At 37.7% G+C, this 230686-nt stretch carries 211 protein-coding genes, 1 tRNA gene, 2 pseudogenes, 2 riboswitches and 2 other annotated features (2 of these 218 running past the window's edge); of the genes and pseudogenes, 167 read left to right on the forward strand and 47 right to left on the reverse strand.

Going from position 1 to position 230686, the window contains the following annotated elements; translation table 11 throughout:
* The 4 genes from JNUCC52_RS19145 to JNUCC52_RS19160 all read left to right on the forward strand — a co-directional run.
* Positions 1-1524: the 3' portion of a glutathione ABC transporter substrate-binding protein gene (locus JNUCC52_RS19145; RefSeq protein ID WP_337980564.1), read on the forward strand. The gene continues 36 nt to the left of window position 1, outside the view; only the last 1524 of its 1560 coding nucleotides appear in the window; its start codon lies off the left edge, out of view; its stop codon occupies positions 1522-1524.
* Between the two features lie 59 nt (positions 1525-1583).
* The gene (locus JNUCC52_RS19150) at positions 1584-2834 is read left to right on the forward strand and encodes an amidohydrolase family protein (protein WP_337980565.1); all 1251 of its coding nucleotides are present in this window, start codon (positions 1584-1586) and stop codon (positions 2832-2834) included.
* Positions 2831-4042: an amidohydrolase gene (locus tag JNUCC52_RS19155; RefSeq protein WP_337980566.1), complete on the forward strand. Its 1212-nt coding sequence runs from the start codon at positions 2831-2833 to the stop codon at positions 4040-4042. Before JNUCC52_RS19150 ends, JNUCC52_RS19155 begins: the two co-directional genes overlap by 4 nt.
* A gap of 285 nt (positions 4043-4327) precedes the next feature.
* Positions 4328-5218 carry a DMT family transporter gene (locus JNUCC52_RS19160; protein WP_337980567.1) on the forward strand — a complete coding sequence of 297 codons (891 nt, stop codon included), beginning with the start codon at positions 4328-4330 and terminating at the stop codon, positions 5216-5218.
* A gap of 310 nt (positions 5219-5528) precedes the next feature.
* Here JNUCC52_RS19160 and JNUCC52_RS19165 read toward each other — a convergent pair whose 3' ends face one another.
* The 7 genes from JNUCC52_RS19165 to JNUCC52_RS19195 all read right to left on the reverse strand — a co-directional run bounded on the left by JNUCC52_RS19165 (position 5529) and on the right by JNUCC52_RS19195 (position 13387).
* A complete protein-coding gene (locus JNUCC52_RS19165; RefSeq protein WP_337980568.1) occupies positions 5529-6728 on the reverse strand; it encodes an MFS transporter in 1200 nt (399 codons plus the stop codon).
* 10 nt (positions 6729-6738) lie between these two features.
* Positions 6739-8007: a TRAP transporter large permease gene (locus JNUCC52_RS19170; RefSeq protein ID WP_173477598.1), complete on the reverse strand. Its 1269-nt coding sequence runs from the start codon at positions 8005-8007 to the stop codon at positions 6739-6741.
* Positions 7988-8485, reverse strand: coding sequence for a TRAP transporter small permease (locus JNUCC52_RS19175; RefSeq protein WP_173477597.1), 498 nt, complete (start codon positions 8483-8485; stop codon positions 7988-7990). Before JNUCC52_RS19175 ends, JNUCC52_RS19170 begins: the two co-directional genes overlap by 20 nt.
* A gap of 126 nt (positions 8486-8611) precedes the next feature.
* Entirely contained in the window at positions 8612-9658 is a 1047-nt protein-coding gene (locus JNUCC52_RS19180; protein WP_337980569.1) for a DctP family TRAP transporter solute-binding subunit, read from the reverse strand.
* Positions 9659-9714: 56 nt separating this feature from the next.
* A complete protein-coding gene (locus tag JNUCC52_RS19185; protein ID WP_337980570.1) occupies positions 9715-10758 on the reverse strand; it encodes a DctP family TRAP transporter solute-binding subunit in 1044 nt (347 codons plus the stop codon).
* A 350-nt stretch (positions 10759-11108) separates the two neighbouring features.
* Positions 11109-11777: a response regulator gene (locus JNUCC52_RS19190; protein WP_173477594.1), complete on the reverse strand. Its 669-nt coding sequence runs from the start codon at positions 11775-11777 to the stop codon at positions 11109-11111.
* Positions 11774-13387, reverse strand: coding sequence for an ATP-binding protein (locus JNUCC52_RS19195; RefSeq protein WP_337980571.1), 1614 nt, complete (start codon positions 13385-13387; stop codon positions 11774-11776). The genes JNUCC52_RS19190 and JNUCC52_RS19195 overlap by 4 nt, the downstream gene beginning before the upstream one ends.
* Positions 13388-14228: 841 nt before the next feature.
* Here JNUCC52_RS19195 and JNUCC52_RS19200 point away from each other — a divergent pair.
* Entirely contained in the window at positions 14229-15500 is a 1272-nt protein-coding gene (locus JNUCC52_RS19200) for an L-lactate MFS transporter (RefSeq protein ID WP_173477592.1), read from the forward strand.
* 358 nt (positions 15501-15858) lie between these two features.
* On the forward strand, positions 15859-16551 hold the full coding sequence (locus JNUCC52_RS19205) for an AIM24 family protein (RefSeq protein WP_173477591.1): 693 nt from the start codon (positions 15859-15861) through the stop codon (positions 16549-16551).
* A gap of 501 nt (positions 16552-17052) precedes the next feature.
* Here the strand turns inward: JNUCC52_RS19205 and JNUCC52_RS19210 are convergent.
* Positions 17053-18303: a BaiN/RdsA family NAD(P)/FAD-dependent oxidoreductase gene (locus JNUCC52_RS19210; RefSeq protein ID WP_337980572.1), complete on the reverse strand. Its 1251-nt coding sequence runs from the start codon at positions 18301-18303 to the stop codon at positions 17053-17055.
* Positions 18304-18501: 198 nt separating this feature from the next.
* Here JNUCC52_RS19210 and asnB point away from each other — a divergent pair, with 198 nt between their 5' ends.
* The 4 genes from asnB (at position 18502) to JNUCC52_RS19230 (ending at position 24625) form a co-directional block, all read left to right on the forward strand.
* Positions 18502-20349: an asparagine synthase (glutamine-hydrolyzing) gene (gene asnB / locus JNUCC52_RS19215; RefSeq protein WP_337980573.1), complete on the forward strand. Its 1848-nt coding sequence runs from the start codon at positions 18502-18504 to the stop codon at positions 20347-20349.
* Between the two features lie 254 nt (positions 20350-20603).
* Complete coding sequence (locus JNUCC52_RS19220; protein ID WP_337980574.1) at positions 20604-22217, forward strand: putative polysaccharide biosynthesis protein; 1614 nt, start codon at positions 20604-20606, stop codon at positions 22215-22217.
* An 8-nt stretch (positions 22218-22225) separates the two neighbouring features.
* Positions 22226-22942 carry a pseudouridine synthase gene (locus JNUCC52_RS19225; RefSeq protein ID WP_337980575.1) on the forward strand — a complete coding sequence of 239 codons (717 nt, stop codon included), beginning with the start codon at positions 22226-22228 and terminating at the stop codon, positions 22940-22942.
* A 162-nt stretch (positions 22943-23104) separates the two neighbouring features.
* Positions 23105-24625 (forward strand): GGDEF domain-containing protein, encoded by a 1521-nt coding sequence (locus JNUCC52_RS19230; protein ID WP_337980576.1) that lies wholly within the window; start codon positions 23105-23107, stop codon positions 24623-24625.
* Between the two features lie 64 nt (positions 24626-24689).
* Here the strand turns inward: JNUCC52_RS19230 and JNUCC52_RS19235 are convergent, their stop codons facing one another.
* Positions 24690-25862, reverse strand: coding sequence for an MDR family MFS transporter (locus tag JNUCC52_RS19235; protein ID WP_173477585.1), 1173 nt, complete (start codon positions 25860-25862; stop codon positions 24690-24692).
* 137 nt (positions 25863-25999) lie between these two features.
* Entirely contained in the window at positions 26000-26221 is a 222-nt protein-coding gene (locus tag JNUCC52_RS19240; RefSeq protein WP_025220342.1) for a DeoR family transcriptional regulator, read from the reverse strand.
* Positions 26222-26579: 358 nt separating this feature from the next.
* Between JNUCC52_RS19240 and pepV the strand changes: the two genes are divergently transcribed.
* From pepV to JNUCC52_RS19280, 8 genes are all read left to right on the forward strand, one after another.
* A complete protein-coding gene (gene pepV / locus JNUCC52_RS19245; protein WP_337980577.1) occupies positions 26580-27983 on the forward strand; it encodes a dipeptidase PepV in 1404 nt (467 codons plus the stop codon).
* Between the two features lie 104 nt (positions 27984-28087).
* The gene (gene dat, locus JNUCC52_RS19250) at positions 28088-28942 is read left to right on the forward strand and encodes a D-amino-acid transaminase (protein ID WP_173477583.1); all 855 of its coding nucleotides are present in this window, start codon (positions 28088-28090) and stop codon (positions 28940-28942) included.
* A 199-nt stretch (positions 28943-29141) separates the two neighbouring features.
* A complete protein-coding gene (locus JNUCC52_RS19255) occupies positions 29142-30149 on the forward strand; it encodes a nuclease-related domain-containing protein (protein ID WP_173477582.1) in 1008 nt (335 codons plus the stop codon).
* A 3-nt stretch (positions 30150-30152) separates the two neighbouring features.
* Positions 30153-31106, forward strand: coding sequence for a diacylglycerol/lipid kinase family protein (locus JNUCC52_RS19260; RefSeq protein ID WP_337980578.1), 954 nt, complete (start codon positions 30153-30155; stop codon positions 31104-31106).
* A gap of 77 nt (positions 31107-31183) precedes the next feature.
* Positions 31184-31831, forward strand: a complete 648-nt coding sequence (gene trmB / locus JNUCC52_RS19265; protein ID WP_173477580.1) for a tRNA (guanosine(46)-N7)-methyltransferase TrmB — start codon at positions 31184-31186, stop codon at positions 31829-31831.
* 21 nt (positions 31832-31852) lie between these two features.
* Positions 31853-32722 (forward strand): YtnP family quorum-quenching lactonase, encoded by an 870-nt coding sequence (locus tag JNUCC52_RS19270; RefSeq protein WP_139860163.1) that lies wholly within the window; start codon positions 31853-31855, stop codon positions 32720-32722.
* Positions 32723-33050: 328 nt separating this feature from the next.
* Positions 33051-34079, forward strand: coding sequence for a PTS sugar transporter subunit IIC (locus tag JNUCC52_RS19275; protein ID WP_139860161.1), 1029 nt, complete (start codon positions 33051-33053; stop codon positions 34077-34079).
* Between the two features lie 100 nt (positions 34080-34179).
* Positions 34180-35406 carry a carboxylate--amine ligase gene (locus JNUCC52_RS19280; RefSeq protein WP_337980579.1) on the forward strand — a complete coding sequence of 409 codons (1227 nt, stop codon included), beginning with the start codon at positions 34180-34182 and terminating at the stop codon, positions 35404-35406.
* A gap of 558 nt (positions 35407-35964) precedes the next feature.
* On the opposite strand, the gene JNUCC52_RS19285 is transcribed toward JNUCC52_RS19280, so the two are convergent.
* Positions 35965-36279 carry a hypothetical protein gene (locus JNUCC52_RS19285; protein WP_173477578.1) on the reverse strand — a complete coding sequence of 105 codons (315 nt, stop codon included), beginning with the start codon at positions 36277-36279 and terminating at the stop codon, positions 35965-35967.
* 166 nt (positions 36280-36445) lie between these two features.
* Here JNUCC52_RS19285 and JNUCC52_RS19290 point away from each other — a divergent pair, with 166 nt between their 5' ends.
* From JNUCC52_RS19290 to JNUCC52_RS19330, 9 genes are all read left to right on the forward strand, one after another.
* Positions 36446-37522, forward strand: coding sequence for a M42 family metallopeptidase (locus tag JNUCC52_RS19290; protein ID WP_173477577.1), 1077 nt, complete (start codon positions 36446-36448; stop codon positions 37520-37522).
* A gap of 58 nt (positions 37523-37580) precedes the next feature.
* On the forward strand, positions 37581-38102 hold the full coding sequence (locus JNUCC52_RS19295; RefSeq protein ID WP_173477576.1) for a DUF84 family protein: 522 nt from the start codon (positions 37581-37583) through the stop codon (positions 38100-38102).
* Positions 38103-38196: 94 nt separating this feature from the next.
* On the forward strand, positions 38197-38715 hold the full coding sequence (locus JNUCC52_RS19300; RefSeq protein WP_173477575.1) for a hypothetical protein: 519 nt from the start codon (positions 38197-38199) through the stop codon (positions 38713-38715).
* A gap of 73 nt (positions 38716-38788) precedes the next feature.
* The gene (locus JNUCC52_RS19305) at positions 38789-39610 is read left to right on the forward strand and encodes a DUF1444 domain-containing protein (protein ID WP_337980580.1); all 822 of its coding nucleotides are present in this window, start codon (positions 38789-38791) and stop codon (positions 39608-39610) included.
* A complete protein-coding gene (gene ytpR, locus JNUCC52_RS19310; protein WP_337980581.1) occupies positions 39610-40224 on the forward strand; it encodes a YtpR family tRNA-binding protein in 615 nt (204 codons plus the stop codon). Before JNUCC52_RS19305 ends, ytpR begins: the two co-directional genes overlap by 1 nt.
* 205 nt (positions 40225-40429) lie before the next feature.
* Positions 40430-43819: a DNA translocase FtsK gene (locus JNUCC52_RS19315; protein WP_337980582.1), complete on the forward strand. Its 3390-nt coding sequence runs from the start codon at positions 40430-40432 to the stop codon at positions 43817-43819.
* 222 nt (positions 43820-44041) lie between these two features.
* Complete coding sequence (murC, locus tag JNUCC52_RS19320) at positions 44042-45355, forward strand: UDP-N-acetylmuramate--L-alanine ligase (protein WP_173477571.1); 1314 nt, start codon at positions 44042-44044, stop codon at positions 45353-45355.
* Between the two features lie 117 nt (positions 45356-45472).
* Positions 45473-45979: a DUF948 domain-containing protein gene (locus JNUCC52_RS19325; protein WP_173477570.1), complete on the forward strand. Its 507-nt coding sequence runs from the start codon at positions 45473-45475 to the stop codon at positions 45977-45979.
* A 134-nt stretch (positions 45980-46113) separates the two neighbouring features.
* On the forward strand, positions 46114-46617 hold the full coding sequence (locus JNUCC52_RS19330) for a YtxH domain-containing protein (protein WP_173477569.1): 504 nt from the start codon (positions 46114-46116) through the stop codon (positions 46615-46617).
* A gap of 172 nt (positions 46618-46789) precedes the next feature.
* Here JNUCC52_RS19330 and JNUCC52_RS19335 read toward each other — a convergent pair whose 3' ends face one another.
* Positions 46790-48946, reverse strand: a complete 2157-nt coding sequence (locus JNUCC52_RS19335; RefSeq protein ID WP_337980583.1) for a cell division protein FtsA — start codon at positions 48944-48946, stop codon at positions 46790-46792.
* A 172-nt stretch (positions 48947-49118) separates the two neighbouring features.
* Here JNUCC52_RS19335 and JNUCC52_RS19340 point away from each other — a divergent pair, with 172 nt between their 5' ends.
* Entirely contained in the window at positions 49119-50204 is a 1086-nt protein-coding gene (locus JNUCC52_RS19340; protein WP_139859827.1) for a bifunctional 3-deoxy-7-phosphoheptulonate synthase/chorismate mutase, read from the forward strand.
* A 175-nt stretch (positions 50205-50379) separates the two neighbouring features.
* Positions 50380-51390: a catabolite control protein A gene (gene ccpA, locus JNUCC52_RS19345; protein WP_139859829.1), complete on the forward strand. Its 1011-nt coding sequence runs from the start codon at positions 50380-50382 to the stop codon at positions 51388-51390.
* 236 nt (positions 51391-51626) lie between these two features.
* Here ccpA and JNUCC52_RS19350 read toward each other — a convergent pair whose 3' ends face one another.
* From JNUCC52_RS19350 to JNUCC52_RS19360, 3 genes are read right to left on the reverse strand one after another with little or no spacing between them, the layout of a single operon-like run.
* Complete coding sequence (locus JNUCC52_RS19350; protein WP_337980584.1) at positions 51627-52787, reverse strand: acetoin utilization protein AcuC; 1161 nt, start codon at positions 52785-52787, stop codon at positions 51627-51629.
* Positions 52784-53434: an acetoin utilization AcuB family protein gene (locus tag JNUCC52_RS19355; RefSeq protein ID WP_173477567.1), complete on the reverse strand. Its 651-nt coding sequence runs from the start codon at positions 53432-53434 to the stop codon at positions 52784-52786. The genes JNUCC52_RS19350 and JNUCC52_RS19355 overlap by 4 nt, the downstream gene beginning before the upstream one ends.
* A gap of 24 nt (positions 53435-53458) precedes the next feature.
* Positions 53459-54091 carry a GNAT family N-acetyltransferase gene (locus JNUCC52_RS19360; protein WP_173477566.1) on the reverse strand — a complete coding sequence of 211 codons (633 nt, stop codon included), beginning with the start codon at positions 54089-54091 and terminating at the stop codon, positions 53459-53461.
* A gap of 518 nt (positions 54092-54609) precedes the next feature.
* Between JNUCC52_RS19360 and acsA the strand changes: the two genes are divergently transcribed.
* The 5 genes from acsA (at position 54610) to argD (ending at position 60869) form a co-directional block, all read left to right on the forward strand.
* The gene (gene acsA, locus JNUCC52_RS19365; protein WP_443136898.1) at positions 54610-56337 is read left to right on the forward strand and encodes an acetate--CoA ligase; all 1728 of its coding nucleotides are present in this window, start codon (positions 54610-54612) and stop codon (positions 56335-56337) included.
* Between the two features lie 235 nt (positions 56338-56572).
* Positions 56573-57607, forward strand: a complete 1035-nt coding sequence (gene argC, locus JNUCC52_RS19370; protein ID WP_337980585.1) for an N-acetyl-gamma-glutamyl-phosphate reductase — start codon at positions 56573-56575, stop codon at positions 57605-57607.
* 97 nt (positions 57608-57704) lie between these two features.
* Complete coding sequence (gene argJ, locus JNUCC52_RS19375) at positions 57705-58937, forward strand: bifunctional glutamate N-acetyltransferase/amino-acid acetyltransferase ArgJ (RefSeq protein ID WP_173477564.1); 1233 nt, start codon at positions 57705-57707, stop codon at positions 58935-58937.
* The gene (gene argB, locus JNUCC52_RS19380; protein ID WP_337980586.1) at positions 58900-59664 is read left to right on the forward strand and encodes an acetylglutamate kinase; all 765 of its coding nucleotides are present in this window, start codon (positions 58900-58902) and stop codon (positions 59662-59664) included. Before argJ ends, argB begins: the two co-directional genes overlap by 38 nt.
* 74 nt (positions 59665-59738) lie before the next feature.
* The gene (gene argD, locus JNUCC52_RS19385; protein WP_337980587.1) at positions 59739-60869 is read left to right on the forward strand and encodes an acetylornithine transaminase; all 1131 of its coding nucleotides are present in this window, start codon (positions 59739-59741) and stop codon (positions 60867-60869) included.
* A 74-nt stretch (positions 60870-60943) separates the two neighbouring features.
* On the opposite strand, the gene JNUCC52_RS19390 is transcribed toward argD, so the two are convergent.
* Positions 60944-61825, reverse strand: a complete 882-nt coding sequence (locus JNUCC52_RS19390; RefSeq protein WP_337980588.1) for an NAD-dependent epimerase/dehydratase family protein — start codon at positions 61823-61825, stop codon at positions 60944-60946.
* 89 nt (positions 61826-61914) lie between these two features.
* Positions 61915-64986 carry a transglycosylase domain-containing protein gene (locus tag JNUCC52_RS19395; RefSeq protein WP_337980589.1) on the reverse strand — a complete coding sequence of 1024 codons (3072 nt, stop codon included), beginning with the start codon at positions 64984-64986 and terminating at the stop codon, positions 61915-61917.
* A gap of 102 nt (positions 64987-65088) precedes the next feature.
* Positions 65089-65291, forward strand: a binding site (T-box leader).
* 72 nt (positions 65292-65363) lie between these two features.
* On the opposite strand from JNUCC52_RS19395, the gene tyrS reads away from it, so the two are divergent.
* Positions 65364-66632, forward strand: coding sequence for a tyrosine--tRNA ligase (gene tyrS / locus JNUCC52_RS19400; RefSeq protein WP_173477562.1), 1269 nt, complete (start codon positions 65364-65366; stop codon positions 66630-66632).
* A gap of 75 nt (positions 66633-66707) precedes the next feature.
* On the opposite strand, the gene JNUCC52_RS19405 is transcribed toward tyrS, so the two are convergent.
* On the reverse strand, positions 66708-67517 hold the full coding sequence (locus JNUCC52_RS19405; protein WP_337980590.1) for a cobalamin-binding protein: 810 nt from the start codon (positions 67515-67517) through the stop codon (positions 66708-66710).
* A gap of 121 nt (positions 67518-67638) precedes the next feature.
* Positions 67639-68841, reverse strand: coding sequence for an iron-containing alcohol dehydrogenase (locus tag JNUCC52_RS19410; RefSeq protein WP_173477560.1), 1203 nt, complete (start codon positions 68839-68841; stop codon positions 67639-67641).
* A gap of 796 nt (positions 68842-69637) precedes the next feature.
* Between JNUCC52_RS19410 and JNUCC52_RS19415 the strand changes: the two genes are divergently transcribed.
* Together JNUCC52_RS19415 and JNUCC52_RS19420 are read left to right on the forward strand one after the other, a co-directional pair.
* Positions 69638-69982 (forward strand): KGG domain-containing protein, encoded by a 345-nt coding sequence (locus JNUCC52_RS19415; RefSeq protein ID WP_337980591.1) that lies wholly within the window; start codon positions 69638-69640, stop codon positions 69980-69982.
* 201 nt (positions 69983-70183) lie between these two features.
* A complete protein-coding gene (locus tag JNUCC52_RS19420) occupies positions 70184-70747 on the forward strand; it encodes an integrase (protein ID WP_337980592.1) in 564 nt (187 codons plus the stop codon).
* Positions 70748-71009: 262 nt separating this feature from the next.
* Here JNUCC52_RS19420 and rpsD read toward each other — a convergent pair whose 3' ends face one another.
* Positions 71010-71612 carry a 30S ribosomal protein S4 gene (gene rpsD, locus JNUCC52_RS19425; RefSeq protein WP_173477557.1) on the reverse strand — a complete coding sequence of 201 codons (603 nt, stop codon included), beginning with the start codon at positions 71610-71612 and terminating at the stop codon, positions 71010-71012.
* 467 nt (positions 71613-72079) lie between these two features.
* Here rpsD and JNUCC52_RS19430 point away from each other — a divergent pair, with 467 nt between their 5' ends.
* Entirely contained in the window at positions 72080-73963 is a 1884-nt protein-coding gene (locus JNUCC52_RS19430) for a sensor domain-containing diguanylate cyclase (RefSeq protein ID WP_173477556.1), read from the forward strand.
* A gap of 85 nt (positions 73964-74048) precedes the next feature.
* Here JNUCC52_RS19430 and JNUCC52_RS19435 read toward each other — a convergent pair whose 3' ends face one another.
* Positions 74049-74528 (reverse strand): GAF domain-containing protein, encoded by a 480-nt coding sequence (locus JNUCC52_RS19435; protein ID WP_173477555.1) that lies wholly within the window; start codon positions 74526-74528, stop codon positions 74049-74051.
* A gap of 20 nt (positions 74529-74548) precedes the next feature.
* Positions 74549-75346: a histidinol-phosphatase HisJ gene (hisJ, locus tag JNUCC52_RS19440; protein ID WP_337980593.1), complete on the reverse strand. Its 798-nt coding sequence runs from the start codon at positions 75344-75346 to the stop codon at positions 74549-74551.
* A 199-nt stretch (positions 75347-75545) separates the two neighbouring features.
* Here hisJ and ezrA point away from each other — a divergent pair, with 199 nt between their 5' ends.
* The 4 genes from ezrA to JNUCC52_RS19460 all read left to right on the forward strand — a co-directional run bounded on the left by ezrA (position 75546) and on the right by JNUCC52_RS19460 (position 80282).
* Positions 75546-77249 carry a septation ring formation regulator EzrA gene (ezrA, locus tag JNUCC52_RS19445; RefSeq protein WP_139860403.1) on the forward strand — a complete coding sequence of 568 codons (1704 nt, stop codon included), beginning with the start codon at positions 75546-75548 and terminating at the stop codon, positions 77247-77249.
* A gap of 240 nt (positions 77250-77489) precedes the next feature.
* Positions 77490-78650 (forward strand): cysteine desulfurase family protein, encoded by a 1161-nt coding sequence (locus JNUCC52_RS19450; protein WP_337980594.1) that lies wholly within the window; start codon positions 77490-77492, stop codon positions 78648-78650.
* Positions 78647-79855, forward strand: coding sequence for a tRNA uracil 4-sulfurtransferase ThiI (gene thiI, locus JNUCC52_RS19455; protein WP_337980595.1), 1209 nt, complete (start codon positions 78647-78649; stop codon positions 79853-79855). The genes JNUCC52_RS19450 and thiI overlap by 4 nt, the downstream gene beginning before the upstream one ends.
* A 214-nt stretch (positions 79856-80069) precedes the next feature.
* Positions 80070-80282 (forward strand): alpha/beta-type small acid-soluble spore protein, encoded by a 213-nt coding sequence (locus JNUCC52_RS19460; RefSeq protein WP_173477551.1) that lies wholly within the window; start codon positions 80070-80072, stop codon positions 80280-80282.
* 121 nt (positions 80283-80403) lie between these two features.
* Here the strand turns inward: JNUCC52_RS19460 and thiE are convergent, their stop codons facing one another.
* The 3 genes from thiE to thiM are packed head-to-tail and all read right to left on the reverse strand — an operon-like array spanning position 80404 to position 82605.
* The gene (thiE, locus tag JNUCC52_RS19465) at positions 80404-81036 is read right to left on the reverse strand and encodes a thiamine phosphate synthase (RefSeq protein ID WP_337980596.1); all 633 of its coding nucleotides are present in this window, start codon (positions 81034-81036) and stop codon (positions 80404-80406) included.
* Positions 81026-81850 (reverse strand): bifunctional hydroxymethylpyrimidine kinase/phosphomethylpyrimidine kinase, encoded by an 825-nt coding sequence (gene thiD / locus JNUCC52_RS19470; RefSeq protein ID WP_337980597.1) that lies wholly within the window; start codon positions 81848-81850, stop codon positions 81026-81028. Before thiD ends, thiE begins: the two co-directional genes overlap by 11 nt.
* Positions 81850-82605 carry a hydroxyethylthiazole kinase gene (gene thiM / locus JNUCC52_RS19475; protein WP_337980598.1) on the reverse strand — a complete coding sequence of 252 codons (756 nt, stop codon included), beginning with the start codon at positions 82603-82605 and terminating at the stop codon, positions 81850-81852. The genes thiD and thiM overlap by 1 nt, the downstream gene beginning before the upstream one ends.
* 88 nt (positions 82606-82693) lie before the next feature.
* Positions 82694-82792: riboswitch (TPP riboswitch) on the reverse strand.
* 194 nt (positions 82793-82986) lie between these two features.
* On the opposite strand from thiM, the gene mbcS reads away from it, so the two are divergent.
* The 5 genes from mbcS to JNUCC52_RS19500 all read left to right on the forward strand — a co-directional run bounded on the left by mbcS (position 82987) and on the right by JNUCC52_RS19500 (position 88276).
* The gene (gene mbcS, locus JNUCC52_RS19480) at positions 82987-84573 is read left to right on the forward strand and encodes an acyl-CoA synthetase MbcS (protein ID WP_337980599.1); all 1587 of its coding nucleotides are present in this window, start codon (positions 82987-82989) and stop codon (positions 84571-84573) included.
* Positions 84574-84757: 184 nt separating this feature from the next.
* On the forward strand, positions 84758-85771 hold the full coding sequence (sppA, locus tag JNUCC52_RS19485; RefSeq protein ID WP_337980600.1) for a signal peptide peptidase SppA: 1014 nt from the start codon (positions 84758-84760) through the stop codon (positions 85769-85771).
* Positions 85772-85783: 12 nt separating this feature from the next.
* A complete protein-coding gene (locus JNUCC52_RS19490; RefSeq protein WP_173477547.1) occupies positions 85784-86395 on the forward strand; it encodes an RDD family protein in 612 nt (203 codons plus the stop codon).
* A 359-nt stretch (positions 86396-86754) separates the two neighbouring features.
* The gene (gene tpx, locus JNUCC52_RS19495) at positions 86755-87258 is read left to right on the forward strand and encodes a thiol peroxidase (protein WP_139860576.1); all 504 of its coding nucleotides are present in this window, start codon (positions 86755-86757) and stop codon (positions 87256-87258) included.
* Between the two features lie 88 nt (positions 87259-87346).
* On the forward strand, positions 87347-88276 hold the full coding sequence (locus tag JNUCC52_RS19500) for a class I SAM-dependent methyltransferase (protein ID WP_139860574.1): 930 nt from the start codon (positions 87347-87349) through the stop codon (positions 88274-88276).
* Positions 88277-88321: 45 nt separating this feature from the next.
* Here the strand turns inward: JNUCC52_RS19500 and JNUCC52_RS19505 are convergent, their stop codons facing one another.
* Positions 88322-88771, reverse strand: coding sequence for a universal stress protein (locus JNUCC52_RS19505; protein WP_139860572.1), 450 nt, complete (start codon positions 88769-88771; stop codon positions 88322-88324).
* Positions 88772-89070: 299 nt separating this feature from the next.
* Between JNUCC52_RS19505 and ald the strand changes: the two genes are divergently transcribed.
* Positions 89071-90186: an alanine dehydrogenase gene (gene ald, locus JNUCC52_RS19510; protein ID WP_337980601.1), complete on the forward strand. Its 1116-nt coding sequence runs from the start codon at positions 89071-89073 to the stop codon at positions 90184-90186.
* Positions 90187-90989: 803 nt separating this feature from the next.
* Here the strand turns inward: ald and JNUCC52_RS19515 are convergent.
* A complete protein-coding gene (locus JNUCC52_RS19515; protein ID WP_337982242.1) occupies positions 90990-92078 on the reverse strand; it encodes a M24 family metallopeptidase in 1089 nt (362 codons plus the stop codon).
* A gap of 282 nt (positions 92079-92360) precedes the next feature.
* Here JNUCC52_RS19515 and JNUCC52_RS19520 point away from each other — a divergent pair, with 282 nt between their 5' ends.
* Entirely contained in the window at positions 92361-93044 is a 684-nt protein-coding gene (locus JNUCC52_RS19520) for a metal-dependent hydrolase (protein WP_337980602.1), read from the forward strand.
* A 152-nt stretch (positions 93045-93196) separates the two neighbouring features.
* The gene (locus JNUCC52_RS19525; protein WP_173477543.1) at positions 93197-94504 is read left to right on the forward strand and encodes a DRTGG domain-containing protein; all 1308 of its coding nucleotides are present in this window, start codon (positions 93197-93199) and stop codon (positions 94502-94504) included.
* A gap of 85 nt (positions 94505-94589) precedes the next feature.
* On the opposite strand, the gene JNUCC52_RS19530 is transcribed toward JNUCC52_RS19525, so the two are convergent.
* Positions 94590-94895: a YtpI family protein gene (locus tag JNUCC52_RS19530; RefSeq protein ID WP_337980603.1), complete on the reverse strand. Its 306-nt coding sequence runs from the start codon at positions 94893-94895 to the stop codon at positions 94590-94592.
* Positions 94896-94985: 90 nt separating this feature from the next.
* On the opposite strand from JNUCC52_RS19530, the gene JNUCC52_RS19535 reads away from it, so the two are divergent.
* From JNUCC52_RS19535 to JNUCC52_RS19570, 8 genes are all read left to right on the forward strand, one after another.
* Entirely contained in the window at positions 94986-95927 is a 942-nt protein-coding gene (locus JNUCC52_RS19535) for a DHH family phosphoesterase (RefSeq protein ID WP_217270131.1), read from the forward strand.
* A 25-nt stretch (positions 95928-95952) separates the two neighbouring features.
* The gene (dnaE, locus tag JNUCC52_RS19540; protein ID WP_337980604.1) at positions 95953-99036 is read left to right on the forward strand and encodes a DNA polymerase III subunit alpha; all 3084 of its coding nucleotides are present in this window, start codon (positions 95953-95955) and stop codon (positions 99034-99036) included.
* A 132-nt stretch (positions 99037-99168) separates the two neighbouring features.
* Complete coding sequence (locus JNUCC52_RS19545) at positions 99169-99810, forward strand: FadR/GntR family transcriptional regulator (protein WP_172772413.1); 642 nt, start codon at positions 99169-99171, stop codon at positions 99808-99810.
* A 21-nt stretch (positions 99811-99831) separates the two neighbouring features.
* The gene (gene accD, locus JNUCC52_RS19550) at positions 99832-100689 is read left to right on the forward strand and encodes an acetyl-CoA carboxylase, carboxyltransferase subunit beta (protein ID WP_172772412.1); all 858 of its coding nucleotides are present in this window, start codon (positions 99832-99834) and stop codon (positions 100687-100689) included.
* Complete coding sequence (locus tag JNUCC52_RS19555; protein WP_172772411.1) at positions 100682-101638, forward strand: acetyl-CoA carboxylase carboxyltransferase subunit alpha; 957 nt, start codon at positions 100682-100684, stop codon at positions 101636-101638. Before accD ends, JNUCC52_RS19555 begins: the two co-directional genes overlap by 8 nt.
* A 228-nt stretch (positions 101639-101866) precedes the next feature.
* A complete protein-coding gene (pfkA, locus tag JNUCC52_RS19560; protein ID WP_172772410.1) occupies positions 101867-102826 on the forward strand; it encodes a 6-phosphofructokinase in 960 nt (319 codons plus the stop codon).
* A gap of 27 nt (positions 102827-102853) precedes the next feature.
* Positions 102854-104614 (forward strand): pyruvate kinase, encoded by a 1761-nt coding sequence (pyk, locus tag JNUCC52_RS19565; protein WP_172772409.1) that lies wholly within the window; start codon positions 102854-102856, stop codon positions 104612-104614.
* Positions 104615-104770: 156 nt separating this feature from the next.
* On the forward strand, positions 104771-105160 hold the full coding sequence (locus tag JNUCC52_RS19570) for an FxsA family protein (protein ID WP_172772408.1): 390 nt from the start codon (positions 104771-104773) through the stop codon (positions 105158-105160).
* Here the strand turns inward: JNUCC52_RS19570 and JNUCC52_RS19575 are convergent.
* A complete protein-coding gene (locus tag JNUCC52_RS19575) occupies positions 105144-106226 on the reverse strand; it encodes an AI-2E family transporter (protein ID WP_337980605.1) in 1083 nt (360 codons plus the stop codon). The genes JNUCC52_RS19570 and JNUCC52_RS19575 overlap by 17 nt on opposite strands.
* A gap of 134 nt (positions 106227-106360) precedes the next feature.
* Between JNUCC52_RS19575 and citZ the strand changes: the two genes are divergently transcribed.
* From citZ to JNUCC52_RS19690, 23 genes are all read left to right on the forward strand, one after another.
* Positions 106361-107476 (forward strand): citrate synthase, encoded by a 1116-nt coding sequence (gene citZ, locus JNUCC52_RS19580; RefSeq protein WP_172772406.1) that lies wholly within the window; start codon positions 106361-106363, stop codon positions 107474-107476.
* An 80-nt stretch (positions 107477-107556) separates the two neighbouring features.
* A complete protein-coding gene (gene icd, locus JNUCC52_RS19585) occupies positions 107557-108819 on the forward strand; it encodes an NADP-dependent isocitrate dehydrogenase (protein ID WP_172772405.1) in 1263 nt (420 codons plus the stop codon).
* A 172-nt stretch (positions 108820-108991) separates the two neighbouring features.
* A complete protein-coding gene (mdh, locus tag JNUCC52_RS19590; RefSeq protein WP_172772404.1) occupies positions 108992-109930 on the forward strand; it encodes a malate dehydrogenase in 939 nt (312 codons plus the stop codon).
* 191 nt (positions 109931-110121) lie between these two features.
* Positions 110122-110562 (forward strand): MaoC/PaaZ C-terminal domain-containing protein, encoded by a 441-nt coding sequence (locus tag JNUCC52_RS19595; RefSeq protein WP_172772403.1) that lies wholly within the window; start codon positions 110122-110124, stop codon positions 110560-110562.
* Between the two features lie 55 nt (positions 110563-110617).
* The gene (locus JNUCC52_RS19600; protein ID WP_172772402.1) at positions 110618-111334 is read left to right on the forward strand and encodes a response regulator transcription factor; all 717 of its coding nucleotides are present in this window, start codon (positions 110618-110620) and stop codon (positions 111332-111334) included.
* Positions 111331-112884 carry a two-component system histidine kinase PnpS gene (gene pnpS / locus JNUCC52_RS19605; RefSeq protein WP_172772401.1) on the forward strand — a complete coding sequence of 518 codons (1554 nt, stop codon included), beginning with the start codon at positions 111331-111333 and terminating at the stop codon, positions 112882-112884. The genes JNUCC52_RS19600 and pnpS overlap by 4 nt, the downstream gene beginning before the upstream one ends.
* Positions 112885-113128: 244 nt before the next feature.
* Entirely contained in the window at positions 113129-113494 is a 366-nt protein-coding gene (locus tag JNUCC52_RS19610; RefSeq protein ID WP_172772400.1) for a CidA/LrgA family holin-like protein, read from the forward strand.
* Positions 113491-114204: an LrgB family protein gene (locus tag JNUCC52_RS19615; protein ID WP_172772399.1), complete on the forward strand. Its 714-nt coding sequence runs from the start codon at positions 113491-113493 to the stop codon at positions 114202-114204. Before JNUCC52_RS19610 ends, JNUCC52_RS19615 begins: the two co-directional genes overlap by 4 nt.
* A 322-nt stretch (positions 114205-114526) precedes the next feature.
* The gene (gene hflK, locus JNUCC52_RS19620) at positions 114527-115528 is read left to right on the forward strand and encodes an FtsH protease activity modulator HflK (protein ID WP_337980606.1); all 1002 of its coding nucleotides are present in this window, start codon (positions 114527-114529) and stop codon (positions 115526-115528) included.
* Positions 115528-116529 carry a protease modulator HflC gene (hflC, locus tag JNUCC52_RS19625; protein WP_337980607.1) on the forward strand — a complete coding sequence of 334 codons (1002 nt, stop codon included), beginning with the start codon at positions 115528-115530 and terminating at the stop codon, positions 116527-116529. The genes hflK and hflC overlap by 1 nt, the downstream gene beginning before the upstream one ends.
* A gap of 390 nt (positions 116530-116919) precedes the next feature.
* Complete coding sequence (locus tag JNUCC52_RS19630) at positions 116920-117351, forward strand: DNA polymerase I (protein ID WP_228134142.1); 432 nt, start codon at positions 116920-116922, stop codon at positions 117349-117351.
* 197 nt (positions 117352-117548) lie between these two features.
* Complete coding sequence (gene polA / locus JNUCC52_RS19635) at positions 117549-120176, forward strand: DNA polymerase I (protein WP_337980608.1); 2628 nt, start codon at positions 117549-117551, stop codon at positions 120174-120176.
* A 12-nt stretch (positions 120177-120188) separates the two neighbouring features.
* Positions 120189-121061 carry a bifunctional DNA-formamidopyrimidine glycosylase/DNA-(apurinic or apyrimidinic site) lyase gene (mutM, locus tag JNUCC52_RS19640; protein WP_337980609.1) on the forward strand — a complete coding sequence of 291 codons (873 nt, stop codon included), beginning with the start codon at positions 120189-120191 and terminating at the stop codon, positions 121059-121061.
* A gap of 13 nt (positions 121062-121074) precedes the next feature.
* Positions 121075-121668: a dephospho-CoA kinase gene (coaE, locus tag JNUCC52_RS19645; RefSeq protein ID WP_172772394.1), complete on the forward strand. Its 594-nt coding sequence runs from the start codon at positions 121075-121077 to the stop codon at positions 121666-121668.
* Between the two features lie 469 nt (positions 121669-122137).
* Positions 122138-123160: a glyceraldehyde-3-phosphate dehydrogenase gene (locus tag JNUCC52_RS19650; protein ID WP_172772393.1), complete on the forward strand. Its 1023-nt coding sequence runs from the start codon at positions 122138-122140 to the stop codon at positions 123158-123160.
* Positions 123161-123421: 261 nt separating this feature from the next.
* The gene (gene nrdR / locus JNUCC52_RS19655; protein WP_172772392.1) at positions 123422-123892 is read left to right on the forward strand and encodes a transcriptional regulator NrdR; all 471 of its coding nucleotides are present in this window, start codon (positions 123422-123424) and stop codon (positions 123890-123892) included.
* An 18-nt stretch (positions 123893-123910) separates the two neighbouring features.
* On the forward strand, positions 123911-125287 hold the full coding sequence (locus JNUCC52_RS19660) for a replication initiation and membrane attachment family protein (protein ID WP_337980610.1): 1377 nt from the start codon (positions 123911-123913) through the stop codon (positions 125285-125287).
* Positions 125288-125302: 15 nt separating this feature from the next.
* Positions 125303-126241 carry a primosomal protein DnaI gene (gene dnaI, locus JNUCC52_RS19665; RefSeq protein WP_228134521.1) on the forward strand — a complete coding sequence of 313 codons (939 nt, stop codon included), beginning with the start codon at positions 125303-125305 and terminating at the stop codon, positions 126239-126241.
* Between the two features lie 394 nt (positions 126242-126635).
* A complete protein-coding gene (gene thrS, locus JNUCC52_RS19670) occupies positions 126636-128570 on the forward strand; it encodes a threonine--tRNA ligase (RefSeq protein ID WP_337980611.1) in 1935 nt (644 codons plus the stop codon).
* A 395-nt stretch (positions 128571-128965) separates the two neighbouring features.
* A complete protein-coding gene (gene infC / locus JNUCC52_RS19675; RefSeq protein ID WP_024363824.1) occupies positions 128966-129469 on the forward strand; it encodes a translation initiation factor IF-3 in 504 nt (167 codons plus the stop codon).
* 31 nt (positions 129470-129500) lie between these two features.
* Positions 129501-129701, forward strand: coding sequence for a 50S ribosomal protein L35 (gene rpmI, locus JNUCC52_RS19680; protein WP_024363825.1), 201 nt, complete (start codon positions 129501-129503; stop codon positions 129699-129701).
* A gap of 58 nt (positions 129702-129759) precedes the next feature.
* Positions 129760-130119, forward strand: coding sequence for a 50S ribosomal protein L20 (rplT, locus tag JNUCC52_RS19685; RefSeq protein WP_069513715.1), 360 nt, complete (start codon positions 129760-129762; stop codon positions 130117-130119).
* 278 nt (positions 130120-130397) lie between these two features.
* Positions 130398-130670: a DUF1294 domain-containing protein gene (locus JNUCC52_RS19690; RefSeq protein WP_172772389.1), complete on the forward strand. Its 273-nt coding sequence runs from the start codon at positions 130398-130400 to the stop codon at positions 130668-130670.
* Positions 130671-130891: 221 nt separating this feature from the next.
* Here the strand turns inward: JNUCC52_RS19690 and JNUCC52_RS19695 are convergent, their stop codons facing one another.
* Complete coding sequence (locus JNUCC52_RS19695; protein WP_172772388.1) at positions 130892-131287, reverse strand: sigma-w pathway protein ysdB; 396 nt, start codon at positions 131285-131287, stop codon at positions 130892-130894.
* Between the two features lie 105 nt (positions 131288-131392).
* Between JNUCC52_RS19695 and JNUCC52_RS19700 the strand changes: the two genes are divergently transcribed.
* From JNUCC52_RS19700 to argF, 6 genes are all read left to right on the forward strand, one after another.
* A complete protein-coding gene (locus tag JNUCC52_RS19700) occupies positions 131393-131878 on the forward strand; it encodes a dUTP diphosphatase (RefSeq protein ID WP_172772387.1) in 486 nt (161 codons plus the stop codon).
* Positions 131879-131987: 109 nt separating this feature from the next.
* On the forward strand, positions 131988-133076 hold the full coding sequence (locus tag JNUCC52_RS19705; protein ID WP_172772386.1) for a M42 family metallopeptidase: 1089 nt from the start codon (positions 131988-131990) through the stop codon (positions 133074-133076).
* A gap of 199 nt (positions 133077-133275) precedes the next feature.
* Positions 133276-133758, forward strand: a complete 483-nt coding sequence (locus JNUCC52_RS19710; RefSeq protein ID WP_337980612.1) for a DUF2975 domain-containing protein — start codon at positions 133276-133278, stop codon at positions 133756-133758.
* A 209-nt stretch (positions 133759-133967) separates the two neighbouring features.
* Positions 133968-134258: a DUF2975 domain-containing protein gene (locus tag JNUCC52_RS19715; RefSeq protein WP_337980613.1), complete on the forward strand. Its 291-nt coding sequence runs from the start codon at positions 133968-133970 to the stop codon at positions 134256-134258.
* A gap of 10 nt (positions 134259-134268) precedes the next feature.
* Positions 134269-134493: a helix-turn-helix domain-containing protein gene (locus tag JNUCC52_RS19720; protein ID WP_172772376.1), complete on the forward strand. Its 225-nt coding sequence runs from the start codon at positions 134269-134271 to the stop codon at positions 134491-134493.
* Between the two features lie 282 nt (positions 134494-134775).
* Positions 134776-135741 (forward strand): ornithine carbamoyltransferase, encoded by a 966-nt coding sequence (argF, locus tag JNUCC52_RS19725; RefSeq protein WP_337980614.1) that lies wholly within the window; start codon positions 134776-134778, stop codon positions 135739-135741.
* A gap of 278 nt (positions 135742-136019) precedes the next feature.
* Here the strand turns inward: argF and JNUCC52_RS19730 are convergent, their stop codons facing one another.
* Together JNUCC52_RS19730 and JNUCC52_RS19735 are read right to left on the reverse strand one after the other, a co-directional pair.
* The gene (locus JNUCC52_RS19730; protein WP_337980615.1) at positions 136020-136628 is read right to left on the reverse strand and encodes a hypothetical protein; all 609 of its coding nucleotides are present in this window, start codon (positions 136626-136628) and stop codon (positions 136020-136022) included.
* Positions 136625-137260 (reverse strand): hypothetical protein, encoded by a 636-nt coding sequence (locus JNUCC52_RS19735; protein ID WP_337980616.1) that lies wholly within the window; start codon positions 137258-137260, stop codon positions 136625-136627. The genes JNUCC52_RS19730 and JNUCC52_RS19735 overlap by 4 nt, the downstream gene beginning before the upstream one ends.
* Positions 137261-137496: 236 nt before the next feature.
* Between JNUCC52_RS19735 and JNUCC52_RS19740 the strand changes: the two genes are divergently transcribed.
* From JNUCC52_RS19740 to JNUCC52_RS19760, 5 genes are read left to right on the forward strand one after another with little or no spacing between them, the layout of a single operon-like run.
* Positions 137497-138129: a hypothetical protein gene (locus tag JNUCC52_RS19740; protein ID WP_337980617.1), complete on the forward strand. Its 633-nt coding sequence runs from the start codon at positions 137497-137499 to the stop codon at positions 138127-138129.
* Positions 138126-138728: a hypothetical protein gene (locus tag JNUCC52_RS19745; protein ID WP_337980618.1), complete on the forward strand. Its 603-nt coding sequence runs from the start codon at positions 138126-138128 to the stop codon at positions 138726-138728. The genes JNUCC52_RS19740 and JNUCC52_RS19745 overlap by 4 nt, the downstream gene beginning before the upstream one ends.
* On the forward strand, positions 138725-139861 hold the full coding sequence (locus tag JNUCC52_RS19750; RefSeq protein ID WP_337980619.1) for an ABC transporter substrate-binding protein: 1137 nt from the start codon (positions 138725-138727) through the stop codon (positions 139859-139861). The genes JNUCC52_RS19745 and JNUCC52_RS19750 overlap by 4 nt, the downstream gene beginning before the upstream one ends.
* Positions 139862-139875: 14 nt before the next feature.
* Positions 139876-140877 (forward strand): FecCD family ABC transporter permease, encoded by a 1002-nt coding sequence (locus tag JNUCC52_RS19755; protein WP_172772370.1) that lies wholly within the window; start codon positions 139876-139878, stop codon positions 140875-140877.
* Entirely contained in the window at positions 140874-141689 is an 816-nt protein-coding gene (locus JNUCC52_RS19760) for an ABC transporter ATP-binding protein (RefSeq protein ID WP_337980620.1), read from the forward strand. Before JNUCC52_RS19755 ends, JNUCC52_RS19760 begins: the two co-directional genes overlap by 4 nt.
* A gap of 101 nt (positions 141690-141790) precedes the next feature.
* On the opposite strand, the gene JNUCC52_RS19765 is transcribed toward JNUCC52_RS19760, so the two are convergent.
* On the reverse strand, positions 141791-143170 hold the full coding sequence (locus tag JNUCC52_RS19765) for an FAD-binding oxidoreductase (protein WP_172772368.1): 1380 nt from the start codon (positions 143168-143170) through the stop codon (positions 141791-141793).
* A gap of 77 nt (positions 143171-143247) precedes the next feature.
* A complete protein-coding gene (gene sspI / locus JNUCC52_RS19770) occupies positions 143248-143457 on the reverse strand; it encodes a small acid-soluble spore protein SspI (RefSeq protein ID WP_172772367.1) in 210 nt (69 codons plus the stop codon).
* Positions 143458-143660: 203 nt separating this feature from the next.
* On the opposite strand from sspI, the gene JNUCC52_RS19775 reads away from it, so the two are divergent.
* Both JNUCC52_RS19775 and JNUCC52_RS19780 read left to right on the forward strand, forming a co-directional pair.
* Positions 143661-144218, forward strand: coding sequence for a sigma-70 family RNA polymerase sigma factor (locus tag JNUCC52_RS19775; protein ID WP_337980621.1), 558 nt, complete (start codon positions 143661-143663; stop codon positions 144216-144218).
* A gap of 212 nt (positions 144219-144430) precedes the next feature.
* Positions 144431-146578 (forward strand): bifunctional diguanylate cyclase/phosphodiesterase, encoded by a 2148-nt coding sequence (locus JNUCC52_RS19780; RefSeq protein WP_337980622.1) that lies wholly within the window; start codon positions 144431-144433, stop codon positions 146576-146578.
* 117 nt (positions 146579-146695) lie between these two features.
* Here the strand turns inward: JNUCC52_RS19780 and JNUCC52_RS19785 are convergent, their stop codons facing one another.
* From JNUCC52_RS19785 to JNUCC52_RS19795, 3 genes are all read right to left on the reverse strand, one after another.
* The gene (locus tag JNUCC52_RS19785; protein ID WP_337980623.1) at positions 146696-146887 is read right to left on the reverse strand and encodes an H-type small acid-soluble spore protein; all 192 of its coding nucleotides are present in this window, start codon (positions 146885-146887) and stop codon (positions 146696-146698) included.
* A gap of 13 nt (positions 146888-146900) precedes the next feature.
* Positions 146901-147059 (reverse strand): YfhD family protein, encoded by a 159-nt coding sequence (locus tag JNUCC52_RS19790; RefSeq protein WP_172772364.1) that lies wholly within the window; start codon positions 147057-147059, stop codon positions 146901-146903.
* Between the two features lie 165 nt (positions 147060-147224).
* A complete protein-coding gene (locus tag JNUCC52_RS19795; protein WP_337980624.1) occupies positions 147225-148631 on the reverse strand; it encodes a LysM peptidoglycan-binding domain-containing protein in 1407 nt (468 codons plus the stop codon).
* Between the two features lie 177 nt (positions 148632-148808).
* On the opposite strand from JNUCC52_RS19795, the gene JNUCC52_RS19800 reads away from it, so the two are divergent.
* From JNUCC52_RS19800 to pheT, 6 genes are all read left to right on the forward strand, one after another.
* Entirely contained in the window at positions 148809-150158 is a 1350-nt protein-coding gene (locus JNUCC52_RS19800) for an FAD-binding oxidoreductase (protein WP_337980625.1), read from the forward strand.
* A gap of 164 nt (positions 150159-150322) precedes the next feature.
* Entirely contained in the window at positions 150323-151123 is an 801-nt protein-coding gene (locus JNUCC52_RS19805) for an alpha/beta fold hydrolase (RefSeq protein WP_173477671.1), read from the forward strand.
* Positions 151124-151151: 28 nt separating this feature from the next.
* Positions 151152-152141, forward strand: coding sequence for a sensor domain-containing diguanylate cyclase (locus tag JNUCC52_RS19810; RefSeq protein ID WP_337980626.1), 990 nt, complete (start codon positions 151152-151154; stop codon positions 152139-152141).
* A gap of 91 nt (positions 152142-152232) precedes the next feature.
* A complete protein-coding gene (locus tag JNUCC52_RS19815) occupies positions 152233-152997 on the forward strand; it encodes a TrmH family RNA methyltransferase (RefSeq protein WP_172772360.1) in 765 nt (254 codons plus the stop codon).
* Positions 152998-153548: 551 nt separating this feature from the next.
* Positions 153549-154586 carry a phenylalanine--tRNA ligase subunit alpha gene (gene pheS, locus JNUCC52_RS19820; protein ID WP_172772359.1) on the forward strand — a complete coding sequence of 346 codons (1038 nt, stop codon included), beginning with the start codon at positions 153549-153551 and terminating at the stop codon, positions 154584-154586.
* Positions 154587-154598: 12 nt separating this feature from the next.
* Positions 154599-157016, forward strand: coding sequence for a phenylalanine--tRNA ligase subunit beta (gene pheT, locus JNUCC52_RS19825; protein WP_337980627.1), 2418 nt, complete (start codon positions 154599-154601; stop codon positions 157014-157016).
* A gap of 399 nt (positions 157017-157415) precedes the next feature.
* Here the strand turns inward: pheT and rnhC are convergent, their stop codons facing one another.
* Positions 157416-158342, reverse strand: coding sequence for a ribonuclease HIII (rnhC, locus tag JNUCC52_RS19830; protein WP_337980628.1), 927 nt, complete (start codon positions 158340-158342; stop codon positions 157416-157418).
* A 135-nt stretch (positions 158343-158477) separates the two neighbouring features.
* Here rnhC and zapA point away from each other — a divergent pair, with 135 nt between their 5' ends.
* The 14 genes from zapA to JNUCC52_RS19900 all read left to right on the forward strand — a co-directional run bounded on the left by zapA (position 158478) and on the right by JNUCC52_RS19900 (position 175603).
* Positions 158478-158738 (forward strand): cell division protein ZapA, encoded by a 261-nt coding sequence (zapA, locus tag JNUCC52_RS19835; protein ID WP_024363855.1) that lies wholly within the window; start codon positions 158478-158480, stop codon positions 158736-158738.
* 5 nt (positions 158739-158743) lie between these two features.
* Positions 158744-159289 (forward strand): CvpA family protein, encoded by a 546-nt coding sequence (locus tag JNUCC52_RS19840; RefSeq protein ID WP_139860395.1) that lies wholly within the window; start codon positions 158744-158746, stop codon positions 159287-159289.
* Between the two features lie 191 nt (positions 159290-159480).
* Positions 159481-161190, forward strand: a complete 1710-nt coding sequence (gene polX / locus JNUCC52_RS19845) for a DNA polymerase/3'-5' exonuclease PolX (protein WP_337980629.1) — start codon at positions 159481-159483, stop codon at positions 161188-161190.
* Between the two features lie 18 nt (positions 161191-161208).
* On the forward strand, positions 161209-163575 hold the full coding sequence (locus JNUCC52_RS19850) for an endonuclease MutS2 (RefSeq protein ID WP_172772356.1): 2367 nt from the start codon (positions 161209-161211) through the stop codon (positions 163573-163575).
* A gap of 21 nt (positions 163576-163596) precedes the next feature.
* Positions 163597-164010: a DUF350 domain-containing protein gene (locus JNUCC52_RS19855; protein WP_010860124.1), complete on the forward strand. Its 414-nt coding sequence runs from the start codon at positions 163597-163599 to the stop codon at positions 164008-164010.
* Between the two features lie 489 nt (positions 164011-164499).
* Positions 164500-166191 (forward strand): AMP-binding protein, encoded by a 1692-nt coding sequence (locus JNUCC52_RS19860; RefSeq protein ID WP_172772355.1) that lies wholly within the window; start codon positions 164500-164502, stop codon positions 166189-166191.
* Between the two features lie 268 nt (positions 166192-166459).
* Positions 166460-167041, forward strand: coding sequence for a fatty acid metabolism transcriptional regulator FadR (gene fadR / locus JNUCC52_RS19865; RefSeq protein ID WP_172772354.1), 582 nt, complete (start codon positions 166460-166462; stop codon positions 167039-167041).
* A 14-nt stretch (positions 167042-167055) separates the two neighbouring features.
* A complete protein-coding gene (locus tag JNUCC52_RS19870) occupies positions 167056-167829 on the forward strand; it encodes an enoyl-CoA hydratase (protein ID WP_172772353.1) in 774 nt (257 codons plus the stop codon).
* A gap of 109 nt (positions 167830-167938) precedes the next feature.
* Complete coding sequence (locus JNUCC52_RS19875; RefSeq protein ID WP_172772352.1) at positions 167939-168712, forward strand: electron transfer flavoprotein subunit beta/FixA family protein; 774 nt, start codon at positions 167939-167941, stop codon at positions 168710-168712.
* Positions 168713-168758: 46 nt separating this feature from the next.
* On the forward strand, positions 168759-169736 hold the full coding sequence (locus tag JNUCC52_RS19880; RefSeq protein ID WP_172772351.1) for an electron transfer flavoprotein subunit alpha/FixB family protein: 978 nt from the start codon (positions 168759-168761) through the stop codon (positions 169734-169736).
* Between the two features lie 156 nt (positions 169737-169892).
* Positions 169893-170125, forward strand: a binding site (T-box leader).
* 58 nt (positions 170126-170183) lie between these two features.
* Positions 170184-171533: an amino acid permease gene (locus tag JNUCC52_RS19885; RefSeq protein WP_337980630.1), complete on the forward strand. Its 1350-nt coding sequence runs from the start codon at positions 170184-170186 to the stop codon at positions 171531-171533.
* A gap of 121 nt (positions 171534-171654) precedes the next feature.
* Positions 171655-171966 (forward strand): thioredoxin, encoded by a 312-nt coding sequence (gene trxA / locus JNUCC52_RS19890; RefSeq protein WP_024363864.1) that lies wholly within the window; start codon positions 171655-171657, stop codon positions 171964-171966.
* A gap of 210 nt (positions 171967-172176) precedes the next feature.
* A complete protein-coding gene (uvrC, locus tag JNUCC52_RS19895; protein ID WP_172772349.1) occupies positions 172177-173967 on the forward strand; it encodes an excinuclease ABC subunit UvrC in 1791 nt (596 codons plus the stop codon).
* A 128-nt stretch (positions 173968-174095) separates the two neighbouring features.
* Positions 174096-174274: riboswitch (Lysine riboswitch) on the forward strand.
* Positions 174275-174376: 102 nt separating this feature from the next.
* Positions 174377-175603: an aspartate kinase gene (locus tag JNUCC52_RS19900; protein ID WP_337980631.1), complete on the forward strand. Its 1227-nt coding sequence runs from the start codon at positions 174377-174379 to the stop codon at positions 175601-175603.
* 268 nt (positions 175604-175871) lie between these two features.
* Here JNUCC52_RS19900 and JNUCC52_RS19905 read toward each other — a convergent pair whose 3' ends face one another.
* Positions 175872-176306 carry a YslB family protein gene (locus JNUCC52_RS19905; RefSeq protein ID WP_172772347.1) on the reverse strand — a complete coding sequence of 145 codons (435 nt, stop codon included), beginning with the start codon at positions 176304-176306 and terminating at the stop codon, positions 175872-175874.
* A gap of 272 nt (positions 176307-176578) precedes the next feature.
* Here JNUCC52_RS19905 and JNUCC52_RS19910 point away from each other — a divergent pair, with 272 nt between their 5' ends.
* The 7 genes from JNUCC52_RS19910 to racE all read left to right on the forward strand — a co-directional run bounded on the left by JNUCC52_RS19910 (position 176579) and on the right by racE (position 182357).
* Positions 176579-177187: a succinate dehydrogenase cytochrome b558 subunit gene (locus JNUCC52_RS19910; protein WP_172772346.1), complete on the forward strand. Its 609-nt coding sequence runs from the start codon at positions 176579-176581 to the stop codon at positions 177185-177187.
* Positions 177188-177254: 67 nt separating this feature from the next.
* Entirely contained in the window at positions 177255-179009 is a 1755-nt protein-coding gene (sdhA, locus tag JNUCC52_RS19915; protein ID WP_172772345.1) for a succinate dehydrogenase flavoprotein subunit, read from the forward strand.
* A gap of 5 nt (positions 179010-179014) precedes the next feature.
* On the forward strand, positions 179015-179794 hold the full coding sequence (sdhB, locus tag JNUCC52_RS19920) for a succinate dehydrogenase iron-sulfur subunit (protein ID WP_172772344.1): 780 nt from the start codon (positions 179015-179017) through the stop codon (positions 179792-179794).
* Between the two features lie 231 nt (positions 179795-180025).
* On the forward strand, positions 180026-180484 hold the full coding sequence (locus JNUCC52_RS19925; protein ID WP_172772343.1) for an acyl-CoA thioesterase: 459 nt from the start codon (positions 180026-180028) through the stop codon (positions 180482-180484).
* A gap of 316 nt (positions 180485-180800) precedes the next feature.
* Complete coding sequence (locus JNUCC52_RS19930; RefSeq protein ID WP_172772342.1) at positions 180801-181022, forward strand: helix-turn-helix domain-containing protein; 222 nt, start codon at positions 180801-180803, stop codon at positions 181020-181022.
* Between the two features lie 74 nt (positions 181023-181096).
* Positions 181097-181549, forward strand: a complete 453-nt coding sequence (locus tag JNUCC52_RS19935; RefSeq protein WP_172772341.1) for a MarR family winged helix-turn-helix transcriptional regulator — start codon at positions 181097-181099, stop codon at positions 181547-181549.
* Between the two features lie 10 nt (positions 181550-181559).
* Positions 181560-182357, forward strand: a complete 798-nt coding sequence (gene racE, locus JNUCC52_RS19940; protein WP_172772340.1) for a glutamate racemase — start codon at positions 181560-181562, stop codon at positions 182355-182357.
* Positions 182358-182406: 49 nt separating this feature from the next.
* Here racE and trhA read toward each other — a convergent pair whose 3' ends face one another.
* Positions 182407-183048, reverse strand: a complete 642-nt coding sequence (gene trhA, locus JNUCC52_RS19945) for a PAQR family membrane homeostasis protein TrhA (protein ID WP_337980632.1) — start codon at positions 183046-183048, stop codon at positions 182407-182409.
* A 175-nt stretch (positions 183049-183223) separates the two neighbouring features.
* Between trhA and rph the strand changes: the two genes are divergently transcribed.
* The 5 genes from rph to JNUCC52_RS19970 all read left to right on the forward strand — a co-directional run bounded on the left by rph (position 183224) and on the right by JNUCC52_RS19970 (position 186997).
* On the forward strand, positions 183224-183973 hold the full coding sequence (gene rph, locus JNUCC52_RS19950; RefSeq protein ID WP_172772338.1) for a ribonuclease PH: 750 nt from the start codon (positions 183224-183226) through the stop codon (positions 183971-183973).
* A 1-nt stretch (position 183974) separates the two neighbouring features.
* Positions 183975-184568, forward strand: a complete 594-nt coding sequence (locus tag JNUCC52_RS19955; RefSeq protein ID WP_172772337.1) for an XTP/dITP diphosphatase — start codon at positions 183975-183977, stop codon at positions 184566-184568.
* Positions 184569-184579: 11 nt separating this feature from the next.
* Positions 184580-185083 (forward strand): metallophosphoesterase, encoded by a 504-nt coding sequence (locus tag JNUCC52_RS19960; protein WP_337980633.1) that lies wholly within the window; start codon positions 184580-184582, stop codon positions 185081-185083.
* Positions 185084-185245: 162 nt separating this feature from the next.
* Complete coding sequence (locus tag JNUCC52_RS19965; protein ID WP_337980634.1) at positions 185246-186709, forward strand: protein adenylyltransferase SelO; 1464 nt, start codon at positions 185246-185248, stop codon at positions 186707-186709.
* Between the two features lie 123 nt (positions 186710-186832).
* The gene (locus tag JNUCC52_RS19970; protein ID WP_172772334.1) at positions 186833-186997 is read left to right on the forward strand and encodes a DUF2639 domain-containing protein; all 165 of its coding nucleotides are present in this window, start codon (positions 186833-186835) and stop codon (positions 186995-186997) included.
* 108 nt (positions 186998-187105) lie between these two features.
* Here JNUCC52_RS19970 and JNUCC52_RS19975 read toward each other — a convergent pair whose 3' ends face one another.
* Complete coding sequence (locus JNUCC52_RS19975) at positions 187106-187774, reverse strand: hypothetical protein (protein ID WP_443136899.1); 669 nt, start codon at positions 187772-187774, stop codon at positions 187106-187108.
* 83 nt (positions 187775-187857) lie between these two features.
* Positions 187858-188604, reverse strand: coding sequence for an SDR family NAD(P)-dependent oxidoreductase (locus JNUCC52_RS19980; RefSeq protein ID WP_337980636.1), 747 nt, complete (start codon positions 188602-188604; stop codon positions 187858-187860).
* A 227-nt stretch (positions 188605-188831) separates the two neighbouring features.
* Here JNUCC52_RS19980 and JNUCC52_RS19985 point away from each other — a divergent pair.
* Positions 188832-188905, forward strand: a tRNA-Arg gene (locus tag JNUCC52_RS19985).
* Positions 188906-189982: 1077 nt separating this feature from the next.
* Here JNUCC52_RS19985 and JNUCC52_RS19990 read toward each other — a convergent pair.
* Positions 189983-190426 (reverse strand): MarR family winged helix-turn-helix transcriptional regulator, encoded by a 444-nt coding sequence (locus JNUCC52_RS19990; RefSeq protein ID WP_172772325.1) that lies wholly within the window; start codon positions 190424-190426, stop codon positions 189983-189985.
* A gap of 108 nt (positions 190427-190534) precedes the next feature.
* Between JNUCC52_RS19990 and JNUCC52_RS19995 the strand changes: the two genes are divergently transcribed.
* The 8 genes and pseudogenes from JNUCC52_RS19995 to JNUCC52_RS20040 all read left to right on the forward strand — a co-directional run bounded on the left by JNUCC52_RS19995 (position 190535) and on the right by JNUCC52_RS20040 (position 202887).
* On the forward strand, positions 190535-191455 hold the full coding sequence (locus JNUCC52_RS19995; protein WP_337980637.1) for an alpha/beta hydrolase family protein: 921 nt from the start codon (positions 190535-190537) through the stop codon (positions 191453-191455).
* Between the two features lie 76 nt (positions 191456-191531).
* Complete coding sequence (locus JNUCC52_RS20000; protein WP_337980638.1) at positions 191532-192545, forward strand: alpha/beta hydrolase family protein; 1014 nt, start codon at positions 191532-191534, stop codon at positions 192543-192545.
* 1117 nt (positions 192546-193662) lie between these two features.
* Positions 193663-194503, forward strand: a pseudogene (locus JNUCC52_RS20005) (tyrosine-type recombinase/integrase).
* A 64-nt stretch (positions 194504-194567) separates the two neighbouring features.
* Positions 194568-195122 carry a hypothetical protein gene (locus tag JNUCC52_RS20010; RefSeq protein ID WP_172772320.1) on the forward strand — a complete coding sequence of 185 codons (555 nt, stop codon included), beginning with the start codon at positions 194568-194570 and terminating at the stop codon, positions 195120-195122.
* Between the two features lie 418 nt (positions 195123-195540).
* Positions 195541-197805, forward strand: a complete 2265-nt coding sequence (locus tag JNUCC52_RS20015) for a hypothetical protein (RefSeq protein WP_337980639.1) — start codon at positions 195541-195543, stop codon at positions 197803-197805.
* Positions 197806-198377: 572 nt separating this feature from the next.
* Positions 198378-198586 (forward strand): annotated as a pseudogene (locus tag JNUCC52_RS20020) (GNAT family N-acetyltransferase); the annotation flags it as partial.
* 324 nt (positions 198587-198910) lie between these two features.
* Complete coding sequence (locus tag JNUCC52_RS20025) at positions 198911-199540, forward strand: TetR/AcrR family transcriptional regulator (protein WP_337980640.1); 630 nt, start codon at positions 198911-198913, stop codon at positions 199538-199540.
* 1844 nt (positions 199541-201384) lie between these two features.
* Entirely contained in the window at positions 201385-202887 is a 1503-nt protein-coding gene (locus JNUCC52_RS20040) for an SH3 domain-containing protein (RefSeq protein ID WP_337980641.1), read from the forward strand.
* A 532-nt stretch (positions 202888-203419) separates the two neighbouring features.
* Here JNUCC52_RS20040 and JNUCC52_RS20045 read toward each other — a convergent pair.
* Positions 203420-203923 (reverse strand): ImmA/IrrE family metallo-endopeptidase, encoded by a 504-nt coding sequence (locus tag JNUCC52_RS20045; RefSeq protein WP_337980642.1) that lies wholly within the window; start codon positions 203921-203923, stop codon positions 203420-203422.
* A 110-nt stretch (positions 203924-204033) separates the two neighbouring features.
* A complete protein-coding gene (locus JNUCC52_RS20050; RefSeq protein ID WP_337980643.1) occupies positions 204034-204432 on the reverse strand; it encodes a helix-turn-helix domain-containing protein in 399 nt (132 codons plus the stop codon).
* 152 nt (positions 204433-204584) lie between these two features.
* Here JNUCC52_RS20050 and JNUCC52_RS20055 point away from each other — a divergent pair, with 152 nt between their 5' ends.
* The 28 genes from JNUCC52_RS20055 (at position 204585) to JNUCC52_RS20190 (ending at position 225340) form a co-directional block, all read left to right on the forward strand.
* Complete coding sequence (locus tag JNUCC52_RS20055; protein ID WP_337980644.1) at positions 204585-204833, forward strand: helix-turn-helix domain-containing protein; 249 nt, start codon at positions 204585-204587, stop codon at positions 204831-204833.
* Between the two features lie 37 nt (positions 204834-204870).
* Positions 204871-205572 (forward strand): ORF6N domain-containing protein, encoded by a 702-nt coding sequence (locus tag JNUCC52_RS20060; protein WP_337980645.1) that lies wholly within the window; start codon positions 204871-204873, stop codon positions 205570-205572.
* Positions 205573-205646: 74 nt separating this feature from the next.
* Positions 205647-206405: a DnaD domain protein gene (locus tag JNUCC52_RS20065; RefSeq protein ID WP_337980646.1), complete on the forward strand. Its 759-nt coding sequence runs from the start codon at positions 205647-205649 to the stop codon at positions 206403-206405.
* Positions 206317-207159 carry a DnaA ATPase domain-containing protein gene (locus JNUCC52_RS20070; RefSeq protein ID WP_337980647.1) on the forward strand — a complete coding sequence of 281 codons (843 nt, stop codon included), beginning with the start codon at positions 206317-206319 and terminating at the stop codon, positions 207157-207159. The genes JNUCC52_RS20065 and JNUCC52_RS20070 overlap by 89 nt, the downstream gene beginning before the upstream one ends.
* A gap of 120 nt (positions 207160-207279) precedes the next feature.
* Positions 207280-207507 (forward strand): hypothetical protein, encoded by a 228-nt coding sequence (locus tag JNUCC52_RS20075; RefSeq protein WP_337980648.1) that lies wholly within the window; start codon positions 207280-207282, stop codon positions 207505-207507.
* Positions 207501-207914, forward strand: a complete 414-nt coding sequence (locus JNUCC52_RS20080) for a LuxR C-terminal-related transcriptional regulator (protein ID WP_337980649.1) — start codon at positions 207501-207503, stop codon at positions 207912-207914. The genes JNUCC52_RS20075 and JNUCC52_RS20080 overlap by 7 nt, the downstream gene beginning before the upstream one ends.
* 671 nt (positions 207915-208585) lie before the next feature.
* Positions 208586-208981 carry an HK97 gp10 family phage protein gene (locus JNUCC52_RS20085; protein WP_337980650.1) on the forward strand — a complete coding sequence of 132 codons (396 nt, stop codon included), beginning with the start codon at positions 208586-208588 and terminating at the stop codon, positions 208979-208981.
* Positions 208974-209441, forward strand: coding sequence for a phage tail terminator family protein (locus tag JNUCC52_RS20090; protein WP_337980651.1), 468 nt, complete (start codon positions 208974-208976; stop codon positions 209439-209441). The genes JNUCC52_RS20085 and JNUCC52_RS20090 overlap by 8 nt, the downstream gene beginning before the upstream one ends.
* Complete coding sequence (locus JNUCC52_RS20095) at positions 209389-209592, forward strand: hypothetical protein (protein WP_228134131.1); 204 nt, start codon at positions 209389-209391, stop codon at positions 209590-209592. Before JNUCC52_RS20090 ends, JNUCC52_RS20095 begins: the two co-directional genes overlap by 53 nt.
* Positions 209592-210887, forward strand: a complete 1296-nt coding sequence (locus tag JNUCC52_RS20100) for a phage tail sheath C-terminal domain-containing protein (RefSeq protein ID WP_337980652.1) — start codon at positions 209592-209594, stop codon at positions 210885-210887. The genes JNUCC52_RS20095 and JNUCC52_RS20100 overlap by 1 nt, the downstream gene beginning before the upstream one ends.
* A 16-nt stretch (positions 210888-210903) precedes the next feature.
* Positions 210904-211371 carry a phage tail tube protein gene (locus JNUCC52_RS20105; RefSeq protein WP_108029912.1) on the forward strand — a complete coding sequence of 156 codons (468 nt, stop codon included), beginning with the start codon at positions 210904-210906 and terminating at the stop codon, positions 211369-211371.
* Positions 211372-211385: 14 nt separating this feature from the next.
* The gene (locus tag JNUCC52_RS20110) at positions 211386-211787 is read left to right on the forward strand and encodes a phage tail assembly chaperone (RefSeq protein WP_172772302.1); all 402 of its coding nucleotides are present in this window, start codon (positions 211386-211388) and stop codon (positions 211785-211787) included.
* 247 nt (positions 211788-212034) lie between these two features.
* A complete protein-coding gene (locus tag JNUCC52_RS20115; protein ID WP_337980653.1) occupies positions 212035-214779 on the forward strand; it encodes a tape measure protein in 2745 nt (914 codons plus the stop codon).
* The gene (locus JNUCC52_RS20120) at positions 214776-215477 is read left to right on the forward strand and encodes a LysM peptidoglycan-binding domain-containing protein (protein WP_337980654.1); all 702 of its coding nucleotides are present in this window, start codon (positions 214776-214778) and stop codon (positions 215475-215477) included. Before JNUCC52_RS20115 ends, JNUCC52_RS20120 begins: the two co-directional genes overlap by 4 nt.
* A gap of 19 nt (positions 215478-215496) precedes the next feature.
* On the forward strand, positions 215497-216447 hold the full coding sequence (locus JNUCC52_RS20125) for an XkdQ/YqbQ family protein (protein WP_337980655.1): 951 nt from the start codon (positions 215497-215499) through the stop codon (positions 216445-216447).
* On the forward strand, positions 216444-216899 hold the full coding sequence (locus JNUCC52_RS20130) for a DUF2577 domain-containing protein (protein ID WP_337980656.1): 456 nt from the start codon (positions 216444-216446) through the stop codon (positions 216897-216899). The genes JNUCC52_RS20125 and JNUCC52_RS20130 overlap by 4 nt, the downstream gene beginning before the upstream one ends.
* On the forward strand, positions 216875-217291 hold the full coding sequence (locus tag JNUCC52_RS20135; protein WP_337980657.1) for a DUF2634 domain-containing protein: 417 nt from the start codon (positions 216875-216877) through the stop codon (positions 217289-217291). The genes JNUCC52_RS20130 and JNUCC52_RS20135 overlap by 25 nt, the downstream gene beginning before the upstream one ends.
* Entirely contained in the window at positions 217284-218375 is a 1092-nt protein-coding gene (locus JNUCC52_RS20140; RefSeq protein WP_337980658.1) for a baseplate J/gp47 family protein, read from the forward strand. The genes JNUCC52_RS20135 and JNUCC52_RS20140 overlap by 8 nt, the downstream gene beginning before the upstream one ends.
* A complete protein-coding gene (locus tag JNUCC52_RS20145; RefSeq protein WP_172772295.1) occupies positions 218372-219025 on the forward strand; it encodes a putative phage tail protein in 654 nt (217 codons plus the stop codon). The genes JNUCC52_RS20140 and JNUCC52_RS20145 overlap by 4 nt, the downstream gene beginning before the upstream one ends.
* Positions 219022-219330, forward strand: coding sequence for a hypothetical protein (locus tag JNUCC52_RS20150; RefSeq protein WP_337980659.1), 309 nt, complete (start codon positions 219022-219024; stop codon positions 219328-219330). Before JNUCC52_RS20145 ends, JNUCC52_RS20150 begins: the two co-directional genes overlap by 4 nt.
* Complete coding sequence (locus JNUCC52_RS20155; protein WP_337980660.1) at positions 219323-219922, forward strand: hypothetical protein; 600 nt, start codon at positions 219323-219325, stop codon at positions 219920-219922. Before JNUCC52_RS20150 ends, JNUCC52_RS20155 begins: the two co-directional genes overlap by 8 nt.
* A 2-nt stretch (positions 219923-219924) precedes the next feature.
* Positions 219925-222411 (forward strand): phage tail protein, encoded by a 2487-nt coding sequence (locus JNUCC52_RS20160; protein WP_337980661.1) that lies wholly within the window; start codon positions 219925-219927, stop codon positions 222409-222411.
* Positions 222411-222626 (forward strand): hypothetical protein, encoded by a 216-nt coding sequence (locus tag JNUCC52_RS20165; RefSeq protein ID WP_337980662.1) that lies wholly within the window; start codon positions 222411-222413, stop codon positions 222624-222626. The genes JNUCC52_RS20160 and JNUCC52_RS20165 overlap by 1 nt, the downstream gene beginning before the upstream one ends.
* A 1-nt stretch (position 222627) precedes the next feature.
* Positions 222628-222777: an XkdX family protein gene (locus JNUCC52_RS20170; RefSeq protein WP_337980663.1), complete on the forward strand. Its 150-nt coding sequence runs from the start codon at positions 222628-222630 to the stop codon at positions 222775-222777.
* A 114-nt stretch (positions 222778-222891) separates the two neighbouring features.
* Positions 222892-223191 carry a hypothetical protein gene (locus JNUCC52_RS20175; protein ID WP_337980664.1) on the forward strand — a complete coding sequence of 100 codons (300 nt, stop codon included), beginning with the start codon at positions 222892-222894 and terminating at the stop codon, positions 223189-223191.
* Positions 223191-223457 (forward strand): holin, encoded by a 267-nt coding sequence (locus JNUCC52_RS20180; protein WP_337980665.1) that lies wholly within the window; start codon positions 223191-223193, stop codon positions 223455-223457. Before JNUCC52_RS20175 ends, JNUCC52_RS20180 begins: the two co-directional genes overlap by 1 nt.
* Complete coding sequence (locus tag JNUCC52_RS20185; RefSeq protein WP_443136900.1) at positions 223457-224140, forward strand: peptidoglycan recognition protein family protein; 684 nt, start codon at positions 223457-223459, stop codon at positions 224138-224140. Before JNUCC52_RS20180 ends, JNUCC52_RS20185 begins: the two co-directional genes overlap by 1 nt.
* A gap of 453 nt (positions 224141-224593) precedes the next feature.
* Positions 224594-225340, forward strand: coding sequence for an SDR family NAD(P)-dependent oxidoreductase (locus JNUCC52_RS20190; RefSeq protein WP_337980666.1), 747 nt, complete (start codon positions 224594-224596; stop codon positions 225338-225340).
* 102 nt (positions 225341-225442) lie between these two features.
* On the opposite strand, the gene JNUCC52_RS20195 is transcribed toward JNUCC52_RS20190, so the two are convergent.
* Positions 225443-226078, reverse strand: a complete 636-nt coding sequence (locus JNUCC52_RS20195; RefSeq protein ID WP_337980667.1) for a TetR/AcrR family transcriptional regulator — start codon at positions 226076-226078, stop codon at positions 225443-225445.
* A gap of 400 nt (positions 226079-226478) precedes the next feature.
* Here JNUCC52_RS20195 and JNUCC52_RS20200 point away from each other — a divergent pair, with 400 nt between their 5' ends.
* The 3 genes from JNUCC52_RS20200 to JNUCC52_RS20210 all read left to right on the forward strand — a co-directional run bounded on the left by JNUCC52_RS20200 (position 226479) and on the right by JNUCC52_RS20210 (position 228686).
* Positions 226479-226739: a transposase gene (locus JNUCC52_RS20200; protein WP_172772285.1), complete on the forward strand. Its 261-nt coding sequence runs from the start codon at positions 226479-226481 to the stop codon at positions 226737-226739.
* Between the two features lie 77 nt (positions 226740-226816).
* Positions 226817-227464 (forward strand): DDE-type integrase/transposase/recombinase, encoded by a 648-nt coding sequence (locus JNUCC52_RS20205; protein WP_337980668.1) that lies wholly within the window; start codon positions 226817-226819, stop codon positions 227462-227464.
* A gap of 178 nt (positions 227465-227642) precedes the next feature.
* A complete protein-coding gene (locus JNUCC52_RS20210; RefSeq protein WP_337980669.1) occupies positions 227643-228686 on the forward strand; it encodes a zinc-dependent alcohol dehydrogenase family protein in 1044 nt (347 codons plus the stop codon).
* 471 nt (positions 228687-229157) lie between these two features.
* Here the strand turns inward: JNUCC52_RS20210 and JNUCC52_RS20215 are convergent, their stop codons facing one another.
* Entirely contained in the window at positions 229158-229649 is a 492-nt protein-coding gene (locus JNUCC52_RS20215) for a hypothetical protein (RefSeq protein ID WP_337980670.1), read from the reverse strand.
* Between the two features lie 500 nt (positions 229650-230149).
* Between JNUCC52_RS20215 and pnuC the strand changes: the two genes are divergently transcribed.
* A protein-coding gene (pnuC, locus tag JNUCC52_RS20220) for a nicotinamide riboside transporter PnuC (RefSeq protein WP_172772281.1) crosses the window boundary here: on the forward strand, positions 230150-230686 show its 5' portion. It continues 144 nt past the right edge of the window; 537 of the gene's 681 nt are visible here — the first part of the coding sequence; the start codon lies at positions 230150-230152; its stop codon lies off the right edge, out of view.

A 230686-nucleotide genomic window follows, 5' to 3' on the forward strand; every position in this document is an offset into this window, starting at 1 on the left:
ATGACTGTCGTTATTTTGCAAGCTTGTTCGACTGCAAGTAACAATAGTACAGAGGGATCAAAGGAAGGATCGAAAAGTGTAGGAGGGGAACTTATCGTTTTAAGAGCTTCAGATGCTACAAGTCTTGACCCACACTTTATTACAGATATTCCTTCAGCAAATATTATTCATGGGAAAGTCTATGAAACATTAGTAGCTTTTGATAGAGACCGAAAAATTGTTCCGTTACTAGCAAAATCATGGGAGCAAAAGGATGAGTTAACGTGGACCTTTACTTTAAATGAGGGCATTAAGTTCCATGATGGTGAAGATTTGAATGCTGAGGCAGTAAAAGCGACATTCAATCGTATTTTAGATCCAGCGGCAGGCTCACCACAACGCGATAAGCTATCTATGATTAGCGAAGTTGTAGTAGATGATACGTATGTTGTGACATTAAAACTAAAAAATCCATATGCCCCACTTCTTTCGATTTTAGCGAGCCAAGAAGGTAGCATAATTAGCCCGAAAGCCATTACGGAATCAGCAGATCAGTTGGCAACAAATCCAGTAGGCACGGGTCCATTTATTTTCGAATCTTGGAAAACAGGTCAAGCAATTACATTAAATACAAATAAGGATTATTGGGGTACTGTACCGAAAATTGATAAAGTGACATTTAAAATCGTCCCTGAAGATTCAACTCGTTTAGCGATGATTGAAAGTGGGGAAGCGCATATTGCCGATCAAGTGCCAGTGACCGATATCGCTAGAATTGAAAATTCTTCAACAATGAATTTATTCCGCACAGAAGGACTTGCTGTTGAATTTATCGGTTTTAATGTGAATGACTCGTTATTATCGAATGTCAAAGTACGTCAGGCAATTAGCTATGCTGTTGACCGCGAGGCAATTATAAGTGGGATTTATAATAATGTAGGTACACTTGCAAATTCAGCAATGAGTCCAAAAGTTATAGGTTATTCAAATGAAACAAAGGCCTATGATTATGATGTTGTAAAGGCAAAACAACTTTTAAAAGAGGCAGGGATTAAAGAAGGCACTAAACTGAAATTACTGACAAGTGATCGCAAAGAGCGCATTAATATGGCTGAGGTTGTGCAATCTCAATTAAAAGGTATTGGCTTAGATGTAGATATTCAAGTAATGGAATACGGTGCATTTATTTCAGAAATTACGAAAGAACAGCATCAATTATTTATTAGTGGCTGGGGTAATGCAACTGGTGACGCTGATTATAACCAATACAATCTGTTCCACACAGCTTCAATGGGCGCACCAGGAAATCACTTCTATTATAGTAATCCAGAAATTGATAAGTTAATCGAAGAAGGTCGTACGGAATCAGACCAAGCTACTCGTAATGACATCTACAAAAAAGCGATGCAATTAGAGTTAGATGAAGCGGTATATATTCCAGTTCGAAATTATGAGCATTTAGCAGTTTATAGTAATGCTGTAAAGGGCTTTTGGTTAGATGCGTCCAATTACACAATGCTTAGCGGAGTGGAAATTGTCCAATAAGGCTAGAGGGGCACTTGTTTTATGAACAATCATCAAAATACGAATTAGGAGAGTAAACTATGAGCACACTATTGCTAAAAAATGTGAGATTAGAAGAAGCTTTTGAACATGATAACGAGCACATTGTTGCGACTCGTACAGCTATTTATGATGTCCTAATTGAAGATGGGCAAGTAAAAAAGGTAGATAAAAATATAGTAGTTTCCGAAGATGTTGAAGTGTTGGATGCCCAACATCAATTGTTAGTCCCTTCCTTCCGAGAAATGCATATTCATATTGATAAAACGTATTTTGGTGGGGAATGGCAAGCACCAAGACCCATTACAAAAGGAATATTAACACGCATTGAGGAAGAACAGACGCTATTACCGAAGCAATTACCAACGGCTGCTTATCGTGCTGAGGAAATGGTGAAATGGCTTATTGCTCAAGGGCATACACATATTCGTTCCCATTGTAATGTCGATCCACAAATTGGCACAAAGCATATTGAAATTACAAAGCAAGTGTTAGAGAAATATAAGGAACAAATTACGTATGATATTGTGGCCTTCCCGCAGCATGGTCTTCTTCGTTCAAATGTAGAAGGATTAATCCGAGAGGCAATGACAATGGGGGCAACATTAGTTGGCGGTGTTGATCCATCGATAGTGGATCGCAATATCGAAAAATCACTCCAAACAACAATGCAAATAGCTCAAGATTATAACACAGGGATAGATATTCATATTCATACTGCCAATACATTGGGCGAATTTGAGTTTTATAAATTGATTGATTTAACAAAGCAAGCCAAAAAAGAGGGACAAGTGACAATTAGTCATGCTATGGCACTCGCAGATTTAGCGCAGCCGCAATTAGAAAATCTAGTACATGCAATGGCTTCTGTGCAAATGGATGTGACAACTACAGTACCGATTGGGATTAATCGTTCTACAATACCGATCCCTTATTTATATGAAAAAGGGGTGAAGGTATCAGTTGGGCATGATAGTTTAACAGATCATTGGTCCCCATATGGTACAGGCAATACTATTACAAAATTAAATGTGATGGCTGAAAGATTCCGTTTTATGGATGAATATTCTTTAAGCCGTGCATGGAAATATGCTTCTGGCGGTATCACTCCTTTGAATGATGAGGGGGAGCGTGTATGGCCAAAGGCTGGTGATGTTGCGAATATGTTGCTAGTAGATGGCGTTAGTACGGCACATGTTGTAGCTAGAAGATGTCCAATCTCTACTGTCATTTCGCAAGGTAAAATAATTCACCAGCAGGAAGTTGGAGAGTTGAAAGGAGAATACAGATGAAGCAGTGGCTTACAAACGTTCTACTTGAAACAGGCGAGTATATAAAAGATAATGATACAGTTGGTACAAAGGTCGAGCTTTTTAACATTGAAATTACTGAAGGTGTAATTTCGCAAATTATTCCAGCAACACAAGCAATTGATGCTTCACAAAACGTTACAGATATGAAGGGCAAGCTTCTTTTACCTGCTTTTAAGGAAATGCATAATCATTTAGATAAAACATATTTATCATTACCTTGGAAAGCTGTCACACCCTCAAAAAATTTAAAAGATCGATTAGCACAAGAAGCAAGAGAGCTACCGATTTTAGCACATACAGGAAAACAGCGTGCTGTGGCAATGATTGAAAAAATTATTAGCAACGGAACGAATCATATTCGTACCCATGTAAATATAGATCCGTATATAGGGTTGAAAAATTTAGAGGGTGTATTAGCGGCATTAGATGATTATAAAAATATTGTAACAGCAGAGATCATCGCATTTCCGCAGCATGGCTTACTAAGAGATAATGTACCTCAGTTACTCCGTGAAGCATTACGCAACGGGGCAACAATGATTGGTGGGCTAGATCCTGCTGGAATTGATAATACGATCGAGCGCTCTCTCTACGAAACAATGGATATTGCCCATGAATTTAATGTCGATGTGGATATTCACTTACATGATGGCGGTCATGTCGGCTACTATACAATAGATAAATGGCTTGATATGGTGGAGGAGACAAACTACCAAGGTAGAACAGCAATAAGCCATGCCTTTGCTTTAGGTGATGTATCAATAATGGAACAACATAGTATTGCCAATCGCCTTGCCGAGCAACAAGTGAAAATCATGTCTACAGTGCCCTATAATATTAATCGTGTGATGCCACCAATTGATTTATTGTCAGAGCATGGAGTCGATGTGCATTTTGGTTGTGATGGATTTTTTGATTCATGGAGTCCATACGGTTCAGGCGATATTTTAGAAAAAGTAACGACGTTTGCAGACATTTCTCGAAAACTAGATGAGCGTTCTATTCGTCAAACATTAAAATACATTACAAATGGTATGACGCCGTTAGATACAAATGGTCAAAAGGTTTGGCCAAATGTAAATGATGAGGCAAGCTTTGTATTTTTTGACGCAGTATCAAGCGCTGAAGTTATTGCAAGAAGACCTCTAGAACGTACGGTCATGTCTAAAGGAATATTTATTCGTTAAAAACATTGGAGAGGCATATCGAATTGTGCCGCTCTTATAATAAAATTATCCCCCTTAAATAATTTTATATAGATGAAAATCCACTTACATTCCTGTGCTGAAGTATCGCTTTCATGGTGAGCGATACTTAGCAAAGGAAGGCAAAGCGGTTTTTTTAATTTGTAGCAATGTTTTCACTTGTTTCGGCATTTAGTGGCATTCAAACCAAGGCTGAATCAAGCGAAAATCTCGACGATATTACGCCAAGACGTAAATGATTATTTTTCATGTGAGAAGGAGCAATAAATGAAACAACTAACAACATACATGATTTTATTTAGCTGTGTATTTTTTTGGGCTAGTAACTTTATTATTGGCGCTATTTTAATTCATCATTGGGAACCGATGGCGATTGCCATTTATAGGCTGATTGTAATTGTGCTATTTTTAGGGTGTATAAGTTGGCGATCTATCATCCATTTGTCCATTACACGTCGCGATATTTTATTACTCATTGTAGCTGGCATTTTAGGCGTTGCGATTAATCACTATAGTTTTTATGCAAGTCTTCAGCATACAACGCCAATAACAGCAGCACTCATCTTAGCTTGTGCACCGATTGTTACGTCTTTACTTAATAAAATAATCTATAAAGAATATCGAAACAGTATTTTTTGGATCGGTGCTATTATTTCATTAGTTGGCGTTTCGTTGATTATTACAAAAGGAGCATTTATCGGCATATCAATTGGTAAAGGTGAAATTTTAAGCTTGATTACGATGTTGAGTTTTGCACTGTTCCTAATTATTGTGAATGACCTTAGCGCCAGAATTTCAGCGGCGGCCATTACATTTTATACAAATTTAATTGGTCTAATGGTTCTAATGCCTTTCGGAACGTCAATAGTAGCCCAGAAAAATATGCAAGTGGCATTTCCATATTGGTTACTGCTAATCGTTTCAGCCATCATTATTCATGGAATAAGTAATTTAATGTGGAATAGAAAAATGAAAGAAATAGGGTCGACAAATGCATCGCTTTTGTTAAATTTTGAACCAGCAATAGCGATGATTTTAAGTGCTATTATATTAAGTCAGTTGCCAACTAGCATCCAAATTTACGGTTCTTTGTTGATTCTTTTAGGGATTATCCTTTGTATTTACTATAAAGAAATAAAGGGGTTAGTTTATAAATAGGATCTACTGCAGTCATTGATTTCCGCAAACGATACGGGCTAGCGCTTTCCGCGGGCACAACGTAAGCCACAACCGTCGCTATCGCGCCGTCTGTTGTGTCTTACGTGCTGTGCTGTTCCCGCAGGAGTCGCCCGCCCTGCGCTTCAACCTATTGAAAATTGTGTGAGTGTCTGGCACTTTAAAAATACTTTAAAAGCGTAAAAATCCACTTCGATCTTCGCGGGCACAAAGTATGCCGCAGTAGTCGACGTGGATTTTACTTGGATGGAGAATTGTATGAGTGCCAGGCACTAAAAATGGGCACTAAAAATTACTGTGTATCTTTTTTGTGCAATGTGTAATTTAGAAACAGTATATATATTATAGGAAGGAAAGCGGTTGTGATGACAATACCCAACCAATTAAAATGCAGCCATAATGGACTGAGTAACGTACTTCCACAAGCAACACCAATATAATAAGAAACGAGATATAGGCTTGACGCACTACCTTTTTGATGGATTGCTGTGCGACTTACTGTTGCTGATGTTAAGGCATGGGCTGTGAAAAATCCTAAGCATGCTATGCAAAGCCCTACAATTACGATAATGAGTGAATCGCTTAACGTTAGAATTATGCCACTAACTAATAAAAAGACCCCATATGTTCGGACGCGATGAATACCTATTTTTTCTGCAAGTGTGCTAGCGATGGGTGAACCGACGATACCTAAGCAATACGCTAAAAAAACAAACGATATCATTTTCAATGAAAGTGAAAAGGGCGGTTCAATTAAATAATACGGGATAAAAGACCACATACCACTAAAGGATGTTTGGAGTATAATTCCTAGTCCGAACAAGATAAGCAGTTTGGGATTTTTTATATGGAGCGCAAAGCCTTGTAAATCTTTTGAAATCGTCCGATTGTTGACCGTAAAATTTTTAGATTTTGGTAGTGTAAGTAACACCATTAAAAAAATTGCAAAACCTAACAAAGCTAGTGAACTAAACGCAGTCTCCCAAGAATAGTGTTCAGTTACATAGCCCATTAGGAGACGTCCAATTGTCCCCCCAAGCGCATTACATGAAATATAGAGAGAAGTAGCAAATCCCATTGATTGGCTATCAATCTCTTCGCTAATATAGGCAAGTGCTGCAGCAGGAACGCCAGCAATTGCAAAGCCTTGAATAAAACGTAATAAAATAATAGTTAGAAAAGAATCAGTTAATGGCATAAAGAGAAAAGGAATGACAGTTAGAATGAGGGAAAGTCTAATGAAAAGTATTCTTCCATGTCGATCCGATAAAAAACCTAAAACAATTAAGCCGATAATAACAGATAACGTCGTAATCGAAACTGCAAGGCTAGCAAATGAAACTGAAACATGAAACTGTTCTGTAAAAAAGGGGAGCAATGGTTGTACTGAATACATCGCAGCAAAAACAAAAACCGATGCTCCTCCTAAACTAATAATAATTTGCCAAAATTGACGATCTTGAATCGAATACCCTTTTGTCCCTCTGTCCATAAGGAAGCCCTTATTTCATTTGCTCTGGTAACCAAAGCGACAATTGTGGTAGTACAACTACGATAGCTAAGAACACAATCATTAAAATAATAAATGGAATAACCCCTTTGACAACTTCGCCGAGTTTTTCCTTCGCAATACCACTTACTACGAAAAGGTTCAGACCTACTGGAGGTGTAATCATACCTAGCTCCATATTGATTGTCATAATAATTGCAAAGTGAATTAGGTTGATATCGAAATGCACAAGAATTGGTAGCAAAATTGGTAATGTAATTAAAATAATTGAAACCGCCTCTAAGAACATTCCCATAATAAAGAATAGTATATTTACAATAATCATGAAAATCCATTTGTTTAAATCACTTTCCGCAATCCAAGCCCCAACTTGCTGAGGAACTTGCGCGTTCGTTAAATATAACCCGAAGAGTGAAGCAGCACCGATAATTAAGAAAATCATCGCTGTAATATTAATAGATTCAACTAATACTTCACGGAAATCTTTTAACTTCATTTCACGGTAAATGAATAGAGATACGATTAAACCATAAAATACAGCAATAACTGCCGACTCAGTAGGTGTGACAACTCCAGAATAAATTGTTCCTAAAATTAAGAACGGTAAGAAGCCACCCCAAATGGCTTTTAATGATTTACGGCCACGCTCCTCCCAAGTGGCAGGTTCATCGCCTTTGAAACCATTGCGCTTTGCATAGACGATGGCAGCAACGATTAAAATACCAGTTAACGCAAGACCAGGAATTACACCAGCCATGAACAATTCCCCTATGGATTGTTCAGATGTAATACCGTAAATGATTAAAGGAACACTTGGAGGAATTAAAATTCCTAGTGTACCACCCGCTGCAACAAGTCCCATCGAGTAACGCTTTTTATAACCTGCAGAAATCATGGCAGGAATCATAATTGATCCAATTGCAGCGGCAGTTGCAGGTGAAGAACCTGAAATGGCTGCGAAAATAGCACAGGCAACAATCGTTACAACTGCAAGCCCTCCAGGCAGATGTCCAATCCAGGCACGTAATGCTTCAATTAAATATTTTGAAATCCCGCCACGTGCCATTAGTACACCAGCAAGAACGAATCCTGGAATGGCCATCATCGGGAATGAATCTAGCGCAGTGAAAATACGCTGAGGAATCATATTCATATTAAAATCGATTTGAAAGAACACTAAGATTGTTGAAAGTGCTAGGCTCACTGCGACTGGTACACGTAAAAATAATAAAACAAAGAAACTAAGTAAGAGGATTAGCATATTCTTCGTCCTTTCCTCGTATAATATTAACTAGTCTTTCTACGAATCTTAGTAAAAATAAAACGCCAGAAATCGGCAGTACTAAGTAGACAACCCACATTGGAATACCGATATCAAGTGAAACCATACCTGATGTATAGCGGTTCTCAACTAATACGAAACCGTAGTACGTATAAATTAAACAAAATACGATACTTAAACTAGTGGCGATAAAATCTAAAATGCGTTTATTTGATGGTTTTAATTTATCGTATAAAATGTCTACTTGGATGTGCTGATTGTGACGTAGTGCTAAACCAAAGCCGAGGAACGTTCCCCAAATAATTGCGTAACGTGCTAATTCTTCTACCCAAGCTTGAGGTTCGTTAAAAACATAACGCATCATTACACCGTAGAAGATTAGTGCAATACCAGCTACGAAAAAGAATCCCGCAAGGATTTCCTCTAAATAACCCCATACTTTATGTAAAACATTCATCCTGATGCCTCCTTAAAATATAAGATGGTAAAATTTTTCTCCAATAAAGTAAAACAAGTTTGTAAGCGATTTACTTTAAGAAAAAGAGTGAGTGTCGATTACTTATCGACACTCAATTGAAAGAGCTTATTTTAAATCACGAATACCGTTAATTAATTCTTCCGTAATAGCCTTATCAAACTCTTCGTAAACGGGCTCAAGCTCAGCTTTAATAGCATCTTTTTGAGCAGCTGTTAATTCAATTACTTCAATACCAGAGTTCTTAATGTTTTCGTATGATTTCGCATTTTCTTCAGCAGCTAGTTCCCATGCTAAAGTTGTAGCTTCAGCTAACGAGTCCTCAACTGCCTTTAATAAATCTGCAGGGATCTTTTCCCAGAATGGTTTGTTTACAAAAATTGCATAGTCAAGACGACCATGTTCAGATACGGAGAAGTACTTTTGAACTTCTTGATACTTTTGTGTATCAAAGTTGTTGAATGTATTTTCTTGTCCATCAACAGTTCCTTGTTGAAGAGCCGCATATGTTTCACCGAATGAAATTGTAGCTGAGCCAGCATGTAACGCTTTAAATTGTGCTTCAAGTACTTTACCTGCCTGTGCACGGAATTTTAAACCTTTAAAATCTTCAACATTAACAAGTGGATGTTTATTATTAGAGAAATGCTTAAAGCCGTTTTCCCAGAATACTAAACCTTTAATATCATTTGCTGCTAATTGATCTGATTCAAGAATTGTTTTTGCAACGTCTGATTCAAAGAACTTGCGAGCATGCTCTTCATCTTCAAAAAGGTAAGGCATGTCTACGTACTGCCAACGAGGGTCAATTTTCACCATTTTTGTAACAGATGGTGCAATCATATGTACGTTTCCAGATACTAAAGCATCAAGCTCGTCATTATCACCATATAATTGAGAAGATGGATATACTTCAACTTTTACTTTACCTTCTGTTTTCTCATCAACTAATTTTGCAAAAGCTTCAGATGCTTTCCCCTTCACACTATCGATTGATGTAACGTGAGAAAATTTAATAACAAGTGGTTTTTCTTTTGTATAGCCACCATCTCCTTCAGCTGCTGGAGCAGAAGCTGGTTCTTTTTTATCGCCACCACAAGCAGCTAAAGCTAAAACTAGCACAGCCATTAGTGACATTAAAAGCCATTTTTTCATTTCAAATCCCCCTTAAAGTTGTGATTATAGTTAAAAGGATCCCCTTTAAACCCAAATTAGTGATGTGGTTGGTTTTTTGGTAGCGCAAGTATATATTTCTTGCTGTAACTTTTAGCGTAATAATCATAGACTGGTTCAAATGCTGATTCCCATTTCTCAACATCCTCATCTGTGAAATAATGAATATTAATGCAGTTACAAGCCTCCATTTCTTGCAGACGCTCTGCTGTAAGATTTTCTGCAAGTTGCCATTCCCATTCCTGTACTTCAGCAAGTGTATCAATAAGCAATGTTTGAACATCTTTCGGTAAGGACTGCCAAAACTCATTGTTCATAAGTAATAAATAGCCCAAATAACCATGATTACTAATTGTTAAGTAGTCTTGTAGAGAATGTAGATTTTTACTAGTAATATTAGTGAGTGTATTTTCCTGTCCGTCTACATTTCCTTTTTGTAGCTGATGGAAAACGGTATTGAAATCTATTCTCTTTGGATAGGCACCAACACTTGTAAACTGCTCTGCTAAAATATCACTCGGCATGATGCGCATGCGTAAGTTTTTTAAGTCAGTGACATCTTGAATAGGGCGGATACTATTGCTAAATTGCTTAAATCCACTATCCCAAACCCCGATTGAATAAAGATTATGGTCATTTAATTTCTTCATTAAAGATTGACCGACATCGCTATCAACGTATGTATGCACTTCATCAGCATTTTTAAATGCATAGGGCAAGTCCATAACCGACCACTCAGGTACAAGCGTTGTAATTTTTGAAATAGCTGGTGCTATCATCTGAATATCTCCACGTAAAAGTGCATTCATTTCTTCTCCATCTTTATAAAGAACACCATTTGGAAAGACTTGAATTTCTACATGACCATTACTGCGCTGTTTAATGAGTTCGGCAAATTTGATTGCTGCCATTCCTTTTGGCGTGTTTTCACCTACTACGTGTGAAAATCGAATGACAATTTGTTCTTCATGACTTAACTGTTCATTATCTGTAGGATAATCTTGTTGCTGACAGGAAACTAACAGAACTGTCAGTAAAATGAGAACGCTAACAAAATACTTGTGAATGTGATTGCGCCACATACAAATTCACCTCTAATCTATTGAAGATGTGAACGCTTCTTATTCTATTGAAAATACGAAAATATACAATATTATGGTATTAATGAACATTTTGGTTTTTATGGTATATAACAATTTATTATTTTGAAAAACTGTTACAAAACAGCTACAATGCTTTTTGTAAGAACTTGAATGTAGCTACTAAATAAAAAAAGAATCTGCAATTTTCAGTGGGACATAAAAGAAGCAAGGTGTAGTAGGCGAAGTGACTATGGATGCCTGTTGCTTTCCCGTGAAAAGTGAGCAGATTCTTGGTTTTAGGCTATGATTAGAATAGGTAGCAAATCGAGCACTAATATACTAATTTATTATTATTTAATAGAATAGTATTTAGTTGGTCGTCCTACGGTTCCGTATTTTAATTCAATATGCACAGTACCTTTTGTAGCTAAGAAGTCTAAATATTTTCGTACAGTTACTCTTGCCATGCCGACATTTTGTGCAAGCTGTTCAGAAGTAATCGGTGCATGATGTGTCGTTAAGTAACTTAAAATTTGCTCCATTGTAATCTTATTCAAGCCTTTTGGCAGTTCTAAAATTTCATGCTGAATACCTAACCACTGATCGATATCCTCTTGGTTAATATTAGTCGTACTGAGTAAGTTTTTTGTAGAGTTTTTATATTGTAGCAAAGCCCTTTCAAAGCGATCAAAACGAAATGGCTTTATTAGGTAATCAATTGCACCTAGTCGAAGGGATTCTTGTACTGTAGGTGCATCTCGAGCTGCTGTTATCATAATAATATCGGATGGAATACGTTGTGCTCGAATTTTTAAAAACAATTCCATGCCTGTCATATCTGGTAAGAACATATCCAGTAAAATAAGGTTTGGTTTTTGAATCATGATTTTGTCATAGGCATCTCGTCCATTGACTGCCTCTCCTATGAGTTGAAAGCCACTCATTTTATTCAAAAATCCTTTATTTACCTCAAGCACCATTGGGTCATCTTCTACGATAAAAACTGTGATTTTGCTCATGGTTCCTCTGTCACCCCTATATTAATTGTAATTGTTGTGCCGATGTGAACAGTAGATTCTACATGAATTGTGCCATTATTGGATTCGACGATTTGTTTGACAAGTGCAAGTCCAATGCCATGTCCTTCTTTTTGTTTCGTACTAAATCCATAATCAAAAATTCGTTGGGGTATACCTGCAATACCTTTACCACTGTCCTGTACTTCTATAATTAAATAATGCTTATCACCGTTAATTGTTAAATGAACATCCTTATGTTCACATTCAAAGCAAGCTTCCATTGCATTGTCCAATAAGTTGCCAATGATAGTAATAATATCGCCACTCGATAAGCCACTCATAAAATCAGCGAGATTAGATTCTTCATCGATTGTCAGTTCTACACCTAGTTCCTTAGCGCGTGAGTATTTGCCAAGTAATAAGCCTTGAATAGAATAATCCTGAAATTTATCATGCAAGCTTTGAATTAGTTCTTCTTCATCTGTGATTTCATCAATAATGAGGCTTAAAGCATCGTCATTTCGCTCCAACTGGATAAGTCCAGCAATACTATGGAGACGGTTCATGTATTCATGTTGCTGTGCCCGCAAGGAATCCACGAGCATTTTAATTCCTGTTAATTCTTCAGCAAGCATATTTGCCTCTTTTCGATCAGTTAACATGATAAGATAGCCGGCATTTTGTTCCATAATACGGATAGGGAATGTCCGAACTAAATACATTTGCTCGTACATTAAAAGTGGTCGATAAACCTCATGTTGTTGTATGGTGTCTTCAGCAAGCCACGTATCTTTAAATAAAGTTTTTCTGGATACTTTGTGTCCAAAGTAATGTGTATACTGCCGTGCTAATCGGTTAATGAAGGTTACATTTCCACTTTCATCTGTAGCTAAAATTCCTATATCCATCGCTTGAATAATACCTGAACGTTCTTCTACTAAACGAGCGATTTCGTAAGGTTCTAAGTTAAAGGTTTGACGTTTTAAATGGTTAGCAACCCAAACAGATCCGCCTAACCCTATGGCAAGCCCACCTAAAAGTGATACTAATATATCAAATTGATATTCATCTAAAAGGTCATACCATTTTGGTGCAAGTAGCCCAACGGTAATAACTCCAACTTGCTTCGTGCCTTCCTCGTTCATAATTGGTACGAATGCGCGTATAGAATAACCCAATACACCACGTGCCTTTGATATGTATTCATGCTGTGAAAATGCTTCTATTTCATCGCCACCTTCAAAAACAGTACCTAGCTTACTTTCAGAGGGATGGGAGTAACGAATGCGTTTCATATCGATAATGACGATATAATCCACATCTGTCGTTAATCGAATGCGTTCAGCAATCGGCTGAATAATTTCAAAGCCCTCTTTAGTACCTACGTTTTTTTGCACTTCTGTAAGCTGTGAAACCGTCCGTGCTATAGCTATTGCACGGGCTCCAAACTCCTTCTCTAAAGCACCAGCTAAATTATGAATCATAATTGCACCACTCGTAGTAATAGAGAAAATAACGATAATAAAAGAAAAAATAAACATTTTGAGTCGTAATGATATGTTTTTCATAATAATGAAAAGGAATGCCAAATTAGCAGCCCTTTTATTCATTCATCACCTCTTTTTTGTATTATTTCAATATGTAGGAAACTACTATATTTATTGGAGATATGCAAAACCCATTTTTCTAGCAAAGGACTAGGACTATCATTCTATAATAAAGTACCATAAATGAATAGCTTGTTGTAATACAATTACTGCTACAAAGTATCTGTTTTAATTGTGTACTATAACAATATATGTATTAAAATCACATTAGCGTAAGAAAAGAAATAGGAAGTGCTATCGGAGTTTGGTTTTTTATAAAATAAAAATTTATATTTGAATAATAAAAAATAATTGGCGATTTATCTTTAAAATGCCGTTATACAACAAGTTTTTATGTAATTATTTACATTTAAATAATATAATGGGTTAGTTTACTTATCCTATAGAAAGTTAAAATATTTTGCGCAAAGAAAATTTGCTTTGTTATCGTTTTAAAATTCTCTTTCATTCTTAATATTTCTGTATGTCGATTATTTCTATTTTTACATATCAAGCGAATTTCTATTTTTTATCTAGCAGTCAAAAGGAGAGAAGCTTTCTATCATATGTGAAAATATGCACATTTTTAATTATCTTAAAATAATTTATTTAAATAGAATAAGTACAGTAGAAAAGTAATAATAGCTAAAATATGTTGGGGATATTGTTTGAAAAACGCCTTTTTTCTTAGAGACTGTAAGGTTTTTGTTCTTTTAATTATATAGTGAACAATAAAAAACTTTTTGGAGAAATAATATTTTTTAGAAAAACATCTTGCATTTGAATAATTATAAGTGGTAAATTGTTTTACATGGACGTTCATAGAATTTTCACAGGTAGCAAAAGAGGGGAGAAATGAGAATTTATGAATAAAAATAGATGGTTAATTGCATTATCTGCGATCGCTATTCACCTTTCAATTGGTGGAGCTTATGCATACAGTGTATACAAGCTGCCGATTGTCACAGAAATGGGATGGAGTGAAACGAAGGTTACGATTGCCTTTACAATTATGATGGGGCTTGCAGGTTTTTCGGCAGCACTATTTGGTAGTTTAGTAGAAAAAATGGGTCCGCGTAAATCTGCTATGGTAGCTGCTGTGCTGTTTGGAGCAGGACAAGCAGGAGCAGGTGTTGCGATTTCAATGGATTCAGTAACATTGTACTGGCTAACTTACGGCTTACTAAGTGGACTTGGTATGGGGATTGGATATATCGCACCTGTATCAACATTAGTTAAATGGTTCCCAGATCGTCGTGGTTTAGCAACTGGTATGGCTGTACTAGGGTTTGGTTCGGGTGCACTTATTACTGCACCAGTAGCAGCGAACTTAATGGAAGCAGTCGGAATTTCTACAACTTACTTTATTTTAGGGGCATGTTACTTCACGTTAATGATTTTAGGGGCTTCATATATAGCACCGCCAAAACCAGGTTATATGCCTGCGAATATGAAAGCGGCTGCAGAAAAAGGCAAAGAAGTAGTGAAAACAGACTTGGCTGTTATGTCAGCTCGTGAAGCTGTGAAAACAAAGCATTTCTGGATGTTATGGTCTATGCACTTAGTAAATGTTACAGCGGGTATTATGATGATTTCTGTAGCATCTCCGATGGCACAGGAAATTGTAGGGTTATCAGTTGCGGGTGCCGCAGCAATGGTAGGAGTAATGGGGTTATTCAATGGTGGTGGCCGATTAATTTGGGCTGCTGTGTCTGATTATATTGGTCGTCCAAACGTTTTTGTTATTTTCTTTACAGCACAACTTATTACATTTATCGTATTACCACATACGACAAACGTTATTATTTTCCAAGCACTTATTTTCTTAGTAGTTAGTTGTTATGGTGGTGGTTTCTCAAACCTACCTGCATTCGCAAGTGATTTATTTGGTACGAAACAACTTGGGGTCATCCATGGTTATTTACTGACAACTTGGTCATTAGGTGGTGTATTTGGTCCACTTCTAGTGAGTGGTATTAGAAATGCTTATGACAGTTACATTCCTGTCTTTTATATTTTTGCAGGGTTAATTGCCATTTCATTCATTATTGCAATAACATTACGTGCTGATGTACGTAAACAAACAGCGTTAAAAGCAGCATCACAAAAAGTTGGAGACGTCTCCGCTACACGATAATTTTCACTTTCAATTCGCACTTGAAGGTATTGCCGTATTAGTGTCATTTCGCATATGACACTGATGCGGTTTTTATTTGTAGTCATTGTTATACAACACTCGATTAATCTTCGTCTAACATATAACAGCTGTTTGTTGATGTCAATAACATTATGGTAAATAAAGTGATTTTGGTACTAAAAGAGAATTTTTGCAACGATATTCTTTTCTTGATGACAGCACATACCTGTGAAAATAATCAAAAATATAGTAAATGAATGTGTTCGCTACGATTCATATGGAAAGTGATAATGACTAGGTGAATCTTTTCGTGGCATGTAACGTATATAAGGTAAAGAAAGCAGAGGAGGAGATGTACATGGGGAAGTATTCATTAAACGACTTTATAAGCACGACACAACAAAATGATCATGTAAACGAATATTTTGAGTTAGAAACGGAACGTGTACTAGAGGTAAACTTAGATGGTGAAGTCTGGTCGAAAATGGGGGCTATGATTTCATACATAGGCGACATTAAGTTTGAACGGGAACGTGTATTGGAGCATGGTCTATCCAAGATGTTTAAAAAAGCACTGACAGGTGAAGGCACGCAACTGATGAAAGCAAAAGGGAAGGGGCGTCTCTATTTAGCGGATCAAGGAAAAAAGGTGACCATTTTTGATTTGAAGGGTGAAAGTATTTGCGTAAACGGTAATGACTTATTGGCATTTGAACCTACGATAAATTGGGATATTCAATTAATGCGTAAAATGGCTGGTATTATGTCTGGTGGTTTATTTAATGTCACTTTACAAGGAACAGGTAAGGTAGCTATCACAACTCATTTCGAGCCATTGACATTATTAGTAAAGCCAGGAGAGACGGTTTATACAGATCCACATGCTACAGTAGCGTGGTCAGGTAATTTAACACCTGAGTTTAAAACAGATATTAGCTTCCGTACGTTTATTGGACGTGGAAGTGGTGAATCAATTCAAATGGCTTTCTCAGGAGAAGGATTTGTCATCATACAACCATATGAAGAGGTCTATTTGTCTAGCGAAAGTTAAAGAGGCGCTACAGAAAAACAGTTTTTTTGTGGAAAAGAAGATAGGATAAAAAAGTGTTAGAATGACTGCAATCAATCTAACACTTTTTTGCTTTACCGTTGATGTCCGCTACGGCGGTGCTTTCCGCGGGCACCCACGTAAGCCACAACCCTCGCTAACGCGCGGATTGTTGTGTCTTATGTTGCGTGCGTTCCCGCAGGAGTCACCGCCTTCGCTACCATCAACTAGTACACGTTGCTAATTTATTACTCTTGCAAAAGAAAAAATTGTTGATCTCAGACAATCTACCATTTTTTTGCTTTACCGTTGATGTCCGCTACGGCGGTGCTTTCCGCGGGCACACCGTAAGCCGCAACCCTCTCTAACGCGCGGATTGTTGTGTCTTACGTTGCGTGTGTTCCCGCAGGAGTGACCGCTCTCTACAATCAACGAATGCTTTCTTCTAAAGTAGTTTAAAGTTTTGTTCCGACTACTTTGTCGTGCCAATTTGAATCGAGTCATTTAAAATGCGGCGTTCATACCTGCAATTCTTCCAGTAACAAGCGCAGACGTAATGTTGTAGCCGCCTGTATAGCCATGAATATCTAAAATTTCTCCACAGAAAAACAACCCTGATTTTTTCTTGGATGCCATCGTTTTTGGTTCGATTTCTTTTACAGAGACGCCACCACCTGTAACGAATGCTTTGTCGAGAGATTGCGTACCACTAACAGTCATTGTGAAATTGACGAGTAGATGTGCTAGTGCACGGATTTTTTCTTGAGATAATTCAGTGCCAGTCACTTGAACATCGATGCTTGCACGGTCACATAAGAATAGTAGCCAGCGTTCTGGTGCGACACCTTTCCACACATTTTTCACGGCCTTTTTCGGTTCTTCTTTAATAAGTTTATTTAAATATTGCAGACAAGTTTCTTCATTGTAGTCTACGAGTGTTTGAATACGCATTGTGACAGGCTCGTAACCTGTTTTCATCAATTCCTTAACAACGAATTGACTACAGCGTAAAACGGCAGGACCGCTTAATCCAAAATGCGTAAAGAGCATATCCATTTGATGTGTGACAAGCGACTTGCCTTTTTTATTGAGAACGGAAACTGCAACATCTCGTAATGCTAGTCCTTGGAGCTCTCTCGTTTGAATAAAGTCCTCCTTCGATAAAATCGGTACTTCTGTTGGGAATAGCGTTGTTACATTATGACCAGCTCGCTCAGCCCAAGGATAGCCATCACCTGTTGAACCTGTTTGCGGCACTGCCTTCCCTCCAACTGCAACAACAACAGCTTCACAGCGAACTTCTGTACCGTCTGCTAAACGCACACCAAGAATCTTTTCCTCATCCATTAGTAGCTTGTTAACAGGTGTATTTAAGCGGACTTCAACATGTAGTCGCTGCAATTGACGGATAAGGGCATCGACGACATCTTGTGCGCGGTTTGACACAGGGAACATACGACCATGATCTTCTTCTTTTAATGCAACACCTAGACCTTCGAAAAAGGTAATAATATCTTCGTTGTTATAAACAGTAAAAGGACTATATAAGAAACGACCATTGCCAGGAATATGTTTAACAATTTCTTCAACAGAGAGTCTGTTCGTCACGTTACAACGCCCTCCACCAGAGATTGCTAGCTTTTTACCAAGCTTTGTCCCTTTTTCAAGTAGTAAAACTTTCTTTTTTCGTTCTCCAGCCGCAATAGCAGCCATTAATCCAGAGGGGCCACCACCGATAACGATTACATCATACATATATGTGAACTCACTTTCTTTTCATTTTTAGGAACTTTTCCTATTATACATGAAGTCTATATAGAGGGCGGCTACTTTACATTGAAAATTATCATAAAGTGCATTATAATTTTTTATCTATAATGACAGCATGAAATGAATGGCTATTCGTGCTATGATGGTAGTGGTTATGCACTAAATTATGAGGTGAAAAAATAGATGTGCGGATTTATTGGCTATATTAATGGAACAAATGTGATTGATCATCACCAAACAATTGAAAATATGATGAATACGATTATTCACCGTGGACCAGACAGTGGTGGTATTCATAGTGACGATAAAGTAACGTTAGGTTTCCGTCGTTTAAGTATTATTGACTTATCTGACGTGGCAAATCAACCTCTTTATAGCCCAGATGGGGACATCGTGCTTGTTTTCAATGGGGAGATATATAATTTCCAAGAGTTACGTGAAGACCTACAAGCAAAAGGTCATACGTTTAAAACGAAATCAGATAGTGAAGTATTAATTTTCGGCTATATTCAGTACGGTGTAGAATTCGTCAAACAGCTTCGCGGAATGTTCGCATTTTGTATTTGGGATAAAAAGAATGATTTACAATTTATCGCACGTGATGGCTTTGGCATTAAACCGTTGTACTATACTGAAAATACAACGGATGGAACATTTATTTTTGGTTCAGAAATAAAATCTTTCATGCCACATCCAGCTTTTATTAAAGAATTAAACAAAAATGCATTACGTCCTTATTTAACATTCCAGTATTCTTCAATGGACGAAACATTCTTTAAAGGTGTGTACAAATTACCACCAGCGCACTATATGGTCATTCAAAATGGAAAAAAACAAATTGTGCAATATTGGGATAAAAAATTCCATGCGAAAGAAGCGCCAATTGAAAAATATGTGGAAGATATTCGTTCAACAGTGAAAGAATCTGTAGACGCCCACCAAATTAGTGATGTAAAGGTTGGTTCTTTCTTATCTGGCGGTATTGACTCAAGTTACATTACATCATTACTACGCCCTGATAAATCATTCTCTGTCGGTTTTTCTGACTATGAAGATATGTTCAATGAAACAAACTTAGCAAAAGATTTATCAGATACATTAAATATTCAAAACGAGCGTAAATATATTTCAGCGGATGAATGTTTTGAAGCATTACCGAAAATTCAGTGGCATATGGATGAGCCGCAATCAAACCCATCTTCTGTACCGCTTTACTTCCTATCTGAGCTAGCAGCGAAGGATGTAACAGTAGTCCTTTCAGGTGAAGGCGCGGATGAAATATTCGGTGGCTATTCTTGGTACCAAAACTCTGGTAGAATGCAAAAATACGAGAAGGTGCCATTTGGTATTCGTAAAGCATTGCGCGGTGTTGCAGAAGCATTACCTAAAAACCAATACACACATTTCCTAGTTAAGGGCGGTCAAACGGTAGAAGAACGTTTTATTGGGGAAGCGGTTGTTTGGGATGAAGAAGATGCTTTAAATGTGCTAAAGCCTGACTACAAAAACGGTCCTTCTGTCAAAACGATTACAAAGCGTATTTATGATGAAGTACCTGGTGATGATGATATTACTAAAATGCAGTATTTAGATTTGAATTTGTGGATGCCTGGTGATATTTTATTAAAGGCTGATAAAATGAGTATGGCGCATTCAATTGAATTGCGTGTACCGTTTTTAGACAAAGAAGTAATGGAATTAGCAAAAGATATTCCATCAAAATATCGTGTAAATGATATTGATACGAAATATGTGCTTCGTCAAGCAGCACATCAGGAGTTACCAGAAGAATGGGCAAAGCGTCCAAAGCTTGGTTTCCCTGTACCAATTCGCCACTGGTTGCGTGAAGAAAAGTATTACAATATGGTGAAGGACATGTTTACAACTGACTTCGCTAATGAATTTTTCGATACGAAACAATTAGTTGGTTATTTAGATGAACATTATGAAGGCAAAGCAAATCGTGGTCGCTATATTTGGACAGCTTATGTGTTCTTAGTATGGTATAAACAATTCTTTGTTGATATGTAACATAGAAGTAGCAGTTCAAAGAATCTATTTGATTTTTTGAACCGCTATTTTTTTGGCAATGTACTAGTAATTTGACATCAATCTAACCTAGGGAAGCTAGAGATGTTTGATTCAAAAATTTTTCAGTGTAATTATGCATCTGTTTTCTTTTAAATATGTTAAGATAACAGTTGGTTTACTTATTTATTGTTTCAAAAGTGGTGATGCATTATCACTTATAAAGGCTTGATTTTACTAATGAATGGATGGATACGATGTCCAATTTAATGAAAGGTACTGCGATATTAACATTAGGGATGTTTTTATCCAAGGTACTTGGATTAATTTATGTTTTCCCCTTTTATGCGATTGTTGGGCAGGAAAATATCGCACTGTATCAATATGCATATATTCCTTACTCAATTATGCTGGCAATAGCCATCTCGGGAGCTCCCATCGCTGTTTCTAAATTTGTTTCCAAATATAATGCAATGGGAGATTATCAATCAGGACGCAAGCTGATGAAGTCAGGCATACTCATTATGATGATTACGGGTATTGCCTCATTTGCTGCCCTCTTTATACTTGCAACACCGATTGGTGAGCTTGTAATAAAAAGTGATGAACAGAAATTTTCAGTTGAGCAAATTGCTTCTGTTATACGTTGGGTAAGTTTTGCGCTTATTGTTGTGCCATTTATGAGTTTATGGCGTGGCTTCTTCCAAGGCTATGACAAAATGGAACCAACAGCAATCTCGCAGTTAGTGGAGCAAATTGTCCGAATTGTTGTGTTATTAGGCGGTTCTTTCTTAGTAGTAGTTGTATTTAATGGCAAACCTGAAACAGCAGTTTCCTTTGCTGTTTTTGCAGCATTTATCGGGGCAATTGGTGGATTAATGGTGCTCTATTACTATTGGAAAAAATACCAGCCTGAATTTAATTTATTGCGTAGTCAAAGTATTACTTCAACACAGCTACCAATGTCTAATATTTATAAAGAGGTCATCACGTATTCAATTCCTATGGTGTTTGTAGGGGTTGCCAATCCATTATTTCAATTAGTGGATATGCTAACGTTTAACGGTGCGATGAGTTCAATTGGCTTAGCGAAAGTTACAGATGAATATTTATCGATGATCAACTTTACAACACATAAAGTTGTGATTATTCCAGTTATGCTAGCAACAGGATTTTCAAGTGCGCTAGTGCCGACGATAACAAAATACTTTACACAGGGTGAGTATTTATCATTACGTCATGCGATGGATAAAACGTATCAAGTGTTAATTTTCATTACATTACCAGCCGTTGTGGGTATTTCATTATTAGCAAATGAAATATACTTTATGCTTTACTCAGAAAGTGAAATGGGTGCAGCAATTTTAGCCCATTATGCGCCAGTAGCGATTTTATTTGCGTTGTTCCAAGTAACGGCTGCACTATTACAAGGTATCGACTTTCAAAAATGGATTGTCTTAAGCTTACTATCTGGTATTTTAGTAAAGCTAGCACTTAACATACCGTTAATTCGTTGGCTAGAAGCAGATGGAGCCATTTTTGCAACAGCGATTGGCTACAGTGTCTCCATTATTATTAACATGTTAATCCTTAGAAAAACGCTTAATTATAAATCAGAAATGGTATTGCGCCGTGTCATGCTGATTACGCTTTTAACAGCTGCGATGGCGGTAAGTGTATTAATCGTCCATAAGCTATTAGAACTTATTATGGGACCAGTAGATGGTAAATTCTCTGCGCTCGTATACTCTATTATTTGTGCGGCAGTGGGTATAGCTGTTTATGGATATTTATCATTACGCCTAGGCTTAGCACAAAAATTACTTGGTGAGCGATTGACACGTATTACAAGTAAATTTGGATTTAAATAGGAGGAACTATGCGTTTAGATAAATTACTAGCCAATATGGGCTACGGCTCACGAAAGGAAGTTAAGCAACTCCTAAAACAAAAAGCGGTTTCTGTAGATGGCACATATGTAAAGGATGCAGCAATGCATGTTGATCCAGAAAAGCAAGATGTTGTCGTCTATGGTGAACGGGTTGTCTACACAGAGTTTGTGTACTATATGATGAATAAGCCTCCTGGTGTTATTTCTGCAACCGAAGATTTACGGGATGAGACTGTTATTGATTTACTAGATCCTCTGCATCAGCATTTTCAACCGTTTCCTGTTGGACGTTTAGATAAAGATACAGAAGGCTTGTTACTGTTAACGAATGACGGTGTATTAGCTCATAATTTATTATCTCCCAAGAAACATGTACCAAAAGTGTACTATGCCAAAATTGAAGGCATTGTTACGCAGGAAGATGGAGAAATATTTGCTCGTGGTGTTGAGTTAGATGATGATGGCTATGTAACTAAGCCAGGTGAGCTTGTCATTTTAAAATCTGCACCGCAATCAGAAATTGAATTGACGATACAAGAAGGAAAATTTCATCAGGTAAAGCGTATGTTTGAAGCGGTTGGTAAACGTGTTACCTACTTAAAGCGCCTTTCGATGGGTAGCTTACAACTTGATGAAAGCTTAGCATTAGGTGAATATCGTGAGTTAACGTCTGAAGAATTAGCAGGCTTACAAAATAGAGAATAAAAAGACCCTCGATGCTGTACTTTAGTATCGAGGATTTTTTTTACATGTTTGTCCCAATAACTGTATAATATGATATATCAATAAAATATTATAGAGGGAATATAGTGTACCGGAAAAAGTATGTTCAAAAAATGATAGTGAAGATGAGTAGAGGACATGTTAATGAAAAAACTACGAATTAAATTATTAATATCTTTAATTGCCTTTGCATTAATACTGGTTGCCGTAATTTCTTATGTTAATAGGCAAATACTTGTGGCAAATATTGAAGACCAAGAAGCGAGTAATCGAACATTAATTGAAAATCATATTTTAACGGATATGCAAACTGTAGATAACGCACACTTTTATTTTGATAAAAATATTTCGGAAAACATGGAACATGAACTACAAGCATTAGCTACATATTATGAGGAAAATCCTAATCTAGCGACTTGGGATTTACAGCAAATGAAAGACAATCTTGGTATGGATATATACATATTGGATAAAAAAAATACCGTTATTTATACAACATTCGAAAAAGATAAAGGGCTGAATTTTTCCCTTTGCTGTAAAAACTTTTCTGCTTTATTAGACGAAAGAAGAGAAAGCGGACAGTTTTTTACAGATGGTATAGATGTTTCAACAACTACAGGCGAATATCGAAAATTTAGCTATTTGGCTACACCTGACAAAAAGTATTTATTGGAGCTTGGCTTAAAATTAAGTGAAGTGCCTGTATTTCAAACATTCAACTTTGCAAAAACCTCTGCTTATTTAATTGATAAATATGATGATTTGCTAGATTTACGAACAATTAATGCAGGGGGTATTTTTTTCTCTGATACAGATGCCGCTGGAACAACTGTAAAAAATCAATCAAAAAAATTTCAGGAACATTTTAAGGTAGCTCTCCAAACGATGAAGCCAAGTGAGTATCAACAAGAGTTAGGCAATGGCTATATAGAGACATATCGTTTTATACCTTATGAGGCAGAGACAGTTCGAGGTGCATCGTCAAAGCGAGTAGTGTACGTGAAATATGGTAACGATACGAAGTTGACGGCCCTTGCCAAAAATACGAAACAGTTTTGGTTCGTTCTGATGATTGCATTAGTAACAGCATTTATTATGCTGATGGTTATTAATAGATTGTTTTCTAAAACGATACAATTAGCAACATATGATTCACTAACAAATGTCTTTAATCGTGCTACATATATAAGTAAAATGGATAAATTATTAAGAAAAAGAAGAGCTAATACGCCAGGTTTACTTTTAATAGATTTAGATAACTTTAAGCAAGTAAATGATCAATTTGGTCATGCTGAAGGTGATAGAATTCTTATTAAAACAGCCGATATCTTGAAGGAAGTCGTAAAAAAGAATGGCTTTGTTGTAAGATTTGGAGGCGATGAATTTGCAATTGTTTTATATGATACGAACGAGGAACTTATGGAGCAATTAGCAAATGCCGTTTTGGCGAAAATACGTAGTTTTGATAATATAAAATGGTCCGTCATTTCTGTTAGTATGGGCGGGGTAATTTGCAAAAAATCAAATGAAACAGAATTGAGTTTATTTGAACGGGCAGACAAAGCATTATATCAGTCCAAGAAGGCAGGGAAGGATCAATACTCCAGTTTCGACGAAGTTGCATCGACAGAAGAAAAATATGCAAACGAACTTAGTTTGAAATGAAAGGCACGAGATATGTAGGAGAAGAAAAACTGCCTCCTACGTAACTCGTGCTTTTTTAATATAGTTAAGCAGCACCTTGTGTTTTAGATCGATAAAACAGTGAACTACATAAGACAAGAACGGCGATGACAGCAAACATTGCATCAATATAATGCGTTAAAAGCCATCCCCCAATAATAGGGCCAATAAAACCACCTAAATTTTTAAATTGAGAGGCGCCTAGATATGTTGCTTTTTGTGTATCTGGTGCAATTTCATCGATCATGACATTCATTGTTGGGAAAGCAAATATTTCGCCAATTGTAAAAATAATCATTGCACAAATGAACAGCGAATAGTTCGTTGATATGCCAAAGAGCGTTAAACCAACTGCAAAGAATACGATACCAATCAGAAGAATTGTGGATGATGAAAAACGCTCTGAAAAAATACTAATCGGTAATTGTAGTAAGAGAACAACCGCCGCATTTAACGAAATTAGTAAAGAATAGAGCTTAGCACCATCCTCAATTTTTAGCTCAATCAATTGCGGAAGTGTTGAATCAAATTGGGAGTAGCCAATATTTATTAAAATGGCTCCAAAAATAAAGCTTAATAATACTTTGTTTGTTAAAAGAATCGTAAAGGTTTGAAGCACTTTTGTTTGTGTGATAGCTTTTTGTTGCTGCATTTCGTAACGATTCAATACGAAAAATAAAAATAGTGCATAAATAATGTACATAACACCTGTCAGCATAAACGGAATGCTAGGACTGGATAGCTGGGCTATATAAACGCCAATAAGAGGTCCTATTACGGCCGCTATATTAATGGCTGTATAGCGCAATGAAAACAATCTTTTGCGTTTTTCTGCTGGAGTGAAATCAATCATTAATGCTTGTGTAGAAGGCTCAAAGAACGAGCGACATAAGCCGTTCAACGCATTAAGTACGACAAAGAACCATATCGTATGTGCTGTAGCAAAGCCGAAGAAAACAATACTCCAAACAAGTATCGTAAGTAAAATGACACTTTTGCGACCAAAGCGATCTGTTAAATAACCGCCAAAAAATCCACCTACAGTGGAAATCAGCGGTGCAATACCAATGGTCAGCCCTATCTGTAAAGGGGAGGCATCAATTTCGTTATGTAAATATATAGCTAAAAAAGGCATTGCCATAAAGCTCGCAATACGTGTAAATATAGTACCACCTAAAATAATCCAAACGAGCGGGTGGAACATCTTGGATAGTTGCATAAAAATCCTCCTCTCAACATGTAGAATGTTTCGAGTGTAACGGATTGTGAAGAGGCTGTAAATAGAAAAAAAGAATGACCCCGACGAAAGGTCATTCTTTTTTCTTACAATAATGCTTTACGCAACGTGCGCAAAAACTAAGACGTCAATTTTACTTTTTTACTCGTCGTTGTCCATTTGCCTCGACTTGGACTCATCACCAAATCGTTAAAGGCTAACACGTTCAAATCTCTTTGAACGGTGCGAGGAGTGATGCTAAACTCTTCGACTAAATCCTGTGTAGACACGGTTCCTTTGTCTAAAATAAACATGTACACGTCTTTAATACGATTAAGCATTCGATCAGTAGTTGGTTTCATAAATGAACCACTCCTTCATCTTAATTCACTTGGCAAAGACTAGCGGACGACACTATGTGCGGAGTGCACTGAGGCTTTTTAAGTAGCTGCCTTAGACATCCCCTTTTCTAATTTTATGTTCAGAACAATAATTCTGATAACTCTATTATATAGAAAAACGAAGCAGTTTTCTAGTGAATGCAATAGAAATTTACAATATATACATAAAGTTTTCGCTGTATTTTGTGGACATTAGTGTAAAAGATGCTATATGTGGTAGTGTAAAGGGAAGAGAGGCAAATGATAGTTAGAAAGACGATTGTATTTTTCTAAGTAAAGAGTAGAATAATCTTATTATAAAATGGAGGAGGTACATAGTATGGATTGGTTACATGCTGCAAAGGAAAGACAAGATGAGTTAGTAAGAGAATTACAGGAGCTTGTGCAAATTAATAGTGTATTGGATGAAAAAACGATAACAGAAAATGTGCCGTTTGGTAATGGACCGCTAAAGGCACTGGAATGGTTGTTAGCAAAGGGTGAAGTTGAAGGGCTACAAACGAAAAATGTTGATAATTATGCTGGACATATTGAAATGGGCCAAGGTGAAGAATTACTCGGTATTTTATGTCATGTTGATGTAGTGCCTGAAGGGGATGAAACGAATTGGACTTATCCACCTTTTAGTGGCACGATTGCCGATGGGAAATTATTTGCCCGAGGTGCAATAGACGATAAAGGCCCAACGATTGCTGCATGGATGGGCATGAAGCTTGTGAAAGATGCAGGCATTCCATTAAACAAACGCGTACGAATGATTATCGGTACGGATGAAGAAACAGGCTTCCGCTGTGTCGACCATTATTTTAAAAATGAGGAAATGCCAACATTCGGTTTTGCACCAGATGCAGACTTCCCACTCATTAATGCCGAAAAAGGCATCGCTGAGCTTGTGTTCTCTCAAAATAAATCTGGGGATGCGACGAAAGAACAGCTACTACTATTTAATGCTGGGAAGCGTCCAAATATGGTACCAGATTTCGCAAAAGCGACAATTCAATTAGTATCTGCACAATTCGAACAGAATTTTCAAACATTTTTAAGCAAAAATCAGCTAGAAGGCTCTTTATTAAAAGAGGGTTCTCGCTATATAATAACTATCAAAGGAAAAGCAGCTCACGCAATGGAACCTGAGAAGGGGATCAATGCAGCTGTCTACCTTGCAGCATTTTTACAGCAAGAATTGACGACAGAAGGAAGTAAGCAATTTGTCGATTTTATCGCAGATGTATTCCATCAAGACCATTATGGCAACGCATTAGCTTTGCAATTTGAGGATGATATGTCTGGCAAAACGACATTAAATCCAGGTATTGTTACTTATGATGTAGCCCAAGGAGGAAGCATAGTCGTTAGTTTCCGCTACTCTGTAACGTATCCATTTGATCAAAAAATTACAGAGGCTCAACGTTTAGCTGCTGACAAAGGATTATCACTCGATGTTCAAGATAACTCAAAACCTCATTATGTCAGTGAGGACGATCCGTTAATCCAAACGTTAGCTGCTGTTTATCGCCGACAAACAGGGGACAACGATACTCCTTTGCTTTCGACTGGTGGTGGTACGTATGCGCGCGTCTTGAAAAAAGGTGTGGCATTCGGCATGCTTTTCCCTGGTGATCCAGATGTAATGCATCGTGCGGATGAATATGTAATTGTTGATAAATTAGTACAAGCTGCTGCTATTTATGCAGAAGCTATTGCAGAACTTGCTGGGAAGTAAGTGTAATCTGTAAGAGTATGATGTTCTTATGAAAGAGGTCACAAAGCTTCACTTGCAAAGCACTTCACTAAAAAATAATTTTAAAATGAAAAGGATGTATGAACATGGCATACTCATTATGGAATGATCAAATCGTTGAAGAAGGATCTATTACAATTTCACCAGAAGACCGTGGTTACCAATTTGGAGACGGTATATATGAAGTAATTAAAGTATATAACGGAAATATGTTCACAGCACAAGAGCACATTGATCGTTTCTATGCTAGTGCCGAAAAAATTCGTCTTGTCATTCCTTATACAAAAGACGTTTTACACAAATTACTGCATGATTTAATCGAAAAAAACAACTTAGAAACAGGTCATGTTTATTTTCAAATTACACGTGGTACGACTTCTCGTAACCACATCTTCCCAGATGCAAGCGTACCAGCTGTCCTAACAGGCAATGTTAAAGCTGGCGAGCGTTCAATCGAAAATTTTGAAAAAGGTGTAAAGGCAACATTGGTAGAAGATGTGCGCTGGTTACGTTGTGATATTAAATCGTTAAATTTACTGGGAGCTGTACTTGCAAAACAAGAGGCTTCTGAAAAAGGATGCTACGAAGCAATTTTACACCGTGGTGATATTGTAACGGAATGCTCATCTGCAAATGTTTATGGTATTAAGGCAGGTAAACTTTACACACACCCAGCAAATAACTACATCTTAAATGGTATTACACGCCAAGTTATTTTAAAATGTGCAGCAGAAATTAATTTACCTGTTATTGAAGAGCCAATGACAAAAGGCGATTTATTAGCAATGGATGAAATTATCGTGTCATCCGTTTCTTCTGAAGTAACACCAGTTATCGATGTGGATGGTCGTCAAATCGGCGCAGGTGTTCCTGGAGAATGGACTCGTAAATTACAAAAAGCATTTGAGGCGAAATTACCACTTTCAATCAATGCTAAATAACAGTAAGTAATTAAAAAGAGCTACCTATAACTTGGTTAATAGCCAAGCTGCTAGGCTAGCTCTTTTTTATAGAACAAAATATGCATGTATTCTCCTGAAACGTCATGTAAAATAAAAAGGATAGAACCTTTAATTGGTAGTAGAACAAAAGCCAATGAGGCAAAGTTGATATGGGGTAGTAGATTGGAGTGACCTAAACATGGCACAATTAGTGAAAATACAAGATTATATTTCACGTTATCAAATTGATTTAGCTAGATACCCAACACAGTTTGTGCGCTTAAAAAAAAGTCAATGGGAGCGCATTAAACGTCAATGGGAATTAGGCGAAGATATAACGGAATGGCAGCATACTGAAAATGAAAAAGACAATGATTCTTTTGAAGAAAAAGATCGCTTCTCATTCATTAAAAAGATTTTTACAGGGCGTCCAAAGGAAGATATCCAAGAAGATATTGAGCAAGTAGACGTGACGAACGAATTTGCCGATGAAGAAGATATCATTCCAGAAGAGGAAACAACATTATCTTTTGAACCGAATATTGTTTACGCACCTCAGTCCATCCATGAATTGAAGCGGATGTTTATAGACCAATTTTTTCATTTTCAAATGAAATGGGCAAGCTCCACTTTGCGAGAAAAATCGTATGTAGATCCTCGATTTATGCGCGATTCTTTGTTACGTACACTGCTACAAAACTTACCAGATAATTATTTAGTCTTTTACTATCCGATTTTACAGGTGAGAAAAGCACCGATCGAGCTGGATGTTGTGTTAATGTCACCAACAGAATGCATTTGTATTACTGTGCTTGAAGCAGAGAATCAGGCGGTATATGTAGGTGGCAGTGAACGCTTTTGGTTGAAAAAAGTGGGGACAAAGGATTCAAAAATACTCAATCCGATGATTAGCTTAAGCAGAATGGAATCTGTTCTAACACAATTATTTAAGCAAGACCAAATAGACATGCCGATTCGTAAGGTTATTTTAACACGTAATGGTTATTTCGATTACCCAGGTTCATCTTTTAGTGTTCGCTTAGTCGACCGTCGTAATTATAATGAATGGATGCAGTCATTAAAAAATGTTTCATCACCTATGAAGCATATGCAAATTCGAGCAGCTCAAACAATTTTAAATAATGTGCAAACGACTTCTTTTAATCGTGATATTTGGCAACAAACATCTTCAAAAGCTGAGGACTAACAGATGCATGTATTATTTATTGTTAATGAGTGTGCTGGGAATGGGAAGGGTAAAATTGTTTGGAATAGATTGCAGCAGCAATTATCCATTGATTATCAAGTAGCTCTTACACAATACGAAGGGCACGGTCAAGAAATTGCTGAGCAATGGGCGCAAAAAGACCAAACAAAAAAGTTAATCATAGTAGTTGGCGGAGATGGCACCGTTCATGAAGTTGTTAGTGGCATTGTACATAATCAATTAGTCGTTATTGCCGTGGTCAGTGCAGGCTCTGGTAATGATTTTGCCCGTTATTATCCAACATTTAAAAATGCGAAACAGATTGAACTTTATGTCAGGTCGGAATTGTCTGCCAGTATGATGGATATCGGAAAGCTGCAGCTAGGAGCAATGCAACACGAAGTATTTGTTAATAATGCGGGAATCGGCTTTGATGCCTATGTCACAAGGCACATAAATAAGTCCCGTCTTAAATACTATTTCAATAAAATAGGACTTGGTAAGCTTTCCTATGCCGCTGCAGTAGTTAGAGGGTTATTTCGCTTTAGTTGTTTCGATGTAACAGTTCAGACGCAAAATCAAACGATTCATTTTCAAAATGTCTGGTTTGTCGCTACAAGCAATCAACCGTATTTTGGCGGTGGCATGAAAATTTCACCTATGTCTAAAGCAAATGATGGCAAAGTTGAATTAACTATTGTCCACAATATTTCTAGAGTGAAATTACTATTAATTTTTGCCACTGTTTTTTTTGAAAAGCATACAAAGTTTCAAGAAATATCTTTTTTACAAAGCGAGCAATTTGATATTGTTGTGCATGCAAATAGCGTTGATTGTCATACTGATGGAAATTATATCGGAGCGATTGGGCAGGATGTAGTCGTGCGATGTACAGTGCAACAACAAGCATGGAAATGTATAACATTGGAAAAGTCAAAAAACGTCATTTCGCAATAATATCATGCGAATGTGACGTTTTTACGTTATACTAATAAAAAATCAATAATTTCACTATTAAGAAATGAGGAAGAAAATTGAGATTAAGAAATAAGCCTTGGGCAGAGGAAATGATTACAAATCATCCAGAGGTGATTATTCCAAATCCTGAAGACTTTAAAGGAAACTGGCAAGCTGTTTTCGGCAATGATCACCCACTACACATTGAAGTAGGAACTGGGAAAGGTCAATTTGTGACTGGAATGGCCTTGCAAAATCCACATATTAATTATATCGGTATTGAGCTTTATGATAGCGTAATTGTTTGCGCATTAGAAAACATTTTAGAAGCTAAATCTCCAGCGAATTTACGTTTATTAAAAGTAAATGGCGCAGATTTAAATAAATTTTTTGAAAAAAATGATGTAGATCGTGTGTATTTGAATTTCTCAGATCCTTGGCCAAAAATACGCCATGCAAAGCGTCGTTTAACGCACGAGGGTTTTTTGAAATTATATGAGTCGATTCTAGTGGATAATGGGGAAATCCATTTTAAGACGGATAACCGTAGTCTTTTTGAGTATTCCTTAATTAGTATGTCTGAATACGGTATGTTATTAAAGTATGTATCACTCGACCTACATGCAAATATGCCAGAAGATAATATTATGACAGAATATGAGCAAAAGTTTTCTGCTAAAGGACAGCCGATTTATCGTTTAGAATCGCAATTTATTAAAAAATAGCAAACAGTAGGGGGAGTATGGATGGATCAGTTACAGTTTCATAATATGTCATTATCATGGCTAAACGGGGGTGTCACTTGCCTTGATGGCGGTGCAATGTTTGGCGTAGTACCAAAACCACTTTGGTCACGCAAATATCCAGTAAACGAAAACAATCAAATCGAATTACCTACAGAGCCTATCTTAATACAATATGATGGGAAAAACTATCTTGTTGATACGGGTGTTGGTTTTAACAAATTAAATGAAAAGCAATTGCGAAACTATGGAGTAACAGAAGAATCAACTCTAGCTGATAGTTTGCAAGAGCTTGGCTTAACAACGGCTGATATTGATGCAATTTTAATGACGCATTTACATTTTGATCATGCGGGTGGTCTTACACGATGGGAAGGTGAAGTTTTAGTCCCTACATTCCCTAATGCTAAAATTTATGTAACAAAAATTGAATGGGATGAAATGCGTGAGCCGAATATTCGCTCTAAAAATACGTATTGGAAAGAAAATTGGGAGCCTGTTCAACATTTAGTAGAAACATATGAAGGGTCGTTAGAGGTTGCTTCTGGAATTGAAATGATTCATACAGGTGGACATAGCGATGGACATGCTATTATTAAATTAACGCAAAATGGCGAAGTAATGTTGCATATGGCAGATATTATGCCAACTCATGCGCATCAAAATCCATTATGGGTGTTAGCATATGATGATTATCCAATGACGAGTGTTTTTGCCAAAGAACGTCTTATGAAGGAAGCTTTAGCAAATGGCTACAGTTTTATTTTCTACCATGATGCATATTACCGTATGATTAAATGGGATGAAACAGGCAAGGAAATTGTTGATAAATTAGAACGTAGCAGACAAGCTGTTATTACATTTAATAAATAATATATGGATTTCATGTGTGATTGCTTTTACAGACCACACTTTAGACTATAGGCTAGCTTAAAGAGCCTATAGTCTTTTTTATTTTTAGACATTCAAAAATGGAGTGTAGAGCTCTGGAAAGGAAATATGTATTTTTAATATTTCGAAATATTTTTTTGTAATATTCAGCTATTTGGAAACGACTACTTTCTGAGTGGTGATATAATATGCTATTTACCAATTTTAACATGTAATATTCTGAATATTACATATTGACTGATTAATCTAATATTAATATACTAAGATAACATCAAAGAGCGTTAGATTGACAGAAGGGAAATGAAATACAATGAAAAATTTTATCAATAATGTACTAACTGGGATGAGTATGGGAATTGTTGTTTGTTTAATTCCCAATGCATTAGTAGGTGAGATATTAAAACTAATAATTCCTTATGTGCCCCAGCTAGAAATTATTTTAAATACATCTGTATTAGCAATGAGTCTACTACCTGTTATTATTGGCGTCATGACAGGAATTTGCTTTAAATTAACACCTGTCCAAACATGTAGCGTTGGACTAGCTGCATTTGTTGGTAGTGGTGTATATACTATTGATCCAGATACAGGCATTACAATTGCTGGTATTGGTGTTGTTATTAATATTGGGATTACGACTGCTTTAGCTGTGTTATTTGTGCAATTTTTAGGTAATAAGCTGAAGGACTTTACACTATTATTAATGCCTGCACTTGCTATGTTTGTACCTGGTTTAATCGGCAACGCCATTTTACCATATGTGCGTACAGGTTCAGGATATGTTGGACTTATTATTGAACATTTAACGACGTTACAGCCAGTAGTAATGGGCTCACTCATTGCTATGATTTTCTCAATATTAATTATTTCACCAATTTCTACTATAGGTGTAGCTACAGTAATTATGTTATCAGGCATCGGTGCTGGTGCAGCCAATCTCGGTGTTTGTGCATCTGGTGTAGGGATGTGTATTGCAAGTTATAAGGCGAACAATATTGGTACTGCCATTGCCCATGTAGCATCTGCAAAAATTCAAATGCGTAATTTTTTCATGAAGCCAAAAATAGCTTTTCCGATGATTATTACTGCGGGAATATTAGGCGCCTTAGCAGGACTCTTTGAAATTGTAGGTACACCATACAGTGCTGGTTTCGGTCTAGGTGGCTTTGTTGGACCATTGAAGTATTTAAGCTTAGTAGGTTGGACACCTTATACACTAACAATAGCGATAACGTTATTTATCGCCCTGCCTATTCTATTAAATGTTGTCTTACTACGAATCTTCTCGATGAAACTGAAATGGATTACATCGGAAGACTATAAGGTGCATTATGAATAATGGAAAAGTCTCCGTTTGGGGGCTTTTTTTTCGTGAACATTTTGGAAAATATGATACACTAAAAGCTATACTAAAACACAAAAGAGAGTTGAAATAAATTATGGTAACGGAGCAACCATTTTTACCAGTATTATTAGGATCAGATATGAATGCATACGGCATGGCACGAGCATTTTATGAGGCATATGGCATTAAGCCACTTGTATTAGGACGTTCACATTTAACAGCAACACAAGATAGCCATATTTTAGAATTTAAAGAAATTGATCGTTTAAATGAACAGGACGTATTTGCACCAGCACTTGCTCAAATTGCAAAGCAATATGCTGATAAAAAATTACTGCTACTTGCTTGTGGCGATGATTATGCAAAGCTCATCATTAAAAACAAACCTGCATTACAGGAGCATTTTACAGTACCATATATTGATGAATCATTAATGGTTGAAATTTTATTAAAAGAAAATTTCTATAAAATGTGTGAGAAGTACGACTTTAAATATCCAGGTACAACAACGGTAACAGCGAAAAACTATGAAAATTTCACGCCACCATTTAACTACCCAATCATTATAAAAGCATCGAATTCAGTAGAATATTGGGCATGTAAATTCCCAGGCAAGAAAAAGGTGTTCGTTGCACACGATGAAGCGGAAAAAAGTGCAATTTTAAAAGCTATTTATAGTTCTACTTACCAAGATACAATGATTATTCAAGAATTCATCCCTGGTGATGATTCGTATATGCGCGTGTTAAATGCGTATGTAGGAAAAGACGGCAAAGTAAAGCTAATGTGTTTAGGTAACCCGATTTTAGAAGAGCATTCACCAGAAGGTATCGGAAGCTATGCAGCCATCGTTACGACATACGATAAAGAGCTTATGGATCAAGTACGCCACTTTTTAGAGGATATCGGTTATACTGGCTTTGCTAATTTCGATATGAAATACGACATTCGCGACAAACAATATAAATTATTCGAAATAAATTTACGTAACGGACGCTCAAGCTATTATGTAACGGCAAGCGGACATAATTTAATGAAATATGTTGCGGACGACCATATGTTAAATATCGAGCAACAGTTAACGTATGTAGAAGACAAGCATTTATGGATGATTATTCCGAAAGGCGTGTTATTTAAATACGCTTCTAACGAAAAGCTAAAGCTTGAAGCGCAAAAATTGATCCGTGAAGGGAAGTATACAAATTCTCTTTACTTCAATAAGGACATGAATGCAAAGCGTTGGGTAAAGCTTACACTAAATAATTTAAATTATTATCGAAAATATAAAAAGTATTTCAATAATAAAGGTCTAGAAGAATAAGATTGATTAAAAGGAGGTATAACACATATACCTCCTTTTAGTTTAGGGAAAAACTCGAAAAACGACGACTGCTAGTGATTTCTACTATGCGCGGGCGCTTTTTGCGGAGTGCGGGAGCGTGATTCCGCGGAGCGAGGGTGTGATTCCGCGGAGCAAGGGCGTGATTCCGCGGAGCAAGGGCGTGATTCCGCGAAGCGAGAGTGTGATTCCGCGGAGCAAGGGTTTGATTCCGCGAAGCGCGTGCGTGATTCCGCGGAGCAAGGATATAATCCCGCGAAGCGAGAGTGTGATTCCGCGGAGCAAGTGCGTGATTCCGCGAAGCGAGAGCGTAATTCCGCGAAGCAAGGAGTGGATTCCGCGAAGCAAGGGCGTGATTCCGCGAAGCGAGAGTGTGTGCGCGAAGCGAGAGCGTAATTCCGCGAAGCGAGAGCGTAATTCCGCGGAGCAAGGGTTTGATTCCGCGAAGCGCGTGTAAGCAAGTCCCAACATTTAAATTTTTGAAAATAAAAAAAGCATGTGAGACATTGTTATGTCCACATGCTATTCTATGATGTTTTGTTAAACTTCCGTCAATTCTACGACTACGCCAGAGCGTGCATCTGCAGCAAACTCGAATGTTTGCATTTCACCCTCGTGCATGCGTGAAATACCACCACGATAAACAGGAATAGTCATAAATCCATTTGTGAAATTGTCAGTTTTCATAAAAATCCAAGAACCGTCTATTGGCGAATCCTTTTTAAATTCCTTTTTTATGTTTTCAAGTACTTGTCCTGCGGGTACATACGGAGAAACTTTTTCACTAGCTTCTTTAATAATGACTGCCGCGGCGAGGCCTGTTGCAACACCAATTAAAAAATCACGTAATTTCATGGGTAATTTCCTCCTTTTCCTATAGCTCTATTTTAGCATAGCACAAAGAAGGAAAGCACGTTCATTATAAAGGACTTTCAAGAAATGTATCAATATTTCGACTTCTGAAATAATTATGATACAATAAGCAAGGAAGAAAATTCTACTTCGTGGGGAGAGAGTCATCATGAATGAGGAAACATTACAATTATTTAAAACATTAACTGAATTACCTGGGGCTCCGGGCAATGAGCATGCAGTGCGTGCATTTATGCGTTCTGAGCTACAGAAGTACTCAGATGAGGTAATTCAAGATCATTTAGGTGGTATTTTTGGTGTAAAGCATAGTGCTGTATCAGATGCCCCTAAAATCCTAGTAGCAGGTCACATGGACGAAGTAGCATTCATGGTAACGTCGATTACTGATAATGGATTAATTCGTTTTCAAACACTAGGTGGCTGGTGGAACCAAGTTATGTTAGCACAGCGTGTGGAAGTGTACACGAAAAATGGTGCAATTCCAGGTGTTATCTCATCTATTCCACCGCATTTACTAACAGATGCAGAACGAGCAAAACCAATGGAAATTAAAAATATGCTAATTGATGTTGGGGCAGACAATAAAGAGGATGCAATTGCTCTTGGTGTTCGTCCAGGACAGTCAATTATCCCAGTATGTTCATTTACGCCGATGGCAAATCCGAAAAAAATTATGGCAAAAGCATGGGATAACCGTTATGGCTGTGGACTGGCGATTGAATTAATGAAAGAAGTAAAAGATGAAAAATTAGCTTCTCATTTATATTCAGGCGCAAATGTTATGGAAGAGGTTGGCCTTCGTGGTGCTCAAGTTTCAGCTAATATGATTAAGCCTGATTTATTTTTTGCTTTAGATGCATCACCAGCTAATGATATGTCTGGAGATAAAAATCAATTTGGTCAACTAGGTAAAGGGACATTATTACGAATACTTGACCGTACAATGGTAACACATCGTGGTATGCGTGAATTTGTGTTAGATACGGCAGAATCTAATCATATTCCTTATCAGTATTTTGTATCTCAAGGTGGCACAGATGCTGGCCGTGTACATACATCTAATGACGGTATACCAAGTGCTGTAATTGGTGTTTGCTCACGTTATATCCATACATCAGCATCGATTATTCATATTGATGACTATGCTGCAGCTAAAGCATTAATTGTAGAATTAGTGAAAAAAGCTGATCGTTCGACATTAGAGACGATTCGCGCTAATGTATAAGTAAAACAGAAGGTGCCTATTAGGGCATCTTTTTCTATGCAAAGAAAGAGGGATTATAATGGAAATTGCTATTGGGACAACGAATAAAGCGAAAATCCAATCAGTTCAAGCAATAGTTAATCAATATTTTGAAAAAGTAAATTTTACATATTTTAAAGCACCTTCACAAGTTTCAGAACAACCAATAACTACTGAAGAAACAAGACTTGGCGCGATTAATCGTGCAAAGAATACATCGATTGCTACTGGTGCTATGCTTTCTTTTGGACTAGAGGGTGGCGTGACGGAAATAGATGGTGATATGTACGTCTGTAACTGGGGAGCTCTTACATTAGCAGATGGTACGACATTTACAGCAGCAGGCGCACAAATTATTTTGCCAGAGGAAATTGCCCAGGAAATAAGAGCGGGCAAGGAGCTTGGGCCTGTAATGGAACAATACACTCAGCGATTAGATATTCGTCAAGGTACTGGGGCTGTGGGTATTTTTACGCAAGGAATTGTAACTCGTCAGACGATGTTTGAGCATATTGTCGCGCTGCTTATTGGACAATATTTGTTCACAATAGCGCAAAAATAGTGTCTTTGAACTAGTGAGAATGGAGCAGTGATGTTGCAACTTATCTAGAATTTTTTTAAAATAGAAAAAAGTTAGCAATGAAAGGAAGATAGAAATGTCTCGTGTATGGCTACAAGCACTAGGATTACTGCTTTTACTATTGGGGCTTTCTGGATGTAATCAATCGGATGATGAACAAATTGCTAGTGGACTTCAAATAACGGAAACGGTTTTTGAAGAAGAGCCAGAAGCATATACCGACAAAATTGGTCATATACAATTGTTTTTACCGTCAAAATACAAAATTGATGATAGTTCAGATGCTTATAATATTTTAATATCAAAAGGAATGGACTCGTATATTCTTTTTATCAATGATCGCGAAAAAGCCAATAGTAAACTCTATTATAATTTACTACAAGAAGATAGTTCGAAGAAAATTATCGATGAAACTACCTATGAAAAGGATGGTATTTTCGGTTTTGCTGCTGTCTCTAAAACAGATAACAAAGATGAATTTGAGTTAATCGTAAGCTGTGGTGGCGTGAAAATGACAACCATTTCTCTAGCAAAAAATATTGAAAATAATCTTCATGAGATGACGAAAATCGTTCATTCGGTTAAGATTAAATAATTGCATAGTTTTGACCAGCGCGGTTCACAAAATTATGTGAGCCGTTTCATTATGAAGAAAGGACGTGAGCTAATTGAAAAAAATAAAATCAGAGCAACTTGTGTCCCTATTAAAAAAGCAGTTAAGTGAGCAAAAATTTGATTTTCAATTTGATAAAAAGCAAGATAAATTACGCTTGAATCATAAAAAAATAGGCAAAGGGATGGAGCTCTCTTTACCAGGTATTTTAGCAAAATATAATGAAAAGCAAGAGGCTGCAATTGAAGAAGTTGTCTATACGATTGAGCAAACTTTTTTAGCGATGGAGCAGGAACAGGAGCGAGGCTTCAAAGAATCTGGGAAAATTTTTCCCGTAATTCGTGCAACATCCTATCCGAAAGCTTCTAAAGAAGGACATGCGTTTATCACGACAGAGCATTCTGCTGAAACACGTATTTTCTATGCGCTTGATTTAGGAAAAACATATCGCTTTATTGATGAATCGATGTTAGACACACTAAAATTGACAGAAGAACAAATTCGAGAAATGGCACGATTTTCTGTCAAACAGCTACCAACCGTCTATAAACAAGATGAAGTAGCAGGAAATGTCTTTTATTTTGTGAATGCAAATGACGGCTATGATGCAAGTCGGATTTTAAACGAAAACTTTTTAAAAGAAATGCGAGCAAAAATGGAAGGTGATATGACGGTATCTGTACCTCATCAGGATGTATTAATACTAGGTGATATTCGTAATGAAACAGGGTATGATGTATTAGCACAGATGACGATGCATTTCTTTGCTGTCGGGACAGTACCGATTACGTCATTATCATTTATTTATGAAGATGGGGAGCTTGAACCAATCTTTATATTAGCAAAAAACAGAGTAAAAAAGGAGCAAGAAAAATAATGAATGTATTTTACAACAAAGAGCATGTGGGAGATGTATTATTAGTACAATTGGCTACTGAGGCGATTGTGAAAACAGAGGTAGAGCGTGCTGGAGATATCGTCATTTTAAAAGAAGCACAAACAGGAGAAATAAAAGCATTTAACTTATTTAATGCAAGCAAGTATGTTCAAGTTGAGGCACGAGGCAATGTCGAGCTTACACCAGAGTTTGTAGCACAGCTTGAAGCTGCTATTAAAAGCAATGGCGCTGCAATTAGCCTTGATGTAGATTTCACACCAAAATTCGTTGTTGGCTACGTTGAAACAAAAGAAAAGCATCCAAATGCCGATAAATTAAGTATTTGTACTGTAAATGTAGGTGAACAAACGCTTCAAATTGTATGTGGTGCACCGAATGTTGATGCTGGTCAAAAAGTTGTTGTTGCTAAAATTGGCGCTGTAATGCCTTCTGGAATGCTTATTAAAGAAGGAAATTTACGTGGGGTAGACTCATTTGGTATGTTATGCTCAGCGCGTGAATTAGCGATTCCGAATGCACCATCTGAGAAAGGTATTTTAGTTTTACCTGAGGATGCTGTAATAGGCAGCGCATTTGAGACACCATCTCGTTAATTATATAAGTTGTAAAAGAATCGTTAGACTACCAATAGCTGGTGGTATAACGATTTTTTGTCTAGCTCGGGCCTATAAATACGAGTTTCTATATCATTTTTATGGTATGCTTTTTGATGTGGACATTGAACTTAGTTTTAATAGTCGATTATTGAAAACTAAAACAATGCTATAAATGAAGTGTAAGAGAAATGAGTGAAACAACGTGAATTGGTTTAAAAAGAAAATTGATAAAATTTTAAATAGAGATGAATATGAATATGATGAATATTATGAAGAGTACGAGGAACAACCAGAGCACCAACAGCCGTTAAATGAGCATTTGAATGAAACATCCGCTACAAAACAAAAAGCTTTCCGATTCCCTTTAATTGATGATGAAGAAGATAAGCTTCAAGCATCCCAATCAAAAGACGTGTTTGATCAAATGGATGACTCTTATGGATATATTGAAGATTTAACGTTGCCCAAACATTTAAATCATAAAATGGCAGATTCGCGTGTTTACGATATAGAGGTTTCTGGTATCCGTGAATTATTAGAAAATCGTTCGAAGAGAACTGGCAGAACGACGACAACACGCAGTCAGCCTAAACAGCAAGAATATCCAACGAAGGCAAGTATGATTTTCCGTGATGCACAAGTTGAGGCTAAACCTGTTCATAAGGAGCCAAGTGTAAAACAGGAAAGCAAAACGGAAGACATTTTAGCTCAGAATCGAAAGCGCTTTGTGCCAACGGATGTCCCTTCGCCAGTTTATGGCTTTGCAAAACCAAGCCCGATTGAGCAGTTATTGAATAAACGGAAGGAAGAGAAAGAGGCTGAAACACCTTCCGTGGCTAAGTTTGCAAAAGAAGCGACAACAAATGAGCTTATTGAAAATATACTAGAAGAAAAAGAGCCTATCAAAGCCTCCATCGATGTTCGTGAATTGCTTGAAATACCACGTTCAATTGAAGTGCCAACGAACCAAACAACTGCACTTGAGGAAGTTGAAGCAACGGAGCACAGCCAATCAGCGACTGAAGCGTATACAGAAGAACCTTCAAAGCAGCTGATTACATTTGAAGATGTAGCTGAGCATAGCCAATCGGCGGATGAAGTATGTATGGAAGCGCCATCGAAGCAACCGATTACATTCGAGGAAGTTGCGGCAGATCAACAAAATCTAATAACAGATGACGATCATTTAGAGTTACCTGTACCCCAAACGACATCCATTACGATGAATTTTGAAGAGCAAATTAAAGATGCGGTACAGCAAGAACTAGCTGTCGAGCAGCTTTCTGCTGATCAGTCAGAAATTCATGTCAAAGAAGTAGTTGTTGAGCAATTACAAATTGAGAATTCTACAATTCACATTGGGGAAGTGACAGTGGTTCAGCCAACGAATGAAGAGGACCAACAAGAAATAGTAGAGGATTCAGCTGTAAAGCAAGAAAAGAGCCGTATTCCATTTAATGTTTTAATGTTAAAAACAGATAAAGAGAAATGGCGAATTTCACAGCAACTAAAAGCGATATCCAAAACTTCTACAGAAGAAAAGCTAAATGAGAGTGCGTTTACTCGCGATAATTATGGAGCTGTAGCGTTGTCAGAAGACAAACAAACACCTTCTCCTATTGTAGAAGTAGAGCAATCAATGCAAGAGCCATCATCGAGAGAGACTGAGACGGAAAGTATTTCTGTTATTACGATGTCACCTGTAGCAACGATGACATCTTTGCCAACAAAAGAAAATATAGCGGTTGAAGCTGAGGCGATTGAAGAAATTGCAGCAACAACGTTTGAAGAAAATGTTTTACTTCAAACAGAAACTACAGATATTAAAGTTGAGCCATTGGAAGAAGATTTAGCACCAATACTGTTTGAAGAAAATAAAGTACCTTCACAAGAAATTACAAGTATTGAAGCTGGAGCAATCGAAAACAAGCCAGCAATAATGATTGAAGAAAATGCTTTATCACAAGCAGAAAATACAGTAATGGATGCTGAGGTAATCGAAGAAACGACAGCGCCAGTGTTAACAAATCATGATTTACCAAATGCCGAACTTACAGAAACAACAATTGCTATTCAAAGCATTGAAAAAGCTGAAATAGTAGAGGGAAATCAGACTGATGCATTGGTAATTTCGGAGGTTGAAGCGAAAGAAAATGAAGTTATACCTCAAAAGCCTGTTCATGTTTATCAAAAACCGACGGATGAATTTTTAGAGCCGCCTGAGGAAAAAACACAAGATACAGAGTGGATGGAGCAACAAGGGGACACACTAGTGGAAGCACTATCTTATTTCCAAGTGTCAGCGCAAATTGAATCGATTATGCAAGGTCCAGCGGTAACACAATTTGAAATTACAGTAAGTCATGGTACGAAGGTAAGTAAAATTCGTAACTTAGCTGATGATTTGAAACTTGCTTTAGCTGCAAAGGATATTCGAATTCAGGCGCCGATTCCAGGAAAAAGCTCTATCGGAATAGAAATTCCTAACCGAGTATCTCGTGCTGTTCGTTTATCAGAAGTGACAAATAGTGCTTCATTCCTCGATTCCGATTCACCATTAGAAGCGGCACTAGGTCTGGACTTAACAGGGAAGCCTGTGACGATTGATTTACGTAAAATGCCGCATGGCTTAATTGCTGGGGCGACTGGATCAGGTAAGTCTGTTTGTATTAATTCTATTTTAGTTAGTCTATTGTATAAAGCAGCACCACATGAATTAAAACTGATGCTAATTGATCCAAAAATGGTAGAACTTGCTCCGTTCAATCATATTCCTCATTTAGTCAGTCCAGTCATTACGGATGTAAAGGCTGCAACAGCAGCGTTAAAATGGGCAGTTGAGGAAATGGAGCGACGTTATCAGTTATTTGCTCATGCAGGTGCACGTGACATTACACGTTATAATGCTTTAGCAGAAAAAAATAAAGAGCATAGTTTAAAATTGCCGTATATTTTAATTGTCATTGATGAGTTAGCAGACTTAATGATGATGTCGCCTGCTGATGTCGAGGAAGCGATTTGTCGTATTGCTCAAAAGGCACGTGCTTGTGGTATACATTTAATTGTTGCAACACAAAGACCTTCTGTAGATGTTATTACAGGTCTTATTAAATCCAATATCCCTACACGAATTGCCTTTGCGGTATCTTCACAAATCGATTCACGTACAATATTAGATGGGCAAGGAGCAGAGCGATTATTGGGACGAGGCGATATGCTATATTTAGGTAATGGCATGTCTGCACCAGTACGTTTGCAAGGGACATTTGTTACTGATGATGAAATCGAATCAATTATCGAGCATGTTCGTGAGCAAGGCGAACCAGATTATATATTCGACCAAGAGGAACTTTTAAAGAAATCTGAAGTATCGGCAGAGCAAGATGATCTGTTTGAGGATGTTTGCCGTTTTGTTTATGAGCAAGGTGGGGCCTCTACATCTCTTATTCAACGTAAGTATCATATCGGCTATAATCGTGCTGCACGATTAATTGATATGTTAGAATCTCATGGTTTTGTGTCGGAGGCAAGAGGCAGTAAACCACGTGAAAGCTATATTACTGAACAAGATTTAATTGCTATGTTTGAATAAGAATTGCAGTGTTTTCGTAAAGATTATCTGACTTTCGTCAAAATTAGTTTTTTTAGAAAAGTTGCACATTTATCCTTGTGCATAAATAGTGCTATAATAGACAAGATGTTTTAACATAGTACGTATTTTTCTGTACGTGTAAAGGTATTAATACCTAGTGCAAAATACGATACACCTAATAGATGATAGATGGGATTTTGTATTTCCCGGGGGGTTTAATTAATGACAGTTTTTCATTTCACAGGCATTAAAGGTTCTGGCATGAGTTCGCTTGCACAAATCTTATTTGATGCTGGTGAACAAGTACAGGGCTCAGATATTGATAAATATTTCTTTACGGAACAGCCGTTGCGTGAACGAAATATTCCAATTTTCACTTTTAATGCGGATAATATTAAAGAAGGTATGACAGTAATTGCAGGGAATGCTTTTCCTGATGACCATCCTGAATTAGTGCGAGCACGAGAAATTGGTGTAGAAATTATTCGTTATCACAAATTTCTTGGTGAGTATATCGGCAATTACACATCGATTGCTATTACTGGCGCACATGGTAAAACATCTACAACGGGCTTAATGGCACATGTTGTAGGCGGCTATAAGCCAACTTCCTATTTAATCGGTGATGGTACAGGTGCAGGCCATGAAAATGCTAACTTCTTCGTGATGGAAGCGTGTGAATATCGTCGACACTTTTTAGCATATAATCCTGATTATGCAGTGATGACAAATATTGATTTCGACCATCCAGATTACTTTGCGAATATTGAAGATGTGTATGCAGCCTTCCAATCACTTGCTTTACAAGTGAAAAAGGCGATTATCGCATGTGGCGATGATGAACATCTACAACGCATTCAAGCAAAAGTACCTGTTGTTTATTACGGTTTTGGCGCTGAAAATGACTTTGAGGCACGTAATGTTGAAAAAACAACAGAAGGCACAACATTTGATGTTTTTGTGCGTAATGAATTTTATAGTACTTTCTTTATCCCATTATTTGGCGACCATGCAGTGTTAAATACACTAGCTGTTATTACACTTTGCCAATATGAAGGTATTTCATCTGAAATTATTCAAGAACGTTTAAACACGTATAAAGGTGTAAAAAGACGTTTTACAGAATCGAATATTGGGGATCATGTTTTAATCGATGATTATGCACACCATCCAACAGAAATCCGTGCAACGATTCAATCGGCTAGACAAAAATATCCTGAACGTGAATTAGTAGCGATATTCCAGCCGCATACATTCACGCGTACACAAGCGTTTTTACAGGACTTTGCAGACAGCCTTAGTTTGGCTGATACAGCATACTTATGTGATATATTTGGTTCTGCAAGGGAAACACAAGGTGCACTTTCCATTCAGGATTTAGCTTCACTTATTGACGGGAGTGCTGTAATTACTACAGAAGGTATCGACGTGTTAACAAAGCATAAAGACGCAGTATTCTTATTTATGGGTGCTGGCGATGTTCACAAGTTCCAAGATGCCTTTGAAGATGTACTTAAAAGCAACGAAACAGCTTAATCCGCAAGGAATAAGCTGTTTTTTCTCAAATATGAGAAGGATTTAAGTTTTATTTGTCGAAGATAAGGTAAGTAATAGTATACAGAGAGAAATTATTACTAGCAGGAGGTCTATTTTATGGAAGTCATTTTGTATATTGCAGCAATAATAGCAGCGATCGGTTTTTTATTCTTATGTGTGAGCGTCGGTATGACGTTATTTTCACTCAAGTCAATACTTAACAGTTTATCTGGAACATTAGCAGGCATTGAAAAACAAATGGAAGGGATTACACGTGAAACGACTTCTTTGTTAATTAAAACAAATAGCCTAGCGGAAGATATTCAACAAAAATCTGAGCAATTAAATACCGTTGTTCATGCAGTAAAAGGAATGGGCGACTCTGTAAATGGTTTAAATGCCTCAGTGCAGCAAATTACGTCATCTATTTCAAAAAGCGTTGAACAGAATGAAGAAAAAATCGCACAAGTTGTTCAATGGAGTAATGTCGCAATGGGCATTGCAGATAAATGGAAAAAGCGTAAAGTAATTGAGCAGGCACCAGAAATAATGCCTGAGGACGTATATAGTTTTGAGGAAGTTCAGACGGACAAGCCAAAAAGAAAATGGGGTCGCAAAAAATAATTATTATTTAGCTGGTGCTTTCTTAACGCCAGCTGAATATAAATAAAGCCTTAGGCGATTTATATTGTATGACACATTCAAGTGGAAATACATACGTCTAGGCGCATTAGATTATAAAATGGGAGGAATTGTCCATGACTACACAAAAGCCAAACTTTAACGAAGTGAAGGAACAACAACTAGAAAGTACATTGCCACAGCTTTATAATTCGCAAGATTCGATCTATGAAGAGGAGCGTGTAAATATGAAAGATTTCGTCATTGGCGCTTTAGTTGGGGGTATAGTGGGTGCAGCTGCAGGGTTACTATTAGCTCCGAAATCAGGGAAAGATTTACGTAGTGATGTGGCAGTGCAAGCTGTTAATTTAAAAGATAAAAGTGCGGATTTATCATCAACAGCTAAAGATAAAACAGTGCAATTATCAAAACAAATCCAAGAGCAATCTTCGCAATTGGTTGAAAAAGTAAAGACACTCAAGACTGCAAAAGCACCAACTGTTTTTGATGATGGTACGGTCTCTTTCGAAGGGGAAGAGCCACTTGAGGACTTTATCGATGATGCTAAATCAGAACAAGAAGAAGTGTCAGAAAAAAAGGAAAAAACGGATGAAGAGAAAGCACAAGAAGTCCGTGCATAGTATAAAAAATTAATAGAGAACATTCGTTGATGATGCAAAGGGCGATAACTCTTACGGGGTTGCACTTACATGCTAAGCCGTAAAGCAGCTGCCTTAGCAGACATCAACGATATAGCAAAAAGTGTTAGATTGATTGTAATCAATCTAACACTTTTTCTTTGTGTACACGTGCTTATAATGATAAAGGTGCGTCTTCAAGAACTATTTCTAGTTGGTCGCCACCAAAGATTTCTGTATCAAATGATGCAGGTTGTCCGTTACGGAGAATCGTAAAATGCCCTTTAAATGTCGTTGGTAGCTGCCAAGTAGAGAAGCGGAAAACATCCTGATAAATCCAAGGACTTCGATCTTTTTCCTGAATGGCAATTGTCGCTCCATTGGGGACAGTTGAGAGCGGTGAAACAACTGCCTGGTTAACAAGCATGTCATTTGTCGTTTTTTTCAGCTCTACTAGCTCCTGTTGGAAATGAATAATGATTTTATCTTCAAGTAAAACATTCATATGATCAGCAATTCGCTGTACAGTAGGTAATGCTGGTTGCGAGAAGGTAATTACATCGTTTTGTTGAACAGCATATGATAGTTTACTTGGTTTTCCGTTAATGAGTAACTGAGCGGAAAACGCTGGTAAATATAATGGTTTTCCATCGACATAAACAACAAAAGATTCAAATTGCTTTAGTAAATGCGTATTATTTGTAAATTTAAATATATCTTCAACCGTTTCAGCTATTTCAAACACGATTATATCCCGATCGTTTAACACAGTGTCCATAGAAACGGGTGAACCGTTGACAGTAATTGTTGGTTCGATAACGTATTTTGTTTCTTGAATGGTTACCGTTTTAGTCACTGCTTGGTCAACAATATCTCTTACCGTAGCAGTGGCTGGATGTCCATCTTGACCTTCAATTAACTGAATGGCATCGCCTGTTTTAATAATGGTTTTTGTAGTGGCTTGTTGACTGTTAACTAAAATTTGTGCTGGTTGACCGTGACCTCCAGGTATGAAAATATCTTGTCCGTTCACACTAATAGATAATCCATGTCCTGGCTTGCCATATAATTGTTTAGCTCGAATATTGGCTGCTAAAAAGGCATCGCCAACTGTCATTTCTTTTAATTCAAAAAGACGTACAATTTGTTCATTTACCGTTAAGCTCATATATTGTATTGGCATTTTCTTTGCAGCAATGGCTATGCCAATTGGTGTGACTAACTCAGGGGATGCTTTTATATGCTCCTCCTTTGTTAAATTTTGAATGGCATCCACACCGCGTACAGCAATTCGATTTGCTGGTAAATCAAGTACTAGGCCAATCTCTGTTGTTAGATTAGGCGTTAAACTACCACCTCCAACGAGCATCACAGCTTTTGGGGCAGTTTTATTATTAAGGCGCAATATCTCTTCTCCAATTGCCTTAGCAAGTTGTTTAACAGCAGGCTCAATTGCGATAAGCACTTCAGCTTTTGGATAGTATTGGTCAAAGCCCAAAATATCTTGAATTAAAATTTCATCAGCACAGTGCAGTTGACGCTTCGCCTCTTCAGCCACTGGGAAATCGAGCAAATAATGGTCGCTAAGCGCCTCTGTTATTTCATCACCCGCTGTTGGCACCATCCCATATGCCACGACTGTACTTTTGTCGGTAATGGCAATATCGGATGTACCTGCACCAATATCGACAAGTGCCACATTTAGACGGCGCATTGTAGGAGGGATGAGAACATTAATTGCGGCAATAGGCTCTAATGTTAAGGCATCCATTTCTAAATTCGCACGTTTTAAGGCAGCGATCAGCGATTCTACAACGACACGTGGAAGGAAAGTCGCAATGACTTCAATCTGTGCCTCGTCACCTTGCTGATCGAGAAGGCTACCAATTTCTTCACCATCTAGACGATAATATAAAACGGAATAGCCAACACAATAATAGTGACTTATTTTGGCATCCTCTTTATGCTGTAGGAGCTGTTGTTGTGCTTGTTGAACTGCCTGTAATTCTAAGCGACTAATGTCTTCTTCAGTGAATATAGGGCGGTTACGAATATTAATGGTCACGCTTGCCTGCTCTGTTTTTAATGAACGACCTGCAGCAGCGACACTTACTTTCGATAATGGTCCATGCTTTTCTTCAAGCTCTTGTTTAATTTCATTAATTAATTCAGCAACATACATGACATTATGTATTTGACCATCTACCATGGCCCGTTCTTTGTGTTCTTTTACTAAAATATCTTGTACATGAAAATGATCATTATCTTCCTCTAAAATAATGCCAACAACAGAACGTGTACCGATATCAAGTGCAAATAATTTTGAACTCAATGTAATCGCTTCCTTCCTTGAAATAACTCAAAATAATTTAGCGAGTTGAAGCGCTAAATTAAAAATGCGTGACATTCTGAACAACATTGATTATAATGATGCTAATATCTAAAAATGTAACATACATTTCAGAGTTCTGAAAGTGTCTGTCATGGGGAGAGGAGCAAGAAGCATGAGCCAAAAAGATTTAGAAAGCTTACGTAGTCAGATTGACGGATTAAACTTAGAAATTCTTCGTCTAATTAACGAACGTGCAGCTGTAGTAGATGAAATCGGTAAGATTAAAGAAAAACAAGGTGTTAATCGCTATGATCCATTGCGTGAACGACACATGCTTGATCTAATTAAGGAACACAATCACGGTCCGTTAAACCAAATGACGGTTGATTATATTTTTAAACAAATCTTTAAAACAGCTTTAAAACAATTAGAAGCTGATAAAAAGAAAGAATTACTTGTGTCACGCAAGAAAAAATCAGAAGATACTGTCATTAATGTTAATGGTGAGCTAATTGGGCAAGGAAAACCATCTTTCGTATTTGGTCCTTGTGCAGTTGAATCATACGAACAAGTAGCAGCAGTTGCAGCATCTATTAAAGCTAAAGGTGAAAAGCTAATCCGTGGCGGTGCTTACAAACCTCGTACTTCTCCATATGACTTCCAAGGTCTTGGTTTAGAAGGGCTGAAAATTTTAAAGCGTGTTTCTGATGAATTTGGTTTAGGTGTTATTACGGAAATTGTAACACCAGGTCATTTAGAAGAAGCGCTAGATTATATTGATGTTATCCAAATCGGTGCTCGTAATATGCAAAACTTCGAGTTATTAAAAGCAGCGGGTGCCACAAATAAACCTGTATTATTAAAACGTGGTTTAGCAGCAACAATTGACGAGTTCATTCATGCAGCAGAATACATTATGTCTAAAGGGAATGAAAACATCATCCTATGTGAGCGTGGTATTCGTACGTACGAAAAAGCGACGCGTAACACATTAGACATTTCAGCAGTACCAATTTTAAAACAAGAAACACATTTACCAGTATTCGTCGATGTAACACACTCAACTGGTCGACGCGACTTATTATTACCATGTGCGAAGGCAGCAATTGCAATCGGCGCAGATGGTGTAATGGCTGAGGTGCATCCAGATCCATCTGTAGCACTTTCAGATTCACAACAACAAATGGATATACCAACATTCGATGCATTCTACGAAACGCTACAAAAATTCATGAAGAATCACGAAATTCACGCATAATGTTTTCACACCGCTTGCGCAATAAGCAGGCGGTGTTTACTATATCGTGACAAAAAAATGTCTATAACAGTACTATTTGTACTTGATATTTGATTTCATATACGTACACTTCTTGAAAATGATGCGAAAATTATCGTATGATAAGGCTATAAAAGGAAAAAGGGAGGCACGTACGATGACTGTTACAATTTATGATGTTGCACGAGAAGCGAATGTTTCGATGGCAACCGTTTCTCGTGTAGTCAATGGTAATCAAAATGTAAAACCAGCAACACGAAAAAAAGTATTAGAAGTAATTGAACGATTAGAATATCGTCCGAACGCAGTAGCGCGAGGGTTAGCAAGTAAGAAAACTACAACAGTTGGCGTGATTATCCCAGATATTGCAAATAATGTTTATGCAGAGCTGGCACGTGGTGTAGAGGATATCGCTACAATGTATCGCTACAATATTATTCTTGCCAACTCAGATCAACATGAAGATAAAGAGCTACAGTTGCTAGATACAATGCTAGGTAAACAAGTGGACGGAATTGTAATGATGAGTGATGAAGTAACAGAGAAGATGCAACAAACGATGGATCATTCACCAGTACCGATTGTTCTGGCGGGTTCTGTAGACGAATCACAAACAATCGCCACTGTTAATATTGATTACTTCCAGGCAGCTTATGAAGCGATTTCGTTACTGATTCAAAACGGTCATACACGAATTGGCTTTGTAACAGGACCTCTTACTTATACGATTAATGGTAAATTCAAGCTTGAAGCTTATAAAAAGGCACTGCAAGATGCAGGGTTAAGTTTAGATGAATCACTAATTGCTGCAGAGGAATCGAGCTATGATATGGGCTTAGAAGCTTGGGAAACATTATCTGCTCTTGAAAACCCTCCAACTGCCTACTTTGCAGGAAGTGATGAACTTGCTATCGGTTTAATTCATGGTGCACAAGATGCTGGAAAAAATGTGCCAGAGGATATCGAAGTCATCAGTTTTGAAAATTCTAAGTTAGCTCGCATGGTTCGCCCTCAGCTTACAAGTGTAGCATTACCGCTATATGATATTGGAGCTGTAGCGATGCGATTATTGACTAAGCTTATGAATAAAGAGCCTATTGAGGACGAAAAGGTAGCGGTTATCTTACCGCACCGTATTGAACATCGTCAATCTGTGAAAAGCAAATAAGAAAAAACACGTAAATCTAATGTTAGGATTTGCGTGTTTTTTTATGGGAAAATGTGTGCTTGAAAACGTTGTTGTCCGCTACGGCGAACGCTTTCCGCGGCCACACCGTAAGCCGCAACCCTCGCTAGTGCGTCTTACTCCTTGTGCTGTTCCTGTAGGTGTCTACGTGGATTAACTATACTAGTAATGCTATGAAAATTCAGAATTGTTTGCGTGCCTGGCACCGCTAAGCCCCGCTAGCTACGATTTTCTGTGCGAATAATATGTAACGCTTTTTCTAACATTTGAGCGTTCTTTTCTTCAATTTCAGTTTTTCGAGGAATCGGCTCATAGAGAGGATTAGGGTCCTCCCATGTTGGGATAAAGGGAACAGGCGCTTCTGGCTGCCAACGGTCTAACCATGCTTGAGGTAAGGCTCCTGTTGGGATTTTTTGATCTGTCATTTCTAGCCATAACAGCGACCATGCCCTTGGCACGACACGCCAAATATCGTAACCACCACCACCAACTGCAATCCATTTTCCATCGCAATATTCGTGTGCCAATTTATGAGCGAGCTTTGGAATTTCTCTATAAATATTCATAGTACCGTATAAATGTGTTAAAGGATCAAAATAATGCGCATCGGCACCATTTTGAGTTAAAACAACATCTGGTTTAAAAAACTCGAAAACTTCACGCATAGCTTTTTCATATATTTCTAAGAAACTATCATCCTCGGTAAATGCATCAATTGGAAAGTTAAAAGATGTACCATAACCTTGACCATTGCCGCGTTCAGTTATATTTCCTGTTCCAGGGAATAAGTAGCGCCCTGTTTCATGAATAGATAATGTACAAACATTTGGGTCTTCGTAGAAACTCCATTGTACACCATCACCATGATGTGCATCCGTATCAACATAGAGCACGCGCGCATTGTACTTTTCCTGTATATATCGAATGGCAACTGTACTATCGTTATATATACAAAAACCGGAAGCACGACCGCGGAAACCATGATGTAGTCCTCCACCAAGATTTAGCGCGTGCTGAGCCTTTCCTTGCATTACCCAATCGACAGCGGTTAATGTGCCTCCGACAAGTTGGGCACTAGCTTCGTGCATATTTTTAAAGATTGGTGTATCCTCAGTGCCTATACCATAGCTTGCACATTGTGCCTCACTCAGTTTACCATGGCCGGCATCTTTAACGATTTCAATGTATTTCGGATCATGTGCAAGTAAAAGTTCTTCTTCTGTGGCAATGCATGCAGGAACGATATCGACATCATCGAGCGCTCCTATATTTTTTAATAAATCCATCGTTAGCGTTAAGCGTTTGTGATTGAAAGGATGCGTATCTGAAAATTTATATCCGAGTTGCTCTGGCGAATAAACAAAGACGGCCTTTTTCATTTTAAAGAAACACCTGGTAAATTAGGCCATAACACGTCGAATCCTTCTTGGCGAAGTTCCTCTATGATAGCAAGTGGATTTAAAGTTTTAACTCGGACGCTTAAAATTTTATTTTGTGTATTTTCAGAATCAGGATATACTAAAACGCTTTGGACATTGGCATGATGGAGATTGAAAATTTTCGTTATTTCAAACAAAACTCCAGGAGTATCGCTAACTCGAATTTCAATTTTGGAGCCAGGTTCAGTGGCACCAGTCAGTTCTATATATGTGTAGAGTAAATCAGTTGTTGTCACAATTCCTACTAGTTTTCCTCCAGAAACGATAGGTAAACAACCTACCTTTGCTTCATAAAAAGTGAGCGCTACTTCTTCTACAAAATCAAGCGGATGACCGACAAGAGGGTTTTTAATCATGATTTCTTCTACCTTCGCGCTAAAGACTGGAGAATTAGGTTCATCTTTCAATGAGGAAGGTAATGCCTCTTTAATATCGCGCTCTGTAATTACACCTAGCACATGCCGATCATTATCGATGACAGGTAAATGACGAACTTTTTTTTCGCGCATCAATCTCAGTGCTTCTAGAACAGTGTTGGTCGGAGCCAATGTGTAAGGCTCCTCATTCATAATTTCTTCAACAATCATATACTCATCCCCTTTGTGTTGGTTTTAATACATGAAGCGATTTCTAAAACGAAGCCTGTCGAACCTTTCCATTGTTTCAGGGGGCACTCGTTTACCCTCCCGTGCCATAAGGCAATTAGCAGGATGTGATGTAATTTCAGGATCATCTGTAGCAAAATACTCGAAGCCAACGGAACTCATCATTCGCTCCATCATTTTGCGGTAATCCCATACATTTAATCCCGTACCTTTTAAATCCCAATGCCAATAATATTCAGTTGTTATAACAAGGTAGTCCTCCATTTCATCTCCCATAAAGGACACCGCTAGCAATGCTTTACCAGCACCTGTTCCACGATAGTCAGGAATGACCTCAATCGCACCTAATTCAATCATATTATCGATTTTGTCCTCTGCCCACCGTTCAAGCGGATCAGGATATAAATAGGTGACGTAGCCTACAATAATGTCGTTATTTCGAATAATAATAATACGCCCTTCAGGAAGCCCAGCAATTTCTAAGATGGCTTGCTGTTGTTGCTTTGGGGGTCTAAAGGCAACTAATCCCTCGTGGAATGTATATGTAGCTAATTTTTCTGGAGGAACAGGCCCTTCCACATAAACAGTACCATGCTTTGTCTCCTTTGTAACAGAAAAAAAAGTCTTTTTGTGTTCCATAATTACACCACCTGAGTTTAATAATTCCATTATAGCTGATTTAAAGCGGAAAAACGCTTAAAATTACGAAATATAACTACATTTTCGGAAAAATAAAAATATTGAGACATTCAGGTCGAATTCGTGTAAAATAGATTTATATTGCAACTGTTATTTAACAGATGAACGTTGTTTTAATAAGCATTGTTCAAATATTGATTGCATAAACTGTTCTATAACAATTGCTACATAACGTATTTGTCTTTGGAGAAAGTGGCGAATTTTAATATCATTCAGTAGCTGTTTTTTATGGCGAAATTGTTTCAATTGCCATTATTTCACTTAATTTTCTAAATGGGGATGGATGCTCCTTTTTTTATCCTTTATAGGGGGCTTCAAGAGAAGATTGCATACAAGCAAAGTGAACCGAAGTGGCAGGCAGCTACGATTACGTCCAAGCGTAATTACGGGGGTATCGTGAGTACGAAATGAAATTTGCTTACGAATGTACTAAAGCCAAAAAAGGAAGGGGTAAATTTATGGGGATGAAAACGATGGAGAAATTAACAGCGATACCAGGGCAGTATAACTTGCCAAATTATGAGGTGGCAGCAGCAACACATGATTGGGCAGAAACAGAAAAAGCATTTAGTTGGCATGAAACAGGTTTAGTAAATATGGCATATGAGGCTATTGACCGTCATACAGAAACATCTCGGAAAAATAAAGTAGCCCTATATTACAACGATGGGAAGCGTAAGGAAGCCTACTCCTTTAATGAAATGAAAAGGCTGACGAACAAGGCGGCAAATGTATTTAAAACAGCAACAAACCTAGAAAAAGGCGATCGTTTATTTATTTTCATGCCGCGTTCACCAGAGCTTTACTTTTCATTATTAGGTGCTTTAAAAATGGGCGTTATTGTGGGGCCATTGTTTGAAGCATTTATGGAAGGCGCAGTTTATGATCGTCTTTCAGATAGCGATGCGAAGGTGTTAGTAACAACACCTGAATTACTAGAGCGAGTTCCATTAGATAAACTGCCAAACTTGCAACATGTATTTTTAGTAGGATCTGAGATAGAAGAAACGCCACAAATATTAGATTTTAATAAGCGCTTGAAAGAGGCTTCTGCTAAGTTTGACATCGAGTGGATGGACCGCGAGGACGGTATGATATTACATTATACTTCAGGCTCGACAGGTGCCCCAAAAGGTGTTTTACATGTTCATAATGCGATGATTCAGCAGTATCAATCAACACAGTGGGTACTTGATTTAGGAGAAAATGATGTATATTGGTGTACGGCTGATCCAGGTTGGGTAACGGGAACATCCTATGGAATATTTGGTCCTTGGTTAAATGGTGTGACAATGCTTATCGTTGGTGGACGCTTCTCGCCACAAGCATGGTATCAAGCGATTGAGGATTACAGTGTAACAGTATGGTATAGTGCGCCAACTGCATTTCGTATGCTAATGGGTGCTGGGAGTGGAATGCTAGAAAATTATGATCTATCATCATTGCGTCATGTATTATCTGTTGGGGAGCCACTTAACCCTGAAGTTATCCGTTGGGGAAGTGAAGAGCTAGGACATCGCATTCACGATACTTGGTGGATGACAGAAACGGGTGCACATATGATTTGTAACTATCCGAGCATGGATATTAAGCCTGGATCAATGGGCAAGCCACTACCAGGTGTTCATGCGACAATTGTAGATGATGCGGGTAATGAAGTTCCACCATTTACCATGGGTAACTTAGCGGTGCGTCGTGGTTGGCCAGCTATGATGCGTCAAATTTGGGGTAATCCAGAGCGTTATGAATCCTATTTCTTAAAAGGTGAGTGGTATGTGTCTGGTGACTCAGCTTATATGGATGATGAAGGTTATTTCTGGTTCCAAGGCCGAGTGGATGATGTTATTATGACAGCAGGTGAACGTGTTGGACCGTTTGAGGTTGAAAGTAAGCTACTAGAACATCCTGACGTTTTAGAAGCTGGAGTTATCGGGAAGCCGGACCCTGTACGTGGGGAAATTATTAAAGCATTTGTATCTTTACGAGAAGGCGTGGAGCCGTCGGATGCTTTAATTGAGGATATTCGTGAGTTTGTGAAAAGGGGCTTATCTGCTCATTCGGCACCGAGAGAAATAGAGTTTAAAGAAAAACTGCCGAAAACACGAAGCGGTAAAATTATGCGACGCGTATTAAAAGCATGGGAGTTAGATTTGCCAACTGGTGATCTTTCCACGATGGAAGATTAATTGGTATTCAATATGTAAATTTATTTTTATTCAATATATGCATCTGAAGAGGGTAGAGATTCATTCGATTAACGAAAGAGTCCCTACCTTCTTTTTCTTAATTTACAGTAGTATTTATCAATTCGAAACATCTATAACAGAAGATTGAGAAAATAATATAAATAAATAAAAATTCAGTTGACTTAATAATTATGCAGACGTATACTATTTTTAACTTATTTTAGAGGTGAGTGAAATGAAAGTAGGAATTGTGGGAGCAACAGGATATGGAGGATTGGAGCTTATCCGCTTTTTACATAATCATCCAGCGGTAGAGCATATAGAGTTATTTACATCTTCTGAAGAAGGTGTCGTTTTTTCTACAAAGTTTGGACATTTAGTTACGATAACAGATGCGCCATTGCAAAAAATAGATTATGAGTCTTTAGCGAAATTGGATGTAGTATTTGCAAGTACGCCTTCTGGTGTGACAAGTGAACTGTTACCACCTTTAGTCGGAAAAGGTCCGAGGTTAATTGATTTATCGGGAGATTTCCGCTTAAAAAATCCAGTAAGTTACGAACGGTGGTACGGAAAAAAAGCTGCACCATTAGAAATTATTCAGCAAAGTGTATATGGCTTAACTGAATGGAATGCTCATAATGTGAAAAATGCCGCACTTATTGCGAACCCAGGATGCTATCCAACAGCGGTTCTACTTTCGTTATTACCTTTGTTAAAAGAGAGACTAATAGATTCTAATTACCTCGTGATTGATGCAAAAAGTGGAATATCAGGAGCTGGAAATAAACCATCGCAAACAACCCATTTTAGTGAAGTGAATGAAAGCTTCTCGATTTATAAAACAAACACACATCAACATATTCCAGAAATCGAGCAAGCTATTTCATTGTTTACTGGTGTAGAGACAGCCATTACTTTTAATACACATTTAGTGCCGATGACACGTGGAATTTTATCTACGGCCTATGCTCCTTTAATGCCAGGTATTACAGAGCAGCAATTAGTCGCTTGCTTACAAGCAACATATGAAAAACATCCATTTGTAAGGGTTGTAACCGATGTAAATAGCCTCGCTACAAACCGTGTAAAAGGCTCTAACTATTGTGATATTTTCGTCAAAGTCGATACCCGCACTAACCGTGCAACAATTGTCGCTGTTATTGACAATCTAGTTAAAGGGGCAGCAGGGCAAGCGATACAAAATATGAATGTGCAATTGGACTTACCTCAAACAACAGGCCTAGACGTCGTGCCATTTTTTATTTAAGTGCCATTTAAGTGCCAGTCACCCAAACAATTTTGAATTTTGCTAATTGTTTTAGTGCCAGTCACCTTTATTATACAAACTGAGGAGGAAAACGTTTATGACATTAACAGCATCAACGAACGTTATGAAAAAATTATCAAGTAAAAACATCGTTTCACCGAAAGGCTTTAAAGCAGCAGGTATTCATTGCGGACTAAAGCATAAGAAAAAGGATTTAGCTATTTTAGTTAGTGACGTACCTGCAAGTGTAGCTGGGGTATTTACAACAAATGCCGTTCAAGCAGCGCCATTAAAAGTAACGAAAGATGTTGTCTATACAACAAAAAAGATACAAGCAATGATTGTAAACTCTGGTAATGCAAATGCATGTACTGGGAAGCAAGGTGTAAAAGATGCGCAAACCATGCAAGCTTTAGCAGCTGAAAAGTTAGGGATAGCTGCAAATTTAGTTGGTGTTTGCTCAACAGGTGTAATCGGAGAAATTATGAATATGGAGCCAGTTGCTAGTGGGATATCACAATTAGAGCCGAAGGATAGCTTGGAGAGTGCAATCGATTTTGCGCAGGCCATATTAACGACTGATACGGTGATGAAAAATACGAGCTATAGCACAGTAGTTGATGGCAAAGAAATAATTATTGCAGGTGTAGCAAAAGGTTCAGGAATGATTGAACCGAATATGGCGACAATGCTAGGTTTTATTACGACAGATGCCAATATAGAATCGGATGTATTACAAGCAGCATTATCAGAAATTACAAACTTAACGTTTAATGCCATTACGGTAGATGGTGATACTTCGACAAACGATACGGTTGTCGTAATGGCAAATGGTGTAGCTGGCAATGATTCTTTAACATTTGCGCACCCTGATTGGCATAACTTCTACTATACATTAAAAACTGTGGCAGAGGATTTAGCGAAAATGATTGCGAAAGATGGTGAAGGTGCTACAAAACTGATTGAGGTTGAAGTAGAAGGTGCCATTTCAGATGAGGAAGCGCGTAAAATTGCTAAAACGGTTGTTGGTTCGCCACTTGTAAAAACAGCTGTATTTGGATGCGATGCCAACTGGGGACGCATCATTGCAGCAGTTGGTTATAGTGGTGCAACAGTTGACCCTAATAAAATTACAATTCAAATTGGTGGTGCAACAATGGTCGAAAACGGTGAACCAGTTGCATTTTCTGAAGATGAGTTAATTCAAATTTTAAAAATGCATGAAGTGAAAATCTTTGTGTCACTTGGTATAGGTGAAGGCAAGGGGCATGCTTGGGGATGTGACTTAACCTATGACTACGTTCAAATCAATGCATCATACCGCTCGTAAGCGCATGGTTATTAAGCTGGGTGGCAGCACGCTTGAAGGCTTAAATGAAGCATTTTTTGAGAATTTTAAAAAACTACAAGCAAGTGGTATAGAACTTATTATTACGCATGGTGGAGGTCCTGCCATTAATCGCGAGCTTGCAGCACGACATATTGAATCCCATGCATTAAATGGCATTCGTGTAACGAGCGCAGCAGCTATGGACGTTGTTCAGACTACATTAATAGGAAATGTTAATCCTTCGCTTGTGCATGAGTTAACAACAGCAGGCATTGCAGCAGTCGGGCTAAATGGCTTTGATGGCCAATTACTAGTCGCTGACTTTTTAGACAAGGACGTTTACGGCTTTGTAGGGGCGGTGCAATCGGTCAATACGCCGTTGTTAGAAGCATTAATTACAGCTGGAATAGTCCCAGTAATCGCGTGTGTTGGTGCAGATTACAATGGTCAAGCGCTGAATATTAACGGAGATACGGTAGCAAGCGAAGTGGCGCTTGCTATTGGAGCAGAAAGCTTACTGCTCGTTACGGATGTCTCAGGAATTCGTATTCAAGATGAATATCAAACAGAAGTAACGCCACTGTTAATAGCTCAATGGATTGAGGAAGGCCATATTTATGGTGGCATGATTCCAAAAGTACAAGGGGCGATCGAGTGTCTAAATGCAGGCGTTCCATCCGTGCAAATTGTTGGCGACACATTAGTCGGTACAACGATTTTGCCGTAATGTAGTTATGTAATAAGTGGACGCCGTGCTCTGAAGGTGGTGTCCATTAAAAATGAAGTTCAGGAGCTGATAAGATGAGCGCTTTATTTGGAAACTATGGCAAACGTCGTGCACAGATTGTTAAAGGGCAAGGAACTGTTGTGCAAGATAGTGATGGCAAAAAGTATTTGGACTTCACAAGTGGTATTGCCGTTGTTAGTCTTGGGCATGCTCACCCTGCTATCGTAAAGGCTATACAGGAACAGAGCGAAACACTTTGGCATATGTCGAATTTATTTGATATACCTGGGCAAGAGAAGGTAGCTCAAAAATTAGTTACAGATACACATTTTACGTATGCGTTTTTCTGTAATAGCGGTGCGGAAGCGAATGAAGCGGCAATTAAGCTGGCTCGTAAGCATACAGGAAAACATCATATTATTACATTTGAAAAATCATTTCATGGCCGTACATTTGGGGCTATGTCAGCAACTGGTCAAGGCAAGGTACATAATGGGTTTGGACCACTTGTTGATAAATTTACAATACTGCCATTCAATGACGTCAAGGCCCTTGAAGCAACGATAGACGATTCAGTTGCAGCCATTATGCTGGAAATGATTCAAGGTGAGGGCGGTGTGAATAGCGTATCGCCTGAATTTGCTGCAGCAATTGCAAAAACTTGTGAGGATAAAGGCATTTTATTGATTGTTGATGAGGTGCAAACAGGAATCGCTAGAACAGGAACCCGATATGCATTTGAACAAACGGTTTTGAAGCCGAATATCATAACGTTAGCAAAAGGCTTAGGGGGAGGTTTCCCAGTAGGCGCAATGTTAGGGACAGCTGAATTGTATGAAACGTTTAGCCCAGGGACACATGGTACAACGTTTGGAGGCAATCCTTTAGCAATGCGTGTTGCTGAAACGGTCCTTGAAAACGTTTTTGAGTCAAGCTTTTTAGAAAATGTACAAGAATTATCAGCCTATTTTGTCAAGCAACTACAAGCCAATTTACCGCCAAGCTATACAGTACAAGGTCAAGGTTTATTACTTGGGATTGGCTGTGGCGATACAGAGGTAGCACCTTTTATTTCAGCAGCGGAGGACAAAGGTTTACTTCTTGTAGGAGCAGGACCAAATGTTATTCGACTTTTACCACCGCTTACTGTGTCTAAAATAGAGATTGATGAAGCAGTAGCCATTTTAAAAACCATTTTACTATAATAGATATAGGCTGTAAAAAAAGGCACGAGCCACATTCAATTTTAATGTGCTCGTGCCTTTGTATGTGTAAGTCACTATTGCAGTTGTTTTACCAACTTATTTACAAGGCTAGGAAGCCATTCGTTTAGTTGGCTAAATGTGAACCCTGCTGCTTCTGCCTTTGTATTCGACATATACCAATGATTTGGAATTCCATAAGGTGATTGAGAATTTTCATCGCCGCCAACAAGTGAAACTTTTGCAAGTTTTCCAGTTTCCTTCTCAATTAATTCGAGTAATGCTTTCAATGAAATAGTGCCTGATGCTGTGGCATTGTAAGGACCTTCAATCGGTGAAACACCAGCAAAATATAGAAATGCTGCTGCTTCATCATCTGAAATAAAACTCATTTTTGTATCAACATTCGGCAAAGAGATAGGTTGTGCCTTTAAAATGTGTTCTACATGGAAATGTAAGCGGCGTGTATAGTCGTGCTCTCCAAGAACAATTGGGAAACGCACAGCGACAACAGGGAATGTCGCTTCTTTAAAAAGGACTGCCTCTGCTTGACGTTTACCTTCGCCGTATGAGAAATCATTAATATCGCCCATACGAATCTCGTATTTATATGGGTTAAAATCAGCCTCGGTTTTCATCTTTCCATCTGCTTCATAAGTAGCTAATGTAGAGGTGAAGACAAGCTTTTTCGTCTTGTTTTGTAGTAGCTGAGCCATTTCATGTGCTTCGTTCGGTGAATAGCAAATATTATCGTAGACGATATCCCATGTCGTATTAGCTAATGCTTTTGTTAATGCTTGAACATCGTTGCGATCAACAGTTATCTGTTGAACTTGTTCTCCAAATGGATTACCACTTTGGCCGCGAGTTAAAATTGTTACGTCATGTTTATTTTGAAGGCAAAGCTCCACTAATTTTTTACCGAAAAAGCGCGTGCCACCTAAAACTAAAATTTTCATTTTACCTACCCCTTTGCATAGTTGTCCTCTTAATAATGACAAAAAAATAGGCTTACTACAATTGAAATTTCATTGTAGTAAGCCTTTTATTATTCGGTTGGTGGATCTGTTGGAGGTGTCGTACCTCCATTATTTCCGCCGCTCGAACCATTGCCGCCATTTGACCCGTTTCCGTTATTTTCGGAACCACTGCCATTATTATTATTAGACCCGTTTCCATTGTTGCCAGAACCACCGCCATTGTTAGACCCGTTTCCGTTATTACCAGAGCCATTGCCACCATTACCATTGCCAGAGCCATTACCGCTATTTGACCCGTTTCCATTATTGCCAGAGCCATTGCCGTTATTCCCATTTGCAGGTGGTATAGGTACAGTAGGTGTTGTTGGTTTTTCTTCATCGTCCTCTTCATCTGGTTTTGTTTCACTGCCACCTGTTGAAACAACATTTGATTGTGGTGAAGTTAAACCTGTAATATCAACAGCAACAACTACATATGCTTGCCCACTAGCAACTGTCATACTTTGCGTAGCTTCTAGCACCGAAGAAACAAGGGTGTTACCACCATTGGTAACATTATAAATTCGATAGCCTACTACGTCGTTAGACGAGCCACTCCAAGATAGTGTGTTGCCATTAATGGAAGCATTTACAGCTGCAGGCGCACTTCCATCTGCTGGGAAATCGACCGCTGATACTGCTGAATTTGATAAAGATGAATTTTTAGGTAGTAGACTTGCTGGGTTACCTCCCAGTCTACCTAACATCCGTTTTATAAAGGCTTGGTTTATACCAGCACCACTAGCTTTTACAAATTCTGCTGGTGTATTTGGATGTGCATTATACGTTTTACCTTGAATTGTTACGACACTCGATGAAGCTAAGCTATCATCAGGTTGTGACGGTAAAAATACTTTCGCATTAAATAAGTCTGAACGTACAAGTCCTGCACTTGCACAAGCCGCAGAAGGTGCAAGGCCAGAAATACCACAGAATGAAGCAGTCACTACATTTTTTGGTGCCTTAAAGTTTGTTGAGGCATCAATTTGTTGTGGGTCTACATCATAGACTGAGTTCATTAATGTACCCCATAGTTTGTTAATGCGGGCACTTGGTTGCAAGTACGTATTATTAAATGCATCAAGTGAGCGTTGTTTATCGTAGCCCATCCAGACACCAAGGGAAATATTTGGATTATAACCAACTAACCAAACGTCATTCGTGTTTTGCGAAGTACCTGTTTTCGCTGCAAAATCAGAATTGAATTTTAGTGTATTTTTTGCAACCGTTCCTGTGCCTTTTGATAGTACATCTCGCAACATATCTGTCACGATATAAGATGTTTCAGGACTAAATACTTGTACAGGTTCTGCTTCATGTTGATAAATAAGATTACCATCTTGGTCTTCTATTTTTTCAATCATATAGGCATCAACAAACTGACCACCATTCGCAAAAGTAGCATAAGCATTTGTATTTTCTTCAACAGTTGTACCTATTTCTAAAGCCCCAATACCTGTTGAAAGGTTTGTATAATCTTCAGGTTGTAAATCCGAGAAGCCCATTTTTGCTAAAAACTCAGCGGGACGTCTATTTAAAATATCATAATATAGGCGTAGGGTTGATATATTTAGAGAGTCAGCTAACGCTTCACGCGCAGGAATAAGACCGCGTTCATCGTTCGCCGAAAAGTTCTTAGGACTCCAATCGCCAATAGCGAACTTAACGTCAACTAAGGGACTCCCTGCACCAATCACGCCGTATTCAATCGCAGGTGCATAAACAAGTAAAGGTTTCATTGTTGAACCATTTGAACGGGTAGAGCGAGTTGCGTGGTTTACTTGACTCGTTTTAAAATCACGACCACCTAGGAAACTTAAAATTCGTCCTGTGCTATTTTCGATTAAAATACTACCCACCTGTACAGGCATTTGCACATCTATTTCCTCACCTGTTACAGGATCTTTGCCTTTACCTGTATACGTTTGTCCGTAATATTTAAAGTTATCTGCCGCTTTTTGCATGGCATCGTACATATCCTTATTAATAGTGGAATAAATACGATAGCCTTTTGAACGAACATCGCGGTCAGCTAAGATTGAATATTTTTCTTCTAATTTACTTTCTGTTTTTAAGCGTTCTGGATCGATGCCATCTTCTTGCGCTAACTTTTCAGCAATAATTTGCTTCGCGCGGTCTTCCAGTTCAAACGTTAACCAAGGATAACGATCTTCTGGACGTGCTTCTGGCGAACGGAAGTCTTTTGTAATGTCGTAAGCGAGGGCTTCTTTGTATTGTTTCTCATTGATGTAGCCTGCTTCTCTCATACGATAGAGTACCGTTTTCATTCGATCGATGCCTAGTTTTAAAGCTTCTTCACTTTTTAGCACACCTGTATTCGTAAATGGTGTGTAAGTATAAGGTGCTTGTGGAATACCAGCTATGTAAGCGGCTTGAGGAAGTGTTAAATCCTTTGCCTTCACATTAAATATACCTTCAGCTGCAGTTTCAATACCTGCGATATTGCGTCCAGTTGCATTTCGACCGTAAGGAATAATATTTAAATAGGCCTCTAAAATTTCTTCCTTTGTCATAAAGTGTTCTAAACGCATTGCTAGTAATAGTTCTTTTGCTTTACGCTCATAGGAAACTTCATTTGTTAACACTTGGTTTTTAATAAGTTGTTGTGTTAATGTAGAGCCACCTGTTTGCGTAGCAGAGTTCGTTACGTCCTGTAGTAGCCCTCGAATTACGGCTTTAGGAACGATCCCATTATGCTCGCGGAAATATTCATCCTCTGTTGCAAGTACTGCATTAATTAAGTCAGGTGCAACAGCGCTAAGAGATGTTTCACGACGTTCTAAATCCGTACGCAATTTCCCAATATAAATATTGTTGGCAAAATAAATTTCACTTGTTTCCTCATAGTTGAAAATAAGGTCTCGTAATTCATCTTTAGAGCGCAAAGGCTCTTCTTTTACAAGTGAGGCAAAATAGCCGGCGCCAACAGAACCAACAAATACTGTGCCTACCAATGCAAAGACTAAAAATAGTAAAAATAAGTTCCAGACTACACTGCCTGAAATACGTAATGTCTTCATCCATTTTTGTTCGAGTAATTCATCGATCTTTGCATTGATTTTCTCAATCCAATCTTTCAAGGTATCGACCTCCTAAAATCTTGTTTATTATAGCATATAATGAATTGCCTCGAACATAGTTATTGACATTGAAAGAGAATCGTATAGAATAATGCTTATAGTTTTCTAGTGATGAAGAGTTTGCAGTAGTGTCTATATTCCCTGTTTAGAGAGCCAGCGGTTGGTGAAAGCTGGTCATAATGTAGAGACGAATTACGTACTTGGAGCTTAGACGTGCGCGCCTGCGATAAAGGCGGTTGAATGAGAGGAAGATGGATGACATCTTCAAGCCGGGTGGTACCGCGTTAGTTATTAACGTCCCTGCATGCAAAATTTTTGCGTGTAGGGACTTTTTTGTGTCTACACGCTAAAGAAAAACAATTTAGGAGGAAGAAACAATGACAAACGAATTATTACAAGATTTAGAATGGCGTGGTTTGCTGTACCAACAAACTGACGCTGAAGGCATGGAAAAACTTTTAGCTGAACAGTCTGTTTCACTATACTGTGGTGTAGATCCAACAGCTGACTCTATGCACATCGGTCATATCGTGCCGTTATTAACGCTTCGTCGCTTCCAAAAAGCAGGCCACCGTCCAATTTTACTTGTAGGTGGTGCCACAGGAATGATTGGGGACCCATCTGGTCGCTCTGAAGAACGTCAACTTCAAACAGTGGAACAAATTGACAAAAACGTGCAAGCTATTCGAGGCCAATTAGAGCGCATTTTTGAATTTGCAGAGGATGGAAATGGAGCGCAACTTGTTAACAACCGTGACTGGATTGGAAATATTAGTACAATTGAATTTTTACGTGATTACGGGAAATTAATTAATGTTAATTACATGTTAGCAAAGGATACGATTGCTTCACGTCTTGATACAGGTATTTCATTTACAGAATTTGCTTACACATTAATTCAAGGTATTGATTACAATCATTTATACAACAACTACAACTGTCGCATTCAAGTGGGCGGCTCAGACCAATGGGGCAATATAACAACTGGGTTAGAAGTAATTCGTAAAACACATGAAGAAGAAACAAAAGCATTTGGTATTACAATTCCATTAGTAACAAAAGCAGATGGGACGAAATTCGGTAAAACAGCTGGTGGTGCAGTATGGTTAGATAGTAAGAAAACATCTCCATACGAGTTCTACCAATTTTGGATTAATGCTGCTGATGCGGACGTTGTAAAATATTTAAAAATCTTTACATTCTTATCACAAGAAGAAATTAACGCATTAGCTGCATCTGTAGAAGAAGAGCCACATTTACGTAAGGCGCAAAAAGCTTTAGCAGAGGAAATGACACGCTTAATCCATGGTCAGGAAGCTTTAGATCAGGCTATTCGCATTACTGCTGCACTTTTCTCTGGCGATTTAAAAGCTTTGTCGGCTGAGGAAATGAAGGATGCGTTTAAAGATGTTCCTTCTATTGAAATGGCGAAAGAAGAGAAAAATATCGTGGATTTACTTGTGGAAGCAGGAATTTCATCATCTAAACGTCAAGCTCGTGAAGATGTAACAAATGGTGCAATTAGCGTGAATGGTGAAAAAATCACGGATTTAGAATATATCGTAGATGAAAAAGATCGCTTAGAAGATGCATTTAGCATTGTGCGTCGCGGTAAGAAAAAATACCATATGGTTAAATTTGGATAGATTGGGTGCCTGACACTCACACAATTCTCACACAATTCAACATCCCCTCGTTACTTCGAGGGGATGTTTTTGTTTTTAGCATTCTAAAAAGGATGGCAGTGCTATTTGCTGATAGCTTTGAGGGTGTAGAAGCTGCGCGAGTTTTAGGGCGCCCTCCACAAGTCGAGGGGAAGGGCGACAATACAACCATTCTTCCATTACATGAACATGTTGTTTTTGAACAGCCTGAAGTTCGTTGGCCTGTGGACGTTTCAATAAATGAGCCGGTTTAATGCGCTCATAGGCAACACCAACCCATGCCATTAAAATATAATCTGGATTACGACTTATAATTTCTTCCCAGTCTGTTTGGACATTTGCTAACTCAATATCGTGGAAAAGATTTTGGCCACCTGCAAGAACGCTAATTTCAGTTAACCAATTGACCTTTCCAGGCGTAAAAATAGGATTTGGCCACCATTCCCAATAGAGTGTCGGTTTTTCTTGAATTGTTTGGGCAATCGTTTGAAGCTGTGCGATAAAGTGTAAATATTCCTCAGAAATCTTTTTGGCATGCTCCTCTACTCCACAAGCAATACCCAGTGTTATAAGGTCCTGCGCAATTTCATTTAACGAGTTGGCATTAAAGACGATGTGGGGAATGTTTCTCTCCTGTAATGCCTCTATGTTTTTTTCCATACCAGGTACACTTAACGATGCAAGGACTAAGTCTGGCTTTAATGTCTCTAATGCATCCATATCAATGGATAAGTCTGGTCCAAGCTTTGGCAATTCATGCACAGCCAATGGCCAATCTGAAAAATCATCAACACCTACAAGTTGATCGGTTAACCCTAAATAGGCAACAAGCTCTGTATTGCTAGGGCAAATTGAAATTAAACGCATATGTGTCCCCCATATCTTTTTAAGAAAAGTATAGCTTTCACTAGACGCACATACAATAAGCGATTGCTTTTTGCTCAAAAAAAGACGTGCCTCATTGAGACACGCCATTGTTAAGATAATTTTAAGAAAGTGCAACAGCTTCAAGAGATGCTGTTTTTACTACAGGTCCCATTGCTGCTGTAATGATTTGTTTAATGTCCTCTAATGTAGCTTTACGAGGATTTGTTGCAGCACAAACGTCTTGCATAGCATTTTTTGCTAAAATTTCGATATCCTCATCCTTCGCGCCTAATTCGCGGAAGCCACTAGGAATATTCAAGTCTTTAGACAGTTTTTCTATGGCAGTAATTGCTTTTTCTGCAGCGTCACGTTTACTGATGCCTTCAATATTTTCTCCTAACAATTCAGCGATACGAGCAAAACGCTCAGTGCGCGCAGTTAAGTTGAAGCGGCAAACGTGTGGCAGTAAAATCGCATTACATACACCATGTGGTAAGTTATAGAAGCCACCTAGTTGGTGAGCGATAGCGTGTACATAACCAAGTGAAGCATTATTAAACGCCATACCAGCTAAAAATTGTGCATAGACCATTTGCTCACGTGCTTCTAAATCAGCACCGTTTGCGTATGCACGTGGTAAAAACTCAGGTACTAGCTGAAGTACTTTTTCTCCGCATGCATCAGTAATAGGAGTTGCGTCTGTTGATACAAATGATTCGATGGCATGTGTTAATGCATCTAAACCAGTTGCAGCTGTTAGAGCTGGAGGTAAACCAATCATTAACTCTGGATCATTAATCGAAACTAGCGGTGTAACGTGCTTGTCAACGATTGCCATTTTAACTTTACGTTCAGTATCTGTGATGATTGTAAAACGTGTCATTTCACTCGCCGTACCCGCTGTTGTATTAATAGCGATTAATGGTACCAGTGGGTTTTCTGATTTGTCCACGCCTTCATAGTCATGAATGCGTCCACCATTCGAAGCAATAAGTCCGATACCTTTTGCTGCATCATGTGCACTACCGCCTCCAAGAGATACGATTGAATCACAGTTTTCTGCATGATAGACAGCGATTCCATCTTCAACGTTTTGATCTGTTGGATTTGGTTCTGCTTTAGGGAAAATTGCAACATCAATTCCAGCTGCTGTTATGATGTTAGCAATTTGCTCTGAGAGACCTAGTTTGTGTAAGCCCTCATCTGTTACGATCAATGTCTTCTTCACTTCTAAATCATTTAAGCGTTTACCAACTTCTTGAATTGCTCCAGGCCCAAATAAGTTTGTTTTTGGCATTACAAATTGCTTTAGAACGTCTGACATATTTCCAACCCCTTTAAAAAAATTATTATTGCTTGAATGATGGTGAACCACCTTTCGAAATCCATATTATTCTATTTTTTTTGAAAGTTCAAGACGAATTTTTATTAAAATTGTTAATTTTATTGCTGTTATTATTTCACAAAAAAGTAACTGATAACATGATATTGTGGAAGTTGATTAGGAGTAGGATGGTTGATTTGAATACGTTTTAATAAATATTATCGTATAAAAGTAAAATATATTTTTTGGAAATTAGTTCTATTTACGAGTAGGATTGAATAGTAAATAAATGATATACGGTTGTTAATATAATGATAGTGTTTATGTTGTTTGGAAAGTGAAAAATTGCTATTTTAATGTACAGAAAAATTTACAATTAATTAAACTATATTTTTTGTGAATTTGTCTGACAATTTCCCCTAATAAATAGAAGAAGGGAAGTTGAAGGCTTTGAATGCAAAGTTCACTCCCAAGACTAATGTGCTTTATTTTTGATTGGAAGGCTATTGAGCATAAAAATGAAAAATTAGTCGGACGGATGTATGCAAAAAAAGGGTCATTACAAAATATATAAAAAGGGAATATAAAAACTGTTTATAGAACGTGATGCTCTATCGAAACATTACCTTTTTACATTTAAATACTTTTGAATTCGATAAAGAAAACTAGCAGCTATTTTTATAAGTTTAAAGAAAATAATAGACTTTTTTAAAAATAATGTTTAGCCATGTAGAGACTGGGAATATAAATAGTGAGCTAGTCAATAGCTTAAAAAAATTATTTAGGAGGAATTATAATGGCTAACAAGCAGAACAATCGCAACAGAAACAACAATGAAAACATGACTGTAGAAGAAGCGGGTCGTAAAGGCGGAGAAGCTACCTCCAAAAATCATGATCATGATTTTTATGAAGAAATTGGACGTAAAGGTGGCGAAGCTACGTCTAAAAATCATGGCCAAGAATTTTATCAAGAAATTGGACGTAAGGGCGGAGAAGCTACCGCTGAAAACCACGACGACGATTTTTATGAAGAAATAGGTCGTAAAGGTGGAGAAGCACGCAGCAACCAGCGTAGTAACAACTCCAATGGAAACCAAAATCAACGTAACAAAAATAATAATAACAACAACAACAACTAATTAAATAGTATGTAAAGCCTTAAACAAGCAAAGAGGCGTTTGTAGTTTTTAACTACAGACGCCTTTTTTGATGGAAAAAATCTCATTTCCTCTAAATAAACAGGATAAATCTGTTGTATTTCTCCTAATTTTAGTATATATTTAATCCGCTTCTAATAAATTTTCATTAGCTTGTTTTCAGAGGAAATGAGGAAAGAGATAATGACAACGTTGAATAAAGAAAAAGAACTAAATAATGTAATTCATTCCGTTATGCAAACTGTAGGGCTAACGGTAGCAATAAAACAAGATCATTCTGGTATTAATATGAGTTATAACTTTATTGGGGATTATATAGGATTTGATGCAAAAAGATTAGTAGAAGCAAAAAATGAGCTAATGTTACCACTTCCACTTGAGGTATATGTAAAAACAATTACTTTACATGAATTAGGCCATGCTGTAGACCGTGAGGCACTACAAGCATCACTTCCTAGAACGATTGAAATTTTCAAAATGAAAAAACAGCATGCCAAAACGGAAATTTATCGTAATGAGCGCCTTTTATCTATGATAATTGAAGAGCACCAAATGAATATTCAATTCGAGGAAACTGCATGGGAAAATGCATGCAAACTTAATAATACACTTCATATAATAGATCAAAAGGACTTTGACTATATAAAGCAACATAGCCTAGCGACATATCATAAATTATATGAGCAAGATTTACATGTATATCATAACCATAACCTTTTAAGTCAGCCTGTTTTACAGTTAGCATAGATAAGCGTACAAGGCACTCAAAATTGTTTGAGTGCCTGACACTGAAAGTCACTCATTTGAAAATAATGAGTGACTTTCTTTCATAAGGAGAGATAATTAATATTCAAAATAGTCACTTGGCTAGGTTAATTTACCTAGGAGAAGTTGGTTTGAGAAGTAGGCGAATTAATGCGAAATTGTTGATTAACACAAAAACCCCGCAAACACTTGAATAAACAAGGTTGCGGGGTTTAAGAAACGAAAACAATCTAACGTTAAAAAATTAACGAGAGTAGTACTCTACGATGAATGCTTCGTTGATTTCAGCAGATAGTTCAGAACGTTCTGGAAGGCGAGTGAATGTACCTTCTTTTTTGTCTGCATCAAAAGTTAAGTAGTCAGGTACGAAGTTGTTTACTTCGATAGCTTCTGTTACTACAGCAAGGTTTTGAGATTTTTCACGAAGAGAAATCGTTTGACCTGGTTTAACGCTGAATGATGGAATATCAACGCGTTTGCCATCTACTAAGATATGACCGTGGTTTACTAATTGACGAGAACCACGACGAGTGCGAGCTAAACCTAAACGGTAAACTAAGTTGTCAAGGCGAGTTTCAAGAAGGATCATGAAGTTTTCACCGTGAACACCTTTCATTTTACCAGCGCGGTCAAATAGAGTACGGAATTGACGTTCAGTCATACCATACATATGACGAAGTTTTTGTTTTTCTTGAAGTTGTAAACCGTATTCTGATAATTTTTTACGTTGGTTCGGGCCGTGTTGACCTGGTGCGTAAGGGCGTTTTTCGATTTCTTTACCAGTACCGCTTAGTGAGATACCAAGACGACGTGATAATTTCCAAGATGGACCTGTATAACGAGACATATTGTTGTCTCCTCCTTTAAATTTGGTTTTTTTGTTGTAAAACAAAAACCAGTAGTACCCATTCTTATACGCATTTTATTTTCATGTATTTTCGCCTATGCAGCCATTAGGTTACATAATACACCATCTATTTGTAGCTGAGACACTTTGAGAAGTAATACTCAGTAAAAGAGAGGAATAAAATACAGTAATAAGCTTATACCACTGCTGCGTTTATTTTACACAACCTTCATTGTAACTGCTTAAAGCGTAGACGTCAATTATTAGTATTGCTATTTTTAAAAAGGTCTATAGTAGGAATTTCCTTGAAAGACATTTTCCACTACTACGAAATGGTTATTGATACGGTATTAAATGTAAAATGTAAAAGTAAGGCAGAATTAAATAGTCAAAATGACACAAATTATGTATAATACATTATAAGTTAATAGTAATTGATTTGTACGTTATATAGAAAAGGTGATTTCATGACAGACCATTTACAAACGCTGAAATATATAAAATCTGATGTTTTGAGCATTTGGGTGAGTTCGAATGGAGGACTAATTAGTTTTAATGAGTATTTTTATTCATTTAAACAGTGTCTAAAGAAGCACTTGAAAATTGAAAATGCGGCATTTCTTAGCTTTGAAGGTAATAGTTTAATACCTGTGGAAGAATTAGCTAATTTAACAATTGAAACAAAACTAAATGCTGTGTCATGGCTAATGATAGAAGCCAGCTTTTACCAACAAAAAGTGGTGAAGCTTCCTTATATATTAAAAGAAAAAACAGCCTATAATATGATGACAGATATGGTGCTTTTCCAGGCGGAGGGCAAAGATCCTATTGGTGTGTTGCTTGTAGAAGCCACCGATACTTGGACGGACTTTATGACTTCGGATTATGGTGAAGAATGTGTAGAAATACTTACGAAAGTTTTACAAACTTTGATTGAAAACTTAGAAGTAAAATTGAATGAAGATCAATATAGAAAACTTTATAATATGACTGACTTATTTCATTCAACAATGGATATTGATTTAATTTTAGAGAATGTATTAAAAAATATTAGAGATAATTTCCCTGAATTTAATGTGGAGCTTATATTATCCAACGATCAAGATCGACATACAACAATTGATATCAAGCTTTTTGATTACTTATCAGAAAGACCTGCTACAATTGAAGCTTTTGTATCAGGTGAGTTAACAACCGAACTAGCTGGAGATTTGAATTGTCGATTATTAAACGCTCCTATAAAAGGGAGACAAGCCATTTATGGGATTTTACAAGTTAGTGCACCAACCACATACCTTTTCTCAGCAACTGAAAAAGATTTTGTGCGCATGCTCGCACAAGCATCTGGCAATGCACTAGAAAATGCCAAGTTATATCATCAATCGCATCGCCTCGTAAGTGACTTACAACTTATCAATGAAACATCGCATCGATTAAATATGCGAATTGATATTAATGAAATGTTACTTTTCCTACAAAAACAATTAATGAAGTCTTTCCAACCAATGGAAGTTTGTTTCGCTTTTAAAGATAATGCTACTTATGTAGTGAAAGATGCTAGTACATCCTTATTTAAATCAGACGAAGGCAAGACTTATATAAATCATGTTGAACAACATTTTGAGCATACAAATGATCCACTTTTTATAGCCGATTTTAGCAGGTTAACCCCAAATCAAATAGAATATCGCTCAATAATGGCGATTCCTATATTAATGGAGGAAAAAATAAATGGCTTTAGTATCGTCTTACACAAAGAGCCGTATTTCTTTTCATTTGATAGCTTTAAGCTAATGCAATCTTTAATCCATCATTCTTCATTAGCGATTGCAAACTCTATTTTACGAAATCAGCTACAAGAAATGGTTGATCGAGATCATTTAACTAAATTATATGCACGCAGTTATTTAGACCAATTTGTAGAAAAATCATTAAAAACAGATCAATCAGGAATGTTTTTATTGATTGATATTGATAATTTTAAACGCATTAATGATACCTATGGTCATCAAATAGGGGATAAAATTCTTGTGCAAATTGCTGTGCAACTAGAGGAAACAATAGGTGCCAGTGGTATTTGTGCTCGTTGGGGTGGAGAGGAAATGTCGGTGTATGTACCAAATGTTGATGAGCAAAAAGCAATCGAACTTGCTTCAACAATTGTAGAAGTAATACCGAATGCAACAGATCCTCAAGTAACCATTTCAGCAGGTCTTATTACATGGGATCAACTCTATAAACCAGCCTTTCAAGCTGTTTTCCTACATGCGGACACAGCTTTATACGAAGCGAAAAACAATGGGAAAAATAGATTTTGTATCCATGATCGAACTTTACAAACAAATGCATAAACTATGTTATACAATAAATTGCCCCGAAATGATATATTTATAATCCATTTCAGGGCATTTTTTAGTGGCAACTTGTAGCCGTTTTTTAAATATGAAGCAACAAAGTTTTGACAAAATGTTCTAAGCCAACTTGATCTTCAGCGGAAAAGCGATTTTTAATCGGGCTATCTATATCAAGCACGCCAATCACCTTTTCTTGCTGAATGAGTGGAATAACAATTTCAGATTGGGATGCAGCATCACATGCAATATGCCCAGGAAATGCGTGTACATCATCTACAACAAGCGTTTCTTTTTTTGAAACAGCGGATCCGCAAACGCCACGTCCAACTGGAATTCTTACGCAGGCAGGTAAGCCTTGGAATGGACCTAAAACTAGCTCTTGTTCTTGTAATATGTAAAAGCCAACCCAGTTAATGTCAGGGAGAAATTGATTAAGCAATGCAGAGGCGTTGCTTAAATTAGCAATACGATCTGTCTCACCAGAAAGTAATGCATCTAATTGCTTTGTTAATGTCTTATATTGATCGACGATGGATCCTTCATAATTAATTTGTGTAAACATAATAGCACCCCGTTTAAATGTTATATAATTGGAAATAGAGTTTTATAATGCTGATGTAAATCAGCAGCAGTATGTGCATCTGAACCGAAAACGACAGGCAATCCAATCGTTTTACTATAATTAATAAAGGCAAATGGTGGATAAGGTTCTTGGCAATGTGTTTTACTTAAACCAGCACTATTTAAATCTAACTCATATCCCTTTTGCTGCATAGTAGTTAATATTTCCTGAATGCGGACAGTATCATCAATTTTCATATTATGGGCTAGTTGAAACTTATGAACTAGTGTTGGATGTCCGATACGCTTCGGTTTAAATTGACCTAAATCTGTTTCTATCGATTGTAGGACAGTATCATAATATAAATGATAGACTTGTTCAATAGAACCTACCTTTTTAGCAAAAGCGATAAAATTCTCAGCAGAAAAATCGATGCATTCATAGGTGTTTTGCCACTGTAAAAAATGCACTGAAAGAATAGAGTCATCTAAAAAATGCCCATATGTATCAAGGAATTTACGAGTTTCTTGCTCAAAACCTTGAATATAGTCTATCTCTAAACCAATCCGAATGCGAATATCTTGTGCATACTGCTTTTGAAGTTGCTGTAAATCTTCAAAATACGGCAATAAAAAATCTGGTTGCATACCACTATCCTTTTCGGGTGTAGGGTCGCTAAAATTGAAGGGCAATGGTGCATGTTCTGTAAATGTAATATCCGTAAAGTTTTCAGCAATAGCTTTTTCAATATATTGTGTAAATGAATCAGATGTCCCATGTGGGCAATAGGGGCTATGGATATGGCCGTCTCTTTTCATACATATTACACTCCTTTAACTAGTAAAATGATAAATACATATTTATGCTCTATGTTCAATGACACAGGCGGAACTGTCAATATGTAGGTCGTGAATACACTTTTCTGAAAATCACTCAAATTTTAGTACAAAAGGCGAAAACATAGTATATAATGAATACAACTAGCCAATTCGTTTATTGTAGAATAGGAGGCTTACGATGGAGTATATCATCATTCCAATTATCCTACTATTAATATTAGCCATAGTAGGATTAATGATGCGAAGAAAACATACAACAATCATTTCTCAACTTGAAAATGAAAAATTACAAATACAAAACAATCCCATAAATGAGGAAATTTCCAAAGTTAAATCTTTAAACATGAATGGTGAAACAGAGGAAATGTTTGAACGGTGGCGTAATAGTTGGGATGAAGTCATCGATGTACATATGACAAAAATTGATTCGCTTCTATTCGACGCTGAAGATCAAATCAATCGTCTTCGTTTTAAAAGAGCAACGTTAATAGAACGTGAAATAGAAGATTATATTCTTAAGTGTGAAAAAGATAAAAATAAAATCTTAGAAGAACTTAATGAATTAATTGGCAGCGAAGAAAAAAACCGTATTGAAATTGAACAGCTAAAAGAATATTATCGTTCAGCACGTAAAACATTGCTTGCGCATCAACACTCATTTGGTGTCGCATTACCAGCACTTGAACAAAAATTAGAAGTATTTGTTCAAAAATTTGAAGAATTTGATGTACTCACTAGTGAAGGAAATTATTTGCAGGCACGTGAAATTGTCATTAACTTGAATCATGAATCCCAGCAAACATTCGAATACATTAATGACGTTCCTACTATTTTAACGGAACTACAAGTAAAGTTACCAGGTGCGATTCAAGAATTGCGCAATGGTCAACGTGAAATGGAAGAGCAATCGTACTATTTGCATCATTTAGAGTTAACAGAAGCGTTGGACAAACTGGAAGTTGAATTTGCAAAGTTAAAAGAAGAACTTGCGGAGCTGAATATAACAGTTGTCAAACCTCGAGTTGCAGAAATAAATGAAGAAATCGACCATTTTTATGACTTACTTGAAAAAGAAGTAATTGCTAAAAATTATGTAGACCAGAATTGTGAGCGATTGTTAGGTTCTATTACAAATGTTATAAGCTCAACTCGATTAGTAAGTGATGAAGCAACATTCGTTCAGCAAAGTTATCATCTAAATGAAAAAGATGCTGAAATTCCAAAGGCTGCTTTAAAACAATTAGAAGCACTCCAACGTCGCTATGATTTATTGGCAATACGAGTTGCTGAGGAGAAATCCGCTTATTCAAGTCTACAAGAAGAATTAATCGAAATTAGCGAAGAATTAGAGCGCATTCACGAAGAGCAAGGACATTTATCCAATACAATGAAAAAGCTCCGCATTGATGAAAATAAAGCTCGTACACAAGTGGAAAACTTGAAAAAGACGCTTCAAGAAACAGATCGCCTGTTAAATAAGGCGAATATTCCAGGTATTCCTGAAGAGATGGATGCTCGTTTAGATGAGGCTGCAGAGCATATTTATGTTGTTATGCAAAGTCTTCAAGAAGTTCCACTCAATATGGGAACAATCCATAATAACTTAAATGCAGCAACTCTTTGCGTTGAGGATGTTCACGCGAAAGCACATGAATTGATTGAGAATGTTATGCTTATCGAACGTATCATTCAATATGGTAATCGTCATCGTGCAACGAACCCAAAATTAAACGCTCGTTTAAAAGAAGCGGAACAAGCATTCCATCAATACCGTTATGCGAAGGCTTTAGAAGAAGCTGGAACGGCGGTAGAGGAAATGGAGCCAGGTGCATTAAAACGCATTGAGGCAATTGTTGCGGAAGAGACGCTTACAAAGTCTTAAAAATGAAAATGAATAAACAATAATACAGCCACCTACATATTAGGTGGCTATTTTATTTTCTATTGTTACATTAGCTTTAGCAATACGTGAGATTCTAGTTTACTATTGGTAGTTTATTCAATAAATAGGTCATCAAAAAGAGATGGTAAATGACTAAATTAGAATAATAGTAGTCAATCGCGACAGATTGCGTTATGATAAATACCGTTAAATCAACGTTTTGAAAGTGTGTGAAAAATAATGAAGGTTAATACAATTTATCTTGATAATAGTGCTACAACAAAGCCTTATAAAGAAGTAATGCAAACATTTATGGCAGTGAATGAACAGTATTATGCGAACCCTGCGTCAATTCATGCGATGGGTGTAGAATCAAATGAATTATTAATGCGTGCGCGTGAGCAAGTAGCAGATATTTTGAAGACTGACGCAAAAAATGTGCTATTTACTTCAGGTGGTACCGAATCTAATAACACAGCAATTATTGGTTTAGCACGAGGTAATACACATAAGGGTAAACATATTTTAACTACGGAAATTGAGCATCCTTCTGTGTTAGAATCGGTCAAACAGCTAGAAAAAGAAGGCTTTGAAATCGAGTATTTACGTGTCAATGCACAAGGCGTAATTTCATTAGATGAGCTAAAGGCAAAAATACGCAAAGATACTATTTTGGTGAGTATGATGCATGTAAATAATGAAATGGGAGCAATTCAACCTATTTTTGAAGCTGCTACAATTGTTCATGCAGAAAGTCGAGCGGCATTTCATGTTGATGCAGTACAAAGCTTCGGTAAATTACCTTTAACTTTTAAAGGTGAGGAAGGTCCTGATTGTATTACAATCTCTGGGCATAAAATTCATGGCTTTAAAGGCTCAGGTGTCTTAGCATTCCAAAAAAAAATGCAATGGCAACCATATGCATTAGGTGGAGGACAGGAATTTGGCTTGCGTAGTGGTACAGTTGCTGTTCCACAAGCGGTAGCGCTGTCGAAAGCGGCTCGTATTGCAGTTGAAACAATGAATGAACGCCAAGAGAAATATCGTAATTGGCAACGGGAAATTCGGGCGGAGCTAGAGCAATTTGGTGATGTTGTGCATATTTTATCTACTCCAGAATGTGCGGCTCATATTTTATCATTTAGTGTTCGTGATTTAAAAGGTGAGGTACTGATAAATGCCTTACAAAAATATGGTGTCATTGTATCGACATCAAGTGCTTGTTCGTCAAAGCAAACAAAAACAAGTCATGTTGTAGAAGCATTAAATATTGATGAACACTTTAAAAAGGGTGTTATTCGTGTTAGCTTTGGCGCACATGTAACTTCTGAAGACATCGCACAATTTATACAAGTTATTAAAAAAGTAATGATGGAACTAAAAGGAGAACTTTTATTATGATTTGGAAAGAAATATTAATTCGTTATGGCGAACTTTCTACAAAAGGACGTAACAAAATGGATTTTATCCGTCGTTTACGTGAAAATATTCGCTATGCATTTGCAGATTTAGGGCATTTACACATTCGTACAGAACGTGATCGTATGTTTATTGCTATTCAAGACGAGGCACAAATGAATGTTTTATTAGCAGGATTACCAAAAATATTTGGGATTCAATCATTTAGTCCAGTAGCTGCTTGTGACAAAGATATGGATGCCATGAAACAACTTGCGATTACGATTATGGATACATTTAAACATGAACAATTAACTTTTAAAGTTGAAGTTAAACGTACAGATAAAACATTCCCGTTAGATTCTCACAGTATACAGCGTGAAATTGGTGGACATGTTTTACCTCAATATCAAAACTTATCAGTAAAAGTGAAACATCCTGATGTAGAGCTACGTGTGGAAGTTCGCCACGATTCAACTTACATGATGGCGCAAGTGATTCCTGGCGCAGGTGGAATGCCAGTTGGCTCTAACGGAAAATCTTTATTAATGCTTTCAGGTGGAATTGATAGTCCTGTTGCAGGTTATTTAATGATGAAACGTGGTGTACGTCTAGAAGCAATTCATTTCTTTAGCCCACCATATACAAGCCAAAATTCATTGGAAAAAGTAAAAGTGCTAGCAAATGAGCTAACAAAATTCGGTGCAAGTATTCGATTACATGTAATTCCGTTTACAGAAATTCAAGTGCTTATTAAAGAAAAAGTGCCGTCAAATGTGTCAATGACTACAACGCGTCGTATGATGTTAAAAGTTGCAGATAAAGTACGTGAAGAAATTAATGCACTTGCTATTGTCACAGGGGAAAGTCTTGGCCAAGTAGCAAGTCAGACGCTTGAAAGCTTAACAGCTATTAACGCAGTTACGAATACACCAATTTTGCGTCCTCTTATATCGAGTGATAAATTAGACATTATTGAAATTGCGGAGAAAATCGGCACATATGAAACGTCAATTCAGCCATTTGAAGATTGTTGTACGATCTTCACGCCTGCTAGTCCGAAAACGAAACCAAAGCTTGAAAAAGTAGAGCATTATGAAAGCTTTTCTGATTTCGATGACCTAATTGAGCGTGCTGTAAAAAACCGTGAAGTGTACATTTTCCCGAAAAAAGAACAGCCTACAGATAAATTTGCAGATTTATTATAAAAAAATTACGTGCGTAACAAATAAATTCGTTATTGTTTTTCGTTTATTTAAAAACGCCATTTAATAAGAAGGAAACCGTCTCAAAAATGTATTTGGGACGGTTTTTTTTAATATTTACTAGCTTATTTCCTTTAGAGTTACATTTTACCTTTAATTTTTTCGTATTAAAAAACAAATATCGCACATTCTATATTCACAAGGAGGTGAGACAGACATGACAAACAACAATGGTAGTTCAAACAAGCTTGCAGTACCTGGTGTACAACAAGCACTTGATCAAATGAAATACGAAATTGCACAAGAATTTGGTGTTCAATTAGGAGCTGATGCTTCAGCTCGTGCTAACGGTTCCGTTGGTGGTGAAATCACTAAACGTCTTGTACAAATGGCAGAATCTCAATTAAAAGGTATGCCAAAAAACCAATAATTGCAGAATAAGCAATTATTGAACTTAAAACCAGTGACCGTAAAAGGCACTGGTTTTAGTTTGTTTAAATTTAGTTTTTTTATGCCATGACTTCTTGTATACATACGTGCAACAATGCAAATTACAAAGACGATGATTTGAATGTTGAAACTGTTTTTTGAATATCATTGCTTTCGCAAATAGCTGAAATAACCGCTACGCCATCTGCACCTGCTTTAAAAACAGCAAGTGCATTGTTGCAGTCGATGCCACCAATTGCGACGATCGGCAATTGCGGATACATGTTTCTTGCTTGTTGTAAAAACTCAGTTCCACTAGGTGGTTTTGCATCGCTTTTGGACGTCGTTGCATAAATAGGACCAATCCCTACATAATCCGCTCCATATGTTAAAGCAATTTGTAATTCAGTGGCTGTATGAACCGAAACACCAAGAATCATTTGTCCAATTTTTTGTCGCACTAGTGAGATGGGATGGTCGTCTTGACCAATGTGAAGGCCATCTGCCTTAAGCTTTAGAGCAAGGTCGATATCATCATTCACAATAAAGGGAACGTTGTATTTTCTGCATAGGTTTTGACATTGACGTGCAAATTGTTCATAGTGCTCATTCGTCAATGCTTGTTGTCCTTTTTCACGAAACTGAAACATCGTAATGCCTGCTTGCAATGCGGATTCAAGTATTTCTAAAGGTTGTCTATTTTTTACGTTCGCTGTGCCCATTATAAAATAAAGCTGTAAATCACTACGTTTCATGAATGGTTACCTCACAAGTATCGAGAAATTTTTTGTAAGCAAAATGATTTGTCGGCCCATTGCCATTGCCAATCAATAAATCATGGCTAATGGCTAGCTGAATAAACTTTTTCGCTTCAATAATCGCTTGTTTTAAAGGCATTTTCTGACCGATAAAAGCGGTTAATGCAGCAGAAAATGTACATCCCGTTCCATGTGTATTTTTCGTTGCGATTCGAGTAGATTGCATAGAAAATGTTTTACCATCATTGAAGAATACATAATCTGTTGCAAAGTTATCATCCTGTAGATGACCACCTTTAATAATGACACATTGAACACCTAGCTTTAATAATGACTGTGCAGCTTGTTGGATGTCTGATAAATTGTGTATTTTGCTTGCTGTAAGCGTCTCCGCTTCAGGGATGTTAGGTGTGACGATTGTAGCAAGCGGTAATAGAGCGTTTTTTAACGCCTCAACTGCTTCTTGCTGTAATAAGTTTTCGCCACCTTTGGCGATCATTACAGGATCAACGATAAGTGGAATATTTAAATTAGACATAGCTCCTGCAATAGTATGAATTATATCTGAGGAGAAAAGCATGCCTGTTTTTATTGCACTAATTGAAAAATCCTCAAGCAGTGAATGAAATTGTTTATTTACAAAAGCTTGATCAATTGGAAGCACCCCGCTCACACCTAAAGTATTTTGTGCTGTTAAAGCGGTAATAACGGATGTCCCGAATACATTTAATTCTTGGAAAGTTTTTAAATCAGCTTGAATACCAGCTCCACCACCGCTATCTGAGCCAGCTATTGTCGTCACAATATGCATTATTTTTCACCGTCCTTCGATAAACGGTGAAGCTCATTTAAGACGGACACTGCGAAATCACCATTATATGGCGCACAAGAAGCGGCATGTTCAGCAACTTTTTTATAGCTCGTTAATGTATGGCACAACTGAGTAAATGGCTCATTACCTGCCATATAAGCTGCACAGCAAATAGCACTTAACAAACAACCCGTCCCTGTAACTTCTGTCATGCGAGCGTTTCCACCAATAATCCATTTAGAATGCTCACCATCAGTAATAAAATCTTTTTCACCAGTTACAATGACAATGCACTTATATTTTTTAGAAATCTCTTGTGCTTTATCTTCAACAGATATGGAGCCGCTGCCACTATCCACACCTTTTTGTTGCCAATGAACATTAGCAATCGTGGCAAGTTCACCGATATTGCAACGAATAACAGCAAAGTGAACCGCTTCTAATAATTGCTGTACCGTTTGTTTTCGTAAAGTTGTTGCCCCAACACCAACAGGGTCCAAAATCACAGGTATACCTAGCGCGTTTGCTTTTTTGCCAGCAAGGAACATCGATTGTTTTGTACGGGTAGTAAGCGTGCCAATATTAATTAATAAGGCTGATGCAATCGATACCATTTCTTCAACTTCGGTTGATTCATCGGCCATGACAGGTGAAGCACCAATTGCTAATAAGCCATTTGCTTGGAAATTGGCAACTACATAATTGGTAATACAGTGAATCAATGGCTGTCTTTTACGAATAGTTTGAAAAATCATCGTAGTCCTCCTTTTTTGGATGGACGTAAGCATGCAAAAAAGCTCTTTTTCGTGCGAAGTGTACACGTAAAAAGAGCTTATCATCAGTAATAAGATGTGTGTTGCTCCCTACGTCAGTATTAACTAACAGGTTCAAAGGGTCAGGTTTTACCTTCTCAACTCGTTATGAGTCCCCCTGCAATCATGAATTTTTTAGTTGTCCAAAATGTAACATACCTATTCTCAGTATTCAATAGCATTTTATCATTATCTGGAAAGCAGTGACTGATGCCATATAATAAACCATGATAATTGTCATGACTTTGTGAAAATAAGGTCCATCCATTGAAAATCATAAAAAATGAGTTTTATAATAAACCTAGCAATAAGGAGGCAGTTATTATGAAAAGACAGGATTTAATCGCACCAGAATGGTATAACATTGTTGAGGAGATTGAGAAGTATGCTCAGGACCCTTCTAAAAAAGCATTAATTGTTTATAACAATCATGAAGAAATTCAACATATTACATATGCAAATTTACTTGAAAAAGCAAATCAGGCGGCCCATGTATTTACTTCGCAAGGACTAACAAAAGGTGATGTGCTTTTAGTAATGGTTCCAAGATCTGTTGAGGCATATATCGTATACATAGCAGCATTGAAAGCGGGCTTAACGATTATTCCAAGCTCAGAAATGTTGCGCACAAAGGATATTGAATACCGCATTACACATGCAAATGCCAAAGGAATAATTGCTTACGAGCCATATATTGAGCAATTTGATGAAGTAAATAATCTAAAGGGTATTTTGCAATATGTAATTGGTCATGCGCATGCCCCATGGCAACCGTTGCTTGAAAAAATGGAGGAGCATCCTACAAACTATACGAATCCTACACCAACAAAAAGTACAGACACTGCTTTTTTAGCCTATACAAGTGGAACAACGGGCAATCCTAAAGCAGCTGTTCATACGCATAGCTGGGGTTATGCTCATTTACGGACAACAGCACCAAATTGGTTAGGTGTACAAGAAAATGATATAGTATGGGCTACTGCGGCACCTGGATGGCAAAAATGGATTTGGAGTCCGTTCCTTGCAACTTTAGGCAGTGGTGCAACAGCCTTTGTCTATAAAGGCAAATTCGATGCATCAACTTATTTGTCGTTGCTTGAAAAATTTAAAGTAAATGTATTATGTTGTACACCGACAGAGTATCGATTTATGGCAGCACTCAATAATTTACAGGATTATAATTTAAGCGAAATCCGCCAAGCAGTATCAGCGGGAGAACCATTGAATAGTGAAGTTGTAAAAGTGTTCTTAGAAACATTTGATATCCAGGTTCGAGATGGCTACGGACAAACTGAAAATACATTACTTGTAGGGACAATGGTTGGCATGGAAGCGCGCGTCGGGTCAATGGGGAAACCGACACCAGGAAATACAGTAGAAATAATCGACGACCTTGGAAATCCTGTGTCTGAAGGTGTAGTTGGGGATATTGCCGTGCATCGTGAAACACCTGCACTCTTTAAAAAATATTTCCAAGATCCCGAACGCACGAGCCTACAATTCCGCGGAGAATGGTATATAACTGGAGACCGTGCATATAAAGATACCGATGGCTATTTTTGGTTTGAGGGCCGTGGAGATGATGTCATTATTTCTTCAGGCTATACAATAGGTCCATTTGAAGTAGAAGATGCATTAATGAAACACCCTACAGTAAAGGAAGCTGCTGTAGTTGCTAGCCCTGATGAAGTAAGAGGAAATATTGTGAAGGCATTTATTGTCCTGCGTGAAGGTGAGACAGGGGATAATACGCTTATTAAAAAGTTACAAAACCATGTGAAATTAATGACTGCCCCATATAAATATCCACGAGCGATTGAATTTGTAGATGCTTTACCGAAGACTGCATCGGGTAAAATTCGTCGTGTCGAATTACGCCAACAAGAAAAAGCTCATTATACACATCAATAAATATTTCCTAGGAAATAAAGGCGAATAATCAAAGTTCATGTTTTATTATGAACTTTTGATTTTTTGTTGTAGCCTCATTTATTTATAGTAAAATAATAAACAACAGAACATTTTTACATAAAAATTGCTTAAAAGTGAAACGTTTTGGAAATTTAGACGTATAACGTGTTGAGGAGGCGTTTGTATGAATGTGAAAAGGTGGATAGCCTTGGCTATAGCTGCTGTGTTGTTAGTATTTTCATTAGGAATTAATACGATTTTTGCAATATTTAAATCAGACTTCTTTAGTAATTTTGACAGCATTGTCGCTGGAAATAATTTAAATGTTTATGAAACTGTTATTGAAGGTGAAGATTACAGTAAGCGGATTGCCTATTTAAAAGTTGATGGAACGATTCAAGATGTTGGATCGAACACATTATGGCAAACCGTAGCTTATGATCACCAGTTTTTCTTAAATCAATTGGACAATATTTTATATGATGATTCAGTACAAGGTATTGTGCTAAGTGTAAATTCACCTGGTGGTGGCGTAAAGGAATCGGCAGAAATTTATAAAAAACTGTTGCAAATTAAAGAGGAACGTCAAATTCCAATTTACGTTTCAATGGATTCGATGGCTGCTTCTGGTGGATACTATATTTCTGCACCAGCGGATAAAATATATGCCCATCGTGATACGATAACAGGTTCGATTGGTGTAATTATGCAATCTATTAATTATCAGGAACTTGCAGAAAAAGTAGGCGTGAAATTTGAAACGTTTAAATCTGGGCAACATAAAGACATGCTTAGTCCAACACGTGAAATTACTGAAGAAGAACGTGCTATGATGCAGGATATGATTAATGAATCATATGAAGAGTTTGTTGATATTGTGGAACAAGGACGCAATATGTCTGAAGCGGACGTGAAAAAAGTAGCGGATGGTCGAATACTTGGCGGTACAAAGGCACTTGAAGCAGGCTTAATCGATGAAATTGGCGATGAGCAAGCAGCTATTGCAGCTTTACGTCAAGATTATGGTTTAGAAGATGCCGTCTTATTTGAATACAGTTATGATCAAGGTGGTCTACCGTCAATAATTGGTATGAAAGTAAGCTCTCTTTTTGGCCCATCAGCTGAAGAAAAAATGCTAATGAAAATTATGACAGAATACAAGGCACCGAAAATGATGTACTTATATGGTGAATACTAAGGAGGGCAAACCATGACAAACAATGAATTCGTTTTGCAAGGGACACCCTCAATTGAACAACAATTGCTAAATAAGGAAAACACACCAATAGTGACTACGAAATATGATTTAAAGACGGCAGGATTTTGGGTGCGCTTTTGGGCATTTATCCTAGATGGATTAATTATTTCAGCTGTTGTAGGAATCGTAGTTAATCCGATATTTTACTTAATGGACTGGTCGTTATCGGATTCAATTTGGTATGCACCTATCTCCATTATTTCAGCTATTCTCTATTACTGTTATTTTGTATTGATGACAAAGTTTTTAGGGCAAACGTTGGGGAAAATGGCTTTCGGGTTACGTGTTGTTTCACTACAACATGACAAACTTACATGGTCAGACGTGCTGTTTCGTGAATGGATTGGTCGCTTAATTAGCAACATAATTATGCCACTTTATATTTTTGTTGCGATTTTACCTGACAACCAAGGCATACATGATTATTTTGCCGATACTACGGTTGTCCATGAAAAGGTATATGTAGCGAAAGAAACAGCACAACCTGTTGCACAACCGACAGCACCCATTCAGGAAAATACAAAAGAGCCTGAAAAGATAGAGGAGAAACCTGAAGAATCTTGAGCAGGTAAAGATTTGAATTTCTTTCTTATGCAATTTGTATAGGCCATTAATTGTTTGTAGCGATAGCGATGCCTCCTGCGGGAACAGCACAAAACGTTAGACGCAACAGGCGGCGCGATTAGCGACGGTTGCGGCTTACATTGTGCCTGCGGAAAGCACCGCCATCGCGCACAACAATGAATAGAAAAGTGTTAGATTGATTGCAGTCATTCTAACACTTTTTCTTTTGTAATTTGAAATGCAAATAGGTCTTATAGTGCAACAATTACAAAGTTTACACTATGATAAGCTGTCCTAGTTGCAATTAATTCCCTACATTTAGTAAGATTATGTACATATGATGATTAGGAGGCGTTTTCATGGCACAAATTACATTTAAAAAAGGTCCAGTAACACTTATTGGTAACGAAGTAAAGGTTGGAGACCAAGCACCAGATTTCACAGTATTAGCAAATGATCTATCACCTGTTTCTTTAAAGGATTCAGAAGGTAAAATTCGTTTATTTAGTGTTGTCCCATCTTTAGATACAGGCGTATGTGATGCACAAACACGTCGTTTTAATGAAGAAGCTGCAAATTTAGGGGATAACGTAGTAATATATACAGTATCTGTTGACCTGCCATTTGCACAAAAACGTTGGTGCGGTGCTGCGGGAATTGATGCTGTTCAAACAGTTTCAGATCATCGCGATCTATCATTCGGTGAAGCATATGGTGTATATATTAAAGAATTACGTCTTCTAGCACGTGCAGTTTTCGTGGTAGATGCAGCTGGAAAAGTAACTTATGTCGAGTATGTACCTGAGGCTACAGATCATCCAAACTACGAAGCAGCAATTGCAGCAGTTAAAGCACTAGCATAATTTGCTTCTTTTAGGCTAAGATAATACTAGACAAAAGGGCTGTGACAGAGTTTGTCACGGCTCTTTTCTGCGTGAAAGGAAGTTATGTATGGAAAAGATTGAAAAACTATTTGGCATGCTAAATGAGCATGCGGAAAAAATAGAAAAAGAGCAAAATACGACGTTATTAGAAGGTATACTTGATGGACTAGAGGCTTGGCTTGATGGGGATGTAGATTTCTCACAGCAAGGTACAACGAAAGAAGATGTGCGCAAGTCCATTCAAATTGCAATTTTAAAAGGTATGCGTAAAGGTTCACAGCCGAATCATCAAATGACACCAGATACGCTTGGTCTTTTAGTTGGCTATTTCGTGGAACAAATTTTTGCGGATCAATTAGCAAAAGAAAAACTAACAATGCTAGATCCAGCAGTTGGTACTGGTAACTTACTGTTAACGGTCATGAATTTACTCGATGGAAAAGTAGAGGCATCTGGAGTAGAGGTAGATGAGTTATTGATCCGATTAGCCGCAGCAACAGCAGATTTAACAGAACAGCCAGTTTCTTTATATCGTCAGGATGCATTGCAAGACCTATTAGTAGATCCAGTAGATGCCATTGTTTGTGATTTACCAGTCGGTTACTATCCGAATGAGGAAGTGGCGTTAGATTATGAGCTTTGTGCATCTGAGGGAATGAGTTATGCGCATCATTTATTTATTGAACAATCTATTAATTATACGAAAGATGGGGGCTATTTATTTTTCCTAGCTCCGACGCATCTCTTTGAATCTGAACAGTCTAAGCAACTGCATAAGTACATTCAAAAGCACGCATGGATACAAGCAATCATTCAATTGCCAGATACGATGTTTGCTAATAAATCACTTGAAAAGAGTATTGTTATTTTACAAAAACAAGGGGAAGCTTTTAAAGCTCCAAAAGAAGTATTGTTGGCAAAAGTTCCAAATATGCAAAATAAACAAGCGCTTGCGATGTTCTTTGAAAAAGTGAAAATGTGGCAAGAAGGGAAATAATAAAAAAGGTATCCAAATTTGGATACCTTTTTATGTATTGCATTATTAAGCTTCTGGTGTACGAATAACTAGAACGTCACAATTTGCTGAACGTACGATTGCTTCAGAAACGGAACCGATTAGGAAGCGTTCTACTGCATTTAAACCAGTAGCGCCACAAATAATTAAATCTGCATCTACAATTTTAGAAAGTTCTTTTGTAATAATATTTTTAGGAGATCCATACTCAATTATAAGGTTTACGTTTGCTAAGCCTTCATCTTCAGCTTGTTTTTTGTAACCATTTAATAATTCTTCTGAGAAAGCTTGTGCGCGTTCAGCGATTGAACGATCATATGCTTCAATAGCAGCGAATGAACGCGTATCAATAACGTTTACTAGGTTTAATACGGCACCTTCGTTACGTTTAGCAACGTCGATTGATTTACGAAAAGCGTACTCCGCTTCTTTAGAACCGTCTACTGCAACTACAATGCTTTTATAATGATTAGCCATTTGTATTACCTCCCTATTTGTATAATGTAATTATACCAAATCATTTTCTAAAGGAAATACTTTCCGTAGAAAATTTGTGAATAAGTAAAGGCGTTTACTATGAAATACCTTAATTCGCTCAATTAGTATTAATATTTAGTATTTTAAAAATGTTATGAATTTAATTAGTATTTGCTTTAATTAAAGCATTTTTTTCACTTGTTTGGTAAGATGGAAGTGCAAAGGGGTCATCATCTACGAGAAATCGTATTTTGATGAAATATTGCTTAGTTCATAGGTTATGAAAGGGGATTGGAAATATGAAGATTGGTATTCCAAAAGAAATTAAAAACAACGAAAATCGCGTAGCAATGACACCAGCTGGGGTTGTCTCATTAACGCATGCTGGTCACGAAGTGTATATTGAAGCGGGTGCGGGTATTGGTTCGAGCTTTACAGATGCAGATTACGTGTCAGCGGGTGCGCGCATTGTTGCATCAGCAAAGGAAGCATGGGCTCAAGAAATGATTTTAAAAGTAAAAGAACCCGTAGCATCGGAATACGATTACTTTTATGAAGGACAAATCTTATTTACCTACTTACATTTAGCGCCTGAGCGTGAGTTAACGCAGGCATTAATAGATAAAAAAGTTGTAGGTATCGCCTATGAAACAGTACAACTTGCAAACGGCTCCTTGCCTTTATTAACACCAATGAGTGAAGTGGCAGGTAAAATGGCAACGCAAATTGGTGCGCAGTATTTAGAAAAAAATCATGACGGTAAAGGGATTTTATTAGGTGGCGTATCAGGTGTACAACGCGGAAAAGTTACTGTAATTGGTGGCGGAATTGCTGGTACCAATGCTGCAAAAATCGCTGTTGGTATGGGGGCAGATGTAACGGTCATTGATTTAAGTCCAGAACGTCTACGTCAATTAGAAGATATGTTTGGTCGCGATGTACAAACGCTTATATCTAATCCTTACAATATTGCAGAATCAGTGAAAAGCTCCGATTTAGTTGTAGGTGCTGTTCTAATTCCTGGTGCAAAAGCTCCGAAGCTAGTATCGGAAGAAATGATTCAATCAATGCAGCCTGGTTCTGTTGTCGTTGATATTGCTATTGACCAAGGTGGAATTTTTGCGACATCTGATCGCGTTACAACACACGATGATCCAACGTATATTAAGCATGGGGTAGTACATTATGCTGTTGCGAATATGCCAGGTGCTGTGCCACGTACGTCAACGATTGCTTTAACTAATAATACAATTCCATATGCGTTGCAAATTGCAAACAAAGGCTATAAGCAAGCATGTATTGATAATCCAGCATTGAAAAAGGGTGTTAATGCATTAGATGGACATATTACTTATCAAGCAGTCGCAGAAGCACAAGGCTTGCCATATGTAAATGTTGATGAATTAATTAAATAAAAATCAAGTACTATAAAATAAATAGGCGGTTGATACCGTTACAAGTATACGAATTTAAAAAAGTGTTAGATTGATAGTCAATCTAACACTTTTTTTGCTATGGCGTTGATGTCCGCTACGGCGGTCGCTTTCCGCGGGCACACCGTAAGCCGCAACCCTCGCTAACGCGCGGATTGTTGCGTCTTACTATGCGTGCGTTCCCGCAAGAGTCGCCGCCTTCGCTACCATCAACTAGTGCACTCTGTTAATTTTTAATTTATTGCAAGGAAAAAATAGCTAATGATGATATGTCCCTGCTTCTTTTTACTATGGCGTTGATGTCCGCTACGGCGGTCGCTTTCCGCGGGCACACCGTAAGCCGCAACCCTCGCTAACGCGCGGATTGTTGCGTCTTACGTTGTGTGCGTTCCCGCAGGAGTCGCCGCCTTCGCTACCATCAACTAGTACAATCTGTTAATTTTTAATTTATTGCAAGGAAAAAATAGCTAATGATATGTCCCTGCTTCTTTTTACTATGGTGTTGATGTCCGCTACGACGGTCGCTTTCCGCGGGCACACCGTAAGCCGCAACCCTCGCTAACGCGCGGATTGTTGCGTCTTACTATGCGTGCGTTCCCGCAGGAGTCGCCGCCTTCGCTACCATCAACTAGTACAATCTGTTAACTTTTAATTTATTGCAAGGAAAAAATAGCTAATGATATGTCCCTGCTTCTTTTTACTATGGTGTTGATGTCCGCTACGGCGGTCGCTTTTAATGTGTCCGCCCTCTACATTGTATTTCTATCTGTAAAAAACGTTGTCAATTACAGAACAATTAAGTCTTTAGGGTATTTTGTTAAAACTTCCACTCCATCTTTTGTGACTACAACATCATCTTCAATACGTACACCTGTCACATCTGATTTGTATACACCTGGCTCGATTGTGAACACCATGCCTTCTTCCATTACCATGTCATTTGCGCCCGTAACTGATGGGAATTCATGTACGGAAATACCAAGTCCATGACCTAGTCGATGCGTGAAATATTCTCCATAGCCTGCATTAGTAATTGTGTCGCGAGCAATTTTATCTAAGTCCATTGCACGTACACCAGGTTTTACTGCCGCAATTGCATTTGAATTAGCTGCTAATACAGCATTATAGATTGCTTTTTGTGCTTCAGAAGGTTCTCCAAATGCAACTGTACGTGTGATGTCTGAGCAATACCCATCGTAAATTACTCCTAAGTCAAATAGAATCATATCGCCTTTTTCGACTTTACGAGCGCCTGGTTTTCCATGTGGTGAAGCTGATTTAGGACCACTTAATACCATTGTCTCAAAGGACATCTTACAACCCTTTTCTTGAATAGCACTTTCGATAGCTGTTAAAATTTCCATTTCAGTTTTACCTTCAGCAATTTCTTTACAGCCTACTTCAATTGCATAATCAGCAAGTTGTGCAGCTTTGCGAAGCTTGTTTAACTCATCTTCATCTTTAATTACACGCATTGCATTAATTTTTTCATCTAGACGTACAAAAGTTGCTTGTGGAAATGATTGCTGTAAAGCTTCTAAACGCTCAACAATAAGTTGTGCTTTTTCAATTGCAAACGTTAACGGATTTACATTACGAGCAATTATTGCTTGTGCAAGAATATCCATAGCATTATCTGTATCTTGGTGGCCGATGACTTCATATGACCAGCCTGCAGCTTTTGCATCAGGAATCTCCATTTGTGGACAAATTAAAAAAGGCTCAGCCTCTTTAAAAATCATCACTCCTAGTAATCGTTCATGGGGGTTACTTTTGAAACCAGATACGTAAAAGACATTATCGGGAGTCGTAACGAAAGCAGCATCGATTTGATTTTTTTGTAAATAGTTTTGGATTTCTTGTACTTTTGACATCATCCATTTCCTCCTCATATTGCACCTAGTTTGCTGATTTAGCCTATAGCGACACGCCTTCATATGGCTTCAATTATTTAAGTGAAAGCAGTGCAATGTTTACTAGTGCCCACTATTGAAAGTAAAGCACGGCGTGGTTTTTCTCGACATTCGAAATGTCGAGAAAAGATGTGCACTATACACTTTTCATATCCTGTTTAAGCATATCAAAAAAAGGGAAAAAGCGCATGGATAGCGAATTAAAAGATGGAGCAAATATTCAATTATCAGGAGGAACGATTAATGCAAATTAGTTATCATGGACATTCTGTCGTTAAAATTCAAACAAATGGTAAAACAATTTTAATTGACCCTTTCATTAATGGAAATAGCCAAACCGATTTAAAGGTTGCAGAAGAAGCACCAGATATTATTTTGCTTACACATGGGCATAATGACCATGTGGGGGATACTGTGGAGCTTGCAAAGAAAAAGGATGCACTCGTTATTGCACCGAATGAGTTGGCAAACTGGATTTCTTGGCAAGGAGTGAAAGCGCATCCAATGCATATAGGGGGAGCAAAAGAATTTGATTTTGGAAAGGTGAAATTTACACAGGCTTTCCATGGCTCTTCTTATGTAACCGAAAACAATGAAATTATTTATATGGGTATGCCAGCAGGTGTTTTACTGTTTATCGAAGGATTAACAATTTATCATGCGGGTGATACAGCACTATTTAGTGATATGAAATTAATTGGAGAGCGTCATCCAATTGATATAGCGTTTTTACCAATTGGTGATAATTTTACAATGGGACCTGAAGATGCAGCATGTGCAGTATCATTTTTAAAGCCAAAAATTGTTGTACCAATTCATTATAATACATTCCCTCCGATTGAACAGGATCCGCAAATTTTTGCTAATTTAGTACAAAATGCAGAAGTTCAAATTTTAAAAGCGGGTGAAAAAGTAAACTGTTCCTAATCATTTGAGGTGCTGTACTATAATGATTGACACCACGTGCGTAGTTGAAATAATGGGAAACGTAAAACATTTTACACCTTTATACTCAATATTTTCGCAAAAAATATGGTACACTAATAACAGAATTCATTGCTTGAGAAATAGGTGATATTTTGTCAACAAAACATGAGAAGATTTTACAATACATCGAATCACTACCCGTGGGCGATAAAATTTCGGTACGACAAATTGCAAAGGAAATGCAAGTGAGTGAAGGAACGGCTTACCGTGCTATTAAAGAAGCGGAAAATCGTCGTCTTGTAAGTTCTATTGAGCGTGTCGGAACAATTCGTATTGAGAAGAAAAAGAAAGAAAATATCGAACGATTAACATTTGCGGAAATTGTTAATATTGTAGATGGCCAGGTACTAGGTGGTAAAACTGGTCTACATAAAACATTAACAAAATTTGTAATCGGCGCGATGCAATTAGAAGATATGATGCGTTATACAGATGCAGGTAGCTTACTGATCGTCGGAAACCGTTTTAAAGCTCATGAAAATGCGCTTCGAGCAGGTGCAGCTGTATTAATTACAGGTGGATTTGATACAACGGATGACAATAAACAGCTTGCCGATTCATTGGATTTGCCGATTATTTCAACTAGTTACGATACTTTCACCGTAGCAACGATGATTAACCGTGCGATTTATGACCAGTTAATCAAAAAAGATATTTTATTTATTGAGGATATTTTCGTGCCAATGACCGAAACATCTGTGCTCCACAATGATGAAACGATTCATCATTTCCAAAAATTAAATGAGCGTACAACGCATGGTGCCTTTCCTGTAGTAACTGCTATGAATAAGCTAGTAGGAATGATTACGGTGAAAGACGTTATCGGTAGGGAAGAGGACGAGCTAATTGAAAAAGTGATGACGAAAAATCCAATTGCTGGATCAATGAAAATGAGCGTCGCTTCCGCAGGGCATCGGATGATTTGGGAAGGGATCGACTTACTGCCGATTGTAAATGACGATAATGTTTTACAAGGAGTAATTAGTCGACAAGATGTGCTAAAGGCGTTGCAGCTTGCACAAAGACAGCCTCAACACGGTGAGACTATAGATGATTTAGTGAAAAATGAAATGAAAGTGCTTGGCGATGAAGATTTAATCGTGGAGTTTAAAGTGACACCGCAAATGACAAACCAATATGGGGCTATTTCTTATGGAGCATTTACAACGTTACTAGCCGAAGTTGGATCATTTGCATTAAAGCGTCGTAAACGTGGCGATGCAGTTGCAGAAAACATGACAATTTATTTCATCAAGCCTGTTCAAATGGAGAGCACGCTTACTGTCAAACCTCGCATATTAGATATGAGCCGTAAGTTCGTAAAAATGGACTTTGAAGTATTTAATGAGCAAATGCTTGTCGGTAAGGCAATGATGATGTTCCAGCTATTGGAGCGTTAAGCAGACAAAAAGGGATGACCTAGGCAAATACTAGGTCATCCCTTTAATAGTTTTTTGCAATTATATGTGTACTGCAGTGTAATTGTTATCGATTAATTCGAAATTCTTCATCAACAAACTGACCATAATGTCGGGCCTTTTTAATATTTTCCACAACAACAAAGATGCCTAACACGACAAGAATTGCTACAATGATAAATGTAAACGTTCCAGGGAATAAGTATGCTTGATTCAATGCAAATGCAAGAATAAAAGAACCTAAACCTATATTCGACTTACTTTTGTACCAATTTTTAGCAATAGGTAATGGTGAACGGAACTGTTTTGTTTTAAAATAAAAATAAAAGACAAATGATATAATTATGGCAAACACAAAAATTAAATTGAGCATAGTAAACCTCCTAGCATAACTAGACATTATTGTAACGATTATTGAGGAAAAATGCTAACGGTTATTACTATCATTTTGGGGGAAATCACTTTGAAAAGACAAATCATCGACACAATTGCTTCATATGAGACAATCGTTATTCATCGACATGTGCGTCCAGATCCAGATGCGTATGGATCACAATTAGGCTTAAAAGAATTAATTTTAGCAAATTATCCAGAAAAGAAAGTGTATGCTGTTGGTGAGCATGATACATCCTTGTCGTTTTTAGCTGAACCTGATCAAATAGCGGATGATGTATATGAAAATGCGCTGGTTATAGTAACAGATACGGCGAATACAGAACGTATTGACGATCAGCGCTATACAAAAGGCAAAATGGTCATAAAAATCGATCATCATCCTAATGACGATCAATACGGAGACTTATTGTGGGTAGATACAACTGCTAGTTCTTGCAGTGAGATGATCTATGTGCTATTTGAAGAGGGGAAAGAAATCGCTGATTGGAAACTTTCAGATGCAGCCGCACGATTATTATTTGCTGGAATTGTTGGAGACACAGGTCGTTTCCAATTCCCAAGCACGACTGTAAAAACATTCAAAGTTGCAGCGGAACTTATTACATATAACTTTGATCGAAATCAAATTTTCGATGGGATGTATGAAATGGAGCAAAAGCTATTAACGTTACAAGGATATATTTATCAAAATTTTGTTATGGATGAAAACGGTGCAGCGCATGTAAAGCTGACAAAAGAATTACTTGCTGAATTCAATGTTGTACCATCTGAAGCATCGCTTTTAGTGGGCTGCCTCGGCAGTGTAAAGGGGATTTGTGCATGGGTAATCTTCATCGAAGAGGAAGACCAAATTCGTGTTCGTTTACGCTCTAAAGGACCGATTATTAACACTTTAGCGAAGGAATTTAATGGTGGCGGTCATCCACTTGCTTCTGGTGCAACTGCTTACTCATGGCAAGAAGCAGAAATTGTCACTGCACGTTTAAAAGAAATTTGTAAGGCATATTAATAAATTTTGAAAGGCAGGGATTCTTTTGACACATGTATATACACAAATGCATACGAGCGCGGATTTATTAAAAAGCACGATTCGGCTTGAACAATTGATCCCTTTTTTACAAGAACAAAATACGCAGGCCTGTGCAATTGTCAATTCGAAATTGTACGGGCTTTTACCTTTTTGTAAAGCGATGCAGCAGGCAAATATGCACGCGGTAATAGGGCTTTCGGTGAAGGTACAATGGGATAATAACATAATACCGCTCGTGTTGTATGCACAAACACAGCAAGGCTACCAGCATCTTTTAAAGATTAGTAGTGCTGTTTCTATTCGTGAAGACGAGGTATTGCCTTGGAGATGGCTTGAAGGCTATGCAAAGGGCTGTATAGCGTTGCTTTCGGCGAATGATATAGCGGAAATAGTAGAATGGGCAGAAATAACAAGTGCTTTACAACAAGTATTTGGTAAGCGTCTATATGTAGGAATGGCAAGACCAGGTGGCATAATAGCAGACAATGAAGCTATGATTTCACAGTGGTGCGAGACAAAAGGTATTTTAATTGTAGCTACACAGCGTTGTTATTTTTTACGACCAGAGGATCATTTTGCATATGAAGTTGCTAGAGCTATTGATACAGGGGAAAAGCTTCAAGATACGATGCTAACAGCTCATTTAGAAAACTATTATGCGCCGACTGAGGAGCAGTGGAAGAGTTGGTTTTCAAATCGCCCTGAATGGATTGAGGCAAGTGTCGATATGTTAGCTAGCTGTGTTGCAAAAATTCCTGAAATGCATGTTCAAATGCCAAAATTTCCGCTACAAGAGGGTGAAACAGCCGAAAGTTTGCTTGTAAAAGAAACGTTTTCAGGATTAGCTAATCGTTTAAAACTAACAGAGGTTCCAGCAATTTATCGAGATAGACTGCAATATGAGTTAGAAATTATATGCTCAATGGGCTATGCTGATTATTTTTTAATTGTTGCAGATTTTATGCGTTATGCCAAAGAGCATCGCATTTTAACTGGGCCAGGTCGTGGTTCTTCAGCAAGTTCACTAGTTGCATTTAGTCTTTCTATCACACAGGTAGATCCACTTGCCTACGGATTATTGTTTGAAAGATTTTTGAATCCTGAACGTGTAACATTGCCCGATATTGATATTGACTTTGTTGACAGCAAAAGACAACAAGTAATTCAATACGTTGCACAAAAATATGGCAAGGCTAATGTTGCGCAAATCATTACTTTTGGTACTTTATCAGCGAAAGCAGTGGCGAGAGATGTAGCGCGTGTTTATGGTTTTGATGCTGAAGTGATGGAAAAAATATCGAAAATGATTCCAAACAAACCAGGCATAACGTTGCAAAGAGCTGTAGCAGAATCCCAAAGCTTTCAAAGTTGGTTGGCTGAAGATGAATACCATCGACGTTGGCTTGACATAGCTCTAAAATTAGAAGGTTTGCCGAGAAATTCCTCTACCCATGCTGCTGGCATTGTATTAGCACCAACGCCATTAGTAGATACAGTTCCAATTGAGGATGGACATGAGGGAATTTATTGTACCCAGTGGCCGATGGGAGATGTAGAAGCAAGTGGTCTTGTAAAGATGGATTTTTTAGGGTTGCGTAATTTAACCATTTTAGAGCAAGTACGTTGGTCTATTTACAAAGCAGGGGGACCATGGATAGAGTTTGACCTAATCCCTATGCATGACGAGCTTACCTTCCAACTGCTTCAAAAAGGAGATACAGTAGGTATTTTCCAATTAGAATCAGATGGTATGAAAGAGGCATTACGTGATATTCATCCAACACATTTTTCAGATATTGTTGCAGTCAATGCTCTTTATCGTCCAGGACCGATGGAATTCATTCCTGTTTATGCAAGAAGAAAGGCGGGGCAAGAACGTGTAACGATGCCACATCCGTTATTGGAGCCGATATTACGTGAAACATATGGCGTCATTGTCTATCAGGAGCAAATTATGCAAATTGCAGCGACGATGGCTGGTTTTACGATGGGGCAGGCGGACTTATTACGTCGGGCAGTTAGTAAAAAAAATCGTGATATATTAGAGGAGCAACGTACCGCCTTTGTAGATGGCGCATTGAGGCAAGGTTTTGATCGGCGAGATGCAGAGGGCGTCTACGAGCTAATTGTACGCTTTGCCGACTATGGCTTTGCAAAAAGCCATGCGGTTGCCTATAGTGTCATCTCGTATCATATGGCGTATTTAAAGGCTCATTACCCGCAAAGCTTTTATGCAGCATTATTAACCAATGCAACAGGGAATGTAGAAAAAATTCAACAGCTTGTTGCGGAAGCGAAGGAAAAAGGAATGGCGTTTTATCCGCCATCTTTATTGCAAAGTACTAAATTCTTTAAGGTGGAAAAGGATGGCATTCGTTATAGCTTATCGGGCATAAAAGGTGTACCGCACACATTTATAGAGAAATTAGTGACGTTGCGTAAAACGAATCCAGAGGCACTTCATAATTTATTTGATTTGGCTGTCGCTTTAAGTGCACAACATTTTAAACCGAATATTATGGAATCCTTAGTTCATGCAGGGGTGCTTGATTATTTAGAGAAGGATCGTGCTGTACTGGTGGCCACTTTAGAGGCAGCATTAAAACAGGCAGAGCTTGTGCGTCCAACAGAGGATGTCGATATAGAAACGGCGACCGCTTTTAATTTTGGGAAACCGAAGTATATGCAAGCTGAAGCGATGTCTCAGAAAGAAAAGCTTCAGCATGAGAAAGAAAGTTTAGGCTTTTATATTTCTGCGCATCCAGTTTCTGAAGCAAGAAGTTACTGGGGAGAAGGTACTGTAACCTGTGCTGACCTGAAGTATACACGTGAAGGGACGTATGTAAAAATGATTGGCTTGATTGAGGAAGTGAAAAAAATAAGGACAAAAAAAGGAGAGCAAATGGCCTTTGTCCAACTCCAAGATGAATTTGGAATCGTATCAGTAACCTTATTTCCACAAGTCTTTCAACTCGTTCAAGATATCTTAATAGAAGATGAACTGCTGTATATTGAGGGTACTCTTGAAAAACGTTTTGGTAAATCGCAAGTGAAAGTAAAACATGCACAATCGACTAAAAAAATATGAAATTAAACAAGATTTTAGAAACTGCATAGAATTTTATGCAGTTTTTTCTTTACTTTTAAACAGTTATTTTGTAAGATGTAGTCAATGCTAAAAAAGTGGTCAGACCACTTTTTGATAACGGGAGTTAATCATATGGATAAACAAACCGAACAAAAAAAAGTGTTTTTAGAAATCGTTCAGCAATTACGTCAACTTATTCGAATGGAAAAAATTCAAGCTGGAGAGAAGCTTCCTTCTGAACGTGTTTTATCAGAAAGGTTAGGTGTTGGGCGCTCTTCTGTCAGGGAAGCACTGCGCAGTTTAGAGTTACTTGGACTCATTGAAACGCGACACGGTGGAGGTACATTTCTTGCCTCAACACATAAGCATCAGCTTGTAGAAGTTCTGTCGATGTTTATATTAGAAGATGAAAAATCAAAAAAAGATGTCGAATTAACGCGACAAATTCATGAAAAGGAAGCAATTCGCGTAATAAGTTGTACAGAGATTCTTCGTACACTACCTGTGTGGGATAGTTTTTTTGTGAAGCTGGAAATTGAAGGAACAGTAAATTGTCGTGATGTATTGCGAGAACTATTAGTTACATCAGGCAATCGGCTTTCGCTGAAAATCTGGTTTCAACTTGCAGCATATGACGGTGACCGTTTAAATCGAAACTCAACGGAAGATGAAAAACTAATCCTTCAAACGATGTTGAAATCGATGCAACTTGGCTATGAAAAAGAAGCATTACTAGCTTACGAGCAGTGGATGGGTACTGGTCAAACTTTTTAGACAATAAAGGGGGAGTCAAACATGGCAATACGCGACATATTTAACGCAAATCGAAAAAAGAAACAGGATGGTCAGGAAAAGGCATTTCCAGAAGGACTCATGACAAAGTGTCCAGAATGTCGTCATATCCAGTTAACAAAAGAATTAGAAAAGCATCATAAAGTATGCTCGAAGTGTGAACATCATTTTAAAATGACTGCCCAAGAGCGTGTGGATTATTTCTTAGACGAAGGATCATTTGTTTCGATGGACGATCATTTACAAACAAGTAATCCACTTAATTTCCCTGCTTATGTAGAGAAAATTAATGCAGACCAACAAAAAACTGGTCTAAATGAAGCTGTATTGACAGGTTTAGGTACGCTTGATGGAGAAGATGTTGTAGTAGCGATAATGGATTCACATTTCCGTATGGGATCAATGGGCTCTGTTGTTGGAGAAAAAATAACACGTGCTGTTGAAAAAGCAACTGAATTAGGTGTGCCGTTTATCATTTTCACTGCAAGTGGGGGAGCACGAATGCAAGAAGGTGTACTTTCTTTAATGCAAATGGCGAAAACAAGTGTTGCTTTAAAACGTCATAGCAATCAAGGATTGTTATTTATTTCTATATTAACGCACCCTACTACTGGTGGTGTATCTGCAAGCTTTGCCTCTGTGGGGGATATCAATATTGCAGAACCTCAGGCACTAATCGGCTTTGCGGGAAGACGTGTAATCGAAGAAACGGTAAGAGAAAAACTACCGAATGATTTCCAAACTGCAGAATTTTTATTAGAGCATGGTCAACTAGATGCCATTTTCCATCGCAAAGATTTACGGAAACAAGTAGCTATGCTTGTAAAAATGCATACGAAAGGTGGCGTGCAACATGTCTAAAAATTTAGCTTTTGAAGAACCTGTAGTACAATTGCGTGAAAAAATTGATGAATTAAAAACGATTGCTGCTGAAGCGGACGTAGATATGTCGGGAGAAATTGAAAAGCTAGAAACGCGTTTAACGCAACTCGAGCAATCAATCTATGCCAATATGAAGCCTTGGGATCGCGTGCAAGTGGCAAGACATCCTGAACGCCCAACAACGCTACAATATATTGAGGCAATGTGTGAAAACTTTATTGAATTACACGGAGATCGTACATTTGGAGATGATGCAGCGATTTTAGGTGGAATTGCTCTATTTGAAGGACAACCAGTCACAATTATTGGACACCAACGTGGTAAATCTACAAAAGAAAATATTCGTCGTAATTTTGGGATGCCACATCCAGAAGGTTATCGTAAAGCGTTACGCTTAATGAAACAAGCAGAGAAATTTAATCGTCCGATTATTTGTTTTATAGATACAAAAGGTGCCTATCCTGGTAAAGCAGCAGAAGAGCGTGGTCAGAGTGAGGCGATAGCTCGTAATTTAGTAGAAATGGCGGGTTTATCTGTACCAGTCATTAGCATCGTTATTGGAGAAGGCGGTAGTGGTGGCGCACTAGCTCTAGGTGTAGCAAATCGCGTTTACATGTTAGAGAACTCTACCTATTCTGTTATTTCTCCAGAGGGTGCTGCTTCAATTTTATGGCGTGATGGTAGCCTTGCTAAGCAAGCAGCTGAGGCAATGCGTATTACTGCACCTGATTTAAAAGAGCTTGGTGTGATTGATGGTATTATTCCAGAGATTACTGGTGGAGCACATCGTAATGTGGCGAAGCAGGCTATCTATATAAAAGAATGTATTAGTGACACACTAAAAAAATTAAATACTTTAAATGGTGAGCAATTAATCGATGACCGATATGATAAATTTAAAAAAATCGGACAATATATAGAAGTATAGGCAAATCACATAGCAATGCTTTGAAGGTCTAATTCGTTAAATTAAAGCGAAATATTTATAAAAAATGTTAAATTTTAGATGCTTTGTGATGGAAAGAGTGTGTGAAAGCGCATTCTTTTCATTTTTTATGTAAAAGTTATGTTTTTCTAGCTCTAGAACCCTTACATAGTTTGTTTTTTCGTGTTAATGTGAATAATATTAGATAACACTGCAGGAGGTTGTTCGACAATGAAAAAAATTGCCGTATTAACAAGTGGTGGAGATGCCCCTGGCATGAACGCAGCCATTCGAGCAGTCGTTCGTAAGGCAGCTTATCACGGAATGGATGTTGTTGGAATAAAGCATGGCTATGAAGGTTTAATAAAAGGATCTTTTGAGCCGCTTGATTTAGGTTCTGTAGGTGGCATCATTCAAAGAGGAGGTACCAATTTATTTTCAGCACGGTGCCCTGAATTTAAGGAAGATGCTGTTCAACAGCAAGCAATTGCTAATTTGCGAGAAGCAGGTATCGAGGGGTTAGTTGTTATCGGGGGTGATGGTTCTTACCGAGGTGCAATGGACCTTGTGAAAAAAGGCTTTCCTGCTGTTGGTGTGCCTGGCACGATTGATAATGATGTTCCTGGAACAGAATACACAATTGGCTTTGATACCGCGCTCAATACAGTCGTAGAATCAATCGATAAAATTCGTGATACAGCGACTTCCCATGAAAATTCTTTTATTGTTGAAGTAATGGGGCGTGATGCAGGTGATATTGCATTATGGGCAGGGCTTGCAGCAGGTGCTGAAACGGTCTTAATTCCTGAAGAGGAATATGATTTAGATGACATCGTATCACGCTTAGAGCGTGGTGAAGCACGAGGGAAAAAGCATAGTATCATTATTGTGGCAGAGGGTGTAATGTCAGGTGGCGAGTTGGCAAAATTACTGAAAGAAAAAACAGGGAAAGAGACGCGTGTTTCTGTTCTTGGTCATATTCAACGCGGTGGTTCTCCAACGGCACGTGATCGTGTCCTCGCAAGTCAATTTGGTGCACATGCGGTAGAATTATTAATGGAAGGTAAATCTGGTCGAGCTGTAGGAATACGCAACCATACAGTTATTGACTATGATATGCCAGAAGCTTTTGAAAAGCATCATGAATCTGATGTAAGCTTATATACTTTAATGAAAGAACTATCAATATAATTTCGCGTAAAACGGAGTGGGCAGAGAATGAGAAAAACAAAAATCGTATGTACAATTGGTCCGGCAAGTGAGTCACCAGAAATCTTAGAAAAACTAATTGAGGCAGGTATGAATGTAGCCCGCTTGAATTTTTCACACGGTTCACATGAAGAACACGAAGTGCGCATTAATTTAATTCGTGAAGTTGCAGAAAAATTAGGGAAACCAGTAGGTATTTTGCTCGACACAAAAGGACCTGAAATTCGTACGCATAATATGCAAAATGGTGAACTACATTTAAAAGCAGGTCAAGTAATCGATATTTCGATGACAGAAGTAGAAGGAACAGAAGCAAGTTTTTCTGTTACGTATGAACGACTAATCGAAGATGTGCAACAAAACTCAATTATTTTATTAGATGATGGTTTAATTCAATTACGTGTGTTAGCAACTGATACGGAAAAAGGGCTTATCCACACAATAGTAGAAAATGCTGGTGTCTTAAAAAATAAAAAGGGTGTTAATGTCCCTGGGGTTTCAGTTCAACTACCTGGAATCACTGAAAAAGATGCACAGGATATTTTATTTGGTATTAAACAAGGTGTGGATTTTATTGCAGCTTCATTCGTTCGACGAGCTAAGGATGTATTAGAAATTCGCGAATTACTTGAACAAAATGGCGGTAGTCATATTCAAATTATCCCGAAAATCGAGAACCAAGAAGGTGTCGATAATATCGACGAAATCATTCTAGTATCAGACGGATTAATGGTTGCACGTGGTGATCTAGGCGTAGAAATTCCAGCTGAAGAAGTACCATTAGTGCAAAAGAAATTAATCTTAAAATGTAACCAAGTTGGTAAACCAGTTATTACAGCTACTCAAATGTTAGACTCTATGCAACGCAATCCTCGACCAACTCGAGCTGAAGCAAGTGACGTTGCGAACGCTATTATTGATGGAACAGATGCGATTATGCTTTCTGGTGAAACAGCAGCAGGGACATACCCTGTTGAATCAGTACAAACAATGAACAAAATTGCACAACGTACAGAAGATTCATTAGATTATAAAGCAATCGTTTCTACACGTAGTCGTGAAAAAGAAGCGAATATGACAGAGGCTATTTCTCAGGCCGTAGCATATACGTCGATAAACTTAGGGGTTAAAGCTGTTTTAGCACCGACAGAAAGTGGAAACACGGCTAGAATGATTGCAAAATATCGTCCTGGTGTTCCGATTGTCGCTGTTACAGGTTCGGAAAACACTGCAAATACACTAACACTTGTGTGGGGTGTTTATCCTGTAGTTTGTCAACGTGTTACAACGACAGACGAAATTTTAGAACTAGCAGTTGACGAAAGCTTGAAGCATGGCTTTGTAAATCATGGTGATGCAGTTGTCATTACAGCAGGTGTCCCTGTTGGGGAAGCTGGAACAACGAACTTAATGAAAGTACACATTATTGGCGATTTACTTGCGCGCGGTCAAGGAATTGGCAAAGCGTCGGTAATCGGTAAAACAGTAGTAGCAAAAAATGCAGCTGAAGCATTAGCGTATGATACAGAAGGCTGTATTTTAGTAACGGTCGGTTCAGATCGTGATATGATGCCAGCTATTGAAAATTGTATTGGGTTAATTACAGAGGAAGGCGGACTAACAAGTCATGCCGCTGTAGTAGGGCTAAGCCTTGGTATTCCTGTAATCGTCGGTGTAAAAGAAGCGACATCATTAATTCGCCACGGTCAAGAAATAACAATGGATGCTGAAACAGGTGTTATTTATAAAGGACATGCTAGCGTACTTTAATAGATAATAAAAAGGCTCTAGTATGGGGTAACCGTACTAGAGCTTTTTAAATAACAAGGAAAATTAGTTTTTACACCAGTTTGTTTTTTAGTTGAAACTTATTGGGCTATAATAACGTATAGAAGGTATAGCTTTTTCAATAGAAGGGAGAAAAAGATGAAAAAATTTTTTCTTAGTTTTGTTGTATATGCACTAGCCGAACTGGCGTTATTAATAGTTATTGGTCAAAATATTGGCGTTTTCAATACATTATTGCTTGTTGTCGCAACGACTATCATTGGCATTTATATAGCGAAAAATAAAGGTATCAATTCAGTAAAAAACGTAAAACATATGGTAGCGCGAGGAGAAGCTCCTGGACCTGCATTAGTTGATGCAATGTTAAACTTTAGTGGTGGTGTACTTTTAGCATTACCTGGTTTTATTACAGATATCATTGGTTTACTAATGTTGCTACCAGTGACACGTAAATTGTTCCAACCACTTGTATTTTATTGGATGCGTAAAAAAATGAAAAAAGGTCAATTTATTATCGTTCAAAAATAGACTTTTCTTTCAGCTTAACAGCTAAAAATAAAAAAATTGGGCTGAGTAAAATACCGTAAAAACCAAATAATAAGATAGAGGCAGCGCTGATGAAAAACGTATGAAACGTTCGTAATTGCAAGGTATTAGACCAAAGCATGGATTCAGCGAGCTGCCTTGTTAGTTGGACAAACAAATATAAAAGTAAAATTGCAACACATAAAAAGGTATTGCCATTGAAATAAAAATAAATGCTCATTGGTACGAGAAATACGCCGATACCAAAGAAGGGCAGTACATCTGCAAATGCAACAATAAATGCTTTAATAATGGCTTGTTCAAATTGAAGGATCATAAAGCCTGCGCAAAGTATAAGCAATGTTATCGTAAATAATTGAAATTCTACGTAGACAAAGTAATGAAAAAGTTGCATGACTTTCGAAAAATGGGCTTGCCATTGATTTCTATATTTTTTAGGGACATATTGAAAAAACCAGTACCGTGATTTTCTTGTTTCAATTAAAGCGAAATAATACGCGACAAGAAATATAAAAACTTCGATAACGTGCTTCATAAACATTTGAAATAAATTTGCAGTATACACTACGATAGAATCAAAAATAGACATTGACTTTTCTTGCAAAAATTGTATAAATATAGATTCGTACTCAGTGAACAACGGAAAGTTTTGAAGTGTGTCACGTATCTCAGGAAAGATGAGTATAATACTGTTTATTGAGATGATTATGAGGAGAACTATACAGGAAAGTATTAGTATTTCTACTATAATAGCGGCAATCCAATAATTAACTTTACAGTACTTATGAAGGAAATTTATTATCGGATAGGTTGTAAATGATAAAAAAATTGCCAGTGATACAGGTAGAACGAACCAAAGTATCACTAAGTAAAAAATAAATAATAAAACATTAATAGTTCTTTCGTATGAAAAATATTTAATATTCCTCATTTTAACAAATTCACCCCAATTCAAATGAAAATATATTGTCAAAATATACAAAATACCCTCTTTAGTACGCTTATCTAGTCGCTCGTCCGACTTTTTCTTAATTTGAAGGATTTTCATTCACAAAGCTGTCAAAAATGATTATAATAACAATGTAAGCGATTTACTTAATGGTTCATGTGAGCAAAATCGTAAATGCTATGGTTGAAAAAGCGTTTACAACAAAAATTATTAGTATGAGGGAGCGATAATTTATGTCAGCAACAAAAGGATTAGAAGGTATCGTAGCAGCGGAATCTAAAATCAGTTCAATTATCGATGACACACTTACATATGTTGGTTACAACATTGATGATTTAGCAGATAACGCATCATTTGAAGAGGTAATTTACCTACTTTGGCATACTCGTTTACCTAAAGCGGACGAGCTTGCTGAATTAAAACAACAATTGGCAGACAACATGTCTATTCCACAAGCAATTGTAGACCAATTCAAAACTTACCCACTTTCAACTGTACATCCAATGGCTGCACTTCGTACGGCAGTATCTTTACTTGGTGTATTCGATGAAGAAGCGGATGTTATGGATCCAGAAGCTAACTACCGTAAAGCAATTCGTCTACAAGCTAAAATTGCTACTGTTGTTACTGCATTTGCACGTGTACGTAAAGGTTTAGAGCCAATTCAACCTAAAGCAGAACTTAGCTATGCAGCAAACTTCCTATATATGTTAAAAGGTGAAGAGCCAGCACCAATCGAAATAGAAGCATTCGATAAAGCGTTAGTATTACATGCTGACCATGAATTAAATGCATCTACATTTACTGCACGTGTATGTGTAGCTACATTATCAGATGTATATTCTGGTGTAACTGCAGCTATCGGTGCATTAAAAGGACCACTTCATGGCGGTGCAAACGAGCAAGTTATGAAGATGTTAACTGAAATTGGTTCTCTTGAAAATGTTGAATCTTACATTCAAAATAAATTAGATAACAAAGAAAAAATCATGGGCTTCGGTCACCGCGTATACCGCAAAGGCGACCCACGTGCACCACACTTACGTGTAATGTCACAAAAATTAACTGAACTAACTGGTAAACCAGAGCTTTATGAAATGTCAGTTAAAATCCATGACATGATTGTTGAACAAAAGAAATTACCTGCAAACGTAGACTTCTTCTCTGCATCAGTGTACGATTCTTTAGGCATCGATCATGACTTATTCACACCAATCTTTGCAGTTTCACGTACTTCTGGTTGGGTAGCACATATTCTTGAGCAATATGCTAACAACCGCCTGATCCGTCCACGTGCTGAGTATGTTGGACCAGGTATGCAAAAATATGTTCCAATCAGTGAGCGCTGATTCGGAAAATATGCTAGAATATTTGGGACTGTGTTACCTATAACACAGTCCTATGATTATGAATTTAGGAGGCAACAACAATGTCAAACAAAATTGTAGTTGAAAACGGCGTACTTAATGTACCAAACAATCCAGTAATCCCATTCATCGAAGGTGACGGAATCGGTCCTGATATTTGGGCAGCAGCATCTCGCGTAATTGACGCAGCTGTAGAAAAAGCTTATAACGGTGAAAAGAAAATCGAATGGTTAGAAGTTCTAGCTGGTGAAAAAGCATTCAACCAAACTGGCGAATGGTTACCACAAGAAACTTTAGATAAAATTAACGAATACCTAATCGCAATTAAAGGTCCTCTTACTACTCCAATCGGTGGTGGTATCCGCTCTCTAAACGTAGCATTACGTCAACAACTTGATTTATATGTTTGCCTACGTCCAGTACGTCACTTTGATGGAGTACCTTCTCCAGTTAAACGCCCAGAAGACGTTGATATGGTTATCTTCCGTGAAAACACAGAAGACATCTATGCTGGTATCGAATTCGAATCAGGCTCTGAACAAGCTAAAAAAATCATCAACTTCTTACAATCAGAATTTGGTGTAAATCAAATCCGTTTCCCAGAAACTTCAGGTATCGGTGTAAAACCTGTATCTAAAGAAGGTACTGAACGTTTAGTTCGTTCTGCTATCGAATATGCAATCAAACATAACCGTCCTTCTGTAACATTAGTGCACAAAGGTAACATCATGAAATTCACTGAAGGTGGATTCAAAAAATGGGGTTATGAATTAGCTGAAACTGAATTTGCTGATCAAACATTCACTTGGAACCAATATGATGCAATCAAAGCTGACCAAGGCGAAGAAGCAGCAAACAAAGCACAAGCTGATGCTTTAGCAGCTGGTAAAATCTTAGTAAAAGATTCAATCGCTGATATCTTCTTACAACAAATCTTAACTCGTCCAACTGAGTTCGATGTAGTAGCTACAATGAACTTAAATGGTGACTATATTTCTGATGCATTAGCTGCACAAGTTGGTGGTATCGGTATTGCTCCAGGAGCGAACATTAACTACGTAACTGGTCACGCAATCTTCGAAGCTACTCACGGTACAGCTCCAAAATATGCTGGTCAAGATAAAGTAAACCCATCTTCAGTATTACTTTCAGGTGTATTAATGCTTGAACACTTAGGATGGCAAGAAGCAGCTGACATGATCACTAAATCTGTAGAGAATACAATCTCTTCTAAAGTTGTAACTTATGACTTCGCTCGTTTAATGGACGGCGCTACAGAAGTGAAATGTTCAGAATTCGCTAACGAACTAATTAAAAACCTATAATTTTTACGAATCTGTAAAAATGATCACTGTAACAATCCAGCGCAGTCAACAGATATTTGTTTAATGTAACATTGGTTTGCTACAGTAATATTAGTACCTGGTTTAATGGAGGGAGAGAGAATTTATTCTCCTCCCTTTTTTAGCATATAACCTAAAAAAGGAGCGTATTCAAATGACTTTGAAACGTAAAAAAATCTCAGTAATCGGTGGCGGATTCACCGGCGCTACTGCAGCATTTTTAGCAGCACAAAAGGAACTTGGCGATGTTGTATTAGTAGATATCCCACAAGCTGAAAACCCAACAAAAGGTAAAGCTTTAGACATGTGGGAAGCTGCTCCAATACAAGGTTTTGATTCTTTTGTAAAAGGTACTTCTAACTATGAAGACACTGCAGATTCTGATGTAGTAATCATTACTGCGGGTGTTGCCCGTAAACCTGGCATGAGCCGTGACGACTTAGTTCAAATTAACCAAGGAGTTATGAAAACTGTTGCAAAAGAAATCGCAACTCATTCGCCAAATGCAACCATTATCGTATTAACAAACCCTGTTGATGCGATGACTTACACAGTATTCAAAGAAACAGGATTCCCTAAAAACCGAGTAATCGGTCAATCTGGTGTATTGGATACTGCTCGTTTCTGTGCTTTTGTTGCAGAAGAGCTAAACATCTCTGTAAAAGACATCACTGGTTTTGTATTAGGTGGCCATGGTGACACAATGGTACCACTTACTCGTTATTCATTTGCTGGTGGTATTCCTTTAGAAACTTTAATCGCGCCAGAGCGTTTAGAAGCAATCGTTGATCGTACACGTAATGGTGGTGCAGAAATCGTGAACTTACTTGGAAATGGTTCTGCCTACTATGCTCCAGCAGCAGCACTTATTGAAATGGCTGAAGCAATCATTAAAGATCAAAAGCGTATTCTACCATCAATCGCATACTTAGAAGGTGAATATGGTTACAATGATATTTACTTAGGCGTACCGACATTATTAGGTGCAAACGGTATCGAAAAAATCTTTGAGCTTGAACTAACTGACAAAGAAAAGGCGGAATTGGATAACTCTGCTGATGCCGTAAAAGCAGTTATGAAAGTTTTAGCTTAATAAAAGCTTATGAAATCGAGTAGGAATCATTCTTACTCGATTTTTTATACATAAAGATACTGGAAATAAACAGCTTCTTTTGTTCTTTATAATATGCATAAACATAAAATGGTTATTCTGCTTTTCATTGTACTTTTAGAATAAAATTGATACTATGAAGGTAGTATGATAGAAAAGGGGTTGGCGTATCTTTGCTTCAAAAGAACAGTAAGCTTGGTCTCACTATTGATGAAATTACAGTTGGCGAGAAAATTCATATTACTGAAAAAATAGAAGATAAGGATTTATTGCTTTATTTAGGACTTACAAATGATAATAATCCGCTTTACATTCAACATGATTATGCAGCGATGACGCCTTTTAAAAAGCCGATTGTACCAACTATTATGTTAAATGGTATTATTACGTCAGCTGTGTCGAAGTATATTCCAGGACCTGGTGCGCGTATTATAGAACAACATTTAACCTATTTAGGGCCACTCTATCATTATGAATTATTTGATACGCTTTTAGAGGTAACAGAAGTAAATAAAATACAGAATACCATTACCGTATCTGTACTCTCCTATAATGAACAAAAACAGCTAGTAATTGAAGGTACATTGTTGGTGACACCACCACTAGCATTATAGGGAGAGTCTTGAGATTTGAAATGGGGGTTTCAAATCACTAACGGAGGCAATATACATGACAAAAACTATTTTAGTTGTAGAAGATGAATTTTCGATTGCGACCTTATTAAAATATAATTTAGAACAGGCTGGCTATTTAGTTGAAACAGCAGCAGACGGTTTAGAAGGGTTAAATAAAGCAATGGAAATACAGCCTGATTTAATCCTTTTGGACTTGATGCTCCCTAAGCTAGATGGCATGGAAGTTTGTAAACAAATTCGTCAGCAACGTATGAATACACCAATCATTATGCTAACGGCAAAAGACGATGAGTTCGATAAAGTGCTTGGTTTGGAGCTAGGGGCAGATGATTATATGACAAAACCCTTTAGCCCACGTGAAGTTTTAGCACGTGTCAAAGCAGTCTTAAGAAGGTTTACACAAAATGTTGTAGTAGAGGATAAAGATGAGCCTCAAGAAAAAATGTATGAGTTTGGACAACTGCGTGTATTTCCTGAGCGTTTTGAAGTGTTTTTACAAGAAGAAGCACTTGAATTTACACCAAAGGAATTTGAACTACTTATTTATTTATTAGAAAATAAAAACCGTGTATTAACTCGCGATCAATTATTAAGTGCTGTTTGGAAATATGATTTTGCTGGCGATACTCGTATTGTGGATGTGCATATTAGCCACCTCCGCGATAAAATTGAAGAAAATAGTCGTAAGCCGATGTTTATTAAAACAATTCGTGGTCTTGGCTATAAATTTGAGGAGCCGAAAACTTCATGAAATCAATGAGCAACCGCTTATTCTTGACATTCATGCTCTCGCTCGGATCAATTCTTGCTGTCCTAATGATTGTTATAGGTCAGCTTTTTCCTGTTTATGTAGAACAATACAATGAGCGCTCGAGTTCATATAGTCAAGAAGCAATGGAAAAAGTACTTGATGAACGCCAAATTTCCTTATCTGAGGAAGATAAGAAAGCTTTATTTGCAGCCCAAACAATTGAAATGAAGGACTCACTCCTGTCCTATGTAAGAGCTCGGCTTTATGGTGTGTTAGCTATATTATTTTCAATTACGCTTATATTAATTGCTATTGTGAGCCGCTATATGATTCGAAATTTTACCGCACCAATTGATAATGTGACCGAAACGGCACTTGAATTGGCAAAGGGGAATTATCGAGCGCGTGCACACGAAAATGAGCATGAGCGCATGATGCCATTGAGCCATTCTATTAATATTTTGGCGCGTAATTTGCAGGATATTACGACAATACGAGAGGTAGAAGAAGAAAGGCTAAAAACGTTAATTGAAAACATGGGTAGCTCACTAATGATGATTGGTCGTGAAGGCAATATATCAATCGTCAATCGCGTGTTTTTAGAACGTTTTGGCATGCAACTAGAGCATGTGCAAGGAAAAGTCTTTCGCACAATAGGTTTACCGAAAACGCTTGAGCAATTTATTGACCACGTGTTTTTAACGGAAATGCCCTATCGCCAGCAAATAAAGATGGAAGTACAACAAGAGCTATACAATAAAGAAGTGTATGGTGCACCCGTAATTGGTGATCACGGACGCTGGTTAGGTGTTGTCATTGTTATGCATGATATTACAGAGCTTGTCCGACTTGAGCAAATTCGTAAAGATTTTGTAGCCAATGTATCACATGAATTACGTACACCAATTACCTCGATTAAAGGCTTCTCTGAAACACTTCTGGATGGAGCCTATAAAGACGAAAAGATGCTGTTATCCTTTTTAGAAATTATGCATAAGGAGAGCAATCGTCTGCAAATGCTTATCCAAGATTTATTAGAACTTTCGAAAATTGAACAACATGGATTCACCGTGAATATTATGCCAATGGGCTTACAGGATGTCCTTATACGCGGGGCAGAATTAACAGGGCCGCGGCTCGATGAAAAAAATATGAGCTTTCAAGTGGATATTGCCCGTGATGTAGAAGTAATGGGGGATGCTAATCGGGTTATTCAAATTGTTACGAATTTAATTACAAACGCCATTACGTATTCGCCTGAAAATACAACCGTATCAATTCGCTTAAAGGAAAATGACACATATGGAATTATTGAGATCGAAGATGAAGGAATCGGGATAGAAAAGAATGAAATTGCACGGGTCTTCGAACGCTTTTATCGTGTTGACCGTGCGCGTAGCAGAAATTCTGGTGGAACGGGGTTAGGGCTAGCCATTGTGAAGCATCTAGTGGAAGCGCATCATGGACGAATTCAAGTAGAAAGTCAAGTTGGCGTTGGCACAAAAATGATTGTCATGATTCCGAAAAAATTAACAAATTCTTTACAATAATTATATATAAGATTCAAAATAGAGGGCTATACTATTTTATAGAAACCCCCTATTTTGTAATATAAAATGAAAATAATATTAAACTCTAATTTGCATGAATGAAGATTTTTATGATTACTACTTTAGCTTCACCTTAGAAAGAATCTATTTCCAAATTTTTTTGGAGATGGATTCTTTTCTGTTTTACACATTGCTGATTTAGGTGTAAAGTATAGTAGCATAAAAAATTGAGAGAAGGTTGACCATGAAAATCGTCAAAAGTTTCGTGCAAATTGGCTATCTTTATATAGTGTTATTTATAGGAAATAGTATTGCGCGTTTACTTCACTTGCCGATTCCAGGTAGTATAATTGGGCTTGTTTTATTATTTTTACTATTACAGTTTCATCTTATTAAACTAGAATGGATCGAGTTAGGCGCAGGATTATTACTGAGTGAATTGTTATTATTTTTCATCCCTTCAGCGATAGGCGTCATTGATTATGATGCGTTAATCGGTATACAAGGCATGAAAGTTGTAGTTGTTATTGTAGTAAGTGCATTCGTCGTGATGTTAGTGACGGGTTTTACTGCACAGTGGTTAGATAGAAAGAAGGGTGACACTGTATGAGTATAGTTATTGCTGTCATCAGTTTACTAGGAACCATTGCTATTTTTTATGCTTGTAAAGCATTTTATCAAAAGTTTCCTAAAGAATGGCTTACACCCATATTGATTAGCCCAATAATAATTATTGTATTGTTACTATTAACCGGTACTTCATATGAATCTTATAATGCAGGGGCAAATATTTTATCAAATTTATTAGGGCCTGCAACAGTCGCCTTTGCTGTACCGATTTATAAAAATTTTAATCTATTAAAAAAACATGCTTTTGAAATCATTTTTAGCATTGCTATCGGCTCTGCTGTTGCAATTGCTTCTTCGTTTATAATAGCGCTTGTTGTTGGACTAAATGATGAACTTGTTCATAGCTTAGTGCCGCGTTCGGTCACTACTCCTATTGCAATGGATATTTCCAATATGATAGGTGGGTCACCTACTCTTACGGCTGTTTTTGTAATGACAACTGGTATTTTGGGTAGTTTAATTGCCCCAATCGTTATACGGATTTGTCGTTTCCAAAAGCCATCTGCAAGAGGTTTAATGCTTGGAATGGGTGCTCATGGTACGGGTACATCAAAAGCATTTGAATTGGGAGAACTGGAAGGGACATTTGCAAGTTTAGCAATGATTGTAGCAGCACTAATTAGTATTGTTTTATCAACAACCTTTTTCCCAGCATTAGAACACCTAGTTATGAATATCCTGTTACCTTAATGGTGACAGGATTTTTCTTTTTTTAGTGACAGGCACACAAACAATTCTGAAAATTCCTGCGCGACTGCTAGTAGTAAGACGCAACAAACCGCGCGACAGCGAGGGTTGCGGCTTACTCTGTGCCCACGGAAAGCGAAGTGGAATTTTACAATGAAGGAGCCATCACTATGCCAGGAGCCCGCGGAAAGCGTCCGTACGCAACGGAATTCAATGGCTGTATGTTGATTTTGTCTACAGTTTTCGTCTACTTTATGAAATTATTTTGAATCTTTTTAAAAGCTATACCGTATACAATAGTACTAAGCAAAAGGGAGGAACAGACATGAGTGTGAAAAGGACACTAATGATGGTAGGACTTGGGATATTCGGTATTGTAGCACTTATCGCAGTATTTACTTCGTGGTACACAGTCGATGAATCGGAGCAGGCAGTTGTGATAACATTTGGCCGTGCAGATGAAACGGTCACAAATCCAGGCTTACATTTTAAATTACCTTGGCCAGTACAATCAGTTGAGATTTTATCGAGAGAAACATTCAGCTTACAGTTTGGCTATAAGCAAAATAAAGAAGGCGAATTGGAAGCCTTTGATGCAGAAACAAAAATGATTACAGGTGATGAATATATTGTTTTAACAGATCTTGTTGTTCAATGGAAAATTACAGATCCTCGTAAGTACTTATTTAATGCACAAAATCCAGAAGAAATATTACATAGCGCTACATCAAGCGCGATTCGCTCTATAATTGGTAGTTCGACAATTGATGCTGCGCTAACAGATGGAAAAGCAGATATTGAAGCAAAAACAAGAGAATTACTTGTTTCCCTTATTGAAAAATATGATATTGGTATTGGTGTATTAGGTGTCAAATTGCAGGATGTAGAATTACCAAATGCAGAAGTACGAGCAGCATTTACAGCTGTAACAGACGCACGTGAGACAAAAAATACAAAAACGAATGAAGCTCAAAAATACAAAAACCAACGAATTAGTGAAGCGAATGGTGAAAAAGACGCTATTATTTCAAAAGCAAACGGTGCAAAAACAGCACGTATCGAACAAGCTTATGGTGATGTAGCTGTTTTTAATAAAATGTATGAGCAATACAAAGGGAATCAACAAATTACACGCGAACGTTTAATTTTAGAAACACTTGAAAATGTGTTACCGAAGGCACAAATTTATATTATGAATGATGATGGTAGTACAATGAAGTATTTGCCACTACAAGCGCTACAACCAACTACACAACAAGCAACAAAAGAACAACAATCAACCGAGCAACAAGCACCAACAGAGAAAAAAGAAGGGAGCGGTAATTAATGGACCAGAAAAATAAAGATCTTGAAAAATTTCTAAGTTTTTTATCGGGGAAATCAAAAAATACTGCTTCTAGTGATGGAGACAAGGTAATTAAGATGTCAAAAAAGGGCCCATTAAATCCTAAAAAGTACATTTCTCTTGTCGTCACATTAACAATTGTTTTTGCTGTTGCGGTTATTCTCTTTGCCAATGTATATATTGTAAAAGAATCTGAGTATGCAGTCGTTCGACAGTTCGGAGAAGTTGTAAAGTTTGAACGTGATCCAGGCATAAAAATGAAGGTACCCTTCATTCAGAGCGTGACAACACTTCCAAAAAATCAATTGACGTATAATATTTCAGAGGAAGAAATTAATACAAAGGATAAAAAACGTATCATAATTGATAACTATGCAGTGTGGCGCATTACAGATCCGAAAGCGCTCATCTCCAATGCTGGAACGCTTACAAAGGCGGAATCGCGGATGGAGGAGTTTATTTATTCGGTAATTCGAACAGAGCTTGGTCAACTAAGATACGATGAAATCATTAATGATGAAAACTCTTCACGAGGTAGCTTAAATGACCGTGTCACAGAACGTGTTAATGAACTATTACTAAACGATAAGTACGGAATTGAAGTTGTAGATGTGCGCATTCGTCGTACGGACTTGCCAGCAGAAAATGAGCAGTCTGTATTTACGCGCATGGTTTCTGAACGTCAATCTACTGCACAGCTATATTTATCGGAAGGTGATGCGGATAAACGCCGTATTGAAGCACAAACAGATAGAGAAGTACAAGAGATGCTAGCAACAGTGAATAAAGAAGCGGCATTGATTCAAGCGGAAGGAGAAGCGGAAGCAGCGAAAATTTACAATAGTTCTTTTTCAAAGGACCCTGAATTTTACTCACTTTACCGTACATTAGAATCCTATAAGAAAACAGTAGGTGAAGATACGGTCATTATTTTACCTTCCACTTCACCATACGCAAAACTATTATCAGGCTATATAGAATAATTTTGTCATCCTTGCAGGGATTAATATAACTGAATAAAAGAGAAAAAGTGTTAGGTTGAATACAATCAATCTAACATTTTTTTCTGTAGACGTAGTGGTTGCTTACGGTAGTCGTTTGCCAAGGGCTCACTGTGAGCCACCACCATTGCGAATCCCACAGAAATTACCGCCCCCGCTACAACGACTAGTACCATCTTTTAATTTTTGTAAATTATAGGAGAGAGAAAAACGAATTTTTTATTCTTGCACATGACGCAAATGAGCAGTGGTTGTTACAAAACTGTGGCATAAAACAATGAAAATAATCCTAACAAATAATTGGTTGTGTCCTAGATTGCTATTTTCTGATAAAATAATGATGTTTAGGAATGATAAAAGGGGGTAATAGCTTTGAAATTAAATATTAGCACTTGGCTCCAAAATTTAGGAATTGCTTGTAGTATTGCATCGCTTTTTACACTTTTCTTCCGTATATCTGATTTTGCATGGGTGACGAAAAGTGTTTATTATATACCGTTATTTTTTGTAGTTTTATTTTTATTAGGATTAGTCATTGCAGACGATGTGCGAAAAGCTTTTAAAAAAATATTTTGGTACGAGAAACGCCAAGAGAAACGCGCAATTTGGCAAGTTGGAATTGGTTTTATTTTCTTTTTAGCACAAATCGGTATGGTTATGGTATTTAGTACAGAGCTAACACATATAAAACTAGGTGGAATGCCTATATTTTTCGTATTTGCTTTTATGAATGCCTTCATTATGACGGTTATTTATGAGGAACTCTTCAATCGAAAAGAAAGAACTAAAAACGTAAGTCAATAATAGCAGGTGAGTCGATTGCAATATGCAATTGACTTTTTTTATGGATTTGGCAGAAAATACACATGAATTTTTTAACGGATAGACGTCCTATGATTGGTAAAAAGTTTACTTTCCCGATAAAGTAGAGGAAAGAGCATTTTCAAACATACGTTTTCGTTTTACAATTAAAAGAACGACGACTTCAGGAGGAAATTAAAATGACTAAGGAAAAATTACTATTACTGGACGGTAATAGTTTAGCTTACCGTGCGTTTTTTGCGTTGCCATTACTAACAAATGATAGCGGTATTCATACGAATGCAGTGTATGGCTTTACAACGATGTTGCAAAGGATTTTGGAGGAAGAGCAACCAACGAAGATGCTCGTTGCTTTTGATGCAGGTAAAACGACGTTCCGTCACGATACGTTTACTGAATATAAAGGGGGACGTCAAAAAACGCCACCAGAACTATCAGAGCAGTTTCCTTATATTCGTAAACTAATCGATGCTTATGGGATTAAACGTTATGAACTTGAAATGTACGAAGCCGACGATATTATAGGTACATTAGCGAAAGAAGCAGCCGAACAGGATATGGAAGTAATTATCGTGTCAGGAGATCGCGATCTTACACAGCTCGCAACAGAGAAGGTAACAGTGTACATTACGAAAAAAGGGATTACTGAAATAGAAAAAAATACGCCTGCCTTTATCGAAGAAAAGTACGGCTTAACGCCTCTTCAAATTATAGACATGAAGGGCCTCATGGGGGATGCTTCAGATAACATTCCTGGAGTACCTGGTGTTGGGGAAAAAACAGCAGTTAAATTGCTAAAAGAGCATGGTTCAGTTGAGGCACTATATGAAGCAATGGACACGTTAAAAGCTTCAAAGATGAAAGAAAAGCTTGTTGCAAATGAAGAACAGGCACTTATGAGTAAAAAGCTTGCTACAATATTCACAGAGGCACCAATCGAAATTACTTTTAATGATCTTGCCTATAGTGGGCCAAATGAAGAAGAGCTAATTAGTGTATGGCAGGAATTGGGCTTTAAATCACTACTTGAAAAAAGTGATTTTTCTGTGGAAGAAGAACAACGTGCGCCATTTGCCTATGACATTGTGCAAGATGTACAGCAAGAGCATTTAAAGGATGTTATGGCAATTCACTTAGAGTTAGAGGACGAGCATTATCATACATGTCAGCAGTTAGGTATCGCATTAACTGATGGTACGGATACATTTTATGTGCCGTTCGATGCTGCTTCTAAATCAGACGTGTTGCGTCGCTGGCTAGAGGATGAAACGAAAACTAAATATATTTCAGATACAAAGGCTGCTCAGGCAGCTTTAAAACGTGCGGGTATTCGTTTAGCAGGAGTCGAGTTTGATTTATTGCTAGCTTCTTATATCAATAACCCTGCACTTAGCGGTGATGATGTAGCTACATTAGCAAAAGACCTTGGCTATCGTGAAGTGCAAGCAAATGAGACAGTCTATGGCAAAGGAGCAAAGCGTGCCATACCAGCTATCGATGCATTAGCAGAACATGCTAGCCGAAAAGTATTTGCTGTGTGGACATTACAACCTAAGCTAGAGGCACTGCTAAAGGAAAACGAACAGTTTGAATTGTATAAAAATCTAGAACTACCATTAGCTTCGATTTTAAGTGAAATGGAAAGTGAAGGCATTACAGTGAACCGTGCTACACTTGAAACAATGGGGCAAGAGTTGAGTAATAAGCTAGTCGTGATTGAGCAGGAAATTTATGCGGAGGCAGGAGAAGCGTTTAACATTAATTCACCAAAGCAGTTAGGCGTTATTCTTTTCGATAAGCTTGGTTTACCTGTTATTAAAAAAACGAAAACAGGCTATTCCACAGCGGCAGATGTGTTGGAAAAATTAAAGCCTGAACATGCCATTATCGAGCATATTTTACTTTATCGTCAGCTTGGTAAGTTACAATCTACTTATATTGAAGGCTTGCTAAAAGAAATTCATGAAAAGGACAGCAAAGTGCATACACGCTTCCAGCAGGCACTAACATCAACAGGTCGTCTAAGTTCAACAGATCCAAATCTACAAAATATTCCAATTCGTTTAGAGGAAGGTCGTAAAATTCGTCAAGCATTTGTGCCATCACAAGAAGATTGGATTTTATTCTCTGCCGACTACTCTCAAATCGAACTGCGTGTGTTAGCACATATGTCAGAGGATAAAAACTTAGTCGAAGCTTTCCGCGAAGGTATGGATGTTCATACACGTACAGCAATGGACGTTTTCCATGTGACTGCAGAAGAAGTGGATAGCAATATGCGTAGGGCTGCTAAAGCTGTTAACTTTGGAATTGTTTATGGTATTAGTGATTATGGTTTATCACAAAATTTAGATATTACACGGAAGGAAGCAGCTATTTTTATTGAGAAATATTTTGCCAGCTTCCCAGGTGTTAAAAAATATATGGATGAAATTGTGCAAGATGCGAAATTTAATGGTTATGTTACAACGTTATTGAATCGCCGTCGTTATTTACCAGATATTACGAGTTCCAATTTCAATCTACGTAGCTTTGCAGAACGTACAGCGATGAATACGCCTATTCAAGGAAGTGCTGCAGATATTATTAAAAAAGCAATGATCGATATGGATGCTCGTTTGAAAAAGGAAAACATGCAAGCGAAGCTTCTTCTACAGGTGCACGATGAATTAATTTTTGAAGCACCTAGGGAGGAAATTGCATTACTAGAAAAAATCGTACCAGAAGTTATGGAAAATGCCATTGAACTGAGCGTTCCATTAAAAGTGGACTTCGACTTTGGGGCAACATGGTACGATGCAAAGTAAGGAGGGGTTAAAATGCCTGAATTACCAGAGGTAGAAGGAGTTGTACAGGCATTAAAGCCAGAAATTGAAGGCCGCACTATAAAGCAAGTCCAACTTTCAGAAGTTATTCGCTTTTCCTATGATGAAGGAAAGCAATGTATAGTGAAGCAAGCAGAGCCAGATGCATTTGAGATGGCATTATCCCAAATGCAAATTACGAAGATTGAGCGTCGTGCAAAATATATATTTTTTCATTTGATGAAAGAGCAGTTGTCTTATGTTTTGGTCAGTCATTTAGGGATGACAGGTGCATGGTTTATTGTGGACACGCCTGAAGATATCAATGAGGAAAAATTTAAAAAGCATATACATGCGACTTTTCAAATGGCAGACGGCGGTTATTTAATATACTCAGATATTCGTCGTTTTGGTGAGCTACGTTTTTTAACAAAAATAGAAGACCATGCACCATTAACAAAAATGGCGCCTGAACCTTTTGATGAAGCAGCATGCGATTATTTTATAGCGAAATCATTGCTGCCGAAATACGAGAAAAAAGCAGTTAAAGAAGTAATTATGGATGGGCAAGTAATCTCGGGCTGCGGCAATATTTATGCCACAGAGGCGCTGTTTGCACAAAAAATCCACCCTGCTCGTAAAATGAACCGAATAAGTGAAAAGAGGAAACGTGCTCTTTTTGCTGCGATTGTAGATGTTTTGCGTCAAAGCATTGAAGCGGGAGGTTCGACAATTTCAGATTATCGAAATATTAATGGTGGAGCAGGTAGCATGCAAAACCGTTTACAAATGTATGGGAAGAAGATATGCCCGGAGTGTGGGACAGGGACGAGTCAAATGACAATTGGTGGACGTACATCAGTATTTTGTCCAAATTGTCAACATTAAAGGGGAACTAATTATGATTATCGGATTAACAGGAAGTATTGCGAGTGGCAAAAGTACAGTCGCAAAAATGATGACAGCACTAGGTTTACCAATAGTCGATGCAGATGTTGTCGCACGTGATGTAGTTAAACCAGGTACAGAAACGTTAGCACTCATTGTACAAAACTTTGGAGAAAATATATTGCTTGATGATGGCAATCTAAATCGTCCGAAGTTAGGTGATATTATTTTCCATGAGCCTGCGAAACGAAAAATTTTAAATGATATTATGCATCCTGCTATTCGTCAGGAAATGCTAACTCAACGTGATGCATATTTGGAAGCTGGACAAAAACATGTTGTCATGGATATTCCATTACTTTTTGAAAGCAAATTGCAGCATTTTGTTGAGCGCATCCTTGTTGTTTCAGTTAGTGAAGAAGTCCAGCTTAGACGTTTAATGGAGCGCAATCAATTATCAAAAGAAGATGCACTAGCACGCATGCATTCACAGTTACCAATGTCTGTGAAAGAGAAAAGTGCTCATGCTGTCATTTATAACAACGAAAATATACAGCAAACTGAAGAGCAGTTAATTAAGATTCTTACGCATTGGGGCGTACTTTAGAAAAGTGCGGAGATAATAGTACTATCAAAGGCATCAAGAAGTTTTACTCTTGATGTCTCTTGTTATTTTTAGTCTTTTTAGAATTGAAATGTCATTCAACTACCCAATTAAACATCCTATTTGATCAAATCCCCTTTATAAAGATGAATAATTGTTTTTCTGAGTTAGCAAAACACGATTACGTTGTTTAGTTGATTGGAGCGGAAAGCATCTGCACAGAGTGGAAATCAACGGCAGTAGCAAAATGCATTCTTTGCGCAGCGATAATTGCTGCGCATTTTTTTGTTTTTATGCGAAATAATAAGGATGAAATACTGTATTTTTTCATTTTTTAAAAGGTTCTATTTTTCAGAAAATAAGAACTTTTTTATTATGGATATATAATGTTCATCTTTTTTAAAATTGTGTTATACTAATTAGCATAAAGTATATAATGAATATGAGTATGCACTCACAGGAGGATTTTATAATGACAGTCTCAGTTGCTATTAACGGTTTCGGACGTATTGGACGTATGGTTTTCCGCCAAGCGATCGTACAGGAAAGTTTAAATATTGTTGCAATTAACGCAAGCTACCCAGCAGAAACGTTAGCACATTTGATAAAGTATGACACAAATCACGGAACATTCGAAGGTACGATTGAACCAGCGGGCGATGCATTAATTGTAAATGGTAAACGTGTCCAAATTATTAGCGAACGTGATCCACTAAAATTACCATGGGCTACAATGGGCGTAGATATTGTAATTGAAGCAACTGGTAAATTCAATGATCGTGAGAAAGCAGCTATGCATCTTGAAGCAGGCGCCAAAAAAGTTATTTTAACAGCACCTGGTAAAAACGAGGACGTTACAATTGTTTTAGGTGTAAACGATGAAAAGCTTGATGTTGAAAAACATGACGTAATTTCAAATGCTTCTTGTACAACAAACTGCTTAGCACCAGTTGCTAAAGTATTAAATGATACATTTGGTATCGAAAGCGGTTTAATGACAACAGTTCACGCATATACAAATGACCAAAAAAACTTAGATAATCCACATAAAGATTTACGTCGTGCACGCGGTTGTGCACAATCTATTATTCCAACTTCAACAGGTGCTGCCAAAGCATTGAAATTAGTGTTGCCGGAATTGGAAGGTAAAATTCATGGTATGGCACTTCGTGTTCCAACACCAAATGTATCGTTAGTAGACCTTGTTGTAGATTTAAATACAGATGTTACAGTAGATTCTGTCAATGCTGCATTTGTGAAAGCTGCAACTGAAGGGCCTATGAAAGGCATTTTAAACTTCTCAATCGAGCCACTTGTATCTTCTGATTACAACACAACAACATACTCATCAACAGTAGATGGACTTTCTACAATGGTGATGGGTGACCGTAAAGTAAAAGTACTTGCTTGGTACGACAACGAGTGGGGCTATTCTGCACGCGTAGTTGATTTAGTGAAAAAAGTTGCAAAAGCATTAGAAACAGTTAGCGCTTAATAAATGTTTAGCACATTGAAATCGTAATGGTTTCAATGTGCTTTTTTTATAATTGTGTGAGTGACAGGCACTGTGCTTTGAAAAGTCAGAATTGTGTGAGTGACAGGCACTGTTTGCTGAAAAGATAATTAGGGAAAATGTACACTGTTCTAGGTCTGTAATCATCTGCCATACTACAGTTGGATAATGCGCTTTTCTTACTTGTAGGAAATTTGTTATAATATAAATATCAAATTGTTGTGGAATCAGGAGAGTAAAAATATGAGATGTCCTTCTTGCCAATTTAACGGAACACGTGTAGTGGATTCGAGGCCAGTAGATGATAATAAAGAAATACGAAGACGTCGTGAATGTGAGTCGTGTGGCTTTCGTTTTACAACGTTTGAAAAAATTGAAGAGACACCGTTAGTCGTTGTGAAAAAAGAAGGCTCGCGGGAAGAGTTTAGCCGCGAGAAGGTTTTGCGCGGTCTTATTCGTGCTTGTGAGAAACGTCCTGTCGCTCTAGATGTATTAGAGGCACTTGTAATGTCAATTGAAAAAGACCTGCGACGTATTGGAAATGCTGAAGTACGATCAGAGGATGTAGGAGAAATGGTGATGGACCGCCTAGCAAAAATCGATGAAGTTGCCTATGTTCGTTTTGCGTCAGTTTATCGTCAGTTTAAAGATATCAATGTTTTTATCGAGGAAATAAAAGAAATTATTCAACGTCAAACAGAGCAAAAATCATAGGAAAAACAGAGAGGGTGAATGACGTTGATTCATTTGTATAAAGAATTGCAACCAGCAGATACTTTTGACATTCGTCTACCTCATGCGCTTTCCACAATGGAACGTCAATTAGTAACATTATTTTATCAACCATTGACTGGTGCTGAACCAATTAGTCTATATTTAACGTTATGGGCAGAAGCAGAGCAAATGCCAAGACAGCAAATGAATCATTATTATTTAATGAATGTACTCGGGCTACCAATAGGCAAAGTGTTCGAAGCGCGTATTGCCCTTGAAGCAATCGGTTTATTGCGAACTTGGAAAAAGGAAGAGGTAGAGCAGCGAAGTTTTGTGTATGAGCTAATGCGCCCTCTTGATGCGGATAGTTTTATGAAAGATCCACTATTGTCTATGTTTTTGTTTAGTAAAATTGGGGAACAGGCGTATCGAAAGCTGCGTCAGCGTTTTATTCAACCTATCAGAGGTACAGAATTTAAAGATGTATCACGTGCCTTTATGGATGTTTTTAAACCAGTAAACACTAATATACCTACTGAGCTGCAAGGTGGGATAGACAGCCAAGAAATTTCGCAAAAGGTTTATCCGTTTTATTTTGAGCAATTTGATTTTGAGCTGTTACAGGCAGGTTTATCGGACCAATTAGTGCCAGCCAATTTACTAACGCTTGAAGTGCGTGAAACAATTGCGAAACTAGCATTCTTATACCATTTAACTGCGTTGGATATGCAAAAAGTTGTGATTTTAGCACTTGATGATGATTTAGGTATTTCATTAGAGCGTTTGCGAAAAGCAGCAGCTGATTTTTATAAACTCACAGTTTCTAAAGAACCACCAAAGCTTGCAAAAGTATATGCTTCTCCAGCAGTAGAGGATGAGGCTGTTCAAAAAACAAAGGATCAGGAGTTACAACATTATTTGGAGTCAACACCTCCTGTCCAAGTATTGCGGGATATTAATAATGGGAAAGAGCCATTACAAACATCTGTTCAGCTAGCTGAGAGCTTAATTGTTCAGCATGGAATGCCAGTAGGTGTTGTCAATGCGCTACTTGAGTATGTCATGCTCTCAACAGATATGAAGCTACCAAAGAAGTATGTAGAAACGATTGCCGATCATTGGGTACGGAAAAATATTAAGACGGCGAAGGAAGCAATGGAGCTTGCACGCCAAGAACATGATAAATATACAACGTGGAAAAATAAGCCGCAGACACCGACTAAAAACAACCAATATGCTAAAGGTCGAGTAGACAATCAGCGTAAGGAAAAGGTGCCTGAGTGGTTTTATAAACGTAATGAGCAACCAGAGGAAAGCGTATCTTCTTCAAGCACTATGGATTTTGAAAAAGAGCGTCAAAAAATATTAGCAATGCTAGGGAAAAGCGATAAGTAAGGTAGGTGAATGGCAATCGAACCAATTAACAAGCCATTAAAAAGAGCAATTAATGTACCGTCATTTCAAGAGCGATATGATGCGATGCGTAGAGAAATTTTAGAACACCCTAGAGTACAAGCTTTTTTAGCAGAGCATGCAGAAGAGCTTAGCTACGATGCAGTCGAACGTAATTTACCTAAGCTTCATGAATTTATTAGCCAATCTACTGTTTGCTGTGGCTGCGATAATACAGCTCACTGTACGAACTATTTAAAAGGGTTTATTCCAACATTACGTGTCGTACGCAATACAGTAGAAATTGATTACGTACGCTGTGAACAAAAGGTACGTGAGGAAGAACGTCGTGATGTTGCTAATATGATTGCTAGTATGCACATGCCAAAAGATGTGCTACAAGCTACAATCCAAGATTTAATGATTGATGATGAATCTCGTGTGCTCATTGCACAGAGAGCAGCACATTTTGTTAAGAAAACGGAGGAAACTGGGCAGCTTCCTACGAAAGGTTTTTATTTATATGGAAAGTTCGGTGTAGGAAAATCGTTTGTGCTTGGAGCACTTGCTAACGAATTAGCTTCCAAGAAGATTCGTTCAGTAGTCGTTTTCGTACCTGAATTTTTACGTGAAATGAAGAATGCTATCGGTGATAATACGTTAAATGACAAAATAGATTATGTGAAAAAGGCGCCAGTGTTGATGCTCGATGATTTAGGGGCGGAAACGATGTCGGCTTGGACGCGCGATGAAATTTTAGGAACTATTTTCCATTATCGAATGGCAGAGCAATTGCCGACGTTCATTACATCTAATTTTAATTATGATGAATTAGAACATCATTTAGCGCAATCCCAAAAAGGCGATATTGAGGTTGTAAAAGCTGGACGTATTATGGAACGAATTAAAGCTTTAACAGAGCCAATTGAAATGCGTGGCAAAAATCGACGTTTGTAACATTGGCAGTTGCATTTTACGACAATCGAGCGTATACTGTCTCATATACTATATATGTCAATGCAATGATGAGGACATGAAATTTGTGTAACAGCTTTTAGAGAGGGAAGTCATCGGCTGTAAGCTTCCTAGTTTGGGCACATATTTTACTACCTACTGAGCAGCGAAAGGGAATATCTTTCGCCGGTCCCTAGCCCGTTAGCTAGCCTTGAGCTTCGTCTGACTATTTTGTCGGAAGGAAGAAGGGTGGAACCACGAGCATACGCTTCGTCCCTTTTGTGAGGGACGGGGCTTTTTTGTTTTTTCAGGTTTTATTGCTCAAGTTGAAACAAATATTACGTCCACTGATTCATCATGCATCATACAAACAACCAAATTTAAGGAGTGTAAAAAAATGTCAGAAATGATTAAGTTAACGTTCCCTGATGGCGCTGTAAAGGAATTTGCAAAAGGTACATCTACGGATGATGTCGCATTATCTATTAGCCCAGGACTTCGTAAAAAAGCATATGCAGGTAAAGTGAATGGGGAATTAGTAGATTTAAAAACTCCAATTGAAGAAGATGCAACAATTTCGATTATTACGCAAGATGATGAGGAAGCATTAGAAATCCTTCGTCACTCAACTGCCCATTTGACAGCACAAGCGATTAAACGTTTATTCCCAGAAGTGAAGCTTGGCATTGGTCCAGTTATTGAAGGTGGCTTCTACTATGATATTGATGCGCCAACACCAATTACTGCTGAGGATTTACCAGCAATTGAGAAAGAAATGAAAAAAATTATCGCTGAAAACCTAGAGGTAGAGCGTAAAAATGTAAGCCGTGCAGAAGCACAAGCAATTTACGAAGAAATTGGCGATGAATATAAATTAGAATTACTTGAAGCGATTCCAGCCGATGAGCAAGTGTCTATTTACTACCAAGGTGAATTTTTCGACCTTTGCCGCGGTATTCACGTACCGTCAACAGGTAAACTACGTGAGTTCAAATTACTTTCATTAGCAGGTGCTTATTGGAGAGGAAACTCTGATAACAAAATGCTACAACGTATTTATGGTACTGCTTTCTTCAAAAAAGAAGAATTAAAGCATCACCTACAAATGTTAGAAGAAGCAAAAGAACGTGATCACCGCAAAATCGGTAAAGAATTAGAGTTATTCACAACTTCTCAAAAAGTAGGGCAAGGTTTACCACTTTGGTTACCAAATGGGGCAACAATCCGTCGTGTGATTGAACGCTATATTGTCGATAAAGAATTATCTCTTGGTTATAAACATGTTTACACACCAGTACTTGGTTCAAAAGAGCTTTATCAAACTTCTGGTCACTGGGATCATTACCAAGATTCAATTTTCCCACCGATGGAAATGGACAATGAAACATTAATTATGCGTCCGATGAACTGTCCACACCATATGATGGTTTACAAAAACAGCATGCATTCATACCGTAACTTACCTTTACGTATTGCTGAGCTTGGTACAATGCACCGTTATGAAATGTCAGGTGCGGTTTCAGGATTGCAACGTGTACGTGGGATGACTTTAAATGATGCACATATTTTTGTACGTCCAGATCAAATTAAAGCAGAGTTCCAAAAAGTTGTACAATTAATTTTAGAAGTATACAAAGACTTTGATTTAAAAGATTACTCATTCCGTCTGTCTTACCGTGATCCAGCAGATACAGAAAAATACTTCGATGACGATGCAATGTGGGAAAAAGCACAAAGCATGTTAAAAGAAGCGATGGATGAGCTTGGCTTAGACTACTTCGAAGCGGAAGGTGAGGCTGCGTTCTATGGTCCGAAACTTGACGTACAAGTAAAAACAGCGATTGGTAAAGAAGAAACATTATCAACTGTACAGTTAGACTTCTTATTACCAGAACGCTTTGACTTAACATACGTAGGCGAAGATGGTAAACCACACCGTCCAGTCGTAATTCACCGTGGTGTTGTGTCAACAATGGAACGTTTCGTAGCATTCTTAATTGAAGAATATAAAGGTGCATTCCCTACATGGTTAGCGCCAGTACAAGTAGAGGTTATTCCTGTATCGAACGAAGCACACTTCGATTATGCAAAACAAATCGAAGAACAGCTGACAGCAGCAGGTTTACGTGTTGAAATGGATGACCGTGAAGAAAAACTTGGTTACAAAATCCGTGAAGCACAAATGAAAAAGATCCCATACATGCTTGTTATTGGGGATAAAGAAGTTGAGGCAAACGGTGTGAACGTGCGTCGTTATGGCTCAAAAGATTCTGAAACAATTTCTTTCGCGGACTTCCTAGCGAATATTAAAGCTGAGGTTGCACGTTTTTAATAGTACAAATGATTAGATAAACTTCATTCGTTGTGCTATATTTGGAATAAAGTTTCGATGGATTGCACATATTAATGATGAGATTGTAAAAAACATATTTGACAATCTAATTTGTACATGCTAATATGATTAAGGTTAATGAATACAAAGTTTGTGGTTGAAGTAGAGGCTGCCCGCTTCTCACCTGATACAACGCTTAGGCTGTGAACAGGTATGACACGTTGAATTGTTTTGCGTACACTTACGCATGCACATATAGCGGGCGGACATCTTCAAAAATGTCCGTCCTTTTTTTATGGACATGACAAGAGGATGTACCGTTCAACCGGGCAAGGCTTTGCCCAAACCATGTATTCGCGACAACTACTTGGAGGTGGATTACTATTAGCAAAGACATGTATGTAAACGAAGGCATTCGCGCACGTGAACTTCGATTAATCGATCACAATGGTGACCAGCTTGGTGTAAAGACACGTAACGAAGCGCTAGAAATCGCCACTCGTGTAAACTTGGATCTTGTCCTTGTGGCCCCTCAAGCCAAGCCGCCAGTCGCTCGTATCATGGACTATGGTAAATTTAAGTTTGAACAGCAAAAGAAAGACCGCGAAATTCGTAAAAATCAAAAAGTTATCGTGATGAAAGAGGTTCGTTTGAGCCCAACAATCGATGAACATGATTTCCAAACGAAGCTACGTAATGCGATTAAATTCCTTGAAAAAGGTGATAAAGTTAAATGTAGCCTACGTTTCAAAGGTCGTGCGATTACACACAAAGACATTGGTCAACGTGTATTAGATCGATTTGCTGAAGCTTGTGCTGAAGTATCTACGGTTGAACAAAAACCGAAGATGGAAGGCCGAAGCATGTTCTTAGTTCTTCAACCAAAGAACGAGAAATAATATTAGACGAACAGTTTAGGAGGAATTCGACATGCCAAAAATGAAAACTCACCGTGGAGCTGCGAAACGTTTCAAAAAAACGGGTTCAGGTAAATTAAAATATGACCGTGCTTATGGAAGCCACTTATTCGCAAACAAGTCTACGAAACAAAAACGTCACCTACGTAAAGGTAAAGTTGTATCATCTGGTGACTTCAAACGCATCAAATCATTACTTGTTTACATGAAATGATTGACAACACAAAATAAACTAATATTCATTTTTTAATGAAAAGCAGGAGGTAATTCATATGCCACGCGTAAAAGGCGGAACAGTGACGCGCAAACGTCGTAAAAAAGTATTGAAATTAGCTAAAGGTTACTATGGTTCTAAACATACATTATATAAAGTTGCTAACCAAGCAGTAATGAAATCAGGTCAATATGCATACCGTGACCGTCGTCAGAAAAAACGTGATTTCCGTAAACTATGGATCACTCGTATCAACGCAGCTGCTCGCATGAACGGTCTTTCATACAGCCGTTTAATGCACGGTTTAAAAGTTGCTGGTATCGAAGTTAACCGTAAAATGTTAGCTGACTTAGCTGTAACAGATGCTTCAGCATTCACACAATTAGCAGAAGCTGCTAAAAAAGCAGTAGCTAAATAAAAAAGAGCGACATAGTCGCTCTTTTTTATTTCTGCCCCGAAAGCGAAGCGACAGGGGCAAAAGGTTTCTGCCCCGAAAGCGAAGCGACAGGGGCAAAAAAGATTTCTGCCCCGAAAGCAAAGCGACAGGGGCAAAAAAGATTTCTGCCCCGAAAGCAAAGCGACAGGGGCAAAAAAGATTTCTGCCCCAAAAGCAAAGCGACAGGGGCAAATAGATTAGTGTATAGTTAAGACTGGTGAGGTTCTTTCATCAGTCTTTTTACATAGGAGGTTGTTTTAATGGCTCAAGCATTACTTGCCTATATGGCAATTGTTTCAATCGTATTGCTCGTCATGATGGGTATGGATAAATCACGCGCTAAAAAGCATGAATGGCGCATTGCGGAGCGTACATTATTTACACTTGCTATTGCAGGTGGTGCAGTCGGTGGTGTGTTAGGTATGTATTTATTCCGTCATAAAACACGCCATAATAGCTTTGCGTTTGGCTTCCCATTGATTGCGGCTATTCAAATTTTTATTATTGTGCAATTATGGGGCAGCTCTTTATAGAGAGGCTTTCCACATTAAAACGATAGCACGCTGGAGATCGCCGATACCCCTACTAATATCGCCGATAGAACAGGGGAAATCGCCGATAAACTCTTTGAAATCGCCGTTAGTATCAGAAAAATCGCCGATAGATCTCAGGAAGCGTGTGTTCTCGTAAAAATCATAAATTGTGTGAGTGACTGGCACAGCTAAGGGGTATTTTTGCGCAAAAAACACATCCTTCATGTGGAGGATGTGTTACGCATAAGCTGTTCAATGGGTTGCTTCCAGTTGATTTTCGCGTTAGGGTAGTTAAATAAAATTTCTTGCTGGAGATATTCGAAGTCACTCCTTGTAAACCCTTGTAAAGTTGCGGCATCGCGAGCGCCAACAAAAATAGTAACAACCTCAAATGCATCTTCTGTTGTACCTAAGTATTTTTCACCTTCAAAAAGCGCACCTTTAAAAGAAATAAAGAAATTCTTTCGAACATTTTTTACGTCATCATAAAAGTAATATTGGCCTTTTTCATAGGCTTCATCGAGTTTTCGTTTAGGATCGGTTATATATCGAATCGCTTTATAGAATACATAGATTATAAGCGCTATCACAGCAAGTCGAATAAGTAACGGTAACATTTTTAAAATTCCCCCTTGAAGAAAGGTTATTCCTACCTATACGATTAGGGGAGACATTTAGTTTCACTTTTTAAAAAATATTTTTTAGAAATTTAGGAGAAAAAAATGAATTTACAACAATTATTTACGATGCAAAAAGAACTAGATGCATTTATTGAAACTACACAAAAAATAGAACGAGATGTTTTTAAAGAAAAAGGCCTCGCCTTAATGGTAGAACTAGCGGAACTTGCTAATGAGACGCGTTGTTTTAAATTTTGGAGTACGAAAGGGCCGTCAGAGCGTACTGTGATTTTAGAGGAGTATGTGGATTCGATTCATTTTATTTTATCTCTAGGTTTATTAAAAGGGTACACGTCTATTGAAAAATGGCCTGTTGTTGAGGAAAAACGCGATTTAACAGAAACATTTTTAATGACACAGGACTATATATTAACGTTTATTAGTCATCCAACAGAGGATAGATATTTAGCGATTTGGCAATGCTATGGGTTACTTGCGTATAACCTTGGTTTTACATTTGAGGATGTTGTGTCAGCATACATTGAAAAAAATGAAGAAAATTATAATCGCCAACGTAATGGCTATTAATTTACTAGACTAAAGAGTAAAAAAAACACCAATTTTCAGACAAATTCACTAGGAATATTTCGGTAAACGAAGTATAATAGATGAGATACAAAATGTAGGAGGCAAAAGGATGACACAACTAGATTCAACTTTGCAAATGTTTAAAGATTTAACAGACGCGAATGGGATTGCAGGTAATGAGCGTGCTCCACGTGAGGTCATGAAAAAATACATCGCACCATACGCAGATACTGTAGAAACAGATCATTTAGGTAGCGTTATTGCTAAAAAAGTGGGCGATGAAAACGGCCCTAAAATTATGGTTGCTGGCCATTTAGACGAAGTAGGCTTTATGGTAACACAAATCGATGAAAAAGGATTCATCAAATTCCAAACAGTTGGTGGCTGGTGGAGCCAAGTAATGCTTGCACAGCGTGTAACAATTACAACTCGTAAAGGTGAAGAAATTATTGGGGTAATTGGTTCTAAACCACCTCACATTTTACCAGCAGATGTGCGTAACAAAGTGGTAGACATTAAAGACATGTTTATCGATGTTGGTGCTGCTTCAAAAGAAGAAGTACTTGAGTGGGGAGTATGTCCTGGTGACATGGTAACACCTTATTTCGAGTTCAATGTAATGAAAAATGACAAATACTTATTAGCAAAAGCATGGGATAACCGAATTGGTTGTGCAATTGCAATTGATGTCATGAAGGCATTAAAAGATGAAAAACATCCGAATATCCTATATTCTGTTGGGAACGTACAAGAAGAAGTAGGTCTTCGTGGTGCGAAAACAGCAACACATAAAATTCAACCAGATATCGGTTTTGCAGTTGATGTAGGTGTGGCTGGAGATACTCCAGGGGTAACACCGAAAGAGTCAACTAGTAAAATGGGTGCAGGTCCACAAATCGTTGTATATGATGCTTCAATGGTATCACACCGTGGTTTACGTGAATTTGTTTTAGATGTGGCGGATGAAAACAATATCCCATATCAATTTGAAGCAATGGCTGGTGGCGGTACAGACGCTGGCTCAATCCATGTAACGGCAAATGGTGTACCTGCTTTATCAATCGGTATTGCTACACGCTATATCCACTCACACGCAGGTATTTTACACCGTGATGACTACGATAACGCTGTGAAGTTAATGGTTGAAGTCATTAAAAAATTAGACCGTGATGCAGTAAACAAAATTACATTTGATTAAATGTAACAGTAAATAAAAAATACCTTCTAACAATTTGTTAGAAGGTATTTTTTTTATAATGATTAGTATTGATAGTGGTGAAAAATGCAAAGGAATTTAAATTAACAATAATATTTTGGTGAAATTCAATGTTTTTTTATTGTAAAACGATAAAATATCGTTTACAATCAAGTTGAAAATAAACCAATGAGGTGTTTTTATGAAAATAGCTACAACTTTGTTTTTAAAAATTGCGGTGATTCTTATGGCCATTCCCGTTTTAGCATTATGTATTTTTCTTGTGCCTGAATTAGGAAAGGTAGCAGTAGAGCTGGTTCCATCGTATCCATCTTTAAAATATATCGTTTCGATTATTTTTTATGCTTCTTCAATTCCATTTTACTTTGCTTTATATCAGGCATTTCAACTTTTACGTTACATCGATCTAAACAAAGCATTTTCGGAGTTATCCGTTAAATCATTAAAGAAAATAAAATACTGTGCCATTATAATTAGTATTTTACATGTGTTAGCTTTGCCACTCTTCTACCTTTTTGCAGAGATGGACGATGCACCAGGAGTGATATTCGTTGGAATGCTTGTACCTTTTGTATCGATGGTCATTGCCGTATTTGCGGCAGTTCTTCAAAGACTTTTACAAGAAGCAGTTGAAATCAAATCAGAGAACGACCTTGTAGTTTAAGGAGATTGACAGTGGAGAGGTGTTTTATGAAACGAGGTGCAACGATATTTTTAAAAGGAGTTATTCTTCTTATAAGCATCGCAACATTAACATGTGTTTTGTGTACCTGAGATAGCTAAAAGTGATGCGAAAATGAATCCAGCATCTGCTTATTTACAATTCCCTTTTTTACTAGCGGCTTATGGTTTAACTCTCCTTTTTTTATTGCGTTGTATCAAGCATTTAAGCTTTTAATTTACATTGATAAAAACAAGACTTTTTCGGAAGGATCAGTAGGGGCATTAAAGGTTATGAAGTTCTGTGCTACCATCATCAGTGCATTTATTATAGGTGGAATCCTTTTTGTTGCGGTATTTCTGGATGGGGACAGAGCTGGTATTATAGCATTAGGGTTATATTTTACTTTTGCTTCAAGTGTCATTGCAACCTTTGCTGGTGTTCTCCAACATCTTGTTAAAGAAGTCGTAGATATAATAACTGAAAATGAGTTAATAGTGTGAGGTTGAGGATATGACAATAATTATTAACATCGATGTGATGTTAGCCAAACGGAAAATGAGCGTAACGGAACTTTCGGAAAGGGTTGGCATAACAATGGCTAATCTTTCTATCTTAAAAAATGGCAAAGCGAAAGCAATTCGCTTATCTACATTAGAGTCGATTTGTAAGGCATTAGAATGTCAGCCAGGCGATATTTTAGAATACCGAAGTGAAGACACTCCGAAAGATTCATAAATGTAAATGAAATATGCTATGTAAGATAGCATATTTATAAAAAAAGAGCTTGCCTGTGGGTAAGCTTTTTTTTGTAGTGTTTTACATAAGTATGCAAGTTATCTTTAGTAGTCAATATGATATTACTTAGTTATTAATGCATAAATATTCAAATAGACGAATTTTTGTCACAAACAACATATGAATTCTTACTTTTGAAAATAAACATAAAAATTCAGTTGATTTTATAATTATGCATGTGTATACTAAACTCAACAGTTACAAAAGCAAGGAGAGAAGGCTATGAAATTATTAGAAGAAGTACAGTTAAAGTTAGTATCAAGCTTAAAAGGGAAAGACTTACTAACTTTGCTAGACTATACAAGTGAAGAAGTACAGCAGTTAGTTGCACTTTCGACGCAACTGAAAATGATTACAAAAGAAGGTAAATGTCCGAAGTTACTTGAAGGAAAAACACTTGGTATGATTTTTGAAAAACATTCAACGCGTACTCGTATTTCATTTGAAGTGGGAATGGAACAATTGGGCGGTAAAGGTATGTTTATGCATGCACGTGATTTACAAATCGGTCGCGGTGAATCCATTTATGATACTGCACATGTGTTATCTGGCTATTTAGATGGCATTATGATTCGTGCAAACTCGCATGCGATGGTTAAAGAGCTTGCTGAGCATGCAACGATTCCTGTAATTAATGGCTTAACGGATATATATCATCCTTGTCAGGCGTTAGCTGATTTAGAAACAATCGCTGAAAATAAAGGTGAATTACAAGGTCTTAAAATTGCATATGTTGGTGATGGCAACAACGTGGCGCACTCCTTAGTAGTCGCTTCTGCACACGTCGGTATGAACGTCGCAGTAGCAACGCCTGTTGGCTATGAATGTGATGCAGAGGTTATCGCAAAAGCACAAGCTATCGCAATGGCAAATGGGAGTACAATCACAATTACACATGATCCTGTAGCAGCAGTTCAAAATGCAGATGTAGTGTATGCAGATGTTTGGACATCAATGGGCCAAGAAGAGGAAGCAGCAAAACGCTTACAAGATTTTGCCGAGTATCAAATCAATGATGAGCTTGTGGCACATGCAAAGCCAAACTACATGTTCCTTCATTGCTTACCAGCTCATCGCGAAGAAGAAGTAGCAACATCTGTTATCGATGGTCCAAATTCGTATATTTTTGAGCAGGCGGAAAATAGACTTCATGCTCAAAAAGCGGTTTTAGCTTCCATTATGGCTTAAGTAAAGGGATAGGATAGTTGACTCTCTAATTGAGAGTTCCTATATACAAAGTTTGCACTAGTAACAGAGGGTGTTAGTGCCAACAACATACTAGTAGCATACAGACAGAGGGATGTATGCTACGCGCGATGTACGTTGTCAAGATGGATGACTTCATCGCTACATAGTGAAAGTAACCTGGGAGACGCTGGGTTACTTTTTTTGTTAATTTCTATTGATTTGTAAAGAAAACCCGCTGATTTGCAAGCTATCAGCGGGTTTGTTGTTCAAGAATGATTTCAAATCGTTCCATATGCAAGGTAAGGGAAAAAACCTTCAAAAAATCGTTCGGTTGCAGGCATGAAATAGGAACCAAAGTGGAAATCAGGGTCAAGTGTTGTAACAATCCATTTTCCAGCAGTGGAATGCGCATCTATATAGAGTACAGCACCACCATCTTCCGTAGAAATTAAAATATCAGCATGTGCAGGTGGCCAAAAAACGCCGTGTTGATGCCAAGTACAATCAACGAGTGTGAGATAGCCATTGAATAGAGGATGCGCTGGATTTTGCAGTATTAAACCACTAGAAGCATCTTTATCAAGCCACCACCAGAAGTTTGTTAGACGTTCTTCCCAATGTTGCGCAGGAATCCAATTCCAAGGCTGTGGTCCGAATGCAACGACAATGCCACCATTTTCTGCAAATGCGTGAATTTTTTCAACGCTTGCTAGCAATAGCTTATAGTTTAATTGGGACGGGACGATGAGCACATCGAGCTCATTTATATCGGTTTCTAAAAAATCTGGATGGTAAATTAACTTCGTAATAAATTGATTAAATTTTGGCTCGTGGAAAGTGCGATAATGGGATTCATGCCCACTATAGATAACCCCAATTTTTCTCATTGATGATTGTCCTCCTTTAAAGCTTGTACCTCAGATTCAAGCCAGGCAAGAAATTGTGGGCGAATGCGATCTGTTGATTTGTTTTCACCTGCATAGCCAAGCAGTTCACGTCCTGCGTGAACTAAAATTGTCCCATTTGTAGAACAGCGGTCAATGTATGTAACGGGCTTACCATTTGCAAACGTTAATAAAATTTCAGCATTTGCTGGTGCATGATGATAGCCGCGAGCAAAAAAGCCTGCAACCCCTTTTTTAAATGTCATATCTTCAGTTAAAACTCCATCGAAAATAACAGATTGCTCTGTTGGAAAAACTTCATAATCTTTGAAATTTTGAATGTGTTGGGGCATAAATGGGCCACAACCTGGCAACCATTCTCGGAATAAATGCCCGCAGTATACAACGATTTTTTTGTTTGCTAAAAATGCTGCAATTTTTTCACGTTGTAAATATAGCCATTCTTGGTCTATAAAATTGGGAATAAAAAGAACATCTACATCGTCCAAATTAACTTGTGGAAAATCATATTGATCTATGATTTTTGCTTCGTTACCTGTATCTCTCTGCATGCGACCGTTAACACCAAAAGCATGTCCTGGGTCTAGTTTTAGCATCGTATATGGAATGCTCATAAACATATCCTCCTAGTAAAATAATTAAATACCCAATCATTTTTTGGTAATAAATAATATTAAAAAAACATTTAAAATGCTATGTAAATATTGTTTGACCAAAAATATGTTGCGAATATTAGAATTCTATAAAAAGCAAATTGACATTGAGAATCATTATCAATATACTGTTATATATATTCTATTGCAAATGATAATCATTTTCAATATATTTTCAAAAGAAAGTAGGGAATGCCGTGAAACCAATTGCGTATATCGGTATTGATATTCAATTTGCTAGGTTGTCAGATGAGGATCGTAGGCGCGGACTTACATTTTTATATTTATACGATTTGCCGTATGCAGATTTACGTGCTTATGCGGGTCTCATTATTACGAATCTAGTAGAGGAGCAGTTTTTGTTAGAGCATAAAGCTATGCTGGAGCAGTATTTAAAACAGGGTGGCGTAATTTTTTCGCTAACTGAGACATCATTACCTTGGTTAGTAGGTGTGCCTAACTGGAAACGGTCGCCAATTCCATTGAAGGATCGTGAAATCGTTATAAAAGATTCTGCCCATCCATTATTTGCGGGAATTGATGCATATGACATTAACTATCGCAAAGGTGTTAGGGGCTTTTTCTCACGCGGATATTTTGAAAAAGTTCCATTGCATGCAGAGATTCTTGTGACTGACCAAAGTGGAGCAGTCCTTATTTATGTAGATCATGATTCAACAAATGGAACAATCTTTGCGGGTGCAGGAACAGATATATATCGTGTGTTCATTGACGAAGATAATACCTCTCGTCAATTAAGTGTGCAAATGCTTGCATGCATCCGTGCAGAATATGTACGCAATCAAGCGAAAGGAGCTCAAATACAATGATTGGGATTGTCACAAATGGACTACCATTTCAAAATCGCTTTTTTGCAGAGGAGGAATTTCATTATTTATATGATGATATTTTACATATTCGAGAGCTGCATCGGTATGATTTAGCAAATTACGATACGTTAATTTTATCTTGCCGTTTAGATATTCCTCATTTAAAACGTTATCAATCACAGCTTTTAGCGTTCATTGAATCAGGTAAGCGGCTCATTATTTTTGGTGAGATTTTGGATAATTGGTTTCCTACGATTGATTGGCAAGATTCTGAGGTGAATTTTAGCTGGTGGGTGCGAGATGGTGGAGACTTGCCAATGACTGAGCAAAATATGACACACCCATTGTTTAAATACGTAACACTCCGTGATTTAAAATGGCATTATCATGGCTCGTTTTTACCGCCAGAAGGTGCTCAGTCTTTACTTGATATACCTAATGGTCGCTCACTATTTTATGTCGACAATGTAAGCTTTAACGGAGAATTAGTCTTAACAACACTTGACCCTATGTTTCATATAGGACTAGGTTTTATTGATCAATCAAAACCGTTTTTACACGGGATAGCAAAATGGCTCAGAGAGGAAGAAGGACAATGAAAAAATACGGATTTCTAGCAACATTAGCATTAGCGGCAATGCTAGCAGCGTGTGGCGATAAAGATGAGGGGGCAGTAACAGAACAACCGTCTGAAACTTCTGATGTGCAAACAACGGCTGAAGAAAAAGTTGTGACAGACCAACTAGGTAGAGAAGTGACAATACCTGGAAAAATTGAACGGGTTGTAACAGGAGGCATATTGCCTTATTTTTCTACATGGTATGTAGCGACAAACTCTACAAAAGAGATAGTGGGTATGCACCCCAATTCATATAATGCTGCGAAAAACTCTATTCTATCAAAAATTTCACCAGATGTGTTAAATGCAGAAACGTCTTATATTCAAAATGGTGAGGTGAATGTTGAGGAATTACTAAAGATTGATCCCCAACTGTATGTAGAAATTTCAACAAATGAAGATTCAATTAACAAAGTAACAGAAGCGGGTATTCCTGTTGTTGCGGTAAAAGCAATTGATGCCGCAGCCGCTGAACCATTAGCAACATTCAATAGCTGGCTAACATTAACAAGTAAAATAACTGGAACAACTGATCGTGCGGACCGTTTTTTACAAGAGGGCAAAAAGGTGCAGTCTGAACTTGATGCCAAATTAAAAGATATAGCAAAAGAGGACAAGCCACGTGCATTAATATTATTTATGCATAATGATAAGTCCATTACGGTAGGTGGTAGCAACTTCTTCGGCAATCAATGGCTAAACGCAACGGGTGCAATAGATGTTGCTGAAAAGGATGTACAAGGAAGAAAAGAAGTAAATATGGAACAAATTTACTCTTGGAATCCTGATATTATTTACATTACAAACTTTACGGAAACACAGCCCGAAGATTTACTTGAAAATAAAGTGGATGGACAGGACTGGAGTCAGGTAAAAGCAGTGCAAGATGGAAAGGTTTATAAAATTCCATTAGGTATATATCGCTGGTTCCCACCAAGTGGCGATGCACCGCTAATGCTAAAATGGATGGCTCAAAAAAATCATCCAGCGTTATTTACGTATAAGATTGAAGATGAAATTAAAACGTATTACAAAGACTTCTATGAATTTGACGTAACAGATGAGGAAATCCATGATATATTAAACCCTTCTTCTGACGCGGCGAAATATTAAGGATTGATAGTTAGATGAAGAAGTGGATTATTGCATTGTTATGGTTGCTACCATTTTTGGTAGCAATCGTTTCACTCGGTGTTGGTCGTTTTGAAGTAGGTCTTGACCATATAATAAAAATTTTAACATCACAATTGTTCCCAATTGAACAAACATGGACAAAGATGGAAGAAACAGTTGTGATGAATGTCCGTTTACCTCGTATTTTGCTCGCTCTTCTCATTGGTGGAGGGTTAGCAATAGCAGGTGCAGGATTTCAAGGTATGTTTGGCAACCCGCTAGTTTCGCCAGATATTTTAGGTGTTTCAGCAGGTGCGGGTTTTGGTGCATCATTAGGTATTTTATTATTTGGCCAAAATTTTTCTGCACAAATAATGGCATTACTTTTCGGTTTAGGTGCGATTGGCTTTACATTTTTAGTAGCAGGTGCAAAAAAGAATGCGCCTATTTTTATGTTCGTATTGGCTGGTGTTGTCACATCTGCCCTTTTTAATGCTTTGATTTCCCTTATCAAATTTGTGGCAGACCCAGAGGAGAAGTTACCAGCCATTACCTATTGGCTAATGGGGAGTCTCGGTACTGCAACCTATAAAGATCTATATATTGGTGGCCCATTAATTTTAATAGGTATTCTACTCCTCTATTTACTGCGTTGGCGAATAAATATTTTAACATTGCCAGAGGATGAAGCAAAGTCCATGGGGATTCCAGTCGCACGTTTAAAATGGCTCGTAATTTTTGGAGCAACACTAATAACAGCGGCATCTGTAGCTGTAGCGGGCATCGTAGGTTGGGTTGGTTTAATTATTCCACATGTTGCACGCATGCTTGTCGGTAATAACAATCAATTTGTTCTACCTGTGTCTGTTGCAATCGGTAGTGTGTACTTATTAATTATCGATGATTTAGCACGCTCACTAACAGCAACAGAAATTCCATTGTCCATTTTAACAGCCATTATTGGTGCACCATTTTTTGCTTATTTATTACGTCGTTCAGGAGGTGGCTGGGGATGAAAATAGAAGTGGTCGATGGCAATTACTATTATGAGAAGCGCCGCACCAAAATGCCTCATTTATATGCAAAAGATATTAATTTTACATTAGCATCAGGTGAAATAATGGCTATTCTTGGACCGAATGGTGCAGGGAAAACAACTATGCTAAAGTGTATTACAGGTCTTCTCGATTGGAAAAAAGGCAAGACATTGATAGACGGTAAACCTCTTAGCGCAATGGACCGTAAAGAGTTGTGGAAGCGAGTTGGCTATGTACCTCAGGCGCATAAGATGGTATTTGGCTTTACTGTGGAAGAGCTAGTTGTCATGGGGCGTGCGCCATATATTAGTACATTGGCGCAGCCTTCAGCCAAGGATATGGAAGCGGCTCATGCAGCACTGAACACAATTGGAATAACCCATCTTGCTAAAAAATCATGTAATGAAATTAGCGGAGGAGAGCTACAATTGGCTTTAATTGCTCGTACGCTCGTGTCTAATCCTGAGGTTTTAATATTAGATGAACCCGAATCACATTTGGATATTCAAAAGCAAATTGTTATATTACAAACGATAAAGCGCTTATCTAAAGAGCGAGGTATTTCTTGCATCATTAATACCCACTATCCAAACCATGCCTTTTATCTTGCAGATCGTGTATTAATGACAGCGAAAGAAAAGGATGTTATATACGGCGATGTACAGGAGGTAATGACTGAGTCTCGAATGAAGGAATTTTTCGGTATAGAGCTAAAAAAAATAATTTACGAGGAAGAGGATTATTTCGTTGAAACGATGGTTCCTCGCGCACTAGGACAAAATGTGATATAAGTGCCTGTCACCTTAAATGTAAAAACACGGTCCCCTGCAGTGGAGGAGACCGTGTTTTCATTGTTTATGGGAAGGATTTCAATTGGGAGAAATTCGAGCAACTATACGTTGAAAATTTTCCCTGGATTCATAATGTTATGTGGATCGAGCGCTGTCTTAATGCTTTTCATAACAAGTAGGGAGGCACCGTGCTCCATCGATTGGTATTTCATTTTACCAATACCTACACCGTGTTCGCCTGTACAAGTTCCTCCGCGAAGCAGCGCATATTGCACAATATGCTCATTGAAACGGTCCGCTTGCGCACGTTCGTTTGAATCTGTCGGGTCCAACATTAACAATGCATGGAAATTCCCATCTCCAACATGTCCGACAATTCCTCCTGCTAAACCGACGTTGTTTAACTGTTCGCGGGCATACAAAATGGTCTCTGCCAATTTTGAAATCGGAACACAAACATCTGTTGACATAAGCTTTTTCCCTGGATACGCATGAATATATGCATAGGCTAATGTATGTCGCGCCTCCCATAGCTTATTACGAGCTGCGTTGTCTTGCTCAAACTCGACAGACGTACAGCCGAAATCCTCAAAAATTTCTGTAGCAAATGCAATATCAGCTTGCATACCTGCATCATTACCGTGGAACTCTAAAAACAGCGTCGGTTTTTCATCATAAGAAGTTTCATTATAAATATTAACTTGTGTAATAGACGCTTCATCGACTAACTCGACACGACCAATGGAAATGCCAGCCTGCAATAATGCGGCTACTGCACTAACTGCATCGCCAACTGTTTCAAATACAGCACGACCTGCAGTGACAAATTCCGGAATACCATAAACTTGCAATGTTAGCTCTGTAAAACAGCCTAGTGTACCTTCAGAACCAACAAATAAGCCATTTAAGTGATAGCCTGACGATGATTTGGCTGCTAAATTTCCAGTATGTATAACAGTACCGTCTGCCAGTACCACTTCTAAATCACGCACTTGGTCGCGCATAACACCATATCGAACAGCAGTAGTACCGCTGGCATTTGTTGCTGCCATTCCTCCAAGTGTCGCATCTGCTCCTGGATCTACCGTAAATTGAAGGCCGTGTTTTTTTAATTCTTTATTTAATTGTGCACGTGTTACACCTGGTTGCACTTTCACTAGTAAATCTTCTGGGCGAATATCTAAAATTGTATTCATTTCAGAAAAATCGATAGAAATACCGTTAGCAATCGGAATAGCATTTCCTTCTAAACTGGAGCCAACGCCAAATGGTACGACAGGTATAAGATTTGCATGTGCTATTTTCATAATGGCACTTACGTCTCCTGTGGAACGTGGGAACACTACTATATCTGGCAAGTTCATTGCATGATGGGATTCATCTTTGCCATGTAGCTCTCGTACCGTATCGTTTGTCGACACTTGCTCATCCGATAATACCTCTCTAAGTTGATTTACTATTAGCTCTACTGCAACAGTCATTCCAATCCCTCCAAACTTTCTGATAAATCTAATTTATCATGCGATTAGTGGAAATGGAATGTCCTGTTTACAAAAAATCAGTGTGCAAATACTTTTTCTAACTTTTGTACGAATGCTTCTTGTTCTTCATTAGTTGATTGTTGCCACCATTTTTCGAAAAATACACCTAGGCCAGGTAGTAAATGCTCCTCGCCACGTGAAATGGCATCTTGGACTATATCTTTAAATTCTGCTGCTGATTGACCATGGACATTTGCCGTAATGGCATCTCTTATTTGAAAATTCATCTATTTCGCCTCCTTAGTCATAATTTGTCCACTGACATTAGAAATATGTATAAAAATTAATGAAAAACATAGGATTTTTTAAAATTCTCTCGATATTTCGTTTAAATTTAGGCAGATATTTATGCAAATCTGTAGAGAATACTTGTAAAAGGGTTATTCGACGAGCTTTTTACCGCAAGTTAAGCTAAAAACACCTAGGAATAATGGACTGTGCACAAGTCGTTAGGAAAGTATCAGTGCCATTTGAAAAACAAACACAAATTGTTTCACCACAACAGCCTTTTGAAGAAGTATTAGAATTGGTGCAACCGATGATTTCCTCCATATTATCAAAGTGCCATATTTACAAAGACTTTGAGTATTATCGTCAAATTGCAGCAATTGCTGTATGGAAAGCATATAGCAATGCAGATCCTTCGAAAGGGCAATTTTCTGCCTATATTTATACAACCGTGAAAGGTGAAATTTTGAAAGAACTTACGAAAGAAAGAAGATTTCAGGACAAGGAAATATTAATGGCTGATGACACGTTGAATTTTATACGTTGTCGGGAGAAACAAATCAATCCACTTGGAGAGTGTCTTTTAGTAGATAAAATAATGGACCAATTAACAGAGGATGAAAGAAAGATACTGCAACTATATTACCTAGATGGTTATAGGTATGAAGAAATAGCTAAAGTACTACAGGTATCAGTCGCTGCAATTAAAAAAAGACGTACTAGACTAATAAAGAAACTACGTCGTCACCTTAATGAGTAAACTAAATTACTACTAAAAGATAATAAAAGTATGCTAATATCAAAATAAATTGAATATTAGCATACTTCACTTGTTGCATACAAAGTCCAATAAAAATGCTATGATTTGTAAGAAGTCAAAGAAATATACAATTTTAATACGTTTAAATATAATATGTAGGTAGAGTTACCTATCTATTTTGATTGTGTATATATTGATATGGAGGGTTAGTATTGGAAAACGCGTGTAATCATTTAGATAAAAGGGAGATATGGTATAGTGCGATACCACTGCTTCTATTGATTCCTCTTTTAATATTCAATAATCAGCTTATGTCTATTTTTACAGAAGGAAATATCCTCGGTTATTTAAGATTAATTATGAAAATATTAATTGTTGTATTCACGATGACAATTGCCATTCATTCTTGGCTTGTATTTTCGCAGTTATTAATCAATCATACATTATACATAGGTAGTGTTTTCTTTCTTATCGCTTTGCTAGAGATTGCTAATATTGTCATATCAGTCCCACAAAGTGTAGACACAATATTAATAGGCGTCTGGATACAAATTTTTATGCGAATGGCTTTAGTAATAGGGATTCTACTTATTATTGCGAAGCCTAGAAAAAAGTTAACATTGGCTCACCGGAGGGTAGCTTATGGAATAGCGATTTTGTCTGTTATGCTTATGCTTTTTAGTTTATATAAGGTACAGCCATTCCTTGAAGAGCATCAGCCAATAACTCCTCATACAGTACAATTATTGACTGGCGCTATACAAGGGGTTTCCATTTATTTTTTAAGCAAGCATTTTAAAAGTGCACGAAAACAGGTTTTGTGGTTAATTAGTGGGTCCGTATATTTAATTTTGAGCGATGTTGTGTTTATTTTTAGCAAAGACGACAATGCTATTTGGATGTTTATTGCACTGTTTTACCAGTTTTCAGCTTATTACGTTTTTTTAAAGGCGATTTACTATACATCAGTTGAGAAACCATATTTACAGCTATTAAAAATTAAGCAAGACCTGGAACAATCACAACAGGAGCTTACTTTTCAAGCATATCATGATGATATTACCCAACTGCCAAATGAGCGTCTTTTATTAAAAACATTGAAAGAGGAGCTGCATAAGGATAGTAAACGAAAGGCGGTTATTTCTATTGAAATTGACCGACTTGCCACCATTAGTGATTCCTTAGGTATTAGCAATTCCAATAAAATGATGAAACTTGTAGCGGAAAGGATTCAAGCAATGCTACCGCCGCATTATTTTGCAACGAAGTTACGGGAAAGCCAATTTGTTATTTATATTAACCATGTACAAACACAAGAAGAACTAATACAGTTTTGTTTGAACATTAAAAGTACGATGGAAAAACCTTTACAAGTTCAGCTTTTCTCATTAAAAGGGAATGTTAATATGGGTATTGCATTCAATGAAAAAAATTGTTCTGCTGAAGAATTATTGATGCATGCACAGCTGGCAATGCGTGAAGCAAGCCAAATACCACAACGTTTCCTTTTCTATAAAGAGCATATGTCAACGGGCGTGACAGATCGTATATTGCTGGAGCAGGAATTACATAGAGCACTCGATCAACAGGAATTTTATTTGGATTACCAGCCCCAAATTAATTTGAAAACAGGGAAAATAGAATCGGTGGAGGCGCTTGTCCGTTGGCGACATCCAGTTCATGGTTTTGTGCCGCCTGATAAATTTATTGACATTGCCGAAGAGTCAGGGCTAATTATTCCTCTCGGTAAATGGATACTTGAAACAGCATGCTTGCAAGCAAAGGCATGGGAAGCACAAGGTCTACCTAAAATGAAGGTTGCTGTTAATTTATCGCTAGGACAATTATTCCAGCAAGATTTGGTGCAAATGGTGAAGGAGATTTTACAGCGAAGTAAGCTGGAACCAGCCTATCTACAGTTGGAAATAACCGAAAGTATGACAATGAATATTGATCAAATGACTCAATTACTACATGAGTTAAAGGCATTAGGAATTCAAATAGCAGTCGATGATTTTGGCACAGGGTACTCGTCCTTGTCATATTTAAAAGAATTTCCAATTGATTGTTTAAAAATTGATCGCGCTTTTGTACATAATATTCAGCATGATGCTAATGATGAAGCACTCGTTTCTATGATTCTTTCCATGGCAAAGCATTTACGTTTAAAGGTTGTGGCTGAGGGGATAGAAGAAGTGGCTCAACTGGCTTTCCTTGTTGCAGGTGACTGCGATTATATTCAAGGCTATTTATTTAGTAAACCTATTACTGCCGAGCAGCTGACCGCGACTTTTTACGATTTACATGTACATGCTAATGAGATTTTAGAGCAGTACAAATGCGGTAAAGAAAATAATTAATGAACCGAGTGAAAGCGAAATAAAAGGTAAATCCGCATTGACTTAAGTTGGACAGCTAATTTAGAAGTGATAAGCTGATCGACCTAAGTACAATGCGGATTTTTTAAGTTGGGTTGTTTAATGAACGAGGTATTCTTCTTTTAGCTCGGAAATTGTGACTTCTGAGCGTTCTTCTAGTGAGCGACGTAAATGAACGGTAGCTGTTTTACCATCATCATGTAACTGATCAATCCAGACAGAAACGCCATTATAGCTCACTTCATATTCCTTTGGAGAGGCAACAATTTCTTGTGCGCGTAGATAATCCAATTGATGTCCCTCCTTATTTTTTTTGCTTATTTTTCGTTACGGAATTAATAAGCTCTGTAAATTCTTGTGAAAATTCTTCTTTTACTTTATTCGGCGCAATTTTTTGGTTTTTTGGCGTTTGCGGTAATGAACCTTTGTTATTGCTTTGCCCTTGCTTATTATCTCTTCCCATAGTTGAGTGCTCCTTTCGCTTTAATATTTCTTAATATGGCTTTGAATTCATATTTTTATCAAGGGAAAAACTAGGGAAACATAAGAATAACATGTAGCAATGCAAAAATATTTAGTGGTTCATTTGCTTATAAAATATCGTGCTGAGGATAAGGATAAAGTATGTTTATTTTTTGATTGAAAAATTATTATCTAACAGTGCCCAGTTTTGTGGGAAAGGAAAACCTAACGCCCAGTAACTAATACCACGTAGATGATATTCCTTAGTTAGGTCAAACTTAGCTTGAGCGCTTCTTGCATCTTCAAACCAAACTTCATGATTGCGTCCTTGCTTGTCAACATAGCGAAAATAAGGGGAATGTGTTGTTAGATCATATTGAATAGTTGCCCCATATTGTTGTGCTCTTGCAACCGCTTCTTGAGGGCTAAATGTTTCTGCTTCCTGACCTTTCACATGTGGAATGAGCCAATCGCGTGCATAAATTTGGAAGCCTAAAAATATTTTATTAGCGGGTATTACTGTTAGCGCATATTCCACAACCTTCCTCATTTCATTAATTGGAGAGATTGCCTGTGGAGGTCCTAGTCGATAGCCCCATTCATATGTCATTAGCACGACAAAATCCACAATTCTGCCATGTGCCTCATAATCATATGCTTCATAAGTTGATCCTGCTGGAGATGGCCCTGTTTTAGGAGCGAGTGCAGTTGAAACTAAAAAGCCTTTCGGATGAAGGCGATCAACGGCTAATTGAAGAAATTGGTTATAGTTTTCTCGATCTGCAGGTAGGACATTTTCGAAGTCTATATTTAGCACTTTATAGCCCTTATCTTCCATGACTTTTAATATATTATCGATGACTTTTTCTGATAATTGTTGATTTGACAATATCACGTGGGTTAAGTTGGACCCGCTTTCTGTAGAAGTGAAGTTCGTTAAGGTTAACATCGGAATAATATTTTGAGAGTTGGCAGCAGTTATCATTGCTTTGTCGTTTAACGGTTCCAATGTTCCATCTTCGTTCATCAAATAAGCAAACGGGCTAAAATACGTAAGTAGAGAGCCTAATGCATTTAGTGACTGTACTGCTTTTTCAGGTGTTTCGTACGTATAGGCATTTATTTCAATAGTAGGTTTCATTCGTGGAATAATTAAATGCGAACCTACATAGATCATATTGGGGTTTGTAATATCGTTTTCCTCTATTATGGCCTGTACGGTTGTATTATAGTCCTTAGCGATTTGCGATAATGTCTCGCCACTTTCTACAACATGAATGATGGGAGGAATAATTAGTTTTGTTCCTGGTGTTAAAAGATCGGGGTTTGTAAGATGATTTACTTGGATAATGGATTGCAGTGACACGTGATATTGTTGGGCAATAGACGACAACGTTTCTCCTTTTTTAACGGTATGTGTTGTAAAAGAAGAAGGTATAACGAGTGATTGTCCAATCACTAATTGATTTGGGTCAGGTAAAGCGTTTAATTGAATAATAGCGCTCATTGGTGCAGCATAGCGGTTCGCAATTTGCCATAGTGTTTCACCAGCGCTTACTACATGTATTAACATTCGGTCTCCTCCTAAATAGGTTTTGTTAATGCATCATATGTAACTAAATATCTACCTAATGATGAAATACAGTGTTATTTTTAAATGTTTAATCATTTCAATACTCATATTTTTTTCTTATTAGTTATACATAGTATAGTAGATGCGAATTGTATCATTAGAGAAAGGAGCTGGACGTTGAAGAAAGTAAAGCTCACAGGAAGAATTGTTAGCCCAGGTGATCCAGATTATGATGAAGCGAGAACAAATAATAATTTAAGTGTGCCAAAATTCCCGAGTAAAATTGTTTTTTGTCAAAGAACTAAAGATGTAATCAATGCGTTAAAGTGGGTTAGGGAAAATAATGAAGATTTTCGAGTAAGGAGCGGACGACATCATTATGAAAACTACTCCTTAGTGAATCACGGTCTGATTATAGATGTCAGTGAAATGGATGATATCACCGTTAATGTGGAAAATGGAACTGCTCGAATTGAGGCTGGTGCAAATCTTGGAAAAGTGTACCGTACATTATGGCAACATCGTATGACAATCCCTGCTGGTACCGAAAGTAGTGTTGGCATTGTGGGCTTGACATTAGGTGGTGGGATTGGGATGTTATCACGTCATTTTGGGCTTACTTGCGATCAATTAATTGAAATTGAAATGGTTAGAGCAAGTGAACATCAAGGAGCAGAGTTAATTCAAGCAAACCGACATGTAAATAGTGACTTGTTTTGGGCTAGTTGTGGCGGTGGTGGGGGCAATTTCGGTGTTGTTACTGCCCTTACGTTCAAGCTTCAACCTATTTCAGACGTTACCCTTTTTGCTATCGTGTGGGAGTGGGATGATTTTGAGATTGCATTTGATGCTTGGCAAAAATGGGCGCCATTTACCGATGAACGCATAACTTCACAAATAGAGCTAAAATCACAGGAAGTGGGCGAAATTGTTGTGCAAGGTTTGTTTGTAGGTGAGGCGTCGGAATTAAAAAAGCTTTTACGCCCTTTAAGGAAAAGTGGTTCACCTACGGAAGTGTGGATAAAAGAAGTACCGTACATAAAAGCGGTACGATTTTTTGATGTTGCAAGCGGCAATCAACCAGCATTCCGCAAACGATCAGGCTCTTTTATTGAAAAACCGTTTCCACATGTGGCAATTGCAAGAATGAAACAATTTTTAGCAAATGCCCCTAATCGAAATGCGAGCATCTGGCAGCAGTCTCTAAGAGGGGCTGTAGGTCAAATTGGATCAAGCAAAACGGCTTTTTATTATAGAACAGCATTGATTGCTCAGGAATATATTACCTCATGGGAAAATCATGAAGCCGAAAATGAAAACGTTCAGTGGGTTGAGGATATAAGAAGAACATTATCTCCTTTTACTATGGGGGATTATGTGAATTTTCCAGATCAATCGATTCAAAATTGGCCTACTGCTTATTATGGACGTAATTTTAGACGTTTACGAGAAGTCAAAACCAAATACGACCCTTACAATGTTTTTACATTCCCTCAAAGTATTCCAACAATTAAAAAGTGGATGTAGCATCAAACAAGTTTTTTAAAATGTCATGACATAAAGAGTAGAGTGCGATTGAAACTTAGCATTCTACTTTTTTTGTGAAGTTTACTATTATTATTTCCTTGATAATTATTGAAAGCACAGTCAAAATGGAGATATTACATATATTTCTAAAAGGGGTAAATGCGATGATGGATGTTGTTGTACGCAATAATGTGAAAATTATTGGAAAAGGGCAGAAACCGATTCTTTTTGCACATGGATTTGGCTGCGATCAAAATATGTGGCGCTATATTACGCCTGCTTTCGAGGAGCAATACCAAATTATTTTGTTTGATTATGTTGGTTCTGGTAATTCAGATTTAAACGCTTATCAATCTGATAAATATCAGTCTCTACAAGGGTACAAGCAAGATGTTTTAGACATAATTGAAGCGCTTGGGCTGCAACAGGTCATTTTTATTGGTCACTCTATTAGTTCAATGATTGGTTTACTTGCATCAATCGAACGCCCTGATTACTTTGAAAAACTAATTATGATTGGACCTTCGCCGCGGTATTTAAATGATGACAATGGCTATGTTGGTGGATTTGAGCTGAGTGATATTACGGAAATATTAGATATGATGGAAATGAATTTTTCAGGTTGGGCTAGCTTTCTAGCACCGATTGCCATGAATAATCCTGACTCTCCTAAACTAACAAAAGAGCTTGAACAAACTTTTAATTCTGCTAACCCACTGATTGCAAGGGAGTTTGCGGAAGTAACGTTTTTATCAGATCATCGAGGCGACTTAACAAAGGCTAGTGTGAGTGTGCCTATTTTAATTATGCAATGTTCGGACGATAGTATCGTTCCAATTGAGGTTGGCGAATATTTGCACAATCATTTAAAAGCCAGTACGTTTCGATTAATGACTGCAAAAGGTCATTATCCTCATATTAGCCATCCTGAGGAAACGATTCAGTTAATTACACAATTTCTGTAATGGAATAAGAAAGGATTATGAATAATTCATGGATAAACGATTGAACTATGCACCTTGTGGATTTATTGCCATTACGCATGATGGAATGATGATAGAGGTGAATCAGACCTTTCTTGAGTGGATAGGTTATGAACGGGTGGATTTATTACACCAGCATATTGAATTGCTAATGTCCAAGCCTAATAAGATGATTTTTCATTCTTATTTTTACCCAACAATAAATCTGAACGATCATGTGGAAGAACTGTTTATCAGTTTAAAGCATCGCGATGGTACTGCGATTCCTTTTCTATTGAATGGTAGGAAGTATATGGTGGGAGAGGCTGAATGTATTGATTGTATTTTAGTGCCTATGAAAAAGCGCATTGATTATGAATTAGAGTTACGCTCAGCTAAAAAGCAATTAGAGGCTGCTTATTTAGAAAAGGATCAGGCTTTAGCTAAATTAGAGCAACTGCATTTGGAAATTGAGCGAAAACAAAATGAGCTTTTAAGCATAAACGCCACATTAGTAGAACTATCCGTTACTGATAAGCTAACAGGATTGAAGAACAGAAGGTTTTTTCAAGAGAAGCTTGAGGAGCAACTTGCTATATTCGATGAAACAGCACAACTATTCTCTCTTTTAATTTTGGATATCGATCATTTTAAAAAGGTAAATGATACATACGGACATCAAGTAGGTGATGAAGTTCTTGCCCAATTGGCACGAATTTTAAATGCGCATGCCCGACAAGATGATGTCGTCGCTCGTTATGGTGGAGAGGAATTTGTTATTATTTTACCTGAAACAGATGTAGATACGTCGAGGACGATTGCTGAGCAAATACGTCGGGTTGTTGAACAGGCGGAATGGCAAACTGGTAAAGTCACGATAAGTATCGGTATTGCGACCGTAACAGAAAAGGATACAGATGCAACGATTTTGAAAAAGGCAGATCAAGCATTATATGTATCGAAAGAGAACGGAAGAAATAGGGTAAGCACTTTTGAGTGCCTGACACCCAAACAATTCTGACAATTGGCTACATTTTGCTGGACTATGTAATTTGTTGTTTTCTACTGTATAATAATGAACAGTAAATAGGAAAAAGGCGGTACGAAAGACGATGAAGAGAATAGAATCTACGCAAAATGCGTTGGTAAAATATTGGAAAAAATTAGCGACTACACGAAAAGAACGTGAGCGTTCAGGTGAGTTTTTAGTTGAGGGATTCCATTTAGTAGAAGAAGCGCTGAAAAATAGTGGTCAAGTGTTACAGCTAATTGTGCGAGAGGGTGTTGACTTACCGATGCTATGGCCAATTGATGATGTGGCAATGGTAGAAGTAACGGCAGCTGTTGCAAAGGAATTTGCTGAGACCGAGACTTCACAAGGTGTGTTTGCTGTTTGTAAGCAAATGACGGTAGAGCAAGATGTCATGGGTTCATGGCGCAAAGTCCTTTTAATCGATGCTGTACAAGATCCAGGTAACATTGGCACAATGATTCGAACAGCAGATGCAGCTGGTTTAGATGCGGTTATACTTGGCAAAGGCTGTGCAGATCTTTATAACCCGAAAACGTTGCGCTCTGCTCAAGGGTCACATTTCCATATTCCAGTGATTCGTGGGGAATTAGAGGATTGGATCGATATGCTTCAGGATAATGGTGTTCCAGTATTTGGAACGGCGCTTGATGAAGATGCTGTCATTTATCATGATATTCAGCATACAGGTGCTTTCGCTATTATGATGGGGAATGAAGGCAGTGGCATTAATCCACAGTTATTAGCAATGACCGATCAAAATATGATTATTCCTATTTTCGGACAAGCAGAATCATTAAATGTCGCTGTTGCAACGGGTATTGTTTTGTATGGATTTGTAAAATAGGTTTTGTTTTACGTGCGTAACACTAGTCAAAACGCCGATAATAAGCTGGCAATCGCCGATGAAACCAGGGCAATCGCCGATAGAATGTCAGGAATAGCCGATAAAACAATGGCAATCGCCGATAGAACGTCAGGAATCGCCGTTAAATCATGTCATACTGCTATAGGGAACAGATGCCCCTTGCTTTGAAGTGGCGTCATAATGTATAATCACATTTAAAATGTAATTAAGTATATTGAAATGCTTTGACCAGGAAGTAGTAAAGATTGTGAATGGACGACAGGGAGCGTAGGCCGAAGATTGAGAGCCAGCGCCGAGCCAATGCAATTTTGAATTCAGCCTGCGAGCAGCTACCGGGACCAGCAAGTGAAACGGCTGTAAAGGTATGCCGGCTTCAATCGAGTCGTTATGTCAATGAAGTGATTGTACGAAGTTGATCGTGCAATAACTAGGGTGGTACCGCGAATATGTCCTCGTCCCTTTTTTGGGGGCGAGGTTTTTTTGTGCCATTTGTGCAAGCGGGCACTTATATGAACAAGGAGGTTTTACACATGGAAGAGCAATTAAAGCAATTAGAGCAAGAAGCGCTAGCGAAAATTGAAGCAGCAGCAAATTTAAAAGAATTAAATGATGTACGTGTCGCTTATTTAGGAAAAAAGGGACCAATCACAGATTTATTAAAAGGCATGGGGAAACTATCGGCTGAAGAGCGTCCGAAAATGGGTGCTTTAGTTAATACGGTTCGTGAAAATGTCACTGCGGTGCTAGAAGCAAAAGTAACTGTTTTAGAAGAAGCAGCTATTGCCGAAAAATTAGCAAGTGAGTCGATTGATGTTACATTACCTGGTCGTGACATTAAAGTAGGGAACCGTCACCCATTAACACGCGTTATCGAAGAAATTGAAGATTTATTTATCGGGATGGGTTATGAAATTGCTGAAGGACCAGAAGTAGAAAAGGATTACTATAACTTTGAAGCTTTAAACTTACCAAAAGGTCACCCTGCTCGTGATATGCAGGATTCGTTCTATATTTCCGAGGAAATATTATTACGTACACATACATCGCCAGTACAGGCACGCACAATGGAAGAGAAAAAAGGCGAATCTATCCGTATCATTTGTCCAGGGAAAGTATTCCGTCGTGATAATGACGACGCAACACACTCTCACCAATTTATGCAAATTGAAGGTTTAGTCATTGGCGAAAATATTCGAATGAGCGACCTTAAAGGTACGTTAGATACGTTAGCGAAAAAAATGTTCGGTGCAGATCGTGAAATACGTTTACGCCCAAGCTTCTTCCCATTCACAGAGCCATCTGTTGAGATGGACATTTCTTGCTTTAAATGCGGCGGCTCAGGCTGTAACGTATGTAAAGGCACAGGTTGGATTGAAATTTTAGGTGCAGGTATGGTACACCCAAATGTGCTTGAAATGGCAGGCTACGATCCGAAGAAAGTTTCTGGTTTCGCATTTGGTATTGGTGCAGAACGTATTGCGATGTTGAAATATGGTGTCGACGATATTCGTCATTTCTATACAAGTGATACACGTTTCTTATCACAATTCGAGCGAACAGAGGCGTAAGGGGGACTATAAATGTTAGTATCATTAGAATGGTTAAAAGATTATGTAAGTACACAGGACTTAGCGCCTGAAGATTTAGCAGAAAAAATTACACGCTCAGGTATTGAAGTAGACGCAGTTATTGACCGTGCTAGCGGCATGGATAAAGTCGTTGTCGGCTATGTTGTGTCAAAGGAGAAGCACCCTGAAGCTGATAAATTAAACATTTGCCAAGTTGATGTTGGAGAAGCAGAGCCACAACAAATTATTTGTGGAGCGCCAAACGTAGATGCAGGGCAAAAAGTAATCGTTGCTCGTCCTGGTGCACATTTACCAGGAGGCATTAAAATTAAAAAAGCAAAACTTCGTGGGCACGAGTCAAACGGCATGATTTGTTCATTACAAGAGCTTGGTATTGAAGGTAAGTTAGTACCGAAAGCTTATGCTGAAGGCATTTATGTGTTGCCAGCAGATGCAGAGGTGGGCTCTGATGCACTAGCGGTTTTAGGTCTTCGTGATACTGTGCTTGAGCTTGGCTTAACACCAAACCGCTCCGATGCGCTTTCAATGCTAGGCGTGGCTTATGAGGTTGGTGCAATTCTGTCAGAAGAAGTAAAGTACCCAGAAATCGAATATCATACATCTTCCGAAAAAGCAGGGGACTTATTAAAGCTTCGCGTGGAAGATTTGCAAGCGAACCCAATGTACGTAGCGAAAGTTGTGAAAAACGTTAAAATTGCAGAGTCACCAATGTGGTTACAGCACCGATTAATGGCAGCTGGAGTACGTCCTCACAATAATGTAGTCGATGTGACAAACTATATTTTAATGGAATATGGTCAACCGCTTCATGCATTTGACTACGATAGCTTAGCTACAGGTGAAATTGTTGTTCGTAAAGCAACAGAAGGTGAAAAAATTACGACTTTAGATGACCAAGAACGTACATTAAAGGCAACTGATTTAGTCATTACTAATGGCAAGGAGCCAGTAGCGATTGCAGGTGTAATGGGTGGAGCAAATTCTGAGGTAACAGAAACGACAACAACTGTAGTTATTGAATCTGCCTATTTCGATGGTTTAACAGTTCGCCAAACTTCACGTAATCTAGGTCTTCGCTCGGATGCATCAGCTCGCTTTGAAAAAGGCGTTGATCCAAACCGAGTAATTCCTGCAGCAGAACGTGCAGCAGCATTACTAGCTGAGTTAGCTGGCGGTGAAGTGTTAGAAGGTACTTGTATCGTTGATGAATTAGATAAAACACCAGCTCGTGTTGTTGTCTCTCCAGACTTTATTAACGAACGTCTTGGCATGAAAATTTCATTAGAAGATATGCTTTCTATTTTAGAGCGTTTAAAATTCGGTGTAGAAGCAGCGAATGGCTTATTAATTATTGATGCACCAACACGTCGACAAGATATTAAAATTGAAGAAGATATCGTTGAAGAAATTGCACGTTTATATGGTTATGATGAAATTCCAATGACTTTACCAGAGGGTGCAAACCAAGTTGGGCAATTGACAGCTTACCAAGCGAATCGTCGTGTCGTGCGTGACTATTTAGAAGGTGCAGGCCTTTATCAGGCTGTTACTTATTCTTTAACATCTGAAGCACTATCACAACGCTTTGCACTAAAAGCTGAGCCTGTAACACGTTTATTAATGCCGATGAGTGAAGACCGTTCAACACTGCGCCAAAGCTTGATTCCACATTTAATTGAAGCAGCAGCCTATAACGTTGCGCGTAAAGCAGATAGCGTAGCATTATATGAAGTTGGTTCTGTGTTCCTTGGTCAAACAGAAGAGGGGCTACCTTTTGAAGAAGAGCATGTAGCTGCTGTTTTAACAGGTAAATGGTTAGATCATGCTTGGCAAGGTGAGAAAAAGGAAGTAGACTTCTTTGTACTAAAAGGAATTATTGAGGGTGTCATTGGCAAGCTTGGATTAACAGATCGCATTGCATTTGTTAAAACAGAGGTAGCTGGCTTACATCCTGGACGAACAGCAAGTATTTTATTAGACGGAGAACAAGTTGGTATTATCGGTGGCTTACATCCTGCAGAACAAAAGTCATGGGGTGTCAAAGATACGTATGTAATGGAAATGAATTTAGTAGCATTACTTCATGCGAATGCAAGTGAAGCACCACTTGGTTATAAAGCGGTTCCTCGTTTCCCTGCGATGTCTCGTGATATCGCGCTTGTTATGGACCGTGCAACAGCAGCAGGTGAAGTAATTACTGCGATACGTTCAGCGGGTGTGAAGCTGTTGAAGGACATTCGCGTGTTTGATGTCTATGAAGGTGAAAAAATGGAAGCAGGTAAAAAATCTGTTGCCTTCTCATTAACATACTTCGATCCAGAACGAACATTAACAGATGATGAGGTAGTTGCAGCACATAACAAAGTGTTAAAAACAATTGCTACAATTGAAGGAACAGAAGTACGTTAATTTATACTAATTTAACAAGCTGTTTCGAAATTAGAGACAGCTTAGAGTGTCGACAAAAGGCACCAAGAAATTACTCTTGGTGCCTTTTGTCTTTTTTAATACCTATTAAGTTAATTGGAGCGAAGGGCCCGCGGAAAGCGTCAGCCCGTAGCGGAAATCAATGTAATAGTCCTAAATATATTGAGTGGTTGAAAAGAGCAACTATCGAATACATTTAATTTTTATCTTTTGGAAAAGCATGCAATCTAGTTGATTGGAGCGAAGGGCTGGCGACTCCTGCGGGAACGCACGCCACGTAAGACGCAACAATCCGCGCGATAGCGAGGGTTGCGGCTTACGGTGTGCCCGCGGAAAGCGTCAGCCCGTAGCGGAAATCAACGTAATAAGACCTCTATATATTTATTTTAACTTCCGAGCCTTTTCTGTATTAGCAAAATGCCATTTTGTGATGGAGCGCAAAAATTCCTCCCCTTGTCCACGCCAAATTCGGGCAGCTAGTGCATCAACTTTACTTGATGCCCCTTTTTGTAACTCTATGCCAGCAAGCTCACTTAGTCGATCCATTTCCTTTAAGAATGCAGCGCGAGCTAAAATCGAAGCAGTAGCAACTGAAACATGTAATTGTTCAGCTTTCGTTGAAAATAGTACATCCTCTTTTACAATGTCCCGCTCATTTTTTAAATAATTGTAATAGACGCCGCGTTCAGCAAACTGATCAATTAAAATATGCGTAGGTTTTTCAGGTGCCATTTTTGACAGTGTATTGCCGAGCGCCTTATTATGCATCATTGCTTTCATTTTACCCTGAGAGTAGCCACGTGCTTGTAATACATTATATTTTTCATTGCGCAATACGAGTACGCTATGGATACATGCTGCACGTAAATCAGGTGCTATTTTGCGCATATAGTCATCAGTAAGCATTTTAGAATCTTTAACACCGAGCTCATTTATTAGTTCTATTTTTGTAGAAGGAACGTAAACTGCAGCGACTGTTATAGGACCAAAATAATCGCCTGTCCCCGTTTCATCGGAGCCTAACACAGACATTGAGGCAAAGCCTTCTGGAAGCGTATCGCCTTTTGCTCCAATGGTTGAGGACTTTTGAGTAGTTGCTACCCCAGTGGCACCCCAACGTGCGGCTTCTCGCTCAGCTCCCCCGCCTTGGAACATACATTTCCCTGATTTATACATCGTAATAGCTGTATCAGGAAGTTTTGCGGCAAACACCACACCTGGTGCTTTTCGCTCCACAAAATAACTTGCGTAATAAGACATCACCTCTTTTTGTGCATTTGTTGAAATTAATAGTACAATATTTGACATTTAACCGTTCCTTTCTATCCTCATTGTTCACAATTTTATACCTTTCATGTTATGATAATATATAGCTTTTTTGTGTGGACGTTGCTCATTACTGTCAAAATCGTGAGCAAAATGATTTTATTGGAGGGTGCGACTATGGAAAATCAAGAAAAGAATAAAATTTCTGTGGAAATATATGGTCATACATATAAAATGGTCGGCTCCGAATCCATTGGACACATGCGACTTGTCGCTTCTATTGTTGATGACCGTATGCGCGAAATGAATTTACATAATCCCTCACTTGATAGCACAAAGCTTGCCGTCCTTACAGCCGTAAATACGGTGCACGATTATTTACTCTTAAAAGAGCAAATAGAATTACTAGAAGAAGAATTGAAAAAATTAAAGGGTTGAAGTGAATGCTAGATTTAATCATATTAGTAGTTCTATTAGTTGGACTGCTAGTGGGGGCAAAACGTGGCTTCATTGTACAAATGATGCATATTGTCAGCTTTGTCGTTGCCCTAATTGTTGCGTATATTTATTATAAGCCATTAGCACAGAAATTTGTGTTTTGGGTGCCATATCCAGGTGTAACGGATTCAGGAAGCCTCGGGGTTGTCATTGATAGCTTAGATTTAGACCGCACGTTTTACCGTGTTATTGCATTTGCGGTTATTTTCTTTGCAGTGAAAATTTCATTGCAAATTGTGGCGTCTATTTTTGACTTTATTGCCTATCTACCTGTGCTTAATACGGTGAACCGTTGGCTTGGTGCACTGCTTGGCGTAATTGAAAATTATTTAATTTTGTTTATTGTGTTGTATGTTTTGGCATTAGTACCAATTGATTTAGTACAAAATTTAATGTCGAAGTCGTTCTTATCAGGCCTCATTTTGGAGCATACGCCGATTATTACAAAGATGTTCCAAAATTGGTGGTATATTTATCTCCATGCTTCATAACAATTTGGCATCTACGCATGGAAAACTGAATGTAGTGTTCACTTGTTTGTCCGTAGAAATCTGCTGAAATGGCGAAGTTGTTGTTAAGGGCACAGCTGTTTTGTGCGCAGAGCCGCAATGAATAGGCAATAGTAATCGATGCACTTCTCTCGGACTAGAGGGAAGTGTTTTTACGATAGGAGGAATTCTAAATGAACAAAAAGACAATTATTCGAACACTAGAGAAAATTGCTTTATATATGGAGCTACAAGGTGAAAATCCCTTCAAGGTATCCGCCTTCCGAAAGGCAGCTGCCGCACTTGAAACAGACGAACGCTCCCTAAGTGAAATGGAAGATGTGACAAAGCTTAAAGGAATTGGGAAAGGCACAGCTGCTGTTATTGAAGATTTGATTGAGACTGGAGAATCTAGTCTTTTAAAAGAATTACAAGATATTGTGCCAAAAGGATTACTACCGCTATTAAAGTTGCCAGGTTTAGGTGGCAAAAAAATTGCCAAGCTTCATCAAGAGCTAGGCATTGACTCTGCTGAAAGCTTACAAGCTGCATGTGAGGCTGGCAAAGTGCGCGAGCTAGCGGGCTTTGCAGCGAAAACAGAAGAAAAAATTTTAAAGGAACTTGCGAACTTTGCCAATCGTTCGGAACGTTTGCCAATTTGGCTGCTAGAGCCTGTTGTTTTACAAATTGAAGCACTTCTCGGTAGTATGGAGGAAGTGACACGTTTCTCAGTAGCTGGAAGCTTCCGTCGTGCTTCAGAAACGAGTAAAGATATCGATTTTATCGTTGTAACGGAAGCGATTGAAGTAGTCCGTGAAAAGTTATTGAGTGAACTTGCAATTCAGGAAGTCGTCGCTGCAGGCGATACAAAAATTTCAGTTGTTTTAGATTTAGATGAACCGATAAGTGTTGATTTTCGATTAGTGAAAGATGTTGAATATGCAACAGCTTTGCACCATTTTACTGGCTCAAAGGATCATAATGTGCGTATGCGTCAGCTTGCAAAGACGCGTGGGGAGAAAATTAGTGAATATGGTGTAGAGCAAGCAGATGGCACTGTACTGACATTTACAGATGAAGCGGCATTTTTTGACCATTTTGATATGCCATTTATTCCACCTAGCTTACGAACAGGATCAACAGAATTTGATCGCCAAAGTGAAGTGAAGGATTTAGTGAAGCTGGAGGATATTGTAGCTGATTTGCATATGCATACGACATGGTCAGATGGTGGATATGCCGTTGCTGAAATGGGAGAGGCATTAATTTCTCGTGGTTATCACTATGGCGTTATTACCGATCACTCCCAGTATTTAAAAGTGGCGAATGGTTTAACACCTGCACGTTTAGTGAAGCAACGAGCGGAAATTGAAGCATTTAACGAAACACATCCAGACTTTTATTTATATGCAGGAACAGAGATGGATATTTTACCAGATGGTTCGTTGGATTTTGATGATGACGTACTAAAAAAATTAGATTTTGTAATAGCCTCAATTCACTCCAGTTTTACGCAGTCACAAGATAAAATTATGGCGCGTTTACACACGGCAATGCAAAATCCGTATGTTCATATGATTGCCCATCCAACGGGTCGCATTATTGAGGATCGGGCTGGTTATAATCCAGATATTGCACAGTTAATTGAATGGGCGAAGGAATATGGTAAAATTTTAGAGTTAAACGCAAATCCATATCGTTTAGATTTATGTGTGGAGCACTTAGAAATGGCGGTTGCAGCAGGGGTACCTGTCGCGATTAATACCGATGCGCATGATATCGCTCATTTACGTTTTATGGATATAGGTGTGCGCTACGCAAATAAGGCATGGCTGAAAAAAGATATGATTGTCAACACATGGACGCGCGAACAGTTTGAGGCGTTTATTCGACGAAATAAATAGGTTGAGGAGGTGTTCTCAGTGATCGCAAACCGCGCATTAAAAACACTAGAATATGATAAAGTACGTCAACAAGTGGCTACATACTGTACTTCATCAATTGGCAAATCAGCCATTGATGAGCTTGTACCACAAACAGACTATGAAAAAGTAGTTCAGTTACTAGAAGAAATGGATGAAGGGCTATCCATTTTACGTGTAAAAGGTAATGTCCCAATGGGTGGTATTTTCGATGTTCGACCTGCTGCAAGACGTGCACAAATCGGCGGGATGCTTTCAGCGATGGAATTAATGGAAGTATCAAGTACGATTCGAGCTAGCCGTATTTTGCGCAATTTCCTAGAGGACTTAGAGTCAGAGGAAATCATTGAAATTCCTCATTTCATTGCTAAAAAGGAAATGATGCCCGTATTAACAGGATTACAGCATGAAATTAATAACTGTATTGACGATAATGGTGCTGTTTTAGATTCAGCAAGTCCAACATTGCGTTCTATTCGTCAATCTTTGCGTGCTGAAGAGGCTAAAGTGCGTTCGAGACTAGAAAGTCTAACTCGTGGTAGCAATGCATCAAAAATGCTGTCAGATGCCATTGTTACGATTCGAAACGACCGTTATGTAATTCCAGTTAAGCAAGAATATCGACATCATTACGGTGGCATTGTGCACGATCAATCGTCATCTGGCCAAACGTTATTTATCGAACCAGATTCAGTTGTACAAGCAAATAATGAAATTCATCGACTTAAGATGAAAGAACAAACGGAAATTGATCGTATTTTACTTGCTTTAAGTGCGATGGTTGAGGAAGTTGCACCCGATTTATTTAACTTAGTGAAACTATTAGGTGAGATTGATGTCATTTTAGCAAAAGGTAAATATGGCCAAGCCAATAAATGCACGATGCCAAAGATGAACAAGGACGGGTATATCCGACTTGTAAGAGCACGTCATCCACTTTTACCTATTGAAACGGCAGTTGCTAATGATATCGAATTCGGTAGAGACATTACAGCAATTGTCATTACAGGGCCTAATACGGGTGGTAAGACTGTGACGTTAAAAACAGTTGGTCTTTGTACATTAATGGCGCAGGCAGGCTTACCAGTGCCCGCATTAGATGGTTCAGAGCTAGCGGTATTTGAGCAGCTTTTTGCTGATATCGGTGATGAACAATCAATTGAACAATCGCTTTCTACATTTTCATCTCATATGGTAAACATCGTCGACATTTTACAGCAATTCGATCACGAATCATTGGTGTTATTTGATGAATTAGGTGCAGGAACAGACCCTCAAGAAGGTGCTGCCTTAGCTATTTCCATTTTGGATGAAGTGCATGGACGTGGTGCGCGTGTAATGGCAACAACGCACTATCCCGAATTAAAAGCATATGGCTACAATCGACCTGGCGTTGCCAATGCGAGTGTAGAATTTGATATCGAAACATTAAGTCCGACATATCGCCTACTTATTGGTGTACCAGGTCGTTCTAATGCATTTGAAATTTCTAGTCGTCTTGGCTTACCAGAGTCCATTATTGATCGTGCTAAAAGCTTCACAGGTACGGACCGTCATGAGGTGGAGTCTATGATTGCTTCCTTAGAAGAAACGAGACGCCAATCAGAGGATGATGCGGAGCGCTCCCATGATTTACTTTTAGAGTCTGAGGCACTGCGCAAAGAGCTACAAGATAAGCTGCAAGCATATGATGAGCGCAAAGAAGCACTCGATAAAAAAGCGAAAGAAAAAGCACGTAAAATTGTGGAAGATGCAAAAAGAGAAGCAGAAACCATTATTACCGAGCTTCGTGAAATGCGCAAAAATGCCGATCAAGTAGTAAAAGAACATGAGTTAATTGAGGCGCGTAAACGTTTAGAAGAGGCGACACCCCTTGAGCATAACAAAGTATTGAAAAAAGCAGCGCAAGTGAAGGCGCGTGCGCAAAACTTGGTTGTAGGTGATGAGGTAAAGGTGTTAAGCTATGGACAACGAGGAACTTTACTTGAAAAAGTCTCTGATGCTGAATGGGTTGTCCAAATGGGCATTTTAAAAATGAAAATTGCCGATACAGATATAGAATACATTAAACCAGAGAAAGAGCCTGTTCAACGTGTTTCTGGTGTGAAAAATCGAGATAGCCATGTGAAATTAGAATTAGATTTACGTGGAGAGCGCTATGAGGATGCGATCATTCGCACTGAAAAATATATAGATGATGCGCTGCTTTCAAACTATGGTCGCGTGTCGATTATTCACGGTGTTGGGACAGGAGCATTGCGTCAGGGCATACAAAGTTACCTGAAAAAACATAAACGGGTGAAGTCCTTCCGTTTTGGAGAAGCAGGCGAAGGTGGATTTGGCGTTACTGTTGTGGAATTGAAATAAGCTGTAAAGGGGACGGAGAAAATGCTAAATTCTAGCTTTTGGCGATATCCAATTATCGAAACGGCAGGATATTTTAGTGTTGTTGTGTTATGTTTAGTCGTCTCGATGGCATTGTTCGAAGTCGTTACGAAATATAAAAACTGGGAAGAAATAAAAAATGGTAATGTAGCTGTGGCGCTTGCAACTGGCGGTAAAATATTAGGGATTTGCAATATTTTCCGTTATTCGATTGCACGTCATAGTACGCTGAGTGAAATGATTGGTTGGGGACTATTTGGCTTTACGTTACTCATCGTGGCGTATTTCTTATTTGAATTTATGACACCCCGTTTTAACGTGGATCAGGAAATTGCCAATGACAATCGCTCAGTAGGCTTTATTTCCTTTACGATTTCAGTCGGACTATCGTTCGTTATTGGGGCAAGTATTGCATAGGAGTGTACTGAGATGGAAAAATTAGCGAAAGTTCTAATCGTAGTCTGCATCGCATTTTTGGCAGTCGGTATTTACTATATGTTGACCGTATAATTTTATAATGTAGCCTCCATAATGTGAGGAAGTATCTAGCTTTAGAGAAACTTGAACTTTCAAGTTTTTCTAAAGCTTTTTTTGTATAGAAAATCGTCAATCGCTAATAGAGGAAGTCTATTTTTTTTACAAGATGATAGAAAAATTTTTATAAAATTATTTTTTAAATATAGGAATAGCAAGCGCATGAATTGAATAAAAAATGAAACAATGAATGAGCATTCATAAGGAGAAGCGACTAAAAACCCTTTATGTGGTAGTTATATAAATGTTGTTAAATGCATAATAATTAATCGAAAATACATTTATTTTCTATTTTGTGTTTGAAAGTACATTTCTTTTTCATTATAATTAAATTAAGAATTTACAAAGTTTGGGACAAAGGGGAGAGGACGTATGACAGCAAAACCATGGCTAGCAAATTATCCTGAAGAAGTACCACCGTCTTTAACGTTTGAGGAAATTCCTGTGCAAGAGTTTTTGACACGTGCCTATCAAAAGAAACCATCTAAAGTGGCCATTCATTTTATGGGTAAGGATTTAACGTACACCGAGTTATATGAGTCCGCACTTAAGTTCGCGAACTATTTACAAGCACTTGGTGTAGAAAAGGGAGACCGTGTGGCAATTATGTTACCAAATACGCCACAAAGTGTAATCGCTTACTATGGGGCGATGTATGCTGGAGCGGTCGTAGTACAGACAAATCCACTTTACACTGAACGTGAATTGCAATATCAATTGATGGATTCAGGTGCGAAGGTCATTTTAGTCATGGATATTTTATATCCGCGAGTGATGAAAATCATGAAAGAAACGGCTCTTGAAAATGTCATTGTAACCGCAATCAAAGACTACTTACCATTCCCAAAAAACTTAGTATATCCATTTATCCAAAAAAAGCAGTATGGCTTTAGTGTGAAAGTTGAGCATAGTGGACAAAATCATTTATTTACAGAAATTATGAAATCCTCACCTGTAAAAATGATTGAAATGCCATTTGATTTTGAAGAAGATCTTGCATTACTTCAGTATACAGGCGGGACGACAGGGTATCCGAAAGGTGTTATGCTAACGCATAAAAACTTAATTGCCAATACGACAATGTGTGACGCTTGGATGTATAAATGTGTCCATGGTGAGGAAACGATAATGGGTGTGCTTCCATTTTTCCATGTTTATGGAATGACAACTGTCATGTTGCTTTCTGTTTTCACTCAAAATAGAATGGTATTATTACCGAAGTTTGATGCTGAAACAGCTTTGAAAACGATTGATAAGCAAAAGCCAACGTTGTTTCCTGGTGCACCGACATTGTATATTGGTTTATTAAATCATCCAGATATTGCGAAATATGATTTATCGTCTATTAAAGCATGTCTAAGTGGTTCGGCTTCGCTGCCTGTAGAAGTACAGGAGCAATTTGAGGCAGTAACAGGTGGGAAACTAGTAGAAGGTTACGGGTTAACCGAAACTTCTCCAGTAACGCACGCAACACCAATTTGGGGTAACCGTGTTATAGGTTCAGTAGGTTTACCGTGGCCGAATACTGATTCTGTCATATTACGTACAGGAGATACGGAACAGCTTGCCATAGGTGAAGTGGGCGAAATTGCTGTAAAAGGCCCGCAAGTTATGAAGGGCTATTGGAATCGTCCTGAAGATACGGCAGCAACGTTTGCAGATGGTTGGTTCTTAACGGGTGATTTAGGCTATATGGATGAAAAAGGTTACTTCTATGTAGTTGACCGAAAGAAAGATTTAATTATAGCGGGTGGCTTTAATATTTATCCTCGTGAAGTCGAAGAAGTATTATATGAGCGTGAAGAAATTCAAGAATGTGTAGTTGCAGGTATTCCTGATCCGTATCGAGGGGAAACAGTAAAAGCTTATATTGTTGTAAAAGAAGGATATTCGATTACGGAAGACGAATTAAATAAATATTGCCGTCAACACTTAGCTGCTTTTAAAGTACCGCGCTATTATGAATTCCGTGACGAGTTACCAAAAACAGCAGTCGGAAAAATTTTACGCCGTACTTTAGTAGAGGAAGAAAAAACAAAAATGGCGAATAAAGAAGCAAAATAACTACGTGGTAAAGTATTGACAAGCGTGAATGTAAAATATAATATGAAAATATGAATGAATAACCATTCATATTTTCATATTTTTTGTTTCTTGAAAACCACGCCATGTAAATCATGAAGAATCGGCTCAAAATTTTGTTTCGAAATTTCAGTGTTAAAAGAATTTCAAAGTGTCATATAAATAGGCAAATCATTCGCTTAACGATACGTCTAATATGTGACAAAAAATAATAAGGTGTGCGTATGTTTTTGTAGGTGGTGATTTAAAAATGAAGCGAGATAAGCCGAAATATAAGCAAATTATTGATGCAGCTGTCTTCGTTATTGCAGAAAATGGTTATCACCAAGCGCAAGTATCGAAGATTGCTAAACAAGCTGGAGTAGCCGACGGAACAATCTATTTATATTTTAAAAATAAAGAAGATATATTAATTTCTGTCTTTAATGAAAAAATGGCTGTTTTTGTAGAGTCATTACAAGATATAATAGAAAATGGAAGTACGTCGAAAGACAAACTTTCACGAATGATTGAAAATCATTTTAGTGTTCTAGCTACAGATCGATCACTTGCGACCGTTACACAATTAGAACTTCGCCAATCAAATAAAGATTTACGACAGAAGATCAATGGTGTATTAAGAGATTATTTACAATTACTTGATCAGATTCTAATTGAAGGTATGGTTTCAGGTGAGTTCAATCAAACGATGGATGTTCGCTTAGCGCGACAAATGGTATTTGGAACAATTGACGAAACCATTACGTCTTGGGTTATGAATGACTATCGATATGATTTGATAGAACAAGTTCCGAAAGTTCAGGCATTGATTCTGAACGGCATTAAAGCATAAAAGGATGTGGAGAAATGGAATTTCTAAGTTGGAAAGTAGAAGATGGAGTTGCAATTATTACGATTGCACGTCCACCAGCAAACGCATTATCTCGCGGAATCATTGCTGAAGTCAATGCTGTACTAGATGCTGTAGAAAACGATGACGCAGTACGTGTCCTTGTACTTCATGGTGAAGGCCGTTTCTTCTCAGCAGGTGCAGACATTAAGGAATTTACAGAAGTTAATTCAGGGGAAGAGTTTACGAAACTTGCAGGCAATGGTCAACAAGTCTTTGAACGTGTTGAGTCGTTCTCTAAGCCTGTCATCGCCGCAATTCATGGTGCTGCACTTGGCGGTGGTCTAGAGCTAGCTATGAGCTGTCATATGCGTTTTGTAACGGAATCTGCGAAATTAGGATTGCCTGAACTACAACTAGGACTTATTCCAGGATTCGGTGGCACACAACGTTTACCACGCTATGTAGGGGTAGCTAAAGCAGCAGAAATGTTGTTTACAAGCGATCCTATTTCAGGTACAGAAGCTGTGCAATGGGGACTAGCAAACCGTGCTTTTACAGATGAAGTATTATTGGAGGAAACACTAAAGGTAGCGAAAAAAATTGCGAAGAAAAGCCCAATTGCATTAAAAGAAGCAATTCAAGCATTGCAATATGCGAAACATGCTTCATTTTATGAGGGTATTCAAGCAGAGGCTAAATCATTTGGTACAGTATTTGTATCAGAAGATGCGAAAGAAGGAATTCAAGCATTTATTGAAAAACGCGAGCCTGTGTTTACTGGCAAATAGTTTTCCATCAGTATAGTTAACCACTTAAGGGGAGTTTATCTAGACTGAAAATATATAATATTTACAAGTTTACTTGGGAATTTAAAAAACGTTGCAGGGGGTATGAAATATGAATATTTTTGCATTAATTAAACGTACGTTTGATACAGAAGAAAAAATCGTAGTGTCGGGTGGTAAAATCCAAGAGGACGGCGCTGAATTCATTATTAATCCTTATGATGAGTATGCAATTGAAGAGGCAATCCAAGTTCGTGATGCAGCTGGTGGTAAAGTAACAGTTGTGACTATCGGTGGCGAGGATGCAGAAAAACAATTGCGTACTGCGTTAGCAATGGGTGCAGATGAAGCGGTTCTTATTAATACTGAAGATGATCTAGATGAGTTAGATCAAAATGCAGCTGCTTATATTTTAGCTGAATACTTAAAAGATAAAGATGCTGATTTAATTTTAACAGGAAATGTGGCAATTGACGGTGGTTCTGGTCAAGTAGGTCCACGTGTTGCAGATTTATTAGGCATCAACTACGTTACAACAATTACAAACCTTGAAATCGATGGCACAACTGCAAAAATCGTGCGCGATATCGAGGGTGATTCTGAAGTGATTGAAACGTCTTTACCACTTTTAGTAACTGCTCAACAAGGTCTAAATGAGCCACGTTACCCATCATTACCAGGCATTATGAAAGCGAAGAAGAAACCGCTTGCAGAGCTGGAATTAGATGATTTAGATATCGATGAAGATGATGTTGAAGTAAAAGTAGAAACAGTCGACATTTACTTACCAGCTCAAAAAGCAGCAGGCCGTATTTTAGAAGGTGAGCTGTCTGATCAAGCAAAAGAGCTAGTCAACCTACTTCATTCAGAAGCGAAAGTTGTTTAAGTGTTAGCGCAAATCGAATCTTAAAGGGTAACGGAGGGAATATACTATGTCAAAAAAAGTATTAGTATTAGGTGAAGTTCGTGAAGGAAGCTTACGTAATGTATCTTTCGAGGCAATTGCAGCAGCAAAACAAATCGCTGATGGTGGCGAGGTTGTAGGCGTACTTTTAGGGGATGCGGTTGCAGGATTAACAGGTCCATTATTTGAGCATGGGGCAGATCGTGTTGTCACTGTGGAACATCCACATTTAAAACAATATACATCAGATGGCTATGGACAAGCTTTATTAGCTGTTATCGAGCAAGAACAGCCAACGGGCATTGTATTCGGTCATACAGCAAATGGTAAAGATTTATCTCCTAAAATTGCGAGTAAATTACAAGCAGGCCTTGTTTCTGACGTAACGTCGATTGAAGGTGCTGGTGACGATGTAGTATTCATTCGTCCAATCTACTCAGGTAAAGCTTTTGAGAAGGTAAAAGTAAAAGAGGGCATCGTGTTAGCTTCAATTCGTCCAAACAATATTGCACCTTTAGAAAAAGCTGCGGGTAAATCAGGTGATGTTTCTTCTGTCACTGTTGATATTACAAACTTACGCTCAATTATTAAAGAGGTTGTACGTAAATCTTCAGAAGGTGTAGATCTTTCAGAAGCTAAAGTCGTTGTAGCTGGTGGTCGTGGTGTAAAATCAGAAGAAGGCTTTGAGCCATTAAAGGAATTAGCAGATTTACTTGGCGGTGCAGTTGGTGCATCTCGTGGTGCATGTGATGCTGAGTACTGTGATTATTCTTTACAAATTGGTCAAACAGGGAAGGTTGTTACACCAGACCTTTATATCGCAGCAGGTATTTCAGGTGCCATTCAACATTTAGCAGGTATGTCAAACTCTAAAGTAATTGTAGCAATCAATAAAGATCCTGAAGCAAATATTTTCAAAGTAGCTGACTATGGTATTGTCGGCGATTTATTTGAAGTGATTCCGCTTCTAATCGAAGAATTTAAAGCATTAAAAGTAAACGCATAATTAGTTGAAGCAGGAAGGATAAATCCTTCCTGCTTTTTTTATGGTTATATCTCGCGAGAAGTATAATGTGAAAATTATTGTAAAATAAAATATTGACATAACTAACAAGAGACATTATAGTGGTGAATAATCATTAATTTTTCAATCATATTGTTTTGAAACGCAAAGATTAGGAGTAGTAAAAGCTCATTATTCGGTAAAGAGAGCTGCGGGGTGGTGCAACGCAGTCCAATAAGACTTTGAACTTGCCTAGGAGTGGTAAAATAAATAGAGTTATCAGATTATTCTATTTGTTTGACGATTAACCTTCGTTATAAGGTTTTTAAGTTGGGTTCATAATGAACCAATTAGAGTGGTACCGCGGTAGCTTATGGCATATCGTCTCTTCTTTCATTTGATGATGAAGGAACAGACGATATGCCTTTTTTGATTTTAGGAGGTAAGAAAGTGGAAAACAACAATCAACAATTAAAACGAACTATGACCTCGCGCCATATTACAATGATGGCGTTAGGTGGTGCCATCGGTGCTGGGTTATTTAAAGGAAGTAGTGCAGCCATTGATATGGCAGGGCCGTCTGTGCTTATTGCGTATTTAGTAGGAGGCATTATTTTATTATTTGTCATGCAAGGTTTAGCCGAGATGGCTGTTCGAAATAAAGAGGCAAGAACATTTAGGGATTTAGTTGAATCCGTATTAGGTAAATACCCTGCATATTTCCTTGATTGGATCTATTGGAAAATGTGGGTTTTAAATATTACAGCAGAATCAGTAGTTGCTGCTATTTTTATTCAATATTGGCTACCTCAATATCCGATTTGGATACTTGCTCTATCTGTTTCTATATTAGTGACAGCTATTAACCTGTTATCCGTAAAACTATTTGCGGAAACTGAATACTGGCTAGCGATGATTAAAATTACTGTAATTATTGTATTTATTATTGCAGGACTTATTTTATTGTTTGGTACGTTTGGTAATCATACAGCAGTTGGCTTTGCAAACTTAACTGAACACGGAGGCTTTTTCCCTAATGGATCAACGGGGTTAATCGCTGCAATGCTTGTCGTCATTTATTCGTATGGTGGTACAGAAATCATTGGGATTACATTAGCTGAAACGAAAAATCCTGAAAAAGTAGTACCAAAAGCTGTTCGCAGTACATTAGTGCGTATTGTTACATTCTACCTTCTTCCTTTCTTTATTATCGTTAGTTTAATTCCTTGGAATGAAGTAAATGGGGTACCTGAAAGTCCATTTGTTATGGTATTTAAAATGATTGGAATTCCAGGGGCAGACCATATTATGAATGCTGTTGTTTTACTAGCTATTATTTCTTCCATGAATTCAGGGCTTTATGGTTCATCTCGCGTACTGTATACACAAGCGGTAGACGGTCGTGTTCCAAAAATCTTTGCGCATTTATCTAAACGAAAAGTTCCTGTATATGCCATTTTAATGTGTACGGCAGCTTTATACTTAGGTGTTATCTTTTCTTTATATGCTGGAAGCAAGACGTTTGATTTCTTAATGGGATCGCTTGGCTATACCGTATTATTTATTTGGTTAATTATTGCGATTGCCCATTTGAAATCACGAAAAAAACAATCACAAAACACAAGCGCCTATGAAGTGAAATGGTTTCCGTATACAACTTGGATAGCCATAATTGCGTTAAGTGCCATACTCATTGGGATTATTTTTACAACATCCATTATCGTGACAGGCATCACTTTAGCAATTTACATTTTTATTACATTAACGTATGTATTTAAAGGCCGACATCAAGTAAATTAATTGGTGTCATTTATGTATCCGACATGTTTTTCATAAAATATACATTGCAGGCAGATTGTTCGCTCAAGCTATTTTATCCATGCTATACTACAACCATAGTAAGATTTAAGGAGGATTTCAAATGGCAATTGTACATGCAACAGATGCAACGTTTCAAGATGATATTAAAGAAGGCTTAGTATTAGTCGACTTTTGGGCTGCTTGGTGTGGACCATGTAAAATGATCGGACCAGTTCTTGAAGAAATGGATGCTGCAGGTAGTGCAGCTAAAATCGTAAAAGTAGATGTGGATAACAACCAAGGTACTGCAGCACAATACCAAATCATGTCTATCCCTTCATTGCTTTTATTCAAAAACGGTGAATTAGTAGATAAAACTGTTGGTTTCCAACCTAAAGAAGCATTAGAAGCTTTCATCGCAAAACATGCTTAATTTGTAAAATAAAGAGCTGAGCCATCTTTAGATGTGCTTGGCTTTTTTTCGTTATATAATAGATAGAGGAATTTCAATAAACGCTCGTTTATTAATAAATTTTCTTATTTTGTTGTAATATCTTTTGAGCGATTTACGATGAGAGACAAAAGAGAATGGAACGAAATGGCAATTATTAGATAGGCATCAAAAAAGGGGGGCAGGTAGGCGATGAATGATTTAATTAAACGTAAGCTTGATATTCTACCAGATCAGCCTGGCTGCTATTTGATGAAGGATCGACAAGGGACAATTATTTATGTAGGTAAGGCCAAGGTACTTAAAAACCGAGTGCGCTCGTATTTTACAGGAACACATGAAGGGAAAACACAGCGCCTTGTTGGTGAGATTGAGGATTTTGAGTACATTGTGACTTCTTCGAATTTAGAGGCACTTATTCTAGAGTTAAACCTTATTAAGCTACACGATCCTAAATACAATATCATGCTAACGGATGATAAAACGTATCCGTATATTAAAATTACGAACGAAAAATATCCACGGCTTATTACAACACGTAAAGTAAAAAAAGATAAAGCAAAATACTTTGGTCCTTATCCAAATGCGTATGCAGCAAGTGAAACAAAAAAGTTGCTCGATAGACTCTATCCGCTACGTAAATGTGTACAATTACCATCAAAAGTTTGCTTGTATTACCATATGGGACAATGCTTAGCACCGTGTGTAAAAGAAATTGATGCTCAAGTATATCACGATATGATTGAAGATATGACGAAGTTTTTAAATGGTGGTGTGGAGTCAGTAAAAAAAGAGCTTGAACAGAAAATGTTAGCTGCCGCGGAGCAACTAGAGTTTGAGCGAGCGAAGGAGTTCCGCGATCAAATTGCACATATAGAAACGGTTATGCAAAAGCAAAAAATTGTGTCCAGTGATACAACGAACCGCGATGTATTCGGTTATGCAGTTGAAAAGGGTTGGATGTGTGTGCAAGTATTTTTCGTTCGTCAAGGTAAGTTGATTGAACGAGATGTTTCGATTTTCCCGATTTATCAGGATGTTGAAGAAGAATTTTTAACATTTGTCGGACGCTTTTATGAAAAGCCTGAGCATATAAAGCCTAAGGAAATTTTTATTCCTCCGTCGATAGATACAGCAATTTTAACGGAATTATTAGCGGTTAAAGTGCTAACACCGAAGCGAGGGCAAAAAAAAGAATTAGTAGATTTAGCTATGAAAAATGCTGAAATTGCAGTGGCGGCGAAATTCCAGCTAATTGAGCGACAGGAAGAGCGTACAATAGGTGCTTGCGAGGCACTCGGGGAAGCGATGGGAATTTCAGCACCTCTCCGCATTGAAGCTTTTGATAATAGTCATATGCATGGTGCTGATGCGGTATCAGCAATGGTTGTATTTATTGATGGTAAGCCTGCTAAGAAGGAATATCGTAAATATAAAACACGCACTGCCGCAAAACATGATGATTATGGAGCAATGCAAGAAGTGATACGTCGCCGTTACACAAGAGTATTAAAAGAAGGCTTGCCATTGCCTGATTTAGTTCTAATAGATGGTGGTAAAGGACAGATGGAAGTCGCGCGAGAAGTGTTAGAGGACGAGCTTGGACTTGTTATCCCAATTGCTGGCTTAGCAAAAGATGAAAAACATAATACATCCCAGCTTTTATTTGGTGATCCACCTGAGGTCATTGCATTAAAGCGGACAAGTGACGGGTTTTATTTACTTCAGCGTATTCAGGACGAGGTACACCGTTTTGCGATTACATTTTTACGCCAACAGCATGAGAAAAATGCTATTCAATCTGTTCTCGATGGCATTGAAGGTGTTGGGCCAAAACGCAAGCAACAATTATTGAAGCACTTTGGTTCAGTTAAAAAGATTCGTGAAGCAAGTGAGCTTGCACTTCAAGAAGCGGGAATACCTGCGAACTTAGCGAACAGTATTTACAATTATTTTCAGCAACAGACGTTGTCAAAGGATTAGACATGTGCTAAGGTTGTGATAGAACAAAGCAGTGAAAAACTGATATGTTCTATTACACTTTAGATGAAGAATATGTGGGCAGAGCATATATTTTCATAAAGGTAAAAATGAATAATTTCACTATTTTAAGTGATGATAGAGGTGCAAGATTCAATAGTAGCACATTGAAGGATGGACAAATCCAATGATGGTGTGTGAAAGGGGAGCTTGCCGAAGTGAAGTATCGTTGTTTCCGATACTTTGCTGGTTTTGCATTTAATAGATGTAAGACTGTCGAATCTTGACGTTTCGGAGAGCTATCACACATGCGCAAGCTTTTTATTGTACATGTTGCAGGCAGCTTTCACGTTATGTGAAGGCTGCCTTTTTGCTGTTCTAGAGACGAATCGATAAAAGGAGAATGATAATAATGGCGAGTATTGTATTAAAGTTTGGCGGACCAGCAATCGCTTCAACCGAGCAAATTCAAGAGGTCGCTAAAATAGCGATAGCCAAAAAAGAGCTTGGCTATGATGTTGTAGTAGTGACAGCTGCGATGGGACGCACAGCAAAAGACTTAGCAAAGATGGTACGTGATATATCAGACGATGCTTCTAAACGTGAAATGGATGTACTACTTTCGACGAGTTCACAACTCGCAAGTGCCCTTTTTGCAATTGCTTTACAGGAGGCGGGCTATGATGCAGTATCTTTGACTGGCTGGCAGGCTGGTGTGCAAACAGATGGGAAACACTTTCATGCACGTATCGACCATATCGATGTGTGCCGTATGAAAGAACATTTGATACAAGGACAAATTGTCGTTGTTGCGGGAGAGCAGGGCATTTCTAGTGCAAATAATATTACAACGCTTGGTAAAGGTGGAGCCGAAACAACGGCAGTAGCCATTGCAGCTGCATTAGAAGCGGAACGTGTGGACATTTATACAAATGTAGATGGTGTTTATACAGCAGATCCTCGGTTTATAAAAAAAGCAAGAAAGCTAAAGGAGATTTCATATGATGAAATGCTTGAACTGTCCCATTTAGGTTCACATATTTTACATCCACGGGCAGTGGAGCTTGCTAAAAAGTTTCAAATGCCTGTCATTATTCGTTCAAGTGTAGAAGATATAGCAGGTACTTTATTGAAGGAGGAAGTTGAAATGGAGAAAAATTTAATCGTACGTGGTGTTGCTTATGAGTCTGATATCATTCGCTTAACTATCGGTTATGATACATACTCAACTGCATCGTTAGCAGATATGTTTGCTATCCTAGCAGAGAATCGCATTAATGTTGATATTATTGTGCAAGCTATTATTGAAGGTGTGAGACCATCTGTATCATTTACCATTTTAAAAGAAGAGTTTGCTGATGCTTTACGTGTACTAGAGGATAGTAAATTATCACTTGGTTTTAGCTTTGCAGATTTTGAAATTGGACTAGCGAAAGTTTCGATTATTGGATCAGGCATGGCGTCAAATCCAGGTGTTGCAGCACGAATGTTTGATCGCTTACGTCGAGAAGAAATTGCAGTAAAAATGGTCAGTACTTCTGAGATTAAAGTTTCTGTTGTTGTCCCACAGGACGAAATGATTCGCGCTGCAAACGCATTACATGATGAGTTTAATTTAGCAGAAGAGATTCACGAATAGTAGCTTTCTATAGATAACTACATAGGTTGATTTCCGCTACGGGCGGGCGCTTTCCGCGGGCACAAACGTAAGCCGTCACCTTGGCTAACGCGAAATGCCCGCGTCTTACGTTTTGTACGTTCTCATCAGGAGTCGCCCGCCTCCGCTTATCAACGCAACCAGGAATATGCCGATGGATACCTATAATAAAAAAAGACAAAAGGCATGTTGCCTTTTGTCGACGCTGAAAAAGGATTGCTTTTCTAACAAAATCGCAATACTTACAAGCTTATCTATTTGGTATTGTATTCATAATACGCTCTTTAACATCCCATTTAACTGTAAACATGACTTGCTGTTGCTTTTCGCGCTTCTCATCATAACATTCCGTTAAGTATCCTTTTGATTGTTGGATTTGTTCAGCAATAAACCCTGCTTCCAATCTAAAGCTCCGATTTTGAATTTGCAAAAGGGTTGGCTCATTTGTTAAATGGAAAATACGTCCATCCTTAGACTCCTTTGTCAATTCAAGAGTACCCCAGCACGCATCCGCGAAAAATGCGATAAGTTCATCTTGACTTTTACAAGGGAACTTCCGTGCAAGCTCTTTTCCAGCCCAATATAGTACGTCATCTTCATGTTTACCGAGAATAGATGATAGAATATGATCACGGATTAACTCATATCCAAATGGTGAGATTGTATTAGATGGATTATTTAACATAGAAATCCTTCTTTCTTAGAATTTTCTTATAATTCAGCGTCAATAAAGTAAAGGTAGAATTTTCGAGAAGAAACGACACGTTATGTACTAGATTGCTTCTATAATGAGGGCTATTAAAAACTCTATGTTACCTTGACGCTCGTAGCTCTTGAGAGTACAATAAACATGTCATAATATTGTACCATGATGAAATACACAGTCAATGGAGTATCATTTACAAAATGGTGACTTCTTTTGTTGTGCTATTTTAAGTACTAAGGGGGGTAACAGTCTTGTCGAAAGATCGAGAGTTTTTATGGCGTCGCTTACATTCTCTACTTGGTATCATTCCAGTAGGTCTGTTTTTAACGATGCACCTATTCATTAACTTTACAGCAGTAGGCGGAGCAGAGAGCTACAATGATGCAACCGCAGTAATGGAAAAGATTCCATTTCTTATCCTAGTAGAGTGGATTGTCATCTATATTCCATTAATGTTCCACGCATTTTATGGTGTGTACATCGCATTCACTGCTACACCAAATACAGGGCGTTTCAGCACATACCGTAACTGGATGTTCTCATTACAACGCTTCACAGGTGTATTTTTAGTAATCTTCATTGCATGGCATATTTTCCAAACTCGTATTCAAAAAGCGCTTGGTACACACGTTGATTACGACATGATGGCAAATATCGTAAATAATCCATTTATGCTTGGATTCTATATTGTTGGTATTATATCAGCAACTTTCCACTTATCAAATGGCTTATGGGCATTCCTAGTAAGCTGGGGTATCACACAATCTCCTCAGTCTCAAAAGATTGCTACTTATGTAACAAACGTTCTTTTCGTAATTCTAAGTGTAGTTGGTGTGGCTGCTATTTTAGCTTTCGTTTAATTTAATAAAAGCTACTATAATAGTGCATGCAATCATTGCAATTTTTTAAGAGGAGTGAGAAATAATCATGGCGAAAAGCAAAATAATTGTTGTCGGCGGCGGTTTAGCTGGTCTGATGGCAACGATTAAAGCAGCTGAAGTTGGTACTGAAGTTGATTTATTCTCATTAGTTCCTGTAAAACGCTCACACTCTGTATGTGCGCAAGGCGGAATTAATGGTGCCGTAAATACAAAAGGTGAAGGGGATTCTCCTTGGATTCACTTTGATGATACAGTATATGGTGGGGATTTCTTAGCAAACCAACCACCTGTTAAAGGTATGTGTGATGCAGCCCCTGGTATTATTCACTTAATGGACCGTATGGGTGTAATGTTCAACCGTACGCCAGAAGGTTTACTTGATTTCCGTCGTTTCGGTGGTACGTTAATGCACCGTACAGCATTCTCAGGTGCAACAACTGGTCAGCAATTACTATACGCGTTGGACGAGCAAGTTCGTTCTCACGAAGTAGCTGGATTAGTTAACAAATATGAGCACTGGGAATTCCTTGGTGTGGTTATTGATGATGACGGCGTTTGCCGCGGTATCGTAGCACAAAATATGCGTACAGAAGAAATTAAATCATTCCGTGCAGACGCTGTAATTATGGCGACTGGTGGCCCTGGTATTATCTTCGGTAAAACAACAAACTCTGTTATTAACACAGGTTCTGCTGCTTCTATCGTATACCAACAAGGTGCTTCATACGCGAATGGTGAGTTCATTCAAATTCACCCTACAGCGATTCCTGGGGACGACAAAAACCGTCTAATGTCAGAATCTGCACGTGGTGAAGGTGGACGTATTTGGACATACAAAGACGGTAAACCTTGGTATTTCTTAGAAGAAAAGTATCCTGCATATGGTAACTTAGTACCACGTGATATTGCTACACGTGAAATTTTCGACGTTTGTGTAAACCAAAAGCTTGGTATTAACGGCGAAAACATGGTATACCTAGATCTTTCTCATAAAGATCCACATGAGTTAGACGTTAAACTTGGTGGTATCATTGAAATCTACGAAAAATTCGTAGGTGATGACCCACGTAAATTACCAATGAAAATTTTCCCAGCAGTTCACTATTCAATGGGTGGATTATGGGTTGATTACAACCAAATGACTGAAATTCCTGGTCTATTTGCAGCAGGTGAATGTGATTACTCACAACATGGCGCAAACCGTCTAGGTGCAAACTCATTGCTATCTGCTATTTATGGTGGTATGGTTGCTGGACCAAATGCAGTTGATTATGTGAAACATCTTAAAAAGCATGCTGAAGATTTATCTCAAGATATTTTCGATGCACGTGTTAATGAAGAGCAAGCTAAATGGGATTCTATCATGAAAATGGACGGCACAGAAAACGCTTACCTACTTCATAAAGAACTTGGTGAGTTAATGACAGCTACAATGACTGTTGTACGCTTTAACGACCAACTTGAAGAAACTTACAAAAAACTTGGCGAATTCCAAAAACGTTGGGAAAACATCAATATCAACGATACACAAAAATGGAGTAACCAAGGTGCTCACTTTACTCGTCAGTTGAAAAACATGCTTTACTTAGCGAAAGTAATGACGAAAGGTGCTTTACTACGTAATGAATCTCGTGGTGCACACTATAAACCAGACTTCCCGCAACGTGATGATGAAAACTTCTTAAAAACAACGATGGCGAAATTCGACCCAGCTACGGGCGAGCCAATTATCACTTATCAAGAAGTAGATGTATCATTAATCCCACCACGTAAACGTGACTACTCTGCGAAAGGAGACTAAGAATTATGGAAATCGCAGCTAATACTGGAAGAATGGTAAAAGTTGAAATTTTACGTCAAGATACACAAGGTGGCCAAGGCTACTGGCAGAAATTCGAAGTTCCTTACCGTCATGGTATGAACGTTATTTCTGTGTTAATGGAGATTCAAAAAAATCCAGTAACAGCTACTGGAGAAAAAACAACACCAGTTTCATGGGACATGAACTGTCTTGAAGAAGTTTGTGGAGCATGTTCAATGGTAATCAATGGTCGTCCACGTCAATCATGTTCAACACTGATTGATCAATTGACTGAACCAGTTCGCCTTGAGCCAATGAAAACTTTCCCGGTTGTACGTGACTTACAAGTAGACCGTGATCGTATGTTCAATGCACTGAAAAAAGTAAAAGCATGGGTACCAATCGATGGTACTTATGATTTAGGTGAAGGTCCTCGTATGCCAGAAGGTAAACGTCAATGGGCTTATGAATTATCTAAATGTATGACTTGTGGTGTATGTATGGAAGCGTGTCCAAACGTGTCTGAAAAAGCTTCATTCATTGGACCAGCACCACTATCACAAGTACGTCTATTTAACACTCACCCAACAGGTGCAATGATTAAAGACGAACGTTTAAATGCAATTATGGGAGATGGCGGTCTTGCTAACTGCGGTAACTCTCAAAACTGTGTAGCTGCTTGTCCTAAAGGTATACCTTTAACAACATCTATCGCATCTTTAAACCGTGCAACAACAGTGCAAATGTTCCGTAACTTCTTCGGTTCTGACCATTACGTTGACTAATTGTACAATGCAAATCCCTTACACAATTGTGTAAGGGATTTTTTTATAGACTGTTAGATATAAGATAATAGTTGATTCGGCAATAAAACACTAAAATTTCTGATTTTTCTATGATAAAATAGCATTTTCCTTTATAATGAATTTGTATTCATTTTTTAACTATTAATACGGCTAGAATATCAACAGCTTCATAAAAACAGTAGCCGCATACAGACGAAGGGGATGGTTCACATGAAAGCAAGCTATATTGGGGATTTTGAGAAATGGGCAAAAGATTTTTCGTTTTATATAGAAGTACGTGTTCGTTTTTCAGAAACGGATATGTATGGCCATATGAATAACACTGTTAGCTTTACATATTTTGAACAGGCGAGAATCGATTATTTTAATCATCTTGGCATATTAATGCCCTCTGCAATAGATGACCATGTAAATGGTATTCCAATCGTAGCAGATTTACAATGTGATTACCGAAAGCAAGTTTTCTTTGACGATGTCATCCGCGTGTATACGAAAGTAGCTAAAGTAGGAAATTCTTCAATGGATATTCATTACTTGGCAAAAAATCAAAAAGATGAAGTATGCTTTACAGGACGTGGTACAGTTGTACAAATGGACCCACGAACAGGAAAAAGTGTGCCCATCACAGAAGAGGAAAAGGCACATTTAGCAGCATTAGCTATTATTTAACTGGCTTATCGTAAAAATCACCACTTTTCTAAGAGTGGGATGTATGTAACGATGTACTTAATTAGTATGGATAATGTTGAATTATTATAAATGCGTAGAAGTCAAAAATGTATAGTAGAGTTTTTCGAGCAGGCTCAAAAAGCTGGACGTAAATTGCAGGGGCAATTCATGCATTTTTTATTTGCTTATTGCGCTTATATAGAAGAACTTCCGATTTTTTTGTGGAAACTACGTATATTAATGAAAATAGCCGTCACCGCTCATCACTCCTTAACATAAGTTACAATACGTGCGGGGGAGGAGGGTGTGACTGAAAATGAATGGCTCTCATCATCGTTCTCTTTTAACAAACCGAGAACGTGAAATATTTGCGCTTTTATTAGCTGAAAAAACAACGAGGGATATTGCAGGGCAACTTGGTATTAGTGAAAAAACAGTGCGAAACCACATTTCCAATACAATTCAAAAGCTGGGTGTAACAAATCGATCTCAAGCGTTAATTGAGCTGTTACGCTTAGAAGAATTTAAATTAGACTAATGGACACTTGCTATTTCGTGAAAAAAACGACAAAATAGAACTATTCAACGTATTTTTAGGAGTGGAATAGTTATATGTCGGATGAAGTAACAAAGCACTCACCTGAAACCGTTGCAACGGTTGAAAAGGAACTACGCTATATAGCGGCCATTGTGAAGCAAAAAGGAAGGGAAATTGTTTCACAATATGCGATTACGCCGCCACAATTTGTTGCATTACAGTGGTTAGAAGAGCTTGGTGATATTACAATTGGCGATTTATCAAACCGTTTATACTTAGCTTTTAGTACGACAACAGATTTAGTGGACCGAATGGAGAAAAATGAATTAGTCAAGCGAATGCGTGATGAAAATGATCGTCGTGTCGTTGTCGTTCATCTTCTCGAAAAAGGCGAACGTATAATTCAAGAGGTTATAGAAAAAAGACAGCAATATTTGCAGGAAATGCTTGTTGGTTTTAATGAACAAGAAGTCGCGCAATTATCAAGCTATTTACAAAAACTACATGTACACATGAAACAGGATTGAGGCGGAAAGTATGAATGCCCCGATAGGCGTTATTGATTCAGGAGTAGGCGGTTTAACCGTAGCAAAGGAAATAATAAAACGATTACCAAATGAAACGATTTATTATATTGGTGATACAGCAAGATGTCCCTATGGTCCACGAACTCGACAAGAAGTACGAAATTTTACTTGGCAAATGGCAAAAGCGCTAGAGAAAATGAATATCAAGATGCTAGTCATTGCTTGTAATACAGCGACTGCAGTGGCACTCGAAAGTTTACAACGTAATATGCCTTTTCCGGTATTAGGCGTTATTAATGCTGGCGCACGTGCAGCTGTAAAGAAAACGAAGCGACATGAAGTCGTTGTGCTTGCAACAGAAGGAACAATTAAAAGTGGGGCCTATGAAGAAGCATTATTGTCTCTTAATACGTCTACCCACATTATTCCATTGGCTTGTCCAACGTTCGTACCACTAGTAGAAAGTGGCGAATATAAAGGTGAATTTGCAAATAATTTAATTGCTGATGGCTTAAAACCGTTAAAAAACGAACAATTTGATACGGTCATTTTAGGATGTACACATTATCCTATTTTGCAAAAACAAATTGAAGCTGTCGTCGGAGAAGATGTTTTCGTGCTATCTTCTGCGGAAGAAACAGCAAAGGATGTCGAGGAAATGCTTGCGTATAATGGCACTTTAGCAGAATCAAATGCTAAGCCCGCACATAAATTTTTTGCATCGGGTTCTGTACCCATTTTCCGCTCGATTGCAGAAAGTTGGCTGGAGCAAGGTACGCTTGACATAAACCGTATTACATTAAAATAAAAATCAGCTTAGCTTAAGAGCTAGGCTGATTTTTTTTATTTTATGTGGTTTACATAAATAAATAGATCGTCACGAACATCCAAGCACTTCCAGCCATGACAAAGACATGCCAAATTGCATGGTTGTACTTAATCTTTTTATTTTTGTAAAAATAAGTACCAGCAGTATAAAAAATACCGCCGATTAAAAGCGTCATAAAGCCTTTGAATGAGATGTAGTCAACTAATGGCTTATAGGCGAAGACAATGAGCCATCCCATGCCAATATAGACGATTAATGATATTTTTTTGAAGCGATATACGAAAAATTGTTTTAAAATAATGCCGATGAAGGCAAGCACCCATTCAATAATGAAAATGCTCCATCCAAGCTTTCCACCTACTGCAATTAAAGCAATCGGTGTATAAGTTCCTGCGATTAATAAGAATATGGAGCTATGATCTAATTTTTTTAACAGCACCTTATTTGTCGGAAGTGAATGATACAAGGTGGATGCTATGTATAAACAAAACATCGATAAACCAAAAATAATGTAACTAATTAGCTCTGTGCTTGTACCAGTGGTTAACGCTTTATGCACTAATAGAAGGGTAGCAGGAACTGTCAAAAATGCACCTATTCCATGTGTTAGCGCATTCCAAAATTCTTCCTTTATGGTATAACTACTATGCTCAATTGTTGGTTGAGACATGACCATCACCTCTTTCTTTGTTATATTACTATAACATGTTAACGTTTGTCATAGTAGATGAAAATGTAATGCATTTTATATGATAAATATCATATATTGCGCGTAGTAAATCGTCGCATCAATGTAAAATATGATAAAATAAGGGCGCGAAAGATTTGAGGAGGAACGAATAATTATGACAAGATTTGATGGTAGAGATGCAGATGCATTACGCCCTGTAAAGTTGGATAGCGAGTATTTATTGCATCCAGAAGGCTCAGTATTGATCCAAGTTGGAAATACGAAAGTAATTTGTACAGCAACAGTTGAAGATAAAGTACCAGGTTTTTTACGTGGGCAAGGAAAAGGATGGATTACAGCTGAGTATTCTATGCTACCTCGTGCCACTGCACAACGTACACCACGTGAATCGTCACGCGGGAAAGTAAACGGACGTACAATGGAAATCCAACGTCTTATTGGTCGTGCATTGCGTGCTATCGTCGATTTAGAAGCTTTAGGTGAACGTACTGTATGGATTGACTGTGACGTCATTCAAGCAGATGGTGGAACACGTACTGCGTCTATTACTGGTGCATTTGTAGCAATGACACAGGCGATTGCTAAGCTTGCTGAAGAAAAACAACTAGAAAAATTCCCTATTACAGATTTCTTAGCTGCTACAAGTGTCGGCATTGTTGAAGAACAAGGTGCCGTTTTAGACTTAAACTATGTTGAAGATGTTGCCGCAGCAGTTGATATGAACATCGTTATGACTGGTGCTGGCCGTTTTGTTGAACTACAAGGTACAGGGGAAGAAGCAACCTTTTCTCGCGAAGAATTAAATGAATTGCTTGCATTAGGTGAAAAAGGAATCCAAGAATTAATTGAACTACAAAAACAAGCACTTGGAGAACTAGCTCATAAAGTAGGAGGAAACAACTAATATGAAACAAGTTGTAATAGCTACAAAAAACAAAGGCAAAGCCAAAGATTTTGAAGCGTTATTTGCACCCCTTGGCTTTGAAGTGGTGACGATGTTTGATGTCGCGCCAAATATGGAAATAGAAGAAACAGGCACTACATTTGAAGAAAATGCGGTGTTAAAGGCGGAAGCATTGGCAAAAGAGCTAGATACAATAGTTATTGCAGATGATAGCGGCTTAGCTGTAGATGCACTAAATGGTGAGCCAGGCGTTTATTCGGCACGGTATGCTGGAGATCATGATGATGAAGCAAATATGGTGAAGCTACTGCAAAATTTACAAGACGTTGAAGAAAACAAGCGTACGGCTCGTTTTTGTTGCTGTATTGCCATTGCAGGTCCTGATTTTGAAACAACAACTGTTTTTGGCACTTGTGAAGGTGTAATTGCGCGTGAAAAACGAGGTACAAATGGCTTTGGATATGATCCAGTCTTTTTTGTACCAAGCTTAAATCGAATGATGGCAGAGTTATCGCCAGAAGAAAAAGGGGCTATTTCTCACCGAGGAAATGCCATTCGTAAGCTAAAGGAACAATTGCCAAATCTTATTAAGTAAGAGGTGATTCTATGCAAATATTAGTCATGAGTGATACACATGGAGATAGCAGTGTCATTGATAAAGTACGTAGCTTTTATCCAACTGTCGAAACTTTGATTCATTGTGGCGATAGTGAGCTACCCTTCTCCCATGATGCACTCAATGATATGAAGAAAGTACGAGGAAATTGTGATAGCGATCAAGCCTTTCCTGATGAAGTCATTATGGAAGTGGGCGACGTGACTCTTTTTGTGACACATGGTCATTTATTTAATGTGAAAACATCCATTTTGTCATTATCGTATCGTGCAAAGGAGGTCGATGCACAAATTGCCTGCTTCGGCCATTCTCATGTACTAGGTGCTGAAATGATTGATGATGTCCTTTTTATTAATCCAGGAAGCTTATTAAAGCCAAGAGGTCGCAACGAAAAAAGCTTTGCAATTATAGATATTCAAGATGATTATTTTCAGGTCAATTTCTTAACAGATGACAATGATTGTATTTCAACGCATAAGTTTATGCGGAAATAAGTCATAAGAAATGGCTAATATAAAAACGCTTAAGATTCTGCTAAAAGAGAGTTTAAGCGTTTTTATATTTATGTATAACTATATTGCTGGAAATCATGTCCACGAATTATTTGCATTAGAGTAGAAAAACTAAATGAAAAGAACAAGGGTGATTATATGACTATGGCAAACAACATAGGTTGGAATTTTGATAATAGCTACACTCGTCTACCGAGTTCATTTTATAGCCGCCTTCCATTGAATCGTGTACAAGCCCCAAAATTGGTGATTCTTAATGAGGCGGTGGCCGAGTCCCTCGGATTAGATACGAGTGCCCTTCAACGACCAGAAAGTATCGAAATACTTGCTGGTAATGAGGTGCCGAGTGGTGCAATACCGCTCGCACAAGCTTATGCAGGACATCAATTTGGGCATTTTAACATGTTAGGTGATGGCAGAGCGCTGCTTCTAGGTGAGCAAATGACACCTACAGGGGAGCGTTATGATATCGGGCTTAAGGGATCAGGGCGAACACCTTATTCGCGAGGAGGAGACGGTCGTGCGGCACTCGGTCCAATGCTCCGTGAATATATCATTAGTGAAGCGATGTACGCATTGGGCATTCCGACATCCCGTAGTTTAGCGGTGGTAACTACAGGAGAAACGATAATACGTGAAACGGAACTGCCAGGTGCTATTTTGACGCGTGTTGCTAGCAGCCATTTACGTGTGGGAACATTTCAATATGTGGCGCAATGGGGGACAGATGAAGAGCTTCAAATTTTAGCTGATTATGCAATTGAACGTCATTTCCCAATGATAGATCAGACGCAACCTAATCGCTATTTAAGTCTGCTTCAGGAAGTTATGGAGAGACAGGCTAAGCTTATTGCCCAATGGCAGCTAGTTGGCTTTATTCATGGTGTGATGAATACGGATAATATGACCATTAGCGGTGAAACAATTGATTATGGTCCTTGTGCTTTCATGGATACGTATAATCCAGCAACAGTCTTTAGCTCAATCGATAGACAAGGTCGCTATGCATATGGAAACCAGCCACCTATTGGAGGATGGAATATCAGCCGTTTTGCTGAAACATTACTTCCGCTCATTCATAACAACGAAGAAGAAGCTGTGATTTTAGCACAAGAAGTAATACAGCAATATCCTCAATTGTATTACACAAATTGGCTAGCAGGCATGCGAGCGAAACTAGGGATTTTTAATGAAGAAGAGCAAGATGCAAAGCTGGTAGAGGAACTGCTCACGTTAATGGAAAAGTACGATGCCGATTATACGAATACATTCCGTGCTTTAACTTTTACTAAATGTGAAGGAACGGACCTATTTAATAGTGCAGAATTTACAAATTGGTATGAGCAGTGGCAAGCAAGACGTGAAAAACAAGAGGAAAGTGAAGCGGCATCACAACAATTAATGCGTGATAATAATCCAGCAATTATTCCACGAAATCACCGAGTAGAAGAAGCATTAGAAGCTGCCGTTACACACGGAGATTATCGTGTAATGGAAAAGTTACTACAGGCACTTTCACAGCCTTTTGCCCATACAAGTAACCAAGAAGAGTATGCAACGTTACCAGCACCATCCAACTGTCCTTATCAAACGTTTTGTGGCACATAAATTTAGAAAAACGAAGGAATGCATATCCTTCGTTTTTTTTATTGAAGTAAAAGAAAAGCAGTAACAGCACAAAACCTTTGAGCATACGTTATGTAGGAGTAACAGAAAAGGAGACTGTGCAACGTGCATCGATATTCTAAAGGTTGGTTTGTCAAAGAGCTACGTGCAAAGGGAATTTTAGTTCATCCTCAATTAAAGACACACCTTGGGCTTTTTAAGGAATCTGAACTACGGAATTTATATTACCGCTATGTTGACAAGCAACCCGTCAATCCAGAGCAAACATAGATTAAGTGGGATATACTAGCGCAAAGGAAAATACTTTATAATGGAATACGAAAAACCAGATTGATGGACAAAAGATATTGTCGATGAATCTGGTTTTTTATTTATTCGTTATGAATAAAAGCGGTAGCAAAATTGCATAACAATCGCCATTGCAATCATATCCGACATTTCGAGTACCTCTGCTTCAATCTCATCAAAAACTTGCACATCTGCTTGATAGTCTTTTTGAATCATTGTAACAGCTTCTTTTTTCGTTAAAGCTAAATGGCTATAAAACATTTGCTGTACGGCTTCCTTACTCAAATATGGATTAATTGTACTTAAAAATATCGCAATATCATCGGCATTACGATACCATTCTTTTTCCTTTGCTGCTGCGGTTGCGGCATCTCCTTTATTCGCTGCAGTCACGAGCTGCGCTGCAATAAGTAGATGCTCTTTAATCAGCTCGGCGTATCGATCAGCTAGTTGATCTCCGTAAAAAGGACGGAGACAATTTCCTAAATCTGTCGCATTGCGTAAAAGACGTGTTTGTACAAATGGTAAATCAGGCAAACCAAAGACAATACTAATAATGGTCATTCTCGTCCAATTGACATGCTCCAACCACAACAATCGATTCATCGCCATATAATCAGATTCTGCTTTACTGATACACAGTCGAGTATCTCTCTGGGGTTTTAAAAAGTGCCGAATAGGTGCCGTATATTGGGTATAAGGGGTAGTATAAATAGCGCTTAATGAATTGCCGTAATAGTCATTTATATACGGATACAATGCACGTTCACTCCCTCAAAAAATTCATTCTATTTTAGAATACTCGACAATATCCTTGGATGTGCATAAATGAAGAGTGTTCATTAATCTTCATACATCATTTTCTTGGTCATTCCACCATCGACAGTAAGATTGATACCTGTGACAAATCGATTCGCTGGATTTGTTAAATACAGACATGCTTGTGCAATATTTTCTGGCATGCCAACCCGCCCTGATAAATGTTGTGCATGATCGATTGAACGTAACTGACCATAATCCCCCGTCTCAATCCAACCAGGTGATATACAGTTGACCGTAATCTGATCTGGCCCTAAAGAGCGTGCTAGAGCGTGTGTTAAAGCGACAATACCACCCTTTGAAGCGGCATAAGCCTCAGTATTAGGTTCAGACATAAACGCCCGCGTAGAGGCTAAAGAAACGATCGAACCACCATGCTCATTCGTCCGCATTACTTTTGCCGCCTCTCTAGAACAAAATAAAACACTCGTTAAATTCGTCTGTAACATATCATGCCATTGTTCAAACGTAATGTCATAAGGTGAAAGATGTTGAAACTTACCCGCATTATTAATTAAAATGCTGATTGTCCCAAAATGCTTTACCGTTTGTTGCATTAAAGAAACAATAGCTTGTTCCTGTGAAACATCTGTTTCTATAAACAATGCCGAATAACCTTGCTCATGCATTTCTTGCTCCAGCTGTTTACCGAGCGCTACATTGACATCGGCAATGACAACCTTTGCTCCACTCTTTGCGTATGCTAGCACAATGCCTTTACCAATGCCATGTGCACCCCCAGTCACTACAACAACAGCGTTCTTAAACATGCCTATACCTCCTATCATTTAGTTTTCATTATTTTAGCAAAAATAGGGCACTATAACGTATTAGAATGACATAAAGAAACCTATAGATTCATACAATAAATAGGTATATAATATTTTCAAGGCAAACCTTGCCTTCATAGTAAAATTCATGTTGACATTATGTTATAAACGACATATAATAAATATTGTCTTTCCTAAGAGAAAAGTTAATTAGGAAAACACATCATGTCTCAGTAGCTCAGCAGGATAGAGCAACGGCCTTCTAAGCCGTCGGTCGGGGGTTCGAATCCCTCCTGGGACGTCTAAAGGTTCAGATAGAACAAATTTGAACCAACTGAAAAGCGCTTCAAATCCTTTGTTGTCAAGGGTTTGAGGCGCTTTTCCTTTTTTTGAGAATACGTTAGAAAAGGATAGAAAATGAAAAGTTTCTACACATTTTCTACACAAAATAAGGTGTTACTAAAACGTTTGGTGACTGTTATAGAACTAAGCCGCAATAAGGTAAATTGCATACAAATTGCCGAGCAGACTTCAAGATAACCATTATTTCATTAATTTTTATTAATCAATCAATTCTTTTTTAAGCATTTAAATAGTACCCTTAGAAAATAAATGTAATTGATTTATTCAACAAACGGGCCAGATTGTGGAATAAGGGGTCTAGCCAAATTTATACGGATTCACAACGGTAAGCAAAGAAATATCCCCAAATGACGTTTTGGGTGTGTTTTCTTATTCAACAATCGGGCGCGTTTGTGAAGTGAAAAACTGGTCCAATTTCTTAATTTTAATGTTAAGAGATTGGACTTTTTATATTTGTTCATGGTGCAAAATAGCACTTAAAACAGGTTATTGGTAGTTAGTTTTTGTTTATATTTTTGGTCATGTATTTTAGTAGGTTTTTAACTTTTTAGAGAGTCTCCTTTTTGTTACCAAAAACGGTCGTTTATGGGGTGAACGGAGAAAAAACAGTGTATGTACAGCATCGCTCCTCGATGACGCGCTTCTTCTCATAAGGAAAAGAAAAGAAAAGAAAGTTGTATACTGAGAAATTATAGTGTTAGTCTGAGTTGGTAGTTTGCACCATTGAGTTAACTGGCAGTTATCTTCAATAACCACATAGTATAAAAGGAATATGTCTGCATCTGAAACGCCTATATTTGGCGTTATTTTCGTTCCATTCCTCACCATCTCATGGAACTTGAAGCATGTATTATAAAATTGCTAATTGCAACTCAACTGCTTGCTTTTAAAGTCAGAGAATGTTGCGATACCTAGAGGGGGGCTTTTGCTTTTGGAAAGCAAAAGCCCCCTCCATCGTTTTGGTGGAAGGGACTTAAAAATATGTGGTCATGGCGTTGGGGCATTATAAGATGCGTCAGCTCCTTTTTTTTGTTCTTTCCGCCAACTTCGTAATCGACTCCACGTCTTGATCGGTTAATTGATCCAGAAAATGTTTGCGTATGGCCATGGTGACGATGGGACGGGCATCATTTAAGGCTGATTTGCCAATGGGAGTAATGATGACCTGAACACCGCGATTGTTGTCTAATGGCTTCCTCATCACCATCCTACGTTTCTCCATCCGCGTCAGATGATGTGACAATCGGCTCTTATCCCAGTCCATGGATTCGGCCAGTTCCTGTTGACGAAGGCTGCCGTTCCCCAGAAGGTCTAACCGATCCAGTACTCCATAATCGCCCTCTGATAGTCCCGTGTGATCGGACATCTCTTTGATTACGCGACCGAAAATGCTGTGAAAGGAGCCTTTCCACTTATACCATAATTGAATTTCTTCTTCGTTCAGTTCGCTATTATTCATGGAATCATTATAGCATAGTTGACGTGTCAACTGCAATGTGATACAGTTGCGTAAGGTTGATATATCAACCTTGCTATTTCTGAGAAGACCAAGAAAGGAACATCCATTATGCAAATGAACGTAATTACGTCTACTCCAGTTATCTCTTTTAAGCCGGTAATACTATCGGCCCCGATGCGTGGCGAGGATTTGCAAGTGCGGGTATCAGCGCCAGCGACGGGTAGCCAATTGCCTATTATTATTTTCTCGCATGGCTTTGGTTGGTCGATGGACAGCTACGGTCCGTTAGTCGACTACTGGGCTGCTCAAGGCTTCGTGGTCATTCAACCCACCCATCTCGACTCGAGGACGCTGAATCTCCCTCCTGACGATCATCGTACACCACTGATTTGGCGTTTCCGAGTCGAAGACCTGAAGCTCATCCTTGACCAACTTGATTTTATTGAAGCTTCCGTACCAGTCCTCAGCGGACGTCTCGACCGAAGTCGTATTGCCGCAGCCGGACACTCCTGGGGAGGCCAAACGGTGAGCATGCTACTTGGCGCGCGAGTCCTCGATGCCAATGGCGAACCAGGAGAGGACATGTCCGACTCGCGGATCAAGGCGGGCGTATTGCTTTCCACGACTGGCCTTGGTGGAGCTGATTTGACTCAGTTCGCGGCAGAGCACTTTCCTTTCATGCATCCGAGCTTCTCTGAGATGAGGACGCCGACTCTTGTGGTCGCTGGGGATCAGGACCAATCCCACCTGTCCACTCGGGGGCCTGACTGGTTCACGGACCCCTACTTCCTGAGCCCTGGCAGCAAGAGCCTGCTCACCCTCTTCGGGGCAGAGCATATACTTGGCGGAATCTCCGGGTACAACGTCGCGGAGACGACGGACGAGAACCCCGAACGAGTTGCTTTGCTTAGGCAGCTCACGTGGTCGTACTTGCGCGATACGCTCGACCTCGACAATTCTAGCTGGATAGAAGCACGCAAAGACCTGGAGGAGAGTACCAATCCGTTAGGACGAATTGAATCCAAGTAAGAATAATTGATCACAGCGATCTCAAAGAATGGACCATCCTAAAAATAGGATGGTCCAAAAAAGGAGAGTGTTACTAATGCAGATTAATCCAAAGAAAGAGCGTTCCATGAGCAAGCCGTTCACTGAAGTTGCCGGTCCTGTCAACGATTCTACACCTGTTATATCCTTCAGCCCCGTGGTGCTTTCGGTCCCAGGGCGGATTGTGGATTTGCAGATCAAGGTCTCTGCACCCTCGACGGGGAGCGACTTGCCCGTAATTCTTCTTTCGCACGGTCATGGGCCTTCGAACTTTGTATCATCTCTACACGGCTATGGACCCCTCGCAGACTTCTGGGCAGCTCACGGCTTTGTCGTTATCCAGCCCACTCACTTGGACTCCAAGGTCCTAGGTTTGCGTGAATCGGATAACCCAGAGGCACCGTTGTTTTGGCGGTCACGAGCAGAGGACATGCGCTACATTCTCGATCACCTCGAGCAGATTGAGGCTGCTGTTCCAGGGCTCGGTGGACGCCTAGACCGGAGCCGGATCGCCGCAGTCGGGCATTCAATGGGCGGGCATACGGTAGGCATGCTGTGTGGTCAGGGGGTTACTGATCTGGTCGATGGGACGGAAGTGAATCTAGGCGACTCTAGGATCAAGGCGGGTGTACTGTTGGCTGCGCCAGGCAAAGGTGAGGACCTCGCCACATTCGCAACCGAGCACTACCCGGTATTGAAGACAACTAGCTTCGCCACAATGACAACACCAGCCCTCGTCGTCGTGGGCGATAACGACTGGAGCCCCGCGTTCTCCAATCGCAAGGATTGGCACTCTGATGCGTACTTCTTGAGCCCAGGCCCCAAAAGCCTGCTGACGCTGTTCGGAGCGGAGCATGGGCTAGGCGGGGTAGCCGCGTACGACGCGAAGGAAACGACTGACGAAAACCCCGAGCGCGTGGCTGCGCTGCGAGCGCTCGTCTGGTCCTATCTCCGTACCGCGCTCTACCCTGAAGACCCAGCCTGGTCTGCAGCGTGTGCCGCGTTGATGGATACACCTAATCTACTGGGTACTATCGAATGTAAAGGGAGCTCTAAGAAGGCGCACGCTTGATTGCGTCGTGATATTGTCGGGGGACAAGGACATTCATCCATTAGAAGCCGTGAATAGCCCACGGCTTTTTTATTTTAATGATGCAAGACCTTGTCAAAGACTCAGGACAAGGTCTTTTATTCATTCCCGATTTAGGATAAGAACTTGCGTTGATTGTCTAAGTGGGAATTGGCATTAAGCTAACGGGGAACAACAGTGAAATGATTATGACAGGAGCAGGCACCGCAACGACCTGCTCTTGGTCGTTGAAATAAACGGACAGAGTTTAGTAAATGTGAGGTGACCCCTAATACAATAATAATAATTATCAGGGGGTATTATTATGAAAAAAATTTTATTATGTATAACCATCTTATTCTGTTTGTTTACAGTAGTAGGTTGCAGTGAACAATAGAAGGCTGTAACAGGTGATTTCCTTTTAGGAAATTTTGGATTTGACCTTAAATCAAATGAAACTTACCATCTTGTTGTTCCAATTGAATGGACAGGTGAATCATCTGTGACAATAGAGTCGATTGAGTTGGTTAAAAGCGATGGAATTCCTGTTACATACGAGTAAGATGGTATTAAGTATGAAATTTTCGGTGTTGACCCATTAAAGAAATCGGGAGTTTATGGAGATAGAGATATAGGAGATATAAAAAGTATTAATAACTTTGAAATCAACGGTAAAGGAAAAATTGTTCTTAAACTTTCAACTGAGAACGTAAAGAACGATATTGACCGAAGAGTAAAAATCAGTTTTAAAGTTAACGGAGAAAAAAGTGAGAAAATTATTAAGTGGAAGACTCTTGAACAATTTTCTGCGGTTCAATAATTAAAGGCATTTCCTTTATTTAACTAACGGATGTTTTAGTGCAACAATGATTTATAAAGCATACATAATAAATATTAATAACGTTCCTAAATGTAAGTTCGGGACACTGAAAAATGAACTTCAACAATCGGGCGCTTTCCTGGAAATAGGGGAAGGCCCCTTTTCTATTTTCTGGTTAACAATACTTCAGAAATTATTAATATATTAGCTTATTGAATAATCTCTGTATGAAACAGCCTCTCTCTGAACATAATAAAATATAGAATACTAGATTTAACTTAGTAGGAGAGTGAAAGACACATGTTATTATCCGAAGCGTGGAAAAAGTATCAACAGGATAAAAAAATCGAAGGATATTCATCCTTACATTAAAAACATATTGTTTTCAATACAATGTATTATTACGATTTTTTGGTGATATTGATATGAACGAATTTAATACAGATAGATTAAAAGAATATTTAATACGATCAGGAGACCCCTTAAAGCCTTCCAGTTTAGGAAATAGGATTCGTTGTGTTAAATCATTATTTAGATGGTCACATGAAGAAGGTTATACTCAAAAAAATCCTGTAGCTAAATTAAAAGAGCCGAAATTAAGTAAAAGGATTCCTAAATTTCTCTCAGAATTAGAGATAGAACTTCTAAGGGAAGCTTGTCAAACAACAATGGAGAAAGCACTATTTGAGTTATGTATTCAACCGGCTACCGTATTGGTGAAATTGTAAAATTAGATCGAGAAGATATCGATTTTCAATCGAATTCAGTAATTGTACAAGGGAAAGGTGATAAAGAAAAGGAAGTGTACTTTAATACCCGCTGTTCTATTTGATTAAAAAGGTATTTAGATGAACGAGAGGATAAAGAACCTTGTTTATTTATTACGGACAGACGGCCGAAAAGGCGAATGAGCATTGATAATTTAAGCTATATTATCAAGCGCATATTAAATTGTGCTAGTATAAAAAAGAGTATACATCCGCATCAATTACGACACAGCTATGCAACGCATATGATTAATAACGGTGCACCAATTGATGTCATTCAAAGTTTACTGGGTCATGAAAAGAGTAAGACTACAAAGATATACGCTCTACTAAGCGGAAAGCTAAGACAAGATTTATACAGTAAATACTTTTAAAAAACTTTCATTCAATCAAGACACTCATGTAGAATTACAATACTTTCTAAAAGGAGGATATATAATGAAAGCAACGAAACTCGTATCATTAGCAATACCTATTCTATTATTAGTAGGTTGTGCGGTAGAAAATAAAGAGTCTACTCCTAAGACTGAGCAGTTAAGCAAATCAACAATGAAAACAGTAATATCAGAGAAACAGTATCCCTATTATATTTGTGAACAATTAGTAGAGTTTCAATACATGAAGGATTTATTCATAGTAAACTCGATGAAAGCTATGGAAGACAAAGAAAAAGAAAAAGATCTTTTAAAAACAGCAAACAAGATGGATAAGATATTAGACAATATGGAATATGTAAAAGTTCCTGATAAATACAAAGACATTCACAAAGACATACAAGTAGGGGTAACAGATGCAAGAAAAGCAACAAAGCTTATTAAAGACGCTAGTAAAGAGGATAAACCGAATATGCAAGAAGCTGTACTAAAAAGTACTCCACATTTATCAGGTGTAGATGGAGATAATTGGAAAAACGCACTTTATGAATTAAGTAAGGAAAACAAAGATGCTTATGGTAAAGCACTTGATAAATTAATGAAAGAACATGCGGAATAATATAGTACCATACAAATTATAAGGGAGTTAAGCGTAAAATTAGTTCTTCAACTAACGGGCTGCTTTAGTTTAACAAGAATTATGGTTATAATCTTCCACAAGCGGGCGCATTTCTTTAATAAGGAATGCGTCTTCCTCTATTAAAGGGCCATTAAATTGATTAACACTTCTAAATTAATTTTATATTAATCTTGATGTGAGACTGTGAAACAATGTACTTAAGCTAACGGGGCAGTTTATAATTAACTAGATTGCAATAGTGAGAATTGTGCAATTTAGAACTTTAAAAGAACAGACTTTGCTAAATTCAAAGGCAATACGGGAACAGGAACTGAAGTGATAATTACCATCTGATAAACATGGTTTTTCAAAAACATTGGAAGTATGGACTAATATGATTTAAAAGGAGAGAGACAGGATGAAAAAAACGCGAGTGTTATCTCTCGGCAATTTGGTGTTTATGATTCCAGTTATATTGTTGAGTTTTTACTTGTGGAAAGATTACATGAGGTATATTGATGTCTCAACACCAGCTCTGGAAAGTGGTTATATGCTGGAAGAGGGAAAGAAGTTGATTGGTTTTTCAAAAGATGACCAATTTAGTGAACAATACGATGTTTATCTTTTTGATACTAATACGGAAAACACCATTAGTAAGACTACTGTACATACCAATTTCCAAGACGGACTGGGGCCAGCGACTTATCAGCAGGATGGAATCATAGTACCAACCTACGACGACTCATATGGGTTGCAATTAAACTACTTCCACCCAACAGGAGAGGTTGAAGAGTTGGCACAGGGAACGATCGAAATTCCTTCCGCATGGAGTCAAAGCGTTAAATCCTGGCGAGGTAGACTCATTGTAGCATGGGAATCGCCACATTCATTTTTTGTAGCGCAAGTGAAAGATGGAAAGCTGGATAAAGTGAATTTAGCCGAAGAGGGTTTACTTCCCGCCAGACCTGTTCGGATAGATGAAGTGCATGGGAGTTTTGAGAACGACCAGGCAGTTCCAGTTTTTTCGGTAAGTTTAAAGGATGATAGAACTGCATTTGTTAGCGGGATACTAGACAAAAATGGCAATTTATCCGTGCTGCTTCAAAACAAGGATGAAGGAACATTTGCTGCACAGGATCGGGCTGGTGCTCACTTCGCCAACAACTTCGGCTTCAATAATGCTAAGTTGATACGCGAAAATGGGAACTACCCTGAACCAGCATCATTTTATGACGCTAACGAGAATCGTTGGGGAGCTGCGATCCCTACGCCAAAGCCAGTTTATCAAGCTCGTGTATTCTTATTGAATGACGAGGAAGTTCTGATCGCCGGATCTACTGTAGAAGATGAATTAAAAGGAACTGTTATTGGATTTGTATTCAATGAAAAATCCGGTGAATTTCAAGATGCCACTGGTCTTCTAGATCAGTTACCTTACGAGAATTTGAAAAAAAACGAGACGGAGTTTTACAAGCAATTGGATAGTGATATCCTTTACTATCGCGGTGGAGATCTTGCATCAGGCTATGTCAATATGGAAAACCAAGAGGCTAAGGTACTTTCAAGTGATCAGATCGAAGGATGGATGCTCAAAGAAGATGAAAACAAGGTCTCAATTCAAAGCTTCTGGAATTATTTAAAACAAGGCGGAGCGATCGTTATTAACTGGGGTATTTGGGTCTTTCTCGTTTTATTCTTATTCATCGGCCTCGCGTTCGCCCCTCGCATGTTGGCGAGATCAAGCATGAAAAAAGTGAGAGATGGTCAGCATATTAAGGGCAAGATTATTAATATGGAAGAAACAGGTTTATATGTGAATGAACGTCCGCAGGTCCGGTTTATCGTTCAGTTTGAGGATGAAGGACAAATGAAAGAGGTTGAAATCAAGCAGGTCATCACCTATCTAAACCCTATTCACATCGGCGATCCGGTAATGATCAGTTACAACAGAAAGAAACACAAGGCTGTGTTCATCACAGAAGAGGATCATAAACAAATGGAACAGGACGCTAAACCGGTATATATTAATGATGCGGTCCTCACCCGTATCGAACGTTATGGAAATGTAAATCGGGGACAAGCCCTTCTGCTTCGCTTTACAGCCGAAGGACGCGATTATACAATACCTGTCGTCCAGCCTTTCGGATTTGAATATCGCACTGGTGAACAAGCTAACCTTATTCTGATTCAGGGAATGTCGAGAATATTATGGTACGGTAATGGAAGAACAGTTAAGGCATCGGATCAACTCTCTCTAAAGGGTGAAGTGATCCATGTGCAGAAAATGCCGATCATTATTGAACATAAACAGCTTATGCTTATGGAAGTCATGATTACTAGCGGGGCGAATAGAATCCTTAAAGTCAATAGTATTTTTGCGCCAGAAAAGCTATCTGTAAATGTGGGAACAGTCATTCCAGTCAACATGGAAATAGACGATTTACAGAAGGAGGCCCGATTACTTCGAGGTAAACAAGGGGCTGCTAAAGTGCTCTCCGTTCATTTTGATGGAACAAAGGGAGAACGACCATTAGCCAATATTATCGTAGAAAAAGAAGGGGTTTCCTACCATATCAAGCAGACAATTGAACCTGTATTTGGTGTAGTTGTTGGAGATGAGTTGTGGATTGCTTACGATGAAGGTACGAGAGAAGCCATAATTATTAATTATTCTATAAGGTAACTTGAAAACTAGAGTTATAATGGAGTCATAAAAGCCTGTCGCTTCGGCAGGCTTTTCGATTTGTTTGAGTTTCAAAGCTATTGTTGCTTGTATGAACTTCATAAAACTTTTCATTGAGTCGATTCGTGTTTAAATGAAATGGTATGGGTTGATACGATATAACATCAATATTGTAAGAATGGCTGTTTTGATATTCTACAAGTATTCATCTCAAATCCTGCTTTCGATACTTAAATAGAGTTGTTTGTATTTTATCATCTGTTAAATGTTGAAATGTGAAGGGTATTCTCTGTTACATACTGTCGAATTTTTGATAGTCTGGTTATAAAGATTAGCTAGCTACTACATATGGAATTATATTTGAAGTTCGTCAATACCTGAACGATGGGAATCTATGAAAGATGATTGCGCCTAAAAGAAATAATAAAGGTGATTTTAATACTTCGATCACAAAAGATATTGTTCCATATAATAAGCTGAACATTGAAGGCAAGTTACATTCGTGATTTCATCAAATGATTTCAATAATCTATAAAATGAAAAAGCTGATTTGTGAAGAATATCAGGACTAAGACACTGTAGAGATTGGTTATGGTTTTTCTAATGAAGTAGCTGGAAAAGGTTTGGCAACAGAAGCGGTTAGTACTTTGGTTAATAAATTATTTAGTGAATTAATGTACATCGTATACAAGCCAATCTTGATGCACGGAATACAGCTTCACAAAAATTGTGTGAACGAATAGGTATGTTTGTATATGGAATGTTATCCTCCGATTTGTAGTAATAGAATTACATCATCTCACCTTTACTTTTAAAAAAGCTTCATAAGCTTTACAGTTATTTCATTCACGGGCGCTTTCTTTGAATTAGAAAAGGCCCTTTTTTCTTTTAAAGTGCGCAATTCATGAAGATGAATTGTGCCTTTTTCAGTAATAGGGCCAGATTGCAGACGAAAGGAAGTCATTATTTATATATAATGGGTTTCTGGTTTTAAAGAATTACACATTAACTAAAGTGAAAGTTTTGTGGTAAAGGGATTCAAAAAATATTAAGAGAATCTACAGCATTTTTTGATTTTTTTGTACGAGTGTACTAAAATAAAAACATGAGTAAAAAAAATAAACTAACTAACCAAAAAGAATTATCATTTATTGAAAAAGCCCGTAGAACTCAAATTGTTGAATATGCAATAGAAACAATCGCAGAACTTGGTTATTCTCAAGCCTCTTTAGGTCAAATTGCAAAACGTGCAAAAATCAGTAAGGGGGTTATTTCATATCACTTTGCAAATAAAGAGGAATTATTGGAGCAAATAGCTATTGAATATTATATGGCTTGGCAAGCCTATACTGTTCCCCTTATAGAAGCTCAAAAATCGCCTAAAGAAATGCTTCGAGTTTATATTGAAACCAATCTTAAATTCATATATGAAAATCAACAACATGTTTTCGCTATTATAGAAATAGGTTCGAATTTGAGAACTGCTGACGGGAAACTTCGGTTTGCAAAAGAGCATGATGAAACTGTATTACTTCCAATTGAAAATATTCTCACACTCGGAATGCAAGAAGGAATTTTCCGAGAATTCACCAAACTATCGGCAAGGGTTATGGCATTAACAATAAGAAATGCTATTGACGGATTTACCATTGAATTAATGAGAAATTCCCAGTTTGATGTGCAGGAATATACTAACGAACTGGTTGCAAACTTTGAGAGATCAACTAAAAAGTAATGTGTCAGCAGGAGGAGAACTATGTTTTTCTATGAGATAGTTTGTAGTAGTTGTAGACAAAAATTCAGAGTGTATGAGGATTCACTAAGATATAGATTATTCAAGGAAAGAACGAATAAGATTTTCCGTTGCGAAGTATGTGAATCTAAAATACGCATGGATGCTATAAAAAACTTCTTTAGATAGTTTTTTTGAGTGTCCTTAATAGATTGAGTAAAATTGCACTCAAAGTAAACGGTGCTTTGTATAGAAAAATGAAGGTACAAATCACTATCTCGATTCTCAACAATCGGGCGCGATTCTGTAACAAGAATCAGCGTTCGTTTTTATTAAAGGGCCATATAATGGAACACCACTTTTATAAGATTTGGATATTTATGTTAACATATAGGGCAGATTGTGAAGAATTACACTTTAACTAATGGTGCAGGTTAGTACAATAAGGAAAAAAATACATATATAAATTAAGGGAATATATTGTTAAAATTTGAGAAGTCAAAAATTCGAAAGATGTGCTTCATTATAATTTTTCTTAACGGAGGATTGAAGTGTGAATAAGAATTTAAGGTGAAATATTACATAATGGGAGTTTGGAGGTATTTTATAGAATCACTCATTTATGCTTTGTTTGGATTTGTATTGGTTCGATACTTAATATACTGCTTAAGACGATTGAAAAACGAGATTGTCTTATCACATTCTTTGTAAAGTAATGAACAAACGAAAACAATTTTAAATAGTAATTTTTAAAAATTGATGAAGAAACATCCGAGTGAAACAGCAATGAAAATTATGGCAAATACTAAACTATTCCAAAGGCCTAGCATAATAAAAGGAGAAGTACTTTTATCTCCGTCTTTCTTGAGAACTGTGAATGTTCGCCAGGTTATTATTATCTGCCAAATACCTATTAATAAAAAAATGAATCCAAATAAATATCCCACATAATTACCTCCTTTATACAAAAATATCACTTTTGTAAATAATTGTCAATAAGATATAAATATAATGAAAAAATGCTTTATATTGTAAGTTGTGAATTAAGTTTAGGTTTAGCAATAATAGTAGCACCACTATTAAATTTATCCACTGCAACTTTTTTTGATGAAGACTAACAGATGTTTATTAAGCTAACGGGTACTTTATCTTCAATAAGGTATTGAACAATTGGGTGCAGTACCTTATGTAATAAGAATCAGCGCTCGTTTTCATTAAAGGGCCATTTTGTGGAATAACATTCTTGGAAAAGGTAATCAATTGACGCTACGTTTACTTAAAAGAAAAGGCACTAAATAAACCGATGCTCTGAGTTAAAAAGGATAACCGATTTTATGCTTCATATATTATATACCCCACGATGGTTTTGTAGAATGGGAACACCCCTGGATGCTGCTTGCAAGTTTTTAAGGGAATACCAAATTAGTGCATCATCAAACTTAGCATCCTCCGAATCATGGCGGGACATAATCGCTATGACGATGGGTTCTTTGTTTGGTGTCCAAACAATTTTCCGTAAAATCCGGCTCCACTCTTAACACCGACCTTCCAACCTTCAGGTGCTCCCTTACGAATGAGCATATCTCCTGTAGTATTGTCTAGTTATTCCACAGGGCGATTATTAAGTTTATCAGTCTAATTCCTCGGTAAAAGTGCGGGGTATTAGACTTTTTTTATCTCTAAAAATAATTTTCTTATTGAAGAAGGCATCCCATCAATCATGTTAAGTAAAAGAAACATTGACTATTAACCTTTCTCAAATATTGGGATTATGATACCATATATTTGAATCTTTTAACTTTAAAAAATAGGAAAGGAAGTGTAATAATCCTCACATGAAGAAGATATTGAAACCATTGATTAGTGTTATTGCCATTGGTGCCTTCTCTCTATCAATAAACATAGATAAAAATGTATTAGCTAATAATCTTGCAAATACATGTAAGTATGATGCGGCATCGAAAGTAAACCCTGATTACTCCACAATGAACTGTTTGTTAACCGAAACTGCACTGAGTTATGATGTTCCTCCTGAAATTGTGAAGGCGATAGCGGAAGGTGAAAGTGGAAATTGGCGTCATTTTGATAAGAATGGTGAAGTGATTGTGACAGCTGATAATGGAATTGGCATTATGCAAATTACAAATCAAGCAGGCTACAATCAAGATAGACTAAAAAACGATATTGTCTATAATATTCAAGCTGGTGTAGCGACGCTAGATGCTATGTTTAAGCGAAAGGATTTACCTCGCATCAACGGTGGGGAAAGAGATGTCCTGGAACATTGGTACTTCGCTATCATGGCGTATAACGGTACTAAGCCAGTAAATAGTCCAATTGTGCAAGCAACTGGTGAAAGAAATACCAATGCCTATCAAGAAAGAATTCTTGGAATTATTAATAAAATGGAATTAATAGACTTAACAGAGCTGCCTTTTTCACGTGAACATTTTCAATATGACTCTAACAGCAAAGAGAATATGAAATTTTCAACGATGAACTATGATTTTGATTTACCATTGACAAAATCTAAGTATTATTTTAAATCAAATCAAAAAGTTAGTGCAAAAACGAATGTAACATTTAGGACAAGACCTACTACGGATAGTCCTTCTTTGGGTACTTTACGTGAAGGTGAAATTGTTACCATTACGGGTCCTTTTGAATATGAAAAAGTATCAACGAAGAAAAACCATTTTGTTTGGTATCCTGTGAAAAGAAGTGATGGGACAGAGGGGTATGTAGCATCAAGTTATTTAAACTACTCAGCTTCTACACCAACGCCAACACCTCCAGTAACACCGCCAACAACGGGAAACGTTGATGTATCAAAGTTTGCTGATTACAATGCCAACCAATACTGGGCTGAGGATTTTAAGTGGGCAGTCAACATCGGTATTATCAGTGGATACCCGAACGTGAAAAACCCATCAACAGGTAAGTACGAAAGCTTACTAAAACCGTACACGAACTTAACGGAAAACCAAATGTTATCGATCCTATTACGTTACTTCAAACCAACAGAACTAGCTTTAACGGTAGCTAAAACTTCATGGTACGGAGACGTAAATTACCAACTGGCTACAAAATACGCTCTACCAGTTCTAGGTGCAAACACTGCTTCTAAACAAGCCATTGCAGGTAAGGATATTACACGGGGTAACTTTGCTCGTATCTTAGCTTCAATGCATTATGGTAAGACTATATCTCAGTCAGAAGCTATTAAATTTCTTCGTGATAATGGTTTAACAACTACTAAAACAAATGAAGAGTTTAAACCAGATGATTCTTTAGCAAGAGCGCACACAGTGGCATTCTTCCACCGTTACGAACAAATATTCAATAACTAAATAGCTAGTTTCAACTGCAAAGGTGACTATAAAAGTCATCTTTCTTTTTCTATATTTAATAAATCCTTTCTTGACACTCCTTGAGCCTTTCATCACTAAATTCATTGACACAGATTACCTGATTGGATTTACAAAGTCCTTTTCTGAAGCTACTGGAGTGATTTAGAAAGCATAATAAAAGGACTTGTGTGTAATTTTAAGCACAAGCCCACAGATTGTTGTATGATTTATTTCAATGTTTATCCTCAGAGGTTCTTCAACCCGAAATAGGTGCTGAGAGTAGTTTTACTATCTTCATATTAGGATGTTCACTAGCCTGAATGAATAAAGTTGCTGAAGTAGATCGTAAATCATGGAAACGTATCCGAGATAAATCAAGATTCCTTTCCATAAAGCAATCCCACCATGGACTTATTAAATCGGGGCAATAAGGTTTCCTAATTTTTAAAAAAAGAAAAATATATTCATCTCATTCTCAAGCTCTACTCCAGCATCATCTACAATTAGTTTAAAATTTTTTCAATTCATCTTCTTAACGTACCTCACAATAATGACTCCCTTCGGTAAGTTTATGACCATCAAAATAATGATTATTAAGATAGTGATATAATCTTTTCTTCGCAAAATCGTAATCTACATTAAAGAACGCTTGAATTGTAATAATTGCTTTTTCCTCATTTACAGGTAGTTTAAGCTTATTTAGCATAAAAGTGGGTACACAGGCTTGGAGAGCAAAACTATTTGCTTTCCATTCTTGATACTCTCTAAAAAGTGGAATAGATTTTGCTTGATTACCAGAGTGTACCATGGCATGACACAATTCATGTCCGAAATCCTGCCACTGCCTTTGTTCAGACAATCTAGAATCAATAAAAATTACATTTCCTGTATTGGTAGAATCGTAAGGTAAAAAGTATAGTGTAAAACCAAGGCGTGAGGCGATTAATCCTGGATTTAGTTGTTTAGGTGTTGTTACATCAATACTTGTATATAATTCACGAATATAATCTTCTAGATGAGTATAAATAAAATTCATAATATCCCTCTTTTATCAAACGTATGTTCTGTTTATGGTAACAAAAAAATTCACCAAAGAAAAGGCGAATTTTTATAATGTTTGGAAATGTTACAAATTATTGTGTTTTTTTACTTTTTGTTTTCTTGTTGACGTTTCAAAACTTCATAGAAAACTTCAAAATGTTCTAGCGCATCTAATAAATTTTCTGGCTGGTTTTTAAAAAATAAATCTTCTCTAGTTAAAAAGAAATCAATTACCTCTTTTTGATATGAACTTAGATTGTTGTATTCATTATCAGAGATGCCAGCTTGGGTATGTAAAGCTCCTTTATTATCTGTTCTTCCTAAAAGATAATCTATAGACACATTGTAGTAGTCCGCAATTTTTTCTAAAATTTCATAATCGGGATTTCTCTTACCTTGTTCATAAGCAGTATAAGCTGGTCTAGTAATGCCTAGAATGTCTGCTATATCTTGTTGTGTTTTGTTATTTGATTTTCGTAGATATTTCAAGCGTACACCTAGCATAATTTCACCTCGCGTTTCTAAATATAATTATATGTAACAATTTGTTACTAATCCAATGAAAAATAAAAATGTAACGAAATGATACAATTAATGTTGACTAAGTAACGAAGTGATACTATATTATAATTAAGCTATTGAAAGGTGGTCAATAATTGGAAAATCGAACTTGGTTAAAGACAAGACGTTTAGAAAATAAACTGACTCATGATGAGGTCGCTAAAGCATCTGGAATTAAACGAGCATATTATACCATGATTGAACAAGGTAAACGCAGGCCTTCTGTAAATGTTGCTAAATCTATTGCGGTAGTACTAGATTTTGATTGGGTTCTTTTTTTTGATGACGAAAGTAACGATTCGTTACAAAATAACTGTATAAAATGTATTTATGTAGCGATATGATACAACATACATTTTTTATTAGGGAGGTTATATGGACATGAAATTATTACAAATTATCTTATATAAAAATCGTCGCGTACTAACGACAGCACAAATTGCCGAACGTTATGGAACAAACAGTGACCATATTTCTAAGAACTTTTCACAAAATAAAGATCGATTTAAGGAATATAAACACTATATCAAATTAGAGGGTGAGGAATTATTGTATTTCCGAAAAGCGCAGCAACAATTACAAATTTCCAGTATAGCTAGAGTGTTATACCTATGGACTGAAAAAGGAGCGTGGCTTCATGCAAAATTTCTTAATACAGAGGAAGCTTGGGACGCCTACGAAATTTTAGTAGACGAATACTACATGGTTAATGAAGATGTAGTTCCGTTAACTAAAAATCAAGCACTTGTGACCGTCCTTCGTACAACAGCTGATTTAGTAGAAAATACTCAAGCAATTAAACAAGAACAGTATGAAATAAGAAAGGAACTTTCAATGATTAACGAAAAAGTGGATGAACAAATAACATTAACTTCTGGTGAACAACGCGCTGTACAAAAAGAAGTTGCCATAAAAGTTTATGAGATTGAAGTTAATACAACAATCCAATCGAAATTATTTCGAGAATTGCATCGTGAAATTAAGAATCGTTTTGCGGTAGCTAGTTATAAAGATATTCGTAGGCAAGATTTGCAAAGTGTACTTAATTACATTCGGTCTTGGGTTCCTCTAAAAATATCTTAGCTGTCGTTTGTGAGATGAACATGGACATTAGAAAACGACAAGTATTGATTGTTATTCTGGAGGAGGGAAGAGGCATGCGCGAAACACACAACCGAGGATTTAAGGGTGTTTGGATACCGAAAGAGATTTGGCTAGCCAACGACTTGGGCTGGTCAGAAAAATTCCTTCTTGTAGAAATCGAGAGCTTAGACGGTGAACAAGGGTGTTGGGCATCGAACGAATATTTAGCAACATTCTTTAGTCTTAGTAAAGGGCGAATATCAAAGTTAATTTCAAGTCTAAAAGATAAGGGCTATGTGACAGTTGACCTAATCTATAAACCTGGCACAAAAGTAATTGACCGACGTATTATCAAAACGACTAGAGGGTATGGTTGGAAACGACTAGGGGGTATGGTCGAAAGTGTTGATACCCTTATAGATATAAACAGTCAGGAGAATAATACAGTTTTTAATAATACATTGAATAATAAAAGAAACAATTGCAGTCAGTCGTCTAGTTTCCACTTTAATCCAAATTTTAATTTTATTAAAAAACTATTCGAAAGCAATGTTCGTATCGCAACATTAGCGGATTGCAACAATATTAATGAAGCACTAAAGTTTTATGACCCATTACTAATTCAAGAAGCAATATACGCTGGTACTCATAGTGCACAAAGCTTTAAGTACATTCTTTCAATTTTAGATAACTGGCGTAAAGAGCTTGGTGTAAAAACATATGCAGATTGGCAGGTGAAAATAGATGCAAAAATCGGGCGACAGAATGGCAGCAGTAATGGAGGAGCTACAAGCACGAAGCCAACTGTATTCGGAAACTACTGTAGCGATTGAAGAACCCAACTACAACTGTCCAAAGTGTAAAGATACTGGCAGTTACTTAATCCGTAAAAAGAATGGTTACTATATTCTAGGTGTGGAAGTTGAGCAAGATTATTATGTCGTCTGTGAATGCAGCAGGATACTCAAGATTAACAAACTTATTAAATCTAGCGCAATTACAAAAGCGTTTCAGAAAATGAGCCTTAAAAACTTCTCGACGGATAATGTTCATCCCAAAGTAGTTGAAATGAAAAGTAAGGCAAAACAGTATTACGCAGCCTTTGAAGAAATTAGAGGTTTCAGACAGAACAGCATCATGCTGATCGGACAACCTGGTTGTGGCAAGACACATTTATTAACCGCCATATCTAATTACCTGATGCATACAAAGCAAGTACCTGTTCTGTACTTTCCATACAAAGATGGTTTAAACAATATCGCAGTTAACAACTTTGAACGTAAAAACGAAATTATGGATCGGATGAAAGAAGTGGATGTACTGTTTATTGACGATTTATTTAAGCCAATTGGTGGGAAAGTTAATGTCAAGTCGTGGCAAACGGAAATCATCTTCGAAGTGGTCAACTCTCGCTATTTGAGCAACAAACCTTTATTAATATCTAGCGAATTGTCTCTTGATGACATGCTTTATATCGATGAAGCGTTAACTAGTCGACTGTTTGAAATGTCTCAAGATTTCATAGTTACTATTGAAAAAGACAAGAAAGCGAACTATCGATTGCGCAAGATATTTGAAAAAAGATAGAGAGACGCACATCCCCAAAATGAGGGGAAATGGATGACGAAAAGACAGAGATATGGATATGAAACATTTAGGAACTGAGTATTAACAGTTAGTTATTAATGGGATATAGGAGGTAGCAGCTTGAATCCAATATTTTTAGGTTTTGGAGTAAAACCTTACGCAGTCATCATATGGCGCAATGGGGATGAGAATAAGTCGAAAACAATTTGCTTTGACGAGCGTGAATTACAAGTAGCATTAGCAATGCATGTTAATCCCAATGGCTTCTATCATCGATATGAGCCAAAAATTTACTACTCTGCACAAAGAGAGAATAAGATTGCACTTAGGAGGGAAAATCTATGTTAAAAGAGAGAGTATTAGTTCTTACACCAGATGTTTTAGATTCAATGATTACAGACTACCACTGGATGGTTAACGCCATCAAAGAAATGCGAGCTGAAATGGTGATAGGGGCAAAGACAGCACAATATGGTATTGAGGCTTCATTACCAAAGGCGGCAGGCGGGATAGGTGACCCAATTATGCAAGAGGCTATTAGACGTTCGAAAAATAATAAACGTGTTGCAGATTACGAGAAAAAGATATTGGCGGTTCAGAAACTTCTAGAAAAGGTTACAGGCGAAAGGGAGGTGCAAGTCTTAAACTGGATGTTAGATGGAAAATCGAAGCGTTGGATAGCAAAGAAAATGGAAGTGAGTCACACACAAATACAAAATATTAAAGAAAATATATTAATCAAAATGTTAGCTTAAATAGGATCCCTGATATATTGAGGAATTCTCAGACTGTAGACAAACTCGAAGTTTTTTTCCAATTTGTCTACAGTCTTTTTTTATTTAAAATTAATTTAGATGATGACTACTGTCGTTGATTCCTGCTACGGACGGTCGCAATCGGCGAGCACATCGTACCCTCGCTAACGCGCGGTCTGTTGCATCTTACGTTCTGTGATGTTCCCACAGGTTACGATTGCTAGCAGTCTACTATACCTAAATTAGTCTATTAAGGCAGAAATATTCCATACTTGCCAGAGTTGCCATACTTTAAACATTATGTGAGTTAGAAATAATAATGTAAACTAGGATACAGGCAGGTTGGTTAGGTAAGGTTTGAAAATAGGGAGAGACAACAAATAATCACTTCCAAAGTTAATGCGAACAACCTAATTCAAATCATAATAATATTTTAATTAATCGGTCGTAGGTAATCTACGACTTTTTATTATGTCTTATTTCGTCTTTTTCAAACTTGTAGACGTTAAAGAATAAGTTTTCAACCCATGCCATTAAACTATATTTGGGAAGGGAGGGGTAGATCTATCAAAAGAAAGTTGATTGATTAGGATGAGGAGGTGCTATCTGATAAAGAATGAGTTCTCTATGTATCGAACGAAGACGTGGTTTTGAAGGAAGGTGTTTGCTTAATGGCATTTGAATTTAAGGAAGTAAAGCAATTAGCAGAAAACTTAAAGGAACTCACTATTACAACTGGGAAGATACACAAAAAAGTGGCTGAGAGAGTTGCCAAAATAGCCATTAAGAAAGTGAAAATGCTCACACCTGTAGATAATAAAGCGTTTCGTGATAATTGGAAATACCATATTGTTAAAGAGGGTAATAATTTTATAATTATTATTTATAATCAGTTAGAAAATCCGCTTTTTGTTGAGAAAAGGCATAATGTAATTACAGGACGAACAGTAGGTTTTGTAAATGGACAATTTATACTTAAACTCACGGAACAAGAAATGGAACATCTTATACCTCAAATGTGGGAACACGAAATCGAGAAGGAATGGAGGCGTAAAATGGGTGGTTAATGTAACAGATAGTATTAAAACGCTAGCAATCATGCAATTACGATCTTTGTATCCTGATAACAATCAATATCAAATCTATAATAAACTAGTGAAGCAAGGCATAACAGTACCTGCTTTTTTAGTCCGAATCATTAACGTGCATCAAGAGCGAGGTATGAAGAATCAAGCTATTCGCACCTATTCATTTAGCATTGTCTATTTCCCATCTACAGATAATATAGACGATGAATGCTTAAATGTACTGGAAGTTATTCAAAATAACTTTAAATACCTTGCAGATAGGTTCCATGTACATGAAATAGGCGGCGAGATAGTTGACGAAACATTAGTGATTAATTTTCAAGTGAAAGCGAGACTATACGACATTCAAGAAGAAACGAGAATGAAAACATTGGAGGGCGTTGAATTTGACACAAATAATGACAGACAAACAGAAAACAGTGAAGCAGCCAGGGAATAAAAAATTCTCTAAGGCTGCTTTTTTAGATAGTACTCAATCTTCAAAAGAGCGTTTGGAGTATGAAGTTGTGCTACAAGAAGGAGTAACTTATACAAAAATGGAAGCTGACAAGCTAGTAGCAGAGTGGAAGAAGAAAGGAGTGAATGCATAATGGGTGGTATTTGGGAAACACAAAATAAAGTACGTCCGGATGCTTATATTAATTTTGAAACAAATAATTTAAATACAATGGGGCTTGAATCGAATGGTGCTCTCGTCGTGCCTATGACACTAAATTGGGGTGAAGTTGGTAAGTTTATTAAACTCTCTACAACTACACAGTTTAGAAATTTATTCGGTAAATCGCTAGGTGATATTTTACCCCTGCGAGAAGCTTTTAAGGCTACTGGTAATGTGTATTTATATAACCTAAATGGTGTAGGTGAGAAAGCAAAAGCGACAGTTGAGGGATTAACGGCTTCTGCGAAGTTCGGTGGAACGGATGGAAATAAGATTCACATTCTGACAACGACAGGATTAGATGGAACTACAACAGTAAAAACCTATTTTGATGCTCTTCAAGTTGACTTGCAGAAGGTGACTGCTTACGAAGATTTAAAATCAAATGATTATGTAGTGTTTGATGGGGCATTACCAACAGGAGATGCTACTTTGACTTTAGCTGGTGGAACAACAGTAGCTGCTACAAACGACTCTATATCAGAGTTCGCATCTGCATTGGATACTTTGAATTTTAAGGTAGTAGCATATGGGACTGATGACAATACAATAAAAGCGCTACTTGCTTTAAAGGCAAAAGAACTGCGAGAACAAGCAGGTAAACGTGTTACATTCGTTACGAATAATTATAATGCTGCAGACCATGAAAGCACAGTATCAATTAAAAACGGAGTCACACTTGATGGTGGGGAAATCTTAAGTGCAAATGAGGCGGTGTACTGGTTCGGTGCAGCATTTGCAGCGGCCACTGTAGGTTCATTAACATATGCAAAATACCCTGGAGCAATAGAAGCGGAAGCGATGGCAAATGATGAAATTATTAAAGCATTACAAGACGGCCATATTGTCTATTCTTTCAGTGATGATGAAGTAGTAGTAGAGCAGGATATTAATTCATTCCATTCATTTACACCGACTAAAAACCAAGATTTCCGTAAAGGAAAAATCGATCGAGGAATGACTATTCTCGAAAATAACACACGCCACATTTTCCGAAAATACTTCATCGGTAAAGTGAACAATAATGAAGATGGAAGAGATTTGTTTAAGAAACAATTAATGAAAACAGTGCTTGATCCATATGTACGGTTAGGTGTTATTAATCCATATCTTCCAGAAGATATTACTGTTGAGCAAGGTGATGAAAAAGATGCCGTATTGGCTGTGATCGGTATCAAGTTTATCGATGCAATGGAAAAATTATATATGCGCGTTGAGTGTAAATAAAAGGGGGAAAAACTAAATGGCAGCAAACGTAATGCAAACAAAAGACGCTATGTCCTCTCGTGAGGGCTTGGTATTTATTAATATTGAAGGTCAAACATATGAATTTGCAGAAATTCTTAAATTTAAAGCGGAAGTAGAATACAACAAAGTAGAAGTAAAACGTTTAAATGCTCGTATGGAAGGTTCTAAAATTGTAGGAGCAAAAGGTGTTGGTGAAATGACGATGTATTACCATCGCCCAGAGGTTCGAGCGATGGCCATGAACTATTTACGTTCAGGTAAATCACCAATGTTTGATGCGACAATTGTTAATGCGGATATTACTAGTGCAGCTGGTAAACAAACCGTCGATGTCCGAAATATCGTGCCAGATAAAACGCTATTAGCAATGCTTGATGCAGATAGTGCAGACACATTAAAAGACGAATTTTCATTCACATTTGACGATTTTGAAATCTTAAACCAATTTAGCGTTATCCAATAAGGAGGAAACTATAAATGAGTAACTTTAAAGCATTCATGAAAGAAAATGTAATGGCGGTAGAACCTATTGAGTTATCCCTACAACGTTTTGCTGAGCCTATTAAATTACGACCTGTTCCATCTGAAGAAGCAGATGTAATTAATGATAGATGTTTTAAAAATGTAGCTGGCAAAAGAGGACGCCAAGAACGAGTATTTGATCCAGTAGCATACAACCGTAGATTAAACGTAGCAGCTATCGTATACCCGGACCTTAATAATACAGAATTACAGCAATCCTATGGCGTAAAAGGTGCAGAGGCGTTATATGGAAGAATGTTTCTGGCAGGTGAAACATCGCTGATTTCTGAAAAAGTATCCGAAATTAGCGGAAGTGATATTACTCTCGAAGATGAAGTAGAAGAAGTAAAAAACTAATACAAGGCAGTGACGATGAGCGTGACGGACTAGCATTTTATGCACATGTTGCGCTTCATCGATTCAATATACTGCCTAACTTGTTTTTAAATATGGATCGCAAAGAGCGCGCATTCATTATCGCAAGTTTGGATATTGAGCTTGAAAAAGAGGCAGAGGCTTCGAAAAAGTAATAATATAATAATTTTATAAAAAAGGCATGCCTTGTAGGGTATGTCTTTTTTAGCCCTAAAATGAGGTGAGTGTTATGTCAGTTCGTACAACCATGACCTTGACCGATAGAATGACTGGTACTCTTCAAAAGATGATGAAAGCTATGAATAGTACTATCCGAACGATGGAGCAAATGCATATATCATCCAACAGAGCAGGAGATATGCGTAGCCTGCAACGAGCAACGCGCGTTATTCAAAGTGCAAGGGTAGCTTTTGATAGATTAAGTGCTAGTGCAAGACTTGCATTTCAAAATGTTGGTGATGTAGGTGATATTTTTAGTGGGACTTCTGGAGGGATATCAGCCGCCACAAGTGGAGTGGATAAGTTTTTTAGTAAATTTGTAGGTTTTGCTTCTAATATTTTATCGGTAAAGAATTTAACTGAGGGTTTTAAAAAGTTAGCAAGCGCTTCTGATTCTTATAGTAATACTAATACGCGAATCGCTAATATTAATGACGGTTCGCAAACACAAGCGGAGTTGCAGAATAAGATTTATAGAGCTTCTCAGCGAAGTTTAAGCTCTTATAATGATATGGCTACTACTGTTGCGAAATTAAACGCTGGGGACACTTTTGGTAGCAATGATGAAGCTATCCGATTCAGTGAGCTGATGAATAAATCTTTCGCTGCTTCAGGAGCTAGTGGTCAAGAAAAGGCTGACAGTATGAAACAAATAACGCAAGCAATGGCTTCTGGAGGATTGCAAGGTGATGAGTTTACATCTATCGCAGAAAAGGCTCCATTGCTTGCAGATGCAATTGCAGATTCGTTAGGAAAAAGTACAAGTGAACTAAAGCAAATGTCATCTGATGGGGAAATTACAGCGGATATTATTAAAAATGCATTATTTAATGCTGCTGACGAAATTGAAGATAAATTTAGTAAAACGCCGAAAACATTTTCAGACGCTATGACCGTATTTAAAAACTATGCGCAAAACGCATTTGAACCTATATTTAAACGGTTCAGCGAATTTGTTAATTCGGATGCATTTGGAGTTTTAGCAGGTCATGCAATGGTTTTTGTAAATTTGTTTGTATTAGGTTTATCGTTAGTGTTTGACATTTTAGAAAGGGTTTATAATGGAATAGTTACATTTGGAGATATGTTACAGAATACTTGGTCTTTGGTTGGGCCAATAATTGTAGCAGTAGCAACATCATTGGGTTCATATTTGACGATATTAACTGCGTATAGGGGAGTATTAATGATAGTTGCAGCTTATGAGGCAGTAAGAACTTTCGCATTAGGTGTGCTGGCAGCGGCCTCTATGCTAGCTACAGGTGCAACCTTGGCTCAAACATCAGCTGTATGGGGATTAAATACAGCATTACTCGCCTTCCCTGGAACATGGATTCTAATAGCATTTATTGCTGTTATCGCTTTAGTAGTAACCGCAATGCTGATGTGGGCTGTACAAACTGCAGCTGTATTTGGCGCAATTGTTGGAGGCGTTTATTGGCTAGGTGCTGTTTTCTATAACGTTTTTATAGGTATATTGAACATAAATATTACCGTTGTTGAATGGCTCGTTAATACATGGAATAAGGCTATATTCTTTGTACAACTAGCATGGATTGCCTTAAATCTTATGGTTAGAACTGTATTAGATGCCATAGGAAATAATATAATTAGTGTAGCTGAATGGATTGCAAATACCTTCAACGCTTTAGTGTACGGTGTACAGATGGCATTTTATACGATGGGTACTATGGTGCTGAAAACGGTTGGTGGAATTGCAGATGGTATTTTTAATGTCATTAATAATGCATTAGGTGGAATATCTAATCTTATCAACGGTGCAATCGGTGGGGTAAATAAATTTATAGGTTTGCTTAATGGTGTGCTGGATACAGATCTTTCCAAGATAGGTACAGTAGATTTAAAATTAAGTAGTGGTGCAACTAACTTTGGGGATACTCTTCAAAATCTTATTAAAGCACCTACAAAGGCCGACAAGATTACTCTAGAAAGAAAGAACACCGCTGGTGAATATATGAATAGTGTGACTATGCCTACTGCACCAACTAATAGACAATTTGAACGTTTAGACTACAAAGACTTAGGTACTGCTTACGATAAAGGTAATGAAATAGGAAAATCTCTTTCACTTGCAGGTAGTGAAAAATTAGGTGTTATGGCCGATAAGTTAAAAGGGCTAGCGGGGTCAATGAATAAAGATGATGATAATTCTAATTCATTTCCATCCAGTTTGACAGATGATCTTGTAAAATCAGCACCTTCAGAATCAGGTCTTGGAAAAAATGCTGATGATAATCAAAAACTTAACGGTGGAAATATAGATAAAGTTGGGAAGATTGATGACAAAATCGATCTTGCAGACGAATATCTCGAATTATTTAAAGATATTGCGGAAGGTAAAGCGATTAACAACATTGTTTCGCTAACACCAAATTTACAGGTCCATAATAATTTTGAAGATACAACTGGTAGTGCAATGGAAAAAATGCTTAATAAATTCGGTGATTTATCCAATGCGAGTGGCAATGTTGCTAAAATAAATGACTATGTATCACAAGCTTTGAATGTTCCAGTTAGGGATGACGTTGAAGTATCAAATGAAGTGCGAGAAAAAGTTTCTGCGTCATCTTTAGCAAATAACAGTAAAGCTGTAGTGCAACATATTCAAAGTGAACCGAAGTTTTATTTTACTGGCGATATTCGTGAAAAAGTGGATGTTCATGAAGTCGTAAAGTTTATTACACAAGGTTTGAAAGATGAGCAGAATCGTTCGGTAGAGGGGGTATATGGATGATAGGAATCTATCTTAGTGCTAACAATGATAAAGAAGGATTTCGTATTCCGATTAATCCACCAGAATTATCATTTAAACAGGATGCTGACGGAGAAGAGTTTTCCGTCGCTAAGATAGGTGCTGTGAAAGTACCTAAACCTATGAAATTACCAGAGTTCTCGTTCTCCTCATATTTTCCGTCGCAGGATACACATTACGCGGAAACACAATTTGTAGAGCCTAAAAAGTATATTGACCAAATAAAAAAGTGGATGGCCGAAGAAACGGTTATCCGCTTTGTTTATGTAGGTGGTTCATTTTCTGTTAATGACCTGTTTACAATTGAAAGTTTTGAAGTAAAAGATCAATTTGGTACGTCCGACGTGGATTATACCATCTCTTTTAAAAAGTATGTGCCGTTTGGATTCAAAAAGATGGAACTTGTTAAAAAGAGTACTACACCAACTGTCTCAGCTAAGAAAAAGTCAGTGAAGCAAGTAGTGAAAAAGGAAACTCCAAGAGAAAATACTAAGCAAATACCACAGACGTATAGTTTAGTAAAAGGAGATTCACTTTGGAAGATAGCACAAAAGTATACTGGAAACGGAGCAAATTATAAAGCATTGCAATCCTTGAACGGGATTAAAGATAGTGAATTAAGGAAGTTGCCAATTGGGTTGAAAGTAAAAATTCCACCTGAATGGACGGTTAAGAAATGAGGTGGTAGGTATAGAAGTATTGGTTGATAATCGTGATGGGAATATTTACGAAGTGCCTGTCACTTCACTTAGCTGGAAGACTGAAAAAACAGGGAAAGCATCGGAGCTTACTGTTAATTTGTTAAATCCTAATCCACTTGAAAATAAAATTGTATCAGGTGCAATAGTAAGAGTAATTGATGGAAAACATAAAGTTTTTTATGGCTATTCATTTAAGGCGGGTTTTGGTAAGGATAGCGATTTTAATATTATTGCTTACGATCAACTCAAGTATTTAATGTATGAAGATACTTTTGTTATTCCATCGATGTTAGCAGAAAAAGCCATTGAGCGTATTTGCAGTATAGCAAATCTTCAATTAATTTCTGTAGCGAAAACAGGCTTTACAACGCCTGGAATGGTTGAAGAAGATAAGAAAGCATTAGATGTCATTATGAAATGCATTGATTCGGCTATTGTGGCTACAAATCAAAGCTTTGTTTTTATGGATGAGTTTGGCTCGCTAGGATTGCATAATATTAATGATTTAGTTATACCCCCTACAGACTTTTATATAGGGGAAGAAAGTCTTTTGTACGACTATGATTATTCGGTATCCATTGAGGATTCTTACAATCGAGTAAAACTGGTGTTAGATGATAAAGAGACATCAAAACGTAGAGTATTTATTGCGCAGGATAGTAGCAATATCGCTAAATGGGGACAGTTGCAGTATTACAAAAAGGTAGACGAAAATATGACGCCTTCCCAGATTGAAAGTCTGCTGAATGTATTGCTTACGGTCCATAATACAGAAAAAAAAGAACTGTCATTAAAATGTTTAGGTGATTGGCGAGTGCGCGCAGGAAAGATGGTATTTATCTATATAGAGAAATTAAAAATTAAGCAGTTATTTTTGGTGGAAGCATGCACACATGATTGGTCAGCTAAAGTTCATACAATGAGCTTAGAATTGAAGGTGATTTCATGAGTTTACTAGAGTTAATCAAAACGACTGCAATGGCAGCCTTTAATGCGTCCAATCCAGTAAATATTGTCTTGGGGACAGTTATTGGAGCAAAGCCTTTAAAAATTGAAATACACTCGAAGCTTATTTTAACGGATGAATTTTTACTAGTTGCAGAGCATCTTACTCGACACGAAAGAATAGCGAGTATTCAGTACGAACATCCGAAAAGCTACACCAAAAATCAAATTGGTGATGACATTAAACAGACAAGTTCGACATGGCAAAATCAAGGTGAATCGACCGCGGTGCCTTATGAAAAATATGAAATGAAATACTTAAAGCTCATCTTAGAAGATGGTTTAAAAGAAGGCGATAAAGTAGTGTTGCATAGAGTACAAGGTGGTCAAAAGTATTTTGTATCAGACAGATATAAGGAGGGTCATGACATATGGCACTACCAACAGAAGCAATAACAATTACCCCTGACATTGAAGTAATGGATGCTGTTGAATTACCTACTCGTACGTATCATTTAGATTTCAAACGAGGTTGCTGCAGTGGATTGATAGATGGTCAAAAAGCTATGGAGCAAGCGATATTTAAAGCATTGAATACGATTCGCTTTGAACATTTAGTTTATACAAATAATTACGGTTTTCAAAATATGATGGGATTTGATGAATTGTATGTACGTGGTGATTTAGGTAGGCGCATACAAGATGCATTGCTGCAAGATGAACGTATTACATCATTAGAAAACTTTAGTCTCGAATTTACATCAAAAGATGATGTGTTAATAACTTTTGTTGCTCGAACAATTTATGGCGATGTAAGTCTGTTAAAGGAGGCGATTAGGATTGCTTGAGTACTTAGAGTCGCAATCATTTGATAGTATTTTAGCAGAACTGCTCGATCGTGTGCGGGGTGACGTCGATAAACGTGAAGGTAGTGTAATATACGATGCACTTGCACCTACAGCATTAAAGTTAGCTGAAACATATTGGGATATGTCCGTGTTATATCGTCGTACTTTTGCTGCTACAGCAGACGGAGATGATCTTGAAAAACGAGTGAACGAGCATGGAGTCGAACGTAAGAAGGCTGGAAGGGCTATTCGCCGCGCATTATTTACAGATGGTGAAGGTCAACCTCTTGATGTGTCTACAAATAGCCAATATCGATTAGAGGCAGTTATCTATAATGTAATAGAAAGATTAGAGGCAGGGGTATATAAAGTAGAAGCACAAACAGCAGGTGCCGTAGGAAATAAGGATTATGGCGAGATGCTTCCGCTAGAAGCAAACAATAAGCTAGGTAAAGCTGTATTAGCTGATGTGCTTGTACCAGGTGAAGATGTTGAAACAGATGAGTCATTATATGTAAGGTTTGTAGACCATATCCGCGAAAAAGCATTTGGTGGTAACCGCGCAGACTATAAGAAAAAAATGAAGGCAATTCAAGGGGTTGGTGGTGTACGGTTACGTCGTACTCCGTTTGGTGGAGGAACAGTAAAAGCAATTATTATTGATTCTGATTTCAATGCACCGACACCTGAGTTTGTATCCTATGTTCAAGAGATTATAGATCCACTAGAATTTAAAGGCGATGGATATGGTTCAGCGCCGATCGGTCATGAAGTAACCGTGGAAGGTGTAGGGAAAAACACTATTGAAGTTGAAAGTGAACTCATTTTGAATGGTGCAACGATTGGTCAAATTGAAGCACAAGTGAGTGAAACGTTAGAAACGTATTTTGCTGAATTACGTGCCAATTGGTTTAAAGATTTAGATATCAATGTTCGTATTACTCATATCGAATCTCGACTATTAGAGATTGAAGGCATTGAGGACGTTGCTTCAACGATGTTGAATGGCTTAAGTAATAATATTAACTTAGTTGAAGAAATTCCAGTACTTTCTAAAGTAACACTGAAGGAAGTGATTATATGACCAATGCTTTTTTAGAGGAGTTACCATTCTATTATCAAAATATAAAAGAGTTTCGTGAGTTGTCCAATACAGTTACGCTTAACTGGGATAAACTCGACGAAGCTCTTTTTGGTGTAGATAACGATCAATTTATTTTAACCTCAAGCGAGACAGCTATTGCCATTAGAGAAAAGGATTTTGGTATTCGTGCAGATTCGAAGAACGAGACATTGAAATTCCGAAAACTACGATTACTAGCTCGAATGCAGGAAAGCGCACCATATGTCTTAGAGTATTTAACAAAGGCATTGTCAAGATTAATTGGAGAAAATAATCATCAGATTTTATTAGATGTTAATCAATTTGAAATGGAAGTCGCAATAGAAGTTGAACAAACGGCTTATTATAACGAAGTAGTACGGTTGGTAGAGCGAATCGTACCGTTAAATATTAATTTAATGACAACTATTTTGGCTTTAAAGGAATGCCTCATTATTGTAGGGGGCACTTATGCATGGCAAATCAATCATAAAATATGTGGTCGTTTTAAAACAGCCAAAACACATGGTGCTTTAGGAAAAGAAGTGTTAACAGTTTCAAATGAGATTTATAGTTTTATTATAAATAACCGTATTTGTGGTCGATTTAGAGCAGGAGGTGTGAGGAATTGAACGAAATACAACCATTAATGATAGATTTAACTCAACAATTTTTAAGTAATCTTACAGTTGGCGCAAAGGTTACGATTGATGGGGTTGTTTATAACAAAGAAATCTATCACACTAGCACGAAGGTTGGGCTAAGAAAGTATGTGAAGTTATCGACGGAACAAGGTTTGGTAACACGTGCTGCATTAGTCGATAGTTACGGACGTGAATTGTATGTAAAAACAATGAACTATCAGAAAGGCTCACAGGGGTATGTTATCGCATTTCCTCTGCAACTTGAAGTGAAGGAAGTGAAAGTAAATGAGTAACTATATGAATGGTGAAATACCGCTGAATTTTAAGAAAAACCCATACGAACGTACTGAATGGTACGATGACGTAACAGATCCAGTGACAGGAGAGCTCATCGAGGACGGTACGCCTTATATGTCTGAGTATGCCAACAATTTTGAATGGGGAATTTATAACGCCTATCGTTTTATGATTGAGATGTATCGACAATTAGAACGTATGCGTATTCAAATGGAACTAGATGGCCGTGTACCGGGTAATAGTGGAACATTTGCCGATATGCTAGATGGTAGTACAAATAAAATCAATTTAGACACAGCCATGACCGATATTATCGAAGCTGTCATTATAGGTACAACTACTTTAAAAGTGGCTAGTGTTGATGGGTTTACACCATTTACGCAAGTCACTATTTTTGATGATGTAGCAAGTGAGGATGTGGTAATTGCTGCAGTAGGGGTAGACACAATTACGATTTCAGCTCTTACAAATGCATACAAAAAAGGCGCGAAAGTGGCTCGTAGTAATGTCTTTATTGATATGGTTAACGCTGAAATGGGTGTTGGGGATTGGCAGACATTTAACGTTGAATTAGTGGAGGTGGTTTAAGGATGGTTAAATATTATTATGACAAGTTTACGACAATAAACACGACCATATACAACAATGATGCGCCGTGGGATTTCGAGTCAAACGACGGACTTATGCAGTATTCGACTAATTTCAAAAACTTCACACATGACTCGTTGACTAATGTTTACGAACTTGCAGGCGAGCGGATAGGCGCTAAACAAATCGCAGTGGGTGACCTTAGCTACTATACCTATAACGGGGCGCTGTATCGTTACACAGCTAAAAAAGGCGGGTATTCAGAAGATAGGCTTGAGTGCACGGTACACAAAAAGGTGCCATCAAAAAACACGACTAGTACAGCCTACTCAAAAGGCGCCCTAATACAAAGCAATATTCCAGCAGAGGAAGGGACCTACCCGGCAAACGGACGTCATACCGATGGGTATTGGTATGTGAAAGGAGCAAAGGTAAATACAGCCCCGACACAACCAGGAGCATTTTCATACCCGATAGGGACATTAGAAGTTGGCGATTCCAAAGTGTTCACTGTAGGAGCATCAACAGACGCAGAAAGCAATTTATTAAAATACATTTGGGAAGTGTCTATAAATGATGCTGCTTATTCGAAAGCAGGAGAAACAACCACTCCAAGCTTTACGTACACAATACCAACGGCAACAAGTTTGAAAATGCGTCTCAAAGCGGTTGATTCCGCAGGATTAGAAAGTGCATATCGAGAAAGTAGTTTGTACACAGTATCAAAGCCGAAATATTACTTTACGAAATATAATACAATAACTAACTCTCTATATACTCCAGTTGTTAGTTCTCTTATTAATAAAACAACGTTATCTAATGGTTACGGAATAGCTAATGTTTTTAATGTGTTATTAGGAGCAAACTATGGTATTACAGATGGACAAATATTTTATGAAGTGCAAGCTCTTAGCAATGGCTCATTACAATTATTAAATTCAGCTAACGGTTCAATGACCCATCTGCTTTACTATTTTGATATTAAAAAGTTCGACTTCTATTGTACTTATAATGGCTCAGTCTATAAGGTAAATATGGAAACCCCTGAAGGTCGAGAAGGATATTACAATGTCAATCTTTATCGAGTAACTAGCCAGCTATACTCGACTAATTATAGTAAAGGTTCGCTTGTACAGAGTGGAATCGCTGTTGATGAGGGAACATACCCTATTAATGGTAGACATACCGATGGCTTTTGGTATGAAAGAGGTAGCCGAGTTAATCAATCAATCACTCCACCAGCACCATTTACATCACCGATACAGGGGAAAAAATTCAAACCTAATGAAGTTGCTAATATCACATTTGGAGCCTCACACGCGCCTAACCTATCACTTTATGAAGTAGATTACCGATATAATAGCATAGGCACATGGACACAGTTAGCTTACAACAACACGCTCACTCGTAGTTTTACAACTACGACAGATAAGGCACTTAAAACCTTAGAATTACGTGTGCGAGCAAAAAATACAAGTAATGTATATTCTGATTATGTATACTCTGAACCATTTGAAATAGAACATAACGTTGCGCCAACAATAACCTTAACTGGTCCTGGGGATAACACAACACTATATGAAAATGACACATTAAATATTGCTGGTACAGCTTTTGATGCTGATGCAGATCAATCAGTTACAGTTTACTATCAAATTAACAGCGAAGCTCGTAAGATACTAGCAACAAACCTAAGCCAAATACAAATCTCATTATCTAAACAGATAACCTTTAAAGGTGGCAAAATTTACGATGGAGAAACAGCACTTACAGGAACACTTGCTGATGGTGTAGCACACACATTAAAAGTATGGGCGGAGGACAGCGAAAAAGCGTTATCTGCCATTGTTGAACGTACATTCTATGTTGTACCGAACCGAGCCCCTTTACTATCTGTAGATGCTGTTGTACCTTCTGGCGTAGTCGATGCGGACAAGTTTAAAATCAGTGGTACAGCCACTGATCAGGACGCTAATTCTACGCTTAAAGTAACTAGCCGCATTAATGCTGGAAATGCTGTTGAAATTTACAGTGGTTCGGATAGAGCTTGGGAATTTGATTTAGCACTTTCGCAGCTTGTAGTTGGTCAAAATACGATTGTGATTGAGGTAATTGATAACTACGGAGCAAAGACTAGCAAGACTGTAACACTTAATAAAAAAGAATTGAAAACACCAATTTTGCAATCCGTCGCTCGGTATAAAATTGAGCCACCTAAGGGATCTGCAAAGGGTGTTTTATTATTTATACAGCGTGATGAGGCATTGGATATAAAAGTTGAGCTATCAATGACTGCTAGTGATGAGCAAGAACAGTATGAAACTTTAACGCCCGTAAACACAGCACCGGTTCAACAAGGTTTAGTGGAGGATACATTTGAATATGAGGGGTTAGAAGCAAAGCAAAATATTATTCTTAAAATTACGTCATCACGTACAGATTTAGCATTAAATCATAAAATACATCTAATTTCAGGGGCGGTGGACTAATGGCATTTCAATATAAAGTGCGAAACTCAGATGGTACATTAGGCGATAGGAAGAAATTCGGATTCGAAGAAACTCCAGAAGAAAAAACGGATCGATTAGAAGCTACTAATGCCCAATTAGCGTATGAATCAGTTATGAAGGATTTAAGAATAGAAGAATTAAATAGTAATCAAGCAGATTTAACATATCAACTGATGATGAAAGGGGTTTTGTGAAATGGATTGGTTAAAAATGATTAATGGCTTTTACCCTAAATACTGGACGAAGGAAATGGTTGGCGATGCTGTAGAGGCTGGAAAGATAACAGCAGAACAGTATAAAGAGATTACAGGTGATAAATATTCGCCAACGAAAATGCAAGCATAAGCTTAGCGTTATTTTTTATGCTGTGAGAGTAAACGAGATAACAGTACTTGGTTCTGTTTCTCGATACATCTCATAGCTTTTTATTTTACTTGAATAGCAAAGGAATGTGATGGAATGGATGTAACTGCAGTAAATGAAATCGCTACAAGCCAAGCAGTTTGGGCAATAGCTTGTTTAATTATAGCGTTTGGGGCATTTCGCTATTTAATAAGCAAAAATGATAATTTGATGGACCGAGCGGAAGAACGGGAAAATAAATTAATGGATCACTTGGAACGATCTAATGAATCGCAGGAAAGAACAGCAATCGCCCTTGAAGGCATGAATCGATCGTTGAATATATTGGAAGGTCGTGTCGATCGTATTGAAAAACATTCGCTGCAAAATAAAAACGATGAAAAGGATGATGAATAATGGATTTAACAAACATTTTTATGATTGCAATCATAATGGTGGCTATCGTGCTAGCTGTAGCAGAAGTACTGAAAAAGACATTTAAAATTAATACACAATACATGCCAATCACATCGGTAGTGATTGGTATTTTTATTGGCTTAGTTTGTTGGCCGTTATCTGAGTATCCACCATATGCCATGCTAATGTCTGGCTTTGTTGCTGGTCTAACAGCCTCGGGAACATTTGATTTATTAAAGGCGGCTAAAAAAGAAGGACAGCAATAATGGCTTACACTTTAAAACAAAATCTATTACCATCAATTAAATATCCAATAAAAGCACCTTACATCATGACACCACAGTATATTACAGTACACAACACGGCCAATGATGCATCTGCAGCCAATGAAATTAAATACATGATCACTAACAATAATCAGGTATCCTATCACGTTGCCATTGATGATGTAGAAGCAATTCAAGCAATCCCATTCACTCGTAACGGTTGGCATTGTGGAGATGGTCAAGGGATGGGGAACCGTAAATCAATTGGTGTTGAAATTTGCTACAGCAAAAGTGGGGGAGCTCGTTATATTGCTGCTGAGGAAAATGCAGTTAAGTATATCGCTTCTTTATTAAAACATTTTGGTTGGGGCATAGAACGTGTGAAAAAACATCAAGATTGGAACAGAAAGTACTGTCCGCATCGAATTTTAAGTGAAAATCGTTGGCATCTCTTTCTAAAACGAATTGAAGAAACTTTGAAGCCAACTACAACTATTCAACATAAGGAGGAACCAAAAGTGACTAACACATTAACATCAACAGCTAAAGAGGATTTAAAGGGCTTGCTAAAAGAAACGTATCAAAAAGGAATTTTAAAGGTGGACCATAGCGAACGAATTGGTTCAATGACGGATGGCGAGGCCTTGGGTTTATTAATATCAGTTGTAAAACGCACTTTGTAAACTTTAAACTAGATTTTCACAAAATATGTGAACTTGGTCTTTTTATTTTGAACCAACTGAAAAGCGCTTCAAATTCTTGAGTTTCAAGGATTTGGAGCGTTTTTTTATTGTGGCGTCAAAATGGTTAAATGAAACTATTTTCATACAATTAGCCGAGCAAAATTCTGGGGAAATCTTATTTCATTAATTACTATGAAAGTGAATTTCTTCAAGACCTAACTACGAACGTGAATAACCAGTAGCCTAGAATATAAGAATCCGCACAAAACATGTGGTTACTCATAATGGTGGTCGATCATCATGTTCCAAAATAATATTTAATTAACATGGTGTAAATAACTTCACAATATATATATATGTAATGTATAATATAAATATCCTAGGTATACATGAAGTAAAAACTATTTTTCAAAAGTTTGTGAAGACTATTTAATTTTGAAAAGGATGATTATAATGGGACGTTTAACAGGTAAAGTAGCAATTATCACTGGTGCAGCACTAGGGATGGGAGCGTCGGAAGCTAAGCTTTTCGCAAGTGAAGGAGCAAAAGTAGTTGCAACGGATATTAGAGATGATTTGCTAAAAGAGGTAATTCGTGAAATTAAAGAAAATGGCGGAGATGCAATTGGATTAAAGCATAATGTTACATCTGAGGAAGAGTGGAAAAATGTTATTCAGGAAGCAATAAACCATTACGGTAAGGTAGATGTACTAGTCAATAATGCTGGAGTAGCGAGTCCAAAAACGATGACTCAAATGGAAATGGATGAATGGAATAGAGTAATGGATATTAATTTAAACGGCTGTGTACTTGGGATGAAATATGTAATTCCAGAGATGCAAAAAGCCGGTGGTGGTTCTTTGATTAATATTTCATCTATTGGTGGGATAGTGGGTATGGCTGGATCAAGTCCATACACTGCTGCCAAAGGGGCATTACGCTCTTTATCTAAATCAGCTGCTGTAGAATATGGCAAAGATAAAATAAGAGTAAATTCCGTTCACCCTGGTATTATTGAGACACCTATGACTGCTGATTCATTTAAGGACGCATTACCATTCTATCAAACGTTCACTCAGCTTCCTTATTTCGGAAATCCAGAAGATGTTGCTTACGGAGTACTATTCCTTGCATCTGATGAATCACGTTTCATGACTGGAGCTGAATTAGTTATTGATGGAGGTTGGACAGCCATTTAATATTTAAGCTGGTGGCACATGTGCTTTAAAGAAAAACAATAACTACTTTTTAAATTCCAAATCAAGTAAAAAGTCGATCATTTAGTTGGGCGGCTTTTTATTTTACTCATTTTCAGCAAGCGATTCGTCTCTGTTTTTCAGAGGATTATTTTTGTAAGGCCCTTTAATAGACAAATTCATTAATTGAAAAGCCATTTCATTTTCTGAATAAGGCAGGTTGTTTTTAATCCACCATATAATAACTTCCAAAAAGGCAGATTCCACATATTTGATTATTAAATCTCTTTTAGCTGTAAGATTTTGCTCACTAGGTTCGATTTGGTTAATCCCTTCGGAAACAAACTCATGTATAATTTCTAGAAGTCCCGAAGCTAAATAAGGGATGCGATTAGTAACAAGGAAGGCTTTATAAAATGAGAAATTGTCTGCAATATGTTGAAATAATTGAACAAAACTTGGATGAGGGTATTCTTCTAAATAATCAAAGTTATCTAAAAGTGATATTTTGACACTTACTTTCTCACGCAAATCACTTAAAATTTCATCGATACATTGTATCATAAGCTCATTCTTATCTTTATAGTGAAGATAAAAGGTAACACGTTTTACTGTTGCTCGGTCAGAAATATCTTGGACCTTAATTTCCTCAAAGGCTTGTTCTTCCATTAGTTCAATTAATGCCTGCTTTAATAACCTTCTAGTTCTAATTACACGTGGATCTATTTTTTGTCTTGTCATGAATTTCTATCCCTTTACTATTAGATTATGTTTTGAAATTTTTTAATATTTCGGAAATCCCGTAACACAACGATGCTCTTCAATTACATTATCAGGACATCTTAATGTTTATTTTTTATATTTATTAAGAAAAATTGTTCATTAGCTACTTTACATAATATACCTCATCAACCTCCGCTAGTCGATGGACTTGTATTATTCCGAAAAATAATACTTCGTTACTACAATTATGCATAGTAACGATAAAAAAGACAATTACTTATGTATGTCAAAATGAGGCCAGTATAGGAATTAAAATATAATAAGAATAATTGGAAGATAAACTAAACGGGAGCCATTATCTTATCTAGACATAAATAGGACGAGATACTATGATAAATAGAAAATGAGGGGGCTAATAATGGGAAACAAACGATATTCATCAGATTTTAAATTAGAAGTTGTTAAACAATATCGCCTCGGCACAGCTGTAAGTAAACTATCAAGCGAATATGGGATATCAGAAGTGACGATTTATAAATGGATTAAATTATTTACACCTGTTGATGGTATGGTCAACATGACAAAGGCAGAAGTATTAAGCGTGCAAAAAGAAAATGAGCGCTTAAAGCAAGAGGTTGATATTTTAAAAAAGGCTATAACCATATTCGCAACCAAATAGTTGAAACAGATGTCATTGACTTTATCGAACGGGAAAGTAAAAGCTATGCTGTGAAAGTACTTTGTGAGCTTCTAGACTTGCCGAAAAGTACTTATTACAGCGCATTGCACAAAAAGGCCACAGACCAACCAGAAAAATCTCCATCAGAGCAATTATTACAAGAAATTCAGCAGATTATAACTGAAGATGGCAGACTTTACAATGGTACAGAGTTATATGACAAATTAAAAAAGCAAGGCTTTCAGGGGAGTTTACGGAAAGTACAGCGGGTGTTAAAAAAAGCTAAGGAAGCACAAGTTGAGGAAGTGCAGGAGCAGGTAGTAAATGTTGGCTTTGAAACGACAGAAGTGAACGAAAAGTGGGTAGTCAATGTAAGTTATGTACCAACGTGGCATCAAGGGTGGGTTTATATGGCATCTATTATCGATGTACATACAAAGAAGTTAATTGGCTTTAGCTTTGATTCATCAATGTGCGAAAGCTTAGTTGTGGAGGCACTACAGAAAGCGTATGCCCAATTTGCATTGCCAGCCGTATTGTATACAAGCTTGCAACCAGCGTTTATTGAGCAATGCAAAGAAGCTAGTAAAGAAAAAGAATTGTTAATACCACCAATTGTTTATAAAGATTATTTGTATGATGAGGAATGTTTACAAGCAATTGTACCATTTTTAACAGGTACGGAAAATCGACTGCGCCGAGGTCATGCTTCCTTGGAAAATTAAAAAATGAGAGCCTCCATAGATGGTATAAAGTATGCCCATTTAAGGAGGCTTTTTTTGTTATAAAAATTAACTAAATGATGTCCAAAATATTGACGTTTTCTGAAAAATTAATTATATTTATGGTGTATTAGGATTTTGTAAGCCTAATCAAATTCTATTGAGAGAGGAGACATTCTAAATGAAAGCACTTGTATTTGCGGGACCAGGTAAAAAGGAACTGCGTGAAGTTGAAAAACCACGTGTAATGAAAGACGGCGATGCAGTTGTTCGCCTTGTAAAAACAACAATTTGTGGTACGGACTTACACATTTTGGGCGGCGATGTACCTGCCGTTAAAGAGGGAACAGTTTTAGGACATGAAGGTATCGGAATCGTAGAAGAGGTAGGCGCAGGCGTATCTAACTTTAAAGTAGGCGATAGGGTCATTATTTCGTGTGTAACTTCGTGTGGTAAATGCCATTATTGTAAAAAATCATTGTATGCACACTGTGAAGATGGTGGCTGGATTTTAGGTCACTTAATCAATGGTACTCAAGCGGAATATGTTCATATACCACATGCAGATAATTCTCTTTATCACATTCCTAAAGGGATTTCAGATGATGCAGCTGTCATGATTTCTGATATTTTACCAACTGGTTTGGAAATAGGCGTATTAAATGGACAAGTATCACCTGGTGATGTAGTAGCTATCGTCGGTGCAGGTCCAATTGGGATGTCTGCATTATTAACTTCACAATTTTATTCTCCTTCCAAAATCATTATGATTGATTTAGATGACAACCGTTTAGAAGAATCCAAGAAATTCGGTGCCACAGATACAATCAATTCACGTGATGCGCAAGCTGCCATTGATAAAATTTTTGATATGACGGATGGCCGTGGTGTGGACGTAGCAATTGAAGCTGTAGGCTACCCTGCGACATTCGATATTTGCCAGCGTATCTTATCACCTGGAGGGCGTTTAGCGAACGTTGGTGTGCATGGCAAAGCTGTCGATCTACAATTACAAGATTTATGGATTCGTAACGTTACAATTTCCACTGGCTTAGTATCTACAAGCACAACACCAATGCTACTAAAAACTTTGGAAACAGGAAAGATTAAGCCAGAGGGATTAGCAACACATCGCTTCAAATTTGATAATATGATTGAAGCATACGAAACATTTGCAAATGCCGCGAAAGAAAATGCATTAAAAATTATTATAGATTTTGAATAATGAAGAATTAGCATAGTCAATCTTTCGAGTATAGTATGTTCAAACTCCATAAATTTGTAGTAAAAGTATAGGAAAAGGTGCCCGCAAGGTGGCTAAATTAATATAGAATCTTCTTAATTAGCTAAGTACCGAATATATAAATGTAAAAAATATAAATAGCTATCACCACTGCCTTCTTTGACGTCGGATAGTAGGCGAGCAACGGGAAACATGGACACAGTTGTTACGTCACCTTACGTTACGTACAGGGTCAGTTGTGTTACGAATAAAAAGGACTTGCATAGTTGAGGATAACTCAAACATGCAAGTCCCATTCTTATTAAGTAAACGCACCTGATAACTTAATAAGAGTGAATGTTTAGAAGGAATCATGGATACCAAGTGATAGCGGGGCAAAAGTATTTTCTTTAGAATAATGCGAACAGGTTGCCCAAAAAGTCGGCTCGGTGGACTATTTATTAGTGCAATGTTTCATCCACGAAGGAAGTTTTCAATATTTTTCCGTACAACTGTTGGGGAAATAAGTTGGATATGTTCACCTTTATCGTCACATGTGAAAATGCCTTTGAACACTTCGGGCATGGCATTATACTGTTTCTCTAACTGTTCATTAAATTTTTTAAAACAATCATAAGGATATTTCTCTTGCAAGTAGGGTAACAAAAATGCTGAACGTAAGATTTCGTATTCCTGGTAATTATATGGTGTACTTTTTGGACGCTTTTTTAAGATTTCCAACATCTTATTCATTAATAGCGCAACATCTTCTTCGCTTGCAAAAGCAGCATATCCTCTAATGGCAGTAAGCCGCATATCCAAATATCGTTCTTTTTTATATACTTTTAGAAAAAAATCCTTTCCGTCCTCAGGCAAGTCAAATACTAATTGCTTTAATAAGCTATTACGTTTTGCAATATCCTTTGTATTAAAATATGCTTCCAAATATGTGTTTTTTTCGTCCAAGTAATCTACCTCCATTCATGAGCTGGGCGTTACAACTTGTTTATCAAGCTTGCTTCTCATTTTCTTTTTCATATCGCTACTAATGTTATCAAAACATCTTATAAACTGCTCAGATAGTATTAACCTGCTGTTTTATATTTTACCTTTTAATAGCTTCCAATGTTCGAAATTCTTCATCTACAAGATTAACAGTTGCAAAAATACGATGAAACTACTCCTCTAATGTTCTGCTTTCACGATTAAGATATGCCTCGCAGTTAAATTTATAGGCGCGCTACCCTTTTCTTGTGTGGACTATAAATAGGGGGATGTTTAATCCCTATCAAAACCATAATCAACAAATAAAAATCATCCCATAAAAAAATAGGGAAATTTTTCTTGACCTTTCCAGGAATTTCTGTTAATTTTGATAGTAACATAATGTTATTAACGAATTGATACTAAGAGATCATTTGATTTTCATTTCTTGAATGAGTGGAAAAAACGGAGGGGGATGTAAGATGAAGAAGGTAGCAGGGAGTTGGAATCTTTTCGAAATAACGTGGTTAATGCTGTTTACCTCAATCGCTGTGGGGTTTACGGTAGTTTCAAAGGACTCCTTATTCGGATTTACCGTTTTTATTACGGGCGTATTATGTGTGGTGCTTGCGGCGAAGGGTAACCTGATGAGCTATGTTTTTGGTATGTATAATACCGTTGGTTACACTTATTTGGCTTTTATTAATGGCTTGTTTGGAGAGGTAATGTTGAATCTACTATTTTTCGTTCCTATGAATGTTATAGGGTTCTACATGTGGAAAAATAACCGTCAAGAAGACGGTAAACTCGTTATGCGACAGATGAACTTAAGAGCATTGCTTCTCGTTGTAGGGGTCTGTGTAATCGGCTGTTTACTTATTGGGTTTGGCCTTTCCTTTATTCCAGGACAGAATTCACCTTACATCGATGCTATTACGACAGTGCTATCTGTTGTGGCAACCATTTTAATGGTTCGTAGATTCAAGGAACAGTGGCTGGTCTATATCGTGCTTAATCTG

Origin of the sequence: Lysinibacillus sp. JNUCC-52, from assembly GCF_015999545.1 — a bacterium.
Classification (GTDB): domain Bacteria; phylum Bacillota; class Bacilli; order Bacillales_A; family Planococcaceae; genus Lysinibacillus.

Excerpts from the sequence above, each read along its gene's own strand:
- JNUCC52_RS19150 (WP_337980565.1), top strand. The coding sequence starts at position 1,584 with ATGAGCACACTATTGCTAAAAAATGTGAGATTAGAAGAAGCTTTTGAA.
- JNUCC52_RS19155 (WP_337980566.1), top strand. The coding sequence starts at position 2,831 with ATGAAGCAGTGGCTTACAAACGTTCTACTTGAAACAGGCGAGTATATA.
- JNUCC52_RS19160 (WP_337980567.1), top strand. The coding sequence starts at position 4,328 with ATGAAACAACTAACAACATACATGATTTTATTTAGCTGTGTATTTTTT.
- JNUCC52_RS19165 (WP_337980568.1), bottom strand. The coding sequence starts at position 6,728 with ATGGACAGAGGGACAAAAGGGTATTCGATTCAAGATCGTCAATTTTGG.
- JNUCC52_RS19170 (WP_173477598.1), bottom strand. The coding sequence starts at position 8,007 with ATGCTAATCCTCTTACTTAGTTTCTTTGTTTTATTATTTTTACGTGTA.
- JNUCC52_RS19175 (WP_173477597.1), bottom strand. The coding sequence starts at position 8,485 with ATGAATGTTTTACATAAAGTATGGGGTTATTTAGAGGAAATCCTTGCG.
- JNUCC52_RS19180 (WP_337980569.1), bottom strand. The coding sequence starts at position 9,658 with ATGAAAAAATGGCTTTTAATGTCACTAATGGCTGTGCTAGTTTTAGCT.
- JNUCC52_RS19185 (WP_337980570.1), bottom strand. The coding sequence starts at position 10,758 with ATGTGGCGCAATCACATTCACAAGTATTTTGTTAGCGTTCTCATTTTA.
- JNUCC52_RS19190 (WP_173477594.1), bottom strand. The coding sequence starts at position 11,777 with ATGAGCAAAATCACAGTTTTTATCGTAGAAGATGACCCAATGGTGCTT.
- JNUCC52_RS19195 (WP_337980571.1), bottom strand. The coding sequence starts at position 13,387 with ATGAATAAAAGGGCTGCTAATTTGGCATTCCTTTTCATTATTATGAAA.
- JNUCC52_RS19200 (WP_173477592.1), top strand. The coding sequence starts at position 14,229 with ATGAATAAAAATAGATGGTTAATTGCATTATCTGCGATCGCTATTCAC.
- JNUCC52_RS19205 (WP_173477591.1), top strand. The coding sequence starts at position 15,859 with ATGGGGAAGTATTCATTAAACGACTTTATAAGCACGACACAACAAAAT.
- JNUCC52_RS19210 (WP_337980572.1), bottom strand. The coding sequence starts at position 18,303 with ATGTATGATGTAATCGTTATCGGTGGTGGCCCCTCTGGATTAATGGCT.
- asnB (WP_337980573.1), top strand. The coding sequence starts at position 18,502 with ATGTGCGGATTTATTGGCTATATTAATGGAACAAATGTGATTGATCAT.
- JNUCC52_RS19220 (WP_337980574.1), top strand. The coding sequence starts at position 20,604 with ATGTCCAATTTAATGAAAGGTACTGCGATATTAACATTAGGGATGTTT.
- JNUCC52_RS19225 (WP_337980575.1), top strand. The coding sequence starts at position 22,226 with ATGCGTTTAGATAAATTACTAGCCAATATGGGCTACGGCTCACGAAAG.
- JNUCC52_RS19230 (WP_337980576.1), top strand. The coding sequence starts at position 23,105 with ATGAAAAAACTACGAATTAAATTATTAATATCTTTAATTGCCTTTGCA.
- JNUCC52_RS19235 (WP_173477585.1), bottom strand. The coding sequence starts at position 25,862 with ATGCAACTATCCAAGATGTTCCACCCGCTCGTTTGGATTATTTTAGGT.
- JNUCC52_RS19240 (WP_025220342.1), bottom strand. The coding sequence starts at position 26,221 with ATGAAACCAACTACTGATCGAATGCTTAATCGTATTAAAGACGTGTAC.
- pepV (WP_337980577.1), top strand. The coding sequence starts at position 26,580 with ATGGATTGGTTACATGCTGCAAAGGAAAGACAAGATGAGTTAGTAAGA.
- dat (WP_173477583.1), top strand. The coding sequence starts at position 28,088 with ATGGCATACTCATTATGGAATGATCAAATCGTTGAAGAAGGATCTATT.
- JNUCC52_RS19255 (WP_173477582.1), top strand. The coding sequence starts at position 29,142 with ATGGCACAATTAGTGAAAATACAAGATTATATTTCACGTTATCAAATT.
- JNUCC52_RS19260 (WP_337980578.1), top strand. The coding sequence starts at position 30,153 with ATGCATGTATTATTTATTGTTAATGAGTGTGCTGGGAATGGGAAGGGT.
- JNUCC52_RS19270 (WP_139860163.1), top strand. The coding sequence starts at position 31,853 with ATGGATCAGTTACAGTTTCATAATATGTCATTATCATGGCTAAACGGG.
- JNUCC52_RS19275 (WP_139860161.1), top strand. The coding sequence starts at position 33,051 with ATGAAAAATTTTATCAATAATGTACTAACTGGGATGAGTATGGGAATT.
- JNUCC52_RS19280 (WP_337980579.1), top strand. The coding sequence starts at position 34,180 with ATGGTAACGGAGCAACCATTTTTACCAGTATTATTAGGATCAGATATG.
- JNUCC52_RS19285 (WP_173477578.1), bottom strand. The coding sequence starts at position 36,279 with ATGAAATTACGTGATTTTTTAATTGGTGTTGCAACAGGCCTCGCCGCG.
- JNUCC52_RS19290 (WP_173477577.1), top strand. The coding sequence starts at position 36,446 with ATGAATGAGGAAACATTACAATTATTTAAAACATTAACTGAATTACCT.
- JNUCC52_RS19295 (WP_173477576.1), top strand. The coding sequence starts at position 37,581 with ATGGAAATTGCTATTGGGACAACGAATAAAGCGAAAATCCAATCAGTT.
- JNUCC52_RS19300 (WP_173477575.1), top strand. The coding sequence starts at position 38,197 with ATGTCTCGTGTATGGCTACAAGCACTAGGATTACTGCTTTTACTATTG.
- ytpR (WP_337980581.1), top strand. The coding sequence starts at position 39,610 with ATGAATGTATTTTACAACAAAGAGCATGTGGGAGATGTATTATTAGTA.
- murC (WP_173477571.1), top strand. The coding sequence starts at position 44,042 with ATGACAGTTTTTCATTTCACAGGCATTAAAGGTTCTGGCATGAGTTCG.
- JNUCC52_RS19325 (WP_173477570.1), top strand. The coding sequence starts at position 45,473 with ATGGAAGTCATTTTGTATATTGCAGCAATAATAGCAGCGATCGGTTTT.
- JNUCC52_RS19330 (WP_173477569.1), top strand. The coding sequence starts at position 46,114 with ATGACTACACAAAAGCCAAACTTTAACGAAGTGAAGGAACAACAACTA.
- JNUCC52_RS19340 (WP_139859827.1), top strand. The coding sequence starts at position 49,119 with ATGAGCCAAAAAGATTTAGAAAGCTTACGTAGTCAGATTGACGGATTA.
- ccpA (WP_139859829.1), top strand. The coding sequence starts at position 50,380 with ATGACTGTTACAATTTATGATGTTGCACGAGAAGCGAATGTTTCGATG.
- JNUCC52_RS19350 (WP_337980584.1), bottom strand. The coding sequence starts at position 52,787 with ATGAAAAAGGCCGTCTTTGTTTATTCGCCAGAGCAACTCGGATATAAA.
- JNUCC52_RS19355 (WP_173477567.1), bottom strand. The coding sequence starts at position 53,434 with ATGATTGTTGAAGAAATTATGAATGAGGAGCCTTACACATTGGCTCCG.
- JNUCC52_RS19360 (WP_173477566.1), bottom strand. The coding sequence starts at position 54,091 with ATGGAACACAAAAAGACTTTTTTTTCTGTTACAAAGGAGACAAAGCAT.
- acsA (WP_443136898.1), top strand. The coding sequence starts at position 54,610 with ATGGGGATGAAAACGATGGAGAAATTAACAGCGATACCAGGGCAGTAT.
- argC (WP_337980585.1), top strand. The coding sequence starts at position 56,573 with ATGAAAGTAGGAATTGTGGGAGCAACAGGATATGGAGGATTGGAGCTT.
- argJ (WP_173477564.1), top strand. The coding sequence starts at position 57,705 with ATGACATTAACAGCATCAACGAACGTTATGAAAAAATTATCAAGTAAA.
- argB (WP_337980586.1), top strand. The coding sequence starts at position 58,900 with ATGACTACGTTCAAATCAATGCATCATACCGCTCGTAAGCGCATGGTT.
- argD (WP_337980587.1), top strand. The coding sequence starts at position 59,739 with ATGAGCGCTTTATTTGGAAACTATGGCAAACGTCGTGCACAGATTGTT.
- JNUCC52_RS19390 (WP_337980588.1), bottom strand. The coding sequence starts at position 61,825 with ATGAAAATTTTAGTTTTAGGTGGCACGCGCTTTTTCGGTAAAAAATTA.
- tyrS (WP_173477562.1), top strand. The coding sequence starts at position 65,364 with ATGACAAACGAATTATTACAAGATTTAGAATGGCGTGGTTTGCTGTAC.
- JNUCC52_RS19405 (WP_337980590.1), bottom strand. The coding sequence starts at position 67,517 with ATGCGTTTAATTTCAATTTGCCCTAGCAATACAGAGCTTGTTGCCTAT.
- JNUCC52_RS19410 (WP_173477560.1), bottom strand. The coding sequence starts at position 68,841 with ATGTCAGACGTTCTAAAGCAATTTGTAATGCCAAAAACAAACTTATTT.
- JNUCC52_RS19415 (WP_337980591.1), top strand. The coding sequence starts at position 69,638 with ATGGCTAACAAGCAGAACAATCGCAACAGAAACAACAATGAAAACATG.
- JNUCC52_RS19420 (WP_337980592.1), top strand. The coding sequence starts at position 70,184 with ATGACAACGTTGAATAAAGAAAAAGAACTAAATAATGTAATTCATTCC.
- rpsD (WP_173477557.1), bottom strand. The coding sequence starts at position 71,612 with ATGTCTCGTTATACAGGTCCATCTTGGAAATTATCACGTCGTCTTGGT.
- JNUCC52_RS19430 (WP_173477556.1), top strand. The coding sequence starts at position 72,080 with ATGACAGACCATTTACAAACGCTGAAATATATAAAATCTGATGTTTTG.
- JNUCC52_RS19435 (WP_173477555.1), bottom strand. The coding sequence starts at position 74,528 with ATGTTTACACAAATTAATTATGAAGGATCCATCGTCGATCAATATAAG.
- hisJ (WP_337980593.1), bottom strand. The coding sequence starts at position 75,346 with ATGAAAAGAGACGGCCATATCCATAGCCCCTATTGCCCACATGGGACA.
- ezrA (WP_139860403.1), top strand. The coding sequence starts at position 75,546 with ATGGAGTATATCATCATTCCAATTATCCTACTATTAATATTAGCCATA.
- JNUCC52_RS19450 (WP_337980594.1), top strand. The coding sequence starts at position 77,490 with ATGAAGGTTAATACAATTTATCTTGATAATAGTGCTACAACAAAGCCT.
- thiI (WP_337980595.1), top strand. The coding sequence starts at position 78,647 with ATGATTTGGAAAGAAATATTAATTCGTTATGGCGAACTTTCTACAAAA.
- JNUCC52_RS19460 (WP_173477551.1), top strand. The coding sequence starts at position 80,070 with ATGACAAACAACAATGGTAGTTCAAACAAGCTTGCAGTACCTGGTGTA.
- thiE (WP_337980596.1), bottom strand. The coding sequence starts at position 81,036 with ATGAAACGTAGTGATTTACAGCTTTATTTTATAATGGGCACAGCGAAC.
- thiD (WP_337980597.1), bottom strand. The coding sequence starts at position 81,850 with ATGCATATTGTGACGACAATAGCTGGCTCAGATAGCGGTGGTGGAGCT.
- thiM (WP_337980598.1), bottom strand. The coding sequence starts at position 82,605 with ATGATTTTTCAAACTATTCGTAAAAGACAGCCATTGATTCACTGTATT.
- mbcS (WP_337980599.1), top strand. The coding sequence starts at position 82,987 with ATGAAAAGACAGGATTTAATCGCACCAGAATGGTATAACATTGTTGAG.
- sppA (WP_337980600.1), top strand. The coding sequence starts at position 84,758 with ATGAATGTGAAAAGGTGGATAGCCTTGGCTATAGCTGCTGTGTTGTTA.
- JNUCC52_RS19490 (WP_173477547.1), top strand. The coding sequence starts at position 85,784 with ATGACAAACAATGAATTCGTTTTGCAAGGGACACCCTCAATTGAACAA.
- tpx (WP_139860576.1), top strand. The coding sequence starts at position 86,755 with ATGGCACAAATTACATTTAAAAAAGGTCCAGTAACACTTATTGGTAAC.
- JNUCC52_RS19500 (WP_139860574.1), top strand. The coding sequence starts at position 87,347 with ATGGAAAAGATTGAAAAACTATTTGGCATGCTAAATGAGCATGCGGAA.
- JNUCC52_RS19505 (WP_139860572.1), bottom strand. The coding sequence starts at position 88,771 with ATGGCTAATCATTATAAAAGCATTGTAGTTGCAGTAGACGGTTCTAAA.
- ald (WP_337980601.1), top strand. The coding sequence starts at position 89,071 with ATGAAGATTGGTATTCCAAAAGAAATTAAAAACAACGAAAATCGCGTA.
- JNUCC52_RS19515 (WP_337982242.1), bottom strand. The coding sequence starts at position 92,078 with ATGTCAAAAGTACAAGAAATCCAAAACTATTTACAAAAAAATCAAATC.
- JNUCC52_RS19520 (WP_337980602.1), top strand. The coding sequence starts at position 92,361 with ATGCAAATTAGTTATCATGGACATTCTGTCGTTAAAATTCAAACAAAT.
- JNUCC52_RS19530 (WP_337980603.1), bottom strand. The coding sequence starts at position 94,895 with ATGCTCAATTTAATTTTTGTGTTTGCCATAATTATATCATTTGTCTTT.
- JNUCC52_RS19545 (WP_172772413.1), top strand. The coding sequence starts at position 99,169 with ATGGATAAACAAACCGAACAAAAAAAAGTGTTTTTAGAAATCGTTCAG.
- accD (WP_172772412.1), top strand. The coding sequence starts at position 99,832 with ATGGCAATACGCGACATATTTAACGCAAATCGAAAAAAGAAACAGGAT.
- JNUCC52_RS19555 (WP_172772411.1), top strand. The coding sequence starts at position 100,682 with ATGTCTAAAAATTTAGCTTTTGAAGAACCTGTAGTACAATTGCGTGAA.
- pfkA (WP_172772410.1), top strand. The coding sequence starts at position 101,867 with ATGAAAAAAATTGCCGTATTAACAAGTGGTGGAGATGCCCCTGGCATG.
- pyk (WP_172772409.1), top strand. The coding sequence starts at position 102,854 with ATGAGAAAAACAAAAATCGTATGTACAATTGGTCCGGCAAGTGAGTCA.
- JNUCC52_RS19570 (WP_172772408.1), top strand. The coding sequence starts at position 104,771 with ATGAAAAAATTTTTTCTTAGTTTTGTTGTATATGCACTAGCCGAACTG.
- JNUCC52_RS19575 (WP_337980605.1), bottom strand. The coding sequence starts at position 106,226 with ATGAAAATCCTTCAAATTAAGAAAAAGTCGGACGAGCGACTAGATAAG.
- citZ (WP_172772406.1), top strand. The coding sequence starts at position 106,361 with ATGTCAGCAACAAAAGGATTAGAAGGTATCGTAGCAGCGGAATCTAAA.
- icd (WP_172772405.1), top strand. The coding sequence starts at position 107,557 with ATGTCAAACAAAATTGTAGTTGAAAACGGCGTACTTAATGTACCAAAC.
- mdh (WP_172772404.1), top strand. The coding sequence starts at position 108,992 with ATGACTTTGAAACGTAAAAAAATCTCAGTAATCGGTGGCGGATTCACC.
- JNUCC52_RS19600 (WP_172772402.1), top strand. The coding sequence starts at position 110,618 with ATGACAAAAACTATTTTAGTTGTAGAAGATGAATTTTCGATTGCGACC.
- pnpS (WP_172772401.1), top strand. The coding sequence starts at position 111,331 with ATGAAATCAATGAGCAACCGCTTATTCTTGACATTCATGCTCTCGCTC.
- JNUCC52_RS19610 (WP_172772400.1), top strand. The coding sequence starts at position 113,129 with ATGAAAATCGTCAAAAGTTTCGTGCAAATTGGCTATCTTTATATAGTG.
- JNUCC52_RS19615 (WP_172772399.1), top strand. The coding sequence starts at position 113,491 with ATGAGTATAGTTATTGCTGTCATCAGTTTACTAGGAACCATTGCTATT.
- hflK (WP_337980606.1), top strand. The coding sequence starts at position 114,527 with ATGAGTGTGAAAAGGACACTAATGATGGTAGGACTTGGGATATTCGGT.
- hflC (WP_337980607.1), top strand. The coding sequence starts at position 115,528 with ATGGACCAGAAAAATAAAGATCTTGAAAAATTTCTAAGTTTTTTATCG.
- polA (WP_337980608.1), top strand. The coding sequence starts at position 117,549 with ATGACTAAGGAAAAATTACTATTACTGGACGGTAATAGTTTAGCTTAC.
- mutM (WP_337980609.1), top strand. The coding sequence starts at position 120,189 with ATGCCTGAATTACCAGAGGTAGAAGGAGTTGTACAGGCATTAAAGCCA.
- coaE (WP_172772394.1), top strand. The coding sequence starts at position 121,075 with ATGATTATCGGATTAACAGGAAGTATTGCGAGTGGCAAAAGTACAGTC.
- JNUCC52_RS19650 (WP_172772393.1), top strand. The coding sequence starts at position 122,138 with ATGACAGTCTCAGTTGCTATTAACGGTTTCGGACGTATTGGACGTATG.
- nrdR (WP_172772392.1), top strand. The coding sequence starts at position 123,422 with ATGAGATGTCCTTCTTGCCAATTTAACGGAACACGTGTAGTGGATTCG.
- JNUCC52_RS19660 (WP_337980610.1), top strand. The coding sequence starts at position 123,911 with ATGACGTTGATTCATTTGTATAAAGAATTGCAACCAGCAGATACTTTT.
- thrS (WP_337980611.1), top strand. The coding sequence starts at position 126,636 with ATGTCAGAAATGATTAAGTTAACGTTCCCTGATGGCGCTGTAAAGGAA.
- infC (WP_024363824.1), top strand. The coding sequence starts at position 128,966 with ATGTATGTAAACGAAGGCATTCGCGCACGTGAACTTCGATTAATCGAT.
- rpmI (WP_024363825.1), top strand. The coding sequence starts at position 129,501 with ATGCCAAAAATGAAAACTCACCGTGGAGCTGCGAAACGTTTCAAAAAA.
- rplT (WP_069513715.1), top strand. The coding sequence starts at position 129,760 with ATGCCACGCGTAAAAGGCGGAACAGTGACGCGCAAACGTCGTAAAAAA.
- JNUCC52_RS19690 (WP_172772389.1), top strand. The coding sequence starts at position 130,398 with ATGGCTCAAGCATTACTTGCCTATATGGCAATTGTTTCAATCGTATTG.
- JNUCC52_RS19695 (WP_172772388.1), bottom strand. The coding sequence starts at position 131,287 with ATGTTACCGTTACTTATTCGACTTGCTGTGATAGCGCTTATAATCTAT.
- JNUCC52_RS19700 (WP_172772387.1), top strand. The coding sequence starts at position 131,393 with ATGAATTTACAACAATTATTTACGATGCAAAAAGAACTAGATGCATTT.
- JNUCC52_RS19705 (WP_172772386.1), top strand. The coding sequence starts at position 131,988 with ATGACACAACTAGATTCAACTTTGCAAATGTTTAAAGATTTAACAGAC.
- JNUCC52_RS19710 (WP_337980612.1), top strand. The coding sequence starts at position 133,276 with ATGAAAATAGCTACAACTTTGTTTTTAAAAATTGCGGTGATTCTTATG.
- JNUCC52_RS19720 (WP_172772376.1), top strand. The coding sequence starts at position 134,269 with ATGACAATAATTATTAACATCGATGTGATGTTAGCCAAACGGAAAATG.
- argF (WP_337980614.1), top strand. The coding sequence starts at position 134,776 with ATGAAATTATTAGAAGAAGTACAGTTAAAGTTAGTATCAAGCTTAAAA.
- JNUCC52_RS19730 (WP_337980615.1), bottom strand. The coding sequence starts at position 136,628 with ATGAGAAAAATTGGGGTTATCTATAGTGGGCATGAATCCCATTATCGC.
- JNUCC52_RS19735 (WP_337980616.1), bottom strand. The coding sequence starts at position 137,260 with ATGAGCATTCCATATACGATGCTAAAACTAGACCCAGGACATGCTTTT.
- JNUCC52_RS19745 (WP_337980618.1), top strand. The coding sequence starts at position 138,126 with ATGATTGGGATTGTCACAAATGGACTACCATTTCAAAATCGCTTTTTT.
- JNUCC52_RS19750 (WP_337980619.1), top strand. The coding sequence starts at position 138,725 with ATGAAAAAATACGGATTTCTAGCAACATTAGCATTAGCGGCAATGCTA.
- JNUCC52_RS19755 (WP_172772370.1), top strand. The coding sequence starts at position 139,876 with ATGAAGAAGTGGATTATTGCATTGTTATGGTTGCTACCATTTTTGGTA.
- JNUCC52_RS19760 (WP_337980620.1), top strand. The coding sequence starts at position 140,874 with ATGAAAATAGAAGTGGTCGATGGCAATTACTATTATGAGAAGCGCCGC.
- JNUCC52_RS19765 (WP_172772368.1), bottom strand. The coding sequence starts at position 143,170 with ATGACTGTTGCAGTAGAGCTAATAGTAAATCAACTTAGAGAGGTATTA.
- sspI (WP_172772367.1), bottom strand. The coding sequence starts at position 143,457 with ATGAATTTTCAAATAAGAGATGCCATTACGGCAAATGTCCATGGTCAA.
- JNUCC52_RS19775 (WP_337980621.1), top strand. The coding sequence starts at position 143,661 with ATGGACTGTGCACAAGTCGTTAGGAAAGTATCAGTGCCATTTGAAAAA.
- JNUCC52_RS19790 (WP_172772364.1), bottom strand. The coding sequence starts at position 147,059 with ATGGGAAGAGATAATAAGCAAGGGCAAAGCAATAACAAAGGTTCATTA.
- JNUCC52_RS19795 (WP_337980624.1), bottom strand. The coding sequence starts at position 148,631 with ATGTTAATACATGTAGTAAGCGCTGGTGAAACACTATGGCAAATTGCG.
- JNUCC52_RS19805 (WP_173477671.1), top strand. The coding sequence starts at position 150,323 with ATGATGGATGTTGTTGTACGCAATAATGTGAAAATTATTGGAAAAGGG.
- JNUCC52_RS19810 (WP_337980626.1), top strand. The coding sequence starts at position 151,152 with ATGGATAAACGATTGAACTATGCACCTTGTGGATTTATTGCCATTACG.
- JNUCC52_RS19815 (WP_172772360.1), top strand. The coding sequence starts at position 152,233 with ATGAAGAGAATAGAATCTACGCAAAATGCGTTGGTAAAATATTGGAAA.
- pheS (WP_172772359.1), top strand. The coding sequence starts at position 153,549 with ATGGAAGAGCAATTAAAGCAATTAGAGCAAGAAGCGCTAGCGAAAATT.
- pheT (WP_337980627.1), top strand. The coding sequence starts at position 154,599 with ATGTTAGTATCATTAGAATGGTTAAAAGATTATGTAAGTACACAGGAC.
- rnhC (WP_337980628.1), bottom strand. The coding sequence starts at position 158,342 with ATGTCAAATATTGTACTATTAATTTCAACAAATGCACAAAAAGAGGTG.
- zapA (WP_024363855.1), top strand. The coding sequence starts at position 158,478 with ATGGAAAATCAAGAAAAGAATAAAATTTCTGTGGAAATATATGGTCAT.
- JNUCC52_RS19840 (WP_139860395.1), top strand. The coding sequence starts at position 158,744 with ATGCTAGATTTAATCATATTAGTAGTTCTATTAGTTGGACTGCTAGTG.
- polX (WP_337980629.1), top strand. The coding sequence starts at position 159,481 with ATGAACAAAAAGACAATTATTCGAACACTAGAGAAAATTGCTTTATAT.
- JNUCC52_RS19855 (WP_010860124.1), top strand. The coding sequence starts at position 163,597 with ATGCTAAATTCTAGCTTTTGGCGATATCCAATTATCGAAACGGCAGGA.
- JNUCC52_RS19860 (WP_172772355.1), top strand. The coding sequence starts at position 164,500 with ATGACAGCAAAACCATGGCTAGCAAATTATCCTGAAGAAGTACCACCG.
- fadR (WP_172772354.1), top strand. The coding sequence starts at position 166,460 with ATGAAGCGAGATAAGCCGAAATATAAGCAAATTATTGATGCAGCTGTC.
- JNUCC52_RS19870 (WP_172772353.1), top strand. The coding sequence starts at position 167,056 with ATGGAATTTCTAAGTTGGAAAGTAGAAGATGGAGTTGCAATTATTACG.
- JNUCC52_RS19875 (WP_172772352.1), top strand. The coding sequence starts at position 167,939 with ATGAATATTTTTGCATTAATTAAACGTACGTTTGATACAGAAGAAAAA.
- JNUCC52_RS19880 (WP_172772351.1), top strand. The coding sequence starts at position 168,759 with ATGTCAAAAAAAGTATTAGTATTAGGTGAAGTTCGTGAAGGAAGCTTA.
- trxA (WP_024363864.1), top strand. The coding sequence starts at position 171,655 with ATGGCAATTGTACATGCAACAGATGCAACGTTTCAAGATGATATTAAA.
- uvrC (WP_172772349.1), top strand. The coding sequence starts at position 172,177 with ATGAATGATTTAATTAAACGTAAGCTTGATATTCTACCAGATCAGCCT.
- JNUCC52_RS19900 (WP_337980631.1), top strand. The coding sequence starts at position 174,377 with ATGGCGAGTATTGTATTAAAGTTTGGCGGACCAGCAATCGCTTCAACC.
- JNUCC52_RS19905 (WP_172772347.1), bottom strand. The coding sequence starts at position 176,306 with ATGTTAAATAATCCATCTAATACAATCTCACCATTTGGATATGAGTTA.
- sdhA (WP_172772345.1), top strand. The coding sequence starts at position 177,255 with ATGGCGAAAAGCAAAATAATTGTTGTCGGCGGCGGTTTAGCTGGTCTG.
- sdhB (WP_172772344.1), top strand. The coding sequence starts at position 179,015 with ATGGAAATCGCAGCTAATACTGGAAGAATGGTAAAAGTTGAAATTTTA.
- JNUCC52_RS19925 (WP_172772343.1), top strand. The coding sequence starts at position 180,026 with ATGAAAGCAAGCTATATTGGGGATTTTGAGAAATGGGCAAAAGATTTT.
- JNUCC52_RS19930 (WP_172772342.1), top strand. The coding sequence starts at position 180,801 with ATGAATGGCTCTCATCATCGTTCTCTTTTAACAAACCGAGAACGTGAA.
- JNUCC52_RS19935 (WP_172772341.1), top strand. The coding sequence starts at position 181,097 with ATGTCGGATGAAGTAACAAAGCACTCACCTGAAACCGTTGCAACGGTT.
- racE (WP_172772340.1), top strand. The coding sequence starts at position 181,560 with ATGAATGCCCCGATAGGCGTTATTGATTCAGGAGTAGGCGGTTTAACC.
- trhA (WP_337980632.1), bottom strand. The coding sequence starts at position 183,048 with ATGTCTCAACCAACAATTGAGCATAGTAGTTATACCATAAAGGAAGAA.
- rph (WP_172772338.1), top strand. The coding sequence starts at position 183,224 with ATGACAAGATTTGATGGTAGAGATGCAGATGCATTACGCCCTGTAAAG.
- JNUCC52_RS19955 (WP_172772337.1), top strand. The coding sequence starts at position 183,975 with ATGAAACAAGTTGTAATAGCTACAAAAAACAAAGGCAAAGCCAAAGAT.
- JNUCC52_RS19960 (WP_337980633.1), top strand. The coding sequence starts at position 184,580 with ATGCAAATATTAGTCATGAGTGATACACATGGAGATAGCAGTGTCATT.
- JNUCC52_RS19965 (WP_337980634.1), top strand. The coding sequence starts at position 185,246 with ATGGCAAACAACATAGGTTGGAATTTTGATAATAGCTACACTCGTCTA.
- JNUCC52_RS19980 (WP_337980636.1), bottom strand. The coding sequence starts at position 188,604 with ATGTTTAAGAACGCTGTTGTTGTAGTGACTGGGGGTGCACATGGCATT.
- JNUCC52_RS19990 (WP_172772325.1), bottom strand. The coding sequence starts at position 190,426 with ATGAATAATAGCGAACTGAACGAAGAAGAAATTCAATTATGGTATAAG.
- JNUCC52_RS19995 (WP_337980637.1), top strand. The coding sequence starts at position 190,535 with ATGCAAATGAACGTAATTACGTCTACTCCAGTTATCTCTTTTAAGCCG.
- JNUCC52_RS20000 (WP_337980638.1), top strand. The coding sequence starts at position 191,532 with ATGCAGATTAATCCAAAGAAAGAGCGTTCCATGAGCAAGCCGTTCACT.
- JNUCC52_RS20010 (WP_172772320.1), top strand. The coding sequence starts at position 194,568 with ATGAAAGCAACGAAACTCGTATCATTAGCAATACCTATTCTATTATTA.
- JNUCC52_RS20015 (WP_337980639.1), top strand. The coding sequence starts at position 195,541 with ATGAAAAAAACGCGAGTGTTATCTCTCGGCAATTTGGTGTTTATGATT.
- JNUCC52_RS20025 (WP_337980640.1), top strand. The coding sequence starts at position 198,911 with ATGAGTAAAAAAAATAAACTAACTAACCAAAAAGAATTATCATTTATT.
- JNUCC52_RS20045 (WP_337980642.1), bottom strand. The coding sequence starts at position 203,923 with ATGAATTTTATTTATACTCATCTAGAAGATTATATTCGTGAATTATAT.
- JNUCC52_RS20050 (WP_337980643.1), bottom strand. The coding sequence starts at position 204,432 with ATGCTAGGTGTACGCTTGAAATATCTACGAAAATCAAATAACAAAACA.
- JNUCC52_RS20060 (WP_337980645.1), top strand. The coding sequence starts at position 204,871 with ATGAAATTATTACAAATTATCTTATATAAAAATCGTCGCGTACTAACG.
- JNUCC52_RS20065 (WP_337980646.1), top strand. The coding sequence starts at position 205,647 with ATGCGCGAAACACACAACCGAGGATTTAAGGGTGTTTGGATACCGAAA.
- JNUCC52_RS20070 (WP_337980647.1), top strand. The coding sequence starts at position 206,317 with ATGCAAAAATCGGGCGACAGAATGGCAGCAGTAATGGAGGAGCTACAA.
- JNUCC52_RS20080 (WP_337980649.1), top strand. The coding sequence starts at position 207,501 with ATGTTAAAAGAGAGAGTATTAGTTCTTACACCAGATGTTTTAGATTCA.
- JNUCC52_RS20085 (WP_337980650.1), top strand. The coding sequence starts at position 208,586 with ATGGCATTTGAATTTAAGGAAGTAAAGCAATTAGCAGAAAACTTAAAG.
- JNUCC52_RS20100 (WP_337980652.1), top strand. The coding sequence starts at position 209,592 with ATGGGTGGTATTTGGGAAACACAAAATAAAGTACGTCCGGATGCTTAT.
- JNUCC52_RS20105 (WP_108029912.1), top strand. The coding sequence starts at position 210,904 with ATGGCAGCAAACGTAATGCAAACAAAAGACGCTATGTCCTCTCGTGAG.
- JNUCC52_RS20110 (WP_172772302.1), top strand. The coding sequence starts at position 211,386 with ATGAGTAACTTTAAAGCATTCATGAAAGAAAATGTAATGGCGGTAGAA.
- JNUCC52_RS20115 (WP_337980653.1), top strand. The coding sequence starts at position 212,035 with ATGTCAGTTCGTACAACCATGACCTTGACCGATAGAATGACTGGTACT.
- JNUCC52_RS20120 (WP_337980654.1), top strand. The coding sequence starts at position 214,776 with ATGATAGGAATCTATCTTAGTGCTAACAATGATAAAGAAGGATTTCGT.
- JNUCC52_RS20130 (WP_337980656.1), top strand. The coding sequence starts at position 216,444 with ATGAGTTTACTAGAGTTAATCAAAACGACTGCAATGGCAGCCTTTAAT.
- JNUCC52_RS20135 (WP_337980657.1), top strand. The coding sequence starts at position 216,875 with ATGGCACTACCAACAGAAGCAATAACAATTACCCCTGACATTGAAGTA.
- JNUCC52_RS20145 (WP_172772295.1), top strand. The coding sequence starts at position 218,372 with ATGACCAATGCTTTTTTAGAGGAGTTACCATTCTATTATCAAAATATA.
- JNUCC52_RS20155 (WP_337980660.1), top strand. The coding sequence starts at position 219,323 with ATGAGTAACTATATGAATGGTGAAATACCGCTGAATTTTAAGAAAAAC.
- JNUCC52_RS20160 (WP_337980661.1), top strand. The coding sequence starts at position 219,925 with ATGGTTAAATATTATTATGACAAGTTTACGACAATAAACACGACCATA.
- JNUCC52_RS20165 (WP_337980662.1), top strand. The coding sequence starts at position 222,411 with ATGGCATTTCAATATAAAGTGCGAAACTCAGATGGTACATTAGGCGAT.
- JNUCC52_RS20170 (WP_337980663.1), top strand. The coding sequence starts at position 222,628 with ATGGATTGGTTAAAAATGATTAATGGCTTTTACCCTAAATACTGGACG.
- JNUCC52_RS20175 (WP_337980664.1), top strand. The coding sequence starts at position 222,892 with ATGGATGTAACTGCAGTAAATGAAATCGCTACAAGCCAAGCAGTTTGG.
- JNUCC52_RS20180 (WP_337980665.1), top strand. The coding sequence starts at position 223,191 with ATGGATTTAACAAACATTTTTATGATTGCAATCATAATGGTGGCTATC.
- JNUCC52_RS20185 (WP_443136900.1), top strand. The coding sequence starts at position 223,457 with ATGGCTTACACTTTAAAACAAAATCTATTACCATCAATTAAATATCCA.
- JNUCC52_RS20190 (WP_337980666.1), top strand. The coding sequence starts at position 224,594 with ATGGGACGTTTAACAGGTAAAGTAGCAATTATCACTGGTGCAGCACTA.
- JNUCC52_RS20195 (WP_337980667.1), bottom strand. The coding sequence starts at position 226,078 with ATGACAAGACAAAAAATAGATCCACGTGTAATTAGAACTAGAAGGTTA.
- JNUCC52_RS20200 (WP_172772285.1), top strand. The coding sequence starts at position 226,479 with ATGGGAAACAAACGATATTCATCAGATTTTAAATTAGAAGTTGTTAAA.
- JNUCC52_RS20210 (WP_337980669.1), top strand. The coding sequence starts at position 227,643 with ATGAAAGCACTTGTATTTGCGGGACCAGGTAAAAAGGAACTGCGTGAA.